Source organism: Paenarthrobacter sp. AR 02 (assembly GCF_021538675.1).
Taxonomy (GTDB): Bacteria; Actinomycetota; Actinomycetes; order Actinomycetales; family Micrococcaceae; genus Arthrobacter.
Genome location: NZ_JAJUKH010000010.1, coordinates 1 through 168540, shown reverse-complemented (window position 1 = coordinate 168540; position 168540 = coordinate 1). Strand labels below are relative to the sequence as shown.

The following is a 168540-nucleotide window of genomic DNA, read 5'->3' as shown; positions in this document are numbered from 1 at the left end:
CGTTAGAGTGGGACACGAGGACCTCCTGGTATCTGTGTTTGCTCTCGACAAGCTCCACATAACACCCGGAGGTCCTCTTTACTTCGTCAATTCCAGCCCCGTGTCATCAACCTGCCGGGACAGTACACCTAGGGCTTGACCGATGCGTCGATAAGAGAATCTTTCTGCGCGCATGCACCTTGCCTGTTTGAGCCGGTCCGGCCCGATGGCGTAGGAGCGGAACCGTTGTCGCGGGAGGGGGCGCGTAGCATCCGCATCGACAACGCACAGCATGCGCTATGGGAGTAATAATCCAAGTGGATTGTCACTTTTCTTCGATGAAGCGTCTTGTTGCTACTTGCGTGAGAAAGTGACGCTATTTCCACCGAGTCCATCGATACGGACTTTGAAGGTAGGTTCAGAAGCATCGTTGAAGTTCCAGCCACTTCTCAAAGTTGAGCTTTGTCCTGGTTCGAGTTTTGCATCCCAGTAGGCTTCTACTACGTCATCCTGAACGGAACGGACATCATAGTCGCCATCCAAAGCACTGTTGGCGACTAACTGGACGTCGCTACGTCCCAAGATGGCCTCTTCAGACAAATTTTTGATAGTGACATCGAAGTAAAGGTTGTCAGCACCTTTCTCTTGTGTACCCCCAAGCGTTTTGATAGCGAAGTCCGCGTCCTTCCCAGGCTCGAATTCTTGAGGTTCTTGCACCGTGATCTCAAGCAAAACCTTCTCCCCATTACGTCGAGAATCTTCATATATCGCAGTTTGCCCATACAAGCATTTGCCGAAGTTCTCATCGATGTTGCAAGTGACCACAGGAGCAGGAGTCGGGGGCTCGGCTGATGGTGTCGTTGCTTCAGCCGGCGCAGTTGCTTCAGTCGGAGCGGTCTGGGCTTGGGTTTCTACGATTAAGGACGGGGTCGGTGACGGAAGCGCCTCTGCACTGCTGTTTGAACTACGCTCTCCCCCAAATGCGCTGGCGATGAGCGATCCGACGATGATGAGTGCGAGCAGGCCGCCACCCGCTCCGATCAATTTCCACGGAGTCTCTGGTTTCGGACGCCGGAAGGTCAGCTCCGACCGTACGGTCCCCTGTTCCTGGGAGACGAACTCCCAGCCCTCTTTCTCTAATTTGGATCTGGTCCTGGCCTCCAGGCCGCGAACCGTCTTAACGGACCTCGTCTCGTACTTCACACCTGTTGCTGTCGTCATGTTGCTCCCTCTTGGCCTGGACATCTAGCACTCTTCGAGAGCTTAGAGTGACGCGACCTTTCTCCAAAACGCCACCATTTATCGCCGCATTTCACAGCGGAACCACTCCCCCGGCCACGGCCGCAACAACCTATAGATGAGTGAGTCCTTTCGGGTTCAGTGGTCGCAGGCGCTCAGTGAGCGTTTCCGCTTCGCCAGTTGTGCCAGATGGCGGCCGCCAGTGCTAGGAGCCTGGCGGCGATGCGGACACGCCTCTTCCGGGGCCGCTGGGAGGATGGTGAACCTTCCCGCGTTATGGTGCTAATTCAAGTCAAGCGCGCTTCGCGCGTCGTCGGCCACGACCGCACGCATGAGCCTCCAGGCTGAAGCACCACAGAGCGTATGCCACGACGACAAGCGCGCCGACGACAGTCACGAACTGCAGTAGCGGCAACCAAGCTTGCTCGTCTGGATCGGGCGTCGAGTCATTCGCCAGAATCAACCACATCAGCGCGGAGATGCCCGCAGAACTTCCCGAGCAGAAGACGAACATGGTCCAGTTGTGTACCACGTTAGCGCTGCGCTCGTCGCGAGTCCTTTCGTCGGAAGTTCTATGGTCGTAGGCCATAGTGCGCAATGTAGCCGATCCTGTGAATGTCCCGAGAAATAAGCCCTTCTACAGCTAACCTCGTGTCATGGGAGTACTCGTTCAGCGCACGCCCGTGCGGGCGGCCACTTATCGCGGGGTGCGCACGGCTATCTGGGTCATCAGTTGTGGGGCGGGACTGGTCACAGCCATTGCAACGGCGAGCTTTGGAGGCCTCATGCTCGCCCCAATGCTCTTGTTTTGCCTTCTGTACGCATGCCAGGTCTGTTACCCGGAGCCCGCCCTCGACGAGTGGGACAAGATTCCGAGGATTGACCGCATAGCCATGATTAAGGCATGGCATCCTGCCGCAATACAGTTGGGGCGCTATGACCGCGACTGGGAGATAAAGGCAATCTGGTCGCGCACGATGCGCGGCAAGTGACGCCCGTTTAGCGCGGCTTGTACCAACGGGCAACCCCACCTTTCAGCATGCGATGGCGGCCCTTGGGTGTCACCCGCGGCGGGACGAAGTCCGCGCCGCATGTAGGGAAGTAGTTGGAGAAAGGTTCGTGGTCCTCTGGCCGAAGGGTCTTGAAATGTTCACGGTAGCGTGATCCGAAAGTGATATCCCCAAGACGTGCAGTAGATCCGAAGGTCATGCAGGATCACAGGTGTGACTGCTTCAAGTTCGCTCAAAGGTGCCCGTTGAAGGATCCTCTGACGGGCTGAGCCGTACGAGAAACGGTGCTGTGAAAGCCACTGCCACTTACCGTTGAAAAGTCACGCCTCCGAGTCCCAACAAAGACTCCCCCAAGCCAAGGTGCATCGTGGACCACGATCGTGTCGCTGTTTCGGTAACTTCTTTCAGGAACGGACTGCCGCATCTGGCCGCCACTCTTTGGACTGTGTCGTGGCACCTTCCGTTGTGCGTTGCCTACAACGTCCCAAAGCTCGCCCACATCCTTAGAACTGGAACACGTCTGGATGGGAACAAATGCGCGTCATTTGCCGGTGTCCGGTTGGTTTTCCGCGACCACTCGGGTGGTCTCCGGTTAGGCTGTGATCCCAAGTCGGAGAGGGCCCAAATCAGATTGCCATTCTCATCCACTCAGGGCCCACAGCACTTCCGGGTGCGTGTAGTTGCTGCTCTCAAGGTGGAGGCGGTTGGCAGAAGTCAGCTTCAGTTCAGGTGCTGAAAGAATGAGCAAATGAGAGACCATAGCCTCGATGACCAGCCGCAGCCACCGCGGTTCCTTACTCTGCAGGTAGCCCCAGAGTTCAATACCGGCAGCACCATCCGTGAGCTTAAGCTACCCGTCATTCGCATCGGCCGCAGTGGCCAGTGGAGAGTGGAACGTTCCAGACGTAACGCGTACGTTCTGGCTGTGTATGCCAAGGCGCCAACCGCTAGTGCCCATGGTGCACAGGATTCTTCGGATGCCTGACGCGGTAGAAGGCAGGAGGTTTTGGTGGGCAACGCAAAACCGCAACTACGACGACGCAATTGAGGACGGCACGCTGTGGACGTGCCCTAGGCCCAACGATCGCAAGCTGGATAACTCGCGTGCATTCATTAAAGAGCTCAGGGCGGGAGATGTCGTTTTTCACCACGCCCACAGCTACCTGCGCGCTGTCAGCGTAGTCAGCCAGGAATGGCAAGACTGTCAGCGCCCCTCAGCGTACCCACGTGCTCGCGAGGACGAAGAAGACTATGGCTGGCTTGTCAATGTGCAGCCAATAGCGACCGGGCTCCGGCTGCACTACACAGCGGTGGCAAAGATGATCGAATATGGCCGCAAGGATGCGCCGTTCCACTCGGGCGGTCGCCCCGCAGAACGGTTCCTGGCCAGTCTGAACAAGGACGAAGGGCTTCGGTTGCTTGCAGCGCTCAAGGTTGATCTGCCACCGATGGATGAAGGCTTTATGGGGCGCCCGGATCACTGGTGGGGCGGGCAGGACACCGATGCAGAGGCTCTGGCCCGGCTCCGCGCTGAGCAGGCCGAGCTGCGCCGGTTCCTCCTTGCTGGTCGCACGACAGCGAACTGCTCGATGTGCGGCTCAACGTTTCCAGCCCGTCTACTCATCGCTGGGCATATCAAGCCCCGCAGCTTTTGCACAGATGAGGAGCGCAGGAATTTCAGAGCCGTTGCCATGCTGATCTGCACGATGGGCTGCGACCCCCTTTTCGAATGGGGCTACATCAAAGTGGATAACATAGGACAAATTCGCCAAGGGAGACGGCCGGAAACTCCTGCCCTCTCGGATTCGGTAACCAACCTCCTTGGAAGACACTGCCTGGCGTTCGACTCCTACACCGCCCCGGCCTTCAGCGACCATTTTGCAATGCAGACCCGTCTACATCCCACCGATGGTTGAACTTCGCCAGTGATGGGTGTGTTCCACTTCCTTGGAACTGGAACAGATCTACTGGGACACACTCCCCTAGGTAGGATCCGTTCAACGCACGGAAATCTTTGCGTATCGGATGTTATGCCAAAACACACGACGTGAGCGCGCGTCACGGGAGCAACTTTCGGTACGGTGCACGCATGGATATCGGATACGCTCGCGTCTCAACCGCCAAACAGGATCTGAGCCGGCAGCTCGATGCCCTGGCAGCCGCCGGCATCACCAAGGTCTTTGCCGATAAAAGGTCAGGAGCCACCAGGGACAGACCAGGCCTCCACGCGGCACTCGACCACGCCAGGGCGGGAGATGTAATCGTGGTCCATACCCTGGACCGTCTGGGCCGCACTGTCAGAGACACCCTGAACCTGATGCACGAGCTAAAAGAGCGCGGCGTAGGTGTCAGGACGCTGGCCGATCCGCTGCGAATCGATACCTCAGACCCGGAGAGCCCCATGGCGCAGCTGGCCGTCGTCATGCTGGCGCTCTTCGCGGAGATGGAACGCACCTACGCAGCTGAACGGGCTGCCCACGCCCGCGCCGTGGCGACCGCTAACGGCCGTCGCACGGGACGGCCCTCCGTGGTTGACGCGGCCAAACTTGAGCACGCACTCATGCTTCGTGATAAAGGCGCGCCCATGCGCGAAATAGTCACCAAGACCGGCTTGGCGCGAACCACCCTGTATCGGCACCTTCCGCCTCGCTCCCCCGGCAACACGGGCGGGTGAACCAGCCCGCAAAGACCTGGTTCATCATGCCGGGCAGAGGCCGAGGACCGATAGGCTTGAGCCATCAGGCAACAGCCTGCTGTGCCGTTAACGAACTGAAGACCCGACTTAGGCCTCGGGTCTTCGTTCTGAGCGGTTCGCTCATTGGTGCGGTAAGAGGGCCATAGAACCTCGAACGCCACACTTTGAGTCTATGGCCCTGTGCACGTTAGGCGCAACGCTGTTGTGGCCTACAAACACGTGCGCGCCGTGCCCTGTTCCTCCGGGAGGAGGTGCCGGCATGGAATCCAAGCGGAAACGTGAAGAACCATGGGGCGCCTGGAACCTGGTGGTCAACATCATCCGACTAGTCGTTGATGTCGCCCGCCTGTTCTGGCACAACATCCCCTAAACGGGAGCGGAGGCCGCCAGACTATCTGGCGGCCTCCGTCACAAAGTAGTGCCGCTGCGTGGTCTGCCCGCGAAGCGTGCCGATGTCACTTCCGACTTAGAGCGTGGCGTCACCCTGGCGTTTCCGGGGCACGTATAGAAGACCGTTCGGGGATCACTCAACTTGGCGCGGCTCGCTGACCTTTCACCGTCTTGGGTGAGGCAGGACGACTGCCGGCTGTTTGAGGCAGCAGCGCTCGGCTGGAATGTAGAACGGGCATCGGACAAGGTCAGGATAACCTGACAGCTGGGGCAGTAGGCAGGAGTGCATGTGCAGTGGAATATTGGGAGCGAAAGCCATGTCGGACGCGTCTGCAGCGTCGTCCCGGATGGCCGACTGTCCTATGACATAGGTGGACTGGGCGTCCTAGTTCAAGGAGTCAGCGGGATGTATCCCCGAGATACGGTTCGGCGTGATCACGAGGTCGTAAGTGACGACGATGTTATTGGCTGGCGCAGTGTTTGTCTTTGCGGATGGGAAGGGTCCCACTGGTCCAGGGTTAAGGAACGTTCTAAAGCGCGACTGAGTGGCAGAACAGCATTTGTGCCTTTTCTCGGGTTCGCCACTCCCCCTGTCTCAGCTGAAGCGGAGATGCACGAAGAGTGGCTATTGCATGCCCGTCAAGCCATAGCGATCAATGACCTTCAAAGCGCACGACGTAGGCTTGCTGCCGCGGAGGCCAGTCTTTCGAACGCCGTAGCCCGGGGACGATCCGTGGGACTCTCGTGGACGTCAGTGGCCTCAGCGTTAGGCATCACTCGCCAGTCGGCGCATGCCCGATGGCGGGCACAGGAGTAGCCTTCGACCTGATACGTGTGGGTGGCATTCACCTCAATCGTTCACAAGGCTAAAGACAACGCCCAAACTCATGCCATAAGACACGCCATAAGACCTATTGGAAGCGACACCCGCACAGCAACATGAGTCCCCACGGGAGACTTAGCTTGTTGCTCAACTACCCATAGAGCAACAGAGCCGGTGAATAGGCAGGCTTTCCATCCCATTTGCTTATCACTTGATCGCACAACATGATCGGCAGCGTTGATACGAGCCATAGGCACAGTTGCGCAACTTGCAATACGGCACGGCTGAGCACGAGCCATAGGCATAATTGAGCGACTTGCAATACGGCATACCTGAGCGCCAGCCATAATTAGGGCTAGCAGCTCAATTGAGCTAGCTATCAGCCGACTAACAAGCATCATCGTCTGCCGTGCAACCACAGGACACATAGGGAGAACTACTTTGGATCGAACTTGAAGAACAACCCGTGTCGTAATGGAAGCTCTTGCGAGGGACCCCATAAGCTGAACAACTGAAAGCAAAACCAGTAGGGGAGTCAGAACCAATGGCACGACCGTCGCTGCAAACCACCGGTAGCCCGCAGGTGAACCAGGCACGAGCAATAGATCGTGTGATCTCGTTCGCCAACGGCAAGGGGGGAGTGGGTAAGACCACCACAGCTGCCAACGTCGGTGGCTATGTCGCACTCGCTGGCTCGCGTGTCCTCTTGGTTGATCTTGATCCCCAGGGAGACCTTGCGAGGGACCTAGGTTTCGAACGCCAGACAGGACGTGAACTGTTCCACGCACTAATTGCTGGCACGACTCCTCTGGTTCTCCGTAACGTCAGAGAGAACCTCGACGTTATCCCGGGAGGGCAGGACTTGGAGGATATACAAGGCCTCATGGTGTCGAGGTCCAGTCGTTCAGACGCTGCCGACTTCGGCGACATGCTGTACTCCGTGCTGGCGCCTCTTGCAGATGACTACGACCTGATTCTTATCGACACTCCGCCGGGGGAGAGGACACTTGTCGAAGGAGCCTTTGCCATCTCAAGCGCGGTAGTGATACCTACAAAATCTGATGACGCCAGTATTGACGGTGTCGAACGTATTGCACGAAGGTTTATGGCAGTCCGGGATCGCAACCCCTCCCTGCAGCTGGCTGGAGTCGTACTCTTCGGCGTGGGCCCAAGGTCCATGCGTCTCGAACGCAGTGTCCGTGAAACATTGTCGGAGATGCTGGGGGAGGTTGCACCTGTCTTCGAGACACGGATTCGAAACCTCGAAAGCGCAAGTGCGGATGCACGCCGCAAAGGCTTACTCTTCCACGAACTGGAAGGGGCAGTGACCGACGCACAAAAGAAGCGGCTGAAGGCACTTCGTGCCGGCGAGAAGCCAGCCGACGGCTTCTTCTCCCGCAATGCCGGCGGGTTAGCCGAAGAGTTTGAGCAACTGACAGGGGAAATTCTCGCTCGACTCAACTCCATCGAAAGCGAATAAATCTGATGAGCAACGACCGTCCGAATCTTTCAGGGGCGTTTGCCCCCGTTTCTCCCCGTGGCGCGAAGCTGGAAGGGCTTTTGGCCCCTAAGCGCAGGAGAGCTGAAAACGTCGAGCAGGTCGAGTCCGAGACGCAGGGGCGACCGCCTATGTCTGTTGTCCGGGATGTGGCCGAGGAGACAACGACTTCTGCTGTCGCCCCTGACGAAACCCCTATCGCCGTCGTTGACAGCACCAAGCGAGCCAAGTCTCCGGCTGAACCACGGCCAATCGACGCCCAGCAACGACAGAAACAGGTCAAGGGCCCGAAGGCCAAAGCCTCCGATTCCGTTCCTGGTGCCCTTCGCAACGTAGGGGTGTATTTGGCACCAGATCTGCTACTCACGGTCAAAGAAAGAATCCACGTCGAGCGAACAACATACGCAGACCTGCTCCTGGATGCCTTTGACGCGCTACCTGCCGAAACTCTCGCTCAAGAATTTGTGGCCGAGAGTGTCCCTTCTGCTTCGGGGATGCCACGCCGAACCCCTCGTCGAAGGGGAGAAGCGGGCATCCAAATTCAAGTCCGCCTAGACGGCCATCAGGTTTCTTGGCTTGATGACAAGGTCATTGAGTTTAACGCGCCATCACGCAGTGCTCTGGTATCAGCTGCCTACAGACTGTATCTCGCGGAATAGCCTTTGCACCTCGGCTAGGAGTAGTTGCCACACCGTCATGACGAGCCGGCATCTACTCCCACCAATCATGGCGTAGCTACCAACAGTACTTATGGCATGCCTTATGGCACTACATATGGTGGACACGAAACCTAGGGCCAGTGGTCTGCTATGAATTGGTACCGCATCGGCCACTCAGGACGCAGGTGAGAAGGCCATATTTACGAGGGACCATTCGTCTGGTGGTCCCTCGTACTCTTCCCACGGGTAGTCGTCGGTAGGGGAGAGTAGTTCAGCGAGCGTATTGACGTTTTTCGAGAGCCATTCTCGCCAAATCGTTCGTTCTATTTGGTATCGGTGAAGCTGAGCAGCCACAGCCTCCAGGACCCCGAAAGACTCCGCAAGCTCTCTCAAGGATGTCGTGGACACTACTGACCATGAACGTCCGGAATCACGAGACACCATGTTCCACGCAGCCATGAGGTCCAAGGCCTCACTCACTGCCGTTCGCGACAACCTGGTCAAAGTTACGATTTCCGCTGTGGTGAGACCTCCAGCGATACGTTCTAGAGCTTCATAAATAAAGGCGGCAGGTAGGCCTAATTCCCTGAAAACGGGCCGCAAGGCGTGAAGCTTTCCTTTCCGCCATGACAAATCTTCAGCGGCCGCTTGCAGGTCTTGGGGGATCGACAACATATACAGATCGCCCTTTGTCCCTCTGCCACGTTCTACCAACGTAACGAGGGGGTCCGCCTCAGCGCGCAACGCCCTTAGGTGAGAACCGACAGTTGTGTGATCAAGTCCCGTTGCAACTGCCAAGGAACGATCTCCAAACTCAATGAAGCGAGATGCCGTCATATGAGCAGCTTCCCCTAGTGCACGCAAGACCATCCTTCTGGCCAAGCCGTTTCGGGAAGCTGTATAGCTGTGCTCCCTAAGTGCAAGTGCACTTCTCCAAGTCCGGATGTAGCGATGTTCTGAACTGGGATCAGAGGCTAGAGCAGTAGGTAGCAGGGGCTGTGTATTTGGCTGGCTTGTGGGGGATTTATGGGCATTGTCATTCGCTGCTTTGGAGGCCTGCTTTTTTTGGATGTAGCCGACGGCGTTGGTCCAGTCGCGTTTTAGCGCCGGCAGTCGGTGGCGTGCGGAGTAGCGTGCGTAGAACGATGCGAGCCCTGGCCAAGCGCCTTGGAGAATCCTCCGTTCCACATCTACGAGCTTCAAGCCGGCAGCTGCGGCTGCTGTCAGGATTGCCTGACGTGCTTCGGAGTCCGAGGAGTAACGGTTCGCATCGTAGAGGCCGGACTGCGCCATCTGCTGCATGAGACGAGACATCCGGGTGGCCGGTATGGAGTCCTCAACCCCTTGGTCTGAAGACGGAAGCGATTGAGTCAGCCTCAGGGCCCGGATTCCGGTGATCTCGTGCTCTAGCTCCGAGCGCATGGTCTCCCAAACACTCTGGCTGTTCGGGCGGCGTGCAACGTCGTAAGCCATACTCAAACTCATGGCCAATTCTTGGTACCCGCCGCGTTTGTGGGGTGACCCGGGCGTCCTCATGCAACCGTGCATCAGGTTCTGGTGCGGAGTCTTGTCCAAAGTCCGATAGCGGGTACCGAGGGCCTCAACGAAATCTCTTGCTTCAGAAAAGGGAACACGCTTACTAAGCGGAACATAGATGTGACGGCCGCCATTCGGGGATCGATCTTCGATCCAGCGAGCACCACAGTTGTGTAGCCAGGTCTGAAGTGCGCGCACGTCGACGTCGACCGAATCAATGCCAGCGACGGAGGAGTCAAAGTCTAAGAAGATTGCCGCACAAGTGCCGTCCTTGCCGAAGATTTTCACGGCGGCTGGAAATGTGGGGAGCGTCTCAGTCAGGCTGCGTTCGTGCTTTTGAGGATACGTTTTTCCGCCGTCACGTGACAGTCTGACGCGGGGTTGACCTGCGAGAAGAGGCGCAAGTGCTGCCCACGCCTGAGCGGCGTCCGAGCCGGGGGAGGAGTCGCGAGACACGCCAGCGGGTATGAGTGCTGGCAGCACGCGAGCGTGCTGATGTACGATGATTTTGTTCCTGCCAGGGAATACGTAGGGACCGATCCTGCAAGATCGGTTGTTACAACAAAAAGGGAGACCTGTCCAAGGTCTTTATATTTCGATTTACGATCTGTTCGCCGGCAAGCTTTCCGGATCGTGAATCTACAGCTTTGAAGGCCCGCTTCGTGCGGGCCTTCCTTGTTTTACGAGGCCATACGAATCGGCAACTCCTCCTGCTGGTTGAACTGATCCAGCAGTGCCAGGTCTTCGCGCAGAGATCGGTCGACTGCAGAAGCAACATAGTCGGTGACAGTCATGCCTTTTGCGGCAGCGATCTTGTGAACGTCCTCCGCAGTCTTGGCCGGGGTGCGGAAGCCAATGTATTTGCGGAGACCTTTACTGGGTCTACCGCCTCCACGATTGATTACTGCGCTCATTGTCAGGTCCTTTGAATCTCGCACAACCATGGGTTGTAACTGGTTCATCGTTGGTGCCACATGCAGCCGACAGATGCGGAGTTTCTGTTTACAGCTATCGACTGACTTGAACCTAGCACCGCCCGGGCCGTGATCGGTGGATTTGTTTACAGAAAACAGATGCGCGTGTCGCGCACCGTCCCCTCGCGTCCAACGGAGGCAATTCCTGCTACGCGTCGACTGCAGGCGAGACGCGCGGCGCACGCCCCCGGCTGGCAAGGGAGCAGGCGATACTGTCGCCGTCCGCCAGCGAGCACAGGTTCCCGAAGTGGATCCCGGCGCGGTAAGGCTCCTCGCCTCGATGGAGTCGAACACTTCCACGGTACGCCCCCCCTTTCATGCTGTGACAAGCGCTTGCCGACGCTCCTTGATATGGTTGGCCCGCTTTCTCCCGGCTAGCATAGGGAAAGTCGGGATGAGCGCAACATGTTTGAAACATGTTTCAGCTTAGTCTGGCTGAACTCAAGTTAGTAGAGGAGTCACCCTTGGCGCATGTGATGCCCGTTCTGTCGGTCAGTTCATCTAAAAGGGCGTTCCGGGATGCATCACGTGCTTTTACCAGCTTGCATCTGCCTTCCAGACTCAGTCTTGATGCGCTCATTGGCTCTGTCGAAGCAATGCGCGGCCGACAGATTCGTGTCCGGGCTACAGAGCAACTTGTGGGAACTTCCATATGTGGGCTCTGGTTGCCGGGCAGGCATTTCGAATGGGTCTTCCATCCTCCCACACCATGGGAACTGCAACGGCGACAGTTCGTTCTCCACGAGCTTGCGCACATGATTTTGGGGCATGACGCCCATCCTGGGGCTGGAGTTCTCCTCGACAAGGGGCTGCAAAGCCTGTCTCCCGAACTTGTACAGAGAGCTCTTATGCGGACCGAGTTCGGAACTGTTGAGGAAGCAACCGCCGAATACCTGGCGGACCTTATGGCTGAAGCGTTGCGAGAAGCCCCGGGCGAGCCTGGAGCCTTTGAAGAGGTCTTCGGCTGATGGAACTACTTACAGCGTGCCTGATGGTGACCTTGACCCTAATTGTGATGGCGACTCGGCGGCCAGGGAAGGACACGAGTATGCTCTGGGCGTCTGGGCTCATCTCCGTCTCACTTGTCCTGAACATCAACTCCGCCTATGTCTTCACAGACCATTTTTTGGGACAACGAAACTACACCGATTTAGGCGCCAATCTCCTGCTCCTGGTTGGCGTCTACTTCTTGGCTCGCGCGATCCATAGGGCCGCGAGCCCGCTTACGGCAGACCGTTCTTCGCCGCGGGTTCTTGGGAAGTCGGGGGTCGTGGTGGCTACCACTCTGACGTTCTTCTTCTTCATCTGCATTGAGGCGCCGTTCACCTCAACCAGCTTTATGCGGGACTTTGGGTCTCAACCTGCTGCGGCGCTGTATTCAGCTATCCAATACGCGTACATCGGTTCGGTAATGGCCACGGCAGGCTGGACCTGCCTGAGATTTCGCAAGTCTTGGAGCACAGGTGTCTATGCCATTGCGTTCGCGCTCGTAGGCCTGGGGTGTACGTCCGCCGTTCTCCTCGTACTTCAGGTCCTAGTATTAGACGCCTTGCACGTTATGGGTCAGTTGGAAGTCATGAGTCAGCTGGGTGGTGTATACGCAATGCTGAACTTTACGACATTCGCGTTGCTCTGTATGGGTTTGGCGATCCCTCCGGTAGGTCGGAGAGTTTTGTCGATTTTGGTTAGTGCCCGAACAAGCAAGGTGCTCAAAGACTTGCGGCCTGTCTGGGCCAAAGCTGTGGTAGGCAACTCGCAAGTCACCTTGGACCTTCACGTTGTGCCCAAGCAGGACCTAAGGCAAGGACGTGAGCTGCATCGTATGGTAGTGGAGATCCAAGACTCCTTGGCCAGAGACCCAGACGCTAAAAAACGGATTGGCACTCAGGGGATGACTAGCTTGTCAGAAGCCACAGAATTTCTAGAGGGCTTGGCTTGGCGACAAAACTGACCACAACCTTCGTGCTGTTTACAACTGCGTGCATCACATCCGCGATTGGGACGTGGCTCATGCGGTGGGCGTCGAGGCGGGCATTCGCGCCAACGTTCAGCCGAAAATACGACATTGTTCCACTCATGGTCACAGAGGATAGAGTCGTACTGCGTTCAAGTCGTCGAACAACTGCACCCGGAACGTTTGGACTTCACATTCTTGGCGGGGAAGAGCCGGCCGTTGTCGGCGAAATCTTGTACGAGACGAAGCGTGAAGTAAGCCGGCGACTCATTCACCGGCCCACAGCTTTATCTTCAGAGTCACGATGCCTGTGGAGCGGTATCACCACTTCGTCTCCCGAGCATCCTTATATTGATGATGTGGTCACCACCTCCTTGGGCCCGGCCCCAGCGTGGATAGTAAATCCCGGCAATGCACGCTGGGCAATCCACGTTCACGGTCACGGCAGTGACCGTCGGCAGACTCTTCGCGGTGTGGCGACTGCGACCGCTCTTGGCATGACATCCCTCGTCATGTCATTCCGCAACGATGGTGAGGGGCCTGCTTCGCCTGATTCCTGTTCGCACCTTGGCGAGTCAGAATGGATGGACCTAGAAGACGCCCTGGATTTCGCCGCCTCCCGTGGAGCAACCCAGTGCATTGTTTTCGGATGGTCTCTTGGCGCTACCATGGCCGTTAATACCCTTCACCGTTCGCGTCTTGCACACATGATCAAAGGCCTCGTCCTGGTTTCGCCTGTACTTTCTTGGCTTGACGTCTTGCGGGCCAACGCTCGGCATCAAAGGTTGCCAGGGTTCATGGGGGCAATGGTCGCGCATGTCGCGGCTATAAGAGGACTGAACTGGCTGGCAGGACTCGACGAACCCCTAAGGATAAGCGCGTCCGACACCGCACGTTTCACCAATCCAATTGAGGTGCCAGCCCTGATCCTTCACAGCAGAAACGATTGGTCGGTTCCTATCCAGAGCTCAAGACATTTTGCCGAGTCTCATGGGCACCTCGTCGAACTCATAGAGTTCAACTGCTCTGGCCACACACAGGAGTGGAATTCTGAACCGGTAATGTGGGATTTGGCAGTTCGCCGGTGGTATGGAAAATTGGTCCAGCCGAATACGGCCAGAGAAGAGGCGGCACGAACGGCCACCTTAACGTTGGATGGGGTTGAGTGATGGCAGGCGGTGAGCTTGCACGAGATCGGCTTGCGCGAGCAGAGACTCTTGCGCGCAAGGTGAACTTGTTGCTGGACGTCGTTGTTGCGGAGGGTGGACAACCCTACGAATTCGCTGATATCCAGGCCGGTGTTCGTGAGCATGGATATGAGCTATCTAGAACCCGGTGGTGGCGCATCAGGTCAGGAGAGTCACCGGAGGTCGTGCCGGCCGAAGCGTTGGTCGCCCTGGCCAAGTTCTTTGATATCAATCCTGCTTACCTCACGGAGGATGCCGGCGATCTTCCTGAACGTATCGAGCGGGAACTTCAGCTCCTTAAGAAAATGCGGCGTAACAGGCTCAAGAACATCGCAGCCCGCACTTTGGGTGACATTGATGTGAAGACCCTTGAAGCTATAAACGCGCTCCTGGACGAAGTGGACGAGTTGGAAAAAGACGGTCCCAACTCACCGTGAATCATGTTCGAAACATGTTTCAAACGTGTTAGTGTAGCTGCATGCTCGACGTGCAGAACACCTGGCGACGGCTCGCTCCTAAAGGGGCTGCCTTAGCGACCCTCGATATATTCAAGGTAAGCCAGCGCCAGGTCACGGATACGGCGCGTCCGCACAGCATAAGTAACGTCCTTTCCGTGGCGCAGCCCCTCAGGCGGATCCGTTTCCACCAGCCCCGCGCTAGCCAGCCCATCAAGGTGTCGATTCAAGCTCGATCGCCCTATTTGAACTACTTCTTGCAGTTGGCTGATCGTAGACGGACCGAGAACTGCCAGCTGCCGCAGGATGTCGACCTGAGCACGGCTCCCCATGTAAGTGATGGCCAACTCAACGTCGGCAGGCAGTGTCGGTCTAATCAGGCGCGGCATAAGTTCATCTTGCCTGATCTCGGCACGGGTACTACTCGTTCCATTTGCCCTACTCTTTCATTAAATAGAAGAGTAGGGACTGTTTTGACGGCTGCCAGTCCCTGGGAGCCTGCGATTCCAACATGCCCAACACAGCTCAATGTCCCACCCTCTGCTGGGATTCGCTTAGAGTCCGCGGGGCAACTTTCTGCAACTGGGTCTAACCCTGTATGTTCGGCTCGCCGGTCGGTTGCATTTGACGAGGGTGCCTAATGGACCAGCGTAAGTCTCTAACTGTCGTGGCGCTGACGGCTACTTTTAGCCTTTTCATTGGGCTTGTCTTCACGTTGATGCTGATTCTGACTCCGGCGAAGCCAGCGACTACAGATTGTGGTCCTGTATCAGTTGTCCTGAACGGCACCGCAAAAGTTGCCGGGTTCTCGACGGAGCAGTTGAAGAACGCGGCCAGTGTCTTGGGAGCCGGTAAGGCTCTGAATCTCTCCGTGAAGGGTCAGACCATCAGCATCATGGTGGCCCTTGGGGAGTCGGGGCTGCGTGTTCTGGACTACGGCGACGGTCCCGGGCCGGACTCCCGTGGATTGTTCCAACAGCGCGACAACGGCGCGTGGGGCACCTACACGGACCGCATGGACCCGACCACCAGTGCAACGAACTTCATCAAAGCCCTGCAGGGCGTGCCGGGCTGGGAGCTGTTGGAGCCGACCATCGCCGGGAACAAGGTCCAGCGCAACGCGGACCCGTACCACTACCGGAAGTACTGGCCCGAGGCGGTCAAGATCGTCCAGGCACTCTCTGACGGGAAGTTCTCCGTTGAGGGCGGCAACTGCGGAATCCCGGGCAAATCCGGCATAGGGGATGACTACCCGTGGAAGGACTCCCCGACCTGGATGCAGGCCGGAGCAGGCTCAGCTGCCGCTTCACCGTTGGGCATGTACTACCGCGAATGCGTGGACTTCGCCCTGTGGCGGGTGAACCAGCAGATAGGTTCCACCAACGCCCCGTTCAAGTTCCTCAACGGCAACTTCCGCCCGGACGGACAGACCCTCGGCTCTGCCCTGACGTGGAAAGCCGGCTGGGACGCCAAAGGCTGGCCCACAGGACACACGCCCCGGGTCGGTGCAGTGGTCTGGTACGCACCAGGGGTCGGGGGATCGGACCCGGTTTTCGGCCACGTCGCCGTCGTCAAGGAGGTCAAGGGCGACGGCACGCTCGTCGAAGAGGGCTACAACGGCAACCCACCACCGGACGACCACAACTACTACACCCGGACCGTCAGCAGCAGTGCCCCGTCCGCGTTCCTGTACCTCCCCAACCAAGAGGAGAAGAAGTGAAAAAGCCCCTGGTTCTCGCCGCCGCGGCCCTCGTGTTCGCCGGATGCGCACCGACATCAAACACCACCCCTGCCCCAACACAGACATCGGCCACACCATCCGCCCCAGTCTCCCTGAGCGCTGGCAGCGGCCCGCAGGCACCGGGAGGAACCGTCCCACCCACCGTGGGCATTCCCTGGGATCAGGCCAGCAAGGACCGGGCCGTGGACGTCGCGCAGAAGGCCATGGCCGACTTCGCCCGCCCGTCCGTGGAGGAGGGGCAGTGGGCCAACGACCTTGCCCGGTGGCTCACCCCGCAGGCCACCGCCGACTACTCAGCCGTGGACCCGGCCAACATCCCTGCCACCCGGGTGACCGGCCCGGCCACGCTGAACGTCGATGAGGCCAACGGCTACGGCGCCACAGCAGCTGTGCCCACCAACGCCGGGACCTACACGCTGCAGCTGCTCCGTACGGGCAAGGACGCTCAGTGGAAGGTCAACCGCCTGACACCACCAACGCCCTAAGCGCCGCACCTGTCCATCTCACACACGTAAAGGAAGAACGTTCATGGTTACGACACCAACCGAGGTCCTGGCCTTCCCAAGCATCAGGGCCATCGTCCGCGACAACGGAACCGCCGAAGTCGTCGTCGCGGGCAACTCCCGCGTCGTCCCCGACGGGGACACCCTGCAGGACCTTCGCAACAACGCCCTGGCTCTCGTGGTCGGAGAAGCACAAACACTCCACCGCCCTGTCCGGGTCCAGATCGAGGACCCCGAAGGGCACGGCGAACTGATCGTCCACCCGGACAACAAGATCGAATCCGTCCTCTACGAACCCCGCCCGACCCGCCGCCGGGCACAAGCTCCGGAAACAACACCCGAGACCGCAGCCCCTGACAGCAACGGGACAGCCCCCACGGCCGCCGCGGAAGCAACCCCTGCCCTCACAGTGCCGGCAGCACGCGAAGAAGCAACCGCCACAGTGGAGCACCAGCCCTGGGCCCCGAAGCCCACGGAACCCGACGCGCCAGCCGTCAAGGGCGCTGCTGCGCTTGAGCCAGCCAGCGCGAACGGGCCGACGGTCTCTGATGCCGTCGCTCCAGAGGAGCCTCTGACCCGGCGCAGTTTGAAAGAAACCTCGTTCCTGGTCAGTACACCGGCGCTGGGACCGGCCACGCAGGGCTGGCGTGGGGCACTCACCCGCCTGGGGTTTCGGATGGCCCCTTCGCCTGAGGAAGTGGCTGAGCGGGAGGACATCCGCACGGTGAGCCAGCACTGGCCAGGACCGAGGACCATTGCCGTGGTCAACCGCAAGGGCGGGGCCAACAAGACCCCCACCGTGGTGATGCTCTCGGCCATCCTTGCCCGCTACAGCGGCGCGGCAACCGTCGCCTGGGACAACAACGAATCCCAAGGCACCCTGGGCTGGCGCACCGAAAAAGGCGCCCATAACCGCAGCGTGCTGGACTTGATCGATTCCTCCACCGAATTGCTCTCGCCGTCGACGAACGCGGCCGAAATCGCTAAGTTCGTGCATCACCAGACGGCTGACAAGTTCGATGTGCTGCGTTCGGATGAGAACGAAGAAGGCGACCACGAAGTCACTGCTGAGGAAGTGGACATCGCCCACCAGGTCCTGACCCGTTACTACCGATTGGTGGTCATGGACTCGGGCAACACCGCCCGGGCGGCGAACTGGCGCCGGATGATCGATCACACCAACCAGCTCGTCGTCCCGGTAACGGCGATCGAGGACCGGGCAGAGGCCGCGAGGTTGACGCTGCAGACCCTCGAATCCCGTGGCGGCCACTACGCCGAACTGGCGCGCAACGCCGTCGTGATCGTCTCCGAGTCCACCGACGCCAAGCGCAGCATGACCGGCGAGGCCCTCAAGCGGGCCAAGGCAGAAGCCCAGCGCATCGCAGACGGCTTCGAACCGTTCGTCCGGGCCGTTGTCCGGATCCCCTACGATCCGGCCCTGATCAACGGCCCCATCCGCTACGAAGCCCTCCAGCCGGCAACCCAGCGGGCGTGGCTGGCCGCAGCCGCTGCCGTCGCCAGGGGCTTCTAACCCACCACCTACGTCTGACGAAAGGAGGAACCATGCAACTGTCCCTGAACCCCTGGGTCACCACCCCGGCCGAGAGTACCGAGGAGGGAGTACCTGACGTGCACGTCCCGCCGGCGGCCGTGATCAGCTCCCCGCTCAAAGGAATGGTCGAACCCGACACCGCAGACCGTTTGGCAAGCCGGGCCATGACGGGCGACGCAGACCTGTGGGTTGTCGGTAGCCATGGGGGAGCAGGCGAAAGCAGCATCGCTGACTTGCTGGACGGGGCACGCGCCACCGGGCATTGCTGGCCCTTCCTGCAAAACGGCAGCAAGCCCCGGGTACTTCTGGTCTGCCGCGCCGACATGCGCGGCCTCACCACAGCACAAAGCGCCCTGACCCAATGGGCATCCGGGGCCACACCCGCCGTTGACCTGATCGGCCTCGCCGTCCTCGCGGACGCACCGGGAAAGACACCCAAAGCACTGCGCGACTTCACGGCGATCGTTGGCGGGGGAGCGCCGCGCCTCTGGACCCTTCCCTGGGTCGAGACCTGGCGGCACGGCAACGCCACAACGCTTCCATCCGCCCGCGAATATCAACGCTTCATCACCGACGTAACGGCACTGGTTGCCCACACCAAGCCAAGCACCAATCACTGAAAGGCCTGACCATGAACTCCATTACTGCCATCGCCACCAGTACCATTCCCAACCCGACCCCAGTCGTTCCCCCGCAAGCAGGCGGACTGCTCACTATCCTGAACTGGGCCTCCGGTATCGGGCTCGTCCTGGGTGTCCTCGGCGTGATCATCGTCGGCATCGGCATGGTCATCCAACTCCAGCGCGGCGAAGGCGCACAGTCGATTGCCAAGCTCGGCTGGGTCCTGCTCGGCTGCATCATCATCACCGGCGCCGCCGGGATCGTCCGTGCCTTCGTCTAAACCAGCACCAACAACGGGAGGTTCACCCTTGAACCAGTCAACTGAGAGCACCACCGAGGCCAATCCATTCACCAAACCCGGTTTCATCATCGCTGCCGCGCTGGTGGTCGCGCTGATCGCAGCAGCCATCGTGATCTTCCTGGTCCCCAAAGGACAGGAAAATGCCCAACCAGTAGCCGCTGACTCATCCAGCGCTGCCGCAGCCTCGCCGAGCGCGCATGCTGCGGCAGGCAAGAGCGTCTGCGGACTGCCTGCCGGCAAGGAAACAGCACTCGGCGCCGCGCCAAAGTCCAAATGGGAACTAGTGGGCAAAATGGCAGCCCCCACTGATCCAAGAACATTCGGGCCGGGGCTGACGGACGATACGGGATTCAGATCCTGCTTTGCTCAATCGCCAACCGGCGCCCTGTACTCTGCCGTCAACCTTGTGGCTCTCGGCTCGTCCAAGTCACAGCAGATGAATATCAAGCTGGCCGACAAGCTCATGGCCCCTGGTGCTGGACGTGAGGCAGCCAAGCAGCAAGCAATGACGTTGGATCCCTCTACAGGTTCCAATGACACGGTTCAGGTCCGGGGGTTCCTGCTCAAGTCGTACACGCCTAACGAAGCCAACATTGACCTTGCTTTCCAAACCTCCGGCGGAAAACTGTTTCACGCAGTGCTTCCTCTCCAATGGCTAGATGGAGATTGGAAAGTAAAGGTTTCCGATGCCGGTCAGCTCATAAACGATGTTGCCCAGCTCAGCGACGTGAGCGGCTATATCGCATGGGCCGGCGTCTGAGATGGCTGAGTGCGTACCCTTGGACGTCATCTGCCAGGGCGGCAATGCGGTTTCCGGGATGCTCGATGACGCCATTGGCAATTTGGCTAAAGCCATCATGGAGGGCATGAGCCAGATGGTGACGACTCTGTCTACTTTCTGGGTTTCGACTCCAACGGTGAACCTGACGAGTCAAGACGGGTCGACGGCGAGCCCGGTTGTTTCCATCGTCAACAGCGAGTTGGTGCCGTGGACGTTGGCGCTGGCAGTTCTGGCCGTCATTCTCGGTGGCATTCGGCTGATCTGGGAGCAGCGTGGCGCGCCGCTTAAAGATCTGCTGCGTTCCTTGCTCACCCTGACTTTGGTCTCTGGCCTGGGCTTGGGTGTGATCTCGATTCTTGTGATCGCCGCCGACGCTTTTGCTGCCGAGATCATCAAACGATCAACGGACGGCAAGGGATTCGCAGAGTCCATGCAGCTGCTGGTGATGACGAACCAGACCGGTGTCGGGGTTTTCATCCTGATCGTTTTGGGTCTCATCGGCCTCATCGCTTCCCTTGTCCAAATAGTGCTCATGGTCGTTCGCAGTGGCATGTTGGTGATTCTGGCCGGGATTCTGCCGACCACTGCCGCGTTCACGAACACTGAGATGGGACGCCAGTGGTTTCAGAAAGCCGTGGGTTGGACCATCGCTTTTATCCTCTACAAACCAGCCGCCGCCATCGTCTACTCGGTGGCGTTCCTCCTGATGGGCAACAGTGGAGTAAAGGACGCGTTGATCGGTTCAATCACGGGTTTCACGTTGATGGTCGTGGCTTTGTTCGCTCTTCCTGCTCTCATGCGGTTTGTCACTCCGATGGTCGGTGCCGTCGCCTCAGGCAGTGGTGCGGCAGCAGGAGCAGCTGTCGGAGCGATCGCGACCGGCGCCGTTTCCCTTGGCCGGGGTGGAAGCGGCCGGGGCAACGCTTCTCCCATCCCCTCGTCAACGAACACGTCGAACACCCAAAGCACGCACCCCGGTAGTTCGCCCAAGGGCAGTGATGGAAACCCGGGCCCGCGAGGCGGGGGAGGGCAACCCGTCCCTGGCCCAATGGGTCCGGGCGGAGCCGCCGGCACGACAACAGCTGCAAAGGCAGGCGTGCCCGGCGCAGGCTCTCCTGGAGCTGCAACGAGCGGCGGCGGAGCATCGGCCGCAGCCTGTGGGGCAGCAGCGGCAGCCGGCCCGGCGGGCGTGGCCGTCGCTACTGGAGCAAAGGTGGCGTCCAGGACGTCGCAGGCCATTGAACAAACAGCGCAGGATTCAGTAGGGGAGGGCCCTAGTGGCACCAATTAGCACCGAGTACAAAGAACCGTCCTACGGCAACTGGCGCGTTCCGCGCTCCGCCGGGCTGGCCAACCTCGGCGCGATCGGCACCGCTATGGTGTTTGCCGGGCTGCTGGCGGGCATTGTGAGCTTCGCTCTGTGGGGCCTGTTCGCCGGCCTGGGCGTCCTTGCCTTTGCCGGTGTCAGCACCCTGCTGCTGACAGTCAAGGACAAGCACGGCCAGTCCATCGTTGACCGCCTCGGGACCCGGATGGCGTTCAAGGTCTCCAGGTCCTCCGGGACGAACCTGTACCGTTCCGGCCCGCTCGGTGTCACTGAGTGGGGGATGTACCAGCTCCCCGGGCTCGCGGCGAAGTCCACCCTGTACGAATTCGCCGATTCCTACAAGCGCCCCTTCGCCCTGCTGCACGTTCCCACCACTGGCCACTTCACCGTGATCTTCTCCACCGAACCTGACGGGGCCTCCTTGGTTGACCCCGAGCAGGTCGATGCGTGGGTGGCGAACTGGGGCGGCTGGCTCGCCTCCTTGGCCGACGAAGCAGGACTGGACGCCGCGGCCGTCACCGTGGAAACCGCCCCCGATTCGGGGTACCGGCTCCGGAATGAAGTCATGATGACCATCGACCCGGCCGCACCCGTCTTCGCCAAGGATATGCTCCACGAGGTTGTGGACACCTATCCGGAAGGGTCGGCAACGGTCCGTGCCTGGGTGTCGTTGACGTTCAACTCCGCCGTCCGGTCCGGGGCCAAGAAGCGTACCCCGGAAGATGTTGCCCGCGACCTGGCATCGCGGATCCCGGGCCTCTCGGCGCGCTTGCAGTCCACCGGCGCCGGGATTGCCCGGCCGATGTCGGCCCAAGAACTCTGCGAGGTCGTCCGGATCGCCTACGACCCGCCGGCGGCGCTGATCATCGATGAAGCCCACGCGGCAGGTTCCCCGGTGTCCCTGACGTGGGGTGAGGTCGGCCCCACCGCGACACAGGCCAGCTGGGATGACTACCGGCACGATTCCGCGTACTCGGTCTCCTGGACGATGACCGGTGCCCCGCGCGGTTCGGTGAATTCCTCGGTCCTGTCCCGGTTGCTGGCCCCGCACGGAGACATCGACCGCAAACGCGTGTCGTTGCTGTACCGGCCGATGGATTCGGCACGCGCCGCGGCCGTGGTTGAGAGGGACCAGAACAACGCCAATGTGCGCATCACCTCCGGCACCCGACCCTCCGCACGTGCCCTGGTGGACGCCCGGTCAGCGGCGCAGACCGCGCAGGAAGAAGCCCAAGGGGCCGGTCTAGTGAACTTCGGCCTCGTCGTCACCGCCACCGTCACGGCCCGGGAACGGCTCTCTGATGCCATCGCAGCTGTGGAGCAGACTTCCGGCACCGCGCGGGTGCTGTTGCGCCGGGCCTACGGGGCCCAGGACACCGCGTTCGCCGCGTCCCTGCCTCTGGGGCTGGTGCTGCCCAGGCACAGCATGGTCCCGTCCGAGATTAGGGATGCCCTGTAATGGCCCGGATGAAACTCTTCACCCGGGGCTCCAGGCACAGCACTAGCACGGCGAAAGCTGCACCTGCGAAGGCTGAGAAGCAGCCGCGTGACGTTGGCCCGGCTGCCCGTGGCTGGCCCGGCCGTGGCGGGGGGATGGCCCGGCTCGTCCCGTCCGTGAAGGAGTACCGGGGAACCACCGTGCAGGTGTGCGGGTTGTGGCCGTTCTCCTCCGGGGCGTCCTCGCCCATGATCGGTGTCCCGCTCGGTCGGCATGAGGAAACCCAGGCCACAGTCTGCTGCGACCCGATCAGCTGGTTCCAGCGCGCCCGGCTGATCTCCAACCCCTCAGCCTTCATCCTCGGCAAACCCGGGCTAGGGAAGTCCACGGTCGTGCGACGCATGTTCATCGGCCTCTCCGCCCAAGGCGTCCACCCCCTGATCCTGGGCGACATCAAAGGCGAGCACGTCAAAGCCGTCCGGGCACTTGGTGGGCAGGTCATCCGGCTTGGCCGCGGCGTCGGGTACCTAAACATCCTTGACCCCGGCCAGGCTGTCGAGGCAGCCCAGCTGCTGGAAGACAGCGGCCATCACGAGGACGCGGCGCGGGTCCGTGCCGACGCGCATGGTCGCCGCCTGACCATGGTTGTCTCCCTGATCACGATCAGCCGCAACAGCCCACCCGCTGACCAGGAACAGACGATCCTGGACCGGGCCCTGCGGATCCTCGATGACCGCTTTGACGGAGTTCCGGTGTTGAAAGACCTGCTGGACGTGATCGTATCGGCACCTGACGAGCTGCGTCAGGTCGCCCTGGACCGCGGCGACATGAACATCTACCAGCGCGAGACCCGGGCCTTGGAAGCGACACTGCTGGGCCTGACCGGGGGCGGGAAACTCGGTGAGATCTTCTCCCGGCACACCTCCGAGCCGATGGTCCGGGACCGTGCCGTGGTCTTTGACGTCTCCAGCATTGACGAGACCGAAACGGACCTGCAGGCCGCGGTACTGCTGGCGTGCTGGTCCTATGGTTTCGGCACGGTCAACGTCGCCAACGCCCTCGCCGACGCGGGTCTGGAACCGCGCCGGAACTACCTCGTCGTCCTGGACGAGCTGTGGCGGGCACTCCGGGCAGGTAAGGGCATGGTCGACCGCGTGGACGCTCTGACCCGGTTGAACCGCTCCGTTGGTGTCGGGCAAATCATGATCTCCCACACCATGTCCGACCTGCTGGCCCTGCCGGCCGAAGAGGACCGGATGAAAGCTCGCGGCTTCGTCGAACGCTCCGGCATGGTCATCTGCGGCGGACTGCCCGCCTCGGAAATGCCACAGCTGACCTCGGCCATCCCGCTGTCCCGCCAGGAGCAGCACAAACTCATCGGCTGGCAGGACCCGCCCGCGTGGGACTCCCGCGGCCTCGACGCCGAACCCCCGGGCCGGGGAAAGTTCCTCATCAAGGTCGGCGGCCGCCCCGGGATCCCCGTCCAGGTCGCACTCACGTCCCCGGAGAAAGGCCCCGAAGGCATCAACGACACCGACGCCAAGTGGAGCACCACATCGAAGACCCTGCTTGAACCGGCAGCCCCGGCGATGCCCGATGAAGGAGGCAACCAGTGAGTGCCCCCAACCGCAAAGGGATCGGCCTCGGTGATGCCCTGCTCGTCTGGCTGGCCATCGGTTTCATCGTCATCTTTGGAGGCGGCAGTTACGCCGCCCTGCACCTCGGTTCGGCGATGGCAGGCCTCCAAGCACCACCTGCCCATCCGGTTGATCTGATCGCCGGCCTGATCAAGGGCCGCGTACCGTGGCCCACCGAAGCCACGATCGTTGTCTGCCTGATGGCCGGCGTCGTGCTGGCACTGGTCATCGTGGTGCTCATGGCCTGGCGGAAGGGTGCCCCCCAACGTGCCAGGGTCGATAAGGCCGCCCGCTACCTTGGGCGGGGCAAGGCAATGCATGCGTTCTCGGAGAAGGGAGCCAAGGCCACGGCCGAGCGCCTGGGCGTCACGGACACTCCAGGCATCGTCGTGGGCAAGGTCGTCTCCACGGGCCAGAAGTTCATCCAGTCGTGGGAAGACCTGTCCCTCGATATCTGGGGGCCGCGGACCGGTAAATCAACCTCACGGGTCATACCCGCCATACTGGACGCACCTGGTGCGGTGGTGTCGACGTCGAACAAGCGCGACGTCGTGGACGGCACCCGCGGTGTCCGGGAAGCCACGGCCCCGGTGTGGGTGTTCGATCCGCAGAAGATCGCGCAGGAAGAACCCACCTGGTGGTGGAACCCGCTCTCCTACGTCACCGACGAAGAAAAGGCCTACAAACTCACCCAGCACTTCTCGGCCGGCTCACGTGTGCCCGGCTCCAAGCCCGATGCCTACTTCGACCCCAAAGCCGAAGACGTCCTCTCCTCCTACTTCCTCGCCGCCGCGCTCGGCAGGCTCCCCATCACACAGGTATATCTGTGGGTGACCGAGCAGGTGAACCGGGAACCCATCAACATCCTCAAAGCCCACGACTACGAGCTGCAGTACAAAGGCTTGGAATCCACGCTCGAACTGGCCGACAAGCAACGCGATGGCATCTTCGGCACGGCAGAGAAGATGATCCAATGCCTCAAGAGCCGCAACACGCTCCGGTGGGTCGCCCCGACCGGGGGAGCGACAGTGGACACCGACACCCGCCGCCCGTTCAGCCCGCATGCGTTCGCCGCGTCACAGGAGACCATCTACATCCTCTCCAAGGAAGGAGCCGGTTCGGCTGCGCCGCTTACCACAGCCCTCACGGTCGCGATCGCTGAGGCCATGGAAGAACGGGCCGAACGTTCCGGCGGCCGCCTGCCCAAACCCGGTCTGTTCGCCCTTGATGAGCTGGCCAACGTCGTCCGGTGGGCCGGGCTGCCGGACCAGTTCAGCCACTACGGCTCCAAAGGCCTGATCGTCATGGGCATCCTGCAGTCCTGGTCCCAAGGTGTCGAGCTGTGGGGCGAGGCGAACATGCGGAAAATCTGGTCAGCAGCGAACGTCAAAGTCTACGGCGGCGGCGTCGCTGAAGAAGGGTTCCTTCGCGCGCTCTCGGATCTGATCGGGGATTACAGCTACATCAACGTCTCCGTCTCCGCCGGGAAGTCCGGGTCCAGCCGCTCCCGCCAAGAAGGCAAAGAGCGCATCTTCGACGTCTCCAACCTCGCCGAACTCGACCGCGGCCGCGCCGTCGTCCTCGCCTCCGGCGCCCCCGCCACCCTCGTCCGCACCATGCCCTGGTACACCGGACCCCACAAGAACGCCGTGGAGTCCTCCATCAAGACCTACAGCCCGCGCCCCGAAGAGCCGGCCGCATCGCTGCCCGCCGGACCGGCGGCCAATCCCTGGGTCACAAAGTAGGAAGGACCACGTCCCATGGCCAATGACTTCGACCTCTACGACACGGACACGCCGCCACCGGACACCGAGCCTCAGGGGGCGGGGAAAGCGCCGGAACTCGTCTACGGATCGGCCGAAGAATTCCTCCATGAACAGCTGCTACCCACCTATGTTCGCAACGTCACCGGGAAGTCTGCGAAGTGGTGCACCGAATGGTACTTCCACCCCGAGGCCGTCTCCCGGGTCGCAGCACTCTGGCGAGCCTGGGAGCACCTGCGTCTGGACCCAGCAACCGGCATGAGCGTCTGGTGGAGAGACCACGCAGACCACCACATGCGCGTCCTCCTGGACCCGCAAGGGCCGTTCTACAACTGCGACATGAAAGAACACCGCGAACCCGAACACCTCGAACCCCGCAGAGCGCCCGAGGGCTGGTTCCCCGACGTCTGAACCATCCAGCCCTGATCCTCAGACCCGGGGATAGATACGAATAGCGCAACAAGCCGTTGCACAATTACCGATCGATAGAGTGGAGCCATGACCGACTCGCGCGCACTGTCCCTGCCCGAGAGCTACACTGACCTTCTCGCCACGCTCAAGGACCGCGTACGAGCAGCACGCATCACCGCCCTGCGAACCGTCAACACACAGCTCATCGAACTCTACTGGTCCATCGGCAAGACAGTGCTGGAACGCCAGCAGATCGAGCAATGGGGGAGCGGGGTCATGGGCCGTCTCGCCGACGACCTCCGGGCCGAGTTCCCGGAGATGAAGGGCCTTTCCAGGTCCAACCTCTTTTACATGCGTGGATTCGCCACGGCCTGGCCGGACCCAATTGTCCAACAGCCTGTTGGACAATTGCCGTGGGGCCACATCACGGTGCTGCTGGACAAACTGGAGACCCGGCGCGACAGGGACTGGTACGCGGGAGCGGCCGTTGAGTACGGGTGGTCCCGCAATGTGCTGCTGAACATGATCATGAACCGGACCTTGGAAAGGACCGGCGCGGCGCCCTCAAACTTTGTCCAACGGCTTGTTGGACCAGATTCCGAACTCGCCCAGCAGGTCGCCAAAGACCCCTACAACTTTGAATTCCTTGGCCTGTCTGGGGAGGTCGCCGAACGGGACCTTGAACTGGCTCTGACCAGCCGGATCACCGAAACTCTGCGAGAGTTAGGACCCGGGTTTTCCTTCGTCGGCCGGCAAGTCCACTTCGACGTCGACGGCGACGACTACTACGTCGACATGCTGTTCTTCCACATGGACCAAAACCGGTATGTCGTCATCGAACTCAAGACCGGAAAATTCCAGCCCGAGTACGCCGGCAAACTGAACTTCTATGTCGCCCTCGTCGATGACATGCTCCGCCGGGAGCACCACAACGAAACCATCGGCATCCTCATCTGCGGCACAAAAAATGACCGCAGCGTCCGGTACAGCCTCGGCCGCTCCACCTCACCCATGGCCGTCGCCGCTTACACCTACGACAAACTCCCTCCAGCAGAACAACAAGCGCTCCCCACCGAAGGACACCTCGTCGCAGCCCTCGAATGGGCCGAACCCGAGGACCAGCCCAACGCCGAATAGCCCGGACCAGAGCTCGGCAGAAGCTAATGGCCCACTTAGGAGACCAAGTTATTCAAAGAGCTCTGGACAACTGCCCCCAACGCAACCATGGTCGCCTGGGTCGCCTGCGCTGCGCACCGGATAACGCCGATAAGCACCCATACGTCGTGTTGCCTATTGACCCAGCATCAAGAGAGGGCAGCGGGGGTCAGGAAGTAGCGGCATTCCGCAGGTATTGATAGACCGTTTCCCGGCTGATCCCGTAGTCTTTCGCGAGGGTAGATTTTGGTGTTCCGCTAGCTGCCCTTCTTGCCAATTCGTTGGCTTGTTCCAGGGTTAGTGCCCTTCTCCGGCCGCGGTAGGCGCCGCGTTGTTTGGCCAGAGCGATGCCTTCTCTTTGGCGTTCTCTGATGAGTGAGCGTTCGAACTCGGCGAAAGCGCCCATGACGGAGAGCATCAGGTTGGCCATGGGGGAGTCTTCACCGGAGAAGAGCAGGCGCTCCTTGACGAACTCCACCTGTACGCCCTTGCCGGTGAGAGCTTTGACGAGAGCACGAAGGTCATCGAGATTCCGGGCCAGCCGATCCATGCTGTGCACCACGACGGTGTCTCCCTCGCGGGCAAAACGCAGCAACTCGGCCAGCGCCGGGCGATTGGTGTCCCTGCCCGAAGCCTTATCCGTGAAGGTTCTCTCGAGGGCTTGCCCCTCGAGCTGGCGTTGTTCGTTTTGGTCCAAGCTGCTGACTCTCACGTACCCGATCCGCTGACCACCCATGGCACACCCCTAAGTAAGTGTCAGGTTTGAATCTAGGAGCCGTGCAACATGCTGTCAAGAAGGTCGAATATGATCCTATTCTGACACTTCTTCGCTATCGGGCTGACGTCAGGTTGAGGTGTACGGTTTTCTGCGCACGATTCGGCCGGAAAGCTCCTCATCTTGCAAATACGGATTGACCATCGTCTTCGGTGCAGGCGCACCAATAGGCAGGGGCAGAATCGCGGAGTCCCGATACTGGCTTTCCAGGGCTTTTAGCACTCACTTGTGAGGTCACCCCGGAAGTTCAGCCCGAATGGTCTTTGTGGACTTGCCACCTGGGATGCCGCACCGTCTCCGCTACACGCCGAACGCTTACTTCCCTCAATTGATCCGCGTTGCTGTGAGGCCAAACCAGAACGGTCCAACCGGGCGACTACCCTCATGGGACCGCTACGGCATTTAGAGTAGACCTGAGTCCAGGGGCAAGGAGACAAGTTGCGTATTTCCACGGTGGATCGTCGCCAACAGCTCATCGACGCAGCTATTCGTGTAATTAGGCGGGATGGAGTCGAAAGTGCCAGCCTAAGAACGATAGCCAGCGAAGCGAAGGCTTCTCTAGCAGCCGTGCACGTTTGCTTCACGAACAAAGATGAGCTCATGCAGGCAGCTGCCGCAGAGCTGCTTCAGCAACTGGTCCGGTCCATTCCGCGCGTGGTCGACGGCTCGGAGGACGTTCGAGCTATCGCGCATCGGGTCATGGACTTGTTTTGGGCCCAGATGGTTTCAGACGAGTTGAATATCCTGGCCCAATTTGAAATAGGGATCTGGGCGAAGCGTAACCCGCATCACGGTGATCTGTCCCGCACCGTTTACAGCGACTACGAAAAGGAAATCTCAAAACTGCTGGTCGCCGCCGCAAAGCGACAGAAGCAGACCATAGCTGCTCGAAACGTTGCTAGGGCGCTGATTGTGATCATGGATGGATGCAGTCTTCAGTACTTTGCCGACCCATCCGACCCTCGCCACAAGGACCTCTGCGACAACCTCGTAGATGCATACCTCGATCGGGTAGGACTATAACCCTTGCTCCTTATGGGGATGCGCCCCTTTCTGCCGACGTCTTTTTCCGCTCAGGCTATTGGGCCGAGTGCCTCTTGTAATCAGCAACTTTAGTTGCCTGGAAGCGCCACCGGACCCAGTAAAACAGGCCGCCGAGAAGAAGTAGGAGGAGGGCGATGAGGATTTCCATTCCCTGGCCACCGGCGGCAAGACCCGGATTGAATGCGCCGGCTATGAGGATGGTTGCGTTGAAAGCTGTAACCGCGACTGCGACAGGGACCCAGTAACGTCCCAGTTTGATGGGGCGCGGAATGTGAGCGTGAGTTTTGCGCATGATCAGGAAGCCGGCCGTGGCAAGGGTAACGGAAATCATGTAGCCAAGGTTGGCGGCGATAATAATTGCCACTATGTTGCCCACAAAGAAGAGCACAACGAGGTTTACGACCAGTGTGAAGACCAATGCGCCAGATGGAGCACCCCGCCGGTTCGTGTGTGCGAGCTGACTGATGGTCAGCTTCTCCTGGGCAAGGCCCTTCAGAGCGTGGGAGGCATCCGCCGAAGAAGACAAGAGTGCGGCAAAGGTGGCAACAACCAGAATGACCGCTACTACTCCGCCTGCGGGCTCACCGAGCATCTGCGAGTAGAAATTGACACCGAAGTTCACCGGATCGGTGACGACTCCCTGCTCCCCAATCGCGCCGGCGGTGATTACCGGTACAAGTGCGTAGACCAAAATATAAATCATCGCCATGGTCTTGAGCGCACGCTTGACATCACGCACGGGCCGGCGGTACTCGGGGGCAAAAGTGGCGCATAGCTCGCTGCCGTAAATCGACCAAGCACCCACGTACATCCAAACCAGCACGGACACTACGCTGCTTCCTTCGCCGAGAAGATTAAAGCTGAAGCTCGCTGTCGACCATTCAGTGAAGAACACCGGCAGTACGAGCAATCCCGCCAGGACGAAGACCATGGCCGCGGCGACCACCTTATTCAGGTTTACGGTTGCGTTCAGTCCCAAGAGGTTGGCACCCACGGCCGTGATCATAACTGCTGCCGCCAGTATCTGGGGTAGACCTATGGAGGCAATACCCAGATTAACGTCGAGGTTCGTGGCTGCGGGGAACCATTGCGCTGTGACAATTTGACCGATCTGCAAAGAAGCCAGAGACAGAGACAGCCCCCAGCCGCACCAATAGCCAAACGCGGCAACCGATGCAAGCAATGGAGAGAATTGTTTCCAGGCTTCCGCTGCGAACAGAGCGACCCCACCTGGTTTGCCGGGGAACATTGCAGCCATTTCTGCAAAAAGATAGTTCTGCAACAGTGATACCACGGCAAGCACAATGCACACCACTGCGGCGCCCCAAATGCCGAGTGCCCCGGCCGTTGACCCAGCGACGACAAAAACGACGTTCAAGAGGGGTGTACACATAGCAACGGTGTCGCGGGCCCGCAGGCCCTTCCGCCCAGGAAGAGTTAACGAGGACTCAGACATAGGTATCACCTTCTGTATGTAGAGGGGAAAGCTTTTGTTTAGTCAGCTCAAGTGCGACGCGCCATTCGGCGGCAGGGCTTACCCGCCGCTCACCCGCATGGAGGCCTGCCGTCAGTCGTAGAAGACAGGATCTGATGCACGGTCCCTTTCACAAGACGAGCCACCAGATCTGAAACGGCGACATCTGCGGCCGGGCTCTCCATGCTTCTAAGGTCAGACGCTGCTCAGATGCCAGAACGCTACAGCTTTTGGTAGCCCGTTCCGTGCAGGTTGTGCCAGGGGTAATGAAGCCTGAACGGCAAAGTTAGCCGGCACTATGGCTTACCTTCAGTGAAGGTCGCTCCTCGCGCTTAAATGATCACACTAGCTAGGGCGTTTCAATGGTGTGCATGGCCAGCGGTATAACTGCGTTCAGCATCGCAGGAGACGGCATAGTTTTCCCGTAGCTCCCACTTCTTCTTAATCCGTCAAAGCACCCGCAGTCAGTGCAGTGGCGGTGGGGCTGTTTCAAGATCCCTCGGGATCTATATTGTAGTTGTGACGAAAACGGTTCTCAGGGTCGTATTCACCTTTGACTGCCGCAAGACGACAATAAACTTCCGGCTTATAAACTTCGGCGACCATCTCTGCTGTGACCTCTGAGTTGTTGTTTAGCAGTCCAAACCCAGAAGTCGTCACGCCTGCGCGAAGGAGCGCGGCGTCCAGTTCACGTGCCAACTCGGGGTACTTTTCACTTCCAGGAGCCGCCCCGCTCCATTCCGCCAGGGCCAGCACGCCCATCGCATCGCGATGTCGAGCGGGCGTCCCCTTGGGGTTTCCGAACGGCATTCCCTCGATCTCCAGTTTGACGGAGCCTCCGCTTGCGGGTTCACTAACAAACTTGTCAAGATTGCCTGCAATCGCTTCGGCGAAACGAGCGTTCGGCATCGCGATCTCCCGGTCGATCCAGAGATTGGACATTCCGTCCTCGAAACTGCCCACCTCAGCGTTAAGAGCCACTACCTCGTCATATGATCGGACGGCGATCGAATCGGACACCGTCCGACCCAGACTCCGAAGCCGTGCTATGTCCCGTTCAGCGATATCGAGCCCTCCGAGGTGCCCCACGCATACTGTAACGGAAGGTGCCCTGTTTTCGTCCACGCCGACAAAAACGCTGGGGTAGATGTGATCCGCCATTTCATTGAGCGCATCAAGGAGGGATGTCAGGAGCCCTGCGAGTTCGCTGACCGAGGGGGCCCAGGTAATGAATCCGGCGAGCATCTTCCTCGGTAGCTCGTAGAGCTGGACCTCGACCTCTGTGACGACACCGAAGTTGGGGCCCGCACCTCTGACCGCCCAGAACAATTCCGGGCGTTCATCATCAGAGCAGTAGATAACGTCACCAGTTGCGGTCACCAGAGTCGCTCCCAAGATATTGTCACTGGCGAGACCATATTTGGGGGTGAGGAAGCCGACGCCCCCATTGAGCGCTAGTCCACAGAACCCGACCTTGGGATGCATGCCGGTGACTGCCGCTAGACCGAATTTGGCCGCCTCCTTCACGAGATCGCCAGCGATTACGCCACCCCCGATCCGCGCGCGACTCCCGGCGGTGTCGATGTGGATGCTGTTCATGAGTCTGAGGTCCAAGACGATGCCACCGTCGTTGGTCGCATAGCCATTCGGATTGTGGCCACCGGATCGAACCGAGATCTCCAGGCCGTTGTCACATGCGTAGCGGATGGACTTTGCAACGTCGCCCGCACTCAGACACCGGGCAATTAGCGACGGCCGCTGCAAATGACGGCCGTCCCAAATATTCGCGATGGCATCAAATCCGCTGTCATCAGGGTAAATAACTTCACCTTGAATACTAAGGGGGGTGGCTAGTTTTGATGACACCAATTCCAACTCCTTTGTCTGCTGACAATCAGCATTCTCGTCTTCGAGAGAGTGATCACCCTATTGATACATGGACAGCTGTCCATGTCAATGGGGTTTATTTTTTGCGCGACTAGGGGGGCCGGAACACATCGCACTTTGTCCCTGACATGGACACTTGTCCTTGTCAAGGCCATGTCCAGTCAAAATGATGGAAAAATTTTATCCTGCCGTCTATGGCGATTCCTTGCCCAAAAAAAGAAGATCATGAGTCAGCGGCTTCCCTTGGTCTTTGGTGGGGGAGCACGACAACTTTACGTCAGCGCTTTTTCGCCGTGTAGCGAATGCTGCGGTTATAGAGGGCAGGCATCCAGTTGAACAGAAGCAGGCAGGGCTGCAAAGGGCGGGCGATCTGCTCGCTGGGCATTCAAGGCCGCGGCGCCTAGGCCGGTCTTCCTTCGGGGTGCTAATGAGTCATGGAGGACTCCCCGGGAGGATGTGTTGAAGGTGGACGAAAAGGCACTTTCCCAAATCTCGCAGTCGATCACCATCTGCTGTCGAAACCTCGAGTATGGTGGCCAAACGGCTCCTCGAGCTATTTGAAAGGCGTATTGCATTGCAAGTTTCTTCTTCTGAGAGCCAGCGAGAGGCCGTTGGTCCCCAAACAGGCAGGACGGGGGGTGATATTGCCAACCCTGGCCTGCAGTTAGGGCATTTAACCGGACGTCAGGTGATGGGCCTTTCTATAGCCTCTTTCGTTCCAGCTGTAGGTCTGGCACAAGTGCCGGCATACCTTGCCGCTTACTCCGGGCGGTCCTCGTGGCTGGCGATGGCCGCCTCGGTGGTGGCATTCACCCTCATTGGCCTGTTCATTACCGTGTTCGCCCGACGCTTCATTGGAACCGGGTCGCTTTACTCCTACATTCGCCACGCGTTCGGTTCATGGAGCACCCTCGTCATCGCCGCCGCGATGATCCCGGGCTACATTGTCGCGATCATGTCGCTCATCGTGGGAGTGGGGGTCTTTTTTGGAAGTTTCCTAGTGTCGGTAGGGGTCGCAAACGCGGCGGGACCAGGAATTCAACTGTTGATCTACGTGGTAGCAACATTGGTAGCTATGACCATTGCATATCGGGGGATTGACCTTTCAGTCCGATCCAGCGTTATTCTTACTGTCATCTCCTTGCCGGTGATGCTGGTCATCACGATAGCCACCGCGTTCAGCGGAAACGTCGACTTGGCGGGACAGTTCAGCCTCAACGACTTCACGCTCAACAGTTTCCTCCAGGGCCTGGCGATCGGTTCGGCATACTTCATCGGCTTCGAGGGCAGCGCCGCGCTCGGCGCCGAAACCAAAAACCCCAACCGCAACATACCCCGCGCGATCATAGTCATTCCCGTCGGCATAGGTCTCTTCTATCTGGCCGGCACGGTGATTCAGGTACCGACCCTTGTTAGTGCAGCCGACAAACTCGCCCTGGGCATCTCCCCCAACGCAGTACTTGCAGAAGCGGCAGGCGTTGGATTTCTGTCCAACGTCAGCGACCTCGTTCTGGCAGTAGCCATCTTCGCCAGCCTTATCGGATTCTTCAACTACGGATCCCGCGTAGTTGTCAGCGCCGCATCCGATGGACTCCTGCCATCTTCACTAGTCAAGGTCAACAAGCTACACAAAAGCCCCGGCGCTGCCATCGCTTTCATCGGGGTTCCCTCATTGATCGGACCAGCCTTGCTGCTTTGGCTTACTCCAGCGAGCCCATTGGAAATCAACGGCTACATCGCGACATTGCTGGTCTATTTCTGGGTGATCCCTTACTTCCTCATTTGTATTGGCGGCGCCATTCTACTGAACCGGACCAAGGGCAGTAGATCTTTCATCGTCAACGTCGGAGCAGCATTAGCCTCAGCAACTGTTTTGTGGCTATACCTCAACGGCATAATAAATCCCGGTCCTGCACCTCTGAACGCACTGCCGTACGTCATGATCGGCACGTTCGTGGTCTTTCTCATCGCTTTAGTAGTATCTATCCGTTCCAAAGAGAAGAAACGAGTGCTGGCACAGCGGTAAGAAACTTCGGTAAGGCACCCGCTCTTTCGGCAATGATCGAGGGGACCTGCTCCAAAGTCGAGCGGGTCCCCTCGGTAGATGCATTTTTATGGCTGGTGGACGACCAAGGTTGTGGCGCAGCAAAAGGGAAAATTCCGAATCCCTTAGCGGGTCTTACGAAACCGACTCCCTTCTGTGCCACTCTTGTTTCGTTTACAGGCCCGCAACTAACCTTAAGAACCTACTAACCGTTCGTGGTAGAGGTGGATCCTTATGAGGAGGTCGCATGATAACCGTCGTTAGCACTATGCAGCTTGAATCGAACTCAGAGAAGGAGTGGGACCAACTAATCCGAGAGCGCTTCAGATCAGCCCGGGATAGGGTGGGGTGGATCTCCGGTCAGTTGCTCGCCCCCTCTGACGCACCTAACACTCGTGTCATCATCGGGACTTGGAAAAGCCGACAGGACTGGGAGGCTTGGCATGAGGATCCTGCCTTTCTCACGTCGCGGAGAAGGCTTGACGAACTACAGCATATAGACCATCAGACCGCACTGTACGACGTAATAGAGGGCGCCCAGGCCAGCAACTAGTTTGGCCAACCAAGACCCCAGCCGTATTTTTCCCTTCAAATCGGGCCGAGCATTGTCGGGCGGGAATCGGTTCAGAAACAGGATTTCGACGTGCCTGTGATCGTTTGGGTTCTAAGAGTCGACAGGGGGCTAACCATAGGCCACTTTGCGCGTACCGAGACTGCAATATATCTGAGTTCGCGCTTGTCCTAAAGAAGCTAAAAGCCTGCCGCAACACCCTGCGCACTCGTCCGACGTGTCACGACGACCGCCGTCTACCGCCGCGAGGCGCTCAGTCATACCCTCCGGCTGTGCCTGCCGAACCCCGACGGGTTTCGGGTCATTACGTTGTGCCGTCAGGTTTTGCTAATCTCTCGGGCTCGTCAGTTGATGATCGTCGGACGAGTTCCGTGACGAACTCGTAGCGGCGGATATCGACGTGTTCGCCTTGAATTTTACGCAGTAGTAACTCAACCGCGTAGCAACCCATCTCTTCGTAGGGCTGCCGGATTGTGGTTAATTGCGGATCGACCAGGATGGCGGCGCGCTCATCGTCAAAACCTACGATCGATACGTCTTCTGGCACTTTCAACCCGTGGGCACGAAGGGTCCGTAGGGCGGCAGCCGCCATAGTGTCTGCAGCGCAGAACATGGCGTCGATTCTGACGCCTGTCGAAAGTTCGGCTTCCAGTTCCCTCCAGTGCTTTCGTGTTTCGTTGAAGGGATCAGTGCAGTCGATAATCAGCGATTCGTTGAAGGCAATTCCGGCCGAATCCAGGGCGTCCCGGTAACCCAGGGTGCGGTGGTCAATGAACAGCCCGTCACCCCAGTTGTCCGTCTCCACTCCGATGTTTGGTCGCAGCAGCGCGATCGACCGTCTGCCAAGAGAAATCAGATGCTCGACCGCAAGTCGGGCACCCTCCCGGTTCTGTGCAGAAATCGTCGGAAACCGGACAGTGCGACTTGTATCATCAATTGCGATAGCAGGTAGTGCGATGCGGTCACATGCTTCGCACACGCCATCTTGATCCGGCACCCCGATTACGATTACGCCGTCGGTGGGTACGTTGGCAAGTGCCTCGACAATCGCGGCGGCTCCACCTTTAGTGCCGGCGACGGGATGGGCCATGAGGTAGTAGCCCACTTCGGCGGCGGCTTTGAATGCAGCACGAACGACCGGCTCAGCCGCATGACAGTCGCTGAAAAAGCGGCCTTGATGTTTCACCCATCAACCACGCCAGGTGATGGTGGCCTACTCGCTGCTGCGGAACTTTACGTTGGCAACATCGGCATCACCCACTTCAATGTGCTCGCCGGCGAAGACAGTCTCTCCGTTGCGGAATGGCACAATACTCTACAGGAGATTGCCGAGGGAACCCGGCTAGCTATCCCAGTCACCCTCTCGACAGACCCCCGGCATGGCTTCCGTAGTAATCCGTTTACCGGGCAGGCGCTAGGAAGTCTTTCGCGCTGGCCGGAGACCACCGGAATCGCCGCGACTGGAGAACTTACCACCGTCCGCAGTTACGCCGACACTATGCGCCAAGAATTGCTGGCCATGGGAATCCGCGTCTTCCTCGGGCCTATGGCAGATATTTTCAGTGAACCACGGTGGTCACGCGGTTCGGGGACTTTTGGCGAGAACCCCGAACGCGTCTCCGAGCTCACCGCAGCGTTCATTGAGGCCTTGCGGGGAGGGCCCCATCTGGGCCCGCAGTCGGTGGCTGCCGTCGTGAAACACTTCCCGGGTGCAGGCCCTCAGCTCAAAGGGGACGACGCCCACGATCCGCGATATCCGGAACAGGTGTACCCCGGGGGAATGCAGGACCTGCATCTGGCCCCGTTCCGGCGCGCATTTGCGGCAGGGGCATCGCAGGTTATGACGTACTACGGGAAGCCGATGGGAACATCCTGGGAAGAAGTCGGCTTTGCATTCAATGCCCCTGTTGTACAGAACATCCTGCGAAAGGAACTAGGTTTCGACGGCGTCGTTCTAACAGACTGGAATTTACTTGAGGCAGAGCAGATCGGCGGGCTGTCGTTCGGTCCAAATGGCTGGGGACTTGAGCATCTCGACCCGAAGGAACGCGCTGCCATCGCAATAGACGTCGGCGTGGACCAGTTTGGTGGCGACCGCAACCCAGCCCTTATCGAGGAGCTCATCGACTCCGGCCGCATAACGGAAGAACGCATCGACCAATCAGTGCTGCGGCTCCTGCGTGAGAAATTTCGGCTGGGAGCCTTCGAACACCGGCGTGTGGATCTGGAAAGGACCCTGGAAGTGTGTGGTTCGCCAGTCTTCGTCGAGAGAGGAATTGTAGCTCAAAAAGATTCGCTGGTGCTGCTCACTGCAGACGAGGCCTTACTGCCCATTAGGCACGGAAGCCGTGTGTATCTTGACGGGTTGTCAGCCCAAAATGTAGGCAACGAGCTAATTGTCGTTGACAATGACGTGGACGCTGAGGCCATTGTGGTGAGGCTTGACGCGCCCTTCGAACCCGGTCGCGGCTCGCTCGGCGACTTCTTCCATGGCGGGACCCTCGAATTTTCCCAGGAGACGGTGGAGCGCATTGACGCGTATGCCAAAAAAGCCCCGGTCTACCTCGCGGTATACCTGGAACGCCCGGCAGTGCTCACCCAATTTATCGGCGTTGCGTCAGCCATTATCGGTGAGTTTGGCTGTAGCGACGAGGTTTTGCTGGATGCACTTACTGGACGTACCGCGTTCAGGGGAAGCCTTCCTTTTGACCTTCCGTCGTCCATGGCCGATATCGAGGCCTCACGGGAAGATGTGCCGTTCGACATGGCGGTTCCGCTCTTCCGCGCCGGCTTTGGACTGAAGCTAAATGCGGGCCTAACCCCCACGTCACTCAGTTAGCCTCTCCCAACCCGTCTAATGCCCGCTAGGCGTTGACGGCAGCACGGCCCTCGCGAAAGGAATCACGCAAGTTTGATTACCCGCCGACCTCACAACGACAAGAAGGATCTACCATGCCGGGGGCCACGAACAACGGTCTTTACCTTCAAAGCAGGGCTTCTGATCCGAGAAGGCAGGATGCCCCAACTGTCCGGAACGAAGATTCAAGGTCTCCAGGAATGCTTGAGGTAACGGTAACCGAGGGTGCCGAAAAGGGGCGAGCAGTTGATGCCGCCATCAATCTGGTGGCTCAGGCCGCACAACGCAACGCCATGGGGATCTTGGTCACTGATCTTGGAATGGGTCAGTACGTAGTAAGGGCACATCCAGCAGTCCCCGTTGACCTCGTGCGCCATCAGGGATGTGGGGCGTGATCTTTCCAGCCTGCTGACTCCACGGGTACGGTGCTGGAAATGTCGTCAGACCCAGGAGTTCGGTCGAGTGCCTGCAATGATTATTCTTCTCTCGTAGCGGAAGTCGTCCGCTTGGATAGTCACTGTTCGAACTAGCTGGTCACCGATGTATCCAAAAGGGTCCAGGGAAGTTCGCCTCCGGAGTGGAACCAAGCGTTAACAAGTGGCAAAGGCAGGGAGAGAAGCCCCTATTCACCCAACCGGTGACTCGCAAGAATCCATAAATAGCTCACGTAAAAGGCAGATGTGACGAGCTCTTGCCACGGCACAGGGTGCTTTCTTCGCCTGCCGCAATGATGCATATCATGCACCTGGCGGGAAGTAAAGGGTTCCTCGACCCTGCCAGAACGACAAATATGACGGACGCGTCTAAAGACGCTCAGCCACGCTGAGGCTATCGTGAATCCATCACTGGTCGAGGGGGCGCGTTCATAGGTTGAGCATTGCCAACCAGAATTTCCCTGTGAAACGCAGGTTCATCAAGAACGCCCTTCAGGGAGGGCCGAAGGAGGATTAGATGACTTCTAACGATACGAAACCAGCAACGTCGTTTCCAGCGCCGTGTGAGGAGGTCTATCTTCCTCCCGGGGGCACAGATCCGGACTTCTACATCCCCGCTGAAGGGGAGCGGAGAGAGCGCCGTTCAATTCGATGGATTCGGAGACACCTGAGGTTTTTCCGCCGAACGTCGGAATCGAGCCGTGCGACTTGAAGAGGTCCGCGGCGCCTCCTTCCTCTCATAGCGGCCATCAATATTTCTTTACGGCAAAAGGGCACTATCACCGTCAGCTGACATCAAAGCCTCCGTCAGGGAGCCGAGAGATCGTTAACAGGCTAAGGGTCATGCAGGTGGGGCTTTCATGCGGCGGAGTAACGGGTCCTGCGGCGACCGCGAAGGCAGACCATGAAGTGATCGACTCCGTTCTCTGAAGGCAGTTGTCTGAAACGGAAGGACCAGCAGCCAAGATATAGCCGTACCTTGCCGCGCTTAGTGCCGGTGTTGTGCGCCATTACTCACCGCAGGCGTACTCTCTGGGAGCGTGTCGCCATCGCATAGGAGCAGCACTGTGGCGGGGAGAAGACGGGGCTTTTGCATGTCTTGTGTGCTACGCCGGATAGACGGCTATGGCCGTGGCCTTGATGACGAAGTAGACGGTCATCCCGGGCATGAGCCCTAGGTCTGCCGAGGCCGCCGGGGTGATGTCTGCGGACAGGCCGCCTGCGTGGACGCGGATCTGGTCGCCTTGGGGTTCCAGCTCTGTGATGTTCACGGCGAACGAGTTCCGAGGGCTTCCGTGCTTGGCGCTCGGGAAGACCGAAACTGCGGTCGGCGAAAAGACGGCGACGCCGTTCTGGCCGGGGACGGCCCCGTCCTCGGGATGCGCGGTAATGTCCAGTCCGCCGTCGGATGTGAGCCCATAGCCGGTGATGGTTCCGGGGAGCAGGTTCATGCCCGCGAGTCCGGCAGCGAACTTGCTGCGCGGTTTTTCCAGAACCCGGCGGGTGGGGCCTTCCTCGGTGATCCTCCCGCCTTCGAGGACGATGGCCCGGTCGGCGAGCACGAGCGCGTCCAGGACATCGTGCGTGATGATGATGGCACGGCGGTTGCTTAGGACACGCTTCAGAAGGCGACGCAGCATAGGAGCGGCGTGAATATCGAGGGCCGCCATGGGTTCATCGAGCAGCAGCAGCTCGGGGTCCGTAGCCAGGGCACGCGCGATGGCGACGCGCTGCGCCTGGCCCCCTGAGAGCTGGCCGGGCCGCCGATCGGCGAACCCCGCGGCTTCCACTTCTGTAAGCCAGTGCCGTGCCGTCTGCAGAGCTTTGGACCGGTTCGCGCCGGCCGCCCGCGGCCCGAAGGCTACGTTCTCCAGCACGCTCATGTGCGGAAACAGCAGCGGTTCCTGGGCGAGCAGTGCCGTTCCCCGGGTATGAGGCGGCAGGAAGTGGTTAGTGCCTCCGTCGAGCTTGAACAGCCGTTTCCGGCCGAGCATGGCGTTCCCGCTATCCGGGCGGATGAGCCCGGCGAGGATCCCGAGAAGCGTCGACTTGCCTGCCCCGTTGGGACCCAGCACGGCGACTGTTTCCGTGGCCTCCATTGTGAAGGCAACGTTGAAGTTGCGCGCGCGCAGCGAGGCGTTGAAGTCCAGGGTCATTCTGATTCCGCCTCTTCCGCCAGCGGCCGGGGCCGGGGGCGGGAAAGCCCGACGACGGCTACCGCCACCGCCACCAGCAGCAGGGAAAGCGCGACAGCGGCATCGGCGTCCGTTTCGCGCTGAAGATAAATCTCTAACGGCAGGGTGCGGGTGACACCCTGCAGGCTGCCGGCAAAGGTGAGGGTGGCGCCGAATTCGCCCAGACAGCGTGCGAAGGACAGCACGGATCCGGAGGCGATACCGGGCAAGACCAGCGGGATACTGACGCGACGCAGCACCGTCGTGGGATGGGCGCCGAGGGTCGCCGCGACCGCCTCGTACTTGATGCCGGCGGTGCGCAGAGCACCCTCGAGGCTGACCACCAGGAACGGCAACGCCACGAACGTTTGCGCGAGGACGACGGCGGTGGTCGAGAACGCGATCTGCATCCCCGCTAGTTCCAGGGTTCGCCCGAGCAGGCCCTGGCGGCCAAAAGTATAAAGCAGCGCGATGCCGCCGACGACGGGGGGCAGGACCAGGGGCAGCAACACGAACGCCCGGAGCAGGCGCTGGCCGGGGAAGCTGGCACGGGCCAGGACGAACGCCAGCGGTACCCCGAAGACGATGCACAGCACCGTGCCAGCAGCCGACGTCCGCAGGCTAAGGCCGAGCGCCGTCAGCGAGGATTCCGACGTGATGAGCGGGATGAACTGCCCCCAGTTGATCCTGGCCACCATCGCGGCCAGCGGCAGCAGGACAAACAGCCCTCCTGCTGCCGCGAGGGCGAAAACCCACGGCGGGAAACCGGTGTAGCCGGTGTTCTGCCCGTTTGTCTTGCTGGCTGTCCAGCGTTTCCTACAGGGCACCGAAACCGGCGTCACCGAGGACCCTCTTGCCTTCGCTGCCGGTGACCATGGCGATGAAGGCATTGGCCAGTTCCTTGTTCTTGCTGCTGCCCATAGCGGCGATCGGATATGTGTTCACGGCCTGGTCCGACTCGCGGAACGTGATGCCCTTGACCCTATCGCCCGCGGTCTTGACATCGGTGACATAGACCAAGCCGGCATCGGCTTCCCCGGAGGTGACCTTGCCTAGGACATCGGCAACGGAGGATTCCTCGCTGACAGGCATCAATGTCGTTCCGGCAGCCTTTTCCACCTTCCGTGTGGCGGCGCCGCAAGGAACCTGCGGTGCGCAGACAACAACTTTGATGCCCGGCTTCGCCAGGTCCGCGAAGGATGAAATCGATGCCGGGTCCGCTGACGAAACTGCTATCGTCAGGACGTTCGTGGCGAAGTTGGTCGGCGTTCCGTCAATGAGGCCGGCGGCGGAAAGCTCGTCCATGTTCCTACTGTCGGCGGAGGCGAATACGTCGGCCGGAGCGCCTTGGGTGATCTGCGAGACCAGGGCTGAGGACCCAGCGAAGTTCAGCGTAACCTTCGTGCCCGGGTTGGCGGCCTCGAACTTGGAAGCGATCTCGGTGAAGGGCGACTTCAACGACGCGGCAGCGTAAACCGTCACGGAGCTGGCGGCCGCTTTGCGTCCGTCCGTGCTCGCGCTCGGGGCTTTGTCCGGGGTGGAGTTAACGCACGCAGCCAGTCCTGCTGCAACGACGCCTGCGGCCAGCAGCGCGCCGGTGCACAAGCGGAATAAATCAACCTGCGACACCGGCACCGACCCATTCCACGGTTCCATCGGAAAAGAACTGTTCCTTCCAAATGGGTACCTCTTCCTTGATGCGGTCAACCAGTTCCGAACACACGGCGAATGCCTGTCCCCGGTGTCCGGCGGCTACAGCACAAACGAGTGCCGCTTGCCCAATTTGGAGTGCGCCCACACGATGCGCCGCCCAGATTCGCACGGGAACGCCTTCCTCCGCCTCGTCACTGAACGAGTACTTGGCAGCAACCGCTTCCAAGACGTCGCTTAGGGCCTGGTGTGCCGTGGGGTGAGCGGTGTAGCTAAGTCGGTCGACTGCTTTGCCGCCGTCGTGATCGCGCACCACTCCACAAAAACTCACCACTGCTCCAGACGTACGTGAATCCACAGCCGCAATGGCCACGTCGACGGAAATTGGCTGATCGCTGAGCGCGGAATGGACGACGGCAAAGGCTTGCCTCATTGACTGCCCTCCGGTGGCGGATTCCCCGGTACCCCTAGGCTGGACAGCGCTCATTTCCGTCCTCTCAATAGATGGCAGTCCCCTCGTCCGATAAGTCCACTGGTGTTTGCAGTCACGCTCTCTCCTCATAGGTTCCCAGGTCCCAATCCCCACTCTTGCCGCCACTCTTAGCCAGTACTCGAATGTCGGTGAGAACAGCGTGCTTATCAATAGCCTTGAACATGTCGTAAAGGTTCAAAGCGGCGACGCTCACTGCAGTCAGTGCTTCCATCTCTACACCTGTCACACCGCGTGTTTTCACGGTTGCAAAGAGCTGCACCCTGTCAGACCCGAGCACGAAGTCGACAGTCGCCTGAGAAACAGGCAGGGGGTGGCACAGCGGAATCAATTCGGACGTCTTCTTAGTCGCCAGGATGCCCGAGATCCGGGCCACGGCCAGGGCGTCACCCTTGGGCAATCCGTCTGATGTGAGCAGCAGCAGAACTTCACGAGTTGTACGAACTGTTCCCGTAGCTGTCGCCTCCCGGGTGGACTCAACTTTTTCTGATACATCGACCATGTGGGCAGTGCCGTCCGTTCGCAGGTGGGTGAGGCCTGGAGACCAACTTTCCAGCCTCATACCGCCCATACCTCCACTTCCGATCCCTTGGCCAGTTCCGAAATTCCCTCTGGGATGTGCACCAGAACGTTCGAGCGTGCAAGTGCTCCCAGCAAATGGGAACCTTCGCCGCCCTCCAGTCGTATAGTGCCGTCCGCTGAGAGGACGCCCCTTCTGACCTGGTGCTTTTTTGGGGGTGACGTCAGGGGATGCGAAAGGGGGGCGCGGAAGGAGAGTCGAGGTGTGGGCGCTGCAAACATTTCGCTGAGGAGGGGACGCAGGAACATCTCAAACGAGACAAAGCAGCTCACCGGGTTCCCGGGGAATGCGAGGACTGGAATCCCCTCGAAGGTGCCGACTCCTTGAGGACCGCCAGGTTGAATGGCTACATGCGAAAACTCAACGTCATGATCTATCATGGCCTGTCTAACGGGCTCGTAGGCACCAGCGCTCACGCCGCCACTGGTCACAATCAGGTCGACATGCGCGGTATGGCTTCTCAAGAGTTTCGAGAGAGCCCCCGGTTCATCCTTGACTATCCCGGCCCTGATGACGTTGAGCCCCGCCTGAAGCATAGAGGACTGCAAGAGCGTGTTATTTGCATCGAAAATCTTGCCCAGGGCGAGTTTCTCTCCGGGCTCAAGGACCTCGTCCCCAGTGGTAGCCAGCAGCACCGTCAACTTCTGATTAACAACTACTTCAGTGATGCCCAACGCGGCGAGCAGACCAAGCTGACGCGGGCCTAGAACGGTTCCAGCGGACAGCGCGCATTCGCCTGTAGCTATATCGCTGCCGGCGCTGCGGATGTACGTTCCGGCGGCTATCTCAGGAAGCCGCACTGTCACATCCAAACCGGGAGGAGGGAAATGGTTTGGCTCTGCGCGCTCAACGGGGACGACAGCATCGGCTCCATCGGGTATTAAAGCCCCCGTCATGATTGGAGCAGCCGTCCCTCCAGCCAATGGGGCCGGTACTGCGCCCGCCGGGATGGGCGCTGCCACACGCAAACCTCCTTGGCCGTCTCCTGTGTCGCGGGATCTAACCGCATAGCCATCCATTTGGGAGTTAGTAAAGGGTGGCAAGTTTGTCGGTGCATGTATGGTTTCGGCCAGGCCGCGTCCCATTGCTTGCATTAGAGGTATTCGCTCCACCCGCGGTGGGGTCAACAGCGGAAAGAGAACATCCCTGATTGCCTGCCTGTGTACTGAAACGCTTCGGTGTTCATGTTCCGGCAGTGACTTTCCAATGGTCCCCACGCCGGGCCGCTTGCCAGCCAGTCCGGTCAGCTGCTCTTCTTGCCTTTGCATGTCCTGCTTTCGGGTTGCCTTTGCATGTCCTGCCTTCGGGAGATTTTGTCGGTCCTGCTCGGCCATGCCAACCTGATTTATTTCCGACAAAGCTATTGACGATAAGCAAACTCTGTTGTTTTCGTGTGCGCCTTCCGTCCGCCGCACCGCGCAAACGTGTTCTCCTGAGTGCAAAATGATTCCAGCAGGAAAGCGGCGCTTCGGGCTATAGCTACTTGCCACAACTGGCTGCCGCAATTGTCAGTTCCAGCACAAACGCACCTGGCCTGCTTTCGCGTAGCCTGAATTCATGACTGTCCAGCTAGGCATACCGCAACCCCGGGAGGGCGCAGGCTTGTCCGTGCCCGCCGCTCGGTCTGCAGACGCGGGTGTCGGGCTGGTGGACCGTTACGGCCGCCGTGCCACGGACATGCGGCTGTCCTTGACGGATAAATGCAACCTCCGCTGCACGTACTGCATGCCGGCCGAGGGGCTTGAGTGGTTGTCCAAGCAGGCGGTGATGTCGGCTTCGGAGATCGTCCGGATTGTCGGGATTGGCGTGGGGCGCCTGGGGGTCCGGGAATTGCGGCTTACCGGCGGCGAGCCGCTGGTGCGGCACGACCTGGTGGACATCATCGCGGAGTTGCGCCGCAACCATCCTGAGCTGCCGATTTCCATGACCACCAATGGCGTGGGGCTCGCCAAGAAGGCTGCGCCGCTCAAGGCTGCCGGGCTGACCCGAATCAACGTGTCGCTGGATTCGCTTCATGAGGAGACCTTCACCAAGCTGACCCGTCGGCCGTTCCTGGACCAGGTCCTGGCAGGGGTGGATGCGGCGTGGGCAGCCGGGCTGGGCCCGGTCAAGCTGAATGCGGTGCTGATGCGGGGGATCAACGACGCTGAAGCTCCTTCGCTGCTGACGTGGGCAGTGGAGCGCGGCTACGAGTTGCGGTTCATTGAGCAGATGCCGCTGGACGCCGACCATGGCTGGACCCGGCGCAACATGATTACCGCGGCGGAGATCCGCGATCTGTTGTCCACTGATTTTGTCCTCACCCCGGACCCGCGGGCACGGGACGGTGCCCCGGCCGAGCGGTTTGAGGTACGACGCCGGGTGGCGGGGTCCGGTGCCGGGCTCGGTCCCGTGCTTGGGACGGTTGGCATCATCGCGTCTGTTACGGAGCCGTTCTGCTCCGATTGCCGCCGTACCAGGATTACTGCCGAGGGCAAGATCATGAGCTGCCTGTTCTCCCGGGAGGAGTTCGACCTGCTGGGGCTCCTGCGTTCGGGCGCCTCCGATGATGATCTGGCTCGCCGGTGGCAGGATGCGATGTGGCTCAAGCCAAAGGCCCACGGCATGGACCACGTGGGACTTGACGCTCCGGACTTCGTCCAACCGGACCGCAGCATGAGCGCCATCGGAGGCTGACCTGTTATGAACGTACGTTACTTCGCTGCCGCTCGCGCTGCTGCGGGACTTGAGGAAGAGAAGTTCGACCTGCCGGAGGGAACAACCGTGGCCGGGCTTTTGGAGGCCATCCAGTCTGTGCAGCGGCCGGAACCTCCGGCTGGCACTCCTCCGCTCCCCCGGATCCTGGCGCGGTGCAGCTTCCTTCTCAATGAGGTTGCCGTCCGCAACCAGGCGACGGTGCTGGGGCCGGACGACGTGGTTGACGTACTGCCCCCCTTCGCTGGGGGATAAGCCGGTTCTGTCCTCGTGCATCCGGCCGACACCTCGCTGTTACCGAGAGTAACTGTCTGAGTGAACTCCACTGAAGGCCTGCTTTACGCACGACGCCGTAGTTAGGGATCGTCGATAGCTACTTGGACCCTAGCCCTGATGAAGAGGCAGCCTGTGGATCTTTGGAGTTGTATTGACCACGGACGTTAGTGACGCTCGGCGTGGTTTGGTGACATGAAGAAGACCTCCGGGTGGAGTGGGGCTTGTCTAGAGTCCTTTTCCACACACGGAGGTCTTCGTGTCCCACCCTAACGCTTTCCTCACTCCTCGTGGCCGGTTGCAGCTCGCGCAGTGCGTTGTTGATCAGTGCTGGAGCCTGCGCCGTGCCGCGGAGCGGTTTCCGGTCTCGGTCCCGACCGCTGAACGTTGGGCGAAGCGCTACCTCAAGGAGGGACCCGAACCGCACCATGCTCGAGGAATGGGCCTATATCCGCCCCTACCGCTCAGAAGCCGAGCGGGTTGCTGCTTTCCCCGACTGGCTCCATGCCTACAATCACCATCGAGCCGCCACTGCGCTCAAAGGTCAGACGCCAGCCAGCCGCGTCACCAACCTCTCAGGTCAATACAACTAGTTGCTGCCGGGGCTTTTTGTGGACTTCCAATGGTTGCCCAACAAGAGAGGCTCGCTTGGTGTCTACCTCAGGAGTATCAGTACTCGTACCTTCCTCAGAGGGTGCTGGGTAGAAAGCTACTTCCTCCGGTGACGGGCGCAAATGGCATGCGACAAAGCCGCACCGCGGCTTCCGGCTGGTGAATTAACCGGCGCTCTAACAGGCTGTGCCGGGAAAGAACCCAAGGGACCCAGGAATGCCCGTCCAGACGTGCCTAATGAAACGGTTCACGACGTTCAAATGGAACCATTGTCCTGCGCACCTCTGCCCGGTCTATCCCCGAATGTCGGACGTGGTGCTCCTTATGCGCACTTCGACAAATGGTGCGATGGAGTTGTTCTTCCATGTCATGCAAGAAGCCCCGGCGAGTAGGGGAAGATGAAGGTCATTCGAGGGAGTGAAGGATGAAACTACCTGCTATCAGATACGCATCACCTGCATCTATTGAAGATGCCTGCGATCTACTGTCAACCGACGAGGACTCCAAGATCATTGCCGGAGGCCAAAGTCTTTTACCTGTCATGGCTATGCGACTAGCCCAACCGTCCGTCGTTATAGACCTCGGGAACGTTCCTGGCTTGACTAGACTGGAAGAAGTCGGAGACTACGTCCGCTTCGGGCCTATGGTCACCCATGCAACAATCGTAAATTCGCCTGCCGTTGCCAAGCACCTGCCAATGATGGCGGCAGCTGGTCGCCACATAGCCCATCCCCAGATCAGGAATCGGGGGACCCTGGGTGGTTCCTTGGCCCATGGCGATGCAGCCGGGGAATGGCCGCTCGTGTTGCTTGCCCTCAACGGAATGGTGGAAGTCCAAAGCGTAAGAGGACGTCGCACCATTGAGGCCGATGACTTGTTCGTCGGTCCGTACATGACAAGCCTGGCCGCTGATGAGATCATCACTGATGTCTGGATACCGTCACGGCCCAATGGCTGGGGCTACGGGGAGTTCGCCAGGCGATCCGGGGACTATGGGCTCGCCAATGTCGCAGTCGTTCTATCGACTGCGGATTCGCGAATTTCTGATGTCCGGATTGCCGTAGGAGGCGCTGTCGGCAAAATACAACGAGTGCCCGATGCAGAAGACGTCCTCAACGGATCCGAACTGTCACCGGAAAGGGCTGAAGCCGCTTCAGAAGCTGGAGCGAAATCGCTCTCGTATATCTCAGACATCCACGGATCGGCCGAATATCGGCATGGCCTGGTGCAGGAGCTGATCCGCCGCACCATAGTTGAAGCAGGAGCACGTACGTGACAACACCATCGCCATCAGATCGCGTCGAAATAGACGTGGAAGTAAACGGACGTCGCCGCACTGTTGCAGTGGACGCGCGGGAAACTCTGGCCGACCACCTGAGGAATGACCAAAAACTTACGGGTATTAAGCTCGGATGTGAACACGGGGTTTGCGGTGCGTGCACGATACTCATGGACGGGGCAGCCGTACGATCTTGTCTGACTCTTGCCGCTCAGGGCGATGGGAGGAGCATACGGACCGTCGAGGACCTATCGGACGGAGCCCTCAGCCCGCTTCAGGAAGCTTTCAAAAGGCACCACGCCCTCCAGTGCGGTTTTTGCACTGCAGGCTTCCTCATGTCGGCTACGGAGTTGCTCGAGGCAAACCCAAGCCCGACAAAAGAGGAAGTTATCGAGGCTCTTTCCGGTAACTTATGCCGTTGCACCGGCTACCAGACAATTGTTGAGGCCGTCCTGGACGCAGCGGGCCAGATTGGAAACAAAAATGGATAACCCACACTATTACTCTCCTCCCATAACAAGAAACGTCATCGGTAAGCGAGTTCCGCGAACTGAGGACGCAAGACTTCTGACCGGGCGCGGGAAGTACCTGAACGACATCAACGTCGACGGCCAACTGCATGCTTGTTTCGTGCGCAGCCCTGCTGCTCATGCTCAAATAACCGGCATTGATACGTCGGCCGCCTCAGAAATGCCTGGCGTTCACCTTGTCTGGACATCCGCCGACATTGAGCAATACTGCGCCGGCATCGAAGCGCAGTACACCGCTGAGGGATGCGAAGCTATGACCATGCCGCTCTTGGCCAAGGACGTCGTACGTTACGTTGGAGAACCGGTTGTATTGGTAGTCGCCGAGTCGCGAGCGGCTGCAGAAGATGCCTGTGATCTTGTAGGCCTTGAGCTTGAGCACCTCGAGGTAGTGCTTGACCCGCGCAAGTCGATTCAAGGGGGCCCCGTAGCGAATGGCGAACGCCCCGACAATGTAGGCATTCGCGGGCGGGCTTCTTTTGGGGACGTGGATGAGGCTTTTAGCAATGCTGAGCATGTGGTTTCCGCCCTGTATCACCCTGGTCGGGTGGCCGCCGCACCGATGGAGACAAGGGGGTGCCTAGCGGACTACGAATGGACTGAGGACCGGCTTAAACTTTGGGTGTCGACGCAGATGCCCCATTACGTAAAAATGTGCCTCAGCCTCTTTCTTGGTTTCGATGAGTCCCGAAGTGAGGTCATTTCTCCCGATACGGGTGGAGGCTTTGGTCAGAAGGCGCACGTATTTCCTGAGGAAATGCTCATGCCCTTGGCCTCGAAGCACCTGAAGACGCCGGTGAAATGGGTAGAGGATCGCCGGGAAAATCTTCTGGCGGGCTCACACGCCCACGAACAGTTCGTCACGATCCAATATGCGGCCAACGCTGAAGGACGAATAACCGGCGTTCGTACGCATGCCTTAGTTGATGGAGGCGCCTACCACATGCCCCCGCAGACCATGGCTGTGGAATGCTGGGCGACCGCCGCAGTCACGCCAACTGGTGTATACGATATCCCGGCCGCTGAGTACGTCTACGAGGGGGCCGTTACCAACAAGTGCCCCATGGGTGCCTTCCGTGGCGTTGGTTACACGGCGGGAACTCTTGCCAGAGAATCCCTCATGGATGATTTGGCGCGAAAGATGAAGGTGTCTCCTTTTGAAATCAGGAGACGGAATGTTGTCAGGGAGTTCCCCTGGACAAATCCCCAGGGCGTCGTTTATGAGGAGGGATCCTTTCTTGAAGTAATCGATGCGTTGGAAGAAATGGTCGATTACCCGGCCTTTCTTAAGCGACAGGATGAAGCCCGCAAAGCCGGAAAGTACCTAGGGCTGGGAATCAGCGTTTTCGTCGAAAGTAGCGGCGAGAGCACCGGCATGATGCAGGCTCACGGCGCAACGGATGTATTTCATGACACGGCTACCGTCAAGATGGATTCAACCGGGTCGGTCACTATAACATCTGGATTGAACTCACAGGGTCAGGGCCATCAAACCACGCTCGCTCAGGTAGCGGCGGACGTGTTGGGTATTCCTTTTGAATCGATCAGTGTCGATGCGGGGACCTCCACTAAGGGGGCCTATGGCAGCGGTACCATTGGAAGCCGAGCGGCTGTCATCGCGGGCGGGTGCGTCAACCGTGCAGCTTATGCCATTCGACAGAAACTGGTGGCCGTAGCTGCGAACATGCTCGAATCTTCTGAGGAAGATATCGTTTTGGAAGACGGCTTCGCGTCCGTCATAGGCGCTGCGGAATCACGAGTGAGCATCGCCGACGTGGCCATGGCAGTCTACTGGGACTCATCCAAGTGGCCCGCCGGTTTTGAACCTGGTTTGGAGTTCACGAAGGCGTGGGACACATCCCGGCCGATGTTTTCGAACGGCGGCCATGCCCTTATTGTTGAACTGGATCCTGTCACCGGATTTGTGAAAGTCGAAAAGGTTTATTCTGTAGAGGACTGCGGCGTTATTATCAACCCCACAATTGTTGAAGGTCAAATTCGAGGTGGGGTCGTACAAGGAATTGGTATGGGCCTCTTCGAACAGCTGGCTTATGACAACGCAGGAAACTTGTCTACGACATCTTTCCTGGATTACCAGACGCCGACTATGGATGTTTCTCCGCCATTTGAAATCAGGCACATTGAAACACCGTCCGTGATGACAGCATCTGGGGTGAAGGGCATGGGGGAGTCGGGTCTGATTTCGGCGCCGGCTGCGGTGCTGAACGCCGTAAATGATGCGCTATCTCCGTTTGGTTCTGTCCTCTATGAACTCCCTGCCACTCCGGAGAAGGTTGTTCGTGCAACGAAAGGCATCATTGACCTGCAGGGCCCCCAGGACTGGTCAGAGCTATGGGAACGGGCAGGGGTACCCGCGCTTGATCGCGGCCCTATGGACAGGGAGTAACGCATTGCTCCTGCATCTTTGATGCAGCTCAAAGCGCCCGAGCTAGAAACTTGAAAGAAGGAAAACTTTGTATGACGCGATTGTGGTTGGTGGGGGTTTCAGCGGGCTGAAAGCAGCACGCGATCTTACCAACGCCGGCAAGAAGGTACTTCTGCTTGAAGGCGGTGAACGTCTGGGAGGACGGGCGTATTCCCGGGAGTCCCGGAATGTACCTGGCCTGCGGGTCGAGATCGGTGGAGCATACCTTCACCGGAAGCACCACCCGCGTTTGGCAGCTGAATTGGACCGGTATGGAATTCCCACTGCAGCTGCAAGCGAGTTCACCTCGTTTAGGCATCGCCTTGGACCGACCGCAGTAGACCAGGCATTTCCTATTCCTGGCTCAGAAGCAGTTGCGGTGGAAGCAGCCACCTACACATTGCTGCGTGATGCGCACAGGATAGATCTGGAAAAGGGATTGGAAAACCAGGACCTTGAGGACCTGGACATCCCACTGAACGAGTATGTTGACAAACTCGATTTGCCCCCTGTTTCTAGGCAGTTCTTGCTCGCTTGGGCATGGAACATGCTTGGACAGCCGGCTGACCAAGCATCCGCGCTTTGGATGCTGCAACTTGTTGCAGCGCATCACTACAGCATCCTAGGTGTTGTTCTCTCGCTGGATGAAGTTTTTTCCAATGGTTCCGCTGACCTTGTCGATGCAATGAGCCAAGAAATTCCTGAAATCAGACTGCAGACTGTCGTGACCGGAATAGACCAGTCTGGCGATGTAGTGAACGTGACGGTCAAGGATGGGCATGCCTTCCAGGCTCATTCCGTGATTGTTGCTACTCCAATGAACACTTGGCGAAGGATCGTTTTCACCCCCGCACTTCCTGAACGGCGCAGGTCAGTAATCGAGGAAGGGCATGGTGGTCAGGGTCTGAAAATTCTTATCCACGTGCGTGGAGCCGAGGCAGGAATTGAATGCGTCGGAGACGGAATATTTCCCACTCTCTACGATTATTGCGAGGTGTCGGAAAGCGAACGACTGTTGGTGGCTTTCACGGACTCAGGATCCTTCGATCCGACCGATATCGGCGCAGTCAAGGACGCGGTGCTTTACTACTTGCCGGAGGTTGAAGTTCTGGGTATCGACTACCACGACTGGATCGCAGACCCGCTTTTCGAAGGGCCCTGGGTAGCACCGCGCGTGGGACAATTTAGTCGAGTGCATAAGGAACTTGGAGAGCCCGCTGGCCGGATTCATTTCGTAGGTTCCGATGTTTCGTTAGAGTTCCCCGGATATATTGAAGGCGCACTGGAAACCGCTGAATGCGCGGTGAACGCAATTCTGCATTCGTAGAACCTGCAGCCTCACTGATGCATTCCTCGGCGCTCTCGGATGACTTCGGCCCAAGACAGCATTACTAAGGCAAGCGGTACCTCCCAGATACAGGTGACCGTCTGCAGCGTACGGGTTGACGCCGGCGCCTGCTGCAACCACGACAGCAAGCAGTTGCACTGAGTCTGATGAACGTCACCGGCCGTTAGGAATGGCGGCCGGTGGCCTTCTGATTGTCAAGGGTCGCCCCGCTTGGGCTTCGTGGTCATCGGATTTTGGTTCAAGGACTTGATACAGGGTATTTCGCATAACTTGGTGCCGCTACGGTGCCCAACGCCTGTTTCTCCTGCTCCAGCGGGTGTCTGGCAGGAGCCATAAGTATCGGCCGATTCTCTCGTGGCACGCTGCCATCAGGTTTCAGGCTAACCAGGTGGCTTTGGTGCGTAAAAGGCTGCTGTCTCGCCTTGTTGCCTTAGGATTCGCCGGCACCAAGGCCAGCGCTTTCAGTGCCACTCTTTCCCCGTCATTGCGGGCACCTTTGTGCTCACACATCAATCTTGTTGGAGATGAATCTATGTCTGTTGGTGCTATCGCCGGGCTGATTGCCGCTGGGGTCTTTGCACTCCTTGTCCTGCTGTTGGCGGTGCCCATTATGAAGCTAGGCCAGGTACTCGACGAGGTGCGAATGGCAGTCAGATCATTAAGTGACGGCACCGCACCGATGTTGGATGAGGTGACAGCTATTGTGACCACCACACACCACCAACTCAAGAAGGTGGACACCATAGCGACTAACGTTTCTGACGCCAGCGCCAACGTCTCCGCCCTGTCCTCTCTCGTCGCTGCCAGTATAGGGTCACCGTTGATCAAGGTATTGGCTTTTAGTCACGGTGTCAGAACGGCCTTGGTGAATCACTCCAAACCCGCCACCGGCCGCCGAAGCCGCTGAGTTCCGGAGAGAAGCATGAAACGACTTGTTTGGATGGGAATCGGTGTGGCTATTGGAATCATTGCCCTTCGGAAGGTGGATGAAAAAAAGTCCGGATTGGGGCATGAAGGCCTAGAGCGGGCAGTAGCCGGCATTACTCAGGGAATTTACGATTTTGCCGACGCCGTCCGCGCAGGAATGCGCGAACGGGACACGGAGCTTCGCGTCGCGCTTAAGGCAAGTAGCGCGGTCCAAGTGCCAAGCGACCTATGACCATCGAAGCCGGCTGTAGGGACAGCGCAACTGTCTCTTCCAGAGCTCGTTGGACACAAGCAAATATCTGGGCCGTTTCAAGGACCATCTTTCGGGAAGTGACCGGTACCTCGCCTAGGGTGCTGACCATGGCTCTTATTCGGGATTAGTCCGTTCTTCGAACAGAAGCCCTGGACTGACACTGTGGTGGAGTGGAACTGGGGCGACAGCCTCGGTATAGCGCACCTGACAGCATCTTGCTCAAATCGTCGGCCGTATGCCTCACCGGATGACTGGCCGGACATTGGCCGTCGGAATCCAGTGCCCTACCTGGCGTTAAATCTCCGCTGGAATAAAACACTACGCCGCAGGAACGAGGTCTACGGGAACTGGTTTGCCCATTGGACTCATCCCCCGCCCTCTGGGAGCAGGGTCAGCTCCACCACTCCCGCCCTCTGGAACGCATGAGTACCTGCGACAAGGCAGACCGCAGGCTTCACAACTTCGTTCAACTGTCTTGCTGCGCCACCCATAATGCCGGCAGGCGACCGCGGAAATGTTTCTCGCCTTGTTGACTGACAGTTTCGGACGATCTCTACGGCGCCGCTGCAGGTTTCGTCCACGGTGGCGGCCTACGGATGCAACCCGGCGAGGATATGTGAGCTCAAGCATCAAAGAATATCTTGCAGGCCCGTCTTGACCTACCTGCACAGCGGTACGTGGTTTTGTCGACAGTGCGCAGGATTACACCCTGCAAACCGCGTTATGCGGTCATCGGGCTCAAGACGAGAATCATCACGCGATAGAGTCCCCCCGGGGCCAAGTTCGCTTGACCGGTGAGGGCGCGCGGCAGACATCCAATCTGTCCGGAGTAGTGTCACTGTAAGAAGGTTGCGGGGAATGCAGATGCTGCATTCCCCGCAACCTTTCATGGACGGTGAATTCCGAGCCAGGAGGAGTCGTGTCTGGCCCGGAAACATGAAGGCCAAATAGTGCTGTTTAGCCTGGCGCTCGTGTTGGCGGGTGCCGGATAACCAGCTTCAGCTCATTTTCGTTCTTGTACCCTTCTATAGACACTCAGCCATGAGGCCAGGATTCCCACATCGAGACATGCTCAGGATCTCGATATGCGGACGCCGCGCTGACAAGTATCTTCTGCAAAGAAGCTGCTTGCCAGCGCCCCTCGCTCGGTTGGTTCGGTCCGGCCGTGTCGTCATCGCGCTTCATCAAGTGCTGTTGCATCATCACTTTCGAAATTCTGTATTCCTACAGACCCCTCATGGGATTTCTGAAGGTCAATCGCAAAATACTCGCGCGATCGGCGCGGGAATTGCCATGGTTAAGGCTGGCGGTCTACAAGTAGAGCAGCGAAGGGGCCCAGATCCTCGTCAGTCGTTGTGATCTCTGCAATGGAAGGCATCGACTGTCGCTTCCACAATTTGCTGGTATCCGGTACATCGGCAAATATTTCCCGAGATAGCTTCACGAGCAGATGTCGCATCGAGGGTGACGTCTTCGTCATCGTAAAGAGGCTTGAGCGTCATCAAGAACCCTGACGTGCAAAATCCGCACTGCAGGGCATGGCACTTAGAAAACGACCTCTGCAGCGGGTGAAGCTGTCCGTCCTTCTGCAGGCTTTCGACCGTTTCAATCCTGGAATTATTGGCCTGTACGGCCAGCACGGTGCAGGATCGAACGGGCTGACCATCCAATAGGACAGTACAGGAACCGCATACGCCGTGTTCGCAGCCTACTCGTGTACCCCTGAGGTGCAGGTCGTCTCGTAGGAAGTCCGCAAGGAGCCTACGAGGCTCGACGTCCGTTGCGTGGGTGACTCCGTTTACTTCAACCGTGAGGCGAAAGGCGTTCATCAGTGATCCATGCTTTCCTTTGTCGGTCTCGCCCGGTGCAGTGCTTTGGCGAGGGTTCGTTCGACCATTGTCCGAATAACTTGCGCGCGATATTGGGCACTTCCATGCACCGTGGGCACGGGGTCAAGCCCCTGTACCGCGGCGTGCGCAGCTGCGGCAATATCATGGCTGGAGAGAGTGCTATCAATTAGGATGTTTTCCGCCTCCTGGCAGCGGATGGCGGTGGACCCTCCACCCAGGACAGTAATCCTCGCCCGCGAACACTTGCCCTGCTCATCCAAGGTAACGATGGACGCAGCGCCACCTATGGCGTAGTCCCCATGCCGACGAGAAAATTCATCAAATGCAGCACCGCTCCCGTGAGGCAATTGAGGTACGTTTACCTCCACAATGAGCTCGCCGGGAAGGATGCTTGAGACGAAATGTGAGACCAATAGTTCCTTGAGAGGAATCTTCCGCTCACCTTGCAAAGACTGTGCGGTGACGTAGGCGTCAAGGGCTAGCAGGACTACGGGCAGCTCTGCGGCAGCATCAGCGTGTGCAAGGGAGCCACCGATCGTTCCTCGGTTACGAATTTGAGGGTGCGCGATCCACGCCGCCGCTTCCGACAGGATTGGAAGGTTTTGCGAAATGGTTTTGGAGGTTGTTAGCTTCGCATGACGTGTCAGCGCGCCAATCGCAATGGTTTGATCTGATTTCCTGATGTTTGCCAAACCGGGAACGCGGTTTATATCAACCAAAAGGGACGGGCGGGACATCCGGAAATTTAGGAGCGGGACTAAACTCTGACCGCCGGCAATGATTTTAGCGTCATCGCCCCCGTCCGCCAGCAGGCGGAGCGCATGCTCAACCGAATCGGCAACAACGTAATCGAAGGAAGGTGGCTTCACGGGCAGTACCGCCGGCCGCGCTCATTGTTCATGTCACCACTTTGCCCCTTTGGTATGACTTTGCGCTCTGCGTCATGGGACAAATCAACACCCCGACCTATCTAGAACAGACAATCCCGCGACGAACCAGCCCTGACGCTCCCGTTCGCTACAGGATTTCGGTCTCGGCGATTGACTTCAGCAAGCCATAAAGTCTTAGGGCTACGAGGAGCTCGACATGACGTTCTGCAACGCTTATGCCAAGCCGTTCTTCAATGGATCTGAGCCGGTAGGCAACGGTGCGCTCATGAACCTGGAGTGCTGCTGCAGCCGCTACGGCATTGCAACCAGCAGAGAAATAGGCCCGGAGAGTGTCGCAAAGTATGTCTTTGCGGGGGTCAGCAAGCAAAGGGCCCAACTGCTGCAAGACCAAGTCACGCACCGCCTGCATATTTGTAGCGAAGACAGCTTCGAGAGCCACGTCCGTGTACCGGGTTATCCGTGCGCCGGTCAAGCGGCCAACTTTATAAGCCCTCCAAGCACGCTGGTGACTGCGCCGGAAACCGGAGAACCCCTTATCAATGGACCCTAGAGCCAAATGTGCACCGTCGGGAAAGTCCCCTTCAATGACTTGCGCGTCGGCATTCTGTCCATCCTTTACCGCCAACCAGCCCAGAAAGGCTCCGCCGGTGCTTTCGAGTACCAAAGGTACTTCGCTGTTGATCAGCGTGGCGGCGAGGTCGATGGTACCCTTTGGATCATTTCCCCAGGCCACCACGGATAAATGTTGTCCTTCAAAGGGGTACCCCGTGTTTGGTCGGGCAGTGCGCCGTCCTGCAATGAAATCCCGCAACTCATTTCTAAGCCGGTGATCCTCCGACTTGTAAAAGAACCGATGCTGTTCTGAACGATACGCGTCGATGACGTTGGCAACTACAACGTCATGCCACCGATGCTGCAACTGAGAGACCCATTTTTGAATTTCCAATTGCTGTGATGCATCCGGGATAAGAGTAGTTGTAAGGTCCAGGAGCACATCCCAGGTCGCAGACTGCAGCACTCGATAGGTATGGATGAGCTCGAGTAGATCCACGCCGGCCTGGGCTGTCTCGCGAGCCTCCAAGGTGGCCTCGGCAAGAAACTTGTCGTCTGGTTCCTCTGACCCGGACAAGGCCCTGCTGATAGATAGCAGGGCCGCGGCCAGCCGCTCAGATCTCCGCTGCGCCAGTGCAGGGTCTAAGCCCACACCAGCCTGAACATCATCATGGAGTCGACGGACCATAGAGTCGGACAGTTGATTTATGTCCGATGTAATGGCGACCGATATTGCCGATAGATGTTGTGTCTGGATCATGTTCCTAAATTCATGCGCCGCCTGAGTCTCGGCGCAGGCGAGCTCTGTTGATAGTCTCAGTGTATGACCATTGAGGAAGGACTGGATGAACTTTCCGTTGCCGTGAAGGCAAGGATTCCCGAAATCTATGACTGTATACGGGCGAGACTGCAGTATGCGTACGAAGACTATTCGACCGCGACACGTAACGCCTCTCTTACCGAGGCGGAATCGGAAACCATCACGGCTTCCTTGCGCGATGTCCTCGAATACATCGGTCAGGGGCGCGTAGGAGCCACTAGGGCTTCCAACGAAACTCTTCGCGAGGTGAGGCTGGCTGCGCGGGCGGGCGTCGACCTTCATCATCTGCTCAGGGGATCTAGGGCGGCCCAAGCCACTTTGTGGGAGTTTGTCTTGGAAGAGGCGCATCGAATCATCGCCGATCCCGTCCGACGGTCAAAGGTTCTGCGGCACGCCAGTGCAAGCCATTTCGCTTGGAACGATAAAGTTTCCGCTTCCATTATTGAGACGTACCAAATGGAGAGCACCGCATTTTCAAGGCAGAGCCAGAACCGGAGGAAGCTATCGACGCTGAGGGCTCTCCTCGCTGGGCTGCCAATCGATTCGACGGTTTTTTCTTATAACCTTTCCGGCCGGCACCTGGCAGCCGTGGTACCTGGCGAAAGCACGGAGGCTGTTGCTCGGACACTGGGCACTGCCTCTCGGATCCGCCCCCTTGTTATCACGGCCGAGGATGAGACCGGCTATATTTGGGCGGAGTGGTCGAATCGGCTGCCCTCACCGCAAGTTGTCCTCGCAAACGCCTTGCCGAAGGACACCAGAATTTCGTTTGGGACTCTGAGCGAAGGTGTGGACGGATTTATAGTTTCCCATAGACGGGCGTTGGAGGCCGATTCGGTTGCCCAAAAACTGGGCACTCAGGTCACTTGGTATGAAGATGTCATGCTCGAGGCGTTGGCTATGCGCGATCTCGCTGCCGTAACCACATTCATCTCCGACGAACTGGGGGGTCTCGGATTGCACCAAGACCCCCCAAGCAGGTTAGTGGAAACCCTCGAAGCCTATTTTGCTTCGGGTCAGAATGCGGCGTCCGCGGCACAGCGCCTCGGAGTGCACAGCCGAACTATCGCCTATCGACTGAAACTCATCGAGGGCAAAATTGGTGCAAGGGGAGTGCTGCGAGATGAATTGCCCGTTGCCATCAGACTTTCGCGGATGGTCGAGGCCATGAAGCTCGAGCTTACTGGGTTGGAGGAATCTCCCGGCCTCCCGCAACCTGCACCGTAAATGAACCTGCTCACGGCGTCGCTGCTAACATCTCCTATTCCACCAAGAACCAGATTTCCTTGAATGGCTCGTGAAACTCCCAGGTAGATGTGTGCCCCTTCGGCAGAAATACCAAATCGCCGGCAGTCACGGAAACCGGCTCTTGGGATGCAAGTGTGAGCGTTGCTGAGCCTTCGACAACGTAGATAATCTCGTTGTCAGTGAGTTCATAGGTTGTTGTGCTCGGCTGCGAAGTGAAGATACCCGTGCCGAACTGGGGAGAGGAAGTGCGTTCGAAAAGCGTGAACCCATGACCATTGGGATTTCCCTCATGGACGGTTACACCGTCCGGCTGCCAGGATTCAAGCGGCGCGGTCGCGGTACTGATCTTCCTGATCTTATCCATTGAGGGGCCACCCTTTCATTGTTGGGGCGACCTTCTTTCCGGCAACCAGAACATCATAGAGCCAGTCTGCCATTTCAAGCCGGGGACGGATTCCAAGGTTGTGGCAGCAGTGATCACCGTCCTTTTCAACCACTAGGTTCAGGTGTTCTGCCGGCACCAATTCGAGGACGGTATCCACGAAGGACAGTGGAACCTCGTCGTGCACCCCGTGCAGGATGTACGTCGGGCATGCGATCTGGGAAAGGACGTCCCGGGTCTCCAAAGCCGCATGGACGTGCAGCCTTGCTTCCTCCAAAGTGTCAACCTTGGAGACGTACTTCCAGCTTTCCTTTGTCAGGGGAGTTTCGAGGTCCCAGTAGTCCAGGTCTGAGAATCCGCCCCAAGAAATGCATGCGGCCAAACGCGGTTCACAGGCGGCAGATTTGAGAGCGTAATTACCGCCCAGGCTCCGCCCCAGCACTCCGATAGCATCATTCCGAATCGCTTCAAGTTTGGTGAGCAGATCCACTACCGCGGACGTGTACTTTTCGTAATCACCCGCAATCCGCTTGTACTCAAACATCTCGCCCTGGCCGGGACCGTCAAATGTGGCAGTAGCCATTCCCCGATCGAGCACAAGATTTTCCATCTGGAAACTTTCCTCTTTTGTGCTCTCAAGACCACCAAGCATGATCACAGCGGGGTGTGGTCCCGGTCCCTCCGGAATGCGCACATAGACGGGCATCGGGACACCGTCGACGACTAGCTCGTGACGCTCTGCAGGCGGGGACAACAGTGGAGCTGCCTTTTGATACAGCTCAACTTTCCGAGCTTGGCCCTTCTGCCGGCGCTCGTCGAACCAGAGGAACTGAGCGTACTGGGCACAGAGTGCGGCTGACATCAGGAGTTCACCGGCGGACAGGTCATGGCCCAGTGCCACTTTCCTTTCCGCTTCCTGCTCATACTCATTTGCGAGACTCATCCAGTAGTCAAACCAGGTGATTTCCTTGGGCCTATCGCGAGCACCCACCATGTCTGAGTAGGAAACGCCGTCAAGGATAAGACGCCCCCAGTTCAGCATTTCATCTTCAGGTTTCACCTGCGAAGTTACAGTCATACCGTTATCTCCCTATAGTCAGACTTCCGTGACCCCGCGCAAGGGGTCTGCGAAATGATCATGCTATGGAAGCTGCGCGAGGGCGCCTACTAACTGCGGAGACTTAGGCCGCGTTTTTGTCAATGCCTGAACATCCAGGCTGGACGGCCCGATGACATACTGAGCGCATGATGGCAAAGGCTAAAGCGCTCATCCCTGACAACGGTAGAGCCGGCGCGGACGAGGGCAACAGACAGGCATGGATAGGCCAGGAGGTTCTGCGGCGGGAGGACCGCCGGCTACTCACTGGAACAGCAACATTTGCTGGCGATCTGGGAGTGCCCGGGCAATTGCATATGCGCATTGTCCGTTCAACACAGGCTCATGCCCGGATCGTGTCCATAGACGCCACTGAAGCTGAAAAGACTCCAGGCGTACGAATGGTTATCACGTCTGAGCACACGCGGCACCTGGGTTCGGTTCTCTTGGAAGAGCTGGGATATCACGAAATTTATGAAAACATTGAGGACTTCAGTCACCCCGTCCTAGCAGTAGACAAGGTGCTATATGTGGGGCAGCCGGTGGTTGCTGTACTTGCTGTTGATCCTTATCTTGCCGAAGACGCAGCTGAGCTTGTCTCTATCGAGTATGAGCCGCTCCCGGTCCTCTTGGATCCGGAAGAAGCATTGACCGGTAAGGTCGAGCTCTTTCCGGGGCGCGGCAATGAAGGTGCGCGCATCAAAAAGGCCTACGGCGATATTGATCGCGCCTTCGCCGAAGCAGAGCACGTCATTCGCCACAAGTACGTCACGAACCGCCATTCCGGTGTACCTATGGAACCGCGGGCCGTAGTGGTACAGCCCGACCCAGCAAGGGACACGCTGTTCATCTGGGGCACCGTGCATGTGCATGACAACCGGAGGATCATCGCCAAGATGCTGAATCTTCCCGAGGTCAACGTACGGATGAAACACGTAGAGATCGGCGGCAGTTTTGGCGTGAAGGGCGGAGTCTTCCCAGAAAACGTTGTTGCAGCATGGGCAGCCCGTACGTTGGGAGTCCCGATCAAATGGACTGAGGACCGAGTCGAGCACATGACTTCCACGTCCCATGCCCGGGAAATGGTGCATAAGCTCGAACTCGCGCTCGATGCTGAGGGCAGAATCCTGGGTATGAAGGACGAAATTTTCCACAACCATGGTGCCTATTTCAGGCAGGCGGAGCCGCTAGTCAGCGACATTACTGCCGGCATTGTGTTCGGCCCCTATCGGGTCCCTGCCTACGATGCTACTCTGCACGCCGTCTTCACCAACAAAACACCTGTCGGAGCTTACCGCGCGCCTGGACGCTACGAGTCCACTTTCGCTCGAGAGCGGATCTTTGATCTGGCGTGTGAAGAAATCGGTCTCAGCAAGACGGAATTTCGCCGACGAAACCTTCTTACGGCTGAAGACCTCCCCTGGACACCGGGTCTTGACATCGTCCACGAGCCCTACCACTTCGACTCGGGAGACGTAGTTAAGCATTTCAACGAAGCTCTGGAGGCAGCAAACTTCTCGGAGTGGCTTGAGGAATCCAAACGACTACGGGCGGATGGCCGAAAAGTCGGCGTAGGCCTCGGCGTGCTGATGGATAAGGCAGGTCTGGGGCTTTTCGAAACCGGCGGCGTTGAAGTCAGCCGTGCCGGCCGCGTTACGGTCAAAACCGGAGGTTCCTCGGTCGGGCAGGGAATCGAAACGGTTCTGGCCCAGATTGTCGCCGAAGAGCTACAGATCGCTCCCGAAAACATTGACATCGTCCATAGCGATACAGAGCTTATTCCGGACGGTGTGGGTTCCTGGTCCAGCCGTTCAACTGTTCTTGCTGGAGGTGCTGCCCGCAAAGCTGCGCTTGCAGTTGTGGAAAAAGCCAGACGCTTGGCCAGTGAGATGCTGGAAGCTGATCCGGACGACCTCGAATTAACTGCAGGCAGTTTTAAGGTCAAGGGCACTGATCAGCAAATCTCGCTGTACGAGATCGCAGCGGCGAGGGACCCCTTCACGGCGAGGGCCGACAATGATGAACCCGGCCTAGCAGCGGACGCGGTCTACATGAACAACGCCATGAACTATCCATACGGGGTAACACTCGTACAAATCGAACTAGATCCTGACACAGGCGGTCATAGGATTCTTCGCTTTTCCACTTCCACGGAAGCAGGAAGGGTAATCAACCCCCTGACCACGAGGGGCCAGATCATAGGTGCGGCGGTTCAAGGCATTGGAGGCGCCCTGTACGAGGAGTTCCTCTACGAAGAGGATGGACAGCCGATTACGACGTCGTTCATGGACTACTTGTTGCCAAGCGCTCAGGAGATGCCGAACGTCGACTGTTTTGTAACTGAAGATGCCAAGTCACCGGACAACCCCTTTGGCGCCAAGGGCCTTGGGGAAATTGGCATCATTGCGGCCGGCGCGGCAATCGCTTCAGCTATCGATGATGCCATCGCCGATGGCGTACATACTGACCGTTTGCCAGTCACCCCCGAGCAGATCTTCAGCCGCTGTCAAGGTTTGAACAAAGCAGAACGGTAACTTGTGCAATCCGCCAGTGGGACAACTTCGCTGCTCTTACCAAACTGAACAGACACAACCCGGCGGGTAATCCAAGACACACATGAGAGGTCTACTGATGACTAAGGTTCGACACGTATTTGCATGGCGCGTAGCTGAAGGCAGCAGCCAGGAGGAAATTGTTGAAATTCTCAACACTCTTCCCCCGCGCCTAGGTTTCATTCAGGGCTGGGAGATTGGCACTCACTCTGGCGACCCCGGGGATAACGGTGCGCCGTGGGACGGAGTTCTGATTTCTGACTTTGCAAGCTGGGCTGATCTGGACAAGTACTCCACGGATCCCTTCCACCTCGAGGTAGTCGCCACACTTATGCCGATGTTCGCGGACAGGGCTGTGGTTGATTACGAAGTCGAGGCCGTCTGATGAGCCAGACTGCAGACGTAAAGGTCGGGATGAGCCCGTGGGGCGCCGATGACGAGCGGGGCGCACTAAACCTCCTTGACGAGTCTGTACGCGCCGACGTCCTTCACCGGGCCGACCCGTCTCGGGTCTATGACCTCAGTGTTGACTACTTCGTAGGCATGCCCAGCTTTCAGGGAGCCGGTGACCCTAGCTACCAAATTTTCATGAGCCACACCCCTCAAGGCACGGTGGTGGATAACCTCAACGGCGTCGGCGAGGATGTCAACAGGCACGTGTGCTACTCGGGTGACGTCGTCTTCATGTATACCCACACCGGGACGCATATTGACTCGTTGAACCACTTCGGTGTCGACGGACAGATCTACAATGGGTATAAGCCGGAAGAGAATCTGGGCAGCCGGACCTGGACCAAGGGCGGGGCGGAGACGATCCCGCCAATCATCACCCGCGGCGTATTGTTGGATATTGCTGGTCTCAAGAACGTTGACTGCCTCCCTGATTCCTACGCGATCACTGTTGCAGACATCGAAGAGGCACTGGATAAAGCCGGCCTCGTACTGCAGACGGGGGATGTGCCCTTGGTCCGTACCGGACGTATGCGTTACTGGCCGGACGGAACCAAGACTCTTGGAAACCCTCCAGGCCTAAGCCTGGATGCTGCCCGATGGCTCACCAGCCAAAACATTTCCGCAATCGGTGCTGACCAGGAGTGCGTAGAGGTAGGTCCGTCGGAGCATGAGGACAACTGGCTTCCCGGGCATACCCACTTCCTTGCCGAAGCCGGTGTGCCCATGGTGGAACTGTTGAATCTGGAGGAACTGGCAGCGGATGGAGTAAAGGAATTTTGCCTAATCGCTGCTCCTATCCGTCTTCGGGGAGCGAGCGGTGCCCCGATGCGCCCGCTCGCCATGGCACTAAGGAATAACGCATGAGTCCCACGACCGACCGTATCGCGGTAGTTGGTGGTTCGATATCTGGGCTGACAGCAGCGCTGATGCTTCGAGATGCTGGCGTTGACGTCGATGTCTATGAGCGATCACCTCAGCCCCTCTCAGGCTTCGGCACAGGCATTGTCGTCCAGCCGGAGCTTGTTCATTACTTGCTGGAGCAAGGCGTTGAGCTGGACTCCATCAGCGTGCCGTCATCATCCATGGAATATGTGGACGCACTGACTGGAGAAAGAGTCGGATCCGTTCCTGCAGACTGGCGCTTCACTAGCTACGACTCGATATACGGGGGGCTCTACGAGCTGTTCGGACCCGAGCGATACCACACCAGTAAATGCCTGGTCGGCCTAAGCCAAGATTCCGAAACAGTGCAGATGCGCTTCTCAGATGGCACAAAGGCCGAAGCGAACTGGGTGATCGGCGCGGACGGCGGAGCCTCGGTAGTTCGCAAGCGCCTGCTGGGTATTGAGCCCACATACGCGGGCTACGTCACCTGGCGAGGCGTGCTTCAGCCGGGCGAAGTTGCCGACGACGTGTGGAACTACTTTAACGACAAGTTCACGTATGGACTTCTGGACGATGGCCACCTCATCGCTTACCCGATTCCAGGACGGGAAAACGCCGAGTCCCCGCGTCTGAATTTTCAGTGGTACTGGAACGTCGCTGAAGGACCGGACCTCGACGAACTTATGACAGACGTTCGCGGCATCAGGCTCCCGACATCGGTCCACAATAACTCGCTGAATCCCCACAATCTCCGTCAGTTCCACAGTAAGGGCGAGAGCCTCTTCAAGCCCTTCAGGGACCTCGTACTCAACGCCTCCTCCCCATTCGTGACTGTTGTTGCAGATGCCACCGTCGACCGCATGGTTCATGGCCGTGTCCTGTTGATCGGAGACGCGGCGGTGACTCCAAGGCCCCACGCCGCTGCGGGGGGTGCTAAAGCTTGTGATGACGCACGAACCCTTGCCGAAGTCTTCACAAAGAACCATGATCTGCGGGGGTCCCTGCAGAGTTGGGAAACCAGACAGCTGCAGCAGGGACACGCTTATCTCAACAAAGTGAAAAAGATGGCGTCCCGTCTGCAGCACGGGGGAAGCTTTGAGCCCGGAAACCCCGCGTTTGCTTTTGGGCTCCCTAAAGTGGATGAACCATCCGTCGTCACTAATTCTTAATAAGGAAAAACCATCATGGAGATGACCAACACTTTTACCGTGCCCGTACCCCCGGACGAGGCGTGGCCGGTTTTGCTGGACTTGCAGCGAATCGCCCCCATGCTTCCCGGAGCATCCATCACCAGTGTTGACGGTGACGAGTACGAGGGCAAGGCAAAAATCAAGGTTGGGCCCATCACGGCCGAGTATGTCGGCGTTGCCCGATTCATTGAGGTCGATGAAAAGGGCCGCCGCGCGGTAATTCAGGCCCGTGCGAAGGATGCTCGCGGGCAAGGAAATATGTCCGCAACTATCACCGCCCGACTTGAGCCGGAAGCAAACGGTGCCACCGTCATTGTTCAGACCGAGCTGGACATGACAGGTAAAATCGCTCAGTTCGGGCGAGGTGTAATCAATGAAGCGGCCACGGCCATCCTCGGAGTATTCGCCCAACGGTTGGCTGTAGAGATGACTTCAGGAAGCGAGAGCAGCAGCGAAGCATCTGAGCTCTCAAAAACTGAAGCAGCCCTCGGAAGAGAAGTAAAGCAACCTCTTCAGGCAGAATCCGAAGTACTGGACCTCATCAAGCTGGCAAAGGACACGCGGGCCGCCAAAAAGGGCCCTGGCACTCAGGTCGAAGTTCCCGCAGTTGGACAGTGGCTGCCCGCAATCGTTTCCATCGTAGCTGCGCTGATTGCGGTCTTCTCGGCCGGTGTTGCCGCAGGAAGCAACCGAAGGTCTTGAACCTGATGGAAGTGCGCGAACTAGCACCAAGTAGAGGGCAACTTGACGTAGCAGCTGTTCAGGTGAAATTTGACTCAACAGAGCTGCTCGAGGACAGGATTTCGCGTATCCAGGACTTGGTTTCTGGCGTCGGCAAAGCGGACCTGATCGTCCTGCCTGAACTCTGGCTTCATGGCGGGTTCTCCTACGACAGCTGGCGAAAGAACGCCATTTCGCTGGAAAGTGAAGTGTTCACTTTCCTGTCCGAAGTGGCCAGGGACAAGAAGGCCTGGTTTCACGCCGGCTCTTTCATGGTCACGGAACCAAGCAGCGCTGCTTCTGACATGTGGAATACATCGGTTCTTTTTGACCCGACCGGATCCCTCCGGGCGACCTATAAAAAGATCCACCGCTTCGGCTTTTCCGACGGAGAGCCAAAGCTGATAGCAGCGGGAGATGAACCCAGGGTGGTGGAGCTGCAGACAGAACGAGCCACTGCCATCACTGGGCTCAGCACATGCTACGATCTTCGCTTCCCCGAACTATATCGACACATCTCAGCAGAAGGTACGGCGCTCAATGTGATACCAGCATGCTGGCCACTTACGCGAATTCAGCATTGGCAGACTCTGGGTCGCGCTCGAGCAATCGAAAACCAATCCTTTGTCGTGCAATGCAACATGACGGGGGTTGACCAGGAGGTGGAGCTGGGTGGTCACAGTCAGATTGTGGATGGCAACGGAGATATCCTCGCTCAGGCAGACAAAGAGGAAGCCGTTCTCCGTGCAACTCTCAATTTCGATTCACTGAACGAACTGCGAAGTTCGTTCCCGGTGCTGAACGACCGGCGGGCAGATATCTGGGCTGCTAAGGGCAAGACCGTGATCGCAAGCCACTTGTAGGAATAGTAAGGGTCTAATCCGAGCAGACTCGGCCGGGATGTCCTGCCGATTCGGGTAGGGCGGGGCATCCCGGAATCGGCTGTTCTTACGGTTGGTACGGCCGGTGGACGCCCTTCTACTGGCGGTATTCAGCACCTGCATAAGTAGACACCGCAAAAAGCCGCAATGCCACACCTCGAAAACCGACTAGCAAGGCGAGACAATGAGTAACGACAAAGTGACCAAACCGGAAAGTCCCGGTGAGATGGCTGCGCGGCTCAAGGCTGTCAACTATTTGGCTGACGAGGGTCTATCCACCACCGTCTTTCTATCTGTTGCGATGAACAAGCCGCTGCTTGTTGAAGGTGCTCCAGGCACGGGAAAAACGTCCTTGGCCGAAGCAATAGCTAAGATGCTGGCAATCCCGTTGATCCGACTGCAGTGCTACGAGGGCATCGAGTCCACCCAAGCGCTCTATGACTGGGATTTCTCACGTCAGATTCTTTACTTACGCTCACTGGAGGCAGCAAATTCGACAACGAGTGCGGAGGAACTAGAGCAGTCCCTATATACCGAACGTTTCCTGCTGCCTCGTCCGATTCTTCGGGCCTTACAAAGTGGACCGGCCGTTCTCCTCATCGACGAGGTTGACCGAGCTGACGATGAATTTGAAGCGTTCCTCCTGGAAGTGCTCGCATCAAACCAAATATCTATACCCGAGTTGGGTACTATCACCGCCAAAGTTCCACCCATCGTGATCCTGACCTCCAACCGGACCCGTGAGTTACACGAGGCTCTGAAACGGCGATGCTACTTTCATTGGATAGACCACCCAGAACCGGCCCGTGAGTTGGAGATCATCAAGACACGGCTGCCCGGCGTGGATGAGAAGCTAGCGCAGCAGGTGGTGGACGTAGTCCAGTCCTTGCGCAATCAGGGACGTTTGCGACGCTCCCCTGGGGTAGCCGAAGCGCTTGACTGGGCCCAGGCTTTGAACCGCCTTGGCGGAAGTGACATCGACGCCGACAGTGCCAGCCTGACAATTGGCGCCCTCTGCAAAGACCAAGACGACCAGGAGCTTATCTTGAACGCCCTAAGAACCGTCTTTCCTACCTAACGTGAACGGTACTGGCGATGTCTTCACAAGTAGGTCTGAAAATTTTTTATGGTTTCGTAGGTGCTCTCAGAGATGAGGGGATGACCATAGGGGCCGAACAGGCCCAGCTTTACCTCGAGGCTCTGAGCGTTTTGGATCTTCAGCGTCGCGACGAGGTCTTCTGGGCCGGACGCGCGACGTTATGTAGGAGCAGGTCTGACTTCGGGCCCTACGACCGGACGTTCGGCCTGTGGTTTTCATCGGAATCGCCGATTCCTGTGCCCCTTTCGGAGGGACAGGAAGCAAGCCTTCCCGACGCAGCAGACGGCGACAGCCCTCAGCCGGAATTGGAGCAGCAGATTGCACTGGCTAGCAAAGATGAATCCCTGCAACACCGAGATGTGGCACTCATGTCAGCGGAGGAAAAGAGTTATCTTGCGGAGGCCTTTGCTGCTCTACCTGTTAGAGAACCGCTGAGAAGGGCGCGTTACAAGCGGACCCATCGCCACAAGCGCATCGATCCGGCACACACTGTCCGAGACAATCTGAGGAGAGGCGGCGAACCAGGGCGCCTGCAATATCGCTTCCGAACGAAAAAGCCCCGACGAGTCGTCTTGATCGTAGATGTTTCAGGATCTATGGAAGCCTATGCTGACAGCTTTTTCCGCTTCGGTCACCGCCTTTTAGCTGGCGCGTCCGACACAACAGAAGTATTTTCTATCGGCACACGCCTAACCAGAGTGACCTCGGCATTGCAGCACCCGGATCCGGAGGTCGCACTGTTGGACGCTGGACTCGTCGTTCCCGATTGGTCCGGAGGCACGCGACTGGGCGAAGCCCTAGCGGCCTTCATTACCCTGTGGGGACAACACGCAATGCTCAGAGGTTCTGTGCTGGTGATCGCCAGTGACGGATGGGAACGTGGGGATCCCAGAGATCTTGCCCGTCAGGTTTCCCGCCTCCATGGTTTGGCTCATCGTGTTATCTGGGCCAACCCCCACCGCGGAAAGTCTGGATACGAACCTATACAGAGCGGCATTAAGGCCGTTCTCCCGCACGTTGATGCCCTGGTCGCCGGCCACACCATGGCAGCTTTTAGGGACCTAGCAGATCGGATAGCACATGCGTGACGTTATTGAAGCACTGGCAGAATGGACGACGCACGGAGAAACCTTCGCCCTCGCCACAGTCGTCAGCACGTCTAAATCGGCCCCCCGGCCAGCGGGCGCTGCGATGGCCGTAAGCACCCCGGGGGAGGCCGTCGGCTCAGTCTCCGGGGGTTGCGTCGAAGGAGCTGTTTACCAAATTGCGCAGGAGGTCATTGAAGACGGTACTCCTGTTCTGCAACGGTTTGGATATAGCGACGATGACGCTGTAGCCGTAGGACTGACCTGTGGCGGAACAATCGACGTCTTCGTTGAACGAGTCACCAAAGAAAGTTACCCAGAATTACGAACGATCATTCAGGACGTTCAGAAGGGCAACCCCGTTGCCACCGCTACCGTGGTCGAACATGACCAGCCAGAAATGCTGGGTAAGCGGCTAATAGTCTGGCCAGCCCATACTGGCGGGACCCTCGGCAATAACATGCTGGACCATGCGATTGCCGACGATGCGAGAGGCCTGCTGGCTTCGGGTGAATCCAAGGTGCTCACGTACGGTCCCAGCGGGGAACGGATGGAAACCGGAACAAAGGTCTTTGTTTCTTCCTATCAGCCCAAGCCCAGAATGATCATTTTTGGTGCCATCGATTTTGCAGCAGCAGTCGCGCGGGCTGGGTCAATGGTGGGCTTTCATGTGACCGTCTGCGATGCTCGCCCTGTATTTGCGACCACCGCGCGCTTTCCTGGTGCGGACGAGGTGATCGTATCTTGGCCTCACGTTTACCTTCAGCAGGAAGTGACACAGGGAAAGGTGGACAACCGCACGGTCATCTGCGTTCTTACCCATGATCCCAAGTTCGACGTCCCTGTCTTGGAAATCGCCCTGCGGCTGGAGGGGGCATGCAGGCCCTCCTACATAGGCGCTATGGGCTCACGAAAGACCCATGAAGATCGGCTAAACCGCCTTCTGGAGGCTGGAGTGATAGAGCGGCAAATTGCCGAGCTTCATAGTCCCATCGGACTTGATCTCGGCGGCCGGACACCGGAGGAAACAGCAGTGTCAGTTGTGGCCGAAATAATAGCCAAGCGTTGGCAGGGGAGTGGCCGCCCTCTGCGCGACTCCACTGGCGCTGTGCACTCGGACCCGGCCTAGCAATGTCCAACCCTAAAGAGCTAGCAATGCAACCTTCTGAAGACAACCGAAGTTGGCAAAACCCGGTGGACAACAAGACCATGGCAGTTTCAAAGTCAGTAGAAAATCCCGCACCCGGCAACTTCGACGAAAGCCAGCTATTTGATCTGCAAATGTTGGCGCAGGGTGACCAGATCCAGGTGTGTGAAGATGGCACGTTACCCTACTCCGGCGTCGTGGACACGAGCGCTCCTTCCCTTGGCATCATCTGGATTCGCCTAGAAGGGCTTGGGGAGAGAAGGCTAATCTTTTGTACTGACTATCGACTGCGTCGGGATCGCACCAAGCAATGGGATCTGACAGTCCTTCCATCTTGCGAACAGGAACCTCACGGTGGGTGACACGGATTTGCCGTGTGTGACGGGAGTGTTGCTGGCCGCCGGCGCCGGAAAACGTCTTGGGCGTGGTCCGAAGGCGCTCCTGCCATACCGCGGACGAAACCTCGTTGAGGACGCCGCCGAGACAATGCTTGTCGGCGGCTGTCATGAGGTAGTAATTGTTCTTGGAGCGAATGCACAAGCGGTGTGCGCCCGTGCAAACCTTGAGCCCTATCGGATAGTGGTGAACCATGACTGGTCATCAGGTATGGGAAGTTCCTACCTTGCCGGTGATGCTGCTGCACATACAAAGAACCACATCCTCGTGGCTCTGGTAGATCAACCAGGGCTCAGCGTCACCACTGTTGGCCGGCTACTCGTCTCCCACCGGCCGGGGCGCATCAGTTCGGCTGCGTACTCATCGTTAGACAGCCCTCGGGTGCTCCGAAGAGGTCATCCAATGGTCATCGATGCAGGACTTCGGCCAGCAGTGGCCAGTACCGTTTCCGGTGATGCCGGAGCCAGGGTTTTCTTACGCCAGAAACCGTGGCTCGTAGATCTTATCGATTGCAGTGATGAATCTACCGGTGAGGACGTAGACACCGTGGAGCAGATGTATCGCCTCCTGTAGGACGATGCCCCGCAGCCTGCACCCCACCTATTTCTCGTGGGTCTCAAAAGCACGTTTAGGTTGATTCTCTCAACAGAAGGACGTTCCACTATGGCTTTCCTATTCCGGATGGATCGACTACGTACGGCACTATTTGGCAGCGGACAGACAGAATGTGCCGAATGCAAGCACCCCTCTCGCGACGACCAATGGACTTGGCTGGGAAGAATGACCGACCTGCCGCCTTCCGGTCTTGGTCTCTGCCAGGCAGCGGACACAAAGGGCGGAAGGTGTCTTTGCGTGAATAAAAGCCATTGCCGGTGACGGGCCAAAATTGAACCTTTCCTACGGCTTGGAGTTAACCTCAGCGACTTAGGAGTTTCATCGGTAGACCTAATATGTGTCTAGGAAGTCCAGTGCCTCCGATGCTCGATATGAGCAGTTGGTGAAACTGTGCATGGCAATCGCGCAGCGTGCCGGTTGTGGACATCAGCCATATATCGGGCAATGTGTGGCGCTACGGGACACGGTGGACGTTCCGGAAGTGGCGGCGGATGATCCAGGAGGGTGACCTCGACCGAATCTGATTCCACGAGAGCATGGGAACATGGCCCGCACGAATGGCGAGTGGTCCGCGTTAGAAAGGGCTGACTGTGACAGGTTTGGAAGCTGCGGAATGCGTTGTTTCCCATCCAGGTGGTGAAGCTTAGTCCGGGGCCGGCGCGTCGGGTTCGTGAGGTCGAGGAGACGCTGGGACTGCTGTTGCGCTGCAGCCCTGTCCACATATTTCCCAGGGTCAGCCGTCGCCCTTCGAGCAGGTGAAATGGTTCAGCCTTCGCATTCGGTGCAATACTTGTTTCCGTCCCTTTCCTTGGCGAGCTGGCTGCGGTGGTGGACAAGGAAACAGGACATAAACGTGAATTCGTCAGACTGGATCGGAATGACCTGGACCAGCAGTTCTTCGTTGGAAAGGTCAGCGCCGGGCAGTTAGAAAGCCTCGGCGAGATCGGTCTCATCGATGTCGATGACGGCCCCTTTCGGGGCGACACTGGCCACCCGTTACCGCCAACGACCATGCATCCTTCGTCCCGGCCCCGCCAATGGACTGGATCGCTGACCCGGTTGGGGATCGGCTTACGGACGAGGTTCCCCTAGGGGGCGACGTCAAGCTTGGTGTTGCTGTGTTTGGAATGGAACCGTTAGGTCCGGGGCATGAATTGGACTTGGATGTGCTTGAGCTCAGTGCGGGGAAGCACAGCGGTCACCACGCCGCCGCCTGCCAGTTGGGCTCCGATACCGTAGACGAACGGGTCCGTATCGACCTCTGCACCGGGCATATCGACTCCGTTGATGACGGTCCTGGCCTGGCTGTTGACCATCCGGCCGGTAACTGTGGGGGCGTGCTGGTCCCACGGGTTGCTGCCCGGCCAGAGCTCTTGCCGATATTGGTTCATGAGGATGTGGTTGACATGGTCAACCAACAGGCTTCGAACCGAAGAACGCTCGGATGGATCACGGTGCCAGGTGGTTCGCACGGCCTCCTCAAGTTGCGGGTAACGCAGGCGCTCCACGTACTCGATCAGCCAAGGGGGCCGCGGCCATGGCGGAACTTCCTCGATCGATCTGCGTGTCTTCTCGTTGAGGTCCGCGAGGTTTACCGGGTCTGAGTGGTCATCCGGGTTTCGCCAGAGCGTATAGGTGATGCTCGCCGTCATCTCGTTGTACCCACGATCATCTTGGCCATAGGTCACACCAACGCTGTCGGTGTCCTCCAACGATGGTTGAGGCGCGAGCCCCATCACCGGAATGGGCATCAGCTTCAGGCGCTCGGCCCGTCCGGCCCGCGGGTCAGGAGCGTCTGAGGGGAGAATTCCGGCCACTCGCATACCTCGACGATGAACCACACGAGGGCGCCTGTAAATGGGAATTGGGTTTGGTACAACACCAAGCACGAACACTCCGGCATCGCCCTGTTCTCCTCAGCGCAAGTCCACGACGGCACATGGAAAAGCATTCGGAAGGAACGCGACCAAACCCTGCAACGCTACTACGACCCGTACCCGCACAGATTCCGAGACCGACCCACCACACCAGCACCGCAAACCTACGTAGGAATCAACCTTCCCGAACCAAACAAACAACCAGCCCACTGACTCCACACAGCTTGAAGGCCTGCGATATGCCCCCATCTCGCATCAGAGGCCGATGGTGCTTTCGCCAGCTTTCTCTCCACGTCCCAACGGCCCAAGATCGTACACCTGTTGCTGTGGGCCGGAGCAGCGGGCTGCCGTCACTGGTGGTAAGGCGAAGAAGGGAACATCTGAGCGGTAAACTGTGGGAAGGGCGTCACCTCCGACGCCAAGAACGTCCGCAGCGTCCGCGACATCCACCGCGGTCAAAACCGATTTTTGTGCGGCGGCGCCGACACGTTTGACACATCGACGACCAGCGAAAAACAAGACCGCCTAATTGCACACCCTCACTTCTCGATTTCGCTTGCACAAGTAGTCCTAAGAACACCGACGGGATGAGGCGGGTTCTGGGGAAGCCATTGTCCGTGACAGCAGCACCGCTAACTTGCTTTCGTTGGCTGCTCAATCCGTTTCCGGCAAGTTGCAGAATCTGCAGGGGTGCTCTTCGCAACCAGAACCGGCAGGTTCAAGGGCAAGACGCGGGTGCTGTCCTGGGGTGAGGGTGCGTAAGCGGGGATCTAAAGTGTGCCCGTCCGGAACGGCGGCTGTCATCATGGGGTAACCTTTCTGTTCCTCGAGGCCACGCGTTGGTGGACGAGGGTGTTGAGGGACAAAGGGAGCTCGACTGCTGATACGGAAGGCTCCTATGTAAGAGCAGGGATAACCGGAGCAGGAACCGGGGCGAGTCGCGTCAGCCGATTTTGCTGCTCACAGGTGCACTCAACAACAAGCCCTGTTCTTCGACATTAGACGTTCGGGAAGCGGCAGTCATGATAGGGAAAGCCAAAAACAAGAAACCCTTTTGTCTGATTCCTTGGATCGCAAGTAGAACCTGCTCTTTGGAAGACGCCCTTCGCAGGGTGTATGAGCGGTGCCCTTGACAATGTCCGTCACTACGACAGCCTGGAACGAGGAACTCGTGAATGACGGAAGTCTTCAGTCGGATCTGTCCGAGAAGGAGGGCCAGGCTTGAAACGCAAGCCAGAAGGCAGACAGATCCGCTGACGACGCGATATCCCGCCCGGTGATCTCTTTGATCCGGGTGAGTCTATAGGACAAGGTCTGCCGGTGGATGCCAAGAGCGGCTGCCGTTTCATTCCAGCGACGGTCATTGGCAAGGAAAGCAAACAGCGTTTCACGCAGAACAGTTATTTTAGGATCCGTACCCGCGAGTCTACCTAATACCTGTTGGACTATGGCCGAGGCTTCCTTTCTAGAGCGGGTTAGTAGCGATACCGGGACCCCGGTGAAGTCCGTCCATAGACCGTTCGTCCCACCAGATGAAAAGATCTTTGCGGCTTCATCCGCAGCAGCTTTAGCATCCCGCAAGTCGAGGTAGGTTGACGATACCCCGGCCCGGACGTCGAGGCCGTGGAGCAAGTTCCGGACGTCATTTCGACTCTGCTCAGGCATCAGGATAAAAAACGAGCTGCTTCCGGGCCCGGCCAGAACTGGCAGTGACTTGATGGACGCGGCCCGGGCTACCTTTTCGCTATCTTCCAATGCCACTGCAACGAATTGATAGCCTGACGAAGTACCGCTCGGACCCAGAATGCTCCCCAACCCATCAGGGCTACGCCCTTCAAAAATGGACGCAAGCATTTGAGTCGACCGTTCGGAACGGCGGCGAAGTGACCGTAGAAGTTGGCTCAACGCGACATCTATCACCTGCAGGACATGGATTAGCAGGAAGCTGCTCACCTCTTCGCCGGGATATTCGGAAATCATGAGCCTGGAGTCGCTGTCCCCCGGGAGCGCATAGGTACGTTCCCGGACGGACGTGGGCATAAATTCTAGCGGTGCCCCTTCTACAATCGTTAGGCCGGTTTGCACATCGAAGACGCTGAGACCCGCCCTTAGAAGAGCCTGTAAGTCGTTCATCATCCGTAACGGGTCAGTACGGGCGTACGTGGACAACTGATAGAGCTTGCTCAGCTTGAGTACTTGCATGGTTTGGGTGGTTGCGGTAGCAGCGGCAACTGTTCTCCCAATTGCTGCGAAGGGAGTGGCCTGGTTCGTGAGAAGTACAGGAAAAGAACGTCTGTCTGCTTCTTCGTATAGTTCCCGAGTGAGTGGGGGGAGGCTGTTGTGATCCCCCAAGGCAACACCGGAAAGGCCGGCCTCGTCGAGTTTGACAATGAAGTTCCGTTGTTCCACGGCACTATGCGGAACACACAGGCCCACTGTCATGAGTAACTCGTGCGGACCAAGCCAGCGGTCGGGATCACTCAACTCGCAGCTGTGCGCCCATAGAACCTGCCGGTCAAGGCCGCCGGCGCCAGAAAGTACCTTCATACCCAGGCTTTGAGCGGTAACGAGGTCCCTGACCGTCAGCACTTGCTGTTCCATACGGGCATCTTAGTACTCGTGTATGAGGTAACTCTCTAGTACGCCAACACGAATATTTCGCAAACTTTGGTCTTTTGTCGAGTTTTGGCTCACGGAACGGATGCGTAAGGTGTGTCACACGCAGGCAGCCATGACCCTTAGGGAGCTTTGTAGGCACCGTGCACTGACCTGACACCGGCCACACAAGTATTCCCACAGCATCGGAGCGTGGCCGTCATTTGTGAGACCAGCTCGACTCAACCCCTCCCGCTGGTATCGAACGCTGTTAGAAGGCTAAACAGCTTGAACAGCCGAAAACATTGCTGGCGAACTGGCTCGGTGAGCATACAAGACTGAATTGGTCGCAACCACAATCCGAACCCAAGTCGCCATCTGGTAGGTGCAAGGGCGCATCTTCCCAACCGACTTCTTCGACAGGTTCGAAGAAGCCGCTTAAGCGTCGTGGTCGTGTGACCGCGACTCACCTGAAAGGCGTACACCTTTGCAATCTTCTTCTTCTGATATCACAGGAACATCGGCGGACGGTGGCCAAGCACCACCTCCTCAAGATATAGCCCATGCAGATCTACAGTTGGGACACCTCACCGGCCCGCAGGTGATGGGGCTTTCAATATCTTCTTTTATTCCCGCCGTCGGTCTTTCAGCAGTCCCCGCTTTCCTCGCCGCCTACACAGGGCGTTCGTCGTGGCTGGCTATGGCTGCCTCCGTTGTGGCATTCACCATCATTGGGTTATTCGTTACTGCGTTCGCCCGACGGTTTATAGGAACTGGGTCGCTCTACTCCTATATTCGGCACGTGTTTGGCTCGTGGAGCCCGCTCGTCATCGCGGCGGCGATGGTCCCAGGTTACATCGTTGTAGTCATGGTCCTAGTCGTCTCACTGGGTCTCTATGTCGGAAGTTTCCTCATGTCCGTGGGCGTTTCTAGCGCAGCAGGACCAGAGATACAACTGGTAATTTACGTCTTAGCGGCGCTGGTAGCTATGGGGATCGCCTATCGAGGATTGGACGTATCAGTCCGTTCCAGCGTCATCCTCACGGTCGTTTCTGTGCCCGTTATGTTGGTCATTACCGTGGCAACGGCATTCGGCGGAAATGTTGACCTGGCGAGCCAGCTTAGTCTCAGCGACTTCACCTTCAACAGTTTCCTGCAAGGTCTAGCAATAGGCTCGACGTTCTTCATCGGTTTCGAAAGCAGCGCGGCCCTTGGCGCAGAAACCAGAAACCCTACCCGCGCGATTCCTCGGGCAATCATGGTGATCCCCGTCGTCCTCGGTATGGCCTTCCTTGCTGCCACAGTTATCCAGGTGCCGACTCTTGTCGATTCTGCTGACCAGCTTGCCCTTGGTGTCTCACCGAATGCGGTGCTTGCTGAAGCAGCAGGGGTAGGTTTTCTATCGAACATCAGCGACCTGGTTCTGGCTGCTGCCGTCTTTGCCAGCCTGATTGGATTCTTCAACTACGGGTCGCGAGTCGTTGTCAGCGCGGCTTCTGACGGCCTCCTGCCTTCTGCCTTAACCAAAGTCAGCAAGCGTTACAAGAGTCCGCTGGCAGCCATTGCCTTCCTTGGAGTTCCCTCGCTCGTTGGCCCCCCTGTAATGCTCTGGCTGACATCATCCACCCCCCTGGAAATTTACGGATACATTGCCACCCTGTTGGTCTACTTCTGGGTAATTCCATACTTCCTCATCTGCATCGGCGGTGCGGTGTTGCTAAATCGCCTCAGTCCGCGGAAATCGGTTCTGGTAAACATAGGCGCTGCTCTGGCGTCGGCAACTGTTCTGTGGCTCTATGTAAACGGAATCTTGTACCCAGCGCCGGGGCCCCTGAGCGCATTACCCTATGTAATGATCGGAACAGTCGCGGTGTTCCTCGTCGGCTTTGTGGCATCTGTCCGCAGCAAAAGGAGGACCTCGATTTCCGCCTAGGGCGCATTGCATGATCTCCCTAGGAGTCAAGGCGCAGGTTGCATAAACTGCACCGGCGAGTAGCGCCCGCTCCCAAATAGCGCGCAATTAGGAGGCTCCCGTCCAACCCCGGCCGGGAGCCTCCTGCTACCACAATGAACCTTCTAAAAGAGACCCACGAGGACAGTGAGCTGAAGGGAGCCATGCTTCGTTCCCCGCATCTGTCCGAACAGATGCGGGGAACATCCAACAAGGACCCATTGTGAAATTGGGAACTTCACCGGGGCTGAATCCAACGGGCCGTTGAAGGTGGGTGGTACCCGCTGAGTTTGGGCCCGGGAAGCAGCAGCACGTCGACAGGTACTGATTGAGCAAGCCATGTGACAGCGGTTGAGGGTCTAAGACCAGCACGATGTAGGCGGTCCATGAGCTTGAGGCCAGGCCTCCTTTTTGCCGAGCTGATCACCTGGGTATAGCTGCCAGCGATGCCACCTCCGGTCGCTGGCTTCATGCATTTCTTCCGGCGCTGGCGCGAAGGTGAGGGGCAGTGGCAAAACGACTCGCTCGAAGGTTTTGCGTCCCCAGCCCAGGCCACGCTCCGCTCGGCAGGCTGCAACGCAAGCCGCCCCACCACTGGACGTATCAAAGTCGCAGTTTAGACCTTAGTACCAAAACCATGGTCTTTTCAGACAAACACCGCATGGAAGGGGCCCGTTCTGGCGCGTATGGTCAACACACGATGCAGGTGCAGCTGGCAGGCGTAGGCCTATCTATAGGCACTGCCCGAACCGTCCCTCCTCGCAAGGGCACCCCACGTACGAACCTCCCCCCTAGGAGCCCCATGGAAAACGCCCAATTCCGCCAAGTAATTCTTTCACTCAGCTGCAGAGACAGGATTGGAATCGTTCACGCTGTCTCAGGCTTCTTGGTATCCCATGGCTGCAATATTCTTGCCAGTCAGCAGTTCGACGATGCCGCGGAACGCAGATTCTTCATGCGCGTGCACATCTCCTGCCCAGCAACTGTATCCATTGGCGATCTGAAAAGCGCGTTTCTAGCGGTGGCCTCCACATACGAGATGGAGTGGACCTTGGTCGACGCCTCTGATCGACCCAAGGTTGCACTGCTGGTTTCCAAAGCCGAGCATTGCCTCAACGACCTGCTCTTCCGTTGGCGCTCAGGACAACTCAAAGTGGATTTTCCATTCATCGCCTCGAACCATGCGACTCTTCAGCCAGTTGCAGATGCCCATGGAATCCCCTTCTTTCACATTCCGGTAACGCCGGAAACCAAGCAGGAAGCAGAGGAACATCTGCTGGCTCTCCTTGCAGAACATGAAGTGGAACTGACCGTTCTAGCCCGGTATATGCAGGTCCTTAGCGACAATCTTTGCCGCGAACTTGCTGGCAAGGCCATCAATATCCACCACTCATTCCTTCCAGGGTTTAAGGGCGCCAAACCCTACCACCAAGCATTTGACCGCGGGGTGAAACTCGTTGGGGCGACAGCACACTACGTCACCGCCGAACTGGACGAAGGACCAATCATCGAACAGGAAGTTCTTCGAGTTGGACATGACTACAGTCCAGCTCAACTCGCAGTGGCAGGGCAGGATGCTGAGCGACTTGCACTGTCCCGTGCCGTTCAATGGCACGCGGAACAGCGGATCCTGCTGAACGGCCACCGCACCGTCGTCTTCAACTAAGCACAACTACCCTTGCCCAGAGTCGTACATCGACCTGAGTAGAAATGAGACCCTGATGGACAGGCTTGTCGACCGCGACATAAGCGCCAGCATGTTTACAGCTACTTCCCATGACCCGTTGCCGACCCACGTCCGTACAGTCGTGGTCGGTGGCGGCATTATCGGTGCCAGCATCGCCTACCACCTTTCAGCTGCGGGTGAGAACGACACCCTACTTTTGGAGAGCAACGTCCTGGGCAGCGGCACCTCTTGGCACGCCGCAGGCTTGGTCACTGGAGCGCGCGGGACCACGACTATGACAAAGCTGGCCAAGTACGGCTTGGACTTTTATAGCCGGCTCGAGCAGATGTCCGGGCTGGACGTCTCATTTCAGCGTTGCGGGTCCCTCAGTGTTGCGCGAACCGCCGGTCGCGTTGACGAGCTTCTTTATGCAAAGGACGTGGCCGACCAGCAGGGCGTAAGAACTGAATGGCTAACTGAGGACCGATACAAGGAATTGTGGCCTCTCGCAACCTACTCAGGGGTTGCCGGAGCGCTCCTGCTGCCTGACGATGGTCACATCAACCCGGGTCACGCAACAGTGGCTCTCGCTAAACTCGCCCATAGCCTTGGGACCCAAATACGCGAAAACGTTGCCGTACACAAGGTACTTCGTCAGGGCGATCTCGTCGTCGGCGTACTCACGGATCAAGGAATCGTGCACTGCGATCGGGTGATTTTGGCGTGCGGTTTGTGGACTCGTGATCTCGCGGCCACCGCCGGGGTGAAGGTCCCCTTGTACGCCGCCGAACACATCCACGTCCGATCTGCAGAAATTGACGGGGCTGTCCCTGAGCTGCCCGTATATAGGGATCTAGACAACAGCTACTACATCCGTCACGAGGCCGGGAGGCTCTTGGTTGGCGCATTCGAGCCTGACGGGCTTCCACGCCCCGTTGAGGAGATTCCCTCCAACGGCTTCGCCGAGTTCGGACCGGAGTGGGAACACTTCGCTCCGATCAGAGCGAAGGCCGAAGGGGTAGTGCCTGCACTTGCTTCGGCGGGATTCGACCGATTCCTGAACGCTCCCGAAAGCTTCACCCCAGACGCCAACTTTGCCGTGGGTGAAACCTCCGAACTTTCCAATCTCTTCGTGGCAGCAGGCTTCAATTCTCAGGGGATTATCTTTGCTCCCGGCATAGGTAAGGAGCTGGCGGAGTGGGTCATTTCAGGTACGCCCGGTTTTGACTCATCCGCGGTGGACGTGCAGCGCTTTTCGGGACACCAAAACAACCGAAACTATCTCAAGGCCCGAACTAAGGAGGGCCTTGGTCGACTTTATGCAATGCACTGGCCGAACTTGCAGATGGAAACTGGCCGCAACGTCCGTCGAACGCCCCTTCACGCGCGCCTCGCTGAGCTCGGGGCCTGCTTTGGTGAAGTTAACGGTGGGGAGCGGGCAAACTGGTACGGGGCCCCGGGAACCTCTCCCACCTACGACTACAGCTATGGACGCCCGAACTGGTTCGACCGTGTCGCCGAAGAACATAAAGCGGCGCGTGAGGGAGTGGTCCTTTTCGATCTGAGTCCTTTTGCAAAATTCGAAGTTGCTGGTCCTGATGCTCTTGAGGTGTGTCAGATGGCCGCAACAGCAGACATCGACGTCGAGACCGATAAAGCGGTCTATACCCTCTTCTTAAATGACCGAGCGGGGATCGAACTAGACGGAACCATCACTCGTCTTGGCCTTGACCGGTTCTTGGTCGTTACCCCGTCATTTACCCAGCAAAAGACGGCAGCATACCTCAAACGAATCGCTCGGGGTAAAGCGGCCGCGGTATTTGACTGCACGGCGGCTCTGGCCACAATCGGAGTCATGGGACCGAAAAGCCGAGAACTTCTTAGCAGGATTTCGCCGGAAGACTGGTCCGACGAAGCACAGAGATACACCCACGGACGCATGGTAGAGATTGCAGACGGCTATGCGTACAGTTTGCGCGTGAGCTTCGTAGGCGAATTGGGCTACGAGTTGTACCCAAGTGCCGACATGGCAGTCAACGTCCTGGACGCGCTGTGGGAAGCAGGGCAGGATCTTGGACTCAAATTGGCCGGATACCACGCCTTGGATTCACTGCGCAGCGAGAAGGGATTCAGGCACCTGGGTCACGACATCGGGCCCATTGACGATCCCTATTCGGCAGGCCTTCGTTTCACTATCTCGATGGACAAACCGGGAGGCTTCCTAGGCAAAGACGCCCTCCTCAAGCTCGACCCCACAGCGCCCGATCATCGAACGGTGTATGTAGCACTGGAAGACCCCGATCCGGTGTTCGTACATGACGAGACCGTATACTGTAACGGCCTTCCAGTCGGACGCATGACGAGCGGCAGCTATGGCCACACGCTGGGACGCGCAGTCGGAATTGCCGCTCTTGAACCTGATGCAGATCTCTCCGGTGACTTCGAGGTCCAGTGCAAGGGACGGCTTTACCCCGCGAAGGTCTCCCGGCGGCCGTTCTACGATCCAAAGGGCGAACGGCTCCGCGGTTAGGAGCGACATCCCCCTCGACCCCCCTTGGCCCAGATATCGCATGGTTCGGCCTCTGGACAGATGAAAGCCTCACGGGACCACTACAAAGGAAGGCCTATGGCCAAGAACGTCATGCACGAACCGAACCCGTTGGAGAACGTCGGCAACATCCTGGACGGCAGGGCAACCGCTCGTGCCGTGAAAACCGAACTCGCGGGTCGAATTGCAGCATTGAAGGACCATGGCAAGACGGTTGGCTTGGGAACGATCCTCGTTGGTGATGATCCTGCAAGCCATTCCTATGTAGCGGGGAAGCATAGAGACTGTGCGGAAGTGGGGATTGAATCCATTCGTCGGGACTTACCGTCGACAATCTCTCAGAGGGAATTAGAGAGCGTTCTTGATGAGCTGAATAAAGATGCCAGAACCACAGGCTACATAGTCCAGCTACCACTGCCCCCACATATCGACCAAAATGCTGTCTTGGAAAAAATTTCCCCTCAAAAGGATGCAGACGGACTACATCCGATCAACCTTGGAAAGCTTGCACTCAACGTTAGCGGCGACCTCACCTCTCCTCTACCATGCACTCCAAACGCCATCGTGGAGCTCTTATCCCGACACGGGATCGCTCTCAACGGTTTGGAAGTGCTTGTCATCGGTCGAGGAGTGACAGTGGGCCGGCCCCTGGGGCTACTGCTTACACGGCGCGCTATCAACGCAACCGTCACTTCAGCGCATACCGGTTCGGCTGATCTCCCCAAGCTGCTAAAGCGCGCAGATGTTGTCGTGGCCGCTGCCGGTGTACCGGGGATCGTGCAAGGTAAACACCTGAAGCCGGGGTCAATAGTCTTAGACGTAGGAGTGTCACGGATCCTTGACGCCAGCACCGGCAAAGCCGCCCTTCAAGGAGACGTCGATGCCGACACTATGCAGGTCGCCGCCTGGATCTCACCCAACCCCGGCGGTGTTGGTCCTATGACCCGGGCGATGCTTCTTGTAAACGTCGTTGAGGCGGCCGAACGGGATCTTTCGTATGCGTAGAAACGCCCCGCCAGGACCACCCTTCGTTTGCAGACCAGGTATGGAAGGAGGGCATTAACCATCTGGCCCCTTCTTTTACTGGCGATCGCTGCGGAAGTAGCAGCTACCAGTCTGCTCCCTCAAACAAACGGATTCAGGAAACTCAAGCCGACTGTGGCAGTCGCCTGCCTATACACGGTTGCCTTCGCCCTCTTGGCTCAGATCCTCAAGTTCACCGACATCGGAATTGCTTACGCACTTTGGGCCGGCCTGGGAACTGCGTCTGTAGCAGTTATTGGCGTCCTGTTCAGAAACGAACGCTTCAGCTGGAAACATGCCATCGGACTGGCTCTTGTGGTCACGGGCGTGGTCACCCTCAACCTCCAAGCCGGTCAATGACTCAAACTCTGCCTCCCGAGTTCAGACCATGAAGGCTGATAATCGGGGGCATGAGTAGCTATGCACGACGAACTCCAGTCAGGACGGTCTTGAACTTTTGCACAGCGATTCGGCAGATCATCACAGGAGAGGCAGGAAGCGTGGCGGCTGACAAAGGTAACAGGGGGCAGAAACGTGCGCCGTTACTTCATAGACATCGCCTTCATGCTTGGTTGTATCTTGGAAGTGCCATAACCACCGAGGTGACTGGCACAGTAATTCTCGACTTTTCCGAGGGCTTTCAACTCCCGGCACAGACAACCGCGGCCATGGCACTATACGCCTTTTCCTTCTTTCTGCTAACCCGCGCGCTTAGGGCAGTACCACTAGGCGTCGCTTATGCTACGTGGTCTGGTCTAGGCACAGTAGCCGTTGCCTTTGCTGGCGCGATTATCCACGGAGAGGCAGTCACTTTGGGAAGGATAACAGCCATTACTGCAGTGATCGGGGGCATCGTTATATTGAACCTTGCCACCACGCGCCAACACTCGGCACGACGCAAAGACGTCTAAGAGGTTGGGTACAGCCGATGTTCCGCGTCTTCTCATAGCTCGGGAGAGCCGGCGCTCGGCGAACTCAAGGAAGTCGGGCTAGGTGACGAAGCACATCGGACTATCCGGGCCGCTTGAAGAACGGCGCCAAGGGTCAGATCATGGACTTGCGAAGGATTGTGCCTGACCCCTCTCGGAAGGGGTCCTTTATTTGCAGTATTTAGACGACTGTGCTGGTCAACGTACCAATTCCCTCGAGACTGATTTGTACGCAGTCTCCGGGGTTAACAGCTGCGAAGGTACCCGGCGCCCCCGTCATCACGATGTCACCAGGCTTCAGAGTCGTCCAGCGAGCGACATACACCAGGCAGTCCACGACGCTCGTGGGTAGATTGAATGTCCCGGAATTGGCCCTAACCTCGCCGTTCACTCGCACGGTGATGTTGACCTTTTCAGGATCCCTAATGTCGGTCTCAATCCAAGGTCCAAGAGGTGTGTAATTGATACCGGCTTTGGCTTGGAAGAGTTTTTCGTCGATAAGTCCTTGGTCGGCGTTCGTGACATCATTCGCGATCGTGTACCCCAGCGCATGGTCCATCGCCTCTTCCGTGGTGAGACCGGCAGCGCGTTTACGAATAACAACTGCCAACTCGCCCTCCACGTGGACTGCCCCAGCGTCCCGAGCCGTCTTTATCTGATCACCCGGTTGGCCAGGGTATGTACGGATTTGTGCCATGCCTGTACGGGAAGCGGATGCTTATTGGTAGGGCGGTTATGGCTCATTCCTATGAGGACGGACGGACGTACCGGGGCGAGTAGCTTCGCACCATCCGCCGGTGTGACTTGCCCAGTGAAGGATATGACTTCGGCAAAGGGGTCTTCCAGATGGTGCCACTCACCGTTCCGAAATACTGCATGCCGTGGGCCTGCGCTCGTTTGTATCCTAGCAAGTCGCATTATTCACTGGTTCAGACGGCATGTAAGCCCCTACCAGTCGTTCAGTTCTCGTAGGGATCGGCGATGCCGATGTATTGGGTGGTGGTGTATTCGGCGATACCTTCGGACCCGCCTTCGCGGCCTAGCCCTGATTGTTTAACGCCACCAAAGGGGGCGGCGGCGTTGGAGATGATGCCCGCGTTGAAGCCAACCATGCCAAACTCGATCTGCTCCGCCACCCGCAGGAGCCGGTTAAAGTCGCGGCTGTAAAGGTAGGCCGCGAGCCCGTATTCCGAGGCGTTAGCCAGTTTGATTGCGTCCTGTTCAGTAGTGAAGGTGGTGACAGGAGCGACGGGTCCGAAGATTTCCTGGCCGAGGATCGCCGCATTGTTGGGAACGTCGGCGAGGACGGTGGGCTGATAGAAGTAGCCTGGCCCGTCCACGGGGGCCCCGCCGGTGACAGCGACAGCGCCGGCGTCCACCGCAGCAGTGACTAGGGCATGGATGTCGTCGCGAGCACCGTTATTGATCAGCGGGCCGACCTGACTGGCAGGGTCCGTACCTCGGCCGGTGGAGAGGGCACCCATCGCGGCTGCGAACTTCCGGGTGAATTCCTGCGCCACGGATTCTTGAACGAGGAACCGGTTGGCTGCTGTGCAGGCCTCGCCCATGTTCCGCATCTTGGCCGCCATTGCCCCTTCTACAGCTTTGTCCAGGTCTGCATCTTCGAACACGACGAACGGAGCATTTCCACCCAATTCCATGGAAGTCCGCAGGACATGTCGGGAAGCGTCTGACATCAGGCGCTTGCCGACCGGAGTGGACCCTGTGAAGGAAACCTTACGCAGCCGGGAATCTTTCAGGAGTGGCCCGGATATCCCCGACGCCGAGGAGGAAGAAACGACATTGAGAACTCCTGCAGGAAGGCCGGCCTCCATCATCGTTTGGGCAAATAGCTGCGAAGTTAGCGGCGTCAGCTTTGCTGGTTTAAGAACCATCGTGCAACCAGCGGCGACCGCGGGAGCAACCTTGCGAGTAGCCATGGCCAACGGGAAATTCCACGGCGTTATCAGCAGGCAGGGACCTACGGGTTTGTGCTGGACCAGGATCTTGTTCTTACCTTCGGGGGTGGTGAGGTATCGGCCGTAGTCCCGAACAGTTTCTTCCGAGAACCAACGCAGAAACTCGGCGCCGTAGGCAACCTCGCCCCGGGCTTCAGCCAATGGCTTGCCCATCTCCAACGTCATCAAAAGCGCGAAGTCCTCCGATCGCGCTGTTACCAGGTCGAAGGCACGGCGCAAAATCTCGGCTCGCACCCGCGGAGCGGTCCGCGCCCACGAGGTCTGCGCCGCGCAAGCAGCCTCCAGAGCGGCGACGGCATCTTCGCTAGTGGCCGAAGCTAGAGTAGCGAGCACCTCCCCCGTAGCAGGATCACGCACATCAAACGTTCCGCCGTCTGATGCATCCCGCCACTGGCCGCCAACAAGCAAGCCGGTGGGCACAGACGCGAGCAGAGGGGCCTCGCGCTCTAGGGGAGCGGCGGGGAACACAGCCGATTCAACTGTCATTTGTAGTCCTCAGAAGATTGTTTTGTAAGCGACTGATTGTGGTGGGTGGGCACATTGGGGGTGAGTAAGTTTCCGCTAAGGAAAGCGCAAGACGCGGACCATGGTGAGACAAAGTTGTGACGGTAGGCGTCGCATGAGTGCCGGCGAAATTGACTCTTATGTTAGGAGCACGGAGTCCAACATTAGATATTCGGTCGACATCCAACATTGCTTCTCCAGAGATCGCGCTCCACTGTCGTCCCTGGGGATATGTCCGGCGAAAGGCGGACACTGAACGTTCTTTGGTCGTGACGCGTGACAACAATTCCATGGGTTGACGTCCGTAACGCATGCGCCATTGCCTCGGTGACCACGGCGGTGAGTCGTTCATCCACCTCGCAGCGGTGATCAACTGTGATGACCTTGCTAAATATGCCCGTGTGCTGTGGCATGCCGGTGGCTCCTTCCGAGGCGGTGCGCGAGTCTCTACCGCGCTATGTTTCAGACATAAAAGTGCTCTGTTGCTTCGAAGCGAACGCAAAGGCGGTTACGGTCTCACGTCTAAGCAGTCAGTATGAAGCGCCCCGCGGTGGTCCCAAACAGTTCTAGAGGATGATTTCTGTACTAATTCCGTACTTGAGTCCGAAAATGAACCCGGCTATGAAACCGGGAAAATCCTCCACGAGGTCAGGCTGGACGTCTCCAGCGGCCTGTCGCTTGGGGGTAAGCACATCCGGAACTTTCCCTCGCCGAGGCTTTTAGGGCAACAATCCACTCGGCCACGCGCCACCCGGCAGACACCGCAACGACTATTCAGAAGTACAAAAACGAGGACAGATTTATCATACTCGTATGATTTTGTTAGCACTCCTAGCGACCTAATCTGGGGTGGGAACAGCGTCTTCTACTGTCTTCGCCCCTGAACAAAACGAAACGGAGGTGGCTGTGTGGGCCGCATAGGAATTCTTGGTGCCGGCTTGGCTGGCCTTGCAGCTGCTACAAAACTCGCCGAAGCCGGTGAAAACGTCACGGTATTCGAAGCCCGCAACCGCCCCGGTGGTCGTGTGTGGTCCGAAACGCTTGACACACCAAAAGGCAGCTATGTGATAGAACGAGGTGCAGAATTCGTTCTAGATGGCTACACCTCCATGCGGCGGCTGCTTTCCCAGTTTGGGCTTAGCTTGGTTGACACTGGCATGAGCTATTACGTTCGGGAACCCGGCGACACGACTGGAATCACTTGTGATGACATTATCCGTACCGGACGGGAAGCACTGGAATTAGCCAGTGGCAGTGGCCTTCAGGGGACCGCCGAAGAGTTGCTTGCCAAGTTGCCCGACGAACCGGAACTGGTCGACGCCCTTCGTGCCCGAATCGAAATCTCTACGGCTGTGAGCGCATCAGAGGTCACGGCGAGATCCTTACAACATATCGCCTCGTTCGAACCCAAACCCAGCTGGCGGGTGGCTGGCGGCAATCAGCGGCTGCCCGACGCGATGGCAGCTGCACTTGGTTCTGCTGTTCGTTACGGCGAAACCGTGAGGGCGGTTGAAAACATTCGTGACGGCGGTGTTCTTGTTACCACCGACACCGACACGTCCGTTTTCGACACCGTCGTTGTTGCTCTTCCGTTGGCTGTAATCCGTGACTCGCAACTGAACCTTCCGACAACCGAGGCACGTGACGCAGCCCTAAAGCACGTTCTTCAAGGACATGCGGCAAAACTACACCTCCCATTGGAAACCCAGCCCGCCACAAGTGCTGTCATGTCCGTCGAAGGCCGCTACTGGACCTGGACAGCCACGGACGAATCCGGGGCCGTGGCCCCGGTGCTGAACGCCTTCATGGGCTCACCATCAGCCATTACCCGTGCCAGCCTTAAACAGCGCCCAGCGGAATGGGTTGCCAAAGCACGAGCACTTCGCACGGATCTCGCCATCCCACAGGACGCTGCCGCGCTGACCACTGTATGGTCCGAGGACCAACTGGCAGGTGGCGCTTACGCCGCCCATGCCCCAGGCGTAACGGCAGCGGGGACAGCTCTTTTGGAAAAGCCGGTAGGAGATGTTTTCTGGGCCGGCGAATACAGCGAACCCGAATTTGTAGGCCTAATGGAAGGAGCTATACGCAGCGGCGAGCGAGCCGCCGGACGTGTAATGCAGCGCCTTGAAACTAAGTCTGGTAACTCTGACTCTGAAAGAAGCAAAGCATGAGCACCGTACTTCACGCATCTTCCATACACTGGCCAAAACCGGTTTCGATTACTTCCGAACGAGTCATTCAGGGCACACCCGCCGCGAGTACCCACGTGCTTTTTACGGACGGCAAAACGGAGCTTGGTCTGTGGCGGGTGAGTCCTGGTGAATTTAGTACAGTCCATCAGGGATACGAGGAATTTATTAGCGTGTTAGAAGGAGAAGGTGAACTGATTCATGATGACGGCTCACGCATCACCCTCAAGCCCGGAACAGTCCTAATCCTTGAGAACGGCTGGAGCGGTCGGTGGAGTATCAAAAGCACCCTCATTAAGTCCTACGCAATAGTTCGCCTTTGAACTGAAACGGGACAAGCACCTGTGCCGTAAAAGTTTTCTACCCTTCATCGTAGCGAAAGTCGCTGTATCCATAGCTCTACAAAAGGTCTAGACGTGAACAAGCACTCGTTCCACCTGTTCCGCCCCGGGTTTTGCCATGTGCGGTCAACTAACCATGGTGCGCGCCACCTCCAAGATCGGACACCACTCGGTAACTGCACGTTCGTCGAAAAATTTAGCAAGGCTGCCCTTCCTTCTCAGGCATTGAGGACTCCCGTTGAAAATCGCAATCCCGAAGTACAGGATCTTCTTCCCTGGCTCGGCTGGCTGACCACATAAACCGGCAGCAACGCACAAGTTAGCCTGCGGCCGCCGTAAATCGGAAAAGAAAGGATTGAAACTTTGGCAGCAAAATACAGGATCGGATATTTCGTGGGGAGCTTGGCAACCGGCTCTATCAACCGGGTTCTCTCGCAAGCTTTGATAAATCTTGCACCAGAGGACCTCGAGTTCAGCGAAATTCCGATTAGGGATCTCCCGCTTTATAGCTATGACTACGACGCGGATTTCCCGCCGGAAGGCCGGGCGCTCAAGCGTGCCATTGAAGCGTCGGACGGTATTCTCTTCGTGTCTCCCGAGTACAACCGTTCCATTCCGGGTGCCCTTAAAAACGCTATCGACTGGGGCTCTCGTCCTTGGGGATCGAATTCGTTCGCCCGTAAACCCACCGGCATCATCGGGACCTCCCCGGGTAGTATCGGCACCGCCGTGATGCAGTCATCCTTCCGCAGCATCCTTAGCTTCCTAGACGCACCCCAGCTGAATTCGCCTGAAGCATACGTTCACTACGACGCGGACGTGTTTGGGGAAGGGGGCGAAGTCAAGGATGAACGCACCGCGAAATTCCTGCGCCACTACATGGACGAGTACAGCGCCTTCGTTGCCCGAGTCCTAGCAGCCAACACCGCCGGACACATCGGTGATATGGAGCCGGACAGGGAGAAGCTATCCCGCTAAAAAGGACAACGCGCCACGACAGCAAACTGTCCCTGTCGAGGACACCACACTGACGTAACTGTGATGTTGCGGTTGTAGATGGGTCTGTCTGGTCCGCGGCTGCAGAATTTGCGAAAAGTCATAGCTAGGATTGCCACCGAGCGATGGCCCTAACCTTCACGGCTGCAGATGTCGGCAAGGCTAGCAACTCAGCGAAACACCGTGGCAAGGGCAAAAAGCTGCGGAGCAAGGAAACTGCTCACGACCGTTAGTCGGCCGTTGGTCCACGCCGCCGGTGACGCTGATGTCGTCCCAGGTTAGACGTGCGATGTTTTCAGCTTGTTGTCCGAAGACGAGGATGAGGATGGCGGCGGCCCGGTCATGGCCGCAGGCGCAGACCCCGCAGGTGCGTTTTGCCTGCTGATAGCAGTAGCCGCAGACTCCGCCGTCGGGCCAACGCGCAACCGTTTGGTGGTGCTAGCCGCAGCGAACGCAGGGGACCGGCCAGCGAACGGGGTCCTCTTCTTTGCGTGGCCTACTCACCGTCTTCGGGAGCGACGAGTCGGACACGTCGTGCGATCGGGTTTCCTGGTTGGATGCCGAGGTCTTCGCTGCGTTTCGGGGCGTTCGCTGTCGCCGCGGCGCGCATCTCCACGAAAGGTTCGAAAAGGTCGTTCGGGGTGCAGCCCAGGACGTCGCAGAGCACCGCGAATGTCTTTGCCGGAATGCGCTCCGGCGTCGAGGTGACCAGCCTGTAGACCTGGCTTTCGGAGAGGTTGATGCCACGGGATTTCAGGAGCGGCATCAGTTCGGTGGTCTTCCAGAGGTTCTGCTTTGTCATCAGGGCTCGCAGGTTTCCAGCGGTAGCCAATCCGGCGCTGTTCAGGCACCTGGGTCCTCCAAGTTCGCGATGCGGCGTGCAATCATCTGCTGCACGGTTTTCTGCTTGAAGTCCGACGATACCGAGGTATAGAGGCCGGTAGTCGACGCATAGGAGTGGCCAACCTGCGTCTGCACGAAGGCCGCGTCATAACCAGCTTCGACCAGGTGCGTCACGTAGAAATGCCTCGGGCAATGCAGACCCAACTCGTGCGGCAGACCGACGGCATCCCGCGCGGCAGCGAACGCATCACCGAACGAGCCCAGGGACATCCGGGCGCCACGCTCACTGGGCCAAAGCGCCGAGGCCAGGAAATCATCGATGTCCGCGGGGCGCTATTGCCACGGAAATTCACCCGTGAACCGCTGAAAACGCTCCAGCAGCTGGCAACGCTGCTTGATGGTGTCCGTCGTGAGGCCACGGGCAAGCATCTGCGCCCGCCAGCCATCCAGCATGGCCGTAAAAACCCGTTCATCAGCACGGAACAGCCCAATGTCCGGATCCACCAGCCTCCGCGGGACAAAACCCGGAACGACACCACTCACAACGACCCTTAAACCATGGAAACATGCATTAGATGCATGAAACCGACAGTCGCAAGGACCCAAGCGCGAGTTCACGCCAGGACGCCAGCACGTCCGCATTCGACAAAAGCCTGCTTGTCCGGCGGAAACGCCAGATTCGTTGATGGACGGGAGTTCCCGCAGCTACTTCTACTCCCGTACTTTGGATGCCGATAACGGATATTCCGTCAAGCTGTCCTGGGACAGATATCGCAGGCGCCGAATGGGTTCGGGTAGCTAGTTCCAGAGCGGGGAAGTGGCCCAGTTGGTCGGGGCGCCAATGTGTGAAATAGGGAGTAGCTGTACATCTGGGTATGAGCGTAGGACGGCTGGGAGGAGTTGGGTCCGCCCGACGTTGAGGGTCCGGAGCATGTACTGGATGAGGGTGAGTTGGCCGAAGGTGCGGTTCATCTCGTAGCGGGCGTGATCGAGTTCGGGTATGTGGCCGACGCTTGGAAGTTTGGGCTTTATGGCGTGGACCTTGTTAAAAAGTCGTCCGTGGTGGGCGCAGATGTTTCTCAGGACGTTGAGTGATTTCATCCAGGACTCGAGCTGCGGGGCGGTCAGGCCAAACGTGGCCGCGAGATCGTCTTGGGTCTGCCGCGGCGAAAAGCCGTACAGGTAGGTGAGTGCTCCCCAGTCGAGGACTTCAACGGCTGCCCACACAGGAAGGGTTCCCCCGTAGTTGGAATGGTGATGCTTGACGAAGTCTTCCTTCGAATCAGCCAGGCTCTTCTTGTACCGCCGCATCCAGGTGGCATAAGAAGTTCCCTGGCCGGCTCTCGGACCCAGGAGTGCTGGCTTGAGATGGGCGCATTCGTCGATCGTCCCGAGGGCGTGGCCGAGTAGTGCGCGCAAGGCCAGCTCGATCGGTGCGAGGGAGGCAAAGGTCGCTGTTCGCAGACTCGCATCGAGGTTATAGAGCCTGACGACGTCGGTGAACGTCGTTCCGGTGTAGAAGCTGTCCTCACGCCCTGAAGGTCCTTGGCGTCTGAAGGAATACCAATACCCACTCAAGCGGTAGTAGTTCGTGTGCTGCAACTGCTGGATGGCGGCTTCTCTGTCCGCGATGGCCATCCCGCGGGAGGCAAGGAGGTCGACTTGCTCCTCGTAGGTCTTGTAGGCCTTCACGGGTGCGGGCAACTGAGCCTCCTGCTCAGGGAAAGTGAAGACCGGCCCTGGACCTACCGAAGTAGGCGGAACCGGTCGTAGTGCTTCAACTATATCTGTTTTCCGAACGGGTCTCCAACCGAGACAGCCGAGCGCTGACGTCAGAATGATGTGAAGTTTCCTTTGTCTGACAGTGGTCCATGACCTCTCTAGACCCCATCCTGACAATCCCAGGAGGAGCAAACGGGCTCCGGAACCGCCCTCCACGGTCTAAATGCCCCAAGAACTCCTTTGATGACACGCACTAGCGTTGTGCGCTTGATATGTGTGGATCGGGGCTTCGAGAGAAAGTCGGACCCACTTTTTCTGGAGGAGTCGTCCCTCGTCAAACGGCCTACACGTCAGGTTGGGGTGTGCTCTTCAATGACGAGACGGCCTCGGAGCTACACCATCCGGACGCCATGGGTGGGAGCCGCTGGTCGTCGAAGCTTGAGTGCTCAGATCTAGTTTCCCCCCGACACGATCGCTGTCAGTTTCAGATACGGCGAATGTACGTTCCTGGTTGTTGTTCTACAACGCGCCGGCTGTGGGCTCCGTCCTGCATCAGCCACAGTAGAGATCCGTCGGCCATGACAGCTTCGACCCGCCCGCGGTCGGTCACGCTGCCGTGAGTGTGAACTTCGACGTCCTGGTTGGTCAGCACAGTCCAGTCGTCAACAGGCTGCCACGGTGCGAAAGAGTGGGTGTTTGTTTGGTCTTGATTCGGCGTCGTGCTTGTTTGCATGTCGTCCTCGAGCTTCATTGCAGCAGACGCTGAGCAGCTTTGTGACGGGGAGCATAGCGTTCGCGAATAGTGTTTGTCTTTTGAGTGTTAGCCGAACAGGACGGCCGCTTCGTCGTAACGCTTCTGCGGGACGGTCTTGAGCTGACCCAGAGCTTCATGGAAGTTGACGTGCTGGATGTCCGTTCCTTTGAGGGCCACCATGGTGCCCCAGTAGCCTTCAACGACGGAGTCGATGGCCGCCATCCCGAGGCGGGTGGCCAGAACCCGGTCGAAGGCGGACGGAACGCCGCCGCGCTGGATATGGCCCAGGATGGTGGCGCGGGTTTCAATGCCAGTCCGGGCTTCCAGCTCCGGGACGAGCTGCTCGGCGATGCCGCCCAGGCGGGGACGGCCGAAGGTGTCCAGGCCACGCTCGGAATAAGCCCCGTCCATATGTTCGGGAATGAAGCCTTCTGCGACGACCACCAGGGGTGCGCGGCCACGGTGGTGGGCTTCCTTTACCCACTGGGTATTCTGGTCGATGCTGACTTCTTGTTCGGGGATGAGGATGGCGTGGGCGCCAGCCGCCATGCCGGCGTGCAGCGCGATCCAGCCCACGTGGCGGCCCATCACTTCGGCGATCATGCACCGGTGGTGGGACTCGCCGGTGGTCCGCAGCCGGTCGATGGCCTCGGTAGCGATCTGCACGGCGGTGTCGAAACCAAAGGTGTAGTCAGTGGCGTCGAGGTCGTTATCCACGGTCTTCGGAACACCGACGATTTTCAGGCCGACGTCAGTGAGGCGCTTGGCCGCGGCCAGGGTACCTTCACCGCCGATCGCGATCATCGCGTCGATGCCCAGGCGGTCCATGTGGGCCTTGATGACATCCGGGCCGCCGCCGTTGTCGAACGGGTTGGTGCGCGAGGTGCCCAGGATGGTGCCGCCCTGCTTGGCGATGCCGCGGACCATGGTGCGGGGAAGGTCGATGATGTCGCCCTCCACCACGCCGCGCCAGCCGTCGCGGAATCCGACGAACTCGTGGCCGTGGATGGTGATGCCTTTCAGCACGGCGCCGCGGATGACCGCGTTCAATCCGGGGCAGTCGCCACCGCTGGTGAAGATTCCAATTTTCATGCGTGATTCCTAGGTTCAGTTGCCATGTTGGAAAGGGGCCATCAGAAAAGCCCAAGACAGGCATAAGGCTGATTTCGCCCTATCGCCTTCGTGTACTACCAGGTAGTTTGTTCGTAGCTCATGCCGCAGGGAACATCGGGGTCGAGGCTTACGATGACAGTCCCCGGAGCCGTCCGGGTCACCCGAATTCCCTGCCTCCGATATCTCGCGCAAACAGCGAGTTTTTGGACGACGGCCTCGACGGCGGCCTCCAAACGGGTTCGTGTGTGCACATGAACGGTGATGGAATCGTGTTGCGTGCGTTCATGCTCGTGGAAGTCCGTGCAGGTGGAATTCTCTGTCTGCATTTATCCACTGCTCCTACAGTTCATTCGCGGTGGGATATAAAGCCCTGGGAGTTGTTCTTCTGCCACCGCCAGTGGTCTTCACACATCTGGTCCACGGTCTTGGTGGTGGACCAGTTCAGGTCAGCCAGAGCGGAGTTGGAGTCGGCCCAGAATGCGGGCAGGTCTCCCGCGCGGCGGCCGGTGAGCTCGTAGGGGATGGGCCTACCCACCGCCTTTTCGAACGAGCGCAGGACCTCCAGGACGGAAGAGCCCTTGCCGGAGCCGAGGTTCCAGCGGAAGACGCCGGTAGTTCAGCGCCGCGACGTGTCCTTCGGCGAGGTCCACCACGTGGATGTAGTCGCGCAGGCAGGTGCCGTCGGGGGTGTCGTAGTCGCCACAGAAGACCATGAGCTTCTCTCGGCGGCCCACGGCCACCTGGGCGATGAACGGGACCAGGTTGTTGGGGATACCCTGCGGGTCCTCGCCAATCCGTCCGGAGGGGTGTGCGCCCACCGGGTTGAAGTAGCGCAGCAGTGCGATGTGCCAGCGGGAGTGGGCGGTTCCGAGGTCGGAGAGGATGTCCTCGATCTGTTCCTTGGTGCGTCCATAGGGGTTGTTGGCGCCGATCTCCATCGTTTCCACGTAGGGGATGGCGTTGTGTTCGCCGTAGACGGTGGCAGAGGAGCTGAACACGATGGAGCGGACGTCATGCCGGTCCATGGCGCGGATCAGGTTCAACGTGCCCACCAGGTTGTTGTAGTAGTACTTCAGCGGCTCCTGCACCGACTCGCCCACGGCTTTGAGCCCGGCAAAACGGATGACCGCATCGATGCCGGCGCCGGCGAAGACATCCTCGACGGCGGCTTCGTCGACCAGGTCAACGTGGTGGAACTCCGCGGTCTTGCCGCTGAGTTCAGCCACGCGACGCAGTGACTCCTCGCTGGAGTTGACCAGGTTGTCGATGACGACCACGTCGTGGCCGGCTTCCTGCAGGGACAAAACAGTGTGGGAAGCGATATAGCCTGTGCCGCCTGTAACCAAGATTTTCATGAGCGAGTGTGGGTTGGGTTTGCAGGTATCGCTTCGATGTTCCAGCTCGCGGTATGACTTTGCCCCGGGAGGAGGACTATGAGGTCCGTCCTAGTGTTGAAGGCATTAGGCGGACAGGTCATTGGTTCTACCGCCAGGCCAGCTCTGCTGGATTCCACATCCGGAAGGTCGGCTGTGTGTATCTGAACCCAGGGACAGTCCCGACCCCATGTCATCGAAGTTCCCGACCCGTCCCATGTCGTCAGGCATGCAGTTGAGTAGCCCTCATCGTCACGTACAAGGTTGGTAAAGGCATGGTCTAGTGTTGTGGAACCGATAGGTCGGGGGGACACAAAGTCGTAGCGTCGATCATCGGAAACGTCGCTTACTCTTGCCAGGCCAGCAACCCATGGAGCGCATGGCCCCGGCTCGGTTCGTTGATACCGAGCTGGTATTCCACGCCTTCGAATTCATACCGACCTGCGATCACGCTGTTGGGCCAGGGGCCAAGACTGCACCTCGGTAGGCGGGGCGGACCTGATGTTCCGAAAAGGGGAGAATCAGGTCTCTGCCGTTGTGGCGCAAGGAGCGCAACGTTGCACCTACGCTGGCTATTTCGGCGGTGTAGGGGCCGTAGCGCAGCGTGGTCTGTCGATCCGAGATCGGGACGGTATCGGTGCTCGTCCTGGGCATTACGAGGCTGGTCATTTAGGGGCCCCCAGGCGGAAAGTGAGCGTTCGTGCCTCCGGCGCCAACGCTGACTCGGGCCAAACATCCGGGCCACACGAGCGGGTGCCGAGCCCGTGCTGAGCCGCATCGAGGTATAGCCATGAGCGCGTGGCAAGAGGCAGCTCGTGCGGGTGTCCAGCTGCGGCCAGCTCCTGGGCCGTGTAGCGGCTCAAGGTGAAGCCCGGCAGGCGGCCCCGTGCATCCGGGAACGCGTCGAACCGTACCCACGGTTCTGAGCCCCGGAGCAGGCTGAGCGAACGAAGGCCCCCGCGGTGACCGGTCTCCTGCGGCCGCGCGTATGGCACGGCGAGCTGATCGATCCCGGCGGCGTACCGTCCTACATGTGCAGCTTCGAGGCTGTCCGGGTAGGACTCGTGTGGGCCCAGCCCGAACCATGACGCTGCGTCCACGTGAGTGGGTAGCCCGAACCGGACCCCAACGCGGGGCCACACGCCGCCCCAATCGGAGGACGGAAGAATGTCCACCCGCAGCCACAGACCTTCGGAATCGAGGATCCATTGCTCCTCGACGGTGACGGTGCGGACCTGGTCCGCCGCGGCGTACCGGGTGCGCACACGGAGGGCCCGTTCACCGAGCACTTCGACTGCCTCAACGCGCCCGTGCAGCCGGTCCAGTCCGGCTTTGTACCAGCGTGCTGCCGACGACGGCCCGGGAGCTCCTACGCCGGGGATTCCGTCTGCGTCTGGTGCCCAGGGGTCGGTGTCGATGTATCCACCCCGGGATTCGCCGCGGTCATTGTCCGTGGGAGCCCGGAACAGTTCAAGGCGGGGCCCATCGACAGGGAGGCCCGCGAGTGTAACGAGTCGCCCTTCATCGAAGACTGCCGGTCCGAGCTCCAGGAGCCCAGCGCTTTCCCCTTGCCGCCAAGCTCGGCCCGGGAGCCCGGCAGCGAACGGCAGCGGGCGCGTCGCGGGCGACGCGAGACGGCCCTGCGCCGAGGCGACTTCGTGCCCGGAAGGCGCCCACCCGGCATCCTGCGCGAGGACGGCCTCGACGGTCACCCATACCTCTCCAGTGCATCCTTCCGCGGACACTGGCAGGGGCACTGAGGCCGAAGCGCCAGGGGCGAGAGGACCGCCGTCGAGCCCATCGACGGTTAGCTCACCGGAGGCGACTGGTTCGCCGTTATCTTCAAGGCGCCAGCGGAAGACCAGGTCTCCCAGATCAGCGCTGTGTCGCAGGTTTGCCACCCGAACCAGGGGCTTGCCGCCCGGCTCGAGCCCTTCAAAGGTAAGTCCCACTGGCGCCACGGCGGCCTTGAATTCATACAGTCCCGGAGAGGGGGTCGAGTCGGAGAGGATGAGGCCGTCGAGGACGAAGTTGCCGTCATGGATTTCCTCGCCGAAGTCGCCGCCGTAGGCGAAGTATTCGGTGCCATCCGCGGTACGGGCGGCGATACCGTGGTCGCGCCACTCCCACACGAACCCGCCGTGCAGCCGCGGGTATTTCGTAACCAGGTCCTCATACAGCGATATGTTCCCGGGCCCATTGCCCATCGCGTGGACGTACTCGCACAGAACAAACGGCTTGCTCCGCTGCCGTGCCCCCTCGGCAGGGGAACAGCCCAGCAGCGGCGTGGTGTCGCCGTCGCGCCCAATCGTCTCCACCTCGGGCAGGGTCGCGTACATGCGGGAGTACACGTCGGTGTACGCGCCAGCGTAGTCATTTTCGTAGTGGACGGGTCTGCCCGCATCCCGTGCATGCACCCACGCGGACATAGCGGCGAGATTCTGCCCTGTGCCGGACTCGTTGCCGAGGGACCACATGACGATTGAGGGGCGGTTCTTGTCCCTCTCCACGGTCCGTTCGATCCTGTCAAGGAATGCCTCACGCCACATCGGCTCATCGCTCGGGTTCCGGGCCCAGCCGTGCCGCTCGAACCCGTGAGTCTCGAGGTCGCACTCGAGGATGACCCAGAAGCCCATCTCGTCTGCGAGTTCGAGCAGCCTTGGGTGGGGTGGGTAGTGGCTGGTACGGATTGCATTGACGTTCGAGCGCTTCATGAGCGCAAGGTCCTCGCGGGCGAAGTTCTCGTCGAAGACGCGGCCGAGCGTGGGGTGGGTCTCGTGGCGATTGACACCGTGGAACACCACTTTGCGTCCATTGACCAGGAACTGGTCTCCGACAATCTCTACGGTGCGGAAGCCGATCCGCAGTGACACCGTCTCCGCCCCGCTGGCCACGGTCGCATCGTAGAGCCGTGGGGTTTCGGCGGTCCAGGGTTCGACGACAGAAACCGGCACGGGTGCAACATCGGCGGGGTTAGCCCACTCGACGTCGATGCCGAGCTCGGGTACGCGGAGGCGAACAGGGTATGAGGACGGCGTCGCCTTAACTTCCGGTTCTATAATCCCGGCCCCGTCGTTGTAGCCGGTCCTGAGCCAGATGTCCTCGATGCCGCCGGCCGGGCGGGACAGGAGGGTCACTGACCGGAAAATTCCAGGGAGCCACCACTGGTCTTGGTCTTCGAGGTAGCTGGAAGCGGACCATTGATGGACGCGGACTGCGATCGTATTGGTGCCCACGCTGACGGCGTCGGTGACGTCGAACTCCTGGGCGAGGCGACTGCCGGCGCCCCACCCGATTTCTGTGCCGTTGACCCATACCTTGTACCGGGATTCGACGCCGTCGAAGCGCAGGACGATGCGGCCGCCGCCGGCTGAGTCGTTGGTCTTCCAGTCGGCGGGCAGTTCGAACGTGCGGCGGTAGTCTCCGGTGGGGTTCTCGTCGGGGACGAACGGCGGGTCGATGGGGAAGGGGAACTGCACGTTGGTGTAGATCGGGCGGCCGTACGATCCGTCGCCCTGAAGCACCCAGTGGGAGGGCACGGTGAGCGACTCCCACGTAGTGTCGTCGTACTCTGCGGCGGCCATCGCGTCTGCGGCTTCCCCCCGGGGCAAGACCCCCCGGCCGCCGGGCGTTCCGGGGACTCCGTTGAGGAGCCGGAATCGCCATTTCCCGTCGAGGGACAGGGACGGGGCGTCGGTGTGAAGCCAGGAACGGGCCGGTACCCGCCGTCCTTCTCCCGGGCCCGGGTCGGTGACGTAAGCGGTGGAGGCTGTTGCCTCCGCTGGGTGCGGGATCATTTGACGGCTCCTTCTGTGAGGCCTCCACGCCAGAAACGCTGAAGGACGATCATGGCGATGGCCAGCGGGATGACAGACAGCAGTACGCCGCCGGTGGTCAGCTGGTAGAACTCGGGGAGTCGGTCGGCCTGGCTAAGCCAGTTATTCAGACCGACTGTGATGGGGAACAGTTTCGAGTCGGAGAGCATCACGAGCGGCAGGAAGTAGTTATTCCAGATGCCCACAAGCTGGAACAAGAACACCGTCACGAGGGCGGGAGTGAGAACGCGCAGTCCCACGGAATGGAAGATACGCAGCTCGCCCGCACCATCGATGCGGGCAGCCTCCAACAATGCCGGATCCACGGTTGCCTGCGCGTAGACCCGGCACAGAAACAGGCCGAACGGCGAAACGAGGGAGGGTAGCAGGACGCTCCAGTACGTGTTGGCGATACCGAGCTGGCTGAAGAACAGAAACAGGGGCAGGGCCGTGGCGGTGCCGGGGACGAGAACGCCGCCGAGGATGAGCCCGAAGATGAAACTGTTGCCCCGGAAGTTGTATTTGGCCAGGGCGTAACCGCCTGCGGCGGCGAAGTACGTCGCGGCGAGTGCGCCCACTCCTGCATACAGAATTGAGTTGAGGAACCAGCGCACGAAGATGCCGTCCCCGTAGGCGAGGACGTTCGCCAGGTTGTCCCACAATACAAAGTGCGGGGCGAACAGGAACCCGTTGGTGGCGAAGAGGTCACCGCTGGTCTTTGTCGCGGCGACCACCACCCAGTAGACCGGGACCAGGAAATAGAGCGCTGCGACGACAAGCAGCCCGGTGACGAGAATGGTTGTGGAGCCGGGGCGCCGGCGACGGGTCACAGGCGGCTTCTCGGTGATGTTCTGCGGCTGGCTAAGGGTGGGGGTGGCAGCAGTCATGAGGACTTCCTGTTCGTGAACCGGAGGAAGGTGAAGGAGAGGATGAAAGCCGCGAGGGCGATGAGCACGGCCTGGGCGGCGGCGACGTTGTAGTCGTTGTACGCAAAGGCAGTAGTGTAGGCGGACAGGTTCGGGGTGTACTGGCTATTGACGGCCGGCGCAACAGTCTGGAGGACTTGGGCCTCGGCGAACAGTTGAAGCGTGCCGATGATGGAAAACACCGTGGTGAGCACGAGGGCGGGCCGGATGAGCGGCAGCTGGATTGTCCACGCGACCCGGAGAGGTCCGGCACCGTCCACGCGCGCAGCTTCATAAACCTCACTGGGAATTGCCTTGAGCTGGGCTATGACGATCAGCATGTTGTAGCCCGTGTAGCTCCACGTAACGATGTTGGCGATGGACCACAGCACGGTATCCGGGCCAAGGAAGTTCACGGTGAGGCCCACAGACCCGGCCGCGTCCACCAGCGGGCTCAGGCCCGGGACGTAAAGAAACGACCAGAGGATGGTCGCGATGACACCCGGCACGCCGTAAGGCATGAAATACGCGGCGCGGAAGAAACCGGGCCACTTAGCCGAGGCTGACTCCAGCAGGAGCGCAAGAACCGTACAAAGGGCGATCATGACAGGGACCTGGACCATGCCGAAGAGCAGCACCCGGCCGATCGAGGCGACAAAGCTTCCGTCTCCGAGTGCGCGGGCATAGTTTTCGAAACCCGCAAACCCGGAGTGGACGCCCATTTCGCCGAAGAGGCCACTGCGGGTCACTTTTGTGAAGCTTGAACCGACCGCAGCGATGATCGGGAAGATGAACGTGAGGGCGAAGAGTGCCAGGAAGGGTGCGAGCAGGATCCAGGGTGCGCTGGTGACGGCACGACGCTGTTGCCTTGCCCGGTCACGGCCCTCCCGCCTAGGTACTGCCGGATGTGCTGTTTCTGCCGCGGTGCTCATGCCTGCTCCTTCCTAATCGTCAGGCCCTTGTTCCTGAAGGCGGTCATGATCTGTTGCTCGGCAGCCACTACGGTGTCGACGAAGCTCGTGCCCGATGCCTTACGACGAAACCCGTCGCTCAAAATGTTGAAGGACTGCGTGGTGACGGGCCACCAAGACCAGTCCATGTTCTGCGACTTACTCGCTGGCACGATGACGTTCTGGTTGTAGTTTTGCCCCCCGAAAAAGTCGGATGGCTTCTCACGCGTGGCACCGATCATGCCCGGCACGGGCGACCATCCGATGCCACTGTTGGCGATCTCGGCGTCGATGCCGGCCTGAGTGGACGTCATCCAGACAGCGAACTCAAGGGCCTCGCGGGGGTGTTTGCTGTTAGCCAGGACAGCCGCGGTAGACCCGCCAAGGTAACTCGACCCATATCCCGTTGAGTCCCAGATGGGCATGGGCGCCACACGCCACTTTCCAGCTCCGCCGCTGACGCTCTGTACGAGCGCATCGGCCCAGCTGCCGCTCGTTAGCGAGGCGAGCTCCCCGCTCGAGGCCGCCGCGTACCAGCCGGGAGTAAAGGGGCCGTAAGCGGTAGTAACGATGCCGTCATCGATGGCCCGGTCAAAGAACCGCGCGACCTTCAGCGTTGAATCGTCAGTCATGTTGATGACCCATCCATCCTCGGCTGGACGCAGCCAGCGGGCACCAGCCTGCGCGGCAAAAGACACGAAGTAGGAGGTGTCCGCGAGGGAGAAACAGTCGATATAAGCGTCGACACTGCGCAGCTCCTGCCCGACGGCTGCCCACTCCTCCCACGTCGCTGGGGCAGAGGCGCCTATCTTAGCCAAGACGTCCGGGCGGTAGAACGTGGCCATTGGCCCCGAATCCTGGGGGATGCCGTAGACACCCCCGGAGAAACTCACCTGGCTCCACAGTGCGGGGTCGTAACGGTTCGCATAGTCACGGGCACCGTAGCGCGAGAGATCCACGAGCCCGTTGACGAGCATGAACTCGGGGACCGTGCGCATTTCAACCTGCGCTAGGTCAGGGCCGCCGCCGGCCGCTAGCGCGGCGTAAAGCTTGGAGTACCCGCCGCGGTTGCCGCTGGGGATCCATACGGTCTCGACCTGGACGTCCGGGTGGCTCGCGTTCCAGATGTCAGCAACCTTCTGAACATTCTTGAGCCAGGACCAGTACGTCAGTGTCACCTTCTCACCGGTACTGGCCGCAGGAATTGCAGGTGCGGTATTGACGGAAACAGTGCCCGGAGTGGCGCATCCGGTGAGAAGGGCAAAGGCGGAGGCGCCGAGTCCACCGCAAAGGACTTGTCGTCGTGTCAGAGCTGGCATGAGTCCCACTTCGTTATGGTCAGCGCCGCGGACACGGCGCCGGGGCCGTGCGGCCCGACGTGACAAGGCTAACACAAAAGCTGAGTAGATGCTCAGTTTTTAATGAAACTAGACTGGATTTCATGACTAAGAAGGCGAACGCACGCTCAGGCCCGCGCGGCCCCTACGCCAAGACCGCCGAGCGCCAACGGCAAATTCTTGAAGCCGCCGTAGAGGTCTTCGGGTCACGGGGCTACAACGGCGGCAGCATCCAGGACGTTGCGGACCGGGCAGGGATCAACCAGACCACGCTCCTCCACCATTTCCCCACCAAAGCCCAGCTGCTCGTGGCGGTGCTCGAGTACCGCGACCGAATATCCACGAGCACCCCGGGAACACGGGAGCGATTTGCCGAAACCATCGTGCGGCAGGCGGAGCACAATGAAGGGCTTCCCCACCTCGTAGAGCTCTACTCCGTACTCTCCGGGGAAGCCACAACTGAGGACCACCCCGCCCGTAACTACTTCGTCCAGCGCTTCGCCCGCCTCCGGAAGGAATACAGCGGGGAACTGCGGTATCTGGCGAGCATTGGCCGGCTCAGGCCGGGCGTCGACCCTGATGTCGCGGGACCTACCATCGTGGCTCTATGGGAAGGAATTCAAACCGAGTGGCTCCTCAATCCTGACACCGTGGACGTGCCCGGCATCCTCAAGGGCTACCTCGATCTGATCCTGGTGCCGGAGGAAAACGCAGGATGGTCATCTGGCGCCACCGATAGGGTCCACGCAAAAAGCCGTCCGTAGCCATCGGGTCGTGCCCGATGGAACAGAAACCCTAGGAGCGTCCGCTACACACCGCGCCCATCAACTTCGGCGTCAGAATAGGGCGAAATTCGGTTTCATTGACAGTCGCTCCATGATGCTCTCAGAAGCCAACCTGACATGAGGAGCGGCAGGAAACCCGGGTGCAGTGCACCGAGAATCATAAAATGGTTCAAAAATCGGGGCCTTATGGAAATTTCTTGGGCCGGTCTTTGGGGTGATACCTCTTGCAGCTCTACAGGTACCTAGGAACAGTCCTGAACTCGCCGACGGGCGAATCGTCGCTGGCCAGGCGGCGGCGACGTCAGGTTGGGTGTAGTTCAGCAAGGCATAACCTCGAAAGTTCATTCCACAGTGTGAGTCGCGACTTTATGCGGTTGTATAGTACCGGTTCGTCGATGCATCGACTACAGATCTCAGTTCGTCCAGGGTGGGCGGGTTCGCTCCGGCGCGCTGCACGGTGATGGCCGCTGCGGCGGCTGCGGTGCGTCCCAGCTGCTCCATGACGGTGGGGGCGAAGCCTTCGGTGCCGCGGGTGAGCAGGCCCAGGATGAGCGCGGCCATGTAGGAGTCACCGGCACCGATGGTGTCCGCCACGGTTGCTTTGAATGCTGGAATGGTGATGCTCGCGGACGGGGAGGCGAATTGGGAGCCGGCGGCACCTTTGGTTATCACTGCCAGTCCGGCACCCAGCCGAAGGACGTGGTCAGCGGTTTCTTCCAGTGTTTTCGAGGGGTAGAGCCAGTGGGCGTCCTCGTCGCTGAGTTTCACCACGTCTGTGAGCGAGACGAGATCCTCGAAAAGGTTCCTGGCTTCAGCATGGCTGCCGAGCAGGGATGGCCTGATGTTCGGGTCGTAGGTGATGGTGCAATGCTTGTGGGCTTGTTCGAGCAAGGTTTTGACGGCACCTGCCCCAGGGTTGAGGAAGGTGGCTATGGAACCGGTGTGCAGGATTTTGGGAAAATATGCGGGCGTTGCTGTAGGCAGCTGCCAGTGGATGTCGAAGTCGTAATCGGCGGATCCGTCGCGGGCAAGGCTTGCGGTGGCTGTTGCCGTGCGGGTGAGGGATTTTGATCCGGGCAGAAGAGATACACCTGCCCGGTGGAGGTGATTCTCAATTGATGTCCCCCGGGCATCGGGTGCGATGGCCGTGAGCAGGCCCGTGGTGACTCCCAGGAGCCCCAGGCCATAGGCGACATTAGCGGGTGATCCGCCGGGGTGCTCAACCTGGCCCTTTGAGGTGGTGACCACATCGATCAGCGCTTCGCCTACAACGACGGCGTCAAGGGGCTGTTGGGCGTCCGGGCGGGCTGCTTTGAGGTATTCCATGTTTGTCTCTCGGGCAGTGTTGGTAGGGGAGCGGCAGGTCATTCCGCAGCCGGCTAGCCGCAACGGCGGGATGACCCGCCGGAAACGTCGGACCAGGTCGCCGCGCTCATCTCGTTGATCGTGAGGTTGCCGAAGGTGGCCGTTCCTTCGTTTGCGTAAGCCGTATGTTGTTGTCGCCTTGAGGCACTGGCTACGACGTGCGCCCCAACGTCGGTCGCTCGGCATCTCTCAAGACCGGGGTGGCCGCCTGCCGTACCAGCTCACGCCCCAGGTTAGTGAGTCGGAGGATGCGTCGACTATTTCGTGTCGCCACATCCTCCAACTCATAGGTGAATTAGATTCGAGCCCGGGTCGTACCGAGCAAACCTGCCACCCAACTGAGATCTTTTACCTCGGCCAGCGTTGCTGGGCCCCGGGAAGCTGCGGAAGCTGCTGGTTGATGCCGTCTTGGTACCAGTACGCCGTGGTGGAGATGTCGTCGCTGCGTTCGAACAGTCCCCCGTGGTCCCAAGTACCAATCTGCTGGACTGTCACCCGCAGCCGTTCCTGGAAATAGATGGGGTCCGGTATATGCCAACGGTAAAGGGCGTGCATGGGCGGCATTCCGGGATGGAAGGGAGCGGCCTTGGTCCGGTCGACAGTCTCGTGGAACGGGTACCCGAAGTATGGCGCGTTGAAGGTTACAACCTTCGGGTCCGGCACGGTGCGTAGCTCGTCCTGAAATGCCCAGGCGCCTCCTGCATAATCTTCGAGGCCTGTGCTGCAAAGGGTGGGGTAATCGGTGTCGTCATCCACGTAGAACTTGACCTCACCTTCGCCCCACCAGTACCGCTGCAGGGACGCGAGGGCGACATAGGTGCCGAGGTAGCTACCGCGGCCCTGTACGCCGTCAAGGATCACGTGATCCTCGCCGTGCGGGAGATTTCCGTTTGATCGACGCCACTGTGCGTGGAAGTACATCGCATCTGCGACGTCGTCCCCGACCGTGTAGTCGATCTGGTAGAAAAAGTGGGTCAGTTCTCCACCGTGTTGGTTTTCAATGGTGATCCGTGCTCCTTGGCGGAAGGGCATGGGAATGAAGCAGTTCATGCCGCCCGTTGGGGCTACGACGATGGGCTCGGAGGTTACGAGCGCCCGCTGTGCGAACCCGTTGCAGAAAAAGTCTCCCAGGGGGACCTCGACGCTTGGGGTTTCCGAGTTGTCCCAGTACATGCGCAGTACGAGATCGCGCAGTACGAATGGGCCGGCATCGGTGCGGTGGTCCACGGTAAGCCAGATGTGCCGGATTACTCCGGGCCCTTCGATCTCGGCGAGGGTGGCAGTTTTACCTGAAGGGACGTTAATCCAGGCGGATCCCTTGCGGCCAGGGCCGAGGTTGGAGGAGGCTTTTGCGCCTTGGCCTGGGGTGCCGGTGAAGTTTTCGGCGTTGATTGAGCGACTGCTGACGCCCGAGGGCATAGTGGCCCATTGGATGGTCACAGGGTTTTCCTTTCGATGGAAATTGTGCTCGAGTTGCTCGAGCGGCTTACTTGACGGCTCCGGCCGCAACACCACGTACAAGGGTGCGCTGGAAGAGCAGGAAGAAAACGAGGGTTGGCAGCAACGACAGCAGCGATCCCGCGTTGAGCACCGTGATGTCGATGTTGTGCTGGCCGCGGAGCGTGGCCAGGGCAATCGGAACTGTCTGGGACGACTGGTCTGATAGAAGTACGACGGGAATATAGAACTCGTTCCAGGTCCAGATGAAGAAGAACACCACCAGTACTGCCAGGCTGGGTCGGAGGATGGGGACCAGGATCCGCCACAGGATTTGCCAGCGGGTGGCTCCGTCCAGCTGGGCTGCCTCGATCAGTTCCTTAGGGATCGCGCCCATGACACTAGCCAAGAGGTATGTTCCGTACGCTGCCTGCAGCACAGAGAAGACGATGATGACGCTCCACACCGTATTAAAGGTTCCCGTGGCCTGGGCTCCATAAAACAGCGGGTAGATGAGGGCTTCGTGCGGGAGCATGGTGGCTACCAGCAGTACGGCCAGGACTGAACCATTTGCTTTTACGCGGCCTATTCCAAGGGGGTAGGCGCTCATAAGGGAGAGCACAACTGCTATCGCTGCAACGAAGAGCGAGATGATGAGGGAGTTCCAGAAGGCTTGGCCGAAGTTAACCCTGCCCAGGTAATTGATGAAGGCGTCGATGGACAATGATGTGGGCCAGCTCAAGGGCCCGTGGCTTGAATAGTCCTGCGTGGATTTAAAGGCGTTGAGGATGATCAAGCCGAAGGGCGCGAAGATGGCGGCGCCGGCAATGACGGCAACGGCAAGCAGCACCCACTCGCTGGGCGTTCTGCCTTGAGCGCGAGTACGTTGGGGGTTGGGCGTCAGATTGACTGTCGTCTGCCGGGTCTGTGTGGTGCTCATCGTGCTTCCTGCCTGCGCTGCCACCACAGCATGAGGGCTGCAATGGCAAAGATTACAAGGGCCATAACGGTGGAGATTGCGGAGCCGTATCCCACCTGTGACAGTTCGAAGAAGTTGCGGTAGGCGTAGTAAGAGGGAACGACGGTTGACCCTTCCGGTCCGCCTCCGGTCAGGATCAGGATCGGGGCGAAGACCTTCAGCGCGGCCACGGTGGCTGTCAGTACCACGATGAAGATTTCCGGTCTGATGGTAGGTACGGAAATGGCGATGAACTGCCGCCACTTCCCGGCGCCGTCCAATGCAGCAGCCTCGTAGAGCTCCGGGTCCACTCGGGACAAGGCTGCCATGAAGATAACCAGGGGGTATCCAATTTGGAGCCAGATCAGCATCAGCATCACCGCGTAGATGGCCAGGTCAGGGTTTCCGAGCCAGTCGGGGCCGGTTATCTGGATGGAGCGAAGGAAGCTGTTGATGGCGCCGTTGGAGGGGTCGAGGATCCAGCTCCACATGAAGCCGGCGACGGCAATCGGCAGAATCTGGGGAAGATAGTAGGTGGCCCGGAGGAAGCTGGCGATCTTAGGTCCAAAGCGCCGGCCAATGGTTTCGGTAAGCAGCGCGGCCAGGAGAAGGCCAATCACCGTGGGGATCACCACAATGGCGATCACCATAAAAATTGAGTTGCGCAAAGATGTCCAGAACTCGACATCGGCAAACAACGCGGCGTAGTTCCCCAGGCCATTCCAGCGCATCGGCGCTGCCCCGCCCTTCCATCGGAAAAGGGAGAAGTAGATGTTAGTCGCAAAAGGGATACCGACCACGGCCAGAAAACCGATGAAGATCGGTACGAGATATAGCCAGTAGCCGCTCGGTCGGCGCAGTCCTCGCGCCAGTCCTTTGCTCACGGCGAAATTCCATTCGTTAGAGGATGAGGGATGTCAGGAACGGGGCAAAGCCGGAGTACTTCGCCCCGTTCCCTTGATTGAGTGCTAGCTCTTGGTGCCCTTGTCGTAGAAGGTCTGCAGGGCGTCGAGGTACTGTGAGGCGGTTTCGTTCTTGTTCGACATGGCCTGCATGTGGTTTTGGATGAAATCCAGGAAACCGGGCACAGGGTAGTCCGGGTAGAAGGAAAGCGTGTCTGCCTTCACTACGTCATTGAACTTTTCGGTAAGTTCCTTGGTCAGGGGGTCGGAGATGGCATTGATGTCGCCTGCCAGGGGCAGGCCGCCCTTTTGGCCGATGAGGTTCTGGACTTCGGGGCTGAGGGTGGTTTCAATCCAGTCGTAGGCCAGCTCCTTGTTTTTGGACTTGGCGGGAACGCCCCAGAGGTGCCCTGAGGACCCCATGGAGAGCTTGGCCCCTGGCATGATGAAGAATCCCCAGTCGAAGGATGCGTCCTTTCTGATCCGGGCGAACATGCCGTTGTTCCAGGGAAGCATCGCGGCCTTTTCGGAAAGGAAGTTGACGGTAGCCTGTTCGAAGGAGAGGCCTCCGAGCTGGTCACCCACGTAGCCCTTATCGATCCACTGCTGGAAACGTTCTGTTCCACTCTTCCAGGCACCTGAATGGAAATCAGTCTTGTCCTTGATGAACATGAAGTCGTCGATTTCCTTGCGGCTGGCCTGGGCGGAGATCAGGGAGTACCAGACCCACATCTGGTTGAAGCCCTGGCTGGTGCTGGCGGAGCTTGATATGGGCAGTTCGCCGGCGGCCTTCAACTTGTCCATGGCCGTTTCAAAAGACGCAAGGTCCTTCGGCGTTTCAGTGATCCCTGCCTTGGCGAACTTCGCTTTGTTGTAGTAGAAGTACACGTACTCACCCACGTTGGGGATGCCGTACCAGTCACCGGAGCCGGCCTTGCCGTCCTGGTCATACTTGGCGAAGGCCGCCATGGAACCGGTGACTTTCTTATCCCACCCGAACTTGGCTACTGCATCGTTCAGCGATTCCAGGAGGCCTTGGGAGGCGAGCTGACCGCCATCGGCATTGCCTTTATTGAACTCGACGACATCGGGGACGTCATTACCGCTCAATAGAATTTTTGCGTTCTGCCGGAACGCATCGAAGCTCGTCTGTTGAACATCAACGTTCACATCCGGATGCTTCGCCTTGAACAGCTCGACCGCCTTCTGCCATCCCTGGCCCTGCGGTGTCGTGGGGTCTTCGTACTGCAAAATCTTGAATGTACCGCTGCCGGACGACCCGCTCTGCTGGCTGGACGGGTTGCATGCGGTAAGAGCCAGGGCGCTGACGCTGAGTGCGCCAAGACCTGCAAGAACCTGGCGACGGGAAATTGCTCGCATGGTGCGAACTCCTCTCTGAGTTGGCAGCCGATGCCCCTGAGGGCAGGACTGCATGTCCGAAGCAGTGCGCTCGGATTCTTTGTGATTACAAAAGTGGGGGGATTACGTCCGTGGTGGGCCGACGGAGGCTCGTTGCACTAACGGGCAATGAGTAAGTTGTGAGACAACGGGGCCGGGTTCACCGCTTTCCTGGCTGCGCTCAATGAGGCGCCTTGCTGCCCAGACGCCCATGTCGTGGTGAGGCAACTGCACCGTAGTCAGGCCGGGAAGAAGGCTCTCGGCAACAAAGGCGTGGTTATCGAAACCAACGATGGACAGGTCTTCGGGGATCCGCAGACCCAGCTGCGCGGCGGCCTGATAAACGCCGAAGGCCAATCTGTCCGAAAAACAGAACACGGCGGTGGGCCGATCTGGCCTCGACAACACGTCCCGCGCTGCTTCCCTTGCCGCCGCGGCTGTAAGTTCCTTGGCCAGCACATGAAGAGAAGGGTCCGGCACGATGCCTGCGGTCCGCAGCGCTTCTTCGTAGCCCCGCCTGCGTAAAGCGGTTGCTATGTACCGTTTGTCGTCCAAATTGCACATGGCAATGCGACGATGACCTGCCTCAATAAGGTGCCGGGTTGCGGTAAAGGCGCCTCCCGTCTCATCAGGCACGACCCAGTCCGACATGGAGGCGTCCTCAGGGCGGCCGTCCAAGACCACAATTGGCAATGAACGAGGCACACGCGGCAACTCCACAATCGCGTGATAATCAGGCGCCACAATCAGCCCTTCAATGTTCCGCTGAAGCAGCGCCTTCACTGCAGGAGCTTCCAGCCCGGACATGCCTACAGTGTCGATGAGCATCAGTAAGTAGCCGAATTCGGCAGCGACTGTTTGTGCGCCAGCGATCATCGGTCCTGCAAATGCCGTAGAGGCCACACCATCGGAAAGCAACCCGATAGTTAGAGACTGCTTGGTTTTCAGGCCCCTGGCCAACAAGTTCGGGACATAGCCAAGCTCCTCAGCAACCGCCCTAATTCTTGCCGCTGCCTCTGCGTTCACACGACCATCACCGCGGTCATTAAGGACGAGCGAGACCGCAGAGATGGATACGCCGACTTCTTTTGCGATGTCCCTCAGGGTCACCAACGACACCGATCCGCTCGCCTCCTTTCGAGATTTGTATCAATCGTTTGATCCTCCTACATCAATCGTTTGAGGCATTGCTGCAAACGATTGATGTAACTCTCAATTCGTCAAACGCATTGACGCAACGGTGTTATCAAAGCGTTACCTAAAATGGGTAGAAAGAACGCGGCCTTCCACGTTGTGTGACGTCTCCGGGTGAGAAGTGCAAGGGTGAAAGGGGAAGGCGCCGTTCCTTTTAGGACTTTGACTACCCGGGCCCACGGTCGAGCAACTCTGTACAAAGGCTGCGGGAGGCCGTCCTGTCCTACTCGCTCGTAAAGCCTCCGGCTCCCATCCGGGTTGGCTGCCGCCGATAAGGAAGAACCGTCAAACTAGAGCCAGAACGGCGGGGGATCCGCCTACTCAGTGCGGGGTCAGCCGAGTATCTGGAAGGCGTCCTTGAGCGCGTCGCCATCGTAACGTACGTCTCGCGTGGCGTGCCATTAGGCTCGGCTGACATGGCCCCGCATGGCCTTCCTGGATGACGCGGAGCGCCAGATGGGTCACCCTGGGGTACCGAGGCGATCCAATCCGCGATGGGCTGATCGGGCAACGGGGTGTTTCAGCTCCTTCCCAGTTCCGGGTTATTGACGTGTGCGAGCAATCACATTATGGTTGACCCTAATCCTTTAGGTAACGCGCCGTGAATCGATGCGGAACCTAAACCTAAACGATTAGAAAGCAGGCGGGGCATGGCAAAGAAGCCCACCTTGCGGGACGTTAGCGAAGCCACGGGCCTATCGTCCTACACAGTTTCACGTGCTTTGAGTAACGGCCCGGACGTTTCGGCTGCCAGCCGCAAGCTCGTGCTGAAGGCTGCCCGGGAGCTGGGCTACGTACCGAACCGCGCGGCTCAGGAGTTGCGCAAGAAATCGCGGAGTTCGGTCGCGGTCATTACGGCGAGTACTTCGAATTACTACTATCTGGATCTTATGAAGGGCGTTCAGCGGGTCCTGCGGGTATCCGGCCGGAATGCCGTTGTGGCCGACATTGCCGCGGAAGGCGTCTACACCCCGGAGGTCGAGGACGCCATCGTTCAGGACTTGATCCAGTCGCGTACGGCTGGCATCATCACGACCCTGACGCTAAGCAGCGAAAACGTTAAGCTCTTGGAAAGCTGGGACATCCCGGTGGTTTTCGTCGACTCGGCGCCGCCGGAAGACGCCACACAAGTGCCGAGCATTTTGACGGACAATTACGCCGCGAGCATGAAGGCGGGGGCGCATCTGGCCCGGCACGGTTATACGGACTGGCTCTTTTTGGCTTATCCGGGCCGATGGTCCACACGGGCTGAACGGGAGCGCGGGCTCCAGGAAGCTGCCACGAAGCATGGGGCTGCACTCCGAGTGCTGGAGACAGAAAACGACTCTGACTCAGCATGCAAGACGTTGTCGAGCTACCTGAACACCCCTGGGCGGACACTGCCCAGGGCGATCATTGCTGGAAACAACCCCCTGTTGCACGGTGTCCTTACCGCGCTCAAGCAACGTGAGATTGTTGTCCCAACCCAGGTGGCACTCATGGCTTTTGACGAGTTTGCCTGGGCCCCTTTGCTGGATCCGCCGCTGACGGTGGTAGACGAGGACAGCGAATCGATCGGTGTTCTGGCCGCGCAGACACTGACCCGCATTCTGGATGGGCAGCTGGAAGCCGAGCGGCGGGGCGATCCCCCCGTACCCAGCTACCGTCCGGAGGACCGCCGGGAGGTGAACGCGGACTTAATCGTGCGGCAGTCTTGCGGCTGCTGACCCGGAGCGCCCCCTGATCGTATAAACGACTACAGCTAACGACCCCGTCTGGTCGGCTTGTGACTTCGGCGGTCAAACATGTCTAATTCCCGCACGCTCGCCGCCACAGGGCGGCAGCCTGACCGCCCAACTCAAGAACCTGGTTGGGCACGCGAGGGGGAGCAGCGGACAAGGTCAGGGTCCGGTGATGACTGCTCAGGCGTTCGCATATCACCGGGACACATCACAAAGCCGGTCTTAGCACCGAAGCAAGCCGGCGAAACACTTTCCACTTATTTCCATCCACCGTTTTTCACGGACCTGGCTTGCCGTCACGGCCTCGCCGGTTCCGGTTCAAAGGAGATCCGAAAATGAAACAGCTCGTCAAGAAGTCTGCAGTCTTCACTGCCGCCGTCACACTGGCTGCGCTCAGTCTCGCGGCCTGCAGCTCCGGCGACACCCAGCCCGCGGCCAAGCCGAAAAAGATCGAGAAGATCGGCCTGATGGTTCAGGACATGTCAAACCCGTTCTTTTCAGCCATGGACAAGGGAGCCAAGGAAGCCGCCGCCTCGATAGGAGCCACCGCCAACACCCAGGACGCCCAGCTTGATCTGGCGAATCAGAATACCCAGATTGACACCTTCATCCAGCAGGGCGTGAACCTGATTGTCATCAGCGCCGTTGATGAAAACGGCATCCAGCCGGCTATTGAGCGGGCGAAGCAGGCGGGCATAATTGTGATCGCTGTGGACACTCCGGCCAAGAGCGCCGATGCCGTGGTGATGACGGATGCAGTCCAGGCCGGTGAAAAGTCCTGCCAGTACCTGTTCGAGCAAATGGGAGGAAAGGGCAATGTTCTCCTGGTGGACGGAACCCCGCTCCAGACAATCCGCGACCGCATCACCGGCTGCAACAACGTTGTGAAGAAGTTTCCTGGCATTAAAGTTGTCGGGCAGCAGGCTTCCAAGAACGACCGCGCCTCCGGCCTCGCCGTAACTACTGACATGCTCACCGCCACCCCGGATGTTCAGGGCATCTTCGGCATGAACGACCCGTCGGCGCTGGGCGCCGTACTGGCGGTCCAGCAGGCCCACAAGGCCGGAACCGTAAAGGTCACCGGTGTCGACGGAAGCCCCGAGGCAGTGGCGGAACTGAAGCAGTCGGGGTCGCCGTTCATGGGAACGGCAACGCAGAATCCGGCCGAGATGGTCCGCAAGGCCGTCGAAGTCGCCCAGAACATCATCGATAACAAGCCCCCGGCGGAGACCACCATCCTGATCCCCAGTGAGCTTGTGACCCGCGACACCGTCAGCCAGTACAAGGGCTGGTAGCCGCCACTCCTGTATGGGGTCGCTCATCTCGTGGAGCGGCCCCACATGACCGGATCGAGAATAGGCCCCACCATGACCACAACAACCTCCCGCCAACCGCTGCTGCAGCTGGAAGGCATCACCAAGCGATTTGGCGCGACCCTGGCGCTGAACAACGTCCACTTCGACCTGCGTGCGGGTGAAGTTCATGCTCTGATGGGCGAAAACGGGGCCGGTAAATCCACGCTGATGAAGATCCTGGCGGGAAATGTTACCCGGGATTCCGGACGCATCCTGATGGACGGCAACGAAATCGACATCCGCTCCCCGCAGGAGGCCGTTTCCCACGGCATAGCCATCATCCATCAGGAGCTCAACACGGTGCCGGCGATGACAGTTGCGGAGAACTTGGCTCTCGGACGCGAGCCTTCGACCAGGTTCGGGGCGTTGGACCGTCGCGCCATGATTTCCCAGGCCCGAGAGAAACTTGCCCGTGTTGGGGCACGGATCGACCCACGCAGCGAGCTCGGCCAACTGAGTATCGGCATGCAACAGATGGTTGAGATTGCGCGTGCCGTCAGCGAGAACGCCAAAATCCTGGTCCTCGATGAACCAACGGCGGCACTGTCACGAAGCGAGACGCTGCACCTTTTCAAGATCATTAACGAATTGCGCGACGCAGGCGTCGGGCTGGTGTATATCTCCCATCGGATGGAAGAAGTCTGGGAACTTGGGGACCGCGTCACCGTGTTCCGCGATGGCACGTACGTCGGTACCAGGGAAAAGACTGAGATCAGCCCGCCCGATGTCGTACGGATGATGGTGGGCCGCAACCTTGAGGACTTGTACCACCACGACCGGCACAGCCCGGGAGAGGTCATGCTGGACGTGAAGGACCTCACCGACGGAGCCGGAATCGGCCCGGTCAGCTTCCAGGTCCGTGCAGGGGAAGTTGTCGCCCTTTCCGGACTCATCGGGGCCGGCCGCACCGAGACGGCCCGCATGATCTTCGGCGCGGACCGGCCCCGCGGCGGCACCGTCACCGTCCAAGGCAAGGCCGCACTGGCCTCCAGCCCTGCCCAGGCGATCGCCCGCGGGATCGCGATGGTGCCTGAGGACCGCAAAGACCAGGCCCTGTTCGTCTCCCACACTGTCGAGGACAACATCGCCGTCAGTTCCCTCGGTGGGCACGTAAACGCCGGTGTGCTCCAGCGGACCAGGATCCGGAATGCGGTGAAAAAGCAGATGGAACGCCTGCACCTGCGGCAAAACGCCCTGCGCCTGCCGGTTAGCGCGTTGTCCGGCGGCAACCAGCAAAAGGCGGTTTTGGCCCGGTGGCTGATGAGAGAATCCGACGTTCTGATCCTGGACGAACCAACCCGGGGCGTGGATATCGGCGCCAAAAGCGAAATCTATGAAGTCATCAACGACTTGGCCAGGGCCGGCAAGGCCATCCTGGTCATCTCCTCGGACCTGCCCGAAGCGATTGGCATCAGCGACCGGCTCCTGGTGATGCGCTCCGGCCAGATCGTCCACGAACTTAACTCACGCACCGCCAGCGAAGAGGACGTCATGTCCCATGCGACCGGTACCGCAGCACAGACAAACGGAGAATTCCATGACTAACCAGGCTCTCAACCCACAGGACGCTGACCTCCGGCCAGAGGCCGTAGCCATGCCTGCCCGCGGCTTCGACTTCGCCTACTGGTGGGACCGCGTTGGCATCCTCGTTGTCCTGATCGCCCTCGTAGCGTTGATGGTCGTCATCGCCCCGAACTTCGCGAGCGTCAACAACCTGCTTAACATCGCCCGGTCGATTTCCATCAACGCGATTCTCGCCGCCGGAATGACGTTCGTCATTCTCGCAGCCGGAATCGACCTCTCCGTGGGCTCTATTCTGGCCGTCGCGGGGGTCGCATCGGTCATGACAGGCATCGCGGGACTTCCCGCACCCGTCGCGATCCTGGTCGGAGTCCTGACAGGGGCCCTCGCGGGACTGATCAACGGCCTGCTCAGCTCCTACCTGGCGTTGGCCGCCTTTATCGTGACCCTCGGCACCATGACTTTCCTGCGCGGTCTGGCCTACACGATGACCGACGGGCAGCCCATTGTCTCCAACACCCTAAATTTCCGGGACATCGGCAACGGGTACATTGCGGGCATCCCCGTGCCCGTGGTGATCATGGTCATCGTCTACGTCGCGGCATGGTTCGTCCTTGAGCGCACCCGCTACGGCCGACACGTTTACGCCGTCGGCGGCAACGCTGAAGCAGCCAGGCTGGCAGGAATCAACGTCAAGCGAGTCCTCACTTCCGTCTACGTCATCGCGGGTGTCTGCGCCGGACTCGCCGGCGTCATCTTCTCCGCCCGGGTCGTCTCTGCCCAGCCGACAGCGGGCGGCGGCTATGAACTGGATGCGATCGCAGCGGTCGTTCTGGGCGGCACGAGTCTTGTTGGCGGCCGGGGCCGGATCTACGGAACCCTCATAGGTTCCATCATTCTCGGTGTCCTGAGCACCGGACTGATCCTGATGAACGTCCAGTTCTTCACCCAGCTGCTGATCAAGGGCCTCGTCATCATCCTCGCGGTGGCTATCGACAGCCTGAAGCAGCGTACGCTCCGCCTGCCGTGGTCCAAGGCCATCGCAGCCCAGAAAGCTGCATAAGCGCACACCCAACGCACCAGGCAGCAGCATCCTGCCTGCCCCCGGGGGGACATTTCCGGCCCGCTTTCCCAAGCGGCCGGAATGCAGCCCCACGCCAAAAAACCTGAGAGGAAAAGCCCGTGGCATTGCCCACCATCGCCGTCAAGGACGCCCTTCCCGGCCGCCGCACCAACGAACCGGTGACCTTCACCGTCGACGGCGTATTGACCGAGAGCCTTTGGACTGCAACTACCAGTTCCGGAGACACCGTTACCTGCCAGCGGCTGAACGCCCAACCCGAACCAGGTAAAACCACCTTCGTCACCGTCCTGTCCTTTGACGGCAGCCTCGAGCTCACGCTGACCGCACCTGTCACCGGTCACGTTGACGGGATCACCAAGCGCGAACCTGTCGAAGCCGACGGTTTCGTCCGCTTGGACACCGGATACTTCGACCTCGAAATGTGCTCGGGAACTGCCGAGGGTACCGGCGCCTCAAAATGGGGACTGCGTCATTTCGCAACGCTGAAAGAAGGCATCGACCTGCTGCCCTCGGGCAACAACGCCATCGGCGGGTTCTACGGCCCCTTCTTCACCCCCGAGAACGGCCTCATCAACCCGCCCGAACACACCACCGTCCACATCGAAACCATCGAAGAAGGCCCCATCCTGCATCACTACCGGATGCACGGGACAATCCCCGACGGCCTGCTCGAGGAACTCAAGGGCAAGACGTTTTCCATCGACTGGCAGTTCACCCACGGCACGCCCTACTTCACCCGCAGCTACCGGGTGGACGACTTCCAGACCGTCATCAACGGACGCTCCATAACCAACAAGATCACCGTCGGCGATGAATTCGAGGCCGGCCAAGGCGATGTGGTCTTCAACCGCTTCGAAGCATACGACGGCACACGGTACCGCTCCGGCGATCCCTACGCCGCTGAACTCGCACAAATGGTCGAGGAAACCATCGCGAACTCAACGTCCAACACTGCGAAGTTCCTGGAATTCCGCCGCCAACTCACCGGCAACATCGAAGCGGCCCACTGGGACCTGTACTGGCGCCTGTTCTGCAGCTGGGAAGGCGCCTTGGACAACGAGGAGATCCGCGAACGCCTCGCCCGTGTCAGGGCAACCTCGCACGTGCTCGCCGACCTGCCTGAACGGCGTTGGACGATAGCGGATGCCCCCGTCGATGTCTCGGCTGTGCCGCACGAAACCATCTTCGCCGGGCCGGCCTCAAAAACCGCCGAATTCCATTCAGACCTGGACAGAACCATGGTGTGGTGGACATCTGAACCGTCCGGTGCCTTCCAGATCGTCCAGCGCCGCCAGTCCGGCTGGGTCAACTGGGGAACCAACGGCGAAAACGAATGCCCCGAACTTCCCGTCGGTGTCCAAATTAAAACGGCATACGGTATGTTCAGCGACGGCTGGCAGCACGTGGCAGACCAACTGGAGACTGCACCCACGGCCCACCGCGCGTGACCTCCAAAGCTATGCCAACCGCCAGCCCAGACGCTTACCCCCGAGTGACGGTCATCGGTGAATCTCTCGTGGACGTCATCACTCACCCCCACAAAACGGGAACCTCGACCGCCATACGTCCGGGCGGAAGCCCGCTAAACGTTGCCATTGGCTGTGCGCGCCTCGGCATGACGACCAGTTTGATCACCCACTACGGCCAAGACCAGTACGGGGGGATGATCGAAAAACATCTGACGGCCAACGGGGTCGCCGCCCTCGTCGGCGGACACTCCCCGACAAGCGTTGCTACCGCAAACATTGACCACGCTGGAGCCGCCCGCTATTCCATCGCCATCACCTGGGATCTTAACGGGACCTCTCTTCCAGCGCTGTCAGCAGTCGAAAGCTCCCGCCACGTCCATGCAGGTTCGATCGCCACCGTCTTGCCTCCCGGGCGCGACACTGTCTACACGCTGCTGCAAGCTGCCCGTGGACGTGCCACGATCAGCTACGACCCGAACTGCCGGCCCGCGATCAGCGGAGATGTTCACAGCACCCGCCGGGACATCGAGCGGTTTGTAGCGGCGAGCGATATCGTCAAAGCCAGCAACGAGGACCTGGAATGGCTGTACCCGGACAGGACGCCAGACCAGACCGCGCACGCATGGCTCAAGCTGGGACCGGCCATAGTGGCAGTCACCCGCGGCGAAGGCGGTCCAGTGATCACAAACGGCCGCACGATGGTACAGATGCCGGCCCGGGAAATCGAAGTCGCTGACACCGTCGGCGCAGGCGATTCCTTCATGGCCGCATTAATTTCCTGGCTCGGCACGAGAAACCTCCTCGGCGCAGGCGCCCGGGAGAAATTGAAGGATCTCTCACCCCAAGCACTTCAGAACCTGCTTGACTATGCGAACGGCGCAGCATCCATCACCTGCTCCAGGCCAGGTGCCGATCCACCTTGGGCGCGAGAGCTCAGCGACCTATTTGCCGCCCCGGCGGATTTCCGGAGCGTGCATTGACCAACCCGCAAAGTCGAAAGCCGATGGAATCGGACCCACGGGCGACGGCGACAGCCGCCGTCGCAGCTACCGAAGAGCCAGACCGACGCAGGCCCTTCGCTGGTTTTCGTGGACGCTAAGGGCGAGGCCGGTGGCGCCCTCAGGGCGATCTCGGGCCCTTCCCTCATCGAGGATTTCAAACGCCGATAAGGGATATTCCGTCAACCTATGGCATGAGGGCGGCTCGGTCGGGAGTGGGTCACGATGGCCTGGCGCACGTACTGTGTAGGGAGCCAGGTTTTTTGCGTTCACGCCCAAGGGGGTCGGTGGCCCGACCCCCTTGGGCAGCCGCTTCTGTCTCTGCCGTCACTCTGCTGCCGCGGGCGCGTTTTCGGCGAGCCGCTTGTTGAGTCGGTCGACCTCATCCAAGACTTCCGTTGCAGCCCAGGCCCGGTGGCGCTGGGATGTCCCGACCAAGCTGATGACTCCGGCCTCGGTAAGCCGTTCCAGGGCGCCGTACACGGACTTCTCCGCAACGCCGGCAGCGTAGGCGGCGCTGTGGGCCTCAAAAACCGGCCGCTTGAGCAGCCAGGGGATGATCTTTTCGTCGGCAGACCCCTTTCGGGGTTTCGCCATCTCCACCCACTGTGAAGGCAGGGCCTACCTGGCCGCAGAATATGTCACGTCGATTAGGTTGAGGTCGTTGCCTTTCCTCAGGTGGGGATTGTCCGGGATCCTGGGTCGGCATCCCTGCTTCGTCAGGCCGTACGTAGCGGCGCAGATTTGATCGGAGGGATCGATCCGTGCGGGCTCGACCGTGACCCGCGCCGGCATCTGGACGTTGTCTTCGGCATCGCGGAAGCTGAAGGAGTCGGCGTAGATATCCACCTTCATGAGCTCGGCGAGCTTGGCATGTTCTCGCTTGATCTGATCTGCGAACGTGTCCGAGTGCTGAACATGCAGGGGAAGGTGACTATCTCCCACGCCCATGCCTTGGCGACGGCCTCGTCCCGGGCCGTAGAATCGGCCATCGAGGACATCGCAGCGCTGGATATTGCCGTAACCACGATTGCCCCTGGAGGCAACCGGGTCTTGCCTCTCAAGCTCCTTACGGAGGCCGGTGTACGACTCGGACTGGGCCAGGACGGGATGCGTGATTATTGGTCTCCTTTTGGGGATGCCGACATGCTCAGCAGGACATGGCAGCTCGCCTTCGTCCAGCAGTTGCGTAAAGACTCCGACATTGAGGACTGTCTTGCAATTGCAACCCTTGGTGGGCGGGCTGTACTGGATCCTGACCGCACTCACCGTCTATTTCCCGACGGACTGGCCAGCACAACGGGCTTGGACATCGGAGACCGCGCGGACATGGTCCTGCTTCCGGGAGAGTCGCCGACGTCTGTCGTGATGGACAAACCGACCCGGCGGACGGTCATCCGCGCCGGCAAGGTCATAGCCAAGGATGGAGTTCTCCTCTAGATCGCCGGACATTCCGGTTCCCGGAGTGCCTTGGCCTAATGCCCGTCGACGCGTTCGGCAAGGAACTTCAGATCCCGAGACTCAGCAGCCAGAGCTTCAACCCTGCGCCGCCATTCTCGAGGACGTCCTTGACCGCCCGACCGTGGCCGGCACGGCCTGGTGATGTTCGCCGGCTCCTGCACCGTGCCTGAAGCCAGCGGACCGTAGAAGATGGGAGCGGCCTAGGGGGTGAGCTGATGACATCGACCACGGGTACCCTCCAACTGCCGTCAAATTATGTGGTGTACCGGGGCCTCCGCGTTGCGAGACGGAAGACCCCGGTGGTGTGAGGGTCAGTCGGCGTAAGGGTCCGCGATACCTACGTACTGGGTGTAGAGGTACTCTTCGATGCCTTCGGAACCGCCTTCGCGGCCCAGGCCCGACTGCTTGACGCCGCCGAACGGTGCCGCGGCGTTGGAGATCACGCCGGCGTTGAGGCCGAGCATGCCGGTCTCGAGGCGTTCGCTGACGCGCAGGCCACGGTTGAGGTCCTTGGTGAAGACGTAAGCCACCAAGCCGTACTCGGTGTTGTTGGCAAGTCGGATCGCGTCGTCCTCGGTGGAGAACGTGATGATCGGGGCGACCGGTCCAAAGATCTCTTCCTGCAGGATGCGGGCGTCCTCGGCGACGTTCTTCAGCACGGTGGGCTGGTAGAAGTAGCCGGGACCGTCGACGGCGGCACCACCGGTGACTGCCTCGGCGCCACCTGCGACGGCGTCGGCGACCAGGGCGTGGACGCCGTCGCGGGCCTTGCCGTCGATCAGCGGGCCCACCTTGGATTCGGGCTCGGTGCCGCGGGCGGTGGTGAGGGAGCCGATCTTCGCGGCGAACTTCTCCGCGAAGGAGTCGGCGATGGATTCGTGCACAATGAAGCGGTTGGCTGCGGTGCAGGCCTCGCCCATGTTGCGCATCTTGGCTGCGATGGCGCCTTCGACGGCCTTGTCCAGGTCTGCGTCTTCGAAGACGACGAACGGTGCGTTGCCGCCGAGTTCCATGGACGTGCGCAGGACCTTGTCCGCAGCTTCGCGGATCAGGGCCTGGCCCACCGGGGTGGAGCCGGTGAAGGAGATCTTGCGGAGGCGGTCGTCCTTGATCAGCGGGCCGGTCACGGCCCCTGCGGTGGAGGTCTGGATGACGTTCAGCACGCCTGCGGGCAGGCCGGCTTCCTGCATGACCTGGGCGAAGAGCAGGCTGGTCAGCGGGGTCAGGTTGGCCGGCTTCAGGACCATGGTGCAACCGGCGGCGACAGCGGGCGCGATCTTGCGGGTAGCCATGGCCAGCGGGAAGTTCCACGGGGTGATCAGCAAGCAGGGGCCAACGGGCTTCTTCTGCACGAGCAGGCGGTTCTTGCCGTCCGGGGCTGCGGAGTAGCGGCCGGAAACGCGGACGGCTTCCTCGGAGAACCAGCGCAGGAACTCAGCACCATAGGTAACTTCACCACGGGCCTCGGCCAGGGGCTTGCCCATTTCCAGGGTCATCAGCAGGGCGAAGTCCTCGGCCCGTTCGGTGACCAGCTCGAACGCGCGGCGCAGGATCTCGCCGCGTTCGCGCGGAGCTGTGCGCGCCCAGTCGGCCTGTGCGGCGGCAGCAGCGTCCAGGGCTGCGGCGCCGTCTTCAGCACCGGCGTCGGAGATGCTGAGCAGGACCTTGCCCGTGGCTGGGTCCTCAACATCAAAGGTCTTTCCGGATCCCGCGGGGCGCCACTGACCGTTGATCAGCAGGCCGGTGGGAACGGAAGCCAGCAGTTCGCTTTCGCGTTCAAGAGTGATAGTCATGTTTTCTTTCAAGTTATGGATCAGGGCGAAGTCCGCAGCTCATCGGCAGGAACCTTGGGCTTCTCAGTACGCCTTGGTGCGCTGTTCAACCACTATGTGAATCAGGGCGAAAACCTTCTCCTTATCAATGGCTGTAAGTGCGTCCTGGATAGCAGCGGGAACCTCATGGTCGTGTTCAACCTTGACGCCGAAACCTCCGAAGGCCTTTGCCATAAGGGCGAACTCCGGGTTCTTCAGCTGTGTCCCTGAGATCCGCTGTGGATAGTGGCGTTCCTGGTGGGTGCGGATAGTCCCGTATTCCTGGTTGTCCATGACGATGACCAGGGGAGTGGCGCCGTACTGCGCGGCGGTCGCAAGTTCTTGTCCGTTCATCAGGAATTCACCGTCGCCGGCGATGGTGACGATGCGACGCTCGGGATGAGCAAGAGAGGCGGCGATGGCGGACGGAACGGAGTAACCCATCGAGCCGTTGCGGGCGCTGATCATTGAGGCATAGCGGCGCGTCGGGAAGTAGCGGTGCGCCCAGTTGGTGTGCTCGCCGGCCCCGAAAGTGACCATTGCGTCGTGGGGGAGTGTGGGGACGAGGTTGGCCATCAGGGTGTCCATCTTCGCCTGTCCCTCCGTGGGCTCAGCCGGAGGCAATGCGGCGAATGCTTCCTGCTCTGCGCGCATGCGGGCCGTCCAAGACTTCCACTCATCCTTCACGGGAAGATCAATTTTTGTGAGGTCACGCACGAAGACGTCGGGCTTGGCGACGATCTGATAGGAGACGGGCCCGGAACGTCCCCGCAGGGACGGGTCGATGGTGACGAGGAAGTTGTTCTTGGTCCAGTCTTGGCGGCAGACGAAACCATCAGTGATGACATCGCCGGGTACTGTGCCAACGAAGATCAGAAGGTCAGTTTCGTCGAGCAGGTTGTAGGTTGGGCGGGGCCTGCCATAACCGATGGGTCCTACGTAGGAGGGTGAGTCGAAGGAAACGGTGCCTTCGGTGCGCCATTCGGCAGCGGCTGGGATGTGGTGCTTTTCCAGCCAGCTGGTCAGTTCATCGGCACCGTGCTGGGTCCAGTCGTTGCCTCCGGTGACGAAGAGAGGTTTGGACGATGCTGCGAGGGCTTCGGCGATTGCTGAGGTATCTGTCACGGTCATGCCGCCGGTGGCAACAGGGATGGCGGGATGAATGGTGTTGGGAATCTGTTGGCGAATGACGTCCTCGGGTAAGCCTACGACCACGGGACCCGGTCGGCCGCTCATTGCAGCGAACATGGCCTCTGCGACGATCTCTGATGCCCGCTCTGGGTGGTCCAGGACCATGACCCGTTTCGCGCCCGTATCAAACCAGGCCTTGATATCGAATTCCTGGAAGGCTTCCCTGTCGCGGTGTGCGAATGGAATGAGACCTACGAAGAGGACCATGGGGGTCGAGTCCTGCCAGGCCGTGTGTAATCCGACGTGGGCGTTTGCCGCGCCCGGGCCACGAGTGACCATGGCGATGCCGGGAAGCTGGTTCATTTTCCCGTCAGCTTCGGCCATGTAGGCGGCGCCGCCTTCGTGGCGGCAGACGATGGTTTCGATGTCCGAGCTGTGCAAACCGTCCAGCACGTCGAGGAAAGATTCACCAGGGACAACATACGTGCGCTCGACTCCGTGGGCGGCCAGGGATTCGACGATGACGTGCCCGGCGGACTCTGTTGCCAGTCGTGCATTCAAGTCCTCGGAGAACTGTGAATCGTGAGCAGGATCCGGTGGCGGGGTAGTGCCGGATCCCGTATCCCGGATGTGTTCGACATCGGCGAAAGTGGACGGTGCTGGTTGGACTGACTTCGTTGTCATTGCCTCTGTGTTCTCTTGTCGTCTCGGAACTGTTTAGTCATAGGGGAGGGTGGCTTAAGTTCAGGGAGTCGTCTTGTGGCGTGGTGTGCGCGGTGGGTCCAGCTGGCGCGTGCCCCGATGGTCCGAGGCGGCAGATGACCTGCATGTAGATTTTGTCGGGCAGGGATTCGGGTTCAAGCCAGACTTCGTAGCCGTCCTCTGCCGTGTACAGGGAGCGCCCGTCGACGCCTTCTGCGGCGATCCAGATCGTTGTCGAGTCAGGGGCAGCGGCTTCGACAAGCCCGTCGCGGACATGGCTGTCGTGGCGCCGGATTTCCACTCGGGCGCCGACCAGGTTCGGCCAGCTGTCGCATCGGTGCATGGGACTTTCGCTTCCTTGGTTATAAGACGGTGTCGGTTTTCGCCCGGGCGGCGATTCGGCTAGTCGGTTTCTGGGCCGGCGCAGAAAAAGCATGCGACATCGCAGGTCTCTGTTGCTTCTGCCGATGGCTCCCCGCCGGGCCGGACCTGCAGCTGGACCGAGCCTTGGTTCTCAAAGACTGTCAAGGTGTGCTCCTGGTGCGTGGAGGCTGTAGCGCTGCTTGCGGGCGGCGGGTCCCTTTTCGATCTCCCACGTCACACCAACGCCGTCGTTGGTGGGCATGATGGATCCCTCTGTCAGAAATTGCGGCTCAGAGCTGCGGGTCGCCGGAGTCCACCATCCGGTAACGGGGCAATGGTCACCGGTCTTGCTCTGGGTTTTACGGCCTGTGAGCTTAGCTGGCTTTGTCGGAATCCGCTTCTTCATGGTGTCTTTCATCGTCGTGGGCTGGCACTTTTCGGGGTCAGTGGGAAGAGATAGTTCAAAGAGCTCAACCCGTGGCTCCGGGGACTACACGGAGCCACAGGTTCACCTATTTGTCCTGGGGCGGGACGATGCCGGAGCGCTTAAGGAGGGCTCTGGTCTTGGGGTGCTGGGGGTTGGTGAAGATCGCCTCGGGGTGTCCTTGCTCGACGATGACGCCCTGGTCCATGATCACGATGCGGTCGGCAATCTCACGGGCGAACTGCATTTCATGGGTCACGATCGCCATGGTGGTGCCCTGTTGCGCGATCTTCTTGATCACCGACAACACTTCGCCCACCAGCTCGGGGTCAAGGGCTGAGGTGGGTTCGTCAAAGAGCATGACGCTTGGTTCCATTGCCAGGGCTCGGGCGATGGCCACGCGTTGCTTCTGGCCACCGGAGAGGCGGCTGGGGAAGTTTTCCGCCCTGTCGCCAAGACCGACCATTTCCAGGTTCGGCAGCGCCTTCTTGCGTGCGTCTGCTGCTGATAATCCTTTAACGTCCCGCAGTGGTGCCATGACATTGCCCAGGGCGGTCTTGTTCAGGAAGAGGTTGAAGTGCTGGAAAACGAAGCCGATGTCGGTCCGTTTTTTGGCCGTCAGGGAGGGTTTCTCGGCGACCAGCTGGCCGTCCTTTTCCTCGTATCCAATCAGGTGGCCGTTGACGTAGATCCGGCCGCCTTCGATGGTTTCGAGCTTGTTGATGCACCGCAGCAATGTGCTCTTTCCGGAACCGCTGGAGCCGAGGATGACGACTGTCTCACCGCGGTGAATGTCCAGGTCCACGCCCTTGAGGACTTCCAGGCGCTTCTCCGCCTGAGTACGGCCGGTGATACGGGCCCAGAAAGACGGCTTTGAGGACAGAACGTACGTCTTGTGAACGTCCTGGATGCTGATGACTGTGTTCTCAGCCAATGGCCCGTGCCTTTCGTTCAAGCACAATCACGATGCGTGAGAGTGGAAGGCTGATGATGAGGTACAGCAACGCTGCTGCGGTGTAGATCGCGGTGGTCTGGAACGTCTGGCTGTTTAGGATGTTGGCTGTTTTCAGGATTTCCGTGACAGCAATAACGGAGGCCAGTGCCGTGTCTTTGATCATGGCGATGAAGTAGTTGCCGATCGGCCCCATGGATACAACGAATGACTGTGGAATGACGACCTTCCACAGGGTCTTGTTCGGTGTGTAGCCCAGGGAGAGGGCAGCTTCGGTTTGTCCGTGCTCAACGGACAGGATCGCTGAACGGAACACTTCGGAGAGGTATGCGGCATAGTTCAGGCCGAGCCCGAGGATGCCGGCGGGAATCGGTTCGATCTCCACACCAACGCTGGGGAGTACGAAGAAGATGTAGACGAGCTGGACAAGCAAAGGGGTTCCGCGGAGGACTTCCACGTAAACGGTGGAAATGGCGCGGAGGATCTTGAAGTTTGAGATCCTTGCCAGGGCGACGAGCAGGCCCAGGACCAGAGCAAGGGCCATCGCTCCGAGAGCGAGTTGCAGTACAACGGGCACCGCTCCAATGAGCGCCGGGAACACTGCGAGGGTGTTGTTGATGAAATCCATCGGAAAGTTACCTAACGTGCGGGTCAGTCACGGTCGTGGGGAATTCTGTAGGGCCCGGCCCCGGGCGCCAGGAGGGTGTTACCGGGGCCGGACCTTTCAGGAATTACTTCGACACGTTGTCTTCGCCGAGTCCGTACTTCTTGAGGATCTCCAGGTATTTCGGAGACTTCTTCAGTTCGGCCAGGCCTGAGTTCAGATCAGCCAGGAGCTGGGAGTCGTCCTTGCGGACACCTGCACCGATCGTGCCAGGGTAGTACGGGGTGTAGGGGGATACCAGCTTGATCTTGGGGTTGGGCTTCTGCACCAGGCTGTAGGCGACGACAGCGCTGTCGGTGAAGGCAGCGTCGACCTGCTTGTTCTCAACGGCTGAGATCAAAGCGGCCTGGGAGTCGAAGAATTTCGTCTGGCTCGCCCCGAGGGTTCCGATGAAATCGGTGAAGACCGTTCCGGTCTGGGCGCCGAGGACTTTGCCCTTGACGTCGTCGCGGCTCTTCAGCGTGGAATCGCCGGGAACCAGCATGCCCTCGCCCTGGACGTACCAGGGGTCGGTGAAGTTAATCTGCTCCTTGCGCTTGTCGGTGATGTACATCGCGTCGACGATGACATCGGCCTTCTTCGCTTGCAGGGCTGGGATCAGTGTGTTGAAGTCGGTGACGAAGGTCTTGACCTTCCATCCCTTGGCTTCGGCGATCGCGTTGATCATTTCGCCGTCGATGCCTGTCAGCTGTCCGCTGCTGGCGTCCGTGAAGGAGAACGGCGCGTCGTTCGAGGTTGCGATCGTCAGGGTCTTCTGCTCGGTGCTGGATCCGGAGCTTCCACCACCACAGGCCGACAGGGCCACGGCTGCGGCTACGGCCATCGGCAGCAGCGCCCCAAGCCGCTTGCCCAATTTACTGGAACTTTTCATCGGTTTGCCTTTGTTTGAAGGGTGTTGGCTAGCGGTTGAAACGGTCGAGACGGAGGGTTGCGGTGGCACGGTGGGCTTCCATTCCTTCGAAAGCGGAGATGGAGGCTACGTAGTTGGCCAGGCGGGGGGTGGCTTCCTTTTCGACGCGCTGGAAGGTCAGCGGCTTCAGGAACCGGGACACGGACAGGCCAGCAGAGGACTTGGCGCCGCGTCCGGTCGGCAAAACGTGGTTCGTGCCGGAGATGCCCTTATCGGAGTAGGCGACGGTGGACCAGGCGCCGAGGAAGATGGAGCCATAGTTCTTCAGGTTGTCGTGGTAGTAGCTGTCGTCGCTGGTCTGGATCTCGAGGTGTTCCGGTGCCAGTATGTCCATGATTTCCACGGCCGTCTCGCGGTCTTCGGCCACATAAACGGTGCCGTAGTCGCGCCAGGCCGGGCCGGCGATGTGACGGGTGGCGAGGGTTTCGAGCTGCTTTTCGATGTGGCGGATCACGTCCTCACCAAAAGCGCGGTCCGTGGTGACCAGGGAAGCGGGGGAGAGGACGCCGTGTTCTGCCTGGCCGAGGAGGTCGGCTGCGACGAGCTCAGGATCGGCGGTCTCGTCGGCGATGACAGCCACTTCGGAAGGTCCAGCCAGAAGATCGATGCCAACACGGCCGAACAGCTGACGCTTTGCTTCGGTGACGTAGGCGTTACCAGCGCCAACAAGGATATCGGCGGGCTGCTCACCGAGAAGGCCGAAAGCCATGGCGGCCAGGCCCTGGACGCCGCCGACAGCGAACGCGCGATCAACTCCGGACAAGTAAGCCGCATGCAGGACCGCCGGATGTCCGCCAGTAGGGCTGGTAGGCGGTGTGCAAGCGATAACGGTGGGGACTCCGGCTGCCTTAGCCACACCGACAGTCATGAAGGCGCTGGCCAGGATCGGGAACTGTCCTGCGGGAAGGTAGGCACCGACGCGAGGGACGGGGGTATAGCGCTGCCCAGCGAAAACGCCGGGGAGGATTTCGGTTTCAAAGTCCGTCAGGTGTTCACGCTGCTCGACAGCGAACAGGCGAGTGCGCTCGGCACCTGCTGCAAGGGCCTCACGCAGCTCCGGTGACAACTCGTCACCGGTCTTGGCCAGTTGGGCCTGGCTGATTTCAATGTCGTCACCGGCCCAGCCGTCAAGTTTCTGCGAGTACTTGATGACGGCGTCGATGCCGTTCTTCTCAATGTCGCTGAGCATCTCAGAGACCGTTTCGATGACAGCGGGAAGCCGCTGTGCCGGCACGCCTCCAACGGCCGGTTCCTTGATGACTTCGAAGTTTCCGTTGATGAATGCCTTATCGGCTTCGTTGATCTGCATGGCACTAACGGTAGGTAGCACCAATCCATCGCACAACCCTATGAACTATTATAAATATCATCGGATAACCCTATGCGATAGGCATCACATTTTCTCTCATCGGGGGACCTAACTCCCTGTGATCATTGGGTAAAAGCGTTTAACTTCGCTTCCCTTTCCGAAGAATGGGTTGGTTGTCTTGCCTGCAGATCTCGAGAAAAAATCTTAAGGGTTAACCTGACTGTTACGCTCTTGCCATAAGATTGCCCTGTGACTCTTGCCCAGCTGAAGGCCTTTCTCGCCGCGTACGAACTCGGTTCGTTCACCGCTGCTGCCAATCAACTCAATACGAGTCAGGCGTCGGTGTCGGAACTGATCTCGCGTTTGGAACAGGAGGTAGGGCTGAGCCTCTTCACCCGAGGCGGCAGGAGGCTCCACCCGACCAACGCGGCCATCGAGCTCCGCGACCATGCCCAGCAGACCGTGACCTCATTCGACAATGGAATCCAAGCGCTTCGTTCGATAACTTCCCTTGAGGGTGGCGTGTGCACCTTCGGAGTACTGCGTAACGCTGGGTATTACGACCTCTCTGACTTGGTCCAGCGCTTTCATAAGCGCTACCCGAAGGTCAAGGTCCGTCTGGTCGGTCTGAACTCCTCCCTCGTTGCCGAGTCAGTGGCGAACGGAGAAATCGAAGCCGGGCTGGTGGTTTTGCCCGTTTTGGAACGGGGGCTTGTGGTCAAACCCCTCTTCCGCGATGAGGTCTTGTATGCCTCTACGACACGCAGCCCCCGAAGAGGGCCGATGACCATTGAAGAGTTTGCTGAGTCAAAGGTCATTCTCTACGACGCCTACGCTGGCTGGAATGACCCCACGAGGAAGCAAATCCAGGAACGGGCACAGCTGCGCGGCCTGAAGATAGTCCCGGACATCGAAGTCGAGCATGTTGAGACAGCCCTGAACCTGGTATCAACCGGCGCCGCGGGGACCATCGTGTGTAGGACCATCGCCGAAGGGCCGGGCTTCCCGAAGAACATCAAGACAGTCCCGTTTGCCGAGCCGCTGTACGACACCCTTGCCCTTGTACAGCGCGAGTCATCCTATCTGTCTCCGGCAACGCGACGGATCGCACAGCTCGCTGAAGGGACCCTGCTGGCTAAAGTCCGCCCGGAACAACGCATCCCCACCGTACCGTCAGAAAGAACCGGGCGTGCCGATTCCAGGGAACAGACAATCAACGCGAGCTAATCCACGCAAGGCCCCCGTTATGGCTGACTAACGGTCGAAATGCCATCAGCCCCCGAACGCGGACCCCACCACCTCGCACCACAGCCACGCGATGGGAATACAGCAGGTTCATGAAAATCCACACGCTAGCTCCCCACCCGGCGGACTACTCTTACGTTTTTGGCGGCAAGGAACCGCTCCTGGCCATCAGCCCCGGTGATGCCGTCCAGGTATGGACGGAAGACTGTTACGGCGGGCAGATTCGTGGACCGGGTGATCTCCCCAGTTCACTGGAACCCATCGGCCTGAGGAATCCCGTGTCCGGTCCCATCGAGGTTCTTGGTGCTGTGCCCGGAGACATCCTGGCTGTTCATTTCGTCTCGATAGTTCCCGCCCGGGCCTACGCCGTATCGTGTGTCCAGCCCAGGTTCGGTGCTCTGGCGGCAACCATGGAAACGGCACTGTTGAACCAGCCCATGGAGGAACGCGTCTGGCGGTACGACATTGATGTGGAGGAAGGCACCGCAACGTTCCACGCTGGCGATTCGGACTTTTCGTTGACTCTGCCGCTGGATCCGATGCTGGGCACGGTGGGCGTGGCGCCGGCACACGGTGAAGTACGGCTCACCAAGACACCACACACCCATGGGGGCAACATGGACACCCCCGAGGTGCGCGCCGGCACGACGCTTTACCTCCCGGTGAACGTCCCTGGCGCAATGCTTTCGCTGGGTGATGGACATGCACGCCAGGGTGAAGGGGAAGTGTGCGGGACAGGCCTGGAATCGGCCATGAACTCTGTGATTGTGGTCGACGTCGTCAAGGACGAGAGCATCGTCTGGCCCCGGCTTGAGTCCGATGAATTCATTATGAGTTCGGGTTCTGCCAGGCCCCTTGAGGACGCCTTCAGGATCAGCCAAAAAGATCTTGTGGAGTGGACCTCCGAGCTCACTGGCTTGGCGATCCTTGACGCACTTCAGTTAGTGAGCCAGCTAGGATTAGCGTCCACTGCCAACGTCTGCGACCCGAATTACACAATGGTTGCCAAGTTGCCCAAGCGTGCCCTCAAGTCCGCTGTTGCGTATGGCGGAATACACGAGCGGCTCCGTTTATCGGCACGAGAGTACATGCGCGCCGCCCAATAAGGGTCCCGAGCTGAGCCGAACATAGGCCTTCCCCGCAAGCTCCGAGGGTTCTTCCTGGCGCCAGGACCGGGCGGGGTCACAAGAGCTGTGCACTTCGACCCCGCCCTGCCTTTATACCTTGAGATTTTCCGCGGCTCGTCCCATGCTGCGGCTCCCGGCTGCTTGAAGAACCCGTTCTGCCTCGGCTGCGGCCGCGACGAGCTTTTCTTCACAACCGTGGTGCGCCACCAGCTGAATTCCCGTGGGGAGCCCGGCCTGGGTGGATCCGTGGGGGAGTGAGACTGCGGGATGTTCGCTCAGGTTGAAGGCGTAAGTGAACCATGCCCAGTCCAGATAGTTTGCAGGAATTCCGTTCACGTTGTCGGGGTTGTCGTCCCCGGCTGCGAAGGCGGCAACGGAGGTCGTTGGCGTCAAAAGCAGATCGTAGCTGCTGAAGAACTCTGCGACTTCTGCTTTGTACACCTGCCGTTGCAGGTGTGCTTTGGCCAGATCTGCTCCACTGAATCCAACTGCCTGATCAACAACTCGCGCAAGGCCTGCGTCAACACCCTTCTGCGCTGACTCGACAATTGAAGCAAAACCCGTCGTCCAGATGGTGTGGAGCAAGTCGAAGCGATCCTCGGGACTGTTGTCGATGAAGTCGACTGAATGCCCTGCTGCACGAAGCTTAGCCGCGGCATGGTCGGCGGCATGCTCGAGTTCAGGTTCGGCCCTTCGGCCGCCCCAGTTGGGTACGTACGCGATGCGCAGCGTGCCCGGGCTCTGGTCGCATACCCTGCGGTATTGGCCGTGATGGCGAAGGACCGAGCTGGGGTCACGGGGGTCCGGCCCTGCCATGACGTCCAAGAGTATGGCCGCATCGCGGACAGTGCGTCCGAATGATCCGTTGGCGACGATGGAGGAAAGCGGTGTCGGCGGGTAGTAGGGGATGACACCTGTCCCTGGTTTGATGCCGACCACCCCGCAGAATGCGGCGGGGATCCTGACGGAACCTGCGCCGTCGCCGCCCTGGGAAACTGTTGCCAGGCCGGCGGCGACTGCAGCGGCTGCTCCTCCGCTGGATCCGCCTGCGGTTTTGGATGGATCATGCGGGTTACGGGCCGGTCCGTTGACTGGGTTGCCGGAGTCTGCTTTCCAGCCAAGTTCAGAGGTGGTGGTTTTGCCTAGCAGTGTCCCCCCTGCCTGCAGCAGGCGAGTGGCCAGCGGGGAGTTGTTCTCGGGAATCCATGCTGAGGTTGCCAGAGATCCTTTGCTTGTCCGGATGCCCTTTGTAGGCATCAGGTCCTTGATGGCGAACGGGACCCCGAGCAAGGGCGGAGCGTCCTCGGGTTGGTGGGTCCAGACATGTTCTGCCCGTTGGGCATCAACCAGTGCTTGTTCTGCCGTGACCGTGACGTAGGCGTTGAGTCGAGGGTTTTCCGCTTCGATGCGCTCCAAATGGGCATGGGCTACCTCGACTGGGGAGAGGCTGCCTTCGGAATACTCCTTCCGTAGCTCGTCGATGGACAGGGCGCAGACGTTGGGCGCGGACGTGGCGGGGTTCTGGGCGCTGATCATTAGTTCTTCTCCATGGCGAAGATATTTTCGTTGTCCTTGGCGGGAGCGGTTTCCGGGGTTTTGATGAGCGTCAAGAGCGAGACTACGCATGAAGCAGCCACGTAGATCGCAGGCATGAGTTTGCTTCCGGTGGTTGAAATCAGCCAGGTGAGAACAAAGGGAGATGAGACTGAAACGATGACGGCGAGGCTAAAGCCTGCGGCTACACCGGAGTACCGTACCCGGGTCGGGAAGAGTTCGACCCAGCTGCACACGAGCGGTCCGGTGTAGATACCCAGGGCAATGCCTCCGGTCAGCGACTGCAGTGTGGCCACAAGGAAGAAGGGTGCAACCGGCATGAGGAAGAAGGTGGGGAAAACGGCGAGCAGCATGAGTACACCACCGATGATCATCAGGGGTTTGCGTCCTGTCCGGTCGGAGATCCGGCCGGAGACAACGATGGTGGCCACGTAGAAGGCGATGGCAAGGGATGTGCTCAGGAGCGATTGCCATTGCTGCAGACCCAAGTCGGTGCGCATGAAGGTGGGCGTGTAGACAAGCAGGACGTAGTAGCAGACGGTTTGGGCCAAGGCGATGCCAGCTACCTGCAGAACGCGGTGGCCGTGCTGGGAGATCGTCTCTTTTAGGGGGGACGTGGCTACATCGCCCGTACTGACCAGCTCACGAAAGGCGTCGGTTTCCTCCAGCTTCAGGCGAATGTAGAGTCCGATCGCTCCTAGCGGCAGGGCGAGAATGAAGGCAACTCGCCATCCCCAATCATGCATCGCCTCCGGGCTGAGAGTGGAGCTGAGCAGGAAAGCCATCAATGACCCGGCCAGCAACCCAAGGCCCGTGCTCGCGGGCATAAAGCTCACGAGGAATCCCCGCTTTGCCGGGGGAGAGGACTCTGCTATGAGGGCGGCACCGCCGGCATACTCACCCCCGGCAGAGAAGCCCTGGATGATTCGGGCCACGATCAAAAGGATGGGGGCGGCCACTCCGATTGCTTCGTAACTGGGGATGAAACCGATGCCTGCGGTCGACAGGGACATCAGAATTAGCACCAGCGACAGCGTTTGTTTGCGACCGATGGTGTCACCAAACCGGGCGAAAAATACGCCTCCGAGCGGCCGCGTGATGACGGGCAGGGCAAAGATTCCAAACGTCGCCAGAAGGGCGGCCGTTGGATCATCACTGGGGAAAAAGACCGTAGAGATCGTGACGGCCAGGAACCCATAGATGCCGTAATCGAACCATTCAACAAAATTGCCCACCGCGCCGGCGATCAGCGATTTGCGCTGTTCGCGATTTGGCGAAGAGATTTCACTCATCAACCGATCCTTACTTGAGTAGTAGCCCCAGGCACGGCAGCGTGCCGGAAGTTGGTCCGCACCCCACGTCTCATGGGTGAGCGTTATCACACGACCTTAGACCCAAACGATCGTTTGTGTCTATCATTACTTGTGGTGTACTCGCTACATCGAGAAAAGAAATCGAGGAATCATGGACAGGTATCAGGTGGCGACCGGGACCGGGACTGACTTCCGTCAGCGCTGGACGGAAGCCCATGACCAAGTGCGCCAGCAGTTGAGTCAGCCACTGACGCCAGGCAAGGAGCACCTCCTGACCTCAGCGCTCGATGCCTGCAAAGGAAGATCGATCGCCAACGTCTCAGCTCGCGACATTGCCAGGGCTGCCGGACTAAACCCGGCGACCCTGTACTCGCACTACCCCGGCAAGGCCGAGCTCCTGGCGGCAGCATTTAGCTGGTCATACACACTCTTCCTGGACTTCCTACTGCAGAACGTCCGCCCTGAAATGGAGCCACCGGAGCTCCTGGCCTCTCTCATCCGCACCCACTTGGAGCATGATGAGCGCTTTGTGGAATCAGGAAGACTGTGGCGCGACTCTCCCGACCTTGAAACCTCCAAGGAGCCATTCGTAGTGGAGCTGCGAGAACGCGTGTGGTTCCTTCCCAGCCTTTACCGTCGCCTCGTTGCGGAAATTCTCAGGGGCTGCGGCGCTGACGACCTCGTGGCCGAAAAAGCGCAAATTTCGCTCAGGATTCTGAACGATGCAAACGCGTGGGAGGGCCTCGGAATCGAGGACAAAAGGAAGCGCTGTGAACGCCTGATCCGGGCGTTGCTCAACGCATGATCATCGGTTGCAGGGTCTGAAGCTCTAACCATTGACGATGGGCACAGCACGATTAGACGAACGGTAGTTAGGTTGAACGGACGTTAGTCTAAGTGGTGGACAGCGTGAAGCGAACCAATGCACATCACAGCGGTGGCACCCTCGCCCCGAAGGCCCTCACCTTGCCCATCGCAGTCGCGGAGCCGGGACCTATGGCCCCACTGTCAAGACTGAATACGCATCCTGGCAACCCATTCTTGGCCGGCGGAGATGCTGCTTTTGTTGACGCGAAGGGGTTGTCGCAACTCCTCCCACTCCGGGGTTTAACTGGCATGCACGGGTATTCATGAGGCGGGAGTTGGCATGCCCACTTTGCAGCAACACCGGACCTTACAGGTTGGTTGCGTAGGTCTGACTGAGAAGATCAGCACCGAATTGGCGCTCAGGCTGTTCCTGGATCAGTTGGAATCCCCGGTCAAGGTAGATTTGTCGCGCCGACCCAAGGATGTCGGTTGTCCACAGAGTCATGCGGCGATAGCCGGCTTCCCGTGCGAAGGCCATGCAGTTGTCCACGAGTTGTCCACGAGTTGTCCTCCCAGCCGGTGTCCGCGGCCGTCGGGGTGCACGAGCAGGGTGCGCAGTTTCGCAGTTGCGTCATCAGCTTTCACGCAAAAGATGCATCCAACCCGTTGCCCGTCGATCTCGGCAATCCAGGCCGCCTCCCGTGCCGGGTCGTGATGGGCGGCGTAGTCGGCGACGATTCGCGCTACAAGCGCCTCGAAGGTCGAATCCCAGCCAAACTCCCGGGAGTAAACCTCCCCATGTGCCATCACGACCCAGCCGAGGTCTCCAGGTCGACCCAAAGGCCGTATCACGACGTGGGCCTGGTCTGCCATCCGTTCTCCATCCTAGGCTACTGAAACGATCGTTTCAGTAGCCTAGGATAGGCCCATGACCACCCAGGAGAGAACTGCATCATCGCGGCGCGAGGAGCTGCTCGAACTCGCCTATGCCTATGTGCTTCGGCATGGACTGGCAGACCTTTCCCTGCGCCCCCTGGCGGCGGACATCGGTTCGAGCCCCCGCGTGCTGCTGTTTCTCTTCGGCAACAAGGACGGCCTCATCCGTGAACTGCTTTCCCGCGCGCGGGCCGAGGAGCTCTCGCTGCTGGCAGAACTCAACACCCGACCCGGCGGCAGTCTTTCCAACGTTGCAGGGGAGTTGTGGGGCTGGCTTTCTGGGCCCGAGAGAAGGCCCGTCCTCGCCCTTTGGGTTGAAAGTTACGCTCGGTCACTCGTCGATCCGACCGGCCCCTGGGCGGACTTCGCGCGAACCACTGTCAATGACTGGCTCAACCTGCTGGCCGCCACGCAGGATCCAGCAGCTCGGAACACAGAGCCAGGCCGGTCCGACAGAACCGTGGTCCTCGCCGTTCTTCGCGGCGCACTGCTGGACCTGCTGGCCACGGGAGATAAAGCAAGAACCACCAAGGCCGTGACAGCACAGCTGGCCACACTAGCCAAAAGTGACTGAAACCGGGAGCCTATTCATCGTGGAAACATGCATTAAATGCACGAAAACCACAGACCCCAGGTATCCCGGCGCAAGCTCCTGCCTGCGACGCGAACGGTTCGCGTTCCACAAAGCGGGTTTGAGCTGCAAAAACGCCGGATTCGTTCGTGCACGGGAGTTCTCGCAGCTACTTCCACTCCCGTTAGTTAAACGCCGATAACGGATGTTATGTCAACCTAAATCGGTTGACTATGATCCTAGAGACCTCCGCACCCTCCAATTGGGACCACGGACACCCGTCGTCCTTTGACAGGCATGTTCCCTGCTGGAAGAGTTGGCCTTCCGCTGCAGCAGCCGGCGCCCCTCACCACGGACCGGAGGCCTTCGCAGTGACCACAACCCACATCCCAGCATTTCTCCACGCCTGCGTCGTCATTGACGAATCAGCCAGCGACGGCCTGGACATCACGGCCCTCTACGGGCGCTACCTCAGCTGGGCTTTGACCGAAGCCCTCACGCCGACGTCCATCACCGACTTCTCCACGGCCATCAGACACCACGGCGTACGGCACGATGATGACCAAGGCCCGCTCCGCTACTATCCCGGCGCACAAATAATCGATCCCCCGGTAGGAGCGTGAGGGCGCCCTCATGGACCCGCGCGGAGCGCCTCCCTGGATACACGGTAACCGCGCCGAGGATATGCCGAACAAACCTAGACGCTTAGGGGCTTCCCAATCGAGCTCCAGCCACACCCCACCCCTGGCGAGCACCGCACAATGGACGTTTACGTCACCTCAATCGGTTGATACTGGACAGGCACACTTCTTCCCTGCGGTACCGCTTTGGTACCATTGGACTATGGCAATGAACCTGCGTGTCCCCGAGGACCTCGATCGGCGGCTGGAGAAATTGGCCGCAGAGGAACACACCTCCAAGTCTGCGCTGCTGCTGCAAGGGGCAGAGCTGGTTCTGCAGCGCCATGCGCGCCGAGGTGAAATCACCGAAGGTCTTGATTTCGTCATGAGTCATGATGCTGAACTGCTGACTCGGCTTGAGGACGCGTGACAGCCTACCTCGACATCGAGGATGCCCTTCAAGTTGTTGATCGGTACGGCTTCCACATCCGTGATGTCGGCCTGTTAGCCTCGGCGTTGGCCAGGCCGGCCACAACCGTTATGGGCGCTGAAGCCTATCCCGATCTGGCAGTGAAAGCAGCGGCGCTTTTGGAGTCCGTCGCCCGGTTTCATCCCCTCATTGATGGAAACAAGCGAACTGCATGGACGCTCATGGTGCTGTTGCTTTGGCTCAACGGATACCGGCATGACTTCAGCACCAATGAGGGCTTCGAGCTAGTCGTTGGTGTCGCCGCGGGTACCGTCGAGCTGAGGGATTCCGCCGCCATGATTTCACAGCATTTGGTGCCGCGCTAAAGGCCCAGGCTTCGAAGCCGGGAGCTGACAATACCCACACAAAACCACAGGGCCGGGCCTTTCGCTGCGGACCATTGGACGCACGGGTCGTCGGGCGTAGCCTGTCATCGTGGTCAGCATCAGCACACGCATCCGCTGGGAACGGATCTACGGCATACTCGGTGCGGTGGCGTGAAATCGGGCCACGCCGAACGCCGCCTGACCGTTCCTACCATGCAGGAGGCTGCCGAACTGATAAAGCACCTGCAGCGCTGCCGCCAGCTTCCAGAACCAGAGGACGCGATTCAATGGCGAGGAGGGTTTTGGAGTGCGCCGAGTCCCCGATCGCAACCTAGACTTCGGGCATAAGGGGAGCGAATTTTAGAGCGGGAGCCGGACATTGGAATCATCTGAAGGGTTGCTCTCAAAGGAGTCTTGGAGCCGAAACGGCGCGACTGCGGGCCGAGGATTTCATTTCCAAGATGCTGTCGGCGCATGGTGGGCCGCCCAGATGCTGGCTGATTCCGGCTGGGGCGGCCGAGTCGTACCCGAGGGCTTTGAAGACTTGCATATCGAAGGCGACGAGCTTACCTACGTTCAGGTCAAGAGCCGGAAGGACTCAGCCAGCTACTTTACGCCCACACATGTAGCCTCCATCCTCACGGAGATGTGGGCCAAACACTCGTTGCGACTACAGGATGGGCATCCAGATGGCTCGCTCATTCTTGTGCTTGAACGCCCCGTTCGCGGGTGTAATTTCAAGGATGAGTCAGAGAAACTGTCAACCCTTCCTGGAGACCATCCGGTGCGTAAGGCATTGGAATCAGTTGTCGATCCTTCTGAACTCGGCGCCCTCTTACTCCGTGCGGGTATCGTTGTTCTTAGTTGGGACCGACTGTCGGAGAGTGCGACAGAGGCCATCTCAAAAGTATCGGGTGCGAGTCCCGCAGTCTGTCGCCTCGTGGACAGGGAGCTTCGTGTATTGATAGCCGAAGCTGCAGACGCGAACGCATCTGCCAAGATACTGGCTGAGGCTCACGGCATTGACCGTTTGGCCGCTCATGGCGTTGTTGATGATCTTGTACGAATGGTAGATCGGGAATCCCTGGAAGCAGCGCTGGTTGACGGGACTTGTGACGTCCTGGATTTCCGTGTCCCTGAAAGTCAGTCGGCTTTTCTGGAAGGCATGCCGGCCAGGCCAGGACACATAGCAGCTGGCATCGTAGCCCCTAGGACTGATCTAACCGACAAAGTCCTTCACTTGCTGGAGATTCGGAAGGCAGTGCTCATTTCCGGACCTTCGGGCGTGGGCAAGTCGACCCTCATGTGGTCAGCGATTCACCGGAAACAAGATGCGCTCTGGTATCGAATCAACAGGCTGGACGATGCAGCCGTAAGCAAACTCGTGGAATTGGCCAAGGCCTCTCGCGCAAATCACCGGTCTCAAATTGGCTTCGTTGTGGACGGCATTGGAATCGGAGAAGCGCAAGCTTGGGACCAGCTTCAGCGTAGTTTGTCGATGCAGGCCGGGGTCTTGCTCTTGGGATCAGTCCGACAAGAGGACATGTTCCCTCTAGCCACCGCCGCTGATTGCGGCGTGGTAAAGGTCTCTCTGGATGAGGAACTAGCCAAGGAAATCTACGCGAAGCTCCGACAACTTGGGGCTACAACTGCATCCTACTGGCGGGAAGCCTACGAACAAGCCAACGGCCTGACGATGGAATACACCTACCTCCTCTCACAAGGGCAGCGTCTGCCCGATGTCCTCAGAGAGCAAGTCCGTCGGCGGGTTCACGAGGGAAGGGAAACAGAACTCCAAATCATAAGTTGCGTAACGACCGCCCATCAATGGGACCTAGCGGTTCCAGTTGTTCTCATTGAGAAGCTCGCCATAGATCCATCCGCCATACGGGTCGCCCTAGCTAGGCTACGGGACGAGCATCTCGTCGTGGAGTCAGGCACCGAGTTATCGGGTACACACGCGCTACGGTCACGATTCCTATCCGTCGCCGTTCATTCCTTTCCACCACCTCATTTGGAAGCCACGATAGGGCACCTTGTGCTGCATCTCCCGGAAGAAGCACTTCCGGCCCTTGTGACAGGCGCCCTCCGCGACTATCCAGAATTGAAAGCGTCAGTCCTCGCCAATTTGGCAACGAGAATCTGTGTAAAACCCAATCCATCCGTCCTGGCAACCTCTCTTCGCGCGCTCCGCCTCGCTGATCTCGAACAGCGAAGCCACGAATGGGCCACCGATCTGAAACGTCACGAAATCCCGCCCTCGTTGCGCACGGCGGCAATTCAGTTCTCCCTGTTGGACGAGGACGAGGCGAACGAATTGTGGCCAGTCTCGGTTCAAAAGGCTATCGCTGAGCTACGGAGTGCACGACTCAAACCGTCCTTACTCCTCGGGGAATTCATTGCCGGGCTCGGTCACAGCCACCTCGTCGATGCGATTCGGCTCTGCAGTACCTCAACTGCAGCGGCGGAGTTGCTTTCCGCAATCAGCAGTTCCCCTCCAGAGGCCTTGGAAGCAGTTGCGGAGGCAATCTTAGAACGGCGCGATGATCTATGCGCTCTCACTCGTGTCCTCAGAGAGGGGACATTGGAAGAAGCCGGTCATGTACTCCTTGCAGGTCAAGACTGTGGATCGGCTGTCGCCGAAGCGTTGCTTGTGATGGCCGGAGGATCTGGCTCCATGGTTGCGAGACTTCGCATGGAGAATATTTGGACGACGGAAGTCACTTGCGAGGAACGCGACGGTCTCAGGGTAATCAAAGCCCGGATTTTGTTCGTCTCTGACAAGCTGCAGGGTACGCCTGACGGTAGTGTTCGGGAGTTCGCCAAATCCGCCCTCTCATGCCTGCCCACCTGCAACCAGGCTGATGTTCAGGCATTTCTCCCAGGAGACGTGGCCATTGATTCCGGCACATCAAAACTCCAAAGACGATACTTACACTCCCCCAACAAAGTGGACATGAATCGGAGGACCGCGGCAATCGCTTCTGCAGCTTTCCAAACAGGAACGCGGACAGAACGCGTGGCGACGACCTTAGAGTTTCTACCTGTGCTTCGGGAATACCTTGACCTCGTCGGCCGGCTTTGGATTTTGGGGGAACATGCCGAACGTGACCGACCCCGTGCAGTCGATCTTCGTGAGAGCCTACGAAGCATCTCAGCCTTGATGGTTCCAGTTTCGCGGCCGCAGGAATTCCTGCTGAGTGAGGCGGCTTCAATCCGCCATGACGCCGTGCATACGCTCTTTACCGGGATCGTTGACAACATGACCGGCCGACTCGGTAACACGGAAGATTACGGGCTTCTTGGCGCATACGTTCGCTCTACGCTACGTCCTGCTGTAACGGACGTTGAAAACCAAGAAGATTGGGATTACCTCGACGCAGCCGCACCTCCAGAACTCCAGCTAATCGACAATCACCTGGAAGACATCGCGGCCATCCTTGCCGAGTGCCGCTTTGGCAATACACCTACCAGGGATCTCCTAAGAGAGGCCCGCTCGGGGCATCGTTCCGGCGCGCTGTCCAGAGTCGCTTCATTGTGTGAAAGGAATGCTCGACTTCGGCACGAACACTTCTGGCGGCAACTCGCTGAAGAGCTCAAGAAAAGGGGTCTCAGGACTTTGATCCACCAGCGTCATTTAGACACTAAGGACGATGGCTGGCCAGCTATCGCTACCTGTATCGAGGTACAAGTGGCGTCAATATTCGAATGGAGTCAGCGACTAGACGAAGCAGTTCAGTTAATGCAGGGAGCTCGAGAAAGTTACGTCCCGCCGGTAATTCTGTTTCCCAGTGTGGGCGGTGAACGCGTCGACGAACTCGCAGTCAGCCTGTTTCAACAACCTGCCGTGCACCGTGGCCTAAACCAGGACACCGAGTGGGACAAACTCTTACCACCCTCCGTACGTACGCCCCTGACAGATCTAGTGACGGAGGCCCACCAAGCGATTCAGCTTCTCTCTGGTGTTGCTGTTATCGGTACCTACAGGGGGCTTGATGAGTTTGAAGAAATTCTTGGTGAGACAGGAGACGCGTTCATAGAAGCCCGGGACGGAATCCTCCGCGGGCCCGATGATGACCTGACTCGAAATATTGTGGAAGTCCTGCACGACCATGCCCAACGCGCGATCGACGATCTCCAAAGAGCAGATGACGGCGAACCGATGAACGGCTCCTTCATCGAGAGCATCAATTCCATGGCTTCTCCTGACCCCTCAGTCCAAGTCCTTGAACTCAATATGATCAGAACATTTGCCCTTCAAGCCGACCTGAATAGAACCGTGGCGTTGGAGAATCTGACCTGATCTCTGGTCTAGGCACCGGTTACACAACCGACTTGCATAGGCACTTCTCCGCGACTTTCATCTGTGACGCCTCACGTGGAACCTCACAAAGCGATATTCACGTTCCTGACATGGCCATCGACCTGTTGGGGAAGCCCCGACGAAAACGCTTAGCACAACTCCCATCGGAGGATGGGAATCTCGATCTCATCTGCAGGGCAACGGTAGGGACTGCTTGTGCTGGTGCCTATAGTCATGACCCGTCTTCCCACTGAACGGAATGCCCTCGCCAGGTATAACTGGCATCTTGTCAGTTCTGAACTCCAGCCAGAGATACCCATCCAACGAATGTGGTCGCTTACGGATGAGGATCGGTCCCCCAGCTCCTGCCTAGACCAGTGATGTTCCCAATCCTGGACATGTCTGGTGGCCCTACCCACCTTGCTTTGGCGATTGTGGGGAACCCGAACCAACCGGCGGTATGCATAATGGTAAGCGAGGGAAAATCGCCCTGTTCCAACAACCTCAAGATGCGCCTGATATGGCCCTCACTAAGAGTGAGGGTGGAACCCACGCGAATTTCTACTCGATCGATGCTGCCAGAGCGCGCCCGGACTTTTACACGAAAGTGGATAGCGGGAAAAGTCTTCGCCAGATGTGCCATGAGTTCTGGAAGCACGAGAGTGATCGTTCGAGCTGAATCGAATCCAAGTCCACCGTGCCCAGGGTACGGTTTCATGTGGTCGGCGAGAATGGTTATGAAAACGAGTGGGAACTGTTCCTGGCGCAGTCGGATGGCCCGCTCGGTTCTCCACCACAACGCCATTCTCGCGAAGTGAATGGTTGGGCCGATCAGTTTAGGAAGAAGTGCCACCAACGCTGCTGCCGTTGTGCTGCCAACCGGCCTCCCCTGTGCCTCCTCGGCCTTCAACCCAGCATTACGAAAGAAATCTCCTAGCGACTCGCTGATATGTCGCACATCGAAAGATGCATAGGGGTGAGACTGATTTGACCTAACGAAGTATCCAAAATGGTCAGCTGAAACGTCCTCAAAATCATGCCAAAGGCTCTTCTTGGGTACGGACTGGGTGGAGAAACTGCTCATTTCGTCCTTTCAAAGCCTGATGCGTAGGGTGCAGTGTAAGCCCGCCTGGTTAAGGATTTCAGTCCGTATTTTCCACCGTTACGCGACGCCGGCAACGGGAAACCTGTATCGATCGCCTTAGCGGGTACATGCCGACCACAGAGGGTCGGTTCATGACGATCCGTAATTAGCGGCTGAGACCGTTCTTGCTACGTTCTGATCCCATTGAAACCCCACGACTGGACTTACGTGCTCTTGTTGCCTTGGCGTTGGCCACGGCTGCGCTCGGGTGTGTGCCCTCGCTGCGGGCGGCTGCGAGCCGGCCCCGTATATGCGTTTCAGTTGCCCCGGTATCGGACAGTGATTCCGCAAATTTCTCATGGTGTTCAGCGGACCCGTAGACCGCCTGCGCAGCAGATTCAGCTTTCAGGCCCTGATCCTTCAATCGGTCGCTGCCGTTGCCGGTGACGCGGTTCTCGATCTCGCGGCCGACGTCTTCCATGCGGGTGAAGAGTTCCTTCTCGGCGCGTTCGTACCGCTGTTCCTGGGTGGACCATTTGGATCCTTTGAATCCGCCTTCGGCCAGCAGTCTGGCTTCGTGGAGGTTCTTGGCTGCATCCACGAAGGCGGGGTCTTTGAAGTGTTCATCGCCTGCACCGTTGACGTTGGCGGTGGTTTCCTTGCGGAGCTGGTCAATGTCGGGTCCGTTGACGCCGTCTTTGCCGATGAGGAACATCCGCTCCTTGATTTCGGAGTCGGCTACCTCTCGTGCCTTGGGTGTTTTCGCGTTGTGGGCAAGCTGGAGTGCTTTGGTCAGTGCGGGGTTGGCCAGATACTCCACCGGCACTTGGTGGCGCTCCATCTCTGGGGCGAGTTTCGCCGCTTGGGCACGGAGTTCTTCGGCATGCGCGGCCGCGATGAGTTGCGTCGCTTTCTCGTGCTCAGCATCGGCTTTGTGCTCTTCGTCCTGTCTGCGCTCTTGCTCGGCCTGGGCCTTCTCGGACGCCGCCGTTTGGATGCCGGCTTCGAGCTCTGCACCGGCCACTTCACTGGTGTCGATGCCGTAGCGGTTGAGGACTTCCTGCCGGATCTTTTCCGAGGCGGACAGCGCGGTGGGATCGTAGTCTTTCCATCCCTCGGCGACGGCATGCGCTATGGCGATGTCCGAGGGTTGGGCGTTGTCCCACCACTGGTCCTTGTCCACCTGTGACAGGACCGCGTGGGCGGTGCTGCGTTCGGCTGCCAACCGTGCGGCGGCTTCGTGCGATGCCTGCGCGTCACGGTGTTCCTGTTGCCGCTGGTCTTCCTGCCGTCGACGGGCGAGGGTCTCGGCGATGCGGGAGGCGATCATCAGGGACTGGCGGAGTCCGCCGTCCAGCAAGTCGTCCATTCCGTCTGATTCACTCATTGGTGTTCCCCTTGCACTAGTGGTGTGATTCTTATCGGTCGAGTCCCGGGCCGGTGTCGCTGCGGCTGGGCTGGTAGGTCTTTGCCGGAGTGGCGGTGGGTGCGCTCGGCACTGCGGATCCAGGACGGATGGGAACCATGCCTCGGCGGGCGATATCGATTGCACGTGGCGGCACCGCTGCCTCTGTCGTTTGCTGTTGTCCGGCGTCCGGTGGGGCGGCTTTGGGCATGGTTCCGGTGAACGGTGCGAGCTGGTTCTCCACAACGGAGCGGATGCGCTGGGCTTCCCGGGTCCGGCCGGACTGCTGATGCATCTCGTACACGGCGAACGCGGTGTTGATCAGTTGCACCATGAGTGCTGTCTGCGCGGCGGTCATGTTCTTGGACGACGCCGCCATGAACAGCATCGCGGTCCCGGCAATGGAGGGAAGAGCGATGGGTTTGCTGTGTGCCTTGGGTGCCCGGAGTTGAGCCGAGCGGGAAAGTTCAGCCGCCATCGCGGCCAGCGGACCAGGCGTGGGTTCGAGACGGTGCGACCATGCTGCAAAGGCACCGGAAACTTCGCGTGCTGCCTTCGCCCAGGTGGCGTGATCCTCACGCGGAATGGACCGCAGTTGCTCCGCCAGGGCCGCAGCGTTGCGGGTGTACTCCACCCACACCTGGGGCGACGGGGTGGCCTTCTCCGGCCCGGTCCTGGAGACGGTGCGCTTGTTACGCGCAGCGGCGTTCCACTCAGCTGCAGCTTCGGTGGCAAGGTGGGGCGAGTCCATCCACGCTTCACGCAAAGCACCCAGCTTCAAGTCGGAGGCGAGTGTGCCACCACCAAACCAAATAGGCCGCTCCCCGACCTTGGGCCGTTCCGCCACGGAGTAGCCGACGATGACGTCGGTGGTGTTCTTCGCGTAACGCGGCCGCAGCAACATTCCGGTGTCGCGGGCCCGTCGAACAAACTCGCCTTCCCTTGCGGATGCGCTGGCACTGGCCCGTACTTTCCGTGCCAGCGATGAGCGGTGCATTTCCCGTTCATCCCTGGCCGCGGTGGCCTTCTCTGCCTGGTCGTAACCACGGGTGGCGTACACGCTGGAGAGTTGTTCCAGTCCGTACTTAACTTCCAGTTCGCGACAGGTCTGTTGCGCCTTTTTGTAGTCGCCGTGGGTGGATGCCTTGGTGCCATCCTCGCGCACCAACGAGACGGCAATGTGGATGTGGTGGTTACCGTTTTCGCTGGTGCCGTGGTTCACGGCCGCCCAACGGCATTGGTCTTTTCCGCTGGCCTCGGTGAAGCCCATCGCATCAACGAAGTCGTTGGCGATGTCGCCCCATTGCTGGTCCGTTAGAGCACCTTCATCGGCGCGCAGGCTCAGCGAACAATGCCACACACTGGCGTCCTTGTAACCGACGTGCACGCGTTCCCTCTTGGCCGCGTCCCAGGCGAAATCCTTGATCTGAACCGACACACCGAATGCCTTGCGGGGACGGTCCAGGTGTTTGGCAATGGCCAAGGCGTCATCGCGATCCAGAACACCGTCGTCATACCAAGCCATAAGCGCCGCATCACCGGCCACCAAGTGAGGGTCACTGTGGGCGTTCTTCGTCTTATCGGTGTCAGTCGACGTCAGGTAGACCATGAGGCCACCAATGCGCGAACCGCGTGTGATGTTCGGAATCATTCCTACATCAACCCATCAATGGCATCATCGATTCTCATGGCCACTGAGCGAAGATGCTTCAACGCTTCACTGGCTTCGATGGGGAACTCACTCGTGGCGTTGGCTTGCCGTGCGAGCTGGTTGATGTTGTTCGACGATCGGGCCAAGAGAAGGTGCAGTTGCATGAGCTCAGCTGCTATGGCACGGCGCTCGGTCGGTGAGTCAGTTCGTTCGGCCAGGGCCGCCGAAACCAGCAGGTTCGGAACGGTCACCTTTTCGCGTTCGGCCCTCGCCACGAGGGCGGCTTCCTCCTCCACCGTGACCCACACGTCACGACGCTTCTTCGTCCCTGCCGGAGTGTTCGCACGACGACGGCGCGACAGATTGGGACGGTGAGTGCTCTCCTCATCCGACAACCCAATCCCCTCCTTCAAAGGCCCAGCGCAGCGACCCTGAAACGGGGACCACACTGACCAGTGTGCCGTACTCGACCGCCAGTGTCGAGGACGACAAGCCATTTACACCCGTGTAAATGTATAGCTTGCTCCGCGTCTTTTGATTTGGCGGCACGCCCGACGATATCCCGTGGCGGGGTGCTTTTGGTGGTTAGGGTGGGTTGGGTCTGAACCAGTCACAAGCATTTGGGGGGACCATGCTGAACGAAGACACCAGCGGCGCTCCGCGCCTGGCCGAAGCCCGATACCGGGAAGCGAACGAAAGCCATCCTGAGCAGGTCTACGTCAGATTCGATATCGAACGCGGACCCGGCATGCACCTGCTCGACAAAGCCACCCAACTGCTCCACAGCTCCGACTACCTCGTCGGCGGTGTCATCGACGACCTCGCCACCAGTCACCTCCGCAACACAACCGGCACCACGGCCAGCATCGGAGAAGACGGCTACGCCGTCATCATCACCGCCACCATCCCCCCGGACTCTGTCGGTCTTGACTCGCCAGGCGGCGACACCACCAGGACGGCCCCGGCGGTGTTGACGTCGGAACAGGCCGCGGTCCAGCCGGCCATTGAAGAAGCCCTCACCGAAGCGCTTCCCGCCTCGCGTGTACAGCACGCCGGGGTGCTCGCCGAACAGGTCGCCAAAGAACTACCCACCCGCGACCAGGTCACCGCTGCCTACCACCGGCCAACCCTGGACGAAGTCATCGACAAATACGCAGAACAATACGACCCCGACGGGCGCTACCTCATGCCCAAGAGCCTCAGAACCGTCGCCCTCTCCTACCCCCACAACGCCACAGCAGCACCTGCTGCAGCGGCTCCCGCCGCCGCAGCAAACGGCCCCGCACAGAGACCAGCGATCAGCGCCGGTTACGGACGCTGAACCAACCCATCCAAGGAAAGGCAAACAGCAGCATGCCCATCGATATCGAACGCACCAAAGATCAGGCCCGCGCCCTCCTCAACTCACGCATCAAAACAGTCGAAGAACTCGTCAAAGCCCGACAGCGCGTCACCGACCTCAAAGAACAACTCGCCAACGCAGAACGCGACGACAAACGCGCCTACGTCAAAGCCACCCGCGACGGCTGGAGCCCCGAAGAACTCAAAAAACTCGGCCTCGAACCAGCCGCCGCCGGACGGCGCCGCAAAACACAGAACAAAACCACCAACACCCCCGCCGCGGACACCGACCCGGCAAGCAGCGAAACCGCCCAGCAGCTCTGAGGCCCCTCGCCCACCCGGGCACGGCAAAAGCTAAAAACCTCCGGGCTTTTCCCGCACCCACGTGGACGACGGGACCCACCTGACCGGCTGCACACAACCACCACCACACCACCCCCTCAAGACAAACCCTTGAGGGAGCGGTGGCCGTGCACAGCCTCCACCCGAAGGTGGTCACCAAAACGGCCAAGCTCCCTATGGGTTGACACCCGCCGCCGGCTCCCCCGGGCATCATTGGCCAGGTTCTTTTCCGCCAGGACAACGACGACAAGAGCGCAGCTGCAAACGCCTTCGGACGGATCCCGGCACGGAAGGATCGTGTCCCGAAACACCATGGGGCTGACCGATGTGTGCATGGGGTTCGGGCCGGAACGGTCCAAGGCAGAACAGCCCGTACCGGAATCCGTTGGGCCGATGTTGTCGAAAAGGTTTGTTTAGACTCTGCTCATGACGAAGATTGGAAGCGTTTTTCTCCCCGTCAGTGACACCCGGGCATCAGCCGAATGGTTCGCCGAAACCTTCGACATGCGCCCCATCAGTGTTGAAGAACATGCCGCAGTCCTCCACGCCGGGGCCTCGGGTCACCGGCTCACCCTGCTCGGGCCAGCCAGCGGGATCAGCTCACCACCCGGCCTGCCCTGGGCGCCGTTCAACCTCCTCGCAGAAGACCTGCACGCCACACACGACCGTTTGACCCGGAACGGCGGCGAACCCAGCGACATCAACGGCGACAACCAAACATGCTTCTGGTTCACCGCCACCGACCCGGACCAGAACACCCTGCTGATCGTCGACCGCTGAACACCCTCGACGAGCGAACTGATTGAGCCAGCCCAACAACCCACTAGGGCATCAAGCATCAACCCCTACACCGGGACCAATCCCAAAGGCTTCTCACAGCAAGAAGGCTCCACCCCACAGGGTGGAGCCTTCTGACGTGTCGTCCTGCCAGATCCAGGTGCCGGATGCCTCAACTTCATCCCGCCCGCCTGACGCCCGGGCAAGCATCCGCGCACCGTGTATACGGCGCGCCGGGTGCGTGGGGAGTTAAGGCAGAAAAAGGGCCGGCAACTGCCGGCCCTTTCTGTTCTTCGGTGAAGACAAAAATGCCATCTCACTCAAGGTGGCGATGCGTGCGCACCCTCCGGTGCGTCACCGGGGTTTATGAGTGGTCTTCGTGGGCTGCTGTTTCAGCGCGGGTCCGTCGTCCTGGCCGGAGGCCGCCTGCCTTGATGCCCTCCCATTTCTTCCCGCCGTTGTACTTCCGCTGGACGCGCCGCAGCTCCCGCTTGACCGCGGCTTCGACGAAATCGTTCACCGAACCATAACCCTCCAGCACGCCCACGTTTTTCACGACGGCGCGGATCTGTTCCGCGTCATCCCGGGTGAACTTGGCCGTGATGGAGTTATCGTCCCGTTTAGCCCGCTGCACGGTCCTCCCGACGTCCTCGTTGTTGGTCACGCTCAACAGTGACGCCCTGGAACTTCAAGGACACCGCCACGTCTTCCACGACCAATTCCTTCACTGTTTTGGGCTGCCCGTCTTTGCCTTGGAATGCGCGGGACCTGATTGTTCCGACGGCGATGACCCGGGAACCCTTCGTCAGCGACGCTTGAGCGTGCCTTGCTGTTGCGTTCCAGGCACTCGCGCGCAGGAACACGGTCTCCCCGTCCTGCCATTGGCGGGTGCCCTGGTCCCAGGTTCGGGGTGTGGTGGCGATGGTGAAGTTCGCGACCACGGACCCGGTGCCCAGTTCCTTCAGCCGCGGGTCGGCGACGAGGTTGCCGATCACCGTGACCGGCTCCCCTGCCGACGCTTCACCGGATGTTGCCGGGACTTCCGAGGACTGCCCTGCAGGAGTCGTTTCGCCGTCGGTTTGTCTCTCAGCAGGCCCGGCACCGACGGCGTCTGTGGAGGGGTGGTGCGTGTCGGTGGTGTCAGTGAAGGGGTATCCGAGGGTGGTGCCGATGGGCCAGTCCGGAAGACCTGGCATCACCAAGGACCCACCCGCCGGCGCGACGTCGTACTCCGTGTCGCTGGCGGTGTCGGTGTAGGGGTTGGTGACGGTGACGTTGATCCGTCCCGTGGGGTTTGCGGTGCGGCCGAACTCTTCGAGGTCGTCTTGCCGGCGTCCGCTGAGCCGGAACCGTTCGTTGGCCTTCCAGGCCTCGAGGGCGCTCATGCCGCTTTACGGCGCAGCGCCGCCTGGGTCAGCTTGTCCATGCGGATCCCGGACCAATGATTTTCACCATCGGCACTAACTACGACGGGCGCCTCGGAGTAGCCAAGATCCTCGCAGATATACGTCAGCGCTTCAGGAACTTTGGTGATGTCGACGGCACGGTAGGGGATGCCTTTGCGGTCGAAGTACTCCATCGTCTTGACGCAGTTCAGGCAGCCGGGCTTGGTGTACACCGTGTAATCAGGGGTTGAAGAAGTCATTGTCAGTCCTACGTTTCGTATCAGTTCGGGTTTCGTTCGTCTGGTCGACTTGATACCTCAATTCTACTGTTATTCAGGTAGAAAACAAAGCGTTTTAGCCCGTATTTTAGGGCTTTTGGTACATGTGTATTTCCCCGCAGACAGAACCGATGCTGGGCCCGGCCAGGGTGGACATATGTCATTTTCAGAAGCTGACGGCACAAAATGTCAGAAGTCCCCTTCAATAGGTCATTCTGTGGGTACTGCGAGCAGAGATTGGCGTTCTTTGCACAGGAGTAGAGAGCACCCAGAGGTCACAAGTCCTCTGCAGAACCGATCCTGGCGTATTCAGCCCTGCCGGGAAAATCTTTGGGTTTTGGCCCGTTTGAATAGCCTTGTCACGCCTCGGCGACCTTTCATTCACCCGTAACTAAGGGGTTTCCTGAGTCGTCCCGGCTGAGAAAACCGATGTCGCGCGGTTGGTTGGCCGGGCCAGTTAGCTTCGTCCCATGGGGAAGGGGCCCAAGCGGGGCTGCCGCTCTGAAGCGACGTTCCGCCCCAAAGTGTGGTCAGAAGGTCTTGCTGCTGGCATTACACCGAGCGGCGTGGACGGTAATGCCTCCGCTGACACCCAAGCTCAGAAGCAGGGCCAGGAAACCGACACTGGCTGCCGCGAAGTAGCTCACTGGCATGGGCGCGGTATCGACTACCGGTTCCATGTACGCCCAGATAGTGGCACCAGCGGTAACTCCCAAAACGGCGATCAGGCCGGTTAACACCCACACGGCAATGGCCAGAATGATCATCTTCATAGCTCCCCCAAGCCGAGTACATTCCCCTGTTGTTGATAGATCCTAACCGTGGGTCATGGCAGGTAGCCGCCGATCATTTTCTTCGGCCGTGCCGCCGTAGGCGCGGCGGACGCTGGTATTGCAACGGTTGAATGATGATCGTTGCGTCATCGCGGAGGAACATTCCGGGTGGCCGATGCCCCGGCTGGACTCATCCGCCACTTACGAAACGGGGGAATTGTGAGTACATCAACTGCGAACGCATCACTGGGCATCCCCCCAACCAACAAATTGGCCATCGCGGCAACAGCGTTGGCCGGGTTTGCCTTTGCCGGCTTGCGGAGCTTGCCCGATGGAAGCCTGTCGACCCTTGTGGCAAGGGCCAAAAAATCTTGCGGGGATCCGAGCGAGCGAGGATCCCGGCTAAAGAATTTTTGGGACGCAGGCCCCGACTGTGGAGGGGCTTGACGGGCTGGAACGGGCATTTACAATCCGACAGGACAGCAGCCAAAACGCTTTCAAGAACAGGTGGTGACGGGCAGGAGCTCTGCGACGGACCGGCACCACCGGAACAGCCGGCCACGAAGTGGACGCCCTTTAGTGCTCGCCCAGCGAGCACCCCTCCCTTGGTTCCCACCGGATCCTACCCATGGTGCGTCCCGGGCCGGGTGCGCCGCTCCCACGAGCCAACCACCCCGGGCGCTGGTGCGGGAACGGCGGTCCGCCGCCGGCGACCACCCACCCGGGCCAGCCACCTGCGGCGGACCGCCCACCCACCAAAGGCGAACGGCCCACCGCGTGGTTAGCGGAGTGCGGGGCGGTGTTCGGCGGCGAACAGGACGGCGACCCTTTCGTTGTGCCAGTCAAGCGCCGCGTATTGCCGGGTGATGTCCAGGACGCCCGCCTCGATGTGGGCTTCGGCGGTGACGGCGTGCGCCATACCGCGGATGTGCGCAGCAAGATCAGCCGCTGCAGTGGCGCTGTAGGCGACGGGGGATGTTTCAGCCATGGCGGCGAGGGTTCCGAGGAACACCACGGCTTGGGCAAGGGTCTGGGCGATGCTACGGGTCTCGGTCATGGTCTCTGTGGCCTTTCGGGGTAACGGGCGGGGTCTTGCCGCGCGGTGGGTTCCGCCCGGCAAGACCTGTTGGAGGGTTTTAGGCGGTGGGCTGCTGGAGGCCGAAGAGTCGCTGGGCAGTCGCGATCAGGTGCTCGGGGACGTTTCCCTCTCCGCCGTCGTCGGTTTCACCGAGGGCCACGACGTCGCCGCAATAGATGTCGAACAGCCCGCCGGTCTCTTCAAGGACCAGCTCGCAGGCGCGGCGGTTCGGGGCAAGGCCCAGGATTTTGCCTTCCTCGTTGAGGTAGAAATGCCAGTCCTGGGCGCTGACGGCTTCGATGTTCCCGCCCACCAGGGTTTGCAGGCTCTGTAGTCCTGCGTCGATGGTCTCCAGACGTGCGGGTTCGGCCGGGTTGGCGGGGATGATCAGGGCGGTGCAGGTGCTCACGGTTGGTGTCCTTACTGGTGATGAGAGTTTGGGGGTGGTGTCCCGCCCGTCGGGCGGGGCACCGGTTGATGGGCCGGGTTTAGGCGGCGTCGCCGAGCGTGCACGGGATCCGGTAGCGGCTGGGCATCTCAGCCGCAGTGCCGGGCAGGTCGGCCGGGCCTTGGGCCGGTCCGTTCGTCCAATGGAAAAACGCCTGCTCGCTCAAGGCGGACCAAAACCTCGCTTTCGTGCGGAAAAACGTGGTTTGGACGTCGCCTTCGCAGTAGGTCGCCATGCCGAACAAGTTGCCGATGCCGTCCGCGGTGCGGGTCCCGGCGACCATGACGTAAGGCCACTGGCCGAGGTCCCAGCCGTCACAGCCCCAGCTGGGGATCACGGCCCAGCCGTGTTCGCCGATCACGTCCATCCAGTCGTACCCGTCGTTCAGGTGGTAGTTCACGAGCACGGGCACGTCGTGGATGGTCTCCCCCGTGTCGGCGGTGGTCACGGTCTTCTTGGTCACTGCGTTGTTCATTGGTGTCTTCTTTCTTTGCCGAGAAAGGTGGTGGGCGGGGCGCTCTGGTGAGTGGCCAGCACCCCCGGTCCCCCGTTCGTTGTTTTTCCTGCTGGCGAAGCCAGTTAGCTGACCCGGGCCGGCCCGGAGAACCCTTTAGGGCCAAGGCACGGCAATCTATGACTGTTTTGACGGGTCCGAGCTGGCGAGGGACCAGGGCAAAAGAGTCATGGATTTCCGTGCCGCGGATCCCGGAACGGGATTTCGAAGGGATGGCACGGGGCGGCATAATCCGACAGGACAGCAGCAAAACGCTTCTAAACGAGCAGGTGGTGGCGGGCAGGAGCTCTGCGACGGACCGGCGGCACCCAACAGCCGGCCACGTAGTGGACGTCCGTTACTGGTCGGGAGCGCAGCGGAGACCAGCCCTGGCCTGTCGATCCATCGGTGGGGTTGGTACCGTGGGTTTGTCCCGCCGGAGGCATCCCCCATGTTGCCGGCGGGACACCCATCAGGGAGCAGAAAACATTGGGACTGGCGAAGCCTTTTCACCAGGCACCGGACAACACACCCCGCCTCGCCCTCCCCCGCCCCGGCCGTCATCGAGCCTGTGCAACAGCTCCCGCTGACCGCCGAGCAGCGGACCGACATGGACGCGGCCCAGGCCGAGTTCTTGGAAGCCCTTCGGGAGGCTGGGGTGAAGCACCTTCATGCGTGCAGCCGGAACGGCACCTGAAAGGAGGATCCGCAGGCCCTTCGCGCCATCAGCGCGATCCTCCGGGGCGTGCACCTCGAGAACAAGCACACGCACTAGAAGTCCCAGGCCGGGAACAGACCTTTTCTGGGGTGTTCGGGCCTAGGCTGAGCCCATGGGCGAGTCCATCCCGCAGGAGCTCCAACCACCCGTTGCCGTTGCTCTGGCGAAACTCGTCAAGAGTTTCCCCGGACCTCGGGCGTTGCCGGGCGGGCTGTGGGCCGAACCAAAGTGGGACGGGTACCGGACCATAGCCTTGGTGCAGCCGGATGGGGTGACGCTGTGGTCACGGCAGGGGAAGGAACTGACCAGGATCCTGCCGGATCTGGTCGCAGCCATCCAGGAACAGGTGCCGGCAGGGGTTGCTTTGGATGGGGAGGCAATCATCTGGAATGGGGATCGGCTGGATTTTGAGGCGTTGCAGCGGCGCATGGTCACTTCCAGGGCGGCTCTGCCGGCCTTGGTCCGTGAGCTGCCGGCCGCGTATGCGGCTTTCGACGTGCTGGCCGTTGCCGGGCAGGATATCCGGTCGTTGCCGTTCACGGGGCGGCGGCAGCTGCTCGAGGAACTGGCCCGTGAATGGGCCGCGCCGTTGAACCTCTCCCCCGCCACCACCGACATGGACGTGGCGAAGACCTGGTTGAAGGACCTACCGGCCACGGGGGTGGAAGGGCTGGTGTTCAAGGGCGGATCGCAGAGCTATGAGCCGTCGCGCATCTGGTTGAAATTGAAGAGCAAAAACACTTTCGACGTGGTGTGCGCGGCCGTCACCGGCCCCGTCACGCAGCCGCAGGCCATCATCGCCGGCCTGCCGATCGATGGGGAGCTGCAGATCGTTGGGCGCTCCAGCGTGCTTTCCACCCGGGTGGGCCGTGAGCTGGGCCGCCAGCTCCACCCGGCCCGTTCCGGGCACCCGTGGCCTGAGGAGGTCAGCGAGTCCTCGCTGAACAGATTCAGCAAAGACAAGGGCCCTGTACACCTCACACTGGTCGAGCCGATAGTGGTGGAGATATCAGCCGATGTCGCGTGGACCGGCCAGTCCTTCAGGCACCCGGTCCGGTATCTACGGGCCAGACTCGAGCTGGACCCTTCCGAGGTCGGGCTTCCCCCGCACCTCCACAACCGGTAACCCCGCCCTCTTGCGGACGGGTTGTCCCCCTCAGGGAAGGTCGAAGCACACACGTTGGGGTGACGGCTACGCCTGCTCATGCCACTCAGCACAGCCGATCTCCGAGTCCTGCGTTGGATGCAATTCCGAAAGGTCCTTATCTTGTCGGTCGCTTGGAGTACAGTTATTTTCGAACATAGTTTCGAATAAAGGTGTGTTGTGGGCGTGATAGTTGGCCCCCGTGTGATAGACGCGGGACTGTCTGTGGTGACGGTTTTCCTGGCACCGCTGGCGGTGGCTGCCGGCTATCCGTCCCCGGCCCAGGACTACTTTGAGGGGCGGATAGACCTCAACGAACACCTGATCAAAGACGTGACCAGCACCTTCATCGTCCGCGTTGTCGGGCAGTCCATGGAGCAGGCCGGAATCAGCGACGGCGACGAGCTGATCGTCAACCGCGCACGGGAACCAAAAGACGGCTCGGTGGTCGTTGCCGTCCTGGACGGAGAACTGACGATCAAACGGCTACGGATCACTCCCACAGGGGTGGTCCTGCAGGCCGACAATCCACGCTTTCCGGATATTCACGTTCCGGCGTTATCGGAACTGACGATCTGGGGAGTCGCTGAACGGTGCCTCCACCATGTCTAAGCCCGCGGTAATGCGCCGGATGCAGGAAATCGCCCACGTGGACGTGAACTGCTTTTACGCCTCGGCCGAACGCGCCTTCAACCCGGCCCTGGAGGGCAAGCCCGTCATTGTCCTCTCCAACAATGACGGATGCGCCGTCACCCGCTCCCCCGAAGCGAAGCGCCTCGGGATCGGGCTGGGGGATCCGTGGTTCAAACTGCGGCCCCGGGCCAGGGAATGGGGCCTGGTGGCCCTGTCCAGCAACTACGAACTCTACGGCGACATCAGCTCCCGGGTAATGGAGTTGCTGGGCCGGTACTCGGCCTGGCTGGAGGTGTACTCCATCGACGAAGCCTTCCTCGGCGTCAAAGGCGAACCCGACCAGCTCCTGGAGCTGGGGCGGGAGATGAAGGCCGCGTGCCGGCGGCATGTCGGGGTGCCCGTCTGCGTCGGCATCGCACCGACGAAGACGCTCGCGAAACTGTGCAACAAATGGGCTAAGAACAACCCCTCCTTCAACGGTGTCTGCCGCTGGGAATCCGTGCCGGTCGAGCAGCGCGAAGCGCTCATGGCGAAGCTCTCCGTGATCGAGATCTGGGGCGTGGCCACCCGGCTTACGAAACGCCTGAACGCGATAGGGATTTTCACCATCGCCGACTTGGTCCGGGCGGACCCGGTCGCCATCCGGGACAAGTTCTCCATTGTCATGATGCGCACCGTCCTGGAACTCCAGGGCACCCCATGCATCCCCGTGGAAGAGGAACGGATCGGGCGGGACCAGCTGATCTTCTCCCGGTCCTTCTCCACCCCAATCACCACAACGGCGGGGTTGCGGCAGGTCATGAGCGTCTACGCCCAAATGGCCAGCGCACGCCTGGCCAAGCACGACCTGCAGGCGAAGGTGCTGACGGCGTTCGCGGGGACGTCGCACTTCAACCCGAACGAAAAATCCTTCCCCTCCACCTGCGTGGTCCTGCCGATGCCCACCGCTGACCCGGTGATCCTGACCAAGGCAGCCCACGCCCTCCTGCCCCGGGTGTTCGAGGGCGTGAAGTACGTCCGGGCCGGGATCATGGTCACCGACCTGCGCCCGTCCGGGAACCAGAAACCCTTGGAAATCTTCGGAAACCCCCACGAAGAACGCGGCATCGGGATCCTGCTCGAAGACGTGGCCAAACGCTACGGCCGCGGCTCCATCGGCCTCGGCCACGCCGGAATCCGCGGCGGACCCGACTGGACCATGAAACGCGACATGCTCTCCCCCAGATACACCACCCACTGGGACGAACTCCCCCTCGTCAAAGCCGCCTAACCCCGCGGCCGCCACCACCCTTGGAAGGAAACGACCAGATGACCCTGGCACCCGAACACCCCACCCACACCGCCTTCCCCGAAGTGGCGGTACGGTTCAACCCTGCCGGCCAGCCGCTGGCCGTCCGGCACGACGGGCGCCTGTGGGTGATTACCGAAGAACCAATGCACTGGTTCGAACGGGACTCCTGGTGGGAAACCCGCCGCACCGCGCCGGTCGGGGTCGGGAACATCGTCGACATCGAGTATTGGCGTGTACAGGTCAAGTTCTCATCCAACTCGGACCTGCGGACCTTCCTGCTTCGGCGCGAACCTGCGGGCACCCAGTGGCTGCTCGTCTCCATCAGCTAGTGCCAGAACAGATGTACCGCTCCCCGTCCCGGCCCAGTTATGGCTAGGTACCCTGCGGAATCGGTCAACCTTCACGTTGCTACCCTCGGCCTGCAGCTCACCCCGAATCGGTTCTTCCCTTAGCTTCTCTATGCAAGGGACCGGCCAGACGCCCCCTATAGAATCAAGGGGCTGGCTCCGCGCGGAGTTTGCTGAATGAAGGATATTTTTACGTATGAGTAACCCCAAGGGGCGGCTTGAGCTGACGTGGATGGGCAAGGACCAAGCCCTGATTCCAGTAGACCACGGCAAGTATGACTATGAATGGGTCAGCACTCAGGACCCCCGTGCCCGTGAAGTTAGGACGGTCGATGTCAACGGCTCCTATGGAGAAGGCCCGGACGACAATCTGCTGATTACAGGGGATTCCGGCGACGCATTGCGGGCTTTGGTTTCTGTTCCCGAATGGGCAGATAGATACCGTGGCAAGGTCAAGCTGGTCTACATTGATCCGCCTTTCAACACCTCACAGGTCGGTTTTGAGCATTACGCCGATTCCTTAGAGCACTCGATTTGGCTAACACTCATGCGTGACAGGCTCGTCTACTTCAAGGACCTGCTGGCCGATGATGGTTCTGTCTGGGTGCACCTAGATGACGCCGAAGTTCACCGTATGCGTTGTTTGCTTGATGAAATTTTCGGTGCCGCAAATTTTGTCGCAACAGTTGTGTGGCAAAAGGTGTATGCCCCGGAGAACCGAACTGATGTGTCCGCTTCCCAGGATTACATACTGCTCTATGCAAAGGATCGCCCCACCTGGGCGAAAAGCCGCAACCTTATGCCTCGGGATGAAAAGCAGACGGCGCAGTACAAGAATCCTGACAACGACCCGCGCGGTCCATGGAAGGCAGCTGACGCCACAGCTAAGGCGGATGTTGGGCGCAGAGCGAGTCAGTTCTACACCCTGAGGACGCCGGCCGGCAACGAGTACCAACCTCCTTCCGGCCGGTGTTGGTTGTACACAGAGGATCGTTTCGAAGAAATGGTCGCCGACAACCGGGTTTGGTTCGGCAAGGATGGCGGAAGCAGGCCGGCCATCAAGAAATTCCTCACTGAGGTCAAACAAGGTGTCACACCTTCGACTTGGTGGCCGTATACGGAGGTAGGCCACAACCAGGAGGGAAAGAAGGAGATCCGGTCCCTGTTTCCGTCCATAGTCCCCTTCAGTACTCCGAAGCCGGAACGACTGCTTGAACGCATTTTGCACATCGGGTCCAACCCCGGCGACATCGTCATGGACTGCTTCGCCGGTTCCGGAACAACGCTGGCTGTGGCACACAAGATGGGGCGTCGATGGGTTGGCGTCGAGTTACAGTCGGATACGGTTGCGACGTTCATAGAGCCAAGACTCAAGGCGATTATTGATGGCACAGAGACTGGTGGAGTCACAGCCAGCACCGGTTGGGCTGGCGGCGGCGGATTTGGAACCGCCGTGATGGCACCGTCAATGTACGAGGTCGATGAAGACGGAACCGTTTACCTTTCCGAGGATGCTGTAAACGGGGCGTTCTCGCGTTCGGTTTGTGGCCAACTTGGCTTCCGTTTTGAAGAAGGGGACCCCATTTTCTGCGGCCGCAAAGGCCGTACTCGTTTGGCCGTTATCGATGGAATGGCTGACGAGCATGTAGTCCGGGTCGTTGTTTCTTCGTTAGCCGCCCAGGAAAAGGCAATGGTTGTTGCCAAAGGCCTCCAAGAAGGCGTAGCCGAGCTTCTGCGGGAACTCTCCCCTGGCTCAAGGATCCGCAAAGCGCCGGAAGATTTGTTCATGAAGAGGACAGTTAAGTGAAGCAGTCCATTACTTTCGACCGCGAACTCCTTGATGACATTGCCTCGCGCCTTGATTTGAGGCTGCCGAATCGCACTGGTCTGGCCGCGACAGTAAAGCACCTGGCGCAGGCTGTCGGCGATTACGTCGAGTTAGTGAATGACTTGGCCACAGGCGTCGGCAAGACATTCCTCATGGTGGCCTTAGTCGAATACTTGGCGGTTCAAGGTGTCCGCAACGTATTGATAGTGACTCCGGGTTCGACCATCCAAAAGAAGACGCTCGCGAACTTTGATCGAACATCTTCCAAGTTCATCTCCGGCGGCGATCATGTGCCTCTGGTGATCACTCCCGAGAATTTCCGAACCTCGTCGATGGGTGCAGCACTGCATGACGGGGACAAGCTGAAGCTGTTTGTGTTCAACGTGCAGCAGCTAATTCGGCCCAAAGCTTCCAACTCGCGTCGAGTCTATGAAGTGGACGAGAACCTTGGCGATGCACTCTACGATCATCTGCAGGGCCAAGATGACCTGATCGTTATCACCGATGAACATCACGTCTACCACGACAAGGCGGCGTCCTTCTCCGCGGCGATCAGAAGCCTCTCCCCCATGGCTTTGGTCGGGCTCACCGCTACACCTGCGAAAGCCGATGAAGACAAGGTGGTCTTCCAGTACACCTTGGCTGAGGCCATCGCAGATGGCCTTGTTAAGGTCCCCGTTCTGGTCTACAGGCAAGACGGCATGAAGGACGAACGGACCAGATTATCGGATGCCTGTCACCTGTTACGACGAAAGGACGCCGCGTACAGACTTTATAGCTCAGAGGTCCCCGGAGCACCGTCGGTGAAGCCAGCCCTCTTCGTCGTGTGCCAAGACATCGAGCATGCTGGCGAGGTCGGTCAATTGCTGGCTGGACCAGAGTTCATTGGAGATCCGAACGCGGTTCTTGAAATCACCTCACAATCTTCTGATGAGGCCCTCGCAGCGTTGGATGCGGTCGAATCTCCGGATTCGCCTATCCGGGCAATAGTCTCGGTGAACATGCTCCGGGAAGGCTGGGACGTAAAGAACATTGCCGTCATCGCTGCTTTGCGAAAGCTCGATTCCGAGATGCTGACCGAACAGGTACTCGGACGAGGTTTGCGCCTGCCGTTCGGGAAACGCACCAACATTGCCGAAATCGACCAAGTCGATCTCGTTGCGCACGACTCCTACCAGAAACTGTTAGCCAAGAAGGACATCCTTAATGAACGACTGCAGCCGAAGCCGCGCGACGAGCTAGAACGCACGCTGCCGTTCGACTGGTCGAAGGCACCGGAAGAGCAGCCTGCCGCAATCCCTGAAGACCTCCCTGAATACGATTCGAACGGGCAACCCGGCCTATTTTCACTTCTTCCTGATCTGATGCCATCCAACCCCGATTCGCTAGTGACGCCAGGCAGCGGCCTGAAAGCCGCGGACCTGGACAAGAAGCTGGATACGCCAGGGCCGGAAAAGAAGGGCCGGGTCGAGGGCGCACCGACTATTGTGTTTCCTCTGGAGAAGTCGAGACTTGTCCAGACCCAGTTCACTCTCTCAACCGTTGCAGATCAGGATGCAAGGTCGCTCGGTCAGCGGTACTCCCGTGAAATACCGCTGTTTATGCGCCGCGTGGCTCTGGAAGCCGAACGCCGTGGCGACGACGTCGGAGTCATTGCAACACCTCAAGACCAGGTCGAGGCGATCCAGTCCACCGCACCACTTGACACCGTTCGTGAAGAACTCATAGCTGCCGTCATGGCGCGGCCGGAGGTCGAAAGTACAAAGGCACAGCGAGGCGCCGCCAAACGAATAGTTGACGCATTCCTTGCCGGAGCAGGGGCCACTCATGAGGATGAAACTGCAGTCTGGTCAGAGAACCGCAAGAAAATGGCTGTAGAGGGGTTGCGAGGCCTCATCCGGGAGGCAGTGAGTAACCGGAAAACTGAGCGCCAGAGAATACTCGAGCCCGTGGTTCTCCCTTTGGAGCCGGTTCTAGTGGATCCTTCTCTTCCGGGTGCCTACGACGGCGGGTTCATTCGCCGTGCTCAATACAAGGGGTGGAGGCGCAACATTATGCCGATTGCGTCATTTGACGCCAAGTCAACCGAGTGGGAAATTGCCCATATTATCGACAACGACTCCGAGGTCGCGTGGTGGTTGCGTCTGGATTCCCAAGGGCCAGTGTGGATTCCGACAGATGAAGCTGGCCGATATTTTCCGGACTTCATCGCCATCGATAAACGGGGAACGCGTTGGATCATTGAAGGGAAGTCGGACAAGGAATCGACCGACCCAGGTGTGCTCCACAAGAAAGCTGCGGCCCAGCAATGGGCCCGGTCAGTGCGTGACGAGGATGACGAACAGTTCGGCCAATGGCGCTACATGTTCATTACTGAGACGGATGTCAAGCGCTCATCTGGGTCATGGAATGGGCTACTTACCGTGACAAATCCCGAGTAAGAACGGCCGATCCTTCATGCCAAGATCACTGGCTATCCGACGGCGACTTGCGACATCGGCCGCGAACAACACCCGTTACAGTGGTACTCCTTGCCAGAATCCTAGGAGCAGCCCGTGGAGCCGCTGACGAGTATCAATTTCGACCAGGTCATAAGCCTTGCTTTTTCCCTGCATTCAACCCCGGGCTCCTACGCCTGTATCCTAGGCGCCGGCATCTCAATCCCCAGCGGCGTCCCCTCGGCGTGGGGAGTCCAGGAAGACTTGCTGAAACAGCTGGCCGGAGCCGAAGGCGAGAGTCCGGAAGATCCTTTCGAATGGTACGAACGGAAATATGGCGAGCAGGCCTCCTATGAAAGTCTGCTGGAGCGACTAGCTCCCACTCAACATGCACGCCAGCAATTGCTGCGTGGGTATTTTGAACCCTCAGACCTCGAACGTGAGCTGGAACTGAAGAGGCCAACCGCCGCCCACCGAGCAATTGCTCGACTTGTAGCCGCTGGCTCTGTACGTGTCATTCTCACACTGAACTTTGACCGCCTCATGGAAACGGCACTCAAGGACCTGGGCATCGAACCGGTGGTGGTCAGTCATCCATCCGACATCCATGGGCTGGCTCCGCTCCACACCGTTCAGGCTTTGATCGTGCACCTCCACGGTGACTATCTGAACCCCAGCGCAATGCTCAACACACGCGCGGAGCTTGCTGGATATCCCGAACACGTAGACACTTTCTTGGACAGAATCCTGTTTGACTATGGTCTGATCTTGGTGGGCTGGTCAGCCACATACGATCCTGCCCTGCGTCAGGCAATATCAAGGAGTGCTCGCCGCGTCTACGCGCCTTACTGGATCGACCCTGGACAGTTAAGTCCTGTTGCGGAGGATCTTCGTTCGCTGATAGCAGCAGTCAAAATCAGCTCTGATGCCGACACCGCTATCGGACGGTTGGCCGACGCTGTTGATGCACTTAGGGACCGGGAGTCAAGGCACCCTCTGGTTCCAGCCGTAGCTGTCGGAACAGCCAAACGATACTTGTCCGGACGAACCACCGCTGTCCAACTTCATGACCTCCTGCAAAAGGAATTCGACAACCTTCACCGGCAGAAAGACCTGCTGCTGAGCCGCACCGGATCGGAATCCCCTGACGGCGGATATGCACGGATGCTGGACCGAGTAGAAGAAGCAACGCTGGTCCCAACGGCTTTGATCGCCACAGCCGCATACTGGGGAACTGCTGAAACGGATCAATGGTGGGTACGAGAAATCATCCGCTTCACGGCCGAGACAACCGGCCCTGGACAACGTCACGTGAGAGAGCTCCAGCTCACTTGTGCGCTTCAGATGTTTTATGCGGCAGGCGTCGCCGCGACCGCCGCAGGCAGGCTGGACCTCGTCCACGCGCTCCTAAATCTGCACACCGAAGATCCGGCCAGAAGGCAGATCCACCTTTCACAACTGCTAGCACCCGACGTCGTGTTTCGCGAAGACGCGGCCCCCGGCCGCCGGCTATTCAAACTGTTGTTGCCACTCTTCGTTCAACACCTCACAGTAGGGGCCAAAAACTTCGAAGAATCATGGGACAGATTCGAATTCCTTCGCCTAGTAGAATCAACATTTGCGAAACCTTTATCAGTACGCCTTGTTGAAGTTGCCCGCGGGACTGCTGGTTACCTGGAATCAGCAAAGCAGCGCATGGAGGCCGCGAATTCCAGCAATGACCTGGATGAGCACGACGCAGCCGAGCGCGAACTTCGCAACGCCAACCGCCGTCATGACATGCAAATCGGCGGGATCGCAGACGAAGTCCCCGTCTTCAGACCCTACGTCAACATCCAAAACACAAGCATCGAAGTGTTCAGATCGTCCATAGGACAAAGGCTGCTCGCAGAGATCGATATGCAGGGCGATCTTCACCCCCTCTCGCAGGCAGGGTTCGCTGGAGGACAGCCAGGAGACCTTACGGCCCTGTGTACTGCCGTGGATGTAGCCATTGGCAGAATCGGCCATGAAGTTGCCATTCGCAGCATGCCCGGCGGTAGCGGAACTGTCCCCGACAACTTCCGGATCGGCGATCTTTAGCCTTCCTTGACTTAAGACGCGCCCCTGCCGCCAGTTCTTTCGCTGACCTCATTAGGATGCAAGCATGTCGCCGAGAACGCCGCTGCCCCAGACCATCCAGATTTACCTTCCCCAGGGTGATCCGGCGGGCATCCGGATGGCTGAGATCACCACGCGTACGGTGAGGGTTTTCGAGATACCACGGCCCCTGTTGAGAGACTTCCGGGATATGCCGGAATCCAAACAGGTGGCTGTCTATTTCCTGTTCGGATCTTCGTCGTCAGGACTGCCCTCCTGCTATATCGGCCAGACCGGCAGCGTGGGTGAGAGGCTCAAGCAGCACTCGGACAAGAAGGATTTCTGGGACCGCGCCCTGGTTGCTGTCTCGCTAACGAACGCTTGGACAAACACGCACACGGGATACATGGAGTGGCAGGCGATCCAGAGCGCCACGCATGCGGAACGGTACGGGCTGCATAACGGCAACGAGGCATCGAACCCGCACACGCCGCCGCCTCTCGAATCCGACTGCCGGGAGTATCTGGAAACTATTTCCGTTCTCTTGACCACCCTGGGATACCCGGTCCTGGAGCCGGTCCGCGAGATCAGCCTTGCTGGTACGCCCGGGGAAGGAGAGGCTGCGGAAACTCTGTTCTTCACGGAGGGCGGAACCGACGCCCGTGCCAGGCCGACCACAGAAGGCGTGCTCGTCCTCGCAGGCTCTGTCGGTAAAGCAACAGCCCGGCCCTCCCTCTCAGCCTCGCTGGCGCGCCGCCGTGCGGCTCTGGTTGAACAGGGCGTTGTTGAGGTTCGCGGTGAGGAATATGTCTTTGTCAAAGACCACCTGTTCAGCAGCCCCAGTACCGCCGGTGCCATCGTCGTCGGAGGCAACGTCAATGGACGGATTACCTGGAAGACCGCGGATGGGCGCACCTTCCAGCAATTAGAAGATCAGGCCCTGAGCTCCGATGCCTGAAACCATGCAGGGAGGGCTATGTATACGCGCACCCGCCTAGCGTTTCCTACCGAAGATGCTTGCGATGGCCTCCATCTGTCGCTGCCGCTCACGTTCGCTGCGGCTCCACCCGCTACCACTCTCGTAGTAGACGAGGCAACCGGCGGCTCCCACGCTGACTTTGCTGGCCTCGCTGCAGCTTCTCGATGGGCTTTGATCTGTGCAACCCGGTCCGGTTCAGGCTTGTCTCCGATGTACTGAGCCATCTCCGGCGGCGGCGCAGCGGCGTAGTGGGTGGGGCTGAGAATATAGCTTCCGCCGTGGGGGCGGTAGCCTGCCGCGTAGTTCGCGACTAAGACGGCGATCGACTCGTGTGCCATGTCCATGACGACGCTCGTCAGCGGCAGGTCCACGACCAGATCGGGAACGTCCGGGGACCACAGCACACATCGCGACACCACCACGCTCATTTCCGCCATGGCGGCGGTCCCAGTTTTTACGGTCCAGCGGCTTACGCTAGACCTCGAACGCGAACTGCCGTCCGCTAGCAAGCTCCGCCTTCACGTCGCTCCGCAGCCGGGCGCCGGGGACCCAGAACGCCTCCTCGACAGACCATGGGAGAACCTGGCTGGTCGCGCGCCCAATCCATGATGAGTTGCTTGCCATGGAGGTGCTGAGCAGTTTCCCCGTGCCGCCCCAAGCCATCCGGAGCCTCCCTGCTTGTGCCGGAAGTGGATACACCTCGTCTCGGCTAGGTTCGACCGTTCGGGATGAGTAGCCCCCGAGTCGGCATCAATCCCTTTTGACCTCTGCAAGGGTTCCGGTGCCGTCGAGTAACCACCTGGCGCCAGCTGCATCTGTGAACGTAACGGAGGTCCGTTTAGCCACCCAAGTGGGAGCTTCTGTCTCCGAACCATGGGGCCAATAATCTCCCTGAGCTTCCCATAGGAAGCGATTGCCCCCTCGCCCACCGACACTGAAATTGGGGGCGGGGATTGTATCTTGCGCAACATAGAACCCACTCGGCTTATCTGGGTGTCTGAACTCCACATCGGTGTATTCGGTACCGAGCGGGAACTCAAGACGACACTTCAGAGAGAACCGTGGCTTGTAAGCGTATCTGCTTCCCGGGGGATCTTTAGGGCGTTCGGCAGAAGTGGTGATCTTAACAGCCCTGGCATCCTTTTCCTTCTTCTTCAGAGCTTCTGCCGCCGCAGCTTCTCTTCGGGAGCGCTCAGCCCGCTCCTTTACTAGCTTGGCCTCGTTGTGCTGCTCTAGTTGAACGTCAACCGACTTCCTTTGAACCCTGAGGGCGGCGATTGCGCCGACGAAACCCAAGAACGTCACAGAAGCACCCACCCAGTCCGCAACTGGTCCCCACTCAGTTGCCATAGGTGCTGACTCGCGCACAAGCGCGATCACTGAGGCCACTAGTAGACCAACCAGGCCAGCGGAAACCAACAACAAGATTTGTTCCAAACCTGTTCGGTTTACCCAAAGCGCACCCCATACGGTGCGAACATGTCTCTTCACTCTGCAAGTTTGCCCTAACCAAAAGCCGTGCCAGTGCCTTGGAAATGGAACACACCCGGACGGGACATGAGCATGCTCGGGCTGTAGCGTATAGGGCTCCTTCACCGGGCATTTATTCGGGCAGGGTATACGGGAATCCGAGAATGGCTAGAACAGGCGGAGGTTCTGAGCGCGGAAGGACCGTGACGGAGCGGCCGGTGGACGACCGGCTAACGGGCGCCGGGCATGAACGCGGAACCAAGGCAGTTCTCCGATGAGACCCCCGCTAACGCACTGGGACCTCCTGAGGACCGGAACGAGCATTCCTGGATTCGTAGTTCAACTGCTCGGCCTTAACATTTCCGGTACTGACGCTGATATCGTCCTCTGCTGGCGTGCGGTGCTCTGTCGCAACAGGACGCCGCACGCCGGGCGAGAGTTCTCAGTAGGGCAAGGTGTTGTCCCATCGATCAGGCCAATTGCCATAAACCCAGTAGAACGAGTTCTTAGAAGGCTCGGACCAGTGCCTGCCTGAGGTCGGTAGGGCGGGAAGGCGGTCCTCGCCGTAGGGATCGACCGGTGTGATGCTCTTGGCCGTTGGGATATCACTCTTCGGGTCTGCCACAGGCTGTACCGCGCCCTGGTCTACAGGAGTGATGGGTTGTGACGCACCTTCCAGCGTTTTCCGGCGACGTGGAAGGTGCAGACTCTTTGGCTTCTTCGGAAGGTCCTTTCTGAAGCGCTTGATCAGCTCCAGGTTGGCGCCGACACTACTGAGCCCCGGTGTGCTCTTCCTGATCAGGGTGAGGTCCAGTAGTTCGCTCTCCTGCCAGTACAGCCTTAGCAGGCTTCCGCGGCCCGGGAATCCTTGAGCTGCTGTCATGATGAGCGCGTAGGCTGCCTCGGCGATCAACTCGACCCTGGCGACTTCGAGTTCTGCCGGGGTTGCCGTGCGACCGTAGACCTGGGCCAAGGCGCTCCAAGTGGAGAGCAGTGCGTCGATGGAGTAGAGCTCTTCCACAGTCTCTCGCTCCTTGGAGTGGCCGATTTCAAGGATGTCCATGACCAAAGAGTTGGGCATCGTCGCACCACTCCCTTGCCTGCCCCGGAGATAGGCGTTGACTCGTCCTGCTGTGATCCCGTACGACCTCAGCCAGCACCGCGTTTCCTGGGAATCCTTGTCAGCGTGCTTGCGTTCCTCGAGGTAGGTGTTGGCGGTCCATTCGATGAAGTTGGAATACTGGTGGATTTTCATGGTGTTCTCCTGAGCTGTTAGGGCGTGTGACGCGTGGATGATCAAAGGGCAAAAGAAAAGGACCATCCACGGGGATGGTCCTTCGAAGGGGCGAATCGATCTCTGCTGGAGCTGACTGTCTGAGCTAAGTGGTTCCTCCTTTGGTACTTAACGAAAAAACCTCTGCAGTTGCAGAGGTTGGATGGTCATACAGTATGGTGCCTGAACGCTGTTACTTTGCTTCACGTAGCCGCCGTAGAACTACTAACGGTGGCTCAGCCCGAGACAAACGGGGGCACACCTAGTTTGGAGTGCAGGAGCCGTTGGCCTTGGCTGATATTCCCTTGTCCTGGTAACTCATTCGAGCGGGATGGCCTTCGGTGCCTGCACTTTACGTTACGAGGTGCTGCCTAGGCCTTTATGCGTACGCAATGTCCTGAACGCCACCCTCGGGGCCCTATGTGCTGGCTGCTGTTCTGACAAGGACTTTTCAGTTCCAGATTAAAGTGCCAGTCAAGATCTTGTGTATGGTTACGCACGTCCTCCCCACCCAGAGTGACTCCCGCAACGGCGGACGACCTTATGTCTCATTATCGCGTCACTTCCGTTTCACTTCCGAGCGTGCTGTCACTTCCGTGACATTAGCAAGTCAGCTGTTGATCAGGTACGGCTGGCACAGCCATAAGAAACGCGATGACCTCAGACACCAGACTCCTCGCAGTCATGGATCTGGGGGGCCGTGTCCCGCTAAGAGCTCCCTAAGGCGCGGCGTATGGTGATTTCGCTGACACCTAGGTGTACTAACCCGGTAGGTTGGTGACGCGGCTGGCTGGGGAGGCGCCTTTGAGTGCCGTGTGTGGCCTGCTGCGATTGTAGTGCTCGATGAAGTCCTGGTAACAGGCTTGGCGTTCGGTTTCT

Annotated in this window: 143 protein-coding genes and 5 pseudogenes; 81 read left to right on the top strand and 67 right to left on the bottom strand. The window is 59.4% G+C overall.

Annotation, left to right across the window (positions count from 1 at the left end):
• Positions 1 to 333: 333 nt before the first annotated feature.
• Entirely contained in the window at positions 334 to 1200 is an 867-nt protein-coding gene (locus LRQ04_RS16995; protein WP_235521497.1) for a hypothetical protein, read from the bottom strand.
• Between the two features lie 674 nt (positions 1201 to 1874).
• Here LRQ04_RS16995 and LRQ04_RS16990 point away from each other — a divergent pair.
• The 5 genes from LRQ04_RS16990 to LRQ04_RS16970 all read left to right on the top strand — a co-directional run bounded on the left by LRQ04_RS16990 (position 1875) and on the right by LRQ04_RS16970 (position 8293).
• Positions 1875 to 2210, top strand: coding sequence for a hypothetical protein (locus LRQ04_RS16990; protein WP_235521496.1), 336 nt, complete (start codon positions 1875 to 1877; stop codon positions 2208 to 2210).
• Between the two features lie 995 nt (positions 2211 to 3205).
• Positions 3206 to 4144 (top strand): hypothetical protein, encoded by a 939-nt coding sequence (locus LRQ04_RS16985; protein WP_235521495.1) that lies wholly within the window; start codon positions 3206 to 3208, stop codon positions 4142 to 4144.
• 173 nt (positions 4145 to 4317) lie between these two features.
• Positions 4318 to 4902: a recombinase family protein gene (locus tag LRQ04_RS16980; RefSeq protein WP_235521494.1), complete on the top strand. Its 585-nt coding sequence runs from the start codon at positions 4318 to 4320 to the stop codon at positions 4900 to 4902.
• 1778 nt (positions 4903 to 6680) lie between these two features.
• Positions 6681 to 7616: a ParA family protein gene (locus tag LRQ04_RS16975; RefSeq protein ID WP_255774323.1), complete on the top strand. Its 936-nt coding sequence runs from the start codon at positions 6681 to 6683 to the stop codon at positions 7614 to 7616.
• 5 nt (positions 7617 to 7621) lie between these two features.
• Entirely contained in the window at positions 7622 to 8293 is a 672-nt protein-coding gene (locus tag LRQ04_RS16970; protein WP_235521492.1) for a hypothetical protein, read from the top strand.
• 2216 nt (positions 8294 to 10509) lie between these two features.
• Here the strand turns inward: LRQ04_RS16970 and LRQ04_RS16965 are convergent.
• Positions 10510 to 10743: a hypothetical protein gene (locus tag LRQ04_RS16965; protein WP_235521491.1), complete on the bottom strand. Its 234-nt coding sequence runs from the start codon at positions 10741 to 10743 to the stop codon at positions 10510 to 10512.
• Positions 10744 to 13985: 3242 nt separating this feature from the next.
• Here LRQ04_RS16965 and LRQ04_RS16960 point away from each other — a divergent pair.
• Positions 13986 to 14381 carry a hypothetical protein gene (locus LRQ04_RS16960; protein WP_235521490.1) on the top strand — a complete coding sequence of 132 codons (396 nt, stop codon included), beginning with the start codon at positions 13986 to 13988 and terminating at the stop codon, positions 14379 to 14381.
• 92 nt (positions 14382 to 14473) lie between these two features.
• Here the strand turns inward: LRQ04_RS16960 and LRQ04_RS20795 are convergent, their stop codons facing one another.
• Entirely contained in the window at positions 14474 to 14731 is a 258-nt protein-coding gene (locus LRQ04_RS20795; RefSeq protein ID WP_374198970.1) for a helix-turn-helix domain-containing protein, read from the bottom strand.
• 308 nt (positions 14732 to 15039) lie between these two features.
• Here LRQ04_RS20795 and LRQ04_RS16955 point away from each other — a divergent pair, with 308 nt between their 5' ends.
• From LRQ04_RS16955 to LRQ04_RS16900, 12 genes are all read left to right on the top strand, one after another.
• Entirely contained in the window at positions 15040 to 16119 is a 1080-nt protein-coding gene (locus LRQ04_RS16955; protein ID WP_235521489.1) for a CHAP domain-containing protein, read from the top strand.
• On the top strand, positions 16116 to 16625 hold the full coding sequence (locus LRQ04_RS16950) for a hypothetical protein (protein ID WP_235521488.1): 510 nt from the start codon (positions 16116 to 16118) through the stop codon (positions 16623 to 16625). Before LRQ04_RS16955 ends, LRQ04_RS16950 begins: the two co-directional genes overlap by 4 nt.
• A gap of 43 nt (positions 16626 to 16668) precedes the next feature.
• Entirely contained in the window at positions 16669 to 18174 is a 1506-nt protein-coding gene (locus LRQ04_RS16945) for a chromosome partitioning protein ParA (protein ID WP_235521487.1), read from the top strand.
• A 32-nt stretch (positions 18175 to 18206) separates the two neighbouring features.
• Positions 18207 to 18815 carry a DUF6668 family protein gene (locus LRQ04_RS16940; RefSeq protein ID WP_235521486.1) on the top strand — a complete coding sequence of 203 codons (609 nt, stop codon included), beginning with the start codon at positions 18207 to 18209 and terminating at the stop codon, positions 18813 to 18815.
• Positions 18816 to 18826: 11 nt separating this feature from the next.
• Positions 18827 to 19096 (top strand): hypothetical protein, encoded by a 270-nt coding sequence (locus tag LRQ04_RS16935; protein WP_235521485.1) that lies wholly within the window; start codon positions 18827 to 18829, stop codon positions 19094 to 19096.
• A gap of 28 nt (positions 19097 to 19124) precedes the next feature.
• Positions 19125 to 19877 (top strand): hypothetical protein, encoded by a 753-nt coding sequence (locus LRQ04_RS16930; protein ID WP_235521484.1) that lies wholly within the window; start codon positions 19125 to 19127, stop codon positions 19875 to 19877.
• A gap of 1 nt (position 19878) precedes the next feature.
• Positions 19879 to 21189: a hypothetical protein gene (locus tag LRQ04_RS16925; RefSeq protein ID WP_235521483.1), complete on the top strand. Its 1311-nt coding sequence runs from the start codon at positions 19879 to 19881 to the stop codon at positions 21187 to 21189.
• Positions 21176 to 22684 (top strand): SCO6880 family protein, encoded by a 1509-nt coding sequence (locus tag LRQ04_RS16920; RefSeq protein WP_235521482.1) that lies wholly within the window; start codon positions 21176 to 21178, stop codon positions 22682 to 22684. Before LRQ04_RS16925 ends, LRQ04_RS16920 begins: the two co-directional genes overlap by 14 nt.
• Entirely contained in the window at positions 22684 to 24279 is a 1596-nt protein-coding gene (locus tag LRQ04_RS16915; protein ID WP_235521481.1) for a helicase HerA domain-containing protein, read from the top strand. Before LRQ04_RS16920 ends, LRQ04_RS16915 begins: the two co-directional genes overlap by 1 nt.
• A complete protein-coding gene (locus LRQ04_RS16910; RefSeq protein WP_235521480.1) occupies positions 24276 to 26045 on the top strand; it encodes a type IV secretory system conjugative DNA transfer family protein in 1770 nt (589 codons plus the stop codon). The genes LRQ04_RS16915 and LRQ04_RS16910 overlap by 4 nt, the downstream gene beginning before the upstream one ends.
• A gap of 15 nt (positions 26046 to 26060) precedes the next feature.
• Positions 26061 to 26474: a DUF4913 domain-containing protein gene (locus LRQ04_RS16905; protein ID WP_235521479.1), complete on the top strand. Its 414-nt coding sequence runs from the start codon at positions 26061 to 26063 to the stop codon at positions 26472 to 26474.
• Between the two features lie 87 nt (positions 26475 to 26561).
• Entirely contained in the window at positions 26562 to 27611 is a 1050-nt protein-coding gene (locus LRQ04_RS16900; protein WP_235521478.1) for a YhcG family protein, read from the top strand.
• 187 nt (positions 27612 to 27798) lie between these two features.
• Here LRQ04_RS16900 and LRQ04_RS16895 read toward each other — a convergent pair whose 3' ends face one another.
• Positions 27799 to 28365, bottom strand: a complete 567-nt coding sequence (locus LRQ04_RS16895; protein ID WP_235521477.1) for a recombinase family protein — start codon at positions 28363 to 28365, stop codon at positions 27799 to 27801.
• 477 nt (positions 28366 to 28842) lie between these two features.
• Here LRQ04_RS16895 and LRQ04_RS16890 point away from each other — a divergent pair, with 477 nt between their 5' ends.
• Entirely contained in the window at positions 28843 to 29427 is a 585-nt protein-coding gene (locus tag LRQ04_RS16890) for a TetR/AcrR family transcriptional regulator (RefSeq protein WP_016359483.1), read from the top strand.
• Positions 29428 to 29482: 55 nt separating this feature from the next.
• Here LRQ04_RS16890 and LRQ04_RS16885 read toward each other — a convergent pair whose 3' ends face one another.
• Positions 29483 to 30904 (bottom strand): APC family permease, encoded by a 1422-nt coding sequence (locus LRQ04_RS16885; RefSeq protein ID WP_082038892.1) that lies wholly within the window; start codon positions 30902 to 30904, stop codon positions 29483 to 29485.
• Between the two features lie 507 nt (positions 30905 to 31411).
• Positions 31412 to 32788, bottom strand: a complete 1377-nt coding sequence (locus LRQ04_RS16880) for an FAD-binding oxidoreductase (RefSeq protein ID WP_031217263.1) — start codon at positions 32786 to 32788, stop codon at positions 31412 to 31414.
• Positions 32789 to 33338: 550 nt separating this feature from the next.
• On the opposite strand from LRQ04_RS16880, the gene LRQ04_RS16875 reads away from it, so the two are divergent.
• Together LRQ04_RS16875 and LRQ04_RS16870 are read left to right on the top strand one after the other, a co-directional pair.
• Positions 33339 to 34835 carry an APC family permease gene (locus LRQ04_RS16875; protein WP_225740123.1) on the top strand — a complete coding sequence of 499 codons (1497 nt, stop codon included), beginning with the start codon at positions 33339 to 33341 and terminating at the stop codon, positions 34833 to 34835.
• A 265-nt stretch (positions 34836 to 35100) separates the two neighbouring features.
• Positions 35101 to 35406: an antibiotic biosynthesis monooxygenase gene (locus LRQ04_RS16870; RefSeq protein ID WP_021474522.1), complete on the top strand. Its 306-nt coding sequence runs from the start codon at positions 35101 to 35103 to the stop codon at positions 35404 to 35406.
• A gap of 322 nt (positions 35407 to 35728) precedes the next feature.
• On the opposite strand, the gene LRQ04_RS16865 is transcribed toward LRQ04_RS16870, so the two are convergent.
• Complete coding sequence (locus LRQ04_RS16865; RefSeq protein ID WP_021474521.1) at positions 35729 to 36610, bottom strand: LacI family DNA-binding transcriptional regulator; 882 nt, start codon at positions 36608 to 36610, stop codon at positions 35729 to 35731.
• On the opposite strand from LRQ04_RS16865, the gene LRQ04_RS16860 reads away from it, so the two are divergent.
• Entirely contained in the window at positions 36575 to 38263 is a 1689-nt protein-coding gene (locus tag LRQ04_RS16860; protein ID WP_235521476.1) for a glycoside hydrolase family 3 protein, read from the top strand. The two genes, LRQ04_RS16865 and LRQ04_RS16860, sit on opposite strands and share 36 nt — an antisense overlap.
• A gap of 1558 nt (positions 38264 to 39821) precedes the next feature.
• Here the strand turns inward: LRQ04_RS16860 and LRQ04_RS16855 are convergent.
• The 6 genes from LRQ04_RS16855 to glp all read right to left on the bottom strand — a co-directional run bounded on the left by LRQ04_RS16855 (position 39822) and on the right by glp (position 44943).
• The gene (locus LRQ04_RS16855; RefSeq protein ID WP_017200503.1) at positions 39822 to 40871 is read right to left on the bottom strand and encodes a sulfate/molybdate ABC transporter ATP-binding protein; all 1050 of its coding nucleotides are present in this window, start codon (positions 40869 to 40871) and stop codon (positions 39822 to 39824) included.
• Positions 40868 to 41731, bottom strand: coding sequence for an ABC transporter permease (locus tag LRQ04_RS16850; RefSeq protein ID WP_017200504.1), 864 nt, complete (start codon positions 41729 to 41731; stop codon positions 40868 to 40870). The genes LRQ04_RS16855 and LRQ04_RS16850 overlap by 4 nt, the downstream gene beginning before the upstream one ends.
• Entirely contained in the window at positions 41706 to 42545 is an 840-nt protein-coding gene (modA, locus tag LRQ04_RS16845; RefSeq protein WP_082038923.1) for a molybdate ABC transporter substrate-binding protein, read from the bottom strand. The genes LRQ04_RS16850 and modA overlap by 26 nt, the downstream gene beginning before the upstream one ends.
• Complete coding sequence (locus LRQ04_RS16840; protein ID WP_017200506.1) at positions 42505 to 42972, bottom strand: molybdenum cofactor biosynthesis protein MoaE; 468 nt, start codon at positions 42970 to 42972, stop codon at positions 42505 to 42507. Before LRQ04_RS16840 ends, modA begins: the two co-directional genes overlap by 41 nt.
• A gap of 112 nt (positions 42973 to 43084) precedes the next feature.
• Positions 43085 to 43591, bottom strand: a complete 507-nt coding sequence (moaC, locus tag LRQ04_RS16835; protein WP_017200507.1) for a cyclic pyranopterin monophosphate synthase MoaC — start codon at positions 43589 to 43591, stop codon at positions 43085 to 43087.
• Entirely contained in the window at positions 43588 to 44943 is a 1356-nt protein-coding gene (gene glp / locus LRQ04_RS16830; protein ID WP_082038922.1) for a gephyrin-like molybdotransferase Glp, read from the bottom strand. The genes moaC and glp overlap by 4 nt, the downstream gene beginning before the upstream one ends.
• 223 nt (positions 44944 to 45166) lie before the next feature.
• Here glp and moaA point away from each other — a divergent pair, with 223 nt between their 5' ends.
• From moaA to LRQ04_RS16780, 10 genes and pseudogenes are all read left to right on the top strand, one after another.
• Positions 45167 to 46285, top strand: coding sequence for a GTP 3',8-cyclase MoaA (moaA, locus tag LRQ04_RS16825; protein WP_031217253.1), 1119 nt, complete (start codon positions 45167 to 45169; stop codon positions 46283 to 46285).
• A 6-nt stretch (positions 46286 to 46291) separates the two neighbouring features.
• On the top strand, positions 46292 to 46558 hold the full coding sequence (locus LRQ04_RS16820) for a MoaD/ThiS family protein (protein ID WP_017200510.1): 267 nt from the start codon (positions 46292 to 46294) through the stop codon (positions 46556 to 46558).
• A 277-nt stretch (positions 46559 to 46835) separates the two neighbouring features.
• A pseudogene (locus LRQ04_RS16815) lies at positions 46836 to 47009 on the top strand (helix-turn-helix domain-containing protein); the annotation flags it as partial.
• Positions 46996 to 47169, top strand: a pseudogene (locus LRQ04_RS16810) (IS481 family transposase); the annotation flags it as partial. The pseudogenes LRQ04_RS16815 and LRQ04_RS16810, both read left to right, overlap by 14 nt.
• 443 nt (positions 47170 to 47612) lie before the next feature.
• A complete protein-coding gene (gene ndhA / locus LRQ04_RS16805; RefSeq protein ID WP_016359465.1) occupies positions 47613 to 48464 on the top strand; it encodes a 2,6-dihydroxypyridine 3-hydroxylase subunit NdhA in 852 nt (283 codons plus the stop codon).
• A complete protein-coding gene (ndhB, locus tag LRQ04_RS16800) occupies positions 48461 to 48958 on the top strand; it encodes a 2,6-dihydroxypyridine 3-hydroxylase subunit NdhB (RefSeq protein ID WP_026005772.1) in 498 nt (165 codons plus the stop codon). Before ndhA ends, ndhB begins: the two co-directional genes overlap by 4 nt.
• Positions 48951 to 51401 carry a 2,6-dihydroxypyridine 3-hydroxylase subunit NdhC gene (ndhC, locus tag LRQ04_RS16795; protein WP_071416792.1) on the top strand — a complete coding sequence of 817 codons (2451 nt, stop codon included), beginning with the start codon at positions 48951 to 48953 and terminating at the stop codon, positions 51399 to 51401. Before ndhB ends, ndhC begins: the two co-directional genes overlap by 8 nt.
• A gap of 67 nt (positions 51402 to 51468) precedes the next feature.
• Positions 51469 to 52746: a (S)-6-hydroxynicotine oxidase gene (locus LRQ04_RS16790; protein WP_016359462.1), complete on the top strand. Its 1278-nt coding sequence runs from the start codon at positions 51469 to 51471 to the stop codon at positions 52744 to 52746.
• A gap of 553 nt (positions 52747 to 53299) precedes the next feature.
• Positions 53300 to 53674, top strand: a complete 375-nt coding sequence (locus LRQ04_RS16785) for a DUF948 domain-containing protein (protein ID WP_166842586.1) — start codon at positions 53300 to 53302, stop codon at positions 53672 to 53674.
• A gap of 15 nt (positions 53675 to 53689) precedes the next feature.
• Positions 53690 to 53926 carry a hypothetical protein gene (locus LRQ04_RS16780; RefSeq protein WP_016359460.1) on the top strand — a complete coding sequence of 79 codons (237 nt, stop codon included), beginning with the start codon at positions 53690 to 53692 and terminating at the stop codon, positions 53924 to 53926.
• A 1367-nt stretch (positions 53927 to 55293) separates the two neighbouring features.
• On the opposite strand, the gene kdhB is transcribed toward LRQ04_RS16780, so the two are convergent.
• From kdhB to LRQ04_RS16765, 3 genes are all read right to left on the bottom strand, one after another.
• Positions 55294 to 55776: a 6-hydroxypseudooxynicotine dehydrogenase complex subunit beta gene (kdhB, locus tag LRQ04_RS16775; protein WP_016359457.1), complete on the bottom strand. Its 483-nt coding sequence runs from the start codon at positions 55774 to 55776 to the stop codon at positions 55294 to 55296.
• Entirely contained in the window at positions 55776 to 56666 is an 891-nt protein-coding gene (gene kdhA / locus LRQ04_RS16770; protein WP_016359456.1) for a 6-hydroxypseudooxynicotine dehydrogenase complex subunit alpha, read from the bottom strand. The genes kdhB and kdhA overlap by 1 nt, the downstream gene beginning before the upstream one ends.
• Positions 56667 to 56814: 148 nt before the next feature.
• On the bottom strand, positions 56815 to 57999 hold the full coding sequence (locus LRQ04_RS16765; RefSeq protein WP_166842587.1) for a CdaR family transcriptional regulator: 1185 nt from the start codon (positions 57997 to 57999) through the stop codon (positions 56815 to 56817).
• A 63-nt stretch (positions 58000 to 58062) separates the two neighbouring features.
• On the opposite strand from LRQ04_RS16765, the gene LRQ04_RS16760 reads away from it, so the two are divergent.
• Positions 58063 to 59286, top strand: coding sequence for a CdaR family transcriptional regulator (locus LRQ04_RS16760; protein ID WP_016359454.1), 1224 nt, complete (start codon positions 58063 to 58065; stop codon positions 59284 to 59286).
• Between the two features lie 34 nt (positions 59287 to 59320).
• Here the strand turns inward: LRQ04_RS16760 and LRQ04_RS16755 are convergent, their stop codons facing one another.
• Both LRQ04_RS16755 and LRQ04_RS16750 read right to left on the bottom strand, forming a co-directional pair.
• Positions 59321 to 59671, bottom strand: coding sequence for a cupin domain-containing protein (locus LRQ04_RS16755; RefSeq protein ID WP_016359453.1), 351 nt, complete (start codon positions 59669 to 59671; stop codon positions 59321 to 59323).
• Complete coding sequence (locus LRQ04_RS16750) at positions 59664 to 60767, bottom strand: 2,6-dihydropseudooxynicotine hydrolase (RefSeq protein WP_201435058.1); 1104 nt, start codon at positions 60765 to 60767, stop codon at positions 59664 to 59666. The genes LRQ04_RS16755 and LRQ04_RS16750 overlap by 8 nt, the downstream gene beginning before the upstream one ends.
• 167 nt (positions 60768 to 60934) lie before the next feature.
• On the opposite strand from LRQ04_RS16750, the gene kdhC reads away from it, so the two are divergent.
• The 11 genes from kdhC to nboR all read left to right on the top strand — a co-directional run bounded on the left by kdhC (position 60935) and on the right by nboR (position 71766).
• Positions 60935 to 63319 carry a 6-hydroxypseudooxynicotine dehydrogenase complex subunit gamma gene (gene kdhC, locus LRQ04_RS16745; RefSeq protein ID WP_017200522.1) on the top strand — a complete coding sequence of 795 codons (2385 nt, stop codon included), beginning with the start codon at positions 60935 to 60937 and terminating at the stop codon, positions 63317 to 63319.
• 97 nt (positions 63320 to 63416) lie between these two features.
• Complete coding sequence (locus LRQ04_RS16740) at positions 63417 to 63722, top strand: Dabb family protein (RefSeq protein WP_017200523.1); 306 nt, start codon at positions 63417 to 63419, stop codon at positions 63720 to 63722.
• Positions 63722 to 64654 carry a cyclase family protein gene (locus LRQ04_RS16735; RefSeq protein WP_016359449.1) on the top strand — a complete coding sequence of 311 codons (933 nt, stop codon included), beginning with the start codon at positions 63722 to 63724 and terminating at the stop codon, positions 64652 to 64654. The genes LRQ04_RS16740 and LRQ04_RS16735 overlap by 1 nt, the downstream gene beginning before the upstream one ends.
• A complete protein-coding gene (gene dhpH / locus LRQ04_RS16730; RefSeq protein WP_016359448.1) occupies positions 64651 to 65844 on the top strand; it encodes a 2,6-dihydroxypyridine 3-monooxygenase in 1194 nt (397 codons plus the stop codon). The genes LRQ04_RS16735 and dhpH overlap by 4 nt, the downstream gene beginning before the upstream one ends.
• 15 nt (positions 65845 to 65859) lie before the next feature.
• Positions 65860 to 66567 carry an SRPBCC family protein gene (locus LRQ04_RS16725; RefSeq protein WP_016359447.1) on the top strand — a complete coding sequence of 236 codons (708 nt, stop codon included), beginning with the start codon at positions 65860 to 65862 and terminating at the stop codon, positions 66565 to 66567.
• A gap of 5 nt (positions 66568 to 66572) precedes the next feature.
• Entirely contained in the window at positions 66573 to 67448 is an 876-nt protein-coding gene (locus LRQ04_RS16720) for a carbon-nitrogen family hydrolase (RefSeq protein WP_021474599.1), read from the top strand.
• 202 nt (positions 67449 to 67650) lie between these two features.
• A complete protein-coding gene (locus LRQ04_RS16715) occupies positions 67651 to 68544 on the top strand; it encodes a MoxR family ATPase (protein ID WP_016359445.1) in 894 nt (297 codons plus the stop codon).
• A 17-nt stretch (positions 68545 to 68561) separates the two neighbouring features.
• On the top strand, positions 68562 to 69653 hold the full coding sequence (locus LRQ04_RS16710; protein WP_235521475.1) for a VWA domain-containing protein: 1092 nt from the start codon (positions 68562 to 68564) through the stop codon (positions 69651 to 69653).
• Positions 69646 to 70779 carry an XdhC family protein gene (locus LRQ04_RS16705; RefSeq protein ID WP_016359443.1) on the top strand — a complete coding sequence of 378 codons (1134 nt, stop codon included), beginning with the start codon at positions 69646 to 69648 and terminating at the stop codon, positions 70777 to 70779. The genes LRQ04_RS16710 and LRQ04_RS16705 overlap by 8 nt, the downstream gene beginning before the upstream one ends.
• 26 nt (positions 70780 to 70805) lie before the next feature.
• Positions 70806 to 71159, top strand: a complete 354-nt coding sequence (locus tag LRQ04_RS16700) for a hypothetical protein (RefSeq protein ID WP_235521474.1) — start codon at positions 70806 to 70808, stop codon at positions 71157 to 71159.
• A complete protein-coding gene (gene nboR, locus LRQ04_RS16695; protein ID WP_017200526.1) occupies positions 71152 to 71766 on the top strand; it encodes a nicotine blue oxidoreductase in 615 nt (204 codons plus the stop codon). Before LRQ04_RS16700 ends, nboR begins: the two co-directional genes overlap by 8 nt.
• 807 nt (positions 71767 to 72573) lie before the next feature.
• On the opposite strand, the pseudogene LRQ04_RS16690 reads toward nboR, so the two are convergent.
• The 3 genes and pseudogenes from LRQ04_RS16690 to pmfR form a co-directional block, all read right to left on the bottom strand.
• Positions 72574 to 72777: pseudogene (locus LRQ04_RS16690) on the bottom strand (DUF4193 domain-containing protein); the annotation flags it as partial.
• Between the two features lie 167 nt (positions 72778 to 72944).
• A complete protein-coding gene (locus LRQ04_RS16685; protein WP_235521473.1) occupies positions 72945 to 73631 on the bottom strand; it encodes a hypothetical protein in 687 nt (228 codons plus the stop codon).
• A gap of 1242 nt (positions 73632 to 74873) precedes the next feature.
• The gene (pmfR, locus tag LRQ04_RS16680; protein WP_016359436.1) at positions 74874 to 76286 is read right to left on the bottom strand and encodes a transcciptional activator PmfR; all 1413 of its coding nucleotides are present in this window, start codon (positions 76284 to 76286) and stop codon (positions 74874 to 74876) included.
• Positions 76287 to 76767: 481 nt separating this feature from the next.
• Between pmfR and LRQ04_RS16675 the strand changes: the two genes are divergently transcribed.
• The 6 genes from LRQ04_RS16675 to LRQ04_RS20790 all read left to right on the top strand — a co-directional run bounded on the left by LRQ04_RS16675 (position 76768) and on the right by LRQ04_RS20790 (position 84379).
• Complete coding sequence (locus tag LRQ04_RS16675; protein ID WP_225740119.1) at positions 76768 to 78213, top strand: APC family permease; 1446 nt, start codon at positions 76768 to 76770, stop codon at positions 78211 to 78213.
• 820 nt (positions 78214 to 79033) lie between these two features.
• Entirely contained in the window at positions 79034 to 79897 is an 864-nt protein-coding gene (purU, locus tag LRQ04_RS16670) for a formyltetrahydrofolate deformylase (RefSeq protein WP_016359433.1), read from the top strand.
• 55 nt (positions 79898 to 79952) lie between these two features.
• Entirely contained in the window at positions 79953 to 82427 is a 2475-nt protein-coding gene (locus LRQ04_RS16665; protein ID WP_016359432.1) for an FAD-dependent oxidoreductase, read from the top strand.
• Between the two features lie 96 nt (positions 82428 to 82523).
• Complete coding sequence (locus LRQ04_RS16660; protein ID WP_016359431.1) at positions 82524 to 83450, top strand: bifunctional methylenetetrahydrofolate dehydrogenase/methenyltetrahydrofolate cyclohydrolase; 927 nt, start codon at positions 82524 to 82526, stop codon at positions 83448 to 83450.
• A gap of 27 nt (positions 83451 to 83477) precedes the next feature.
• Complete coding sequence (locus tag LRQ04_RS16655; protein WP_016359430.1) at positions 83478 to 83828, top strand: multidrug efflux SMR transporter; 351 nt, start codon at positions 83478 to 83480, stop codon at positions 83826 to 83828.
• Between the two features lie 50 nt (positions 83829 to 83878).
• Complete coding sequence (locus tag LRQ04_RS20790) at positions 83879 to 84379, top strand: multidrug efflux SMR transporter (protein WP_374198966.1); 501 nt, start codon at positions 83879 to 83881, stop codon at positions 84377 to 84379.
• A 199-nt stretch (positions 84380 to 84578) separates the two neighbouring features.
• On the opposite strand, the gene LRQ04_RS16650 is transcribed toward LRQ04_RS20790, so the two are convergent.
• From LRQ04_RS16650 to LRQ04_RS16640, 3 genes are read right to left on the bottom strand one after another with little or no spacing between them, the layout of a single operon-like run.
• Positions 84579 to 85007, bottom strand: coding sequence for a fumarylacetoacetate hydrolase family protein (locus LRQ04_RS16650; protein ID WP_235521472.1), 429 nt, complete (start codon positions 85005 to 85007; stop codon positions 84579 to 84581).
• 41 nt (positions 85008 to 85048) lie between these two features.
• Complete coding sequence (locus tag LRQ04_RS16645) at positions 85049 to 85315, bottom strand: DUF2437 domain-containing protein (RefSeq protein ID WP_235521471.1); 267 nt, start codon at positions 85313 to 85315, stop codon at positions 85049 to 85051.
• Positions 85316 to 85356: 41 nt separating this feature from the next.
• Positions 85357 to 86862: an NAD-dependent succinate-semialdehyde dehydrogenase gene (locus LRQ04_RS16640; protein ID WP_166842588.1), complete on the bottom strand. Its 1506-nt coding sequence runs from the start codon at positions 86860 to 86862 to the stop codon at positions 85357 to 85359.
• A 926-nt stretch (positions 86863 to 87788) separates the two neighbouring features.
• Here LRQ04_RS16640 and LRQ04_RS16635 point away from each other — a divergent pair.
• From LRQ04_RS16635 to LRQ04_RS16625, 3 genes are all read left to right on the top strand, one after another.
• On the top strand, positions 87789 to 89054 hold the full coding sequence (locus LRQ04_RS16635) for an NAD(P)/FAD-dependent oxidoreductase (RefSeq protein WP_166842589.1): 1266 nt from the start codon (positions 87789 to 87791) through the stop codon (positions 89052 to 89054).
• Complete coding sequence (locus LRQ04_RS16630; protein WP_166842590.1) at positions 89051 to 89395, top strand: cupin domain-containing protein; 345 nt, start codon at positions 89051 to 89053, stop codon at positions 89393 to 89395. The genes LRQ04_RS16635 and LRQ04_RS16630 overlap by 4 nt, the downstream gene beginning before the upstream one ends.
• A 381-nt stretch (positions 89396 to 89776) precedes the next feature.
• Positions 89777 to 90391 (top strand): NADPH-dependent FMN reductase, encoded by a 615-nt coding sequence (locus LRQ04_RS16625; protein WP_016359423.1) that lies wholly within the window; start codon positions 89777 to 89779, stop codon positions 90389 to 90391.
• 514 nt (positions 90392 to 90905) lie between these two features.
• On the opposite strand, the gene LRQ04_RS16620 is transcribed toward LRQ04_RS16625, so the two are convergent.
• Positions 90906 to 91211 carry a helix-turn-helix transcriptional regulator gene (locus LRQ04_RS16620; protein ID WP_016359422.1) on the bottom strand — a complete coding sequence of 102 codons (306 nt, stop codon included), beginning with the start codon at positions 91209 to 91211 and terminating at the stop codon, positions 90906 to 90908.
• A gap of 41 nt (positions 91212 to 91252) precedes the next feature.
• On the bottom strand, positions 91253 to 91522 hold the full coding sequence (locus LRQ04_RS16615) for a tyrosine-type recombinase/integrase (protein ID WP_235521470.1): 270 nt from the start codon (positions 91520 to 91522) through the stop codon (positions 91253 to 91255).
• Between LRQ04_RS16615 and LRQ04_RS16610 the strand changes: the two genes are divergently transcribed.
• A complete protein-coding gene (locus LRQ04_RS16610; RefSeq protein ID WP_235521500.1) occupies positions 91445 to 91807 on the top strand; it encodes a hypothetical protein in 363 nt (120 codons plus the stop codon). The genes LRQ04_RS16615 and LRQ04_RS16610 overlap by 78 nt on opposite strands.
• A gap of 243 nt (positions 91808 to 92050) precedes the next feature.
• Here LRQ04_RS16610 and LRQ04_RS16605 read toward each other — a convergent pair whose 3' ends face one another.
• The 10 genes and pseudogenes from LRQ04_RS16605 to LRQ04_RS16560 form a co-directional block, all read right to left on the bottom strand.
• Positions 92051 to 92956, bottom strand: coding sequence for an Abi family protein (locus LRQ04_RS16605; RefSeq protein ID WP_235521469.1), 906 nt, complete (start codon positions 92954 to 92956; stop codon positions 92051 to 92053).
• A gap of 502 nt (positions 92957 to 93458) precedes the next feature.
• Positions 93459 to 93725 (bottom strand): hypothetical protein, encoded by a 267-nt coding sequence (locus tag LRQ04_RS16600; protein ID WP_201435003.1) that lies wholly within the window; start codon positions 93723 to 93725, stop codon positions 93459 to 93461.
• Positions 93726 to 93794: 69 nt separating this feature from the next.
• Complete coding sequence (locus LRQ04_RS16595; RefSeq protein WP_235521468.1) at positions 93795 to 94820, bottom strand: ATP-dependent 6-phosphofructokinase; 1026 nt, start codon at positions 94818 to 94820, stop codon at positions 93795 to 93797.
• 95 nt (positions 94821 to 94915) lie between these two features.
• The gene (locus LRQ04_RS16590; protein WP_235521467.1) at positions 94916 to 95167 is read right to left on the bottom strand and encodes a hypothetical protein; all 252 of its coding nucleotides are present in this window, start codon (positions 95165 to 95167) and stop codon (positions 94916 to 94918) included.
• 20 nt (positions 95168 to 95187) lie between these two features.
• A pseudogene (gene galE / locus LRQ04_RS16585) lies at positions 95188 to 96196 on the bottom strand (UDP-glucose 4-epimerase GalE).
• Positions 96193 to 96868, bottom strand: a pseudogene (locus LRQ04_RS16580) (hypothetical protein). The pseudogenes galE and LRQ04_RS16580 overlap by 4 nt, the downstream one beginning before the upstream one ends.
• 11 nt (positions 96869 to 96879) lie before the next feature.
• Positions 96880 to 100011 (bottom strand): glycoside hydrolase family 2 TIM barrel-domain containing protein, encoded by a 3132-nt coding sequence (locus LRQ04_RS16575; protein ID WP_235521466.1) that lies wholly within the window; start codon positions 100009 to 100011, stop codon positions 96880 to 96882.
• Complete coding sequence (locus tag LRQ04_RS16570; RefSeq protein WP_201435008.1) at positions 100008 to 100916, bottom strand: carbohydrate ABC transporter permease; 909 nt, start codon at positions 100914 to 100916, stop codon at positions 100008 to 100010. Before LRQ04_RS16570 ends, LRQ04_RS16575 begins: the two co-directional genes overlap by 4 nt.
• A complete protein-coding gene (locus LRQ04_RS16565; RefSeq protein WP_201435009.1) occupies positions 100913 to 101866 on the bottom strand; it encodes a carbohydrate ABC transporter permease in 954 nt (317 codons plus the stop codon). Before LRQ04_RS16565 ends, LRQ04_RS16570 begins: the two co-directional genes overlap by 4 nt.
• A complete protein-coding gene (locus LRQ04_RS16560; protein WP_235521465.1) occupies positions 101863 to 103203 on the bottom strand; it encodes an ABC transporter substrate-binding protein in 1341 nt (446 codons plus the stop codon). Before LRQ04_RS16560 ends, LRQ04_RS16565 begins: the two co-directional genes overlap by 4 nt.
• 122 nt (positions 103204 to 103325) lie before the next feature.
• On the opposite strand from LRQ04_RS16560, the gene LRQ04_RS16555 reads away from it, so the two are divergent.
• On the top strand, positions 103326 to 103985 hold the full coding sequence (locus LRQ04_RS16555) for a TetR/AcrR family transcriptional regulator (RefSeq protein ID WP_235521464.1): 660 nt from the start codon (positions 103326 to 103328) through the stop codon (positions 103983 to 103985).
• A gap of 387 nt (positions 103986 to 104372) precedes the next feature.
• Here the strand turns inward: LRQ04_RS16555 and LRQ04_RS16550 are convergent, their stop codons facing one another.
• The 6 genes from LRQ04_RS16550 to LRQ04_RS16525 form a co-directional block, all read right to left on the bottom strand.
• Positions 104373 to 105332: a carbohydrate kinase gene (locus LRQ04_RS16550; protein ID WP_235521463.1), complete on the bottom strand. Its 960-nt coding sequence runs from the start codon at positions 105330 to 105332 to the stop codon at positions 104373 to 104375.
• A 387-nt stretch (positions 105333 to 105719) separates the two neighbouring features.
• Entirely contained in the window at positions 105720 to 106811 is a 1092-nt protein-coding gene (locus tag LRQ04_RS16545) for a glycoside hydrolase family 172 protein (RefSeq protein ID WP_235521462.1), read from the bottom strand.
• A 46-nt stretch (positions 106812 to 106857) separates the two neighbouring features.
• A complete protein-coding gene (locus tag LRQ04_RS16540; RefSeq protein ID WP_012623595.1) occupies positions 106858 to 107748 on the bottom strand; it encodes a carbohydrate ABC transporter permease in 891 nt (296 codons plus the stop codon).
• A complete protein-coding gene (locus tag LRQ04_RS16535; RefSeq protein WP_012623594.1) occupies positions 107745 to 108650 on the bottom strand; it encodes a carbohydrate ABC transporter permease in 906 nt (301 codons plus the stop codon). Before LRQ04_RS16535 ends, LRQ04_RS16540 begins: the two co-directional genes overlap by 4 nt.
• 84 nt (positions 108651 to 108734) lie before the next feature.
• The gene (locus LRQ04_RS16530) at positions 108735 to 110048 is read right to left on the bottom strand and encodes an ABC transporter substrate-binding protein (protein WP_235521461.1); all 1314 of its coding nucleotides are present in this window, start codon (positions 110046 to 110048) and stop codon (positions 108735 to 108737) included.
• Positions 110049 to 110150: 102 nt separating this feature from the next.
• Positions 110151 to 111185 (bottom strand): LacI family DNA-binding transcriptional regulator, encoded by a 1035-nt coding sequence (locus LRQ04_RS16525; RefSeq protein ID WP_012623592.1) that lies wholly within the window; start codon positions 111183 to 111185, stop codon positions 110151 to 110153.
• Between the two features lie 725 nt (positions 111186 to 111910).
• Here LRQ04_RS16525 and LRQ04_RS16520 point away from each other — a divergent pair.
• From LRQ04_RS16520 to LRQ04_RS16495, 6 genes are all read left to right on the top strand, one after another.
• Complete coding sequence (locus tag LRQ04_RS16520) at positions 111911 to 112966, top strand: LacI family DNA-binding transcriptional regulator (RefSeq protein WP_012623591.1); 1056 nt, start codon at positions 111911 to 111913, stop codon at positions 112964 to 112966.
• Between the two features lie 350 nt (positions 112967 to 113316).
• The gene (locus LRQ04_RS16515; RefSeq protein ID WP_012623590.1) at positions 113317 to 114276 is read left to right on the top strand and encodes an ABC transporter substrate-binding protein; all 960 of its coding nucleotides are present in this window, start codon (positions 113317 to 113319) and stop codon (positions 114274 to 114276) included.
• Positions 114277 to 114348: 72 nt separating this feature from the next.
• Positions 114349 to 115881 (top strand): sugar ABC transporter ATP-binding protein, encoded by a 1533-nt coding sequence (locus tag LRQ04_RS16510; RefSeq protein WP_139187239.1) that lies wholly within the window; start codon positions 114349 to 114351, stop codon positions 115879 to 115881.
• On the top strand, positions 115874 to 116920 hold the full coding sequence (locus LRQ04_RS16505) for a ribose ABC transporter permease (protein WP_012623588.1): 1047 nt from the start codon (positions 115874 to 115876) through the stop codon (positions 116918 to 116920). Before LRQ04_RS16510 ends, LRQ04_RS16505 begins: the two co-directional genes overlap by 8 nt.
• Positions 116921 to 117039: 119 nt before the next feature.
• Positions 117040 to 118389: a hypothetical protein gene (locus tag LRQ04_RS16500; protein ID WP_012623587.1), complete on the top strand. Its 1350-nt coding sequence runs from the start codon at positions 117040 to 117042 to the stop codon at positions 118387 to 118389.
• Between the two features lie 11 nt (positions 118390 to 118400).
• Positions 118401 to 119390 carry a carbohydrate kinase gene (locus LRQ04_RS16495; protein ID WP_012623586.1) on the top strand — a complete coding sequence of 330 codons (990 nt, stop codon included), beginning with the start codon at positions 118401 to 118403 and terminating at the stop codon, positions 119388 to 119390.
• 345 nt (positions 119391 to 119735) lie between these two features.
• Here LRQ04_RS16495 and LRQ04_RS16490 read toward each other — a convergent pair whose 3' ends face one another.
• Complete coding sequence (locus tag LRQ04_RS16490; RefSeq protein ID WP_235521460.1) at positions 119736 to 120005, bottom strand: hypothetical protein; 270 nt, start codon at positions 120003 to 120005, stop codon at positions 119736 to 119738.
• A gap of 81 nt (positions 120006 to 120086) precedes the next feature.
• On the opposite strand from LRQ04_RS16490, the gene LRQ04_RS16485 reads away from it, so the two are divergent.
• The gene (locus LRQ04_RS16485) at positions 120087 to 120848 is read left to right on the top strand and encodes an amidohydrolase family protein (protein WP_235521459.1); all 762 of its coding nucleotides are present in this window, start codon (positions 120087 to 120089) and stop codon (positions 120846 to 120848) included.
• A gap of 332 nt (positions 120849 to 121180) precedes the next feature.
• Here the strand turns inward: LRQ04_RS16485 and LRQ04_RS16480 are convergent, their stop codons facing one another.
• The 7 genes from LRQ04_RS16480 to hisD form a co-directional block, all read right to left on the bottom strand.
• Positions 121181 to 122662 (bottom strand): NAD-dependent succinate-semialdehyde dehydrogenase, encoded by a 1482-nt coding sequence (locus tag LRQ04_RS16480; RefSeq protein WP_235521458.1) that lies wholly within the window; start codon positions 122660 to 122662, stop codon positions 121181 to 121183.
• A 63-nt stretch (positions 122663 to 122725) separates the two neighbouring features.
• Positions 122726 to 124495, bottom strand: coding sequence for a thiamine pyrophosphate-dependent enzyme (locus tag LRQ04_RS16475; RefSeq protein ID WP_235521457.1), 1770 nt, complete (start codon positions 124493 to 124495; stop codon positions 122726 to 122728).
• 37 nt (positions 124496 to 124532) lie between these two features.
• Positions 124533 to 124856, bottom strand: a complete 324-nt coding sequence (locus LRQ04_RS16470; protein ID WP_235521456.1) for a hypothetical protein — start codon at positions 124854 to 124856, stop codon at positions 124533 to 124535.
• 532 nt (positions 124857 to 125388) lie between these two features.
• Positions 125389 to 126234: an amino acid ABC transporter ATP-binding protein gene (locus LRQ04_RS16465; protein WP_374198965.1), complete on the bottom strand. Its 846-nt coding sequence runs from the start codon at positions 126232 to 126234 to the stop codon at positions 125389 to 125391.
• Positions 126227 to 126880 (bottom strand): amino acid ABC transporter permease, encoded by a 654-nt coding sequence (locus tag LRQ04_RS16460; RefSeq protein ID WP_235521455.1) that lies wholly within the window; start codon positions 126878 to 126880, stop codon positions 126227 to 126229. The genes LRQ04_RS16465 and LRQ04_RS16460 overlap by 8 nt, the downstream gene beginning before the upstream one ends.
• Positions 126881 to 126983: 103 nt before the next feature.
• Positions 126984 to 127787, bottom strand: coding sequence for an ABC transporter substrate-binding protein (locus LRQ04_RS16455; protein ID WP_235521454.1), 804 nt, complete (start codon positions 127785 to 127787; stop codon positions 126984 to 126986).
• A gap of 28 nt (positions 127788 to 127815) precedes the next feature.
• Positions 127816 to 129135: a histidinol dehydrogenase gene (gene hisD / locus LRQ04_RS16450; protein ID WP_235521453.1), complete on the bottom strand. Its 1320-nt coding sequence runs from the start codon at positions 129133 to 129135 to the stop codon at positions 127816 to 127818.
• A gap of 249 nt (positions 129136 to 129384) precedes the next feature.
• Between hisD and LRQ04_RS16445 the strand changes: the two genes are divergently transcribed.
• Both LRQ04_RS16445 and LRQ04_RS16440 read left to right on the top strand, forming a co-directional pair.
• A complete protein-coding gene (locus LRQ04_RS16445; protein ID WP_235521452.1) occupies positions 129385 to 130362 on the top strand; it encodes a LysR family transcriptional regulator in 978 nt (325 codons plus the stop codon).
• Positions 130363 to 130472: 110 nt separating this feature from the next.
• The gene (locus LRQ04_RS16440) at positions 130473 to 131486 is read left to right on the top strand and encodes an acetamidase/formamidase family protein (protein ID WP_235521451.1); all 1014 of its coding nucleotides are present in this window, start codon (positions 130473 to 130475) and stop codon (positions 131484 to 131486) included.
• Positions 131487 to 131597: 111 nt separating this feature from the next.
• Here LRQ04_RS16440 and LRQ04_RS16435 read toward each other — a convergent pair whose 3' ends face one another.
• Both LRQ04_RS16435 and LRQ04_RS16430 read right to left on the bottom strand, forming a co-directional pair.
• Complete coding sequence (locus tag LRQ04_RS16435; RefSeq protein WP_235521450.1) at positions 131598 to 133043, bottom strand: amidase; 1446 nt, start codon at positions 133041 to 133043, stop codon at positions 131598 to 131600.
• Complete coding sequence (locus LRQ04_RS16430; protein ID WP_235521449.1) at positions 133043 to 134353, bottom strand: MFS transporter; 1311 nt, start codon at positions 134351 to 134353, stop codon at positions 133043 to 133045. The genes LRQ04_RS16435 and LRQ04_RS16430 overlap by 1 nt, the downstream gene beginning before the upstream one ends.
• A gap of 172 nt (positions 134354 to 134525) precedes the next feature.
• Here LRQ04_RS16430 and LRQ04_RS16425 point away from each other — a divergent pair, with 172 nt between their 5' ends.
• Positions 134526 to 135179, top strand: a complete 654-nt coding sequence (locus tag LRQ04_RS16425; protein WP_235521448.1) for a TetR/AcrR family transcriptional regulator — start codon at positions 134526 to 134528, stop codon at positions 135177 to 135179.
• Between the two features lie 369 nt (positions 135180 to 135548).
• Here LRQ04_RS16425 and LRQ04_RS16420 read toward each other — a convergent pair whose 3' ends face one another.
• Positions 135549 to 135686 (bottom strand): hypothetical protein, encoded by a 138-nt coding sequence (locus LRQ04_RS16420; protein ID WP_235521447.1) that lies wholly within the window; start codon positions 135684 to 135686, stop codon positions 135549 to 135551.
• Positions 135683 to 136054, bottom strand: coding sequence for a GNAT family N-acetyltransferase (locus LRQ04_RS16415; protein WP_235521446.1), 372 nt, complete (start codon positions 136052 to 136054; stop codon positions 135683 to 135685). Before LRQ04_RS16415 ends, LRQ04_RS16420 begins: the two co-directional genes overlap by 4 nt.
• Positions 136055 to 136109: 55 nt before the next feature.
• Between LRQ04_RS16415 and LRQ04_RS16410 the strand changes: the two genes are divergently transcribed.
• The 5 genes from LRQ04_RS16410 to LRQ04_RS16390 all read left to right on the top strand — a co-directional run bounded on the left by LRQ04_RS16410 (position 136110) and on the right by LRQ04_RS16390 (position 142406).
• Positions 136110 to 136691, top strand: coding sequence for a TetR/AcrR family transcriptional regulator (locus LRQ04_RS16410; protein WP_235521445.1), 582 nt, complete (start codon positions 136110 to 136112; stop codon positions 136689 to 136691).
• A gap of 368 nt (positions 136692 to 137059) precedes the next feature.
• On the top strand, positions 137060 to 137311 hold the full coding sequence (locus tag LRQ04_RS16405; RefSeq protein WP_235521444.1) for a hypothetical protein: 252 nt from the start codon (positions 137060 to 137062) through the stop codon (positions 137309 to 137311).
• Between the two features lie 220 nt (positions 137312 to 137531).
• Positions 137532 to 137738, top strand: a complete 207-nt coding sequence (locus tag LRQ04_RS16400) for a ribbon-helix-helix protein, CopG family (protein ID WP_235521443.1) — start codon at positions 137532 to 137534, stop codon at positions 137736 to 137738.
• A complete protein-coding gene (locus LRQ04_RS16395; protein WP_235521442.1) occupies positions 137735 to 138103 on the top strand; it encodes a type II toxin-antitoxin system death-on-curing family toxin in 369 nt (122 codons plus the stop codon). Before LRQ04_RS16400 ends, LRQ04_RS16395 begins: the two co-directional genes overlap by 4 nt.
• Before the next feature lie 379 nt (positions 138104 to 138482).
• Positions 138483 to 142406 (top strand): hypothetical protein, encoded by a 3924-nt coding sequence (locus LRQ04_RS16390; protein ID WP_235521441.1) that lies wholly within the window; start codon positions 138483 to 138485, stop codon positions 142404 to 142406.
• Between the two features lie 1250 nt (positions 142407 to 143656).
• On the opposite strand, the gene LRQ04_RS16385 is transcribed toward LRQ04_RS16390, so the two are convergent.
• From LRQ04_RS16385 to mobC, 3 genes are read right to left on the bottom strand one after another with little or no spacing between them, the layout of a single operon-like run.
• Positions 143657 to 144877: a hypothetical protein gene (locus LRQ04_RS16385; protein ID WP_235521440.1), complete on the bottom strand. Its 1221-nt coding sequence runs from the start codon at positions 144875 to 144877 to the stop codon at positions 143657 to 143659.
• 31 nt (positions 144878 to 144908) lie between these two features.
• On the bottom strand, positions 144909 to 146546 hold the full coding sequence (locus tag LRQ04_RS16380; RefSeq protein ID WP_235521439.1) for a relaxase/mobilization nuclease domain-containing protein: 1638 nt from the start codon (positions 146544 to 146546) through the stop codon (positions 144909 to 144911).
• 2 nt (positions 146547 to 146548) lie between these two features.
• Positions 146549 to 146941 (bottom strand): plasmid mobilization relaxosome protein MobC, encoded by a 393-nt coding sequence (mobC, locus tag LRQ04_RS16375; protein WP_235521438.1) that lies wholly within the window; start codon positions 146939 to 146941, stop codon positions 146549 to 146551.
• A 236-nt stretch (positions 146942 to 147177) separates the two neighbouring features.
• Between mobC and LRQ04_RS16370 the strand changes: the two genes are divergently transcribed.
• The 3 genes from LRQ04_RS16370 to LRQ04_RS16360 all read left to right on the top strand — a co-directional run bounded on the left by LRQ04_RS16370 (position 147178) and on the right by LRQ04_RS16360 (position 149009).
• Positions 147178 to 147867 (top strand): hypothetical protein, encoded by a 690-nt coding sequence (locus tag LRQ04_RS16370; protein WP_235521437.1) that lies wholly within the window; start codon positions 147178 to 147180, stop codon positions 147865 to 147867.
• A 32-nt stretch (positions 147868 to 147899) separates the two neighbouring features.
• On the top strand, positions 147900 to 148211 hold the full coding sequence (locus tag LRQ04_RS16365) for a hypothetical protein (RefSeq protein ID WP_235521436.1): 312 nt from the start codon (positions 147900 to 147902) through the stop codon (positions 148209 to 148211).
• A gap of 444 nt (positions 148212 to 148655) precedes the next feature.
• On the top strand, positions 148656 to 149009 hold the full coding sequence (locus LRQ04_RS16360) for a VOC family protein (protein ID WP_235521435.1): 354 nt from the start codon (positions 148656 to 148658) through the stop codon (positions 149007 to 149009).
• 361 nt (positions 149010 to 149370) lie between these two features.
• Here the strand turns inward: LRQ04_RS16360 and LRQ04_RS16355 are convergent, their stop codons facing one another.
• From LRQ04_RS16355 to LRQ04_RS16325, 7 genes are all read right to left on the bottom strand, one after another.
• Positions 149371 to 149670 carry a hypothetical protein gene (locus LRQ04_RS16355; protein ID WP_308194965.1) on the bottom strand — a complete coding sequence of 100 codons (300 nt, stop codon included), beginning with the start codon at positions 149668 to 149670 and terminating at the stop codon, positions 149371 to 149373.
• Complete coding sequence (gene ssb, locus LRQ04_RS16350) at positions 149627 to 150391, bottom strand: single-stranded DNA-binding protein (protein WP_235521434.1); 765 nt, start codon at positions 150389 to 150391, stop codon at positions 149627 to 149629. Before ssb ends, LRQ04_RS16355 begins: the two co-directional genes overlap by 44 nt.
• On the bottom strand, positions 150388 to 150651 hold the full coding sequence (locus LRQ04_RS16345; RefSeq protein WP_235521433.1) for a glutaredoxin family protein: 264 nt from the start codon (positions 150649 to 150651) through the stop codon (positions 150388 to 150390). The genes ssb and LRQ04_RS16345 overlap by 4 nt, the downstream gene beginning before the upstream one ends.
• Positions 150652 to 151199: 548 nt before the next feature.
• Complete coding sequence (locus tag LRQ04_RS16340) at positions 151200 to 151442, bottom strand: hypothetical protein (protein WP_021474734.1); 243 nt, start codon at positions 151440 to 151442, stop codon at positions 151200 to 151202.
• A 781-nt stretch (positions 151443 to 152223) separates the two neighbouring features.
• Positions 152224 to 152499: a hypothetical protein gene (locus LRQ04_RS16335; protein WP_235521432.1), complete on the bottom strand. Its 276-nt coding sequence runs from the start codon at positions 152497 to 152499 to the stop codon at positions 152224 to 152226.
• 79 nt (positions 152500 to 152578) lie between these two features.
• Positions 152579 to 152929, bottom strand: a complete 351-nt coding sequence (locus tag LRQ04_RS16330; protein ID WP_235521431.1) for a DUF3846 domain-containing protein — start codon at positions 152927 to 152929, stop codon at positions 152579 to 152581.
• 79 nt (positions 152930 to 153008) lie between these two features.
• On the bottom strand, positions 153009 to 153443 hold the full coding sequence (locus tag LRQ04_RS16325) for a hypothetical protein (protein ID WP_235521430.1): 435 nt from the start codon (positions 153441 to 153443) through the stop codon (positions 153009 to 153011).
• Between the two features lie 848 nt (positions 153444 to 154291).
• Here LRQ04_RS16325 and LRQ04_RS16320 point away from each other — a divergent pair.
• From LRQ04_RS16320 to LRQ04_RS16285, 8 genes are all read left to right on the top strand, one after another.
• Complete coding sequence (locus LRQ04_RS16320; RefSeq protein ID WP_235521429.1) at positions 154292 to 155305, top strand: ATP-dependent DNA ligase; 1014 nt, start codon at positions 154292 to 154294, stop codon at positions 155303 to 155305.
• Positions 155306 to 155503: 198 nt separating this feature from the next.
• Positions 155504 to 155935, top strand: coding sequence for a LexA family transcriptional regulator (locus LRQ04_RS16315; RefSeq protein WP_235521428.1), 432 nt, complete (start codon positions 155504 to 155506; stop codon positions 155933 to 155935).
• A complete protein-coding gene (locus LRQ04_RS16310) occupies positions 155928 to 157226 on the top strand; it encodes a Y-family DNA polymerase (protein WP_235521427.1) in 1299 nt (432 codons plus the stop codon). Before LRQ04_RS16315 ends, LRQ04_RS16310 begins: the two co-directional genes overlap by 8 nt.
• 38 nt (positions 157227 to 157264) lie before the next feature.
• Positions 157265 to 157576, top strand: coding sequence for a hypothetical protein (locus LRQ04_RS16305; RefSeq protein ID WP_235521426.1), 312 nt, complete (start codon positions 157265 to 157267; stop codon positions 157574 to 157576).
• Positions 157577 to 157790: 214 nt separating this feature from the next.
• A complete protein-coding gene (locus LRQ04_RS16300; protein ID WP_235521425.1) occupies positions 157791 to 159401 on the top strand; it encodes a site-specific DNA-methyltransferase in 1611 nt (536 codons plus the stop codon).
• Positions 159398 to 161863 carry a DEAD/DEAH box helicase family protein gene (locus LRQ04_RS16295; RefSeq protein WP_235521424.1) on the top strand — a complete coding sequence of 822 codons (2466 nt, stop codon included), beginning with the start codon at positions 159398 to 159400 and terminating at the stop codon, positions 161861 to 161863. Before LRQ04_RS16300 ends, LRQ04_RS16295 begins: the two co-directional genes overlap by 4 nt.
• Before the next feature lie 114 nt (positions 161864 to 161977).
• Complete coding sequence (locus LRQ04_RS16290; protein WP_235521423.1) at positions 161978 to 163942, top strand: SIR2 family protein; 1965 nt, start codon at positions 161978 to 161980, stop codon at positions 163940 to 163942.
• Positions 163943 to 164006: 64 nt separating this feature from the next.
• Positions 164007 to 164897 carry a GIY-YIG nuclease family protein gene (locus LRQ04_RS16285; protein WP_235521422.1) on the top strand — a complete coding sequence of 297 codons (891 nt, stop codon included), beginning with the start codon at positions 164007 to 164009 and terminating at the stop codon, positions 164895 to 164897.
• Between the two features lie 771 nt (positions 164898 to 165668).
• On the opposite strand, the gene LRQ04_RS16280 is transcribed toward LRQ04_RS16285, so the two are convergent.
• The 3 genes from LRQ04_RS16280 to LRQ04_RS20785 all read right to left on the bottom strand — a co-directional run.
• Positions 165669 to 166268 (bottom strand): hypothetical protein, encoded by a 600-nt coding sequence (locus LRQ04_RS16280; protein ID WP_235521421.1) that lies wholly within the window; start codon positions 166266 to 166268, stop codon positions 165669 to 165671.
• A 562-nt stretch (positions 166269 to 166830) separates the two neighbouring features.
• Positions 166831 to 167643: a hypothetical protein gene (locus LRQ04_RS16275; RefSeq protein WP_235521420.1), complete on the bottom strand. Its 813-nt coding sequence runs from the start codon at positions 167641 to 167643 to the stop codon at positions 166831 to 166833.
• 779 nt (positions 167644 to 168422) lie between these two features.
• On the bottom strand, positions 168423 to 168540 hold a 118-nt coding region (locus LRQ04_RS20785; protein ID WP_374198954.1), incomplete at its 5' end, for an integrase core domain-containing protein.

Excerpts from the sequence above, each read along its gene's own strand:
- LRQ04_RS16275 (WP_235521420.1), bottom strand. The coding sequence starts at position 167,643 with ATGAAAATCCACCAGTATTCCAACTTCATCGAATGGACCGCCAACACC.
- ndhA (WP_016359465.1), top strand. The coding sequence starts at position 47,613 with ATGAAACTACCTGCTATCAGATACGCATCACCTGCATCTATTGAAGAT.
- LRQ04_RS20795 (WP_374198970.1), bottom strand. The coding sequence starts at position 14,731 with ATGGGGAGCCGTGCTCAGGTCGACATCCTGCGGCAGCTGGCAGTTCTC.
- LRQ04_RS16990 (WP_235521496.1), top strand. The coding sequence starts at position 1,875 with ATGGGAGTACTCGTTCAGCGCACGCCCGTGCGGGCGGCCACTTATCGC.
- LRQ04_RS16685 (WP_235521473.1), bottom strand. The coding sequence starts at position 73,631 with ATGCGAGTGGCCGGAATTCTCCCCTCAGACGCTCCTGACCCGCGGGCC.
- LRQ04_RS16560 (WP_235521465.1), bottom strand. The coding sequence starts at position 103,203 with ATGCCAGCTCTGACACGACGACAAGTCCTTTGCGGTGGACTCGGCGCC.
- LRQ04_RS16510 (WP_139187239.1), top strand. The coding sequence starts at position 114,349 with ATGACCACAACAACCTCCCGCCAACCGCTGCTGCAGCTGGAAGGCATC.
- moaA (WP_031217253.1), top strand. The coding sequence starts at position 45,167 with ATGACTGTCCAGCTAGGCATACCGCAACCCCGGGAGGGCGCAGGCTTG.
- LRQ04_RS16620 (WP_016359422.1), bottom strand. The coding sequence starts at position 91,211 with ATGACAAAGCAGAACCTCTGGAAGACCACCGAACTGATGCCGCTCCTG.
- LRQ04_RS16505 (WP_012623588.1), top strand. The coding sequence starts at position 115,874 with ATGACTAACCAGGCTCTCAACCCACAGGACGCTGACCTCCGGCCAGAG.
- LRQ04_RS16705 (WP_016359443.1), top strand. The coding sequence starts at position 69,646 with ATGCGTGACGTTATTGAAGCACTGGCAGAATGGACGACGCACGGAGAA.
- LRQ04_RS16750 (WP_201435058.1), bottom strand. The coding sequence starts at position 60,767 with ATGACTGTAACTTCGCAGGTGAAACCTGAAGATGAAATGCTGAACTGG.
- glp (WP_082038922.1), bottom strand. The coding sequence starts at position 44,943 with ATGGCCGAGCAGGACCGACAAAATCTCCCGAAGGCAGGACATGCAAAG.
- LRQ04_RS16900 (WP_235521478.1), top strand. The coding sequence starts at position 26,562 with ATGACCGACTCGCGCGCACTGTCCCTGCCCGAGAGCTACACTGACCTT.
- LRQ04_RS16885 (WP_082038892.1), bottom strand. The coding sequence starts at position 30,904 with ATGTCTGAGTCCTCGTTAACTCTTCCTGGGCGGAAGGGCCTGCGGGCC.
- LRQ04_RS16760 (WP_016359454.1), top strand. The coding sequence starts at position 58,063 with ATGACCATTGAGGAAGGACTGGATGAACTTTCCGTTGCCGTGAAGGCA.
- LRQ04_RS16755 (WP_016359453.1), bottom strand. The coding sequence starts at position 59,671 with ATGGATAAGATCAGGAAGATCAGTACCGCGACCGCGCCGCTTGAATCC.
- LRQ04_RS16975 (WP_255774323.1), top strand. The coding sequence starts at position 6,681 with ATGGCACGACCGTCGCTGCAAACCACCGGTAGCCCGCAGGTGAACCAG.
- LRQ04_RS16840 (WP_017200506.1), bottom strand. The coding sequence starts at position 42,972 with ATGAGGCAAGCCTTTGCCGTCGTCCATTCCGCGCTCAGCGATCAGCCA.
- LRQ04_RS16615 (WP_235521470.1), bottom strand. The coding sequence starts at position 91,522 with ATGTCCCTGGGCTCGTTCGGTGATGCGTTCGCTGCCGCGCGGGATGCC.
- LRQ04_RS16780 (WP_016359460.1), top strand. The coding sequence starts at position 53,690 with ATGAAACGACTTGTTTGGATGGGAATCGGTGTGGCTATTGGAATCATT.
- LRQ04_RS16725 (WP_016359447.1), top strand. The coding sequence starts at position 65,860 with ATGGAGATGACCAACACTTTTACCGTGCCCGTACCCCCGGACGAGGCG.
- LRQ04_RS16765 (WP_166842587.1), bottom strand. The coding sequence starts at position 57,999 with ATGATCCAGACACAACATCTATCGGCAATATCGGTCGCCATTACATCG.
- LRQ04_RS16425 (WP_235521448.1), top strand. The coding sequence starts at position 134,526 with ATGGACAGGTATCAGGTGGCGACCGGGACCGGGACTGACTTCCGTCAG.
- LRQ04_RS16420 (WP_235521447.1), bottom strand. The coding sequence starts at position 135,686 with ATGACTCTGTGGACAACCGACATCCTTGGGTCGGCGCGACAAATCTAC.
- LRQ04_RS16360 (WP_235521435.1), top strand. The coding sequence starts at position 148,656 with ATGACGAAGATTGGAAGCGTTTTTCTCCCCGTCAGTGACACCCGGGCA.
- LRQ04_RS16955 (WP_235521489.1), top strand. The coding sequence starts at position 15,040 with ATGGACCAGCGTAAGTCTCTAACTGTCGTGGCGCTGACGGCTACTTTT.
- LRQ04_RS16475 (WP_235521457.1), bottom strand. The coding sequence starts at position 124,495 with ATGACAACGAAGTCAGTCCAACCAGCACCGTCCACTTTCGCCGATGTC.
- LRQ04_RS16710 (WP_235521475.1), top strand. The coding sequence starts at position 68,562 with ATGTCTTCACAAGTAGGTCTGAAAATTTTTTATGGTTTCGTAGGTGCT.
- LRQ04_RS16460 (WP_235521455.1), bottom strand. The coding sequence starts at position 126,880 with ATGGATTTCATCAACAACACCCTCGCAGTGTTCCCGGCGCTCATTGGA.
- LRQ04_RS16700 (WP_235521474.1), top strand. The coding sequence starts at position 70,806 with ATGCAACCTTCTGAAGACAACCGAAGTTGGCAAAACCCGGTGGACAAC.
- LRQ04_RS16855 (WP_017200503.1), bottom strand. The coding sequence starts at position 40,871 with ATGACCCTGGACTTCAACGCCTCGCTGCGCGCGCGCAACTTCAACGTT.
- LRQ04_RS16335 (WP_235521432.1), bottom strand. The coding sequence starts at position 152,499 with ATGACCGAGACCCGTAGCATCGCCCAGACCCTTGCCCAAGCCGTGGTG.
- LRQ04_RS16595 (WP_235521468.1), bottom strand. The coding sequence starts at position 94,820 with ATGAAAATTGGAATCTTCACCAGCGGTGGCGACTGCCCCGGATTGAAC.
- LRQ04_RS16305 (WP_235521426.1), top strand. The coding sequence starts at position 157,265 with ATGACCCTGGCACCCGAACACCCCACCCACACCGCCTTCCCCGAAGTG.
- LRQ04_RS16550 (WP_235521463.1), bottom strand. The coding sequence starts at position 105,332 with ATGGAATACCTCAAAGCAGCCCGCCCGGACGCCCAACAGCCCCTTGAC.
- LRQ04_RS16640 (WP_166842588.1), bottom strand. The coding sequence starts at position 86,862 with ATGACAGTTGAATCGGCTGTGTTCCCCGCCGCTCCCCTAGAGCGCGAG.
- LRQ04_RS16600 (WP_201435003.1), bottom strand. The coding sequence starts at position 93,725 with ATGAAGCTCGAGGACGACATGCAAACAAGCACGACGCCGAATCAAGAC.
- LRQ04_RS16470 (WP_235521456.1), bottom strand. The coding sequence starts at position 124,856 with ATGCACCGATGCGACAGCTGGCCGAACCTGGTCGGCGCCCGAGTGGAA.
- LRQ04_RS16985 (WP_235521495.1), top strand. The coding sequence starts at position 3,206 with ATGCCTGACGCGGTAGAAGGCAGGAGGTTTTGGTGGGCAACGCAAAAC.
- LRQ04_RS16590 (WP_235521467.1), bottom strand. The coding sequence starts at position 95,167 with ATGCAGACAGAGAATTCCACCTGCACGGACTTCCACGAGCATGAACGC.
- LRQ04_RS16300 (WP_235521425.1), top strand. The coding sequence starts at position 157,791 with ATGAGTAACCCCAAGGGGCGGCTTGAGCTGACGTGGATGGGCAAGGAC.
- kdhC (WP_017200522.1), top strand. The coding sequence starts at position 60,935 with ATGATGGCAAAGGCTAAAGCGCTCATCCCTGACAACGGTAGAGCCGGC.
- LRQ04_RS16435 (WP_235521450.1), bottom strand. The coding sequence starts at position 133,043 with ATGATCAGCGCCCAGAACCCCGCCACGTCCGCGCCCAACGTCTGCGCC.
- LRQ04_RS16480 (WP_235521458.1), bottom strand. The coding sequence starts at position 122,662 with ATGACTATCACTCTTGAACGCGAAAGCGAACTGCTGGCTTCCGTTCCC.
- LRQ04_RS16895 (WP_235521477.1), bottom strand. The coding sequence starts at position 28,365 with ATGGGTGGTCAGCGGATCGGGTACGTGAGAGTCAGCAGCTTGGACCAA.
- LRQ04_RS16915 (WP_235521481.1), top strand. The coding sequence starts at position 22,684 with ATGGCCCGGATGAAACTCTTCACCCGGGGCTCCAGGCACAGCACTAGC.
- LRQ04_RS16440 (WP_235521451.1), top strand. The coding sequence starts at position 130,473 with ATGAAAATCCACACGCTAGCTCCCCACCCGGCGGACTACTCTTACGTT.
- LRQ04_RS16995 (WP_235521497.1), bottom strand. The coding sequence starts at position 1,200 with ATGACGACAGCAACAGGTGTGAAGTACGAGACGAGGTCCGTTAAGACG.
- LRQ04_RS20790 (WP_374198966.1), top strand. The coding sequence starts at position 83,879 with ATGAGTAGCTATGCACGACGAACTCCAGTCAGGACGGTCTTGAACTTT.
- ssb (WP_235521434.1), bottom strand. The coding sequence starts at position 150,391 with ATGAGCGCCCTCGAGGCCTGGAAGGCCAACGAACGGTTCCGGCTCAGC.
- LRQ04_RS16280 (WP_235521421.1), bottom strand. The coding sequence starts at position 166,268 with ATGGCAACTGAGTGGGGACCAGTTGCGGACTGGGTGGGTGCTTCTGTG.
- purU (WP_016359433.1), top strand. The coding sequence starts at position 79,034 with ATGGAAAACGCCCAATTCCGCCAAGTAATTCTTTCACTCAGCTGCAGA.
- LRQ04_RS16345 (WP_235521433.1), bottom strand. The coding sequence starts at position 150,651 with ATGACTTCTTCAACCCCTGATTACACGGTGTACACCAAGCCCGGCTGC.
- LRQ04_RS16410 (WP_235521445.1), top strand. The coding sequence starts at position 136,110 with ATGACCACCCAGGAGAGAACTGCATCATCGCGGCGCGAGGAGCTGCTC.
- LRQ04_RS16935 (WP_235521485.1), top strand. The coding sequence starts at position 18,827 with ATGAACTCCATTACTGCCATCGCCACCAGTACCATTCCCAACCCGACC.
- LRQ04_RS16945 (WP_235521487.1), top strand. The coding sequence starts at position 16,669 with ATGGTTACGACACCAACCGAGGTCCTGGCCTTCCCAAGCATCAGGGCC.
- LRQ04_RS16925 (WP_235521483.1), top strand. The coding sequence starts at position 19,879 with ATGGCTGAGTGCGTACCCTTGGACGTCATCTGCCAGGGCGGCAATGCG.
- LRQ04_RS16575 (WP_235521466.1), bottom strand. The coding sequence starts at position 100,011 with ATGATCCCGCACCCAGCGGAGGCAACAGCCTCCACCGCTTACGTCACC.
- LRQ04_RS16415 (WP_235521446.1), bottom strand. The coding sequence starts at position 136,054 with ATGGCAGACCAGGCCCACGTCGTGATACGGCCTTTGGGTCGACCTGGA.
- LRQ04_RS16530 (WP_235521461.1), bottom strand. The coding sequence starts at position 110,048 with ATGCGAGCAATTTCCCGTCGCCAGGTTCTTGCAGGTCTTGGCGCACTC.
- LRQ04_RS16555 (WP_235521464.1), top strand. The coding sequence starts at position 103,326 with ATGACTAAGAAGGCGAACGCACGCTCAGGCCCGCGCGGCCCCTACGCC.
- LRQ04_RS16720 (WP_021474599.1), top strand. The coding sequence starts at position 66,573 with ATGGAAGTGCGCGAACTAGCACCAAGTAGAGGGCAACTTGACGTAGCA.
- moaC (WP_017200507.1), bottom strand. The coding sequence starts at position 43,591 with ATGAGGCTGGAAAGTTGGTCTCCAGGCCTCACCCACCTGCGAACGGAC.
- LRQ04_RS16860 (WP_235521476.1), top strand. The coding sequence starts at position 36,575 with ATGACAGTCGCTGAAAAAGCGGCCTTGATGTTTCACCCATCAACCACG.
- LRQ04_RS16285 (WP_235521422.1), top strand. The coding sequence starts at position 164,007 with ATGTCGCCGAGAACGCCGCTGCCCCAGACCATCCAGATTTACCTTCCC.
- LRQ04_RS16495 (WP_012623586.1), top strand. The coding sequence starts at position 118,401 with ATGCCAACCGCCAGCCCAGACGCTTACCCCCGAGTGACGGTCATCGGT.
- LRQ04_RS16515 (WP_012623590.1), top strand. The coding sequence starts at position 113,317 with ATGAAACAGCTCGTCAAGAAGTCTGCAGTCTTCACTGCCGCCGTCACA.
- LRQ04_RS16385 (WP_235521440.1), bottom strand. The coding sequence starts at position 144,877 with ATGAGTGAATCAGACGGAATGGACGACTTGCTGGACGGCGGACTCCGC.
- LRQ04_RS16645 (WP_235521471.1), bottom strand. The coding sequence starts at position 85,315 with ATGCGACTTGCTAGGATACAAACGAGCGCAGGCCCACGGCATGCAGTA.
- LRQ04_RS16490 (WP_235521460.1), bottom strand. The coding sequence starts at position 120,005 with ATGGCGAAACCCCGAAAGGGGTCTGCCGACGAAAAGATCATCCCCTGG.
- LRQ04_RS16370 (WP_235521437.1), top strand. The coding sequence starts at position 147,178 with ATGCTGAACGAAGACACCAGCGGCGCTCCGCGCCTGGCCGAAGCCCGA.
- LRQ04_RS16875 (WP_225740123.1), top strand. The coding sequence starts at position 33,339 with ATGGTGGCCAAACGGCTCCTCGAGCTATTTGAAAGGCGTATTGCATTG.
- LRQ04_RS16365 (WP_235521436.1), top strand. The coding sequence starts at position 147,900 with ATGCCCATCGATATCGAACGCACCAAAGATCAGGCCCGCGCCCTCCTC.
- kdhB (WP_016359457.1), bottom strand. The coding sequence starts at position 55,776 with ATGAACGCCTTTCGCCTCACGGTTGAAGTAAACGGAGTCACCCACGCA.
- LRQ04_RS16455 (WP_235521454.1), bottom strand. The coding sequence starts at position 127,787 with ATGAAAAGTTCCAGTAAATTGGGCAAGCGGCTTGGGGCGCTGCTGCCG.
- LRQ04_RS16540 (WP_012623595.1), bottom strand. The coding sequence starts at position 107,748 with ATGAGCACCACACAGACCCGGCAGACGACAGTCAATCTGACGCCCAAC.
- LRQ04_RS16320 (WP_235521429.1), top strand. The coding sequence starts at position 154,292 with ATGGGCGAGTCCATCCCGCAGGAGCTCCAACCACCCGTTGCCGTTGCT.
- LRQ04_RS16965 (WP_235521491.1), bottom strand. The coding sequence starts at position 10,743 with ATGAGCGCAGTAATCAATCGTGGAGGCGGTAGACCCAGTAAAGGTCTC.
- LRQ04_RS16820 (WP_017200510.1), top strand. The coding sequence starts at position 46,292 with ATGAACGTACGTTACTTCGCTGCCGCTCGCGCTGCTGCGGGACTTGAG.
- LRQ04_RS16570 (WP_201435008.1), bottom strand. The coding sequence starts at position 100,916 with ATGACTGCTGCCACCCCCACCCTTAGCCAGCCGCAGAACATCACCGAG.
- LRQ04_RS16740 (WP_017200523.1), top strand. The coding sequence starts at position 63,417 with ATGACTAAGGTTCGACACGTATTTGCATGGCGCGTAGCTGAAGGCAGC.
- LRQ04_RS16905 (WP_235521479.1), top strand. The coding sequence starts at position 26,061 with ATGGCCAATGACTTCGACCTCTACGACACGGACACGCCGCCACCGGAC.
- LRQ04_RS16870 (WP_021474522.1), top strand. The coding sequence starts at position 35,101 with ATGATAACCGTCGTTAGCACTATGCAGCTTGAATCGAACTCAGAGAAG.
- dhpH (WP_016359448.1), top strand. The coding sequence starts at position 64,651 with ATGAGTCCCACGACCGACCGTATCGCGGTAGTTGGTGGTTCGATATCT.
- LRQ04_RS16980 (WP_235521494.1), top strand. The coding sequence starts at position 4,318 with ATGGATATCGGATACGCTCGCGTCTCAACCGCCAAACAGGATCTGAGC.
- LRQ04_RS16940 (WP_235521486.1), top strand. The coding sequence starts at position 18,207 with ATGCAACTGTCCCTGAACCCCTGGGTCACCACCCCGGCCGAGAGTACC.
- LRQ04_RS16400 (WP_235521443.1), top strand. The coding sequence starts at position 137,532 with ATGGCAATGAACCTGCGTGTCCCCGAGGACCTCGATCGGCGGCTGGAG.
- LRQ04_RS16565 (WP_201435009.1), bottom strand. The coding sequence starts at position 101,866 with ATGAGCACCGCGGCAGAAACAGCACATCCGGCAGTACCTAGGCGGGAG.
- LRQ04_RS16785 (WP_166842586.1), top strand. The coding sequence starts at position 53,300 with ATGTCTGTTGGTGCTATCGCCGGGCTGATTGCCGCTGGGGTCTTTGCA.
- LRQ04_RS16660 (WP_016359431.1), top strand. The coding sequence starts at position 82,524 with ATGGCCAAGAACGTCATGCACGAACCGAACCCGTTGGAGAACGTCGGC.
- LRQ04_RS16610 (WP_235521500.1), top strand. The coding sequence starts at position 91,445 with ATGCAGACCCAACTCGTGCGGCAGACCGACGGCATCCCGCGCGGCAGC.
- LRQ04_RS16430 (WP_235521449.1), bottom strand. The coding sequence starts at position 134,353 with ATGAGTGAAATCTCTTCGCCAAATCGCGAACAGCGCAAATCGCTGATC.
- pmfR (WP_016359436.1), bottom strand. The coding sequence starts at position 76,286 with ATGGAACAGCAAGTGCTGACGGTCAGGGACCTCGTTACCGCTCAAAGC.
- LRQ04_RS16665 (WP_016359432.1), top strand. The coding sequence starts at position 79,953 with ATGGACAGGCTTGTCGACCGCGACATAAGCGCCAGCATGTTTACAGCT.
- ndhC (WP_071416792.1), top strand. The coding sequence starts at position 48,951 with ATGGATAACCCACACTATTACTCTCCTCCCATAACAAGAAACGTCATC.
- LRQ04_RS16325 (WP_235521430.1), bottom strand. The coding sequence starts at position 153,443 with ATGAACAACGCAGTGACCAAGAAGACCGTGACCACCGCCGACACGGGG.
- LRQ04_RS16520 (WP_012623591.1), top strand. The coding sequence starts at position 111,911 with ATGGCAAAGAAGCCCACCTTGCGGGACGTTAGCGAAGCCACGGGCCTA.
- hisD (WP_235521453.1), bottom strand. The coding sequence starts at position 129,135 with ATGCAGATCAACGAAGCCGATAAGGCATTCATCAACGGAAACTTCGAA.
- LRQ04_RS16970 (WP_235521492.1), top strand. The coding sequence starts at position 7,622 with ATGAGCAACGACCGTCCGAATCTTTCAGGGGCGTTTGCCCCCGTTTCT.
- LRQ04_RS16380 (WP_235521439.1), bottom strand. The coding sequence starts at position 146,546 with ATGATTCCGAACATCACACGCGGTTCGCGCATTGGTGGCCTCATGGTC.
- LRQ04_RS16630 (WP_166842590.1), top strand. The coding sequence starts at position 89,051 with ATGAGCACCGTACTTCACGCATCTTCCATACACTGGCCAAAACCGGTT.
- LRQ04_RS16735 (WP_016359449.1), top strand. The coding sequence starts at position 63,722 with ATGAGCCAGACTGCAGACGTAAAGGTCGGGATGAGCCCGTGGGGCGCC.
- LRQ04_RS16310 (WP_235521427.1), top strand. The coding sequence starts at position 155,928 with ATGTCTAAGCCCGCGGTAATGCGCCGGATGCAGGAAATCGCCCACGTG.
- LRQ04_RS16340 (WP_021474734.1), bottom strand. The coding sequence starts at position 151,442 with ATGAAGATGATCATTCTGGCCATTGCCGTGTGGGTGTTAACCGGCCTG.
- modA (WP_082038923.1), bottom strand. The coding sequence starts at position 42,545 with ATGGAACCGTGGAATGGGTCGGTGCCGGTGTCGCAGGTTGATTTATTC.
- LRQ04_RS16715 (WP_016359445.1), top strand. The coding sequence starts at position 67,651 with ATGAGTAACGACAAAGTGACCAAACCGGAAAGTCCCGGTGAGATGGCT.